Origin of the sequence: Pseudomonas sp., assembly GCF_035497915.1 — a bacterium.
Taxonomy (GTDB): Bacteria; Pseudomonadota; Gammaproteobacteria; order Pseudomonadales; family Pseudomonadaceae; genus Serpens.
This window is the reverse complement of record NZ_DATJCS010000051.1, coordinates 1-202,809: the sequence shown is the minus strand read 5'-3', so window position 1 is coordinate 202,809 and position 202,809 is coordinate 1. Positions and strand designations below refer to the sequence as shown.

The 202,809-nt window shown below is 66.5% G+C and carries 172 protein-coding genes, 5 tRNA genes and 4 pseudogenes; 80 read left to right on the top strand and 101 right to left on the bottom strand.

What is annotated here, in order from left to right:
- Both VL129_RS15985 and hemN read right to left on the bottom strand, forming a co-directional pair.
- Positions 1–322, bottom strand: a 322-nt coding sequence (locus tag VL129_RS15985) for a cyclic nucleotide-binding domain-containing protein (protein WP_325414432.1), incomplete at its 3' end; no start/stop codon positions are given.
- 169 nt (positions 323–491) lie between these two features.
- Complete coding sequence (hemN, locus tag VL129_RS15980; RefSeq protein ID WP_325414430.1) at positions 492–1,838, bottom strand: oxygen-independent coproporphyrinogen III oxidase; 1,347 nt, start codon at positions 1,836–1,838, stop codon at positions 492–494.
- A gap of 161 nt (positions 1,839–1,999) precedes the next feature.
- Between hemN and VL129_RS15975 the strand changes: the two genes are divergently transcribed.
- From VL129_RS15975 to VL129_RS15950, 6 genes are all read left to right on the top strand, one after another.
- Positions 2,000–3,130: an MlaE family ABC transporter permease gene (locus VL129_RS15975; protein ID WP_325414428.1), complete on the top strand. Its 1,131-nt coding sequence runs from the start codon at positions 2,000–2,002 to the stop codon at positions 3,128–3,130.
- A complete protein-coding gene (locus VL129_RS15970; RefSeq protein WP_325414426.1) occupies positions 3,127–3,915 on the top strand; it encodes an ABC transporter ATP-binding protein in 789 nt (262 codons plus the stop codon). Before VL129_RS15975 ends, VL129_RS15970 begins: the two co-directional genes overlap by 4 nt.
- Positions 3,915–4,832: an MlaD family protein gene (locus VL129_RS15965; RefSeq protein WP_325414424.1), complete on the top strand. Its 918-nt coding sequence runs from the start codon at positions 3,915–3,917 to the stop codon at positions 4,830–4,832. Before VL129_RS15970 ends, VL129_RS15965 begins: the two co-directional genes overlap by 1 nt.
- Positions 4,829–5,428 carry an ABC-type transport auxiliary lipoprotein family protein gene (locus VL129_RS15960; protein ID WP_325414422.1) on the top strand — a complete coding sequence of 200 codons (600 nt, stop codon included), beginning with the start codon at positions 4,829–4,831 and terminating at the stop codon, positions 5,426–5,428. The genes VL129_RS15965 and VL129_RS15960 overlap by 4 nt, the downstream gene beginning before the upstream one ends.
- An 88-nt stretch (positions 5,429–5,516) precedes the next feature.
- On the top strand, positions 5,517–5,912 hold the full coding sequence (locus VL129_RS15955; protein WP_325414420.1) for a PA2779 family protein: 396 nt from the start codon (positions 5,517–5,519) through the stop codon (positions 5,910–5,912).
- A gap of 29 nt (positions 5,913–5,941) precedes the next feature.
- Positions 5,942–6,892, top strand: a complete 951-nt coding sequence (locus VL129_RS15950) for a PA2778 family cysteine peptidase (RefSeq protein WP_325414450.1) — start codon at positions 5,942–5,944, stop codon at positions 6,890–6,892.
- A 13-nt stretch (positions 6,893–6,905) separates the two neighbouring features.
- On the opposite strand, the gene VL129_RS15945 is transcribed toward VL129_RS15950, so the two are convergent.
- On the bottom strand, positions 6,906–8,186 hold the full coding sequence (locus tag VL129_RS15945; protein WP_325414418.1) for an NAD(P)/FAD-dependent oxidoreductase: 1,281 nt from the start codon (positions 8,184–8,186) through the stop codon (positions 6,906–6,908).
- Between the two features lie 161 nt (positions 8,187–8,347).
- Here VL129_RS15945 and VL129_RS15940 point away from each other — a divergent pair, with 161 nt between their 5' ends.
- On the top strand, positions 8,348–9,334 hold the full coding sequence (locus VL129_RS15940; RefSeq protein WP_325414416.1) for a diaminopimelate dehydrogenase: 987 nt from the start codon (positions 8,348–8,350) through the stop codon (positions 9,332–9,334).
- A gap of 46 nt (positions 9,335–9,380) precedes the next feature.
- Here VL129_RS15940 and VL129_RS15935 read toward each other — a convergent pair whose 3' ends face one another.
- The 4 genes from VL129_RS15935 to VL129_RS15920 all read right to left on the bottom strand — a co-directional run bounded on the left by VL129_RS15935 (position 9,381) and on the right by VL129_RS15920 (position 14,315).
- Positions 9,381–9,602, bottom strand: a complete 222-nt coding sequence (locus tag VL129_RS15935) for a DUF3079 domain-containing protein (RefSeq protein ID WP_325414414.1) — start codon at positions 9,600–9,602, stop codon at positions 9,381–9,383.
- 81 nt (positions 9,603–9,683) lie between these two features.
- Positions 9,684–10,256, bottom strand: coding sequence for a phosphonate metabolism protein/1,5-bisphosphokinase (PRPP-forming) PhnN (phnN, locus tag VL129_RS15930; RefSeq protein WP_325414412.1), 573 nt, complete (start codon positions 10,254–10,256; stop codon positions 9,684–9,686).
- A gap of 154 nt (positions 10,257–10,410) precedes the next feature.
- On the bottom strand, positions 10,411–12,693 hold the full coding sequence (locus tag VL129_RS15925; protein ID WP_325414448.1) for an ATP-dependent DNA helicase: 2,283 nt from the start codon (positions 12,691–12,693) through the stop codon (positions 10,411–10,413).
- A complete protein-coding gene (locus VL129_RS15920) occupies positions 12,690–14,315 on the bottom strand; it encodes a VRR-NUC domain-containing protein (RefSeq protein ID WP_325414410.1) in 1,626 nt (541 codons plus the stop codon). Before VL129_RS15920 ends, VL129_RS15925 begins: the two co-directional genes overlap by 4 nt.
- A 208-nt stretch (positions 14,316–14,523) precedes the next feature.
- Between VL129_RS15920 and VL129_RS15915 the strand changes: the two genes are divergently transcribed.
- Positions 14,524–14,742 (top strand): HP1242/YdcH family protein, encoded by a 219-nt coding sequence (locus VL129_RS15915; protein WP_325414408.1) that lies wholly within the window; start codon positions 14,524–14,526, stop codon positions 14,740–14,742.
- Positions 14,743–14,847: 105 nt separating this feature from the next.
- A complete protein-coding gene (locus VL129_RS15910) occupies positions 14,848–15,054 on the top strand; it encodes a hypothetical protein (RefSeq protein WP_325414406.1) in 207 nt (68 codons plus the stop codon).
- A gap of 13 nt (positions 15,055–15,067) precedes the next feature.
- On the opposite strand, the gene VL129_RS15905 is transcribed toward VL129_RS15910, so the two are convergent.
- Complete coding sequence (locus VL129_RS15905) at positions 15,068–15,481, bottom strand: DoxX family protein (protein WP_325414404.1); 414 nt, start codon at positions 15,479–15,481, stop codon at positions 15,068–15,070.
- Between the two features lie 201 nt (positions 15,482–15,682).
- Here VL129_RS15905 and VL129_RS15900 point away from each other — a divergent pair, with 201 nt between their 5' ends.
- The 4 genes from VL129_RS15900 (at position 15,683) to VL129_RS15885 (ending at position 21,511) form a co-directional block, all read left to right on the top strand.
- On the top strand, positions 15,683–16,504 hold the full coding sequence (locus VL129_RS15900; RefSeq protein WP_325414402.1) for a TlpA family protein disulfide reductase: 822 nt from the start codon (positions 15,683–15,685) through the stop codon (positions 16,502–16,504).
- A 62-nt stretch (positions 16,505–16,566) separates the two neighbouring features.
- Positions 16,567–17,331, top strand: a complete 765-nt coding sequence (gene dsrO, locus VL129_RS15895) for a sulfate reduction electron transfer complex DsrMKJOP subunit DsrO (protein ID WP_325414400.1) — start codon at positions 16,567–16,569, stop codon at positions 17,329–17,331.
- Positions 17,332–17,341: 10 nt separating this feature from the next.
- Positions 17,342–18,379, top strand: coding sequence for an NrfD/PsrC family molybdoenzyme membrane anchor subunit (gene nrfD / locus VL129_RS15890; protein ID WP_325414398.1), 1,038 nt, complete (start codon positions 17,342–17,344; stop codon positions 18,377–18,379).
- 15 nt (positions 18,380–18,394) lie between these two features.
- Positions 18,395–21,511, top strand: coding sequence for a tetrathionate reductase subunit A (locus tag VL129_RS15885; RefSeq protein WP_325414396.1), 3,117 nt, complete (start codon positions 18,395–18,397; stop codon positions 21,509–21,511).
- Between the two features lie 33 nt (positions 21,512–21,544).
- Here VL129_RS15885 and VL129_RS15880 read toward each other — a convergent pair whose 3' ends face one another.
- Genes VL129_RS15880 through VL129_RS15855 form a run of 6 tightly spaced genes read right to left on the bottom strand, consistent with a single transcriptional unit; the run spans position 21,545 to position 31,818 of the window.
- Positions 21,545–22,351: a peptidylprolyl isomerase gene (locus VL129_RS15880; RefSeq protein WP_325414394.1), complete on the bottom strand. Its 807-nt coding sequence runs from the start codon at positions 22,349–22,351 to the stop codon at positions 21,545–21,547.
- Positions 22,352–22,365: 14 nt separating this feature from the next.
- Positions 22,366–23,049 (bottom strand): respiratory nitrate reductase subunit gamma, encoded by a 684-nt coding sequence (narI, locus tag VL129_RS15875; RefSeq protein WP_325414392.1) that lies wholly within the window; start codon positions 23,047–23,049, stop codon positions 22,366–22,368.
- A gap of 13 nt (positions 23,050–23,062) precedes the next feature.
- Complete coding sequence (gene narJ, locus VL129_RS15870) at positions 23,063–23,821, bottom strand: nitrate reductase molybdenum cofactor assembly chaperone (protein WP_325414390.1); 759 nt, start codon at positions 23,819–23,821, stop codon at positions 23,063–23,065.
- Complete coding sequence (gene narH, locus VL129_RS15865; protein ID WP_325414389.1) at positions 23,814–25,370, bottom strand: nitrate reductase subunit beta; 1,557 nt, start codon at positions 25,368–25,370, stop codon at positions 23,814–23,816. The genes narJ and narH overlap by 8 nt, the downstream gene beginning before the upstream one ends.
- Positions 25,367–29,137: a nitrate reductase subunit alpha gene (locus tag VL129_RS15860; RefSeq protein ID WP_325414387.1), complete on the bottom strand. Its 3,771-nt coding sequence runs from the start codon at positions 29,135–29,137 to the stop codon at positions 25,367–25,369. The genes narH and VL129_RS15860 overlap by 4 nt, the downstream gene beginning before the upstream one ends.
- A gap of 50 nt (positions 29,138–29,187) precedes the next feature.
- Positions 29,188–31,818, bottom strand: coding sequence for a nitrate/nitrite transporter (locus VL129_RS15855; RefSeq protein ID WP_325414446.1), 2,631 nt, complete (start codon positions 31,816–31,818; stop codon positions 29,188–29,190).
- A 237-nt stretch (positions 31,819–32,055) separates the two neighbouring features.
- Between VL129_RS15855 and VL129_RS15850 the strand changes: the two genes are divergently transcribed.
- From VL129_RS15850 to VL129_RS15815, 8 genes are all read left to right on the top strand, one after another.
- Positions 32,056–32,259, top strand: a complete 204-nt coding sequence (locus VL129_RS15850) for a DUF2795 domain-containing protein (protein ID WP_325414385.1) — start codon at positions 32,056–32,058, stop codon at positions 32,257–32,259.
- 13 nt (positions 32,260–32,272) lie between these two features.
- A complete protein-coding gene (locus VL129_RS15845; RefSeq protein ID WP_325414383.1) occupies positions 32,273–32,824 on the top strand; it encodes an ATP-dependent Clp protease proteolytic subunit in 552 nt (183 codons plus the stop codon).
- Positions 32,825–33,036: 212 nt separating this feature from the next.
- Positions 33,037–34,347, top strand: a complete 1,311-nt coding sequence (gene tig, locus VL129_RS15840) for a trigger factor (RefSeq protein ID WP_325414381.1) — start codon at positions 33,037–33,039, stop codon at positions 34,345–34,347.
- An 87-nt stretch (positions 34,348–34,434) separates the two neighbouring features.
- Entirely contained in the window at positions 34,435–35,070 is a 636-nt protein-coding gene (clpP, locus tag VL129_RS15835; RefSeq protein WP_325414379.1) for an ATP-dependent Clp endopeptidase proteolytic subunit ClpP, read from the top strand.
- A 99-nt stretch (positions 35,071–35,169) separates the two neighbouring features.
- A complete protein-coding gene (gene clpX, locus VL129_RS15830) occupies positions 35,170–36,450 on the top strand; it encodes an ATP-dependent Clp protease ATP-binding subunit ClpX (protein ID WP_027591382.1) in 1,281 nt (426 codons plus the stop codon).
- Between the two features lie 125 nt (positions 36,451–36,575).
- Complete coding sequence (gene lon, locus VL129_RS15825; protein ID WP_325414377.1) at positions 36,576–38,972, top strand: endopeptidase La; 2,397 nt, start codon at positions 36,576–36,578, stop codon at positions 38,970–38,972.
- 127 nt (positions 38,973–39,099) lie between these two features.
- A complete protein-coding gene (locus tag VL129_RS15820) occupies positions 39,100–39,372 on the top strand; it encodes an HU family DNA-binding protein (RefSeq protein WP_027591384.1) in 273 nt (90 codons plus the stop codon).
- Positions 39,373–39,570: 198 nt separating this feature from the next.
- Complete coding sequence (locus VL129_RS15815) at positions 39,571–41,421, top strand: SurA N-terminal domain-containing protein (RefSeq protein ID WP_325414444.1); 1,851 nt, start codon at positions 39,571–39,573, stop codon at positions 41,419–41,421.
- 66 nt (positions 41,422–41,487) lie between these two features.
- Here the strand turns inward: VL129_RS15815 and VL129_RS15810 are convergent, their stop codons facing one another.
- Positions 41,488–41,748: a hypothetical protein gene (locus VL129_RS15810; RefSeq protein ID WP_325414374.1), complete on the bottom strand. Its 261-nt coding sequence runs from the start codon at positions 41,746–41,748 to the stop codon at positions 41,488–41,490.
- Between the two features lie 219 nt (positions 41,749–41,967).
- Between VL129_RS15810 and VL129_RS15805 the strand changes: the two genes are divergently transcribed.
- Positions 41,968–43,293 carry a sigma-54 dependent transcriptional regulator gene (locus VL129_RS15805; protein WP_325414372.1) on the top strand — a complete coding sequence of 442 codons (1,326 nt, stop codon included), beginning with the start codon at positions 41,968–41,970 and terminating at the stop codon, positions 43,291–43,293.
- 41 nt (positions 43,294–43,334) lie between these two features.
- Here the strand turns inward: VL129_RS15805 and VL129_RS15800 are convergent, their stop codons facing one another.
- From VL129_RS15800 to VL129_RS17240, 8 genes and pseudogenes are all read right to left on the bottom strand, one after another.
- Positions 43,335–44,618, bottom strand: coding sequence for a transporter family protein (locus tag VL129_RS15800; protein ID WP_325414442.1), 1,284 nt, complete (start codon positions 44,616–44,618; stop codon positions 43,335–43,337).
- Between the two features lie 321 nt (positions 44,619–44,939).
- Positions 44,940–45,653, bottom strand: coding sequence for a hypothetical protein (locus tag VL129_RS15795; protein WP_325414370.1), 714 nt, complete (start codon positions 45,651–45,653; stop codon positions 44,940–44,942).
- A gap of 27 nt (positions 45,654–45,680) precedes the next feature.
- Positions 45,681–46,364, bottom strand: a complete 684-nt coding sequence (locus VL129_RS15790; RefSeq protein WP_325414368.1) for a C39 family peptidase — start codon at positions 46,362–46,364, stop codon at positions 45,681–45,683.
- 57 nt (positions 46,365–46,421) lie between these two features.
- The gene (locus tag VL129_RS15785; protein WP_325414366.1) at positions 46,422–47,423 is read right to left on the bottom strand and encodes an autotransporter outer membrane beta-barrel domain-containing protein; all 1,002 of its coding nucleotides are present in this window, start codon (positions 47,421–47,423) and stop codon (positions 46,422–46,424) included.
- Positions 47,424–47,470: 47 nt separating this feature from the next.
- Positions 47,471–48,052, bottom strand: coding sequence for an adhesin (locus VL129_RS15780; RefSeq protein ID WP_325414364.1), 582 nt, complete (start codon positions 48,050–48,052; stop codon positions 47,471–47,473).
- A 1-nt stretch (position 48,053) separates the two neighbouring features.
- On the bottom strand, positions 48,054–48,476 hold the full coding sequence (locus VL129_RS15775) for a hypothetical protein (protein ID WP_325414362.1): 423 nt from the start codon (positions 48,474–48,476) through the stop codon (positions 48,054–48,056).
- Positions 48,477–48,779: 303 nt separating this feature from the next.
- A complete protein-coding gene (locus VL129_RS17245; protein ID WP_414705218.1) occupies positions 48,780–49,514 on the bottom strand; it encodes a methyl-accepting chemotaxis protein in 735 nt (244 codons plus the stop codon).
- 120 nt (positions 49,515–49,634) lie between these two features.
- Positions 49,635–50,348, bottom strand: a pseudogene (locus VL129_RS17240) (cache domain-containing protein); the annotation flags it as partial.
- Between the two features lie 370 nt (positions 50,349–50,718).
- Here VL129_RS17240 and VL129_RS15765 point away from each other — a divergent pair.
- The 3 genes from VL129_RS15765 to VL129_RS15755 all read left to right on the top strand — a co-directional run bounded on the left by VL129_RS15765 (position 50,719) and on the right by VL129_RS15755 (position 53,584).
- Entirely contained in the window at positions 50,719–51,549 is an 831-nt protein-coding gene (locus tag VL129_RS15765) for an undecaprenyl-diphosphate phosphatase (protein WP_325414358.1), read from the top strand.
- Complete coding sequence (locus VL129_RS15760; protein WP_325414356.1) at positions 51,546–51,902, top strand: DUF1294 domain-containing protein; 357 nt, start codon at positions 51,546–51,548, stop codon at positions 51,900–51,902. Before VL129_RS15765 ends, VL129_RS15760 begins: the two co-directional genes overlap by 4 nt.
- 92 nt (positions 51,903–51,994) lie before the next feature.
- Positions 51,995–53,584: an ABC-F family ATPase gene (locus tag VL129_RS15755; RefSeq protein ID WP_325414354.1), complete on the top strand. Its 1,590-nt coding sequence runs from the start codon at positions 51,995–51,997 to the stop codon at positions 53,582–53,584.
- Between the two features lie 30 nt (positions 53,585–53,614).
- Here VL129_RS15755 and VL129_RS15750 read toward each other — a convergent pair whose 3' ends face one another.
- Positions 53,615–53,893, bottom strand: a complete 279-nt coding sequence (locus tag VL129_RS15750; protein WP_325414352.1) for a peptidylprolyl isomerase — start codon at positions 53,891–53,893, stop codon at positions 53,615–53,617.
- Positions 53,894–54,032: 139 nt separating this feature from the next.
- Here VL129_RS15750 and VL129_RS15745 point away from each other — a divergent pair, with 139 nt between their 5' ends.
- Together VL129_RS15745 and VL129_RS15740 are read left to right on the top strand one after the other, a co-directional pair.
- Positions 54,033–54,257: a VF530 family protein gene (locus tag VL129_RS15745; RefSeq protein ID WP_325414350.1), complete on the top strand. Its 225-nt coding sequence runs from the start codon at positions 54,033–54,035 to the stop codon at positions 54,255–54,257.
- Between the two features lie 50 nt (positions 54,258–54,307).
- Positions 54,308–54,727 (top strand): DUF192 domain-containing protein, encoded by a 420-nt coding sequence (locus VL129_RS15740; protein ID WP_325414348.1) that lies wholly within the window; start codon positions 54,308–54,310, stop codon positions 54,725–54,727.
- Positions 54,728–54,807: 80 nt separating this feature from the next.
- Here the strand turns inward: VL129_RS15740 and VL129_RS15735 are convergent, their stop codons facing one another.
- Positions 54,808–55,707 carry a LysR family transcriptional regulator gene (locus VL129_RS15735; RefSeq protein ID WP_325414346.1) on the bottom strand — a complete coding sequence of 300 codons (900 nt, stop codon included), beginning with the start codon at positions 55,705–55,707 and terminating at the stop codon, positions 54,808–54,810.
- Between the two features lie 139 nt (positions 55,708–55,846).
- On the opposite strand from VL129_RS15735, the gene VL129_RS15730 reads away from it, so the two are divergent.
- The 4 genes from VL129_RS15730 (at position 55,847) to mddA (ending at position 60,936) form a co-directional block, all read left to right on the top strand.
- Positions 55,847–57,073, top strand: coding sequence for an acyl-CoA dehydrogenase (locus tag VL129_RS15730; protein ID WP_325414344.1), 1,227 nt, complete (start codon positions 55,847–55,849; stop codon positions 57,071–57,073).
- Positions 57,074–57,121: 48 nt separating this feature from the next.
- Positions 57,122–57,850 carry a response regulator gene (locus VL129_RS15725; RefSeq protein ID WP_325414342.1) on the top strand — a complete coding sequence of 243 codons (729 nt, stop codon included), beginning with the start codon at positions 57,122–57,124 and terminating at the stop codon, positions 57,848–57,850.
- 98 nt (positions 57,851–57,948) lie between these two features.
- The gene (locus VL129_RS15720; RefSeq protein WP_325414340.1) at positions 57,949–59,952 is read left to right on the top strand and encodes a hybrid sensor histidine kinase/response regulator; all 2,004 of its coding nucleotides are present in this window, start codon (positions 57,949–57,951) and stop codon (positions 59,950–59,952) included.
- Between the two features lie 228 nt (positions 59,953–60,180).
- Positions 60,181–60,936 (top strand): methanethiol S-methyltransferase, encoded by a 756-nt coding sequence (gene mddA, locus VL129_RS15715; protein WP_325414339.1) that lies wholly within the window; start codon positions 60,181–60,183, stop codon positions 60,934–60,936.
- A 52-nt stretch (positions 60,937–60,988) separates the two neighbouring features.
- On the opposite strand, the gene VL129_RS15710 is transcribed toward mddA, so the two are convergent.
- The 3 genes from VL129_RS15710 to xthA all read right to left on the bottom strand — a co-directional run bounded on the left by VL129_RS15710 (position 60,989) and on the right by xthA (position 64,355).
- Complete coding sequence (locus tag VL129_RS15710; RefSeq protein ID WP_325414337.1) at positions 60,989–61,975, bottom strand: TerC family protein; 987 nt, start codon at positions 61,973–61,975, stop codon at positions 60,989–60,991.
- Between the two features lie 137 nt (positions 61,976–62,112).
- Positions 62,113–63,441 carry a substrate-binding domain-containing protein gene (locus VL129_RS15705; protein ID WP_325414335.1) on the bottom strand — a complete coding sequence of 443 codons (1,329 nt, stop codon included), beginning with the start codon at positions 63,439–63,441 and terminating at the stop codon, positions 62,113–62,115.
- 101 nt (positions 63,442–63,542) lie between these two features.
- Positions 63,543–64,355, bottom strand: a complete 813-nt coding sequence (gene xthA / locus VL129_RS15700; RefSeq protein WP_325414333.1) for an exodeoxyribonuclease III — start codon at positions 64,353–64,355, stop codon at positions 63,543–63,545.
- Between the two features lie 103 nt (positions 64,356–64,458).
- On the opposite strand from xthA, the gene VL129_RS15695 reads away from it, so the two are divergent.
- From VL129_RS15695 to VL129_RS15655, 9 genes are all read left to right on the top strand, one after another.
- Positions 64,459–65,112, top strand: a complete 654-nt coding sequence (locus tag VL129_RS15695) for a GNAT family N-acetyltransferase (RefSeq protein WP_325414331.1) — start codon at positions 64,459–64,461, stop codon at positions 65,110–65,112.
- Positions 65,113–65,169: 57 nt separating this feature from the next.
- Entirely contained in the window at positions 65,170–66,888 is a 1,719-nt protein-coding gene (locus VL129_RS15690) for an autotransporter assembly complex protein TamA (protein WP_325414329.1), read from the top strand.
- Positions 66,888–70,589, top strand: coding sequence for a translocation/assembly module TamB domain-containing protein (locus VL129_RS15685; protein WP_325414327.1), 3,702 nt, complete (start codon positions 66,888–66,890; stop codon positions 70,587–70,589). Before VL129_RS15690 ends, VL129_RS15685 begins: the two co-directional genes overlap by 1 nt.
- Positions 70,590–70,679: 90 nt before the next feature.
- On the top strand, positions 70,680–72,038 hold the full coding sequence (locus VL129_RS15680; protein WP_325414325.1) for an alanine/glycine:cation symporter family protein: 1,359 nt from the start codon (positions 70,680–70,682) through the stop codon (positions 72,036–72,038).
- Positions 72,039–72,105: 67 nt separating this feature from the next.
- Positions 72,106–72,606, top strand: a complete 501-nt coding sequence (gene tpx / locus VL129_RS15675) for a thiol peroxidase (protein ID WP_325414323.1) — start codon at positions 72,106–72,108, stop codon at positions 72,604–72,606.
- Between the two features lie 161 nt (positions 72,607–72,767).
- A complete protein-coding gene (locus tag VL129_RS15670; protein ID WP_325414321.1) occupies positions 72,768–73,979 on the top strand; it encodes an MdtA/MuxA family multidrug efflux RND transporter periplasmic adaptor subunit in 1,212 nt (403 codons plus the stop codon).
- Entirely contained in the window at positions 73,976–77,083 is a 3,108-nt protein-coding gene (locus VL129_RS15665; RefSeq protein ID WP_325414319.1) for an MdtB/MuxB family multidrug efflux RND transporter permease subunit, read from the top strand. The genes VL129_RS15670 and VL129_RS15665 overlap by 4 nt, the downstream gene beginning before the upstream one ends.
- Complete coding sequence (locus tag VL129_RS15660; RefSeq protein ID WP_325414317.1) at positions 77,080–80,166, top strand: efflux RND transporter permease subunit; 3,087 nt, start codon at positions 77,080–77,082, stop codon at positions 80,164–80,166. The genes VL129_RS15665 and VL129_RS15660 overlap by 4 nt, the downstream gene beginning before the upstream one ends.
- Entirely contained in the window at positions 80,166–81,587 is a 1,422-nt protein-coding gene (locus VL129_RS15655; protein WP_325414315.1) for an efflux transporter outer membrane subunit, read from the top strand. Before VL129_RS15660 ends, VL129_RS15655 begins: the two co-directional genes overlap by 1 nt.
- A gap of 236 nt (positions 81,588–81,823) precedes the next feature.
- Here the strand turns inward: VL129_RS15655 and VL129_RS15650 are convergent, their stop codons facing one another.
- The 7 genes from VL129_RS15650 to VL129_RS15620 form a co-directional block, all read right to left on the bottom strand.
- Positions 81,824–82,804, bottom strand: a complete 981-nt coding sequence (locus VL129_RS15650; protein WP_325414440.1) for a DctP family TRAP transporter solute-binding subunit — start codon at positions 82,802–82,804, stop codon at positions 81,824–81,826.
- 304 nt (positions 82,805–83,108) lie between these two features.
- Positions 83,109–83,504 carry a diacylglycerol kinase gene (locus VL129_RS15645; RefSeq protein ID WP_325414313.1) on the bottom strand — a complete coding sequence of 132 codons (396 nt, stop codon included), beginning with the start codon at positions 83,502–83,504 and terminating at the stop codon, positions 83,109–83,111.
- 91 nt (positions 83,505–83,595) lie between these two features.
- The gene (locus VL129_RS15640) at positions 83,596–84,318 is read right to left on the bottom strand and encodes a PIG-L deacetylase family protein (protein ID WP_325414311.1); all 723 of its coding nucleotides are present in this window, start codon (positions 84,316–84,318) and stop codon (positions 83,596–83,598) included.
- 188 nt (positions 84,319–84,506) lie between these two features.
- A complete protein-coding gene (gene tcyN, locus VL129_RS15635; protein ID WP_325414309.1) occupies positions 84,507–85,262 on the bottom strand; it encodes an L-cystine ABC transporter ATP-binding protein TcyN in 756 nt (251 codons plus the stop codon).
- Complete coding sequence (gene tcyL / locus VL129_RS15630) at positions 85,259–85,930, bottom strand: cystine ABC transporter permease (RefSeq protein WP_325414307.1); 672 nt, start codon at positions 85,928–85,930, stop codon at positions 85,259–85,261. Before tcyL ends, tcyN begins: the two co-directional genes overlap by 4 nt.
- Entirely contained in the window at positions 85,927–86,694 is a 768-nt protein-coding gene (gene tcyJ / locus VL129_RS15625; protein WP_325414305.1) for a cystine ABC transporter substrate-binding protein, read from the bottom strand. The genes tcyL and tcyJ overlap by 4 nt, the downstream gene beginning before the upstream one ends.
- 13 nt (positions 86,695–86,707) lie before the next feature.
- Complete coding sequence (locus VL129_RS15620) at positions 86,708–87,694, bottom strand: D-cysteine desulfhydrase (RefSeq protein ID WP_325414303.1); 987 nt, start codon at positions 87,692–87,694, stop codon at positions 86,708–86,710.
- 144 nt (positions 87,695–87,838) lie between these two features.
- Between VL129_RS15620 and VL129_RS15615 the strand changes: the two genes are divergently transcribed.
- Positions 87,839–88,951 (top strand): DUF3182 family protein, encoded by a 1,113-nt coding sequence (locus VL129_RS15615; protein ID WP_325414301.1) that lies wholly within the window; start codon positions 87,839–87,841, stop codon positions 88,949–88,951.
- The gene (locus tag VL129_RS15610) at positions 88,935–89,687 is read left to right on the top strand and encodes an alpha/beta hydrolase family protein (protein ID WP_325414299.1); all 753 of its coding nucleotides are present in this window, start codon (positions 88,935–88,937) and stop codon (positions 89,685–89,687) included. Before VL129_RS15615 ends, VL129_RS15610 begins: the two co-directional genes overlap by 17 nt.
- A 19-nt stretch (positions 89,688–89,706) precedes the next feature.
- Here VL129_RS15610 and VL129_RS15605 read toward each other — a convergent pair whose 3' ends face one another.
- From VL129_RS15605 to VL129_RS15595, 3 genes are all read right to left on the bottom strand, one after another.
- Positions 89,707–90,150, bottom strand: a complete 444-nt coding sequence (locus VL129_RS15605) for a DUF421 domain-containing protein (RefSeq protein WP_325414297.1) — start codon at positions 90,148–90,150, stop codon at positions 89,707–89,709.
- 11 nt (positions 90,151–90,161) lie between these two features.
- Positions 90,162–90,665 carry a hypothetical protein gene (locus tag VL129_RS15600; protein ID WP_325414295.1) on the bottom strand — a complete coding sequence of 168 codons (504 nt, stop codon included), beginning with the start codon at positions 90,663–90,665 and terminating at the stop codon, positions 90,162–90,164.
- 86 nt (positions 90,666–90,751) lie between these two features.
- On the bottom strand, positions 90,752–91,039 hold the full coding sequence (locus VL129_RS15595; RefSeq protein ID WP_325414293.1) for a DUF3509 domain-containing protein: 288 nt from the start codon (positions 91,037–91,039) through the stop codon (positions 90,752–90,754).
- Positions 91,040–91,281: 242 nt separating this feature from the next.
- Here VL129_RS15595 and VL129_RS15590 point away from each other — a divergent pair, with 242 nt between their 5' ends.
- Positions 91,282–91,737 (top strand): hemerythrin domain-containing protein, encoded by a 456-nt coding sequence (locus tag VL129_RS15590; protein ID WP_325414291.1) that lies wholly within the window; start codon positions 91,282–91,284, stop codon positions 91,735–91,737.
- A gap of 754 nt (positions 91,738–92,491) precedes the next feature.
- On the opposite strand, the pseudogene VL129_RS17235 reads toward VL129_RS15590, so the two are convergent.
- A pseudogene (locus VL129_RS17235) lies at positions 92,492–93,415 on the bottom strand (DNA-binding protein); the annotation flags it as partial.
- 170 nt (positions 93,416–93,585) lie between these two features.
- On the opposite strand from VL129_RS17235, the gene VL129_RS15580 reads away from it, so the two are divergent.
- Positions 93,586–94,626, top strand: a complete 1,041-nt coding sequence (locus tag VL129_RS15580; RefSeq protein WP_325414288.1) for a site-specific integrase — start codon at positions 93,586–93,588, stop codon at positions 94,624–94,626.
- Positions 94,627–94,653: 27 nt separating this feature from the next.
- Here the strand turns inward: VL129_RS15580 and VL129_RS15575 are convergent, their stop codons facing one another.
- On the bottom strand, positions 94,654–95,601 hold the full coding sequence (locus tag VL129_RS15575; protein WP_325414286.1) for a LysR substrate-binding domain-containing protein: 948 nt from the start codon (positions 95,599–95,601) through the stop codon (positions 94,654–94,656).
- 118 nt (positions 95,602–95,719) lie between these two features.
- On the opposite strand from VL129_RS15575, the gene VL129_RS15570 reads away from it, so the two are divergent.
- Positions 95,720–96,379 carry a hypothetical protein gene (locus VL129_RS15570; protein ID WP_325414284.1) on the top strand — a complete coding sequence of 220 codons (660 nt, stop codon included), beginning with the start codon at positions 95,720–95,722 and terminating at the stop codon, positions 96,377–96,379.
- On the opposite strand, the gene VL129_RS15565 is transcribed toward VL129_RS15570, so the two are convergent.
- Positions 96,376–96,759: a Rho termination factor N-terminal domain-containing protein gene (locus VL129_RS15565; protein WP_325414282.1), complete on the bottom strand. Its 384-nt coding sequence runs from the start codon at positions 96,757–96,759 to the stop codon at positions 96,376–96,378. The genes VL129_RS15570 and VL129_RS15565 overlap by 4 nt on opposite strands.
- Before the next feature lie 143 nt (positions 96,760–96,902).
- Here VL129_RS15565 and VL129_RS15560 point away from each other — a divergent pair, with 143 nt between their 5' ends.
- From VL129_RS15560 to VL129_RS15525, 8 genes are all read left to right on the top strand, one after another.
- Positions 96,903–99,368, top strand: a complete 2,466-nt coding sequence (locus VL129_RS15560; protein ID WP_325414280.1) for a glycogen/starch/alpha-glucan phosphorylase — start codon at positions 96,903–96,905, stop codon at positions 99,366–99,368.
- Positions 99,369–99,522: 154 nt separating this feature from the next.
- Positions 99,523–99,708, top strand: a complete 186-nt coding sequence (locus VL129_RS15555) for a con-10 family general stress protein (RefSeq protein WP_325414278.1) — start codon at positions 99,523–99,525, stop codon at positions 99,706–99,708.
- A 162-nt stretch (positions 99,709–99,870) separates the two neighbouring features.
- Positions 99,871–100,005 (top strand): PSPA7_2676 family Cys-rich small protein, encoded by a 135-nt coding sequence (locus tag VL129_RS15550; RefSeq protein WP_325414276.1) that lies wholly within the window; start codon positions 99,871–99,873, stop codon positions 100,003–100,005.
- Positions 100,006–100,494: an MgtC/SapB family protein gene (locus tag VL129_RS15545; RefSeq protein ID WP_325414275.1), complete on the top strand. Its 489-nt coding sequence runs from the start codon at positions 100,006–100,008 to the stop codon at positions 100,492–100,494.
- A 38-nt stretch (positions 100,495–100,532) separates the two neighbouring features.
- Positions 100,533–101,417 (top strand): non-homologous end joining protein Ku, encoded by an 885-nt coding sequence (gene ku / locus VL129_RS15540; RefSeq protein ID WP_325414274.1) that lies wholly within the window; start codon positions 100,533–100,535, stop codon positions 101,415–101,417.
- Between the two features lie 6 nt (positions 101,418–101,423).
- A complete protein-coding gene (gene ligD / locus VL129_RS15535) occupies positions 101,424–103,937 on the top strand; it encodes a DNA ligase D (protein ID WP_325414273.1) in 2,514 nt (837 codons plus the stop codon).
- A 229-nt stretch (positions 103,938–104,166) separates the two neighbouring features.
- Positions 104,167–105,027 (top strand): glucose 1-dehydrogenase, encoded by an 861-nt coding sequence (locus tag VL129_RS15530; RefSeq protein WP_325414272.1) that lies wholly within the window; start codon positions 104,167–104,169, stop codon positions 105,025–105,027.
- On the top strand, positions 105,020–105,427 hold the full coding sequence (locus tag VL129_RS15525) for a GFA family protein (RefSeq protein WP_027590318.1): 408 nt from the start codon (positions 105,020–105,022) through the stop codon (positions 105,425–105,427). Before VL129_RS15530 ends, VL129_RS15525 begins: the two co-directional genes overlap by 8 nt.
- 9 nt (positions 105,428–105,436) lie before the next feature.
- On the opposite strand, the gene VL129_RS15520 is transcribed toward VL129_RS15525, so the two are convergent.
- Positions 105,437–106,192 carry a class I SAM-dependent methyltransferase gene (locus VL129_RS15520; RefSeq protein WP_325414271.1) on the bottom strand — a complete coding sequence of 252 codons (756 nt, stop codon included), beginning with the start codon at positions 106,190–106,192 and terminating at the stop codon, positions 105,437–105,439.
- A 173-nt stretch (positions 106,193–106,365) separates the two neighbouring features.
- On the opposite strand from VL129_RS15520, the gene VL129_RS15515 reads away from it, so the two are divergent.
- Positions 106,366–107,367 (top strand): PIN domain-containing protein, encoded by a 1,002-nt coding sequence (locus tag VL129_RS15515; RefSeq protein ID WP_325414270.1) that lies wholly within the window; start codon positions 106,366–106,368, stop codon positions 107,365–107,367.
- A 33-nt stretch (positions 107,368–107,400) separates the two neighbouring features.
- Here VL129_RS15515 and VL129_RS15510 read toward each other — a convergent pair whose 3' ends face one another.
- Both VL129_RS15510 and VL129_RS15505 read right to left on the bottom strand, forming a co-directional pair.
- Positions 107,401–108,093 carry an RES family NAD+ phosphorylase gene (locus VL129_RS15510; protein ID WP_325414268.1) on the bottom strand — a complete coding sequence of 231 codons (693 nt, stop codon included), beginning with the start codon at positions 108,091–108,093 and terminating at the stop codon, positions 107,401–107,403.
- Positions 108,087–108,500 (bottom strand): antitoxin Xre-like helix-turn-helix domain-containing protein, encoded by a 414-nt coding sequence (locus VL129_RS15505; RefSeq protein ID WP_325414266.1) that lies wholly within the window; start codon positions 108,498–108,500, stop codon positions 108,087–108,089. The genes VL129_RS15510 and VL129_RS15505 overlap by 7 nt, the downstream gene beginning before the upstream one ends.
- A gap of 139 nt (positions 108,501–108,639) precedes the next feature.
- On the opposite strand from VL129_RS15505, the gene VL129_RS15500 reads away from it, so the two are divergent.
- A complete protein-coding gene (locus tag VL129_RS15500) occupies positions 108,640–109,128 on the top strand; it encodes a VOC family protein (protein ID WP_325414265.1) in 489 nt (162 codons plus the stop codon).
- A gap of 22 nt (positions 109,129–109,150) precedes the next feature.
- On the opposite strand, the gene VL129_RS15495 is transcribed toward VL129_RS15500, so the two are convergent.
- Complete coding sequence (locus VL129_RS15495; RefSeq protein WP_325414263.1) at positions 109,151–110,653, bottom strand: 2Fe-2S iron-sulfur cluster-binding protein; 1,503 nt, start codon at positions 110,651–110,653, stop codon at positions 109,151–109,153.
- Positions 110,654–110,793: 140 nt separating this feature from the next.
- On the opposite strand from VL129_RS15495, the gene VL129_RS15490 reads away from it, so the two are divergent.
- Both VL129_RS15490 and VL129_RS15485 read left to right on the top strand, forming a co-directional pair.
- Positions 110,794–111,198: a DUF1924 domain-containing protein gene (locus VL129_RS15490; protein WP_325414261.1), complete on the top strand. Its 405-nt coding sequence runs from the start codon at positions 110,794–110,796 to the stop codon at positions 111,196–111,198.
- A gap of 10 nt (positions 111,199–111,208) precedes the next feature.
- Positions 111,209–111,730 carry a hypothetical protein gene (locus VL129_RS15485; protein ID WP_325414259.1) on the top strand — a complete coding sequence of 174 codons (522 nt, stop codon included), beginning with the start codon at positions 111,209–111,211 and terminating at the stop codon, positions 111,728–111,730.
- An 8-nt stretch (positions 111,731–111,738) separates the two neighbouring features.
- Here VL129_RS15485 and zapE read toward each other — a convergent pair whose 3' ends face one another.
- Positions 111,739–112,857, bottom strand: coding sequence for a cell division protein ZapE (gene zapE, locus VL129_RS15480; protein ID WP_325414257.1), 1,119 nt, complete (start codon positions 112,855–112,857; stop codon positions 111,739–111,741).
- Positions 112,858–112,990: 133 nt separating this feature from the next.
- Here zapE and VL129_RS15475 point away from each other — a divergent pair, with 133 nt between their 5' ends.
- The 3 genes from VL129_RS15475 to glgB are packed head-to-tail and all read left to right on the top strand — an operon-like array spanning position 112,991 to position 120,523.
- The gene (locus VL129_RS15475; RefSeq protein WP_325414255.1) at positions 112,991–115,000 is read left to right on the top strand and encodes an alpha-1,4-glucan--maltose-1-phosphate maltosyltransferase; all 2,010 of its coding nucleotides are present in this window, start codon (positions 112,991–112,993) and stop codon (positions 114,998–115,000) included.
- Positions 115,001–115,013: 13 nt separating this feature from the next.
- Positions 115,014–118,322, top strand: a complete 3,309-nt coding sequence (gene treS, locus VL129_RS15470) for a maltose alpha-D-glucosyltransferase (RefSeq protein WP_325414253.1) — start codon at positions 115,014–115,016, stop codon at positions 118,320–118,322.
- A complete protein-coding gene (gene glgB / locus VL129_RS15465) occupies positions 118,319–120,523 on the top strand; it encodes a 1,4-alpha-glucan branching protein GlgB (RefSeq protein WP_325414251.1) in 2,205 nt (734 codons plus the stop codon). The genes treS and glgB overlap by 4 nt, the downstream gene beginning before the upstream one ends.
- A gap of 13 nt (positions 120,524–120,536) precedes the next feature.
- Here glgB and VL129_RS15460 read toward each other — a convergent pair whose 3' ends face one another.
- The 12 genes from VL129_RS15460 to glgA form a co-directional block, all read right to left on the bottom strand.
- The gene (locus tag VL129_RS15460; RefSeq protein WP_325414438.1) at positions 120,537–121,496 is read right to left on the bottom strand and encodes a lysylphosphatidylglycerol synthase domain-containing protein; all 960 of its coding nucleotides are present in this window, start codon (positions 121,494–121,496) and stop codon (positions 120,537–120,539) included.
- Positions 121,493–122,701, bottom strand: coding sequence for a cardiolipin synthase ClsB (gene clsB, locus VL129_RS15455; protein ID WP_325414249.1), 1,209 nt, complete (start codon positions 122,699–122,701; stop codon positions 121,493–121,495). Before clsB ends, VL129_RS15460 begins: the two co-directional genes overlap by 4 nt.
- On the bottom strand, positions 122,698–123,474 hold the full coding sequence (locus tag VL129_RS15450) for an endonuclease/exonuclease/phosphatase family protein (protein WP_325414247.1): 777 nt from the start codon (positions 123,472–123,474) through the stop codon (positions 122,698–122,700). Before VL129_RS15450 ends, clsB begins: the two co-directional genes overlap by 4 nt.
- Positions 123,471–124,385, bottom strand: coding sequence for a DUF72 domain-containing protein (locus VL129_RS15445; RefSeq protein WP_325414245.1), 915 nt, complete (start codon positions 124,383–124,385; stop codon positions 123,471–123,473). Before VL129_RS15445 ends, VL129_RS15450 begins: the two co-directional genes overlap by 4 nt.
- Before the next feature lie 3 nt (positions 124,386–124,388).
- On the bottom strand, positions 124,389–125,708 hold the full coding sequence (locus VL129_RS15440) for a zinc-dependent alcohol dehydrogenase (protein WP_325414243.1): 1,320 nt from the start codon (positions 125,706–125,708) through the stop codon (positions 124,389–124,391).
- A gap of 27 nt (positions 125,709–125,735) precedes the next feature.
- Positions 125,736–126,149, bottom strand: coding sequence for a CBS domain-containing protein (locus VL129_RS15435; RefSeq protein WP_325414241.1), 414 nt, complete (start codon positions 126,147–126,149; stop codon positions 125,736–125,738).
- Positions 126,150–126,282: 133 nt separating this feature from the next.
- Entirely contained in the window at positions 126,283–128,421 is a 2,139-nt protein-coding gene (gene glgX / locus VL129_RS15430; protein ID WP_325414239.1) for a glycogen debranching protein GlgX, read from the bottom strand.
- Between the two features lie 33 nt (positions 128,422–128,454).
- On the bottom strand, positions 128,455–128,715 hold the full coding sequence (locus VL129_RS15425; RefSeq protein WP_325414237.1) for a DUF2934 domain-containing protein: 261 nt from the start codon (positions 128,713–128,715) through the stop codon (positions 128,455–128,457).
- Positions 128,712–131,483: a malto-oligosyltrehalose synthase gene (locus tag VL129_RS15420; RefSeq protein ID WP_325414235.1), complete on the bottom strand. Its 2,772-nt coding sequence runs from the start codon at positions 131,481–131,483 to the stop codon at positions 128,712–128,714. Before VL129_RS15420 ends, VL129_RS15425 begins: the two co-directional genes overlap by 4 nt.
- On the bottom strand, positions 131,480–133,555 hold the full coding sequence (malQ, locus tag VL129_RS15415; RefSeq protein ID WP_325414233.1) for a 4-alpha-glucanotransferase: 2,076 nt from the start codon (positions 133,553–133,555) through the stop codon (positions 131,480–131,482). The genes VL129_RS15420 and malQ overlap by 4 nt, the downstream gene beginning before the upstream one ends.
- Positions 133,548–135,287 (bottom strand): malto-oligosyltrehalose trehalohydrolase, encoded by a 1,740-nt coding sequence (gene treZ / locus VL129_RS15410; RefSeq protein WP_325414231.1) that lies wholly within the window; start codon positions 135,285–135,287, stop codon positions 133,548–133,550. The genes malQ and treZ overlap by 8 nt, the downstream gene beginning before the upstream one ends.
- A gap of 3 nt (positions 135,288–135,290) precedes the next feature.
- Positions 135,291–136,817 carry a glycogen synthase GlgA gene (gene glgA, locus VL129_RS15405; protein WP_325414229.1) on the bottom strand — a complete coding sequence of 509 codons (1,527 nt, stop codon included), beginning with the start codon at positions 136,815–136,817 and terminating at the stop codon, positions 135,291–135,293.
- Positions 136,818–137,029: 212 nt separating this feature from the next.
- Here glgA and VL129_RS15400 point away from each other — a divergent pair, with 212 nt between their 5' ends.
- Positions 137,030–137,518, top strand: a complete 489-nt coding sequence (locus VL129_RS15400) for a CinA family protein (protein ID WP_325414227.1) — start codon at positions 137,030–137,032, stop codon at positions 137,516–137,518.
- Between the two features lie 7 nt (positions 137,519–137,525).
- Here the strand turns inward: VL129_RS15400 and VL129_RS15395 are convergent, their stop codons facing one another.
- Together VL129_RS15395 and VL129_RS15390 are read right to left on the bottom strand one after the other, a co-directional pair.
- Positions 137,526–138,818: a tyrosine-type recombinase/integrase gene (locus VL129_RS15395; protein WP_325414225.1), complete on the bottom strand. Its 1,293-nt coding sequence runs from the start codon at positions 138,816–138,818 to the stop codon at positions 137,526–137,528.
- Between the two features lie 699 nt (positions 138,819–139,517).
- The gene (locus tag VL129_RS15390) at positions 139,518–140,549 is read right to left on the bottom strand and encodes a hemolysin family protein (RefSeq protein WP_325414223.1); all 1,032 of its coding nucleotides are present in this window, start codon (positions 140,547–140,549) and stop codon (positions 139,518–139,520) included.
- A 279-nt stretch (positions 140,550–140,828) separates the two neighbouring features.
- Here VL129_RS15390 and VL129_RS15385 point away from each other — a divergent pair, with 279 nt between their 5' ends.
- From VL129_RS15385 to VL129_RS15325, 13 genes are all read left to right on the top strand, one after another.
- Positions 140,829–141,968 carry an outer membrane beta-barrel protein gene (locus VL129_RS15385; RefSeq protein WP_325414221.1) on the top strand — a complete coding sequence of 380 codons (1,140 nt, stop codon included), beginning with the start codon at positions 140,829–140,831 and terminating at the stop codon, positions 141,966–141,968.
- A 19-nt stretch (positions 141,969–141,987) separates the two neighbouring features.
- Positions 141,988–142,524, top strand: a complete 537-nt coding sequence (locus tag VL129_RS15380; RefSeq protein WP_325414219.1) for a polysaccharide biosynthesis/export family protein — start codon at positions 141,988–141,990, stop codon at positions 142,522–142,524.
- Positions 142,524–144,737, top strand: a complete 2,214-nt coding sequence (locus VL129_RS15375) for a GumC family protein (RefSeq protein ID WP_325414217.1) — start codon at positions 142,524–142,526, stop codon at positions 144,735–144,737. The genes VL129_RS15380 and VL129_RS15375 overlap by 1 nt, the downstream gene beginning before the upstream one ends.
- A 152-nt stretch (positions 144,738–144,889) precedes the next feature.
- The gene (locus VL129_RS15370) at positions 144,890–146,203 is read left to right on the top strand and encodes an undecaprenyl-phosphate glucose phosphotransferase (protein WP_325414436.1); all 1,314 of its coding nucleotides are present in this window, start codon (positions 144,890–144,892) and stop codon (positions 146,201–146,203) included.
- Positions 146,204–146,228: 25 nt separating this feature from the next.
- The gene (locus VL129_RS15365) at positions 146,229–146,981 is read left to right on the top strand and encodes a WecB/TagA/CpsF family glycosyltransferase (RefSeq protein WP_325414215.1); all 753 of its coding nucleotides are present in this window, start codon (positions 146,229–146,231) and stop codon (positions 146,979–146,981) included.
- Between the two features lie 10 nt (positions 146,982–146,991).
- Positions 146,992–147,987, top strand: a complete 996-nt coding sequence (locus VL129_RS15360; RefSeq protein ID WP_325414213.1) for a glycosyltransferase — start codon at positions 146,992–146,994, stop codon at positions 147,985–147,987.
- Positions 147,984–149,093 (top strand): glycosyltransferase, encoded by a 1,110-nt coding sequence (locus tag VL129_RS15355; RefSeq protein ID WP_325414211.1) that lies wholly within the window; start codon positions 147,984–147,986, stop codon positions 149,091–149,093. The genes VL129_RS15360 and VL129_RS15355 overlap by 4 nt, the downstream gene beginning before the upstream one ends.
- The gene (locus VL129_RS15350) at positions 149,090–150,370 is read left to right on the top strand and encodes an O-antigen ligase family protein (RefSeq protein WP_325414209.1); all 1,281 of its coding nucleotides are present in this window, start codon (positions 149,090–149,092) and stop codon (positions 150,368–150,370) included. Before VL129_RS15355 ends, VL129_RS15350 begins: the two co-directional genes overlap by 4 nt.
- Positions 150,367–151,296 carry a glycosyltransferase family 2 protein gene (locus VL129_RS15345; protein ID WP_325414207.1) on the top strand — a complete coding sequence of 310 codons (930 nt, stop codon included), beginning with the start codon at positions 150,367–150,369 and terminating at the stop codon, positions 151,294–151,296. The genes VL129_RS15350 and VL129_RS15345 overlap by 4 nt, the downstream gene beginning before the upstream one ends.
- Positions 151,293–152,711: an oligosaccharide flippase family protein gene (locus VL129_RS15340; protein ID WP_325414205.1), complete on the top strand. Its 1,419-nt coding sequence runs from the start codon at positions 151,293–151,295 to the stop codon at positions 152,709–152,711. The genes VL129_RS15345 and VL129_RS15340 overlap by 4 nt, the downstream gene beginning before the upstream one ends.
- 86 nt (positions 152,712–152,797) lie before the next feature.
- Entirely contained in the window at positions 152,798–153,427 is a 630-nt protein-coding gene (gene imuA / locus VL129_RS15335; RefSeq protein ID WP_325414203.1) for a translesion DNA synthesis-associated protein ImuA, read from the top strand.
- Positions 153,428–153,434: 7 nt separating this feature from the next.
- The gene (locus VL129_RS15330) at positions 153,435–154,841 is read left to right on the top strand and encodes a Y-family DNA polymerase (RefSeq protein ID WP_325414201.1); all 1,407 of its coding nucleotides are present in this window, start codon (positions 153,435–153,437) and stop codon (positions 154,839–154,841) included.
- Positions 154,838–157,894 (top strand): error-prone DNA polymerase, encoded by a 3,057-nt coding sequence (locus VL129_RS15325; RefSeq protein WP_325414199.1) that lies wholly within the window; start codon positions 154,838–154,840, stop codon positions 157,892–157,894. The genes VL129_RS15330 and VL129_RS15325 overlap by 4 nt, the downstream gene beginning before the upstream one ends.
- 224 nt (positions 157,895–158,118) lie before the next feature.
- On the opposite strand, the gene VL129_RS15320 is transcribed toward VL129_RS15325, so the two are convergent.
- The 11 genes from VL129_RS15320 to gorA form a co-directional block, all read right to left on the bottom strand.
- Positions 158,119–158,195 (bottom strand) — tRNA-Pro (locus tag VL129_RS15320).
- Positions 158,196–158,277: 82 nt separating this feature from the next.
- Positions 158,278–158,643: a MerR family transcriptional regulator gene (locus tag VL129_RS15315; RefSeq protein ID WP_325414197.1), complete on the bottom strand. Its 366-nt coding sequence runs from the start codon at positions 158,641–158,643 to the stop codon at positions 158,278–158,280.
- Positions 158,624–158,926 carry an integration host factor subunit alpha gene (ihfA, locus tag VL129_RS15310; RefSeq protein WP_027591532.1) on the bottom strand — a complete coding sequence of 101 codons (303 nt, stop codon included), beginning with the start codon at positions 158,924–158,926 and terminating at the stop codon, positions 158,624–158,626. Before ihfA ends, VL129_RS15315 begins: the two co-directional genes overlap by 20 nt.
- 3 nt (positions 158,927–158,929) lie before the next feature.
- Positions 158,930–161,308: a phenylalanine--tRNA ligase subunit beta gene (pheT, locus tag VL129_RS15305; protein ID WP_325414194.1), complete on the bottom strand. Its 2,379-nt coding sequence runs from the start codon at positions 161,306–161,308 to the stop codon at positions 158,930–158,932.
- A gap of 39 nt (positions 161,309–161,347) precedes the next feature.
- Positions 161,348–162,364, bottom strand: a complete 1,017-nt coding sequence (gene pheS, locus VL129_RS15300) for a phenylalanine--tRNA ligase subunit alpha (protein ID WP_325414193.1) — start codon at positions 162,362–162,364, stop codon at positions 161,348–161,350.
- A gap of 160 nt (positions 162,365–162,524) precedes the next feature.
- Complete coding sequence (gene rplT, locus VL129_RS15295) at positions 162,525–162,881, bottom strand: 50S ribosomal protein L20 (RefSeq protein WP_325414191.1); 357 nt, start codon at positions 162,879–162,881, stop codon at positions 162,525–162,527.
- Positions 162,882–162,911: 30 nt separating this feature from the next.
- Complete coding sequence (gene rpmI, locus VL129_RS15290; protein WP_027591536.1) at positions 162,912–163,106, bottom strand: 50S ribosomal protein L35; 195 nt, start codon at positions 163,104–163,106, stop codon at positions 162,912–162,914.
- Between the two features lie 61 nt (positions 163,107–163,167).
- A complete protein-coding gene (infC, locus tag VL129_RS15285; protein ID WP_325414188.1) occupies positions 163,168–163,716 on the bottom strand; it encodes a translation initiation factor IF-3 in 549 nt (182 codons plus the stop codon).
- Positions 163,716–165,638 carry a threonine--tRNA ligase gene (gene thrS / locus VL129_RS15280; RefSeq protein WP_325414186.1) on the bottom strand — a complete coding sequence of 641 codons (1,923 nt, stop codon included), beginning with the start codon at positions 165,636–165,638 and terminating at the stop codon, positions 163,716–163,718. The genes infC and thrS overlap by 1 nt, the downstream gene beginning before the upstream one ends.
- A 227-nt stretch (positions 165,639–165,865) precedes the next feature.
- Positions 165,866–165,942: transfer RNA gene (locus tag VL129_RS15275), tRNA-Val, on the bottom strand.
- Positions 165,943–166,028: 86 nt separating this feature from the next.
- Entirely contained in the window at positions 166,029–167,381 is a 1,353-nt protein-coding gene (gene gorA, locus VL129_RS15270; RefSeq protein WP_325414184.1) for a glutathione-disulfide reductase, read from the bottom strand.
- 76 nt (positions 167,382–167,457) lie between these two features.
- On the opposite strand from gorA, the gene VL129_RS15265 reads away from it, so the two are divergent.
- The gene (locus tag VL129_RS15265) at positions 167,458–167,898 is read left to right on the top strand and encodes a VOC family protein (RefSeq protein ID WP_325414182.1); all 441 of its coding nucleotides are present in this window, start codon (positions 167,458–167,460) and stop codon (positions 167,896–167,898) included.
- Positions 167,899–167,913: 15 nt separating this feature from the next.
- Here VL129_RS15265 and galU read toward each other — a convergent pair whose 3' ends face one another.
- The 3 genes from galU to VL129_RS15250 all read right to left on the bottom strand — a co-directional run bounded on the left by galU (position 167,914) and on the right by VL129_RS15250 (position 170,079).
- Positions 167,914–168,753 carry a UTP--glucose-1-phosphate uridylyltransferase GalU gene (gene galU, locus VL129_RS15260; RefSeq protein ID WP_325414179.1) on the bottom strand — a complete coding sequence of 280 codons (840 nt, stop codon included), beginning with the start codon at positions 168,751–168,753 and terminating at the stop codon, positions 167,914–167,916.
- Positions 168,754–168,843: 90 nt separating this feature from the next.
- A complete protein-coding gene (locus tag VL129_RS15255) occupies positions 168,844–169,077 on the bottom strand; it encodes a hypothetical protein (RefSeq protein WP_325414177.1) in 234 nt (77 codons plus the stop codon).
- Positions 169,078–169,140: 63 nt separating this feature from the next.
- Entirely contained in the window at positions 169,141–170,079 is a 939-nt protein-coding gene (locus tag VL129_RS15250) for a DNA replication terminus site-binding protein (protein ID WP_325414175.1), read from the bottom strand.
- 225 nt (positions 170,080–170,304) lie between these two features.
- Here VL129_RS15250 and VL129_RS15245 point away from each other — a divergent pair.
- Positions 170,305–170,390 (top strand) — tRNA-Leu (locus VL129_RS15245).
- Between the two features lie 179 nt (positions 170,391–170,569).
- On the opposite strand, the gene VL129_RS15240 is transcribed toward VL129_RS15245, so the two are convergent.
- The 16 genes from VL129_RS15240 to VL129_RS15165 form a co-directional block, all read right to left on the bottom strand.
- Positions 170,570–170,643: transfer RNA gene (locus tag VL129_RS15240), tRNA-Cys, on the bottom strand.
- Between the two features lie 41 nt (positions 170,644–170,684).
- Positions 170,685–170,760 (bottom strand) — tRNA-Gly (locus tag VL129_RS15235).
- 61 nt (positions 170,761–170,821) lie between these two features.
- A complete protein-coding gene (gene pgsA, locus VL129_RS15230) occupies positions 170,822–171,382 on the bottom strand; it encodes a CDP-diacylglycerol--glycerol-3-phosphate 3-phosphatidyltransferase (RefSeq protein ID WP_325414173.1) in 561 nt (186 codons plus the stop codon).
- A gap of 33 nt (positions 171,383–171,415) precedes the next feature.
- Entirely contained in the window at positions 171,416–173,239 is a 1,824-nt protein-coding gene (gene uvrC / locus VL129_RS15225; protein ID WP_325414434.1) for an excinuclease ABC subunit UvrC, read from the bottom strand.
- A 4-nt stretch (positions 173,240–173,243) separates the two neighbouring features.
- Positions 173,244–173,888: a response regulator transcription factor GacA gene (gene gacA, locus VL129_RS15220; protein WP_325414171.1), complete on the bottom strand. Its 645-nt coding sequence runs from the start codon at positions 173,886–173,888 to the stop codon at positions 173,244–173,246.
- Between the two features lie 152 nt (positions 173,889–174,040).
- Entirely contained in the window at positions 174,041–174,709 is a 669-nt protein-coding gene (locus VL129_RS15215; RefSeq protein ID WP_325414169.1) for a phosphoribosyltransferase, read from the bottom strand.
- A gap of 84 nt (positions 174,710–174,793) precedes the next feature.
- Positions 174,794–175,282 (bottom strand): hypothetical protein, encoded by a 489-nt coding sequence (locus tag VL129_RS15210; RefSeq protein ID WP_325414167.1) that lies wholly within the window; start codon positions 175,280–175,282, stop codon positions 174,794–174,796.
- Between the two features lie 73 nt (positions 175,283–175,355).
- Entirely contained in the window at positions 175,356–175,820 is a 465-nt protein-coding gene (locus tag VL129_RS15205) for a periplasmic heavy metal sensor (RefSeq protein WP_325414164.1), read from the bottom strand.
- Positions 175,817–176,194, bottom strand: coding sequence for an anti-sigma factor family protein (locus VL129_RS15200; RefSeq protein WP_325414162.1), 378 nt, complete (start codon positions 176,192–176,194; stop codon positions 175,817–175,819). The genes VL129_RS15205 and VL129_RS15200 overlap by 4 nt, the downstream gene beginning before the upstream one ends.
- Positions 176,187–176,747, bottom strand: coding sequence for an RNA polymerase sigma factor (locus VL129_RS15195; RefSeq protein WP_325414160.1), 561 nt, complete (start codon positions 176,745–176,747; stop codon positions 176,187–176,189). Before VL129_RS15195 ends, VL129_RS15200 begins: the two co-directional genes overlap by 8 nt.
- Positions 176,748–176,923: 176 nt before the next feature.
- Complete coding sequence (locus tag VL129_RS15190; RefSeq protein WP_325414159.1) at positions 176,924–177,589, bottom strand: dienelactone hydrolase family protein; 666 nt, start codon at positions 177,587–177,589, stop codon at positions 176,924–176,926.
- Positions 177,590–177,608: 19 nt separating this feature from the next.
- Entirely contained in the window at positions 177,609–178,514 is a 906-nt protein-coding gene (locus VL129_RS15185) for a universal stress protein (protein WP_325414157.1), read from the bottom strand.
- 86 nt (positions 178,515–178,600) lie between these two features.
- Positions 178,601–179,443 carry an FAD/NAD(P)-binding protein gene (locus VL129_RS15180; RefSeq protein WP_325414155.1) on the bottom strand — a complete coding sequence of 281 codons (843 nt, stop codon included), beginning with the start codon at positions 179,441–179,443 and terminating at the stop codon, positions 178,601–178,603.
- On the bottom strand, positions 179,440–180,450 hold the full coding sequence (locus VL129_RS15175) for a 4Fe-4S dicluster domain-containing protein (RefSeq protein WP_325414153.1): 1,011 nt from the start codon (positions 180,448–180,450) through the stop codon (positions 179,440–179,442). Before VL129_RS15175 ends, VL129_RS15180 begins: the two co-directional genes overlap by 4 nt.
- Positions 180,437–182,524 carry a formate dehydrogenase subunit alpha gene (fdhF, locus tag VL129_RS15170; protein ID WP_325414152.1) on the bottom strand — a complete coding sequence of 696 codons (2,088 nt, stop codon included), beginning with the start codon at positions 182,522–182,524 and terminating at the stop codon, positions 180,437–180,439. Before fdhF ends, VL129_RS15175 begins: the two co-directional genes overlap by 14 nt.
- 2 nt (positions 182,525–182,526) lie before the next feature.
- Positions 182,527–183,417 carry a universal stress protein gene (locus VL129_RS15165; RefSeq protein WP_325414150.1) on the bottom strand — a complete coding sequence of 297 codons (891 nt, stop codon included), beginning with the start codon at positions 183,415–183,417 and terminating at the stop codon, positions 182,527–182,529.
- 143 nt (positions 183,418–183,560) lie between these two features.
- Here VL129_RS15165 and VL129_RS15160 point away from each other — a divergent pair, with 143 nt between their 5' ends.
- Together VL129_RS15160 and VL129_RS15155 are read left to right on the top strand one after the other, a co-directional pair.
- On the top strand, positions 183,561–184,598 hold the full coding sequence (locus tag VL129_RS15160) for a phosphotransferase (protein ID WP_325414148.1): 1,038 nt from the start codon (positions 183,561–183,563) through the stop codon (positions 184,596–184,598).
- Between the two features lie 26 nt (positions 184,599–184,624).
- Complete coding sequence (locus VL129_RS15155; RefSeq protein ID WP_325414146.1) at positions 184,625–185,587, top strand: ribose-phosphate diphosphokinase; 963 nt, start codon at positions 184,625–184,627, stop codon at positions 185,585–185,587.
- A gap of 10 nt (positions 185,588–185,597) precedes the next feature.
- Here the strand turns inward: VL129_RS15155 and groL are convergent.
- From groL to glgP, 11 genes and pseudogenes are all read right to left on the bottom strand, one after another.
- Positions 185,598–187,224: pseudogene (gene groL, locus VL129_RS15150) on the bottom strand (chaperonin GroEL).
- 346 nt (positions 187,225–187,570) lie between these two features.
- A complete protein-coding gene (locus VL129_RS15145) occupies positions 187,571–189,847 on the bottom strand; it encodes a heavy metal translocating P-type ATPase (protein ID WP_325414144.1) in 2,277 nt (758 codons plus the stop codon).
- Between the two features lie 10 nt (positions 189,848–189,857).
- On the bottom strand, positions 189,858–190,379 hold the full coding sequence (locus VL129_RS15140; RefSeq protein WP_325414142.1) for a cytochrome b: 522 nt from the start codon (positions 190,377–190,379) through the stop codon (positions 189,858–189,860).
- A 61-nt stretch (positions 190,380–190,440) separates the two neighbouring features.
- The gene (locus VL129_RS15135; protein ID WP_325414141.1) at positions 190,441–191,856 is read right to left on the bottom strand and encodes an ATP-binding protein; all 1,416 of its coding nucleotides are present in this window, start codon (positions 191,854–191,856) and stop codon (positions 190,441–190,443) included.
- Positions 191,850–192,509, bottom strand: a complete 660-nt coding sequence (locus VL129_RS15130; RefSeq protein ID WP_325414140.1) for a response regulator transcription factor — start codon at positions 192,507–192,509, stop codon at positions 191,850–191,852. The genes VL129_RS15135 and VL129_RS15130 overlap by 7 nt, the downstream gene beginning before the upstream one ends.
- A 54-nt stretch (positions 192,510–192,563) precedes the next feature.
- Entirely contained in the window at positions 192,564–193,214 is a 651-nt protein-coding gene (locus tag VL129_RS15125; RefSeq protein WP_325414139.1) for a tetratricopeptide repeat protein, read from the bottom strand.
- On the bottom strand, positions 193,211–194,041 hold the full coding sequence (locus VL129_RS15120) for an SDR family oxidoreductase (RefSeq protein ID WP_325414137.1): 831 nt from the start codon (positions 194,039–194,041) through the stop codon (positions 193,211–193,213). Before VL129_RS15120 ends, VL129_RS15125 begins: the two co-directional genes overlap by 4 nt.
- Complete coding sequence (locus VL129_RS15115; RefSeq protein ID WP_325414135.1) at positions 194,028–194,696, bottom strand: iron-containing redox enzyme family protein; 669 nt, start codon at positions 194,694–194,696, stop codon at positions 194,028–194,030. The genes VL129_RS15120 and VL129_RS15115 overlap by 14 nt, the downstream gene beginning before the upstream one ends.
- Before the next feature lie 3 nt (positions 194,697–194,699).
- Positions 194,700–196,157 carry an AMP-binding protein gene (locus tag VL129_RS15110; protein WP_325414133.1) on the bottom strand — a complete coding sequence of 486 codons (1,458 nt, stop codon included), beginning with the start codon at positions 196,155–196,157 and terminating at the stop codon, positions 194,700–194,702.
- Positions 196,141–196,809, bottom strand: a complete 669-nt coding sequence (locus VL129_RS15105) for a thermostable hemolysin (RefSeq protein WP_325414132.1) — start codon at positions 196,807–196,809, stop codon at positions 196,141–196,143. Before VL129_RS15105 ends, VL129_RS15110 begins: the two co-directional genes overlap by 17 nt.
- Before the next feature lie 91 nt (positions 196,810–196,900).
- Positions 196,901–199,396: an alpha-glucan family phosphorylase gene (gene glgP, locus VL129_RS15100; protein ID WP_414705217.1), complete on the bottom strand. Its 2,496-nt coding sequence runs from the start codon at positions 199,394–199,396 to the stop codon at positions 196,901–196,903.
- A gap of 130 nt (positions 199,397–199,526) precedes the next feature.
- Between glgP and mgtA the strand changes: the two are divergent.
- Positions 199,527–202,061 (top strand): annotated as a pseudogene (gene mgtA, locus VL129_RS15095) (magnesium-translocating P-type ATPase); the annotation flags it as partial.
- Between the two features lie 52 nt (positions 202,062–202,113).
- Positions 202,114–202,671, top strand: a complete 558-nt coding sequence (locus VL129_RS15090) for a DedA family protein (RefSeq protein ID WP_325414127.1) — start codon at positions 202,114–202,116, stop codon at positions 202,669–202,671.
- Positions 202,672–202,809 lie beyond the last annotated feature (138 nt).

Genomic DNA, 202,809 nt, shown 5'->3' with positions numbered 1-202,809 from the left:
CCGACACCGGATACAGCTCGGTGTCCATGCCGGAAAGGCCGACCAGCTCGCTGGGCAGGTGGAAACCGGTGATCTGTTCCTGACCGAGGTCGGTGACGCTGAAGGTCTTCAGGCTGCCGGAGCGCACGGCGAATACCGAGCCGAACGCATCGCCCTGACGGAACAGAAATTCACCCTTCTTCAAGGGCCGGCCACGCTTGACGATCTCGTCCAGCGCATGCAGGTCTTCCAGATTGAGGGATAACGGCAGGCACAACGGAGCCAGACTGCAATCCTTGCAATGCGCCTGATGGGACGCACGAAGCTTGTTGGTCTCGGACATGGCTCTTCCTGAGAGAAGGGAGGATTCACAATGCCCGCAAGGTTACCCCAGGAAAACCGGCAGGACTAGCCGGCAAATGCACACCAATACCGCCAGTCGCGGCCCTTAAAGCGCTCTGTTTCGCGGGCCGGGTGCGGTTTGTGACTAATGGCCGCAGGCCAGTGCCGGGTTATAGATAGCGGTCGAACAGCATGCACACCGAACGGACCAGCAGGCGCCCGGCCGGCAGGATCTGGATGCCCTGCGGATCGAGCGTCAGCAGGCCGTCGCGGTGCATGGTCTGCAGTTGCGGCCAGATGTCGGTGAAATAGTCCTGCATGCTGATCCCGTGGGCGCGCTCCAGGCTGGCGAAGTCCAGCTCGAAATGGCAGATCAGCCGCTGGATCACATCACGGCGCAGCAGGTCGTCGGCGTTGCAGTGCAGGCCGTGCGCCGTGGCCAGCTGGTCATTGGCCAGGCTGTTCTGGTAGCCGGCCAGGTCGGTGTCGTTCTGACAGTACAGCGAGCCCACCTGGCTGATGGCGGAAACGCCCAGGCCGATGACATCGCAGTGCCCATGGGTGGTGTAGCCCTGGAAGTTGCGCTGCAGGAAGCCGTCTTCCTGGGCCATGGCCAACTCGTCGTCGGGCAGGGCGAAGTGGTCGAGACCCACGTAGCGATAGCCGGCGGCGGTCAGCTGCTCGATGGCGTTGTGCAGCATGTCCAGCTTCTGATCCGGGCTGGGCAGCTCCTCGGTCAAAATGCGCCGCTGGCCGGCATGGCGTTCCGGCCGATGCAGGTAGTTGTAGAGCGAAATGCGCTCCGGCTGCAGGTCGATAATGGCCTGCACCGTGCCGGAGAAGCGCTCGAAGGTTTGCCGGGGCAGGCCGTAGATCAGGTCGATATTGATCGAGCGGTACTGCAGCGTGCGCGCGGCATCCACCAGGGTGCGGGTCTGCTCCAGGCTTTGCAGGCGGTTGACGGCACGCTGCACGTCCGGGTCGAGTGCCTGCACGCCGAGGCTGACCCGGTTGAAGCCCAGTTCGCGCAGCAGGCCCATGGTCGACCAGTCGGCCTCGCGCGGGTCGATCTCGATGCTGTAATCCCCGGAGTCGTCATCGAGCAGATTGAAGTGCGCCCGCAGGGTCTGCATCAGTTGGCGCAGTTCGGCGTGATTGAGAAAGGTGGGCGTGCCGCCACCGAAATGCAACTGTTCCACCTGCTGGTTGGGGCCCAGGTGGCAGGCGAGCAGGGCGATTTCCCGCTCCAGATGCTTCAGGTAGGGTTGCGAGCAGCTGCGGTCCTTGGTCACCACCTTGGTGCGCGCGCAGTAGTAGCAGGCGTTGGCGCAGAAGGGTATGTGCACATACAGCGAAAGGGGGCGGCCTTCGCGCCGGCTGGTGCGCAGGGCATGCAGCAGGTCGAACGAGCCGACTCCGGAATGGAACTGCGCCACCGTGGGGTACGACGGGTAGCGCGGGCCAGCCTGGTCGTAGCGGCTAATCAGTTCGGGATCCCAGCGGATGGCGTCGAGCATCGGACGTCCCAGCGTGTTTTCAGTGGCGGTGAGTCTAGGTGGGGGGGGCGGGGGGCTCTTTGATCTGTATCAAAGCCCCGTGGTATCAGGCGTTGCGCGCTTGACCGGTGGTTCACGCTCACCCGACCGGCAGGCCGGCGGACACTTGCTAAGCTGGCCACATGGTCCCGCACGCCAATATCCGCTCCGATGAAGACTCCGCCTCGCTGCGTCTGGGCGGCGCCTGGACGCTTGCGCACTATGCCGGCCTGCGCGCCGGGCTGGCGCGCTGGAAGGAGGCCTCGGCAACGGCGCGCCAGGTCGACATGAGCGAGCTGCGCGAGCTGGACACGGCCGGCGCGGCGTTGCTCGCCGAGCTGTTCGGCGCCGAGCGGCTGCTGGAGCTGGCCGATCGCGCCGAGGGGCTGTCGGCGGAGCGCCGGGCGTTGCTGCGCAGCGTGGCGCGTGCCCTGCAGGGTATGGCGCCCGCCGAGGCGCATCCGCGACGATCCACGCTGCTGGAACTGCTCGAGCAGATCGGCCGTACCGTGGACGCGCTGTGGCGGCATGTGGTCGGCCTGCTCGGCTTCATCGGCCTGGTGCTGGCCACCCTGGTCCGCGTCCTGTTGCGTCCGCGGCGCTGGCGGATGACCTCACTGGTCGCCCACCTGGAACAGTCCGGCCTGGATGCGGTGCCCATCGTCGCCCTGCTGACCTTTCTGGTCGGCGCCGTGGTGGCCTTTCTCGGTGCCACGGTGCTGGCCGATTTCGGCGCCACGCAGTACACCGTGGACCTGGTGGCCTTTTCCTTTCTGCGCGAGTTCGGCGTGCTGCTCACCGCCATCCTGCTGGCCGGGCGCACGGCCAGCGCCTACACCGCGCAGATCGGCTCCATGAAGGCCAACGAGGAACTGGACGCCATCCGGACCCTGGGACTGGACCCGCTCGAATTGCTGGTGCTGCCCCGGGTCTTCGCCCTGCTGATCGCGCTGCCGCTGCTGACCTTCATCGCCATGCTCAGCGGCCTGCTGGGCGGCGGCGTGGTGTGCATGCTGTCGCTGGACATCCCGCCCAGCCTGTACCTGAGCATCATCCAGAACGGCGTAGACGTGCGGCATTTCCTGGTGGGCATGGCCAAGGCGCCGATCTTCGCCTTCCTGATCGCGGTGATCGGTTGTCTGGAGGGCTTCCGAGTCAGCGGCAGCGCCCAGTCGGTAGGCGAGCACACCACCTCCAGCGTGGTGCAGTCGATCTTCGTGGTGATCCTGATCGACGCCCTGGCCGCGCTGTTCCTGATGGAGATGGGCTGGTGAACCGGGAGCAGGCGGTCATCCAGGTGCGCGGGCTGGTCAACCGCTTTGGCAACCAGGTGGTGCACGAAGGCCTGGATCTGGATCTCTACCGGGGCGAGGTGCTCGGCGTGGTCGGCGGCTCGGGCACCGGCAAGTCGGTGTTGCTGCGCAGCATCGTCGGCCTGCGTCGGCCCAACGCCGGCAGCATCCGCGTGCTGGGCGAGCAGCTCGAACGGCAGTCGCCGGAAGCGCGCTCACGCCTGGAGCGGCGACTCGGCGTGCTGTATCAGCGCGGCGCCCTGTTCACCTCGCTGACCGTGCTGGAAAACACCGCGCTGCCGCTGATCGAGCATGCAGGTCTGCCCCGCCCGGAGGCCGAGCGCCTGGCGCGGCTCAAGCTGGCCCTGGCCGGCCTGCCGGGCAGCGCGGAGGACAAGTACCCGGCCGAGCTGTCCGGCGGCATGGTCAAGCGCGCCGCCCTGGCGCGGGCGCTGGCCCTGGACCCGGAGATTCTGTTTCTGGACGAGCCCACCGCCGGCCTCGACCCGGTGGGCGCGGCGGCGTTCGATACGCTGATCGCCACGCTGCGCGATGCGCTGGGGCTCAGCGTGTTCCTGGTCACCCACGATCTGGACACCCTCTATGCGATCTGCGACCGGGTGGCCGTGCTGGCCAACCGCACGGTGCGGGTGGCCGACCGCCTGGAGGTGGTGGCCGCCACCGAGGATCCCTGGATCCAGGATTACTTTCACGGGCCGCGCGGGCGCGCGGCCGCTCAAGCCGCCCTGGCGGCGGGGAGTCGCTGATGGAAACCCGAGCCCATCATGTGTTGATCGGTCTGTTCACGGTGCTGCTGGTGGTCGGCGGGCTGCTCTTCGCGCTGTGGCTGGCCAAGAGTCAGTCGGACCGTTCGTTCGGCGAATACGAGGTGGTGTTCGAGGAAACCGTGACCGGCCTGTCCAAGGGCAGCGCGGTGGAATACAACGGCATCCGCATCGGCGACGTGGTGGCGCTGTGGCTGGACCCGGACGATCCGCGCAAGGTGCGGGCGCGCATCCGGGTCGCGGCCGGTTCGCCCATCAAGCAGGACACTCGCGCGCGACTGGCAATCACCGGGGTGACCGGCACGGCGATCATCCAGTTGCTGGGCGGCACGCCCGAGAGCCCGCCGCTGCGCACGCATCCCGATCGGCCGGCGGTGATCATTGCCGACCCTTCGCCGATCGCCAAGCTGATGGCGGGCGGCGAGGACATGATCACCAGCATCACCCGGCTGCTGGATCAGGCCAACCGGATGTTCTCCGAGGCCAACATCACCCGCTTCGGCCAGATCGTCGCCAACATCGAGCAGGCCACCGGCAACCTGGCCGATCAGAGCGGCGGGCTCGAGCAGGCAATGACCCAGCTGAACGCCACGCTGGCGGAGGCGAGCGGGGTGCTGCGCAGCCTAGACGGCTACCTCAACCAGGAAGGGCGGCAGGTGCTGCAACAGGCCGTGGCGACCATGAATTCGCTGCAGCGCAGCAGTCGCGAGCTGGAAACCCTGCTGGTCGACAACCGCGATTCACTGGAAAGCGGCATGCAGGGCCTGGCCGGGCTCGGGCCCATGCTGCAGGACCTCGGCGAGGCGCTGGACTCGCTGCGTACCTTCAGCCGCCGGCTGGAGCAGAACCCGGCCAGTTACCTGCTGCAACGCGACACCCTGGAGGAATTTCGCCCATGAAGATGCTCGTGCCCGTGCTGTTCGGCCTGCTGGCCAGCTGCTCCATCCTCCCCGAAAGCGAGGAACTGCGGGTCTACCAGTTGCCGCACCTGACCCACACGGACGTCCCGGCCCCGGCAGCGCCCCTGAAGGACACGCTGCGCGTCAGCCGGCCACAAGCCTCGCCCCTGATCGACAGCACGCGCATCCTGGTTGCACCCGAGCCGGGGCGGCTCAGTGCCTACCCGGGGGTGCGGTGGAGCAATCACGCGCCGATCCTGCTGCGCGACCGGCTGCTGGAACAGCTGCGCGCCAGCGAGGCGTTTGGGGCCGTAGTGAGCGACCAGATGAGGGCGCTGGCGGGGTTCGAGCTGGCGGGCGAGCTGCAGGCGTTCCAGATCGAGTACCGCCAAGGCAAGCCGGTGGCCGTGGTGCGCATGCAGGCGACCTTGCTGGGTGGCGGCAAGCGCCTGGTGCTGGCGAGCCGGAAGTTCCAGGGTGAAGTGGCGGCGGATGACAGTTCCGTCGAGGCGGCGGTGGCGGCGCTGGGCCGGGCCAGCGATGAACTGGCTCGGCAGGTGACCGCCTGGGTCATTGCGAGGTTGCGCACATCCTGAGAGCTACCGGTACCTCACCCGGGGTACAGGCCGAACGGCGCCAGGGTCCCATGGTCTACCAGGGAGTATTCTCAAGGAGTCAGCGAACATGATTGCCCAACGATTCATGCGTCATCTGGCCTCCGTGCTGGCGGCCTTCCATTTGCTGGTGGTGGTTCAGGTGCCAGTTGCCCAGGCCATGGTCGGCACCTCGGAAGTCATCGCCGAGCAGCAGCTGCAGGTCGATCGCCAGCAGTTGCTGGAGATGCTCGAGGATCAGGGAGTGAAAGAGAAGCTGGCGACGCTGGGTGTGGCGCCCGACCAGGTGGAACAGCGCATCAACAGCCTGACCGCCGCCGAACTGGCGCAGTTCAACCAGCAACTGGAACAGGCGCCCGCCGGCGGTAGCGTGGTCGGCATCATCGTGCTGTTCCTGGTGATCTTCATCATCACTGACATGCTCTGCGCCACCGACATCTTCAGCTTCATCCGGTGCGTGCGCTGATTCGTTTCGGACTCGTTCTGCTACTGGCGCTGCTGGGAGCCTGCGCGCGTTCACCGGTGTTGCAGCCGGAAACCGCGCGGCTCCCGGCGCGTGTCGAGCTGACCCGGGTGCCGTTCTTCCCCCAGGACGATTACCAGTGCGGGCCAGCGGCCCTCGCCACCGTGCTGGTGCATGACGGCATCGCCAGCCATCCGGAGCAGCTCAAGGAACGGGTCTATCTGCCCGGACGGCAGGGCAGCCTGCAGGTGGAGCTGGTGGCCGCCGCGCGGCAGGAAGGGCGTCTGGTCTATCCGCTGGAGCCGCACCTGGACAGCATCCTGGCGGAAGTGGCGGCCGGCAACCCCGTGCTGGTGTTGCAGAACCTGGCGTTCAACTGGTGGCCGACCTGGCATTTCGCCGTGGTGGTCGGCTACGACCGGGCGCGCGAAGTGCTGGTGCTGCGCTCGGGCGTGACCCGGCGCCTGGAAACGGATTTCGCCACCTTCATGCGCACCTGGCAGCGGGGCGAGCGCTGGGCGTTGGTGGTCACCGACCCCGCTCGGCTGCCGGCCACGGCGACGCTGCTGCCCTGGCTGCGGGCCGCCAGCGATCTGGAGGAAACCGGCCAGCCGGAGGCGGGCGAGCGGGCCTATCGCGCGGCCGCGCGGCAGTGGGATACGCACGCGCTGCCCTGGTTCGCGCTGGGCAACAGCCTGCATGCGCAGGCGGATCCAGCGGGTGCGGCCAGCGCGCTGCGGCGCAGCGTGCAACGGGCTCCGGACTTCGCCGCCGGCTGGTTCAACCTGTCGGAAGTGCTGGCCGGGCAGGGGTGCGCGGCGCAGGCCCAAGCCGCGCGCAAGTGTGCTGTGGCGTTGGCGCCCGAGGATCGGCGTTTTCGTGCGCCGCTGGAGATTGCGAGAGAAGGTGGCCGCTGTGAGGCGTTGCCGGTTTCGTGTGGGGCCGGTGCGCCGTCGGCCGGGATAAACCCGGCCCTACAGTAGAGCGGCACTGCGCCTACACCCCCAGCCGATCCCGCAGGCTGTAGTACCAGGCGCCCAGGGCGCTGAACTGCGCCTGGAAAAGGCGCCCACCCGGGAACGGATAGTGGGGCAGGCTGGCGAAAGCGTCGAAGCGTTCGGCCTGCCCGCGCAGGGCTTCGGCCAGTACCTTGCCGGCCACGTGGGTGTAGGTGACGCCGTGGCCGCTGCAGCCCTGGGAGTAGTAGATGTTGTCGCCGATCCGCCCGACCTGCGGCAGGCGCGACAGGGTCAGCAGGAAATTGCCGGTCCAGGCGTACTCGATCTTCACCTTCGCCAGTTGCGGGAAGGTCTTGAGCAGCTTGGGCCGGATGATCGCTTCGATGTTCGCCGGGTCGCGGGCGCCGTAGACCACGCCACCGCCGTAGATCAGCCGGCGATCGGCGGAAAGCCGGTAGTAGTCCAGCAGGTAATTGCAGTCCTCGACGCAGTAGTCCTGCGGCAGCAGCGATTGCGCAACCGCTTCGGGGAGCGGCTCGGTGGCGATCACCTGGGTGCCGCAGGGCATCGACTTGGCCGCCAGTTCCGGCAGCAGGCCGCCCAGATAGGCGTTGCCGGCCACCACCAGGAACTTCGCCCGCACCTGGCCTTGCGGGGTATGCACCACTGGCTTGGCACCGCGCTCGATGCGCAGCGCCGGGCTGTGCTCATGGATGATGCCGCCCAGGGATTCGAAGGCCGCCGCCTCGCCCAGCGCCAGGTTCAGCGGATGCAGGTGGCCACCCTGACGGTCCAGCATGCCGCCGATGTAACGCGTGCTGGCCACCACCTCGCGGATGCCGCCCTCGTCCAGCAGTTCCAGGTGGCCGTAGCCGAAGCGCTCCCACAAGCGCTTCTGTTCTTCCAGGTTGCGCAACTGCCTGGCGGTGAAGGCGGCGAACACACCGCCCGGCTTGAGATCGCAGGCGATGCCGTAGCGCTCGACCCGTTCGCGGATGATGCGGCCGCCCTCGAAGGCCATCGCGCCGATCAGCCGGGCCTGGTCCGCAGCGACATGCTGCTCCACCACGTCGATGTCCCGGCTGTAGCTGTTGACGATCTGCCCGCCGTTGCGCCCCGAGGCGCCGAAGCCGACCTGCACGGCTTCCAGCACCACCACCCGGTAGCCCTGTTCGGCGAGGAACAGCGCCGTGGACAGCCCGGTGTAGCCGGCGCCGATCACGCAGACATCGGTATCCGTACATTCCTGCAGCGGCGGACGCACCGGGGCCGGGTTGGCCGACGCGGCATAGTAGGACTCGGGGTGGCTGTTCATCATTCCGATCGACTCTGTATCAAATATTTGACGATGCGCCGATCCTATCTCAGGCGCCGACGGTCGCCAATCCCGGGGCACAGGGGAAATCGAGCGAAATGGTGTATGGTGCGCCGTCGGGCAGTCATGCCCCAAAACGGGGCGTTTTTTCGAGCAAGGTATTTATGGGCAAGCAGATTCGCATCGGCATCGCCGGCTACGGCAACCTGGGACGCGGTGTGGAAGCCGCCATCGCGAAGAATCCGGACATGACGCTGGTGGGCATCTTCACCCGGCGTTCACCCGAGTCGCTGACGCCGCTGTTCGCGCAGACGCCGGTACATGCCATCGCCGCACTGCCGGCGTTCACGGACGCCATCGACGTGCTGATCCTCTGTGGCGGTTCCAAGGACGACCTGCCGCAGCAGGGCCCGCAAATGGCGGCGCTGTTCAACATCGTCGACAGTTTCGACACCCACGCGCGCATTCCCGAGTACTTCGCCTCGGTGGACGCCCCGGCGCGTGCCGCCGGCAAGACCGCGCTGATCTCCATCGGCTGGGACCCGGGCCTGTTCTCCATCAACCGGCTGTATGGCGAAGCCCTGCTGCCCGACGGCGCCACCTACACCTTCTGGGGCAAGGGCCTGAGCCAGGGCCATTCGGACGCCATTCGCCGCGTACCGGGCGTCAAGGCCGGCGTGCAGTACACGATTCCCGCACCCGAGGCGATCGAACAGGTGCGCAGCGGCGCGCGTCCCGAACTGACCACCCGCCAGAAGCACACCCGCGAGTGTTACGTGGTGCTGGTCGAGGGCGCCGATGGCGCGGCGGTCGAGCAGGCTATCGTCAGCATGCCCAACTACTTCGCCGACTATGACACCCGCGTGCATTTCATCAGCGAGGACACCCTGCGCCGCGAGCATGACCGCATGCCCCACGGTGGTTTCGTGATCCGCAGTGGCAGCACCCACGAGGCGCACAACCAGGTGATCGAGTATTCCCTGCAGCTGGACAGCAACCCGGAGTTCACCGCCAGCGTACTGGTGGCCTATGCCCGCGCGGGGTATCGCCTGAACCAGCAGGGTCAGATCGGCGCCAGGACAGCCTTCGATGTGGCGCCCGGCCTGCTGTCGATCAAGACGCCCGAGCAGTTGCGCGCCGAGCTGCTGTAACCACGATGAACCCCATCGGCGGTGATTCCAGCCGGTGGAGCGCGCGTCAGCCGCGGAAAATCAGGTCTTGCGGCTCGACGGCCACCGCCGAGTCGCCTTCCACCTTCCAGCCGCCAAAGGCGTGCCAGTCATCGCCCCAGACTTCGCTGGGATGCTGGGTGCGGTCGGCGCCGTTGCCGCAGGCCAGGGATTCGGTCGGGCAATAGCGATCACATCCCCAGCAGATGCGCTCGGGATGGGCGGGGTTGAGCGGGAATTTCTTGGCCATGACGTACGTTACCTCGCTGCGCGCTGCCATGCTCCGCCGCATGGACCCGGCCAACCTTGACCGGAATCAAGTCGCGGTGGCTTAGCGAGACAGGTCGTCGGGCGGCTCGGCGATCAGCGCCAGCAAGCGGCGCACGCTGTCGTCCAGCGCACCCGAGTTGTCCAGGATGTGCAGATCGGTCTCGTCGGCCAGCTCGCGTGCCATCTGCCGGCTGCGCTGCAGGCGCGCCTCGATCTGTTCCGGGGTTTCCCGGCCACGACGTTGCAGTCGCTGGCGCAGGACCGCTTCCTCCACTTGCAGCAGGATCGGCAGCAGCGCCGGATAGACGCGTCGCGCTTCGCGCAGATGCCCGCGTGAACCGTTGACCAGCACGGTGCGACCGGCCGCCAGCCAGTCGTCGATCTCGCGGGGAATCGCATAGTGCAGATCATTGGCCTGCCAGTGCAGGGCGAACTCGCCACGCTCCCGCCGCGCATGAAACTCCTGCGGCTCCAGGCCGATGGCCTGTTCCTCGCCGAGGCTACCGCTCGGTCGGGTAATCAGCCGTGTGGCAATGCAGGCGCCGATGCCCGCCAGCGGCTCGGCGGCGGCGCGCAGCAGACTGTCCTTGCCCGAACCGGAAGGACCGATCAGATAAACCAGGCGACCCGCCATCGTCAGGCCTCTCGCGCGCCGCAGGGCGCAGCTGCAGGGTGTTTCCGGCCAGGGCCGGCGGATTCGAACAGGCACATCGTGAAGGGGATATGTCAGGTAGCCAGCAGGGCTGCACATGATCCCGCAGCGGCGCGCAGCGCACCAGCCATTTCCTTCACCAAGGGCTTCCCTTCAGACGCATGCCTTGCACCTCCCACCAGGCCGGCAGCAGGCGGCGCACCTCGGGCTGGGCGAAACGGTCATCCAGCAGGTAAAGCGTGCCGCTGTCCGCAGGGGTGCGAATGACCCGGCCGGCGGCCTGCACCACCTTCTGCAGGCCGGGAAACAGGTAGGTGTAGTCGTAGCCGCGACCGAACATCGCCTGCATGCGCTGCTTCATCTGCTCGTTGACCGGGTTGATCTGCGGCAGGCCGAGGGTGGCGATGAAGGCGCCGATCAGCCGGTCGCCGGGCAAGTCCACGCCCTCGCCGAACACGCCGCCCAGCACCGCGAAACCGATGCCGCGTCCGCCCGGGCGGAACTGTCCGAGAAAGCGCTGCCGTTCGGCTTCGTCCATCTGCCGCGACTGCACCCATACCGGCACCTCGGGATACTCGGCCTGGAACTGCTCGAGTACCTGCTGCAGATAGGCGTAGCTGCTGAAGAACGCCAGGTAGTTGCCGGGACGCTCGGCAAACTGGCGGGCCAGCAGGTCGCTGATCGGCTGCAGCGAGTCGGCGCGGTGCTGGTAGCGGGTGGACAGGTCGCGGGTGACGCGCACCTGCAACTGCTCGGCACGAAACGGCGAGGCAACGTTCAGCCAAGGCGTCCCCTCGGGCAGGCCCAGCAGGTCGGCATAGAAGCTGGCCGGGCTGAGGGTGGCGGAAAACAGCGTGCAGCTGTGGGCGGCGCGAAAGCGCTCGGCCAGGAAATGCGCCGGTACGACATTGCGCAGGCACAGCACGGAGGTCGACTGGCGCGCCGTGTCCTCCTCGCGAGTGATATCGAACAGCGAATGGTCGCCGAAGGCCTCGCCCAGCTGGCAGAACACCAGGGCGTCCAGGTAGAAACGCAACAGCTCGGCATCGTTGCCGGTGGGCTGGTCGGTCAGGTGATCGGTAATAGCGCTGACCGCCTTCTGCAGGGCGAGCAGAAACAGGTCCGGTGCGGCGGGATACACCTGATAGGGCACTTCCTGGTCACGGTGCAGCTGATTCCAGTGGCGGTTGACACGCTCCAGCGCGGACTTCAGGCCGGCCGGGGCGATGCGCCGCAGGGCGCGGAAGGCACGCTGGTCCAGCTCGGCGCTGTACATGGAACGGCCACGCTCAATCAGGTTGTGGGCCTCGTCCACCAGCAGGGTCACGCGCCAGTCGTTGAGCACCGTCAGGCTGTAGAGCAGGGCGCTGAGATCGAAGAAGTAGTTGTAATCGCCGACTACCACGTCGGACCAGCGGGCCATTTCCTGGGCCAGGTAATAGGGGCAGATCTCGTGGCGCAGGGCGATTTCACGCAGGCTGCCCTGATCGAGCCAGCCCTGTTCGACGGCGGCCTGGCGCGCGGCGGGCAGGCGGTCGTAGAAGCCCCTGGCCAACGGGCAGGAGTCGCCGTGGCAGGCCTTGTCGCGGTGCTCGCAGGCCTTGTCGCGGGCGGTCAGCTCCAGCACGCGCAAGGGCTGGGCGGCCGGCTGTTCACGCAACGTGCCGAGTGCTTCCAGCGCCAGATGCCGACCGGTGGTCTTGGCGGTGAGGAAGAACAGCCTGTCCAGTTGCTGCCCGGGAAAGGCCTTCAGCTGCGGGAAGATCGTGCCCAGGGTCTTGCCGATCCCGGTGGTGGCCTGGGCCATCAGGCAGCGGCCGTCGCGGGCGGCACGGTACACCGCCTCGGCCAGTTCGCGCTGGCCAGTGCGGAAGGCCGGATGAGGGAAGCGCAGCTGCTCCAGCCCGCTGTCGCGGGCGCGGCGGTGGGCGACTTCCTGCTCGGCCCAGGTGATGAAACGCTCGCAGAGGGTTTCGGAGAAGCTGCGTAGCGCGTCGGCCTGGAAGGTCTCGCGGAAAACCGTCTCCTTCTTGCTCAGCACATTGAAATACACCACCGCCAGCTCGATGGTTTCCAGGTCGCGCTCCTGGCACAGCAGCCAGCCGTAGACCCTGGCCTGCGCCCAGTGCAGCTGGCGATGGTTGTCGGGGATGCGCTCCACCGCGCCGCGATGGGTCTTGATCTCTTCCAGCAGGTTCTGCGCCGGGTCGTAGCCGTCGGCGCGGCCGGTCACCGTCAGCAGCCGGTAGTCGCCGCTCAGGCGGTATTCGGCCAGGTAGTCCGCACCGCGCCGTGCCACCACCGCCTGGTGTCCGGCGATGCCTTCCTGGGCGGTGGGCGAGGGGGTGAAGCGCAGGTCCAGGTCGCCGACCTTGGCGGCGAACTCGCACAGCGCGCGCACGGCGACGCGGTAGCTCACGCTGTTGCCCATTGCACGTAGCAGACGTCCACCGGCATGCCGTGCTCGGCGCAGAAGGCCAGCCAACGGTGCTGGTTGTCCTGCAGGCGGTCGCCCGGGCCTTTCACCTCGATCATCCGGTAGCGTCCTTCGGCCGGCCAGAACTGGATCAGGTCCGGCATGCCGGCGCGGTTGGCGCGCAGGTCGCCGAGCAGGCGCAGGCACCAGGCCTTGATGTGCGCGGCGGGAATGCACTGAAGCGCCAGTTCCAGCAGGGCTTCGTCCAGCACGCCCCAGTGCACGAACGGCGACTGGAGGCCCTGTTTGGCGGCGTACATCTGGCGCAGGTGCGGGCGATAGGCATCGCTGTCCAGGCGCTGCAGGCAGCGCTCGAACACCTCGGCGCGCCGGCTGCGGAAGTCCGGGCTGTACAGGTCGGTCGGCCCGCTGTGGAACGGATGGAAGAAGGCACCCGGCACCGGTGCGAAGAGCGCTTCCCAGCACAGCAAGCCGAACAGGCCGCACACCAAGCTGTTCTCCACGTAATACACCGGCGCTTCGGCCAGGGTCAGGTGCCGGGCCACGGCCAGCTCGACGCCGTCTGCGCAGGCCGGCAGGGTCAAATCCAGGCGCCCGACCGGTGCTTCGGCAGGGCGCGCCCGCTTGCCCAGCCCGAGCTGGCGCTCCAGGCGCACCAGGGCGCGCTCGATCAGTTGCAGCTCGGCCTGGTTTTCCGGATTGCGCTGCGCCTCGAGCGCCAGGGCATGCGCCTCCGCCGGGCGGTTCAGGCGCTCCAGTACCCGCACGCGGCGCTGCCGGGCGCCCGGGTAGCCGCATTCGGCATACAGGCCCAGGGCCTGTTCCAGCTCGGCCTCGCGTTCCCGGTGCTGGGCGATGTGAAAGCGCAGCTTGTCGCGCCGGCGCGCCAGATAGGGGTTCGCGCAATCCAGCGCCTGCAGCGCCGCCAGCACGTCATCCAGCGGTTGGCCCGCTTCCCAGGCGTCGCGGCAGCGCTGTACGGCCAGGTAGGTATCCAGGTCCTCGCGGCGGCGAAAACCCCGCGATTCCGGATCGATCTGTACCTGTTCGTAGCGGAAGATGCCCAGGTCGGCGAGCACGAACTCCGACCAGTCCTGGCGCAGGTTGCCGAAGAACATCAGGCGCAGCCGTTCGCAGAGCTCGCCGATGGTCAGGCTGAACAGCGGATCGTCCAGCGCCGGGCACCAGTCGGCGAACGGCCGGGGCGCGGGATGCTGCGGGGCCAGCAGATCGAAGAGCTCGCCCTTCTTCAGGCGCGCATGGGGGAGGGCGTCGGGCAGGTGGCGAGTCAGCTCGTCCTTGCGCAGCTGTTCGAACAGCTCGGCCAGGCTCAGCCCGGCGCGCGGGTCCAGCCAGCCGGCATCCAGCAAGGGTGCGGCAGCGTCCCGCGCGCAGCCGATCTCCGGGTAATCCAGCTTGCTGGCGCGAAAATGCGGCCCCTTGCGCATGATCATGCGCACCAGCAGGGCCTGGGAGGCTTGCGCCAGGCCGCCGAAGCGCTCGATGAAGGCGCGCTCGGCGTCGTCCAGCAGGTCGGCATAGCGCTCGACCAGCCAGTCCAGGCCCTTCTGGAAGTTGCTCAGGTAATACAGTTCGGGAGGCATGTAGAGGGTGCGAAGCTGTTTTTTTATACAGTACGCGAGGCGCCGTCTGCGCGGCAAGGCGAGCCGGACAGGACGCAGCGGAACGGCCGTGGCGCGCGATGCCCGGCATGATCGATGTCAATGCAACGGCGGATAGTGGCTTGGCCGCCTATCCGACCGCAGGGTCACGGCCGTAGGATCTTCCTGCCACTACACAAGGAGCGTTCCCATGTTTCCCGAATATCGCGATCTGATCAGCCGCCTGAAGAACGATGATGCGCACTTCTCCCGTCTCTTTGACGAACACAACGAGCTGGACCAGCGCATCAAGAACATGGAGGCGCGCATCGAGCACGGTACGGCCGCCGAGATCGAGAGCCTGAAGAAGGAAAAGCTGCGCCTGAAGGACCAGATGCACGTGGTGCTGAAAAAGGCCGCCGAGGCCTGATCTCCGCTTGCCCTGCGGTCGCCATGACCACAGGGCAGTCCGCTGCATCGAAAGCCCTGGCAAGCACTCAAAGCCTGCACAGTTTCCCCGCAGGCGAGGTGCAGCATGAGGCATTCAGAGCGGATCCAGGCCCAACGGGACCCGGGCGACAACCAGATCGATTTCCCCGGCACGCCCGAGCAGGAAGTCCCGCGCCGCGAACCCGGCGTGGAGCAGGTGCCGGATGAGGACCGTGAGGAAGACGATGTCGGCGTCGACCCGGACCTGGGCGATCTCGACAACGGCAAGACGCCCGCGCGCGAACAGCGCTGAGCGCAGGCACTTGCTAGCGGCGATCCAGCGAATAGCGTCCCGGCCCCGTGACAGCCAGCACCAGCAGGCCGCCGATGATGCTGAGGTTCTTCAGGAACTGCGTCATGTTGGCTGCCCGCTCCGCGCCGGCCATCTCCCAGAAGGGATGGCCGAGCAGCGCGGTGCCTAGCACGAACAGGGCGAACAGCAACGCCAGCGGTCGGGTATAGAACCCGAGCATGAGCGCGATGGCGACGAATAACTCCATGACCACCGCGATCGCTGCGGCGAGCCAGGGCAGGGGCGCACCCAGCGATTCCATATAGCCCACGGTACCGCTGAAACCGATCAGCTTGCTCCAGCCTGACAGGAGAAAAAGCAGCATCAGCAGGAGGCGGGCCAGCAGCAGAATGGCGTCGCGTTGGCTGTCCAACAGACCGTATCGCATGGTTGCACCCTCTTGGACTCGATGGGACAGGTATGACGATAGCGTTGAATCGCACCTTCGCGGGACTAGGGTGCGTCATCCGGTCCCGTCACCAAATCCACATGGTAACAAGGGCTTTAATCGCCCCTTAACCTCCCCGAGGCACATTCACCGGCAGGGACAGGATGTCCGCCAATCCGTGATTCCCAATAGAGCGAACCGATGCTGAGTGTGAGTGCGGGTCCCCTGGCCCTGGGTATGTCTCATGTGCTGCTGATTGTCAGCTTTCTCCTGGCCCTGCTGGTGGGCTGGTGGAGCGGGCGACGCTCCGCCTGCAATCCTGAACCCCAACTGTTTCGCCTGCTGCTGGTAAGCCTGCTGGTCGCACGGCTGTCTTTTGTCGCCCTCTATTTCGACCTTTACCGGGATTCCCCCTGGAGCCTGCTGGATATCCGCGATGGCGGTTTCCTGGCCGTGCCCGGTCTGCTCGCCGGCCTCGCCCTGGGACTCTGGCAGGCCTGGCGCAATCCCCGCCTGCGGCGTCCGCTGTGGCTGGGGCTGCTGGTCGGCGTGCTCTGCTGGAGCGGCGGTCACCTGCTGCTGCAGGCCCTGGAACGTTCCAGCCGGCTGCCCGAGCAGGTGCTGATGGACCTCAACGGGCTACCGGTGCAGCTCGGCGATTTCCGCGGTCAGCCGCTGGTGATCAACCTGTGGGCCACCTGGTGCCCGCCCTGCCGGCGCGAGATGCCGGTGCTTGCCGAGGCCCAGCAACGGGAAACCGGCGTGATCTTCCTGTTCGTCAACCAGGGCGAGGGCGCGCGAACGGTGCGCGATTACCTGACCAGTCAAGGTCTGTGGCTGGACAACGTGCTGCTGGACGGCGGCAGCCGCCTGGGCGCCCAGGTCGGCTCGGGCATGTTGCCCACCACGCTCTTCTACGACGCAGAAGGCCGGCAGCGCGGCAGCCATCTGGGCGAGCTGTCGCGCGCCAGCCTGGCTCACGCGCTGGAGCGCATCGCTGTCGATCCACCGCCCCGCCCATGAACCCAAGGGCTTGCGATACCGCGATCCCGGAATGCTTTGAGTAGTGCTTGCGAGGAAACGCCATGAGTAAGTCTGATGAAACGCCTTCGACCGGCCGGCGCGGCCTGCTCAAGGACCTGCTGGGCCTGAGTGCCGCCGTGAGCCTGCTGCCCCTGGCCAGTACCGCCCAGGCCGGCATCGGCGACCAGCCACCCCGGCGCCCGGGCATCGAGGGCAAGCGCTACGGCATGCTGGTCGACCTGCGCAAGTGCATCGGCTGCCAGGCCTGCACGGTGAGCTGTTCGGTGGAGAACCTGCCGCCGATCGGCCAGTTCCGCACCACCGTGCTGCAGTACGAAGTCACCGAGACCCCGGACGCCCCCTCGGCGCTGATCAACCTGCCGCGCCTGTGCAACCACTGCGACGAGCCGCCGTGCGTGCCGGTCTGCCCGGTGCAGGCCACCTTCCAGCGTACCGACGGCATCGTGCTGGTCGACAACGAGCGCTGCGTGGGCTGCGGCTACTGCGTGCAGGCCTGTCCCTACGACGCGCGCTTCATCAACCACGAGACCCAGACCGCCGACAAGTGCACCTTCTGCGAGCACCGCCTGGAGGTCGGCCTGCTGCCGGCCTGCGTGGAAAGCTGCGTGGGCGGCGCGCGGGTGATCGGCGATCTGAACGATCCGCAGAGCGAGATTTCCCGCCGGCTGGACGCCCACAAGGACGAGATCCGCGTACTCAAGCCGGGGATGAACACCGACCCGCACGTGTACTACATCGGCCTGCCCGAGGCCTTCGTCAACGAAGTGGACGGCCAGGCGGGTATCCGTCTGATCGCCAAGCACTGAGGAGGCTGCCATGCAGATCGTTGAGCTGCTGACCCCCGACTACGAAGCCGCCTGGCTGCCCTGGGCGGTGCAGTATTTCTTCTTCATCGGCATCGCCGCCACCACGGCGCTCACCGCCGCCGTCCTGGCGTTTGGCAAGGCAGGCTCGCCGTCGGCGCGCCTGCTGCCGGCGGCCGTGGTGGTGCTGCTGGTCACGGCCATCGCCGCGCCGGTCTCGCTGCTGGCCGACCTCCATCAGCCGGGGCGTTTCTGGCACTTCTATGCGCACTTCACGCCCTGGTCGTGGATGTCCATCGGTGCCTACCTGCTGCCGCTGTTCGTGATGCTGGCCCTGGGTTTCTGCCTGCTCTGGTGGCTGCGCCGCGAGCGCCTGCTGCGCCTGACCGGCCTGGCCATGGCGCTGCTGGCGGTGGGCATCCTGGTCTACACCGGCGCCGAAGTGATGGTGGTGCGTGCCCGCCCGCTGTGGAACACGCTGCTGCTGCCGTGGAACTTCGCCGTGACCGGCTGGCTGGCCGCCCTCGGCGCCATGCTGCTGGTCGGTCGCTGGCTGCCCGGCGGTCTGCCGGCGATGCCGCTGGAACTGCTGCGCCGCCTGGGTATCAGCGCGCTGCTGCTGGTGGTGCTGGGCGTGCTGGTCTGGGTGGCCACCGGCAGCCTGGGGCTGGATCCGTCGTTCCCGGCGGCGCTGCGCCTGTTCGAGGACTTCCCGGTGTGGCGCTTGAGCCTGCTCGGCGCCGCGCTGAGCGGCCTGCTGTTGCTGGTCATGCTCGCCCGCCCGGCTGCGCGCCTGAGTGGCTGCGGTTATTCGCTGCTGGTGGCGCTGGCCATGCTGGTCTCGGCCTGGGTGTTCCGCTGGGTGGTGTTCATGAGCGTGCAGGGCGTGCCCAAGTACGGCGCCGGCCTGTACCTGTACAGCATGCCGCTGGGCGGTGACGGCCTGCTGGGCATCGTCGGCATGTTCGGCCTGTGCCTGGCCCTGCTGGTCGCCGTGGTGTTCGTGCTGGAACGCTTTCCCTCTTACAACCCGGCCCGCGCCGGTCACTGATCTGGAGTCGATGACATGACCGACAAGACCAAGCAACAGGAAGCGCTGCAGGACGCCGGCCGGCGCAAGGTGATCACCCAGGGCGCCGCCGTCGCCGGGGGGCTGGCGGTGTTCGCCGCCGGCTACAGCGAAACCGTCAGCCGGGCGGTGACCGGGCTGGTGCACGGCACCGCCGGCACGCCCACCGCCGACGCGGTGCGCGGCAATTCGCTGACCCCGGAATTTCGCATCGACCCGCTGAGCGGCGCGCTGTCCACCCAGCCGGGGCAGACCGTCAGCCCGTCGGTGTGCCTGGGTTGCTGGACCCAGTGTGGCATTCGTGTGCGGGTGGATAACGAGGCCAACTGCATCATCCGGGTGGCCGGCAACCCGTATCACCCGCTGGCCACCACCCAGCCGGCGGACATGCGCACCCCGGTGCGCGATGTGTACACCGCGCTGGGCGGCGATGCCGGCATCGAAGGTCGCGCCACCGCCTGCGGGCGTGGCTCGGCGATGTTCGAGCAACTGACCAGCCCCTACCGGGTGCTGCAACCGCTCAAGCGCGCGGGCAAGCGTGGCGAGGGCAAATGGCAGACGATTTCCTTCGAACAGCTGGTCGAGGAAATCTGCGAGGGTGGCGATCTGTTCGGCGAAGGCCATGTGGACGGCCTGCGCACCATCTATGACCGTGAAACCCTGATCGACCCGGCCAACCCGGAATACGGCCCGCTGACCAACCAGCTGCTGTTCACCGATGCCGGCAACGAAGGCCGCACGCCGTTCGTGCGCCGCTTCACCCAGCAGTCCTTCGGCAGCGTGAACTTCTCCAACCACGGCTCCTACTGCGGCCAGACCTACCGGGTGGGCACCTCGGCGGCGCTCGGCGACCTGGCCGGCATGCCCCACGGCAAGCCGGACTGGGACAATGCCCGTTTCGGCCTGTTCATCGGCACCGCGCCGGCCCAGGCCGGCAACCCGTTCCAGCGCCAGGGCCGGCAACTGGCCGAGGCGCGTACGCGCACCAACAAGCCGGTGTTCGAGTACGTGGTGGTGTCGCCGACCCTGCCGGCGACCTCCAACGTGCTCAGCGACGGCAGCGAATGGCTAGCGGTCAAGCCGGCCGGCGACCTGGCGCTGGTGATGGGCATGATCCGCTGGATCCTCGACAACCGTCGCCACGACGCCGGCATGCTGTCCCAGCCGGGGCCGGCGGCCATGCAGGCGGCCGGCGAGGCGTCCTGGAGCAACGCCACCCACCTGCTGGTGAACGACCCCGAGCATCCGCGTTTCGGCACCTTCCTGCGCGGCGCCGACCTGGGCTGGAGCGATGCCGAAGCCTATGTGGTGCAACGCGCCGACGGCGAGCTGGCCGCGCACACCCAGGCTGAACCGGCGGAGCTGTTCGTCGAGCGCACGGTGACCCTGGACGGTCAGCCGGTGCGGGTCAGCAGTTCGCTGAGCCGCCTGCACGCCGAAGCCCGGCGCATGAGCCTGGAGGAATACGCCCGCGAATCCGGCGTGCCGGTGGAGAAGATCACCGCCCTGGCCGAACGCTTCGCGAGCTACGGCAAGCAGGCGGTGGCCAACTCCCACGGCGGCACCATGAGTGGCGCCGGCTTCTACACCGCCTATGCCATTGGCATGCTCAACACGCTGATCGGCAACCTCAACGTCAAGGGCGGCCTGGTGGTCGACGCCGGCCTGTTTCCGCCGTTCGGCCCGGGGCCGCGCTACAACATCGGCGGCTTCGCCGGCAAGGTGGATCCCAAGGGCGTGGCGCTGTCGCGCCACCGCTTCCCCTATGAGAAGAGCAGCGAATACCGCCGCAAGAAGGAGGCGGGCCAGTCGCCGTATCCGGCCAAGGCGCCCTGGTACCCGGCGGTCGGCGGGCTGAGCTCGGAGATGATCGCCGCCGCCCTGGACGGCTACCCGTACCGCGCCAAGGTGTGGATCAACCACATGGGCAACCAGGTGTACGGCATCGCCGGCTGGCGGCACGTCATCGAGGAGCGCCTGCGCGACCCGAAGCTGATTCCGCTGAGCATCGCGGTGAACCCGTTCATCAACGAAACCAGCGCGCTGGCCGACTACATCGTGCCGGACACCCTGACCTACGAGAGCTGGGGCGTTTCCGCGCCCTGGAACGGCGTGGTGGCCAAGGCCTCCAGCGTGCGCTGGCCGGTGGTCGAGCCACGCGTGGCGAAGACCGCCGAGGGGCAGCCGATCAGCCTGGAAAGCTTCCTGATCGCCACCGCCAAGCGCCTCGGCATGCCGGGCTTCGGCGCCGGCGCGATTCGCGACGCCCAGGGCAACCACTATGACCTGAACAGCGCCGCCGACTTCTACCTGCGCGGCTTCGCCAACATCGCCTACGCCGGCGGCCAGCCGGTGCCGGAAGCCAGCGATGACGACCTGGCGCTGACCGGCGCGCAACGTTACGCCGAGCAGTTGCAGCACAGCCTCAAGCCCGAGGAATGGCGGCGCGTGGCGCTGCTGATGAGCCGTGGCGGACGCTTCGCGCGCATCGATGATGCCTGGAACGAGAAGGGCCAGTTGCGTCAGGGCTACGCGAAGCCGCAGCAGATCTGGTACGAGGACCTGGCCAAGATGCGCCACTCGCTGACCGGCGAGCGCTACAGCGGCTGCCCGACCTGGTACCCGGTGCGCATGGCCGACGGCCGTTCCATGCGGGAGCTGTATGGCGAAGACCAGTGGCCGCTGCTGATGATCTCCTTCAAATCGCACCTGATGAGCGCGTTTTCCATCGGCGCCGACCGGCTGCGTCAGGTGCACCCGCACAATCCGGTGTACCTGCACCGCGACGACGCGGCGCGCCTGGGCATCGGTCATGGCGACACGGTGCGCCTGGTCACGCCGGGTGGTGCACGGGAAGGAGTGGCATTGGTCCGTGACGGGCTGATGCGTGGCACCATCGCCGTGGAACACGGCTACGGCCACACCGAGCTGGGCGCGCGCGCCCATCAGGTGAATGGCCAGCCGATGCCGCACAACCCGGCGCTGGGGGCGGGGGTCAACCTCAACGACCTCGGCTTCGGCGATCCGACCCGTCCGGACACCAACGTGTGGATCGACTGGGTCTCGGGCGCGGCGGTACGCCAGGCCCTGCCGGTGCGCATCGAGCGCGTCTGATCCGGCCTACGCCGCCCGGCTCCCGGGCGGCGCTCAGCGCATCAGCGCACCATCGGCGTCGGCGTCCAGTTTCAGGCCTTCGACGCCGATCTCTTCCTCCAGGGCCAGCAGGTAGTGGCGCAGGGCACGGCGCGTGGCCTGCTCACGCAGGCTGTGGCGTACCCGCTCGGCGACCTGCTCGTAGGGCAGCGGCTTCTCTTCCTGGCGTTCATCGATGGCAATCAGGTGCCAACCGTAGCGCGAGGCCAGCGGCCGTTCGTGCAGCCCGATGGGCAGATGGAGCAGGGCGCGGTCCAGTTCCGCCACGGTCTGCCCCGGCGCGAGCCAACCCAGCTCGCCGCCATCCGTCTTCGACGGACAGGCCGAATGGCGCTGCGCCAGCTCGGTGAAGCGTTCCGGCGCCTCGCGCAACTGGCGCAGCAGCTTCTGACCGAGCCGATACTGCCCATCCCGCGCGCGGGCATCGTCCGGCGCCGCCGCCAGCAGGATGTGCCGCACCCGCAGCAGCAAGGGTTCGGCAAAGCGCTGGCGGTTGTGCTCGAAGAAGCGCCGGCAGGCCGCTTCGTCCGGTTCGGGAACCTGCAGCTCGCGTTCCAGCAGCGCGGCCAGCGTCTGGTCGTCATCGGCGTCGCGCAGCGACAGTCCCAGCACCTCGGCACGCTGCCGCAGCAATTCGCGCACCACCAGGGCGCGGGCGGCCTGCAGCTGTGCTTCAGCCAGGGTCGCCGCCGGGTGGAAGGGCGTTTCCCGGGCGATATCCGCCTCGCCGAATTCCACCGCGCCAACGCGAATCACCGGAACGGGCGCGTCCTGCAGGTTCTGGATATCGATCAGTTCCATCGCGGGCCTCCCGTTCAGCCGCGCTTGCGCACGATCTGGTAGTTGCGCCCCAGGTAGCCCAGCGGAATGCTCCAGATGTGCACCAGCCGGGTGAAGGGGAACAGGAAGATGATCGTCAGGCCGACGAAGATATGCACCTTGTAGATCCACGAGACTTCTTCCAGGTAATTCGCCGCGTTGCCGTTGAAGAACACGATGGCCTGCGCCCAGGACGCAAGGGTCAGCATCACGTCGCCCTCCAGGTGGCCGAGGGAAAAGATGATGGTGACCATGCCCAGGGCGGCCTGGAAGACGAGCAGCACGAGGATCAGGTTGTCCATGACCCCCGAGGTGGCCTTGACCCTCGGGTTGAAGAAGCGCCGGTACAGCAGCATGGCGCCGCCGACCACCACCATGGCCCCGGCGATGCCGCCAATGATGATGGCCAGCAGCTGCTTGTCGCCGGCGCTGATGAATCGTCCGTACATCCAGTGCGGCGTGAGCATGCCGAACAGGTGGCCGAAGAAGATCACCAGGATGCCGACATGGAACAGGTTGCTGGCCAGGCGCATGTTCTTTTTCGAGAGGATCTGGCTGGAGTGCGCCTTCCAGGTGTACTGCCCGTGGTCGAAGCGCAGCAGGCTGCCGACCAGGAATACGGTGCCGGCCAGGTAGGGGTAATAGCCATAGATCAGGTGCTGCAGGTATTCGAAGAACATGGGGGCTCTCCTTCTATTGGCTATCCGATGACGGACTGGCGGGCATGAGGGTGACGACCTGCGTTGTGGCCTGATACTTGCGCTCGGCCAGCCGGCGTCCCTCGGCGGACTGCAGGGCGCAGTCGTCGTCGGACTCGGCGGAAAAGCGCACCATTTCCTCCTCCCAGACCTTGTCCAGCGCCTGGGGCGTATGGTCCGGCTCCTCGGCGGCCACGGTGGGGCGGTGCTGGTCGATCAGGTCGGTGGCGTCGATCAGCGCCAGAAGTGCGTGAGGCACCAGGGCGTGCTCGGCGTCACGCTCCTCCAGGCGCGCGGTGAGCAGGGCAAGGATGTGGCTGATTTCGCCCAGCCAGCGGCCGATGTCCGCTTCGTCGCGGGTCGACAGGTATTCGAGAAACAGCGGCAGGTGGTCCGGCAGTTCCCGGGCGGAAAGCCGGAACCCCGCCGTCTCGTACTCGGCGAGCAGATCGACCATCGCCTGGCCGCGATCCCGCGACTCGCCGTGCACATGCTCGAACAGCAGCAGCGAGGTGGCGCGCCCGCGGTCGAACAGCTCGACGTATTCGGCCTGCAGGTCCAGCAGCTCGCTGTCGGCCAGGCGCTGGCACCAGTCGGCGAAGCGCTGGCGCAGGCCGGGTTGCAGGCGGGTTTCGCCGTGCAGGATGGCCGCCAGTTCATCGGCGGCCGCCTGCAGCTCGGCGGTCGGGTAGTCGAGCAGGCGCGCCAGCACGCGCAGGCTGCGCAGACCCTGAACGGTGTCGGTGCTAGTCACGGCGCATGTCCTCCAGCGGGTCGAACTCCTCGGCGGGCTTGACCAGGGTGGTGGTGGCCTTGCGGCCGCCGAACAGGCTGGTCTCGCTCTTGCCACCCTGGCAGCCATTGCCGAAGGTGAACCCGCAGCCATTGCGCTCGGGGTAGGCATCGCGCGCCATCTCGCGGTGGGCGGTGGGGATCACGAAGCGATCCTCGTAGTTGGCGATGGCCAGGTAGCGATACATGTCCTCGACCTGGGCCTGGCTGAGACCGACCTGTTCCAGCACCTTCGTATCGACGGTGCCGTCCACGTGCTTGCCGCGCATGAACACGCGCATCGCCATCAGCCGCTTGAGGGCCAGCACCACGGGCGCCTCGTCACCGGCGGTGAGCATGTTGGCCAGGTAGCGCACCGGGATGCGCAGCGACTCGATCTTCGGCAGCACGCCGTCGAACTCCACGTGTCCGGCCTCGGCGGCGGACTGGATGGGGGAGAGCGGCGGCACGTACCAGACCATTGGCAGGGTGCGGAACTCCGGGTGCAGCGGCAGCGCCAGGCCCCAGTCCATGGCCAGCTTGTACACCGGCGAGGCCTGGGCGGCCTTGATCACGCTGTCCGGCACGCCGTCCTTGCGGGCCTGCTCGATGATGGCCGGGGCGTTGGGGTTGAGGAAGATGTCACACTGGCGGCGGTACAGGTCGCGCTCGTCCTCGGCGGCCGCCACTTCGCCGATGCGGTCGGCGTCATACAGCAGCACGCCCAGGTAGCGGATGCGCCCCACGCAGGTTTCCGAGCACACCGTGGGCTGGCCGGCCTCGATGCGCGGGAAGCAGAAGATGCACTTCTCGGATTTGCCGCTCTTCCAGTTGTAATAGATCTTCTTGTACGGGCAGCCGGAGATGCACATGCGCCAGCCCCGGCACTTGTCCTGGTCGATCAGCACGATGCCGTCTTCCTCGCGCTTGTAGATCGCGCCGCTCGGGCAGGACGCCACGCAGCTGGGGTTCAGGCAGTGCTCGCACAGGCGCGGCAGGTAGAGCATGAAGGTATGTTCGAACTGGCCGTAGATGTCCGCCTGGATCTGATCGAAGTTGATGTCCTTGCGGCGCTTGGCGAATTCGGTGCCGAGGATTTCCTCCCAGTTGGGCCCCCATTCGATCTTCTTCATGCGTTGCCCGGAAATGCGCGAGCGCGGCCGCGCGGTGGGCTGGTGCTCGCCGGCCTTGGCGGTGTGCAGGTGCTGGTAGTTGAAGGTGAAGGGTTCGTAGTAGTCGTCGATTTCCGGCAGGTCGGGGTTGGCGAAGATGTTCGCCAGCACCCGCCATTTGCCGCCGATACGCGGGTTGATGCTGCCGTCGGCGTTGCGCACCCAGCCGCCGCGCCACTTCTTCTGGTTGGCCCATTCCTTGGGGTAGCCGATGCCGGGCTTGGTCTCGACGTTGTTGTACCAGGCGTATTCGATGCCTTCGCGGCTGGTCCAGACGTTCTTGCAGGTGATCGAGCAGGTGTGGCAGCCGATGCACTTGTCCAGGTTCATGACCATGCCGACTTGCGAACGAATCTTCATTTCACGGCCTCCTGGGTGTAGTCATTGCCTTCACCGTCCAGCCAGTTGACGTGCTTCATCTTGCGCACGATGACGAACTCGTCGCGGTTGGAGCCGACCGTGCCGTAGTAGTTGAAGCCATAGGACAGCTGGGCGTAGCCGCCGATCATGTGGGTGGGCTTGGGGCACACGCGGGTCACCGAGTTGTGAATGCCGCCACGGGTGCCGGAGATCTCGCTGCCGGGGGTGTTCAGGATGCGTTCCTGGGCGTGGTACATCAGCACCATGCCGGGTTTGACCCGCTGGCTGACCACCGCGCGGGCCGACACCGCACCGTTGGCGTTGTACAGCTCGATCCAGTCGTTGTCCTCGACGCCGATGCGTTTGGCGTCGGTTTCGGAAATCCACACGATGGGACCGCCGCGCGACAGCACCTGCATGATCAGGTTGTCGCTGTAGGTGGAGTGGATGCCCCATTTCTGGTGCGGGGTGATCCAGTTGAGAATGATCTCCGGGTTGCCGTTGCTGATCGCCTTGTGCTCGGCCACGCCGGCCGGCGCCTTGGTGTCGATCGGTGGGCGGTAGACCATCAGGCTTTCGCCGAAATCGCGCATCCAGGGATGGTCCTGGTAGAACTGCTGGCGGCCGCTCAGGGTGCGCCAGGGGATCAGTTCGTGGACGTTGGTGTAGCAGGCGTTGTAGGACACATGCTCGTCTTCCAGACCTGACCAGGTGGGGCTGGAGATGATCTTGCGCGGCTGGGCGACCAGGTCGCGGAAGCGGATCTTCTCGTCCTCCTTGGGCAGCGCCAGGTGCGTGTGGTCGAGGCCGGTGATCTTCGACAGCGCCGCCCAGGCCTTGACCGCCACGTTGCCGTTGGTTTCCGGCGCCAGGGTGAGGATCATCTCGGCGGCATCGGTGGCCGAGGCGAGGCGCGGGCGGCCCTTGGCCGCGCCGTCCGGCTTGCGGTAGTTGAGTTTGCCGAGCAGCTCGACTTCCTCCTCGGTCTTCCAGGTGATGCCCTTGCCGCCGTTGCCCAGGGTGTCCAGCAACGGGCCGATGGAGCTGAAGCGCTCGTAGGTTTCCGGATAGTTGCGCTTGACCTCGACCAGCGAGGGCATGGTCTTGCCGGGAATCGGCTCGCACTCGCCGCGCTTCCAGTCGAGCACCTCGGGCTGCGCCAGTTCACCGGGGCTGTCATGCAGCAGGGGCACGGTCACCAGATCGGTTTCCTCGCCCAGGTGGCCGACGCAGACCCTGGCGAACGCCCGGGCGATGCCGTCGTAGATGTCCCAGTCGCTGCGTGCCTCCCAGGCCGGGTCGGTGGCGGCGGTCAGCGGATGGATGAAGGGGTGCATGTCCGAGGTATTGAGATCGTTCTTCTCGTACCAGGTGGCGGTCGGCAGCACGATGTCCGAGTACAGGCAGGAGGTGGACATGCGGAAATCCAGCGTCACCAGCAGGTCGAGCTTGCCTTCGCCGGGTTCGTCGCGCCAGACGACTTCCTCGGGCTTTTCCTCGCCGCTCTTGCCCAGGTCGTTGCCGAGCAGGTCGTGGCGGGTGCCGAGCAGGTAGCGCAGCATGTATTCGTGGCCCTTGCCGGAGGAACCGAGCAGGTTGGAACGCCAGATGAACAGGTTGCGCGGGAAGTTGGCCGGATTGTCCGGGTCTTCCGCGGCGAAGCGCAGGGCGCCGCTTTTCAGCTGCTCGACCACGTAGTCCTTGGTGCTCTTGCCGGCGGCCTGGGCCTCGGCGGCCAGGCGCAGCGGGTTGCGGTCCAGCTGCGGCGCGCTGGGCAGCCAGCCCATGCGTTCGGCGCGCACGTTGTAGTCGATCAGGCTGCCGCTGTACTTCTCCGGCGGCGCCAGCGGCGAGAGGATTTCCTTGACCTTGAGCTTTTCGAAACGCCACTGGCTGGAGTGGTTGTAGAAGAACGAAGTGCCATTCATGTGCCGCGGCGGGCGGTGCCAGTCCAGCGCGAAGGCCAGCGGCGTCCAGCCGGTCTGCGGGCGCAGCTTTTCCTGGCCGACGTAATGCGCCCAGCCGCCGCCGGTCTGACCGATGCAACCGCACAGGATCAGCAGGTTGATCAGGCCGCGGTAGGTCATATCCATGTGGTACCAGTGGTTGACGCCGGCGCCGACGATGATCATCGAACGGCCCCGGGTCTTGTCCGCGTTCTGGGCGAATTCGCGGGCCAGGCGGGTCACCTGGGCGGCCGGCACGCCGGTTATGGCTTCCTGCCAGGCCGGCGTATAGGGCTTGGGCTGGTCGTAGCTTGTGGCGCCGTCGTCGGTGCCGCTGCCACCGGTCGTGGCCAGCAGGCCCCGGTCTATGCCGTGGTTGGCGGCCATCAGGTCGAACACCGTCACCGCCAGCACGCTGCGGCCATCGGCCAGTTGCAGACGCTTGGCTGGCACATGGTGATAGAGCACGTCGCGCACCTTCAGGTGCGGGAAGTGCTGATGCTCGATACCGCCGAAGTAGGGGAAGCCGACCCGCGCCACCTCGTCATGGCGACCGAGCAGTGACAGCGTCAGGGAGACTTCCTGGCCGTCGGCATCCACTGGCTCCAGATTCCAGTGGCCGTCCTCGCCCCAGCGAAAGCCGATGGAGCCGCGAGGCACCACCAGGCGGTCGCCGGTTTCATCCCAGGCCAGGGTCTTCCATTCGGGATTGTTGGCCTGGCCCAGGTGGTCGGCGAAGTCACTGGCGCGCAGCTGCTTGCCGGGCACCAGGCTGCCATCGGCGCGGGTTTCCAGCTCCACCAGCATCGGCATGTCGGTGTAGCGGCGCACGTAATCGGTGAAGTAGGCGCTGGGCTTCTCCAGGTGGAATTCCTTGAAGATCACATGGCCCATGGCAATGGCCAGCGCCGAGTCGGTGCCCTGTTTCGGGCTCAGCCATTCATCGCAGAGCTTGGAGACTTCTGCGTAATCCGGGGTGATCGCCACCGTCTTGGTGCCCTTGTAGCGCACCTCGGTGAAGAAGTGCGCGTCCGGGCTGCGCGTCTGCGGGACGTTGGAGCCCCAGGCGATGATGTAGCCGGAGTTGTACCAGTCGGCGGATTCCGGCACGTCGGTCTGCTCGCCCCAGGTCTGCGGGCTGGAGGGTGGCAGGTCGCAGTACCAGTCGTAGAAGGACAGGCACACCCCGCCGATCAGCGACAGGTAACGGGTGCCGGCGGCGTAGCTGACCATGGACATGGCCGGGATTGGCGAGAAACCGATCACCCGGTCCGGGCCGTACTGCTTGATGGTGTAGACGTTGGCGGCGGCGATCAGGGTCTGCATCTCGTCCCAGTCGGCGCGCACGAAACCGCCCAGGCCACGGTCGTGTTTGTACTGTTTGGTCCTGGCCGGGTCCTCGACGATGCTCGCCCAGGCGTCCACCGGGTCCGCGTGCTGCGCCAGTGCGGCGCGCCACAGCTGGATCAGCGGCTTGCGGATCAGCGGGTACTTGAGACGGTTGGCGCTGTAGATGTACCAGCTGTAGCTGGCCCCGCGCGGACAGCCACGCGGCTCGTGGTTGGGCAGGTCGGGGCGGGTGCGCGGGTAGTCGGTCTGCTGGGTTTCCCAGGTGACCAGGCCGTTCTTCACGTAGACCTTCCAGCTGCACGAGCCGGTGCAGTTCACCCCGTGGGTGGAGCGCACGATCTTGTCGTACTGCCAGCGCTGGCGGTACCCATCTTCCCACTCGCGGGTTTCGTCACGGGTTTCGCCGTGGCCGTCGGCGAATTCCGGCGGGCGTTTGACGAGGTATCTCAGGCGGTCAATGAAATGACTCATTTGTTTCCTCCTGAACGGGGCTCAGGCAGACCCCGTTGGGTGCTGAGACTTCAGCAGGGCACCTCCGCATTGCGGCGGGTGTAATAGAACCAGGTCAGCGCGATGCACAGAGAGTAGAAGAGGATGAAACCGTACAGCGCCGGCGCCGCGCTGCCGGTCATGGCCAGGGAGGTACCGTAGGCCTTGGGAATGAAGAAGGCGCCATAGGCGGCCACCGCCGAAATGAAGCCCACCGCGGCGGCGGATTCCTTCTCGCTTTGCCGTTGCTGCTCGGCGGGTGGCAGGTGCGGGTGCAGGCGCGGCGTCTGGTGACGGAAGATCGCTGGAATCATCTGCGTGGTGCTAGCGTTGCCCACCCCGGAAAAGAAGAACAGCAGCAGGAACATGACGAAGAAGCCGGCAAAGCTGCGCGCTTCGAGGAAGAACAGTACGCCCAGCACGCAGATGGCCATCGCCGCATAGACCCAGAAACTGACCCGCGCGCCGCCGAAGCGATCGGCCAGACCGCCGGAAAAGGCCCGGCTCAGGGCACCGATCAGCGGGCCAAGGAAGGCGATCTTGAGGACATCCACCTCGGGGAACAGGCTGCGGGACAGCAGCGGGAAGGCCGCCGAGAAGCCGATGAAGCTGCCGAAGGTGCCGGTGTACAGCACGCTCATCAGCCAGGTGTGCTTGCGCTTGAAGATCACCAGCTGGTCGGCGAACGAGGACCTGGCGCTGGCGATGTCATTCATGCCGAACCAGGCCGCCAGGGTGGCAATGATGATGAACGGCACCCAGATGAACCCGGCGTTCTGCAGCCACAGCTGCTGGCCGCTGGCGGTTAACGCCGGTTCGCCGCCCAGGGCGCCGAATACCCCCATGGTGATGACGACCGGCACCAGGAACTGCATGACGCTGACGCCCAGATTGCCGAGCCCGGCGTTCAGGCCCATGGCCTTGCCCTTGGAGGCCTTGGGATAGAAGAAGGAGATGTTGGCCATGCTGGAAGAGAAGTTGCCGCCGCCCAGGCCGCACAGCAGGGCAAGGATCAGCATCACCAGATAGGGGGTCTCCGGGTCCTGCACGGCGACACCGATCCACAGTGCCGGCAGCAGCAGAGATGCGGTGGACAGGGCGGTCCAGCGCCGACCGCCGAAGATTGGCACCATGAAGCTGTAGAAGATGCGCAAGGTCGCGCCGGACAGGCCGGGCAGGGCGGCCAGCCAGAACAGCTGGTTGGGGGTGTAGTCGAAGCCGACCTGGGGCAGGCGGGCGATGACCACCGACCAGACCATCCAGATGGCGAAGCCCAGCAGCAGGTTGGGGATGGAGATCCACAGGTTGCGCCGGGCGATGCGCTCGCCGGTATCGCTCCAGAAGGTCGCGTCTTCCGGTCGCCAGTCGGTCAGCACCAGGCTGCCGGGGGTGGACAGTTCCGGCAGGTCGCTGACCTCGCGCTGTGCGGGCCATTCCACCCGCTCGGCCATGCGGATCGCGTAATGCATCCAGGCCAGGGCGCCGGCGGCGATCAGGAACAGCAGCATGAAGGTGCTCTGCCAGATGCCAACCACGTCGTTGAGCATGCCGAAGGTCAGCGGCAGGAAGAAGCCGCCCAGGCCGCCGACCATGCCGACCACGCCGCCGACGATACCGACGTGCCGGGGATAGTAGGCCGGGATGTGCTTGAACACGGCGGCCTTGCCCAGCGACATGAAGAAGCCCAGCACCATGGTCAACAGGGCGAAGCCGACCACGTTCAGGGTCAGGGAGAAGCTGATCTCGCCTTCGACGCCGGTAACGGTGTAGCGGGTCGGGGGATAGCTGAGCAGGAAGGTGCAGAGCACCGAGGCGGTCAAAGTCCAGTACATGACCCGGCGCGCGCCATAGCGATCCGACAGCCAGCCGCCCAGAATGCGGAACACCGAGGCCGGAACCGTATACAGGGCCGCCACCGTGCCGGCAGCGGCAAGGCTCAGGCCGTAGACCTGCATCAGGTAATGGGGCAACCACAGCGCCAGGGCGATGAAGGCGCCGAACACGAAGAAGTAGTACAGGGAAAAACGCCAGACGCGCATCTCGGCGAGCGGCGCCAGTTGCTGGGCGAGGGGCATGGCTTCTGCCCGGCGCATGCCGCTTTGCGGGTCGGGCCGGGCGAGCAGAATGAAGCCCACGCCGGTGGCCGCCAGCACGCTGGCATACACCAGGGCGGTGCCCTGCCAGCCGAGGGCCAGCAGCAGGAAGGGCGCGACGAAGTTGGTCAGGCCGGCGCCCACGTTGCCTGCACCGAAGATGCCCAGCGCGGTGCCCTGGCGCTCGGGTTCGAACCAGGCGGACGTGTAGGCCACGCCAACGCTGAAGCCGCCGCCGGCCAGGCCAATGCCGAGAGCGCCGATCAGCAGCAGGGGATAGCTGTCGGCGAAGGTGAGCAGGTAGATGCACAGGGCGGAGATCAGCATCAGCAAGCCGAACACCCAGCGTCCGCCGTAGCGATCGGTCAGCCAGCCGAGCAGGGGGCGGGTCAGCGAGCCGGACAGCACCGGCGTGGCCATCAGCAGACCGAGCTGGGTGTCGCTAAGGGTGAATTCTTCCTTGATCTGCAAGCCAAGGATCGAAAAAACCGTCCAGACCGCGAAGCACAGCGTGAAGGCGAAGGTGGACAGCGTCAGCGCGCGATATTGAGCCCGTCGCGAGACCGGCATAGGCATCGGCATGGTGCTTGCTCCCGTCCCGTTGCATCGGGCGCGGCGCCCGAGTGGTCTTGCCTGCGCAGGCGCCACACAGCCGGGGCGGCACCAAAGTGCTTTTCAGCGTAGACAGCGAAGTCCCGGCGGGCAAACCGGGCTCACCGCCCGTCCGCCAGCGGCTAGGTCTGTCGAACTGCCTACGTGGGTGGCGGCTCCATACATCTGAAGGAAAGTTGAATAGAGGGGTGGTGTATGAGCCTTGAGAAAGGACCTGCGGCCGATGAGCAGGTCAGTCGCTACCTGCATGGCCTGGATTTTCCCGCCGATCGTGACCGGCTGATTCGCAAGGCTAAGGAGAATGGCGCCAGTGAAGCGGTGCTGCGCATGCTCGAAGCTCTGCCTGCACAGGACTTCGGCAGCATGGCGGACATCCTGAAACGCTATGGCGCCCGTTGAGTCGGTAAACCCCATGACTCCCTATGTCGTGCATTTCACCGGCCCGATCAACTCCTCGACCACTGGGCAACTGATCGACAAGTGCAACAAGGCCGTCCAGCAGGAGGCCAGCGAGCTGGTGATCAAGATCGCCACCATGGGTGGGGAGTGCAGCTACGGCTTTTCGCTGTTCAATTTCCTGATGTCGCTACCGGTGCCGGTGCATACCCATAACCTGGGGACCGTCGAATCGATGGGCAACATCATCTTTCTTGCCGGAGAGCGCCGCACCGCGAGCCGCTTCAGCAAGTTCCTGTTTCACCCGTTCCACTGGACTCTGCATGGCGCCGTCGATCATGCGCGCATGATCGAATACGCCATGAGCATGGATCACGACCGCTTCCTTTATGAGCAGATCGTCATGGACCGCACCCAGGGTGCGGCCGAGCCGCTTGACGTCACCACCTATCTCACCGCGTCACCGCGCATTCTCGGGCCGGACGAGGCACTGGCCTGTGGTCTGATCCATGCCGTCGACGAGCTGCGCATGCCGCAGGGCTCGATGAGCGCCAGCGTGCACGCTTGAGGCCAACGCCTCGGTATACAAGCCACTCTTTCGCCGGCTAGAATCGCCGCCCTGCGATTTTTGACAGGTCGGGAAATGCCGCCGCGCCGTTCCCGCCGCCTCTTTCTGCCGATCCGTTCCGTGGGGTGACTTCCACCCGGGGTGCATCTAGAATGCATGCCCTTGATCAAGCCGGAACGGCCGGCGCCACGTCTGTGCAACGAGGAATATCCATGCAAGTTTCTGTAGAAGCCACCTCCGCTCTTGAGCGCCGGATGACTGTCGGCGTGCCGGCCGCACGCATCGAATCCGCAGTCGACAAGAGCCTGCAGCAGACTGCCCGTCGCGCCAAGGTTGCGGGCTTCCGTCCGGGCAAGGTGCCGATGAGCGTCATTCGTCAGCGTTACGAAGGTGCTGCCCGTCAGGAGGCTCTGGGCGATCTGATCCAGGAAACCTTCTACGAAGCCGTGGTCGAGCAGAAACTGAACCCGGCAGGCGCCCCGTCCATCGAGCCGAAGGTGTTCGAGAAGGGCAAGGATCTGGAATACGTCGCCACCTTCGAAGTGTTCCCGGAAATCAAGCTGGCCGGCTTCGAAGGCATTGCCGTCGAGCGTCAGCAAGCCGAGGTCGGCGATGCCGACGTCGACACCATGCTGGACGTCCTGCGCAAGCAGAACACCCGTTTCGAGGCCGCCGACCGTGCCGCCGAGAATGGTGACCAGATCACCATCGATTTCGTGGGCAAGATCGACGGCGAAGCCTTCGCTGGCGGCTCCGCCAAGGGCGTGCCGCTGGTGCTGGGTTCGGGCCGCATGATCCCGGGCTTCGAAGACGCCCTGGTTGGCGTGAAGGCCGGTGAAGAGCGCGTCATCACCCCGACCTTCCCCGAGGACTACCAGAACCTCGATCTGGCCGGCAAGACTGCCGAGTTCACCGTCAATGTAACTGCCGTTGCCGCCCCGGCTCTGCCGGAGCTGAACGACGAATTCTTCGCCCTGTTCGGCGTGAAGGAAGGCGGCCTGGAAGGTTTCCGCGCCGAAGTCCGCAAGAACATGGAGCGTGAACTGCGTCAGGCCATCAAGACCAAGGTGAAGAACCAGGTCATGGAAGGTCTGCTGGAAACCAACCCGGTCGAAGTGCCGAAGGCCCTGATCGCCGACGAAGTGAACCGTCTGCGCGTCCAGGCTGTGCAGCAGTTCGGCGGCAACATCAAGCCGGAAAACCTGCCGGCCGAGCTGTTCGAAGAGCAGGCCAAGCGTCGCGTGGTGCTGGGCCTGATCATCGCCGAGGTGGTCAAGCAGAACGAACTGAAGCCGGACGAGAGCCGCGTCCGCGCGCTGATCGAGGAAATGGCTTCGGCCTACCAGGAGCCCGAGCAGGTAGTGGCCTGGTACCTGAAGAACGAGAAGCAGCTGAACGAAGTTCGCTCGGTTGTACTGGAAGAACAAGTTGTAGATACTGTCCTCGGCAAGGCCAAGGTGACCGACAAGTCGGTTTCCTATGAAGAAGCTGTCAAGCCCGCGGAAGCTCCGCAAGTCGCCTGATTCTTCCCCCGCTCGAGCACCGCATAAGCCAGCCTAGCGCTGGCTTATGTGTCTTTAGGACCGTTCAATAGGGAGCGATCGCTGGAAATGTCCCGCAATTCCTTTATGCAAATGCCTGAAATCCAGGCCGCCGGTGGCCTGGTGCCGATGGTGATCGAGCAGTCCGCTCGCGGCGAGCGCGCCTACGACATCTATTCCCGCCTGCTCAAGGAGCGGGTGATCTTCCTGGTCGGCCAGGTCGAGGACTACATGGCCAACCTGGTGGTTGCGCAGCTGCTGTTCCTCGAGGCGGAGAACCCCGACAAGGACATCCACCTGTACATCAACTCGCCGGGCGGCTCGGTGACCGCCGGCATGTCGATCTACGACACCATGCAGTTCATCAAGCCGGACGTGACCACCTACTGCATCGGCCAGGCCTGCAGCATGGGTGCGCTGCTGTTGGCTGGCGGCGCCGCCGGCAAGCGTTACTGCCTGCCGCATTCGCGCATGATGATTCACCAGCCGCTGGGCGGCTTCCAGGGTCAGGCGTCGGACATCGAGATCCATGCCCGCGAAATCCTGACCATCCGCGAGCGTCTGAACCGGATCCTGGCCCACCACTGCAACCAGCCGATCGATGTGATTGCCCGCGATACCGACCGGGACAACTTCATGAGCGGCGAAGAAGCGGTCAAATACGGACTGATCGACCAGGTGCTCGAGCGTCGACTGGCGCTGTAATTCTGTGTGCGGCGGTCGGATATCCGGTCGCCGCAGGGTTGAAAATGCCCCTGATTGCCCTCATCTTGTGTTTCAAGCCTACCGTATTGGATTGACCGAATGACTGATACCCGCAATGGCGAGGACAACGGCAAGCTGCTTTATTGCTCCTTCTGCGGCAAGAGCCAGCATGAAGTGCGCAAGCTGATCGCCGGACCCTCTGTCTTCATCTGCGACGAGTGCGTAGACCTGTGCAACGACATCATCCGCGAGGAGGTGCAGGAAGCACAGGCCGAGAGCAATGCGCACAAATTGCCGACGCCCAAGGAGATCAGTGCGATCCTCGATCAGTATGTGATCGGTCAGGAGCGTGCCAAGAAGATTCTGGCCGTCGCCGTCTACAACCACTACAAGCGCCTCAACCAGCGGGACAAGAAGGATGATGTCGAGCTCGGCAAGAGCAACATTTTGCTGATCGGCCCGACCGGCTCGGGCAAGACCCTGCTGGCCGAAACCCTGGCGCGCCTGCTGAATGTGCCGTTCACCATCGCCGACGCCACCACACTGACCGAAGCCGGTTATGTGGGCGAGGACGTGGAGAACATCATCCAGAAGCTGCTGCAGAAGTGCGACTACGATGTGGAGAAGGCCCAGATGGGCATCGTCTACATCGACGAGATCGACAAGATCTCGCGCAAGTCGGACAACCCCTCAATCACCCGCGACGTGTCGGGCGAGGGCGTGCAGCAGGCGCTGCTCAAGCTGATCGAAGGCACGGTTGCCTCCGTTCCGCCGCAGGGTGGTCGCAAGCATCCCCAGCAGGAGTTCCTGCAGGTGGACACCCGCAACATCCTGTTCATCTGCGGCGGCGCCTTCGCCGGCCTGGAGAAGGTCATCCAGGGCCGCTCCACCAAGGGTGGCATCGGCTTCACCGCCGAGGTGCGCAGCAAGGATGCCGGCAAGTCGGTCGGTGATTCGCTGCGTGAAGTGACGCCCGACGATCTGGTCAAGTTCGGACTGATTCCCGAGTTCGTCGGTCGCCTCCCGGTGATCGCCACGCTCGAAGAGCTGGACGAAGCGGCCTTGATCGAAATCCTCGCCGAGCCGAAGAACGCGCTGACCAAGCAGTACGCCAAGCTGTTTGAAATGGAAGGCGTGGATCTGGAGTTCCGCCCCGACGCGTTGCGCGCCGTGGCGCGTCGCGCGCTCGAGCGCAAGACCGGCGCGCGCGGCCTGCGCTCCATCCTCGAAGGCATCCTGCTGGACACCATGTACGAGATCCCCTCGCAGGGCGACGTCAGCAAGGTGGTCATCGACGAGAATGTCATCGAAGGCACCTCCAAGCCGCTGCTCATCTACGAGAACAGCGAGCCTACCGCCAAGGCAGCGCCGGACGCGTGAGAAAAAGGGGCCTGCGGGCCCCTTCTTCATTCCGGATCCTTGCTTGTGTTTTTCCAGGTTCGCCCTCATCTTGGCGGCAAGGGCAACCCACCGATCACGGCCGTCGGCCGTCGCAGAGTCGAGTTATGAACAAAACCATCGAATTGCCACTCCTGCCGTTGCGTGATGTCGTGGTCTATCCGCACATGGTGATTCCGCTTTTCGTCGGGCGGGAAAAGTCCATCGCGGCGCTGGAAGAAGCCATGAAGGGCGACAAGCAGATCCTTCTGGTGGCCCAGAAGAATCCCGGCGATGACGATCCGGATCAGGAAGCGCTCTACCAGGTCGGTACGGTCGCCACCATCCTGCAACTGCTCAAGCTGCCCGACGGCACCGTTAAAGTGCTGGTGGAAGGCGAGCAGCGCGGTCGCGTCGAGCGTTTCGTCACCCTCGACGATCACAGTTGCGTCGAGGTCGCGCTGCTCGACGAGCTGGCCACTTCCGAACGCGAGGCGGAAGTGTTCTGCCGTACCCTGCTGAACCAGTTCGAACAGTATGTGCAGCTGGGCAAGAAGGTTCCGGCGGAAGTCTTGGCGTCGCTGAACAGCATCGACGAGCCGAGCCGCCTGGTCGACACCATGGCGGCGCACATGGCGCTCAATCTGCAACAGAAGCAGGAAATCCTCGAGATCACCGAACTGCCGGCCCGCGTGGAATACGTGCTGGGTCTGCTGGATTCGGAAATCGATCTGCTGCAGGTCGAAAAGCGCATTCGCGGTCGCGTCAAGAAGCAGATGGAGCGCAGCCAGCGCGAGTACTACCTGAATGAGCAGATGAAGGCCATTCAGAAGGAGCTGGGCGACATCGACGAGGGCCACAATGAAGTCGATGAGCTGAAGAAGCGCATCGAGAATGCCGGCCTGCCCAAGGAGGCGCATGCCAAGGCACTGACCGAGCTGAACAAGCTCAAGCAGATGTCGCCGATGTCCGCCGAGGCCACGGTGGTGCGCTCCTATCTCGACTGGCTGCTGAATGTGCCGTGGAAGGCGGAAACCAAGGTTCGTCTGGACCTTTCCCGTGCTGAGGAAATCCTCGACGCCGACCATTACGGCCTGGAGGAGGTGAAGGAGCGCATCCTTGAGTACCTGGCCGTGCAGAAGCGCGTGAAGAAGCTCAAGGGGCCGGTACTCTGCCTGGTCGGCCCGCCCGGTGTGGGCAAGACCTCGCTGGCCGAGTCCATCGCCCGTTCCACGAATCGCAAGTTCGTGCGCATGGCGCTGGGTGGCGTGCGCGACGAAGCGGAGATCCGTGGCCACCGTCGCACCTACATCGGCTCCATGCCGGGCCGTCTGATCCAGAAGATGACCAAGGGCGGTGTACGCAACCCGCTGTTCCTGCTGGATGAAATCGACAAGCTGGGCAGTGATATGCGCGGCGATCCAGCCTCCGCGCTGCTTGAGGTGCTGGATCCCGAGCAGAACCATCATTTCAACGACCATTACCTGGAGGTCGATTACGACCTTTCGGATGTGATGTTCGTGTGCACCTCGAACTCCATGAACATTCCGGCGCCGTTGCTGGACCGCATGGAGGTGATTCGCCTGCCGGGCTACACCGAGGACGAGAAGGTCAACATCACCATCAAGTACCTGCTGCCCAAGCAGATTCGCGCCAACGGTCTCAAGCCGAGTGAGCTGACTGTCTGCGAGGAAACGATCCGCGATGTCATTCGCTACTACACCCGCGAGGCAGGTGTGCGCGGCCTGGAGCGTCAGATCGCCAAGGTCTGTCGCAAGGTGGTGAAAGAGAACATCAAGGAAAAGCGCTTCCAGGTCGAGGTGACGCCGGACTCGCTTGAACACTATCTGGGCGTACGCAAGTATCGCTACGGCTTGGCCGAGCAGGAAGACCAGGTGGGGCAGGTCACCGGCCTGGCCTGGACCCAGGTCGGTGGCGAACTGCTGACCATCGAAACCGCCGTGGTGCCGGGCAAGGGACAGCTGATCAAGACCGGTTCGCTGGGCGATGTCATGGCCGAGTCCATGACCGCCGCCCTGACCGTGGTGCGCAGTCGCGCCAAGAGTCTGGGCATCCCGCTGGATTTCCATGAGAAGCGCGATGTGCATATCCACATGCCGGAAGGGGCGACCCCCAAGGACGGCCCCAGCGCAGGCATCGGCCTGTGCACGGCCCTGGTGTCGGCGCTGACCCAGATTCCGGTGCGCGCCGATGTCGCCATGACCGGCGAAATCACCTTGCGCGGTCAGGTGCTGGCCATCGGCGGTCTGAAGGAGAAGCTCCTGGCGGCGCGTCGTGGCGGCATCAAGACGGTGATCATTCCCGAGGAAAATGTGCGGGATTTGAAGGAGATTCCTGAAAACATCAAACAGGATCTGCAAATCAAGCCCGTCAAATGGATTGACGAGGTCCTGCAAATTGCGCTGCAATACGCCCCGGAGCCCTTGCCCGATGCGGCTCCGGACATGGTAGCTAAGGATGAAACCCGCGAGACTGATTCCAAGGAGAGAGTCAGCACGCATTAACCGAAAGACCTTCCTCGACCCGTTTGCCGGCGCTGGTTAGTTGTCGCCGCGAGTACAGGTTGGTCTGCGGAATCAAGTTTTAGTTGGTAAAAAATAACTTCATTAAAGTTAGATAAGGGGACTTAGAGTGAACAAGTCGGAACTGATCGATGCCATCGCCGCATCTGCTGATATCCCGAAAGCCGTTGCTGGTCGTGCGCTGGACGCTGTGATCGAATCCGTCACTGGTGCTCTGAAGGCAGGTGATTCCGTGGTCCTGGTGGGCTTCGGTACCTTCGCTGTCAAGGAACGCGCTGCCCGTACCGGTCGTAACCCGCAGACCGGCAAGCCGATCAAGATCGAAGCCGCCAAGATCCCGAGCTTCAAGCCGGGCAAGGCACTGAAGGACGCCGTAAACTAAGCGTCTTTCCGCCAGGCCAGGCCCGACCGGCCTGGTAACGGAGCAGTCTGGCCAGCTTGGCTTGTCAGAACGGGAACCTGAACTACAGTCCCTCCACTCCGTGGTTAACGCGAAGGCGCATCCCTCCCGGTGCGCCTTCGTCCTTTTCGGGCTCCACACGCGCTGTCTGGCCGCACAACGGTCGTTACTGGGGGATGCATGCTGCAAAACATCAGGGACAATTCACAGGGGTGGATTGCCAAGACCATCATCGGTCTCATCATCGTACTGCTGGCGCTGACCGGCTTCGAAGCCATCTTCAACAGCGTCGGTAACCAGCAGACCGCCGCCGAGGTGAATGGTGAGGAAATCAGTCTTTCCGAACTGAGCCAGGCCGTGGAAATGCAGCGTCGACAACTGGCACAGCAGTTTGGCCGCGATTTCGATACCTCCCTGATCGATGACAACCTGCTGCGCAACGCCGCGCTCAGCGATCTGATCGATCGTCGCTTGCTGGTGCAGGCCGCCCGGGAATCCGATTTTGCCCTGTCGCAGGCAGCGCTCGATCAGATCATTCTGCAGACCCCCGAATTCCAGGAAAACGGCCGTTTCAGCCCGGCCCGCTTCGATCAGGTCATCCGCCAGATGGGCTATGGTCGGCTGCAATTCCGTCAGATGCTCGAAGAAGAAATGCTCATCGGCCAGCTGCAGGCCGCTGTGGCCGGCAGTGGCTTCGTGACCGAACAGCAGGTGCGCGACTTCGTGCGTCTGGACAAGCAAACCCGCGATTTCGCCCTGTATCGCATCAAGCCCGATGCCGGCAGCGCTACCGTTACGGACGAGCAGGTGGCTGCCTATTACGAGCGGAATGCCCAGCGCTTCATGACCCCTGAAGAGGTCGTGATCGAATACGTGGAGCTCAAGAAAGACAGCTTCTTCGATCAGGTGGACATCGGCGAGGAAGAGCTGAAGTCCCGCTACCAGACCGAAATCGCCAATCTGGCCGAGCAGCGCCGGGCAGCGCATATCTTGATCGAGTCCGGAGGCGACGAAGCGCTCTCGCGCATCGAGGCGCTCCGTCAGCGGCTGGACAAGGGTGAGGATTTCGCAGCGCTGGCCAGGGAGGCATCGGAAGATACCGGCTCGGCCGCCGATGGTGGCGACCTCGGTTTCGCCGGTCCGGGTGTGTATGCCCCCGAATTCGAAGCGGCACTGTTCGCGCTCAAGAAGGGCGAAGTCTCCGAGCCGGTGCGCACCGAATTTGGCTGGCACCTGATCAAGTTGCTCGATTCCCAGGACGCCGATGTTCCAAGCTTCGCTGCCCTCAAGGACAAGCTGGAGCGTGATCTTAAAGCGGAAAAGGTCGAGCAGCGCTTTGTCGAGGCGGCTCGTGAACTGGAAAACCTCGCCTTCGAAGCTGCGGATCTCCAGCAACCGGCGCAGGAGCTGGGACTGCAGGTGCGTACCAGCGAGCCCTTCGGGCGCGAAGGTGGCAGTTCTGGCGTCACCGCCAATCGTCAGGTGATTCAGCAGGCCTTCGGTGCGGACTTGCTGGAGAGCGGCGCGAACAGTCAGGCACTGGAACTGGATGCCGAAACCGTCATCGTGATGCGCGTCAAGGAGCATCGCCAGCCGCAGCGCAGGAGCCTGGAGCAGGTGGCGGGCGAGATTCGTGCGACCTTGCGCGGCGAGGCTGCCGCCGAAGCGGCCAGGCAGCAGGGCGAGGCGTTGCTGGCCAGCCTGCGTGAAGGTCAGACGCCTGCCGCGCAAGAGCGCAGCTGGCAGGTGTTCGAGGCCGCTACCCGCTCCTTGGAAGGTGTCGAGCCGCAGGTGCTGCAGGCGCTGTTCCGCATGCCGAGGCCTGAACAGGCGCCGCGATTTGCCGGTGTCGCCCTGGCTAACGGTGATTACGTGCTGCTGCGTCTGACCGGCGTCAGTGAGCCTGCGCAAGTAGTGGACGCCAATGAAGTGCGGATGTACCAGCGCTTCCTGGCCTCGCGCGCCGGCCAGGAGGATTTCGCCGCCTACCGGACGCGCTTGCAGCGCGAGTCGGATATCGAGCGCTTCTGATTCTTCGCTTGTAGAAAAAGGGCCCTGCCGCGCAAGCGCCAGGGCCCTTTTTCATACCGCATCCGGTTATTCGACCATATGCCACGGACCTAGTCTGATGCCCTCATCGGTCAGTTGCCGGCGCGCTTCATTCAATGCATTGCCCAGGTGTTCCGTATCGGCGTAATCGGTTCGCGACATCCGCGACCGGCCCACGACACTGGCCGTGGTTCTGTCTATGACAGTGAGGCTGAGCTCGCCCGAGTCGGTCGCCCAGGCAATGCACTGCAACGGCTGGAAGGCGCGGTGTGCGATCAGGAGTGCTTCATTGGTGCGGAGCGCTGTCATGCGATTACTCTCCAGAACTGATCCAGGGAAACAGTCAACGTTGCGACTTACCATCTGTAGATAGTGTCAATTATCCAAAGGTCACATGCCGGTCGCGATAATCGCTTTTTTTGACGCGTTTACGACAGGCCGCCTGGACGGACGGCCGAGTCAGGCGGCGATTCCTTGCTACCGTTATCTCGCTATGCCAAGGGGCAACGCCATCACCAGGGAACGGACATGCATGATGTAACGAAGAGCGCCCGCCGGCTGCTCATGGTTGACCCATGCGATGCCTGCAGGAACCTTCTTCCCGCGCTCCAGGCTGCAGGCTGGGAGGTGAGCAGCGCAAGCCTGGAGACCGCTTGCGCACGGGGCTTTCAGGTGGGAATGGTCCGGTTGGACGCCCGCAGCCCGGAACGCCTCGAGTCGCTTCGCACCCTGCTGCTGCAAGGCGCAGGGGAGTGGATTGCGGTACTGGGTGCGGAGCTGCTGCCCGTGCAGCGGGTACGCGATTTCATCTACGAATGGTTCTTCGATTTCCATACCCTTCCGCTCGACGAGGCGCGAATCAAGATCGCCCTGGGTCGGGCTTACGGCATGTCACGCTTGCGCCGCAAGCCCGATCCACAGCGAGGCCCCTGGGAGGATCTGCTGGGGGAGAGCCGGGCGATGACCGAAGCGCGCCGGCTGGTCGCACGCTTTGCTCCCACGGACTCGCCGGTGATGATTCGCGGCGAAAGCGGTACCGGCAAGGAAGTGGTTGCGCGCGCACTGCATAATCTCTCGCGCCGCTCGGATCAGCCTTTCGTTGCCATCAACTGTGGCGGCATTCCTGAGAACCTCATCCAGTCGGAGTTGTTCGGCCACGAGAAGGGCGCCTTCACCGGGGCCCATCAGCGCAAGGTGGGGCGAATCGAGGCTGCCAACGGCGGAACGCTGCTGCTGGATGAAATCGGCGATCTGCCGCTGGAGTTGCAGGCGAATCTGCTGCGCTTTCTTCAGGAAAAGCACATCGAGCGCGTCGGGGGCGGTCGGCCGATCCCCGTCGATGTCCGGGTTCTTTCCGCCACCCATATCGACTTGGAGCAAGCAATCCAGGATGGCAGGTTTCGCGAAGATCTCTACTACCGGCTGAATGTCTTGCAGATTCGCATGCCCCCCTTGCGAGAGCGGCTGGCTGACTTGCCGCAGCTGGCGGGCCATTTTGCCCGCCTGTATAGCAGCGAAACCGGCAGACGGCCCCGCAGCTTCAGTGAAGGTGCCACCCAGGCCATGCTGGCCCATACCTGGGCCGGGAACATTCGTGAACTGGCCAACCGGGTGCGGCGAGGGCTAGTTCTGTCGGAAGGAAGACAGATCGAGGCAGAGGACCTAGGCCTGCAACCTCCGACAGACAAGCCTGGCACACTGCAGACCCTGCAATCCTATCGGCTGCAGGCTGAGCGCCAGGCGTTGAGTGAGGCGCTGCGGCAATACGCAAGCAACCTCAGCGAAGCGGCCCGCGTGCTGGGTATCTCCAGACCGACCTTCTACCGTCTGCTGCACAAGCACGGCCTGCATTGAGCGGCTCGGGCGGCAGTTGTTGCCGCCGGTCCCGCACCAGCCTAGAAGTAGTAGGGAAATTTCAGGCTGAAGGTGAAATCCGGGGCGTCCGGGGTCAGTCCCATGGACAGGTTGGGCACGATGGCCAGATTGTCGCTGGCGGAATAGGTCATGCCGAGGTTGAAGTAGGCGGCATTGGCATCGCTGCCCACGATGGTGAGCCAGTCGCCGCCTTCCTGGCGGATGCGGCTGCTGCGGCTGATCAGCTGTGAGTAGGACATCGATAGGCTCATCTTTTCATTGAGAGCGAACGCCAGGCCCATCCCGAACTGCCACCAGTTGCCTAGGCGAACCTTGCCACCCATCCGGGTGCCTTGTTGTGCGCTGATGTCGCTGAACTCTTCCTCGAAGTTGTAGGTGTAGGACAGGTTCCCAAACAAGACGGCGGGATCGACGGTCTTCACCATCGAGATGCCCGGGGTCACCGACCAGACGCCATTGCCGGTTGGCAGATCCTTCGGAACGGTGATGTTGTCGTTGTCGGCCACCCGGGTCATCTTGATGCCATACGGGTGCCGACCCGTGGGCGCCTTGACCCTTAGGCTGAGAATGGTGTCGGGGCGATCCGCGTTCTGATCCAGGATCTTGTACGAGAAACCAGCACTGACGTCACCGATCTCTGGTCCTGCCTGGACCGTGCGATCAGAAACCTGTGCGCTCGAATTGCCCGCGCCCGCCGATTCATAGGTTACGTCGCGGTAGAGGAAGGGTACGTTCAGGTCGAGCTGCAGCCGGTTGTGCAGGTTGTAGCGGCCCGTCAGATCCAGTGTGAAGTTGTCGGCATTGATCTGGTCGATGTTGATGTTGCCCAGGAAGATCGAGTCCAGGGCCAGGAAGCCATTCAGGATCATCTGGCGGGTGTCGTAATGGCTGTAGCTCAGGCCGGTTTCCAGGCTGTAGGTGCCGCCGCCGAAGAAGCCCGACGCCTCGTCATAGAGGGTTTCGACACTGCGGATCGGCTCGGCATCGTCCTTCAGGCTTGCGCCGTAACCTTCGGCCTGAATGGACTGCACAGTGCGGGGGGCAGGTGACTGTGCCAGCTGTAGCCCCGGGTTCTGTGCAGCTCGGGGCAGCTTGGGCGGAATCGGGATGCCAGTCGCCGGCCGGGTGCCTGGTTCCGCCGCAGGTGTGGCCATCACCGGGGTCGGCATGCGCATTGCGCTCGTGGCAGGTGCGAGCGGGACGCTCGCCGCTGTTGCCGCTGTTGCCGCTGTTGCCGCGGCGGGCGCGGAAACTGTCTGTGCTGGAGTGCCGGCACTCAGGCCACGGGGTACAGGGGCGGGCATAGGAGTTTGCGCCGTCGGAACAAGCGGTGCAGGGACCGGTTTGGCCTTGGCCTCCTCGATGACTTTCTCGGCCTCGGCAGCCCGCGCATCTTCCCGGGCGGCACTGGAGGCCAGATCCTCAAGGGCCCGCCGGTAGCGATCATACTGGTCGCGAAGGTCCTGAATTTCCTGCTCCAGGGTTTCGATTTCGGCTTGGGTGGACGCGAACGCCAGCGGGACAGCGAACGACCCCAGCAGTGTGATTCCAAGCAGATGCGGACGAACCGTGCGAAGCATGCTGACAATCCCTGTCTAGCTGAACGATGAAGAGTCAAGCGTAGATCAATATCCCGCCGGCCTCAGAGTGCGCAGCGGGTCCAGGTTGCAATTCAGCACATCCATGCTCCGGTTCCCCTGCTGCATCACCACATCCAGCCTGGCAGTATTAATGACGGTGTTCTGCGAACTGACGATGCGGGTGTCCTGCAGCAGGCCACCGCCTAGTTGCTGGAGGCTGCTACCTTGTCCCCGGGTGGCAATACCCAGCTGCAGCTTGCCCTGGGCCGCGCTGACCGAGACGGTGCCCAGCCCGTTGCTTTGACTGTAACCGTCGCCAAGCGGCGTTCCACCCGCCAGATCCGGCGCCTGCCCGTTGCGCTCGATATTGATCTGGATGCCGTTCACGGCCGAGTTCAGGTCGCCGGCAGTACGCACGCTCTGGCTGATACCGTCGACATTGGCCAGGCCCTGGCCGCCGATGATCATTCCGGAGCCTGGCTGCGGCGCGGATCCGCCGCCGCCGGAGATGGGCGTGATGTTCAGCACCGGCTGCGCGCCCTGTTGGGCCTGCAGGGAAACGGAAGCTCCCAGTTGCTGGCCGGGCTGCTCCCAACTGCTGGTCATGGTGACGCCGAAATGCACGATATGATCGGGCAGCACATAGCGGCCACGCAGTTGAGCGAGTTCCGGGTCCGTCAGCTCGACAGGCTTGAAAGGAGTGCCGGCCACAGCCAGCGCTGGGGCCAGCAGCACACACGCCAGAATCCGTTTGTTCATGGAGACCTCCAGGAACACCCGTTCACGTTAAAAGAAGTCGCTCTGGATGAAGCCGAACTCCATGAGCTCAGCATCGCGCACGGGCTGGAAGGCATTGACGCGCTCCTTGGCAGTGAGAGGTTCGGGAGGGTCGAGCAAGGCATTAAGGCGGTTGTAACCAGGCCCGATGACGGCGAACACGATGCCGTTCCAGCCGCTGACGAATTCATCGAGGCGGTACCTTCGGTGACCCAGTACCGGGTCGCCGATATAGACATGCCGCTCATCGCTGCGTAGCAGCACGACGAAATGCTTGTAGCCGCGGACTTCCTGGAGCACCACGGCGGGGACCTTCAGTTGCTGCAATCCCGCGGGCGCAATGCGGTAGCCCCGGGCCCGCAGACCGATGGCCTCGACATAGCGCTTCATGTCCAGCATGGAGAAGCCCTGGGTGCGAACGATGTTCTGGTCCGCCCCGGCCAGCATGCCTTCGATGACCATCTGCTCGTTGACATCGAAGTCATAGGCTTCCCGCAGGACCGTGGCCAGCGAGGCGGCGCCGCAGCTGAAATCCGTCTGCTGCTGTACCAGGTGACTGAAGCGACGCTCGTGGATGCTCTGAACCTCGAGAAACGCCATGTTGCCTCCCGGCAGGACCGGAAAGGGCAGGCGAGCGGCAAGAGCATCGGCACCGAGCAGCACCAGCGATAGGGCAAGAATACGAGCGCGCATTCGTTAGCGTCCCTGCACGTCCAAAGGAAAGGGCTCCGATTGGAGCCCTTGTCAGGGTCAGAGCCCGGTGGGGGTTCCTCCATTGCCCGAGCAGGCGTTGCAGCCGGCAGCGATCGCCAGCGAATTGCTCTGCTGATTACCCGAGCCGGCGGCGACGTTCAGTCCGACATTGCCGGAGGCGCCATTGAGCGAGCCGCTGACAGTTGCCGAGTTGTTAACGGCCTGCTGCAAGGAAACCAGCGGCACGGTACCGGTCAGCGTGCCGGCCAGATCGATTTCACCGCTTTCCTCGAACAGGAAGGAGCCAGTGCCGTTGGGGCCGGGCTGAGCGCCCTGGTTGTCACTGTCAACATCGACGTGGGCGAGCTGCGTTGTGCCATCCGGGTGGAAGGGGCTGTTCCAGACTTCCAGATAAACGTCACCCACCTGATCCGAAATTCCCTCATAGGTGCCCGTTACGTTGCCGTTGAGGGTGAGTGCCACAACGGCCGACTCGGTCAGCACAGCCCGGTTGTTAGTGATGTTGCCGGTGGAGCTCTGTGTGGCCGTGCTACTGGCGGTGGCCACGAAACCGCCAGAAGTCGCGGTTGCGAAGTCGTTCTTCTGCTGGTTGAACACACCACTGGCAACGTTGATGCCGATGTTGCCCGAAGCGTTGTTACCGGAATTCAGAACGCTTGCGGTGTTGGTGACCGAGTAATTGTCCACCACATTGGTGCCGGTCTGGCTCAGGTTGACTGCGGCCGTGGCTGTGCCGAAGACAAAGAACTCATCGGCGGTGGACAGGGCGGCGGAATTGGCCTGTTGGTTGTGATCGCCCCCGGCGATGTTCACCCCGACGTTACCGGCCGCATCGTCCAGGGAGCTCTCCAGGCTGCCGGTGTTGACGGTGCCCTGGTTCAGCACATAGTTGCCGGCACTGGTCTGGGTGTCATTGACCGTAGCCAGGGCCGAAGAGCCGGGAGTGGTGGGAGGCGGAACCTCCTGAGCGGTGGCCGTGACAGCCAGGCCAGCGGCAACGGCGAATGCCAGGGGCTTCAGTGTCCACATAACTTTCATGGGTTTCTCCTTGCGGTACGTAGTCATTTCGCGGTTGCGAAGGGGGGTCAATCCACTACTGTCATGCTGAGGCTGTTCACCGACAGGTTGCCGACCCCAGCACTCTGGTTCAGCTGAACCACACCCCGACTTCCGGCAAAGGCCTTGTCGTCGGTGACGACGATGCGGCTGCCCTTGGGTTGTTCAGTCGCCCCGGAGGGTTGTGCAGGTGCCACCAACTGCTGAGCAAGCACACTGTCATCCAGATCCTGCCGCTGTCGGCCGAGGCTGAGGCGGAAGGAATTGATTTGCTGGTTGCCTGATCCGGCGGCCTGATTGACACCGGTCAGGCCGGAACTGCGGCCGAAGGATTCACCCAACAGGTTGACCTGCGCGTCCTGATTCAGGTCCAGCGCCTGCAGTTCCAGTTCCTGCCGTAGCTGGAGTCGGGCCGTGGCCAGTTCCGTTCCGATGGCAATCGCCCGGGCGTTGATCTGCTGGTGAAGCTCGCCGGCGCCCGCATTGACCGAGACCAGGCCCTGGCTGTCGATGCCCGTGTCTTCGATAACACTCTGGGAATGCATGGCCGGGTCGACGGCCAGCGCGCGAAAGGTGACAAGCAGGGCAAGCAACGGTGTCCATCGAATCATCTCAACGGCCTCCGGTCAGGTTCTGGAGAGGGGCCAGGCCACGCTGCACACTGCGGTTGACCTGGCCGGATATGCCGCCGCCTGAAGCACCGGCTCGGCCAGCTGCAACGCCGGGTAGTCGCGGGCCCTCGGATGCGGGTATGCCGGGAAGGCCTCCATCGAGCGGGATGCTGTTGCCCAGACGTTGCCCACTGATGACATGGGCAAAATCCCCGTCGCTGAGTTCGAGCCCACGCAACTGATGGCGGACCTGGGACGAGACGTTCGGATTGACCGCGATGGGGTTGGGATCGGGAACCAGGGTTTGTCGAAACGCCACACGCGGTTGCACTTCGCGCTGGATGACGATGCTGCCGTCACCTGCCGCGCACGCTTCCACCGCGATGAGTACCGCCCCCATTGCAAGTACGCATTGCTTCAGCACCAGATAATCCCCACGCCTTGGCGATACATGTCAGATCCCTTGAGCATCCATTTCCGCTCACTAACGCAGAAGTCGTGCCGATCCCAAAAAAAGCTTTAGAAACAGCACGTTATGAAATGGAGCGGGTTGCGGATCCGGCTGGGCGTAGCGTGGATGAAACAGAACGAGCCGCGGGGCCGTATCATTTTCGAGACAACAGCGGGCGCTTCAGGCGAGACGTGGGGTGCGCTCGCCCGAAGTGTCAATAACTCGAAACAGGGACAGGGCTTCTCCGGAATTCGGGAAGCCCTGGGGGGAGGGGAATCAGACGCGGAACTGACCGAGGAGGCGGTTCAGGTGTGCGGCCAACTGATTGAGGTGCTGGCCGGCATCGCTGGTCTTGTCGGCGGACTGCACAATCTCCTGCGCCAGCCCGGCGGCTTCGGTGACATTGCGGTTGATGTCGTCGATCACGTGCGACTGCTGCAGGGTGGCGCTGGCGATTGAGGCATTCACCCCGGCCAGGTTGCGCAGGGCGCCGGTGATCTGCTCCAGCGTCTCGCGGGCCAGGCCGGCCTGCTCGACGGTCAGCCGGGTGGCCTGGTTGCTTTCGGCGATGACCTTGACGGCGTTGCCGGAGTTGCTCTGCAGGCGCTCGATCATCTGCTGGATTTCGGCGGTCGATTGCTGGGTGCGCTGGGCCAGCAGGCGCACTTCATCGGCCACCACCGCGAAACCGCGTCCCTGTTCACCGGCACGCGCCGCTTCGATGGCCGCGTTGAGCGCGAGCAGGTTGGTCTGTTCGGCGATGCCGCGAATGACCTCCACGACCGTGCCGATCTGCGTGCTTTCGTCAGCCAGGCCCTGGATGACATCCACCGCCTGGCCGATCCGGGCGGACAACTGCTCGATCTGCTCCAGGCTGCGGTCGATGTTCTGCCGGCCCTGGCGGGCCTGGGCTTCGGCCTGGTTGACCTCGCTGGAGGCCTGCTCGGCGTTGCGCGCTACATCCTGAACCGCGTAGCTGACCTCGTTGACCGCGGTGGCGACCTGTTCCATCTGCGAGGACTGCTTCTGGCAGAACTGCTGACTGTCGCCCGCCACCAGGTTCAGACCATCGGCCGACTGCTGCAGGGAAGCGGCGTCCTTGAGCAGGCGCTCGACCAGTTGGCGCAGGTTGTCGGTGAAATGGTTGAAATGCTCCGCCATGTCGCGAATCTCGTCCCGGCCGCGGGTCTCGAGCCGCCGTGTGAGATCGGCGTCGCCGCTGGCGATGCCAGCCATCGCCTGCACCGCGTCCTGCAGAGGACGGGTAATGCTGCGGGCAATCAGGGTCAGCAGCACGCCACTGAGCAGGACGATGACCAGGCCGATGCCCGAAGCCTTGAAGGTCTGCTGCACGAATTGCTGGCGAATGTCGTCAATGTAGACGCCGGTACCCAGAATCCAGCCCCAGGGCTCGAACAGCTGAACATAAGAAATCTTCGGCACCGGCGTGTCATGCCCGGGCTTTGGCCAGCGGTAATCGACGGTGCCGGCGCCGTGCTCCTTGACCACGCGGACCATGACATTGAACAGTTCGGTGCCGTCCGGGTCCTTGTAGTTCTGCAGGGATTCGCCATTCAGTTTCGGGTTGGTCGGATGCATGACCATGCGCGGATGCAGGTCGTTGATCCAGAAATAGTCGTTCGCCCCATAACGTAGCTGACCCAGCAGCTTCTGCGCTTCCGCCTGGGCCTGCGCCCGATCCATTACCCCTTCGACCTCCAGCCGGTGGTACTGCCGGAGAATACCGATGGCGCTTTCCACCAGGTGCTGGGTCTTTTCCGCCTTTCCGCGATGGAGATCATCGTAGAGCTGCTGGAGCTGGAATACGCCCTGGAAGACCAGCATCAGCAGGAAAAGAGCGAGAATAAGCCAAAGTCTGTGACGAATAGGCAAGGAACGCAGCGACATGTGTATTAACCCTGATCATTATTTTACGGTTCAACTTTGGCGTGTTCGCGCCAACAGGTTGCCGGAAGTCTGTCTAAGTTGCATCAAGGTGCGACATTTCGTCCATTACCCTTTAGGCGAAGCGAAACTGCGCCTATCAAATAAAGTTCCGCTCAAGTAGTAAAAATAATGGCGGCCTGATAGCCGAATGTCGGGAAAACAACGTTTTTCCGTCGCCCGCCAGCTCTGCTAGCATTGCGCGCCTGCCGCCGGCCCTGATACCGGCTCATTCGCAACGGGCGCTGCGCGCCGCCCACTAAGGAGCGTTATGGATCTTTGGACCGCCTTTCAGGCTCTGCTGCTAGGCATTGTTGAGGGGATTACCGAGTTTCTGCCCATTTCAAGTACCGGCCATCAGATCATTGTGGCCGACCTGATCGGTTTCGGGGGGGAACGGGCCAGGGCCTTCAATATCATCATCCAGCTGGGCGCCATCCTGGCCGTGGTATGGGAGTACCGCCGCAAGATCCTCGATGTGGTAGTTGGCCTGCCGCGCCAGCGCTCCGCACAAAACTTCACATTTAACCTGTTGCTGGCCTTTCTGCCGGCGGCCGTGATCGGCGTGATTTTTTCCGATCTGATTCACGCGTTTCTCTTTAACCCCATCACCGTGGCGGCCGCTCTAGTGGTGGGTGGCGTAGTGATGCTCTGGGCGGAAAACCGTCCCCATGCCGTGCATGCCGAAACGGTTGACGACATGCGCTGGTCCCAGGCGCTCAAGGTCGGTTGCGCACAATGTCTGGCGCTGATTCCCGGCACGTCGCGCTCGGCATCGACCATCATCGGCGGCCTGCTGTTCGGCCTGTCGCGCAAGGCGGCCACGGAGTTTTCCTTCTTCCTGGCCATGCCTACCATGGTTGGCGCGGCGGTGTACTCCGGCTACAAGTACCGCGACCTGTTCCAGCCCGCCGATCTGCCGGTGTTTGCCCTCGGTTTCGTGGTGTCGTTCGTTTTCGCCATGCTGGCAGTACGGGCGCTGCTAAAGTTCATCGGCAATCACAGCTACGCGGCGTTCGCCTGGTACCGCATCGCGTTCGGCTTGCTGATTCTCGCCACTTGGCAGTTCGAATGGATCGACTGGAGCACCGCGCAAGGTTGAAACCCGCTCACTACGTCCTGTTTGCCGCGCTGATGGCGCTGCCGGTCGGCAGCGCTCTGCTGCTGGGCTTGCCCATCGCGCTGGTGGCGTACCTGCTCATCAGCCTGGCGACCTATTGGCTGTACCGCCACGACAAGCGCCAGGCCCGGCAAGGGCGGTGGCGCGTGCCAGAAAAGCTGCTGCACGCGGCGGCGTTGTATGGCGGCTGGCCCGGCGCACTGATCGCCCAGCTGCGCTTGCGCCACAAGACCCGCAAGCTGCGCTTTCTGATGCCGTTCTGGGGCATCGTGGCCCTGCACCAGATGTTCTGGGTGTACTGGCTGCTTCCTGCCGAGCTTCAGTTGTTCAACTGACCGGACGCTTCCCTGCGGGCTGCTTTAACCGGGGGAAGGGCGTACAATCCGCCCCTTTTTGCCCCCGGCCGTTCTAGCAGGTACTCTCCGTCGTGATCTCCACCGCCAACATCACCATGCAGTTCGGCGCCAAGCCGCTGTTCGAAAACGTTTCCGTCAAGTTCGGCAATGGCAACCGCTACGGCCTGATCGGCGCCAACGGCTGCGGCAAGTCCACCTTCATGAAGATCCTCGGCGGCGAGCTGGAACCCTCGGCCGGTCAGGTGATGCTCGAGCCCAACACGCGCCTGGGCAAGCTGCGTCAGGACCAGTTCGCCTATGAAAACAACACGGTGATCGACACCGTGATCATGGGCCACGAGCAACTGTGGAAGGTCAAGGCCGAGCGCGATCGTCTCTATTCGCTGCCGGAGATGAGCGAAGAAGAAGGCATGGCGGTGGCCGAGCTGGAAGTGGAATTCGCCGAAATGGACGGCTACACCGCCGAGTCCCGCGCCGGCGAGCTGCTGCTGGGTGTCGGCATTCCGCTGGATCAGCACTTCGGGCCGATGAGCGCGGTGGCCCCGGGCTGGAAGCTGCGCGTGCTGCTGGCCCAGGCGCTGTTCTCCGATCCGGATGTGCTGCTGCTCGACGAACCGACCAACCACCTGGATATCAACACCATCCGCTGGCTGGAAGGCGTGCTCACCGCGCGCAACAGCACCATGATCATCATCTCCCACGACCGTCACTTCCTGAACAGCGTGTGCACGCACATGGCCGACCTGGATTACGGCGAGATCCGCCTGTTCCCGGGCAACTACGACGAATACATGATCGCCGCGACCCAGGCCCGCGAGCGCCTGCTGTCCGACAACGCCAAGAAGAAGGCGCAGATCGCCGAATTGCAGACCTTCGTCAGCCGCTTTTCGGCCAACGCCTCCAAGGCCAAGCAGGCCACCAGCCGTGCCCGGCAGATCGACAAGATCCAGCTGGAAGAGGTCAAGCCGTCCAGCCGCGTCAGCCCGTTCATCCGTTTCGAACAGACCAAGAAACTGCACCGCCAGGCGGTGACCCTGGAGAAGGTCAGCCAGGGCTTCGACGGCACCGCGCTGTTCAAGAACCTGTCGCTGCAGATCGAGGCCGGCGAGCGCGTGGCCATAATCGGCCCCAACGGCATCGGCAAGACCACCCTGCTGCGTACCCTGGTCGGCGAGATGCCGCCGATGGCCGGCGAGGTGAAGTGGACGGAAAGCGCCGAGGTCGGTTACTTCGCCCAGGACCATGCCGAGGACTTCGAGGATGACGTCACCCTGTTCGACTGGATGTCCCAGTGGACCCAGGGCGGCGAGCAGCTGGTGCGCGGCACCCTGGGCCGCATGCTGTTCTCCAACGACGAGATCAAGAAGTCGGTGAAGGTCATCTCCGGTGGCGAGCAGGGTCGCATGCTGTTCGGCAAGCTGATTCTGAACAAGCCCAACGTGCTGGTGATGGACGAACCGACCAACCACCTGGACATGGAATCCATCGAGGCGCTCAACCTGGCGCTGGAGAACTACCCGGGCACGCTGGTCTTCGTCAGCCATGACCGTGAGTTCGTCTCCTCGCTGGCCACACGCATCATCGAGCTGTCGGAAAACGGCGTGACCGACTTCAGCGGCAGCTACGACGACTACCTGCGCAGCCAGGGCGTTCTCGTTTAACGCAGGGCAGGGCGCCGCAACGCGGCGCCTTTACTCGCGGTAGAACACCTGCACCAGGTGATAGCCGAACTGGGATTTCACCGGGCCGTGGATCTCGCCCACGGCCTTCTTGAAGATCACCTCGTCGATCGCGCGCACCATCTGTCCCGGCCGCACCTCACCGAGATCGCCGCCGCGCTTGCCGGACGGGCAGGTGGAGTGCTTCTTCGCCAGCTTGTCGAACGGCTCGCCGGCGGCCAGGCGCTTCTTCAGTTGCGCCGCTTCGGCTTCGGTCTTGACCAGGATGTGGCGTGCCATGGCTTTGGCCATTGTCGATGCTCCTCGTGGCGGGGGCGGCATTCTGCCGGCTTCGCGGCACCGGCTCAACGCGCGCCACCGAAAAACCGCTGGCAGGCAGGCGCCACGCGCCACTAAGCTGCCGACCTCACCCACACGTCACATGCCTTACATGAATCCCAGCACGAAGAACCCGTTGCACGGCGTCACTCTGGAACAGCTGCTCACCGAGCTGGTGGCCCATTACGGCTGGCCGGGTCTGGCGCAACGCATCGATATCCGCTGCTTCAGCAGCAACCCGAGCATCAAGTCGAGCCTGACGTTCCTGCGCAAGACGCCCTGGGCGCGGGAAAAGGTCGAGGCGCTGTTCGTGCAACTGCGTCAGGGCAAGGCTTGACGCCCGCGCTGGCTATAGTGAGTCATCGATTGCTCGGGGAGGCTTGAGCCATGCGCAGGCTGTTGCTCATCGGCGTACTGTGCGGCGCCGGCCCGGCGCTCGCCGAACCGCGCACGCTGACGCTGACCTTCAACGGCCACCCGCTGCAGACCGAATACGTGTTCAGGGACAAGGATCGCCAGCGCGGCCTGATGGAGCGTACCGAACTGGCCGAGTCCGCCGGCATGCTGTTTCGCTTCCCGCAGCTGAAGAGCCAGTGCCTGTGGATGAAGAACACGCCCCTGCCCCTGTCGGCGGCGTTTCTGGATGAAGAGGGGCGGGTCATCAACCTGGTTGACCTGCAGCCCCACGATCTCACCGTGAAGTGCTCCAGCGCGCCGGCGCGCTATGCCGTCGAGGCCAACCAGGGCTGGTTTGCCCAGCGCGGCGTCGCGCCCGGCGCGCCAGTTGCCGGTCTGCCCTCGGACTGAGCGCGGCAGTTCACGTAAAACATCAAGAAGTGTTTTTCCGCGCTAAATCAGCCACCTGAGACGATTTCCCAGAAATGGCCTCAGGAAATACGTTCGGCAATGTCGATCAGCTGCTCACGCATCCAGCGGTTGGCCGGGTCCTGATCGGTGCTCTCATGCCAGTAGAGATGGCTGGCCAGCGTCGGCACATCCGTCACCGGCAGTTCGACCACATGCAGCGCTTGCTGACGGGCGAAGCGCTCCGGCACGGTGAGCAGCAGGTTGGTGTCGTGCAGCACCCGGGTGGCCATCAGGTAATGCGGCGAGCGCAGGGCGATGCGTCGCTGCCGGCCCAGCTTGCCAAGCGCAAGGTCCACATAACCCAGACCGTTGCGGCGACTGGATATCTGGATATGCCCCGCGCCCAGGTAGTTTTCCAGGGTCAGCGGCCCGGCGGCCAGCGGATGTCCGGGGCGCATGGCGCAGACGAAACGGTCTTCGAGCAGCTTGACGTGGCGCACCTGCGGGTCGCTGTTGAGCGGCACGTCCACCGCGAAATCCAGCTTGCCGGCGGCCAGCTCGCTGGTGGTTTCCCGGCGCCGCGCCAGGGTGCTTTCGATGCGCACCTGCGGCGCCAGGCGGCCGAGACGCTGGAACAGCGGCGGCAGCAGCAGCGCCTCGCTGAGGTCGGTCATGCCGATGCGGAACGTCTTGGCGGCCTCGGCGGGGATGAAGGTGCGGCTTTCCTGCACCGACACCCGCAGCAGCTGGAGCGCCTGACGCACCGGCCCGATGATGTTCTGCGCCATGGGGGTGGGCACCATGCCCTGGGCAGTGCGCACGAACAGCGGGTCGTTGAAGGTCTCGCGCAGGCGCGCCAGGGCATTGGACACCGCCGGCTGGGTGATGCCGACGATCTGCCCGGCGCGGGTCAGGTTGGCTTCGCTGTAGATGGCATCGAAAACGATGAACAGGTTGAGATCGACCTTGCCAGGTGCCATGGCGGAATTCCCTTCTGAAAACGAGCGTGCCGAATATTATCCAGGTTATGAATGTTTATACACGCCAAAAATAGGCTGGGTAAATCCATCTGGCTGACCTAGGATTCGATCATCTTCGATCAGCACAAGGTGTATCAGCATGGATTTCGCCTACTCGCCCAAGGTGCAACAGCTGCGTGAGCGGCTTACCGCGTTCATGGAAGAACACGTTTATCCCGCCGAGTCGGTGTTCGAGCAACAGGTGGCCGAGGGTGATCGCTGGCAACCCACGGCGATCATGGAAACGCTGAAGGCCGAAGCCAAGGCGCAGGGGCTGTGGAACCTGTTCCTGCCGGAATCGGAATACGGGGCCGGTCTTTCCAACCTGGAATACGCTCCCCTGGCCGAGATCATGGGCCGTTCGCTGATCGGTCCGGAGCCGTTCAACTGCTCCGCCCCGGACACCGGCAACATGGAGGTGCTGGTCCGTTACGGCAGCGCCGAACAGAAGCAGCGCTGGCTCGAACCGCTGCTGGCCGGCGAGATCCGTTCCGGCTTTGCCATGACCGAGCCCGGCGTGGCCTCCTCGGACGCCACCAACATGCAGGCCAGCGCCCGGCGTGACGGCGACGAGTGGGTAATCAACGGCCGCAAGTGGTGGACCTCCGGCGCCAGCGACCCGCGCTGCACCGTGCTGATCTTCATGGGCCTGACCAACCCGGACAACCCGCGCCACCAGCAGCATTCGATGATCCTGGTGCCCAAGGACACGCCCGGGGTGACCGTGGTGCGCCCGCTGCACGTGTTCGGCTACGACGACGCGCCCCACGGCCACGCCGAGGTGCTGTTCGAGAACGTGCGCGTGCCCTACGAGAACGTCATCCTCGGCGAGGGTCGCGGCTTCGAGATCGCCCAGGGCCGCCTCGGGCCGGGGCGCATCCACCACTGCATGCGCTCGATCGGCATGGCCGAACGCGCCCTGGAACTGATGTGCAAGCGCTCGGTCAGCCGCACCGCCTTCGGCAAGCCACTGGCACGCCTGGGCGGCAACCTGGACCACATCGCCGACTCGCGCACCGAGATCAACATGGCCCGCCTGCTGACCCTGAATGCCGCGTACATGATGGACACCGTGGGCAACAAGGTGGCGGCCAGCGAGATCGCGCAGATCAAGGTGGTGGCGCCCAACGTGGCGCTGCGGGTGATCGACCGCGCCATCCAGATGCACGGTGGCGCCGGGGTATGCCAGGACTTCCCGCTGGCCTACTGGTACGCCATGCAGCGCACCCTGCGCCTGGCCGATGGCCCGGACGAGGTGCACCGCGCGAGCATCGGCAAGCATGAACTGGCCAAGTACGTGCCGCGCGAGGCGCTGCGCGGTCGCTGAGGCGGACGCACCCTGTCTAAGCTGAGAGTGTGCAGCGAGGGCAGGGGTATGGCGGAACAGGCGCGACTGCTGGTGGTGGATGACGACGCCGAGGTGCGCCGCCTGCTGGGCGACTACCTCGGCGGCCAGGGTTACCGGGTGGACGGCTGCGCCGACAGCGCCGCCCTGCGTCAGGCCCTGGCCGCGCAGGTGCCCGATCTGGTGCTGCTGGATGTCGGCCTGCCCGGCGAGGACGGCCTGAGCCTGGCGCGCTTTCTGCGCGAGCATCACGACCTGCCGGTGATCATGATTTCCGGCGCCGGTACGCCGCTGGACCGCATCGTCGGCCTGGAGGTCGGCGCCGACGACTATCTGGCCAAGCCCTTCGAGCTGCGCGAACTGCTCGCGCGGGTGCGCAGCGTGTTGCGTCGCTATCGCGCCGCTCCGGCTGCGCCGGAACCGGTCGAGCCGCAACCGGCCGTGCCGACCGGCATTCCGCTCGGGCGCTTCCGTCTGGAGCTGGACAGTCGCCGGCTGCTCGACGAGCAGGGCGCGGACATCGAGCTGACCGCCATGGAGTTCGACCTGCTGCAGGCCTTCGCCCAGCGCCCGAACCGGCCACTGAGCCGCGACCAGTTGCTCAACCTGACCCAGAACCGCGACTGGAACCCGTTCGACCGCTCCATCGACATCCGCATCGCCCGGCTGCGCCGCAAGCTCGAGGACGACCCGGAAAAGCCGCAGATCATCCGCACCCTGCGCGGGGTCGGCTACATGCTGGTGACCGGACGGCGTTGAAGGTTTCAATTGTTTCAGTCCGGTTTCCGGCCGGCCGGCGCGGCGGGGCGCTTCCTATACTGGCGCTGAACTGACACACCGCACGCGGGGTGGGCGTCATGGGCAAGCGCACCTGGCCTGAAGCGGGCAATCCGCTGCGGCAGATCGTCGACAACAGCAGCGCGGTGATCTTCATCAAGGACATCGAAGGCCGCTACCGGCTGGTCAATCCCGCCTTCGAGCGCCTGTTCGGCGTGTCCGCCGAGCGGGTGCTGAGCCGCGACGACCATGAGCTGTTTCCGAGCGAGATCGCCGATGCCCTGCTGTGCAACGACCGCCGCGTGGTCGAGCAGGGACGCTCCATCGAAGTGGAGGAACAGGTGCTCTGGCAGGGGCGCCAGTACACCTATCTGACCACCAAATTCCCGATCTGCGACAACCATGGCCAACTGGTGGGCGTAGGGGGCATCGCCGCCGATATCAGCGAGCGCAAGCGCACCGAGGACGCCTTGCGGCATGTCGCCCTGGGCGTGTCACGGAGCACCGGCAACGCGGTGTTTCCCGCCACCGTGCGCTATCTGGCGTCTTCCCTGCAGGTGGACTTCGCCTTCGTCAGCCACGCCAGCCGGCCGGACAGCACCCACCTGGCCACCCTGGCGGCCAGTTACCAGGGCGAGCCCATCGACAACTTCGATTACGTGCTGCAGGGCACCCCCTGTGCGGAGGTGTTCGGCCAGCGCTTCCTGTACATCCCGCGGGGCCTGGGTGAACGCTACCCGCTGGATGCGCTGTTAGGGCACATCCGCATCGACAGCTATGCCGGCTACCCGCTGTTCGCCAGCGATGGCAGGCCGCTGGGGCTGATCGCCGTCGGCCATGCCACCGGGCTGCCGGAACGCGAACGGGTGGAGTCGGTGCTGCGCATCTTCTCGGTGCGGGTCGCCGCCGAGGTGGAACGGGAGGCGCTCGAACAGCAGTTGCGCCAGGCCCAGCGCATGGAAGCCATCGGTCACCTGACCGGCGGCATCGCCCATGACTTCAACAACCTGCTGACCAGCATGCTCGGCTACACCCAGATGGCCGAGGAACTGGCGGGCGAGCGCGGCGACGCGCCGCTCGGCCGTTACCTCGGGCGCATCCGCCAGTCGGCCGAGAAGGCCCGCGACCTGATCCGCCAGATGCTGGTGTTCAGCCGTGGCAGCCGGGGCCAGCCGCGCGTGGTGTCGCTGGCCGCGCTGATCGAGGAGTTTCGCCCGCTGCTGCAGTCCGCCCTGCCGGCGGGCATCGAGTTCGACGTGCGGCTCGATCAGGGCCTGGCGCCGGTGCGGATCGACCCGCTGCAACTGGAACAGGTGCTGATGAACCTGTGCATCAATGCCCGCGACGCCATGGGCGGCAGCGGACGGCTGCGCGTCGCACTGCGCGCGCGCAGCCTGGTGGACGGCCTGTGCGCGTCCTGCCAGCAGCGTATCGCCGGCGACTTCCAGGCGCTGTGCGTGGAAGACAGCGGTCCCGGTATCGACGAGCCCGTTCAGCACACCATCTTCGAACCCTTCTACACCACCAAGCCGCCAGGGCAGGGCAGTGGCATGGGGCTGTCCATGGTGCACGGCCTGGTCCACGAGTACGGCGGCCACCTGCTGCTGTACAGCCAGCCGGGACAAGGCGCCCGCTTCGAGGTGCTGCTGCCCGGCCTGCAGGGTTCACCGGCCGTGTCGGCGCAGCCGGCCGGCGACCGTGAGACGCCGCGTGAGCAGCTGCGCGGGCGGGTCGGCGTGGTGGACGACGATCCGCTGGTGGGCGAGTACCTGAAGGATTGCCTGAGTCGCTGGGGACTGCAGGTCACCGTCTGGAACGACGCCGAGCAGGCGCGCGCGGCGTTGCTGGCGGAGCCCGGAGCGTGGGATGCGCTGATCCTCGACCAGAGCATGCCGCGCCTGTGTGGCCTGGCGCTGGCCAAGCAGGTCCTGGCGGTACGCGCGGAGCTGCCGATCGCCCTGCACACCGGCTTCAGCGATCCGGACGACGAGCGCCTCGCGCGGCGCCTCGGCCTCAGCCTGCTGCACAAGCCGGTGGCCGCGCCGGTGCTGCACGACTGGCTGAGTGATCGGCTGCCAGGCTGAAACCCTTCGGCAACACAGTCGCAGCACTCCGACATCGACGCGATACGCACGGGGCAAATACTGGCCTCGACTGCCACCCAAGGCAGCCGTCACCGGAGGTTCCCATGCACCGCTCATCCCTGACCCGCGCCATGCACTGGCTGCGCGCGTACCTCGATTCCGACCAGTTGTTCTTCATCTACCTGGCCGAAAGCCAGCGTCACGCCGGCTGATGCCCGGGAGGTTCCGATGAAACGCCTCACCCTCTTCGTCTACGGCATCCTCTGCTACGCCGTATTCTTCGCCACCTTCCTCTACGCCATCGCCTTTGTCGGTGATCTGCCCGGCGTGCCGCGCACCATCGACGGCGCGCCGCGGATGGCCACCACGCCGGCGTTGCTCATCGACCTGTTGCTGCTGACCCTGTTCGCCGTGCAGCACAGCCTGATGGCGCGGCCGGCCTTCAAGGCGCTGTGGACGCGGATCATCCCGGCGGCCGCCGAGCGCAGCACCTATGTGCTGTTTTCCAGCCTGGCGCTGATCCTGCTCTTCCGCTTCTGGCAGCCGCTCGGCGGGCAGGTCTGGTCGCTGCAGAGCACCGCCGGGCAGGTGCTGATGTACGCCGGCTTCGCCTTCGGCTGGGCGCTGGTGCTGTACAGCACCTTCCTGATCAATCACTTCGATCTGTTCGGCCTGCGCCAGGTCTGGCTGCAGCTGCGCGGCCAGGCCTACCGGCCGCTGGCGTTCAAGACCCCGGGCGCCTACCGGTTGGTGCGGCATCCGCTGTACGTCGGCTGGTTCTTCGCCATCTGGTGCACGCCGCAGATGAGCGTCACCCACATGCTGTTCGCCCTGGTGACCGCGGCCTACATCCTGGCGGCGATCAGCTTCGAGGAGCACGACCTGCTCGCCGCGCATCCCGAGTACGCCGATTACCGGCGCCGCGTGCCCATGCTGCTGCCCCGGTTGCGCCAGGCCGCCGAGCCGCTCGACGAGGCGATCTGATCCGCCTGAAATGACAAGGGCGCCGTCAGGCGCCCTTGTCATGTTCGACCGGTCAGTGCCGCGCCGGCGTGTCGCGGGTCTTGAGCAGCGAGAGCAGCACGCCGCCGGCCAGCAGGCCGAGGGTCACGCCGAGCGACAGCACGGCGGGCACCTTGCCGATGAAGCCATGGGCGAAGATCTTGCCGCCGATGAAGATCAGCACCAGCGCCAGGGCGTACTTGAGGTACACGAAACGGTGCATCAGCGCCGCCAGGGCGAAGTACAGCGAACGCAGGCCGAGGATGGCGAAGATGTTCGAGGTGTAGACGATGAACGGGTCCTGGGTGATGGCGAACACCGCCGGCACGCTGTCCACGGCGAACACCAGGTCAGCCAGCTCGATCAGCACCAGGCAGAGGAACAGCGGCGTGGCGTAGAGCAGGGCACGTTCGGCGCCCGCCGGCTTCAGGCGCACGAAGAAGCGGCCGTCGTGCAGGGAGTCGGTCATGCGCAGGTGGCGACGCACGAAGCGGATCATGCGGTTGTTTTCCAGATCCGGGTGCGCTTCCTCATCCTTCTGGAACAGCATCTTCACCCCGGACAGCAGCAGGAAGGCGCCGAACAGGTAGAGCACCCACTCGAACTCCTTCACCAGCGCGGTGCCCAGGCCGATCATGATGGCGCGCAGCACCACCACACCGATGATGCCCCAGAACAGCACGCGGTGCTGATAGCGACGCGGAATGCCGAAGGCGCCGAAGATCATCGCCATCACGAACACGTTGTCCATGGACAGCGACTGCTCGACCAGAAAGCCGGTGTAGAACTCCATGGCGCTCTGCGCGCCGAGCTCGAACCATACCCAGGCACCGAACAGCACGCCGACGCTGAAATAGCCGCTGTACAGCAGCAGGCTTTCGCGCATTTCGATTTCGCGCTCTTCGCGGTGCAGGACGCCGAGGTCAAGGACCAGCAGCAGGATGACGATGGCGAGGAAACCCAGCCAGAACCAGGCCGGGGTGCCCAGGAAGGGGGTCGATAAGAAGTCGAACGGATGCATCGGTCAGGCCCTCCAGCATTGGATTGTCGGAAACAGCTGACTCCGACATCACGGTGGGAAGCCCACCGCCAGAGGGGCCCGGCGTCACTGCGCGCAATAGGCTATGCGCGTAGTTCCGGCAATGCAACGGTCGGCTTTCAGCGAATCCAGACTTCCACCCGGCGGTTGCGGATGCGCCCGGATTCGGCCTGGTTGTCGGCCACCGGCAGGTCATCGCCGATGCCCAGCACCTGCGAATTCGTCACGCCCAGGCGCGACAGCGCGCGGCGCACCGTCTCGGCGCGCAGGCGCGACAACAGGCGGGCGCGGCTCGGGTCGTTCTTGGCGTCACCGAAACCCACCAGCACCAGCTGGGCATCCTCCCCGGCGCTCGCATTCAGGTAGTCGCGCACGCGCTCCAGATCACGCATCGCCTTGTTGTCCAGCTGGGCGCTGCCTTCCTGGAAGCGGAAATTGATCGACAGGCGCCGGCCGGTTTGCGCCAGCTCGCGATAGTCGCCGGGCAGGTTGGCGTGCGCCTCGACCGGGATGGCACGCACGGCCTGGCCAATGAACCCCACCCGCTCGACGATGCGCTGGCCTTCGGCGCTCTGGGCGTAATCGATCAGTGCCTGCGCCCAGGGGCTGGCGTCGTCAGGCGCACGGTAGAGGAACAGGCGGCGTGACAGTGGATAGTCCTCGGTGGCGACACTGTCCGGACTGGGTAGCAGCGCCTGGGCACCGCCGGCGGAAATGGCCAGCGCGCGCGCCTGGCCAACCGAGGCCAGGCCGACGAAGCCGATGCCCAGCGGATCGGCCATGACGGCCTCGGAAAGCCGGTCGTTGGACTCGAAGCGCCGGGCGCCGGCGTCCAGTTGCTGGCCCTGGGGCACCAGGACCAGCTCCTTGAAGGTGTCGTAGGTGCCGGACTGATCGTCGCGGGCATACAGACGCACCGGCGCATCCGGTCCGCCCAGTGCCCGCCAGTTGCGCAGTTCTCCGGAGAACAGCGCCGCCAACTGGTCGACGGCCAGACTCCGCAGCGGGTTGGTGGGGTGAACGATGACGGCCAGGCCGTCGATAGCGATCACCTGTTCGGAAGCCCGCGAGCGCAGGTCGCCGCGTGCGGCGAGGGCATGCACCTCGGCGTCCTTCACCGGTCGGGAGGAGGCGGCGAGTTCCGCGCTGCCCTCGCGCAGCGCCCGGAAACCGGTGCTGGAGCCATGCGCGGCGATGGCGATGCGCACCCAGGGCCCCTCCGCCTGGCGGGCCCGCACGGTCTGTTCGTTTTCCAGCGCCCCCGGCTGACGCGTGATGTCCTGAAAGCCCTGCTGACGCAACAGCCCCTCGACGAGCGCGGGCGCCAGGGCGGCCCCGACGGTATTGGAACCCTGGATGCGCAGCAGGGGAGTGGCTTGTGGGCTGGCGACGCTCGGCACGCCAGCGGACAGCAGGAAAACGGCAAGCAAGGCACGCAGCAGCGACATGCGGCGACTCCGGCAGACTGATGCCGCGCAAGGCTAGAGTCGCTTCATGACGGTTGCGTTACAACGCGGTTGCACACCCGAACGATGCGAGATGGAGCACTTCAGGCGATTTCCAGCCAGATAGGCGCGTGGTCGGAAGGCTTGTCCATGGCGCGCAGGTCGTAATCCACGCCCGCGTCCCGGAAGCGACCTTGCAGGGCCGTGGAAGCCAGGATCAGGTCGATGCGCAGGCCGCGACGCGGCTCGTCCTCGAAGCCGCGGCTGCGATAGTCGAACCAGCTGAAGCGGTCGCTCACCTCGGGGTGCAGGTGGCGGAAGCTGTCCACCAGGCCCCAGGCCTTCAGACGCTCCATCCACTCGCGCTCCTCGGGCAGGAAGCTGCACTTGCCGGTGCGCAGCCAGCGTTTGGCGTTTTCCGCGCCGATGCCGATATCGCAGTCCTGTGGCGAGATGTTGAAATCGCCCATGACCACCAGGGGCTGGTCAGGGCGGTACTGTTCTTCCAGCAGCCGCTGCAGGTCGGCATAGAAGCGCGTCTTGGCCGGAAACTTCAGCGGATGGTCACGATTCTCGCCCTGGGGGAAGTAGCCGTTGAGCACCTGAACGATCTGCCCGTCGGGCATCGCGAAACTGGCGCCGATCAGCCGCTTCTGCGACTCTTCGCCGTCCCAGGGGAAGCCCTTGAACACGGTCAGCGGCGCCTGGCGGGACAACATCGCCACGCCGTAGTGGCTCTTCTGCCCGTGGTAGTGCACGTGATAGCCCAGCGCCTCGACCATCTCCAGCGGGAACTGCTCGTCGGACACCTTGGTCTCCTGCAAGCCGATCACATCGGGCTGATGCTTCTCGATCAGCGCCGCCAGCTGGTGCGGTCGGGCGCGCAGGCCATTGATGTTGAATGAAACGAACTTCATGACGGCGGGTCCCGAGTCAAAACCGCGATGCTAGCCCAAGGGAGCTTGCGGCGACCACCCGATCCCGTCCGAGGCGCTTCAGCACCGACCAGGGAGAGACCGCATGCCCACCCGCCACGCCACCGAATCCGCCGAAGTCTGCCTGCTGGACAGCAGCTACGGACCGGAAGCCGCCTCGCTACTGTTTCGCGCCTATCGCAACGACCCGACCTTCCGCTGGCTGATGGATGCCGAGCGGCCGGGTTATGACCACCGGCTGCGCACCACCTTGCGTGAATTGTTGCGCAATCACATCGATGAGCAGCGCCCGGCGTTGGGGCTGGTGCAGAACGATCGACTGATCGGCATCGCGCTGGTCGCCCCGCCGGAGCGTCGCCTGGAAGTGACGGAAAGCTGGGGCTGGCGGCTGCGCATGCTGCTCGGCGCCGGCCGTCGCGCCACGCGCCGCTACCTGGAGTTCTATGCAGCGGTGATGGCTTGCGTGCCGCCCGGCCCGCATCACCTGCTGCCGCTGCTGGGTGTGCTGCCCGACTATCAGGGCCGGGGCTACGGCGAGCAGCTGCTGGCCGCGCTGCACAACTGGTGCGCCGAGGACAGTCAGTCCCATGGCATCGTGCTGGACACCGGCAATCAGCAGTACCTGGAGTTCTACCGGCGCAACGGCTACCGGGAAATCGGCGAGGTGGCCATCGGACCGGTGCGAGAACATGTATTCTTCCACCCCAATCCCCAACCTCTGGCTGGCGTCTCCGGATAGCGCGGCTGCTACCTTTTTCGCGGAGAAGGCGACCCTGTGTTCGTATGGTCCACGAGGATGCGGCGTGGAGCAGGATGGAGCCTGCTGCTGTACCTGCTGGCCAGCCCTGTACTGGCCGAGCAGTTGCGCGTACGCATCACCCCGGAAAACCCGGACCTCAAGGCGAATGTCGAGGGTTACATCGGCGAACTGGAGGACAAGGACCGCGACGAACTGCTGCGCCTGAGCCGCATCGCCGGCGCCCAGGCGCGCCAGGCCGCCGAGGCCCTGGGCTACTACCGTGCGCAGATTCGCACCGAGGTAAGCACCTCCGCGACGCCGCGCCTGACGGTACGCATCGATGCCGGCGAGCCGGTGCGCCTGCGCAATGTCACGGTGCGCATCGAAGGTCCCGCCGCCAGTCAGGCGGGTTTCCAAAAGCTCGATCTGGAGCGCCTGCGCCCGGGGCAGGTGCTCAACCACGGTGATTACGAGGCGGTGAAGGGCCGCATCGAAAGCCAGGCCTCGCGCTTCGGCTACTTTGCCGGACGCTTTGTGCAGCAACGCATCCAGGTGGACCCGGTCGCCAGCCATGCGGACATCGAGCTGATCTACCGGAGCGGCGAGCGCCACCGATTCGGTGAAATTGCCTTCACGGGCAAGCACCCCTTCGAGGACCAGCTGCTGCGCCGCATGCTGCCATTCGAGCCGGGAACGCCCTACGACAGCGAGCTGATCGCCGAGCTGCACCAGAACCTGCAGGGCAGCGGCTACTTCGAAAGCATCCGCGTGGACGCCGCGCCGAGCCTGGCGCAGGCCGGGGTGATTCCGGTGGAAGTGCGCCTGGATACCCGCAAGCCGCGCACCTTCGGTGTCGGCCTCGGCTACTCCACGGACGTCGGTCCGCGCGGGCGCTTCGAGTGGACCCGTCACTGGCGCAATCCCCAGGGGCACAGCTACGGCATCGATACCGAGTGGTCCGCGCCCCGTCAGAACGTCGGGCTCTGGTACGACATGCCGGGCGACAAGCCGCTCACCGACAAGCTGCGCCTGGCCGGCGGCTACCAATACGAGGAACTGGCCGACACCGACAGTCTGAGCAAGCTGATCAGCATCGGTCCGGAGTGGCACAGTCTGCGCCCCAACGGCTGGCAGCGCGTGTTGTCGCTCAAGTGGCAGCATGAGGAATACCGGCTGGGCGACGACGAAGGCATCAGCACGCTGCTGCTGCCGGGCGTCGGTTATTCCTACCTCAAGAGCGACAACCGCCTCGATCCCAACCGGGGCTATCGCGTGCAATTCGAAATCGCCGGCGCCCAGGAAGGGCTGGGCTCGGATGCCAGCGTGGTGCATGGCGAGGTCAGCCTGCGCGGACTGATCACCCTGGCCGAACGGCACCGCTTTCTCGGCCGGGTGCAGTTTGGCGGTACTGAAACCGATGACTATTCCTCGGTACCACCCTCGCTGCGCTTCTTCGCCGGTGGCGACCAGAGCGTGCGCGGCTACGACTACCAGAGCTTGTCGCCGACCAACTCCCAGGGCGACCGCGTCGGCGGTCGCTACATGCTGGCGGTCAGCGGCGAATACCAGTTCTCCCTGACGCCGACCTGGCGCCTGGCGACCTTTGCCGATCACGGCAACTCGTTCAACTCGCTGGAAATTCCCTCGCTGAAGAGCGGGGTCGGCTTCGGCGTACGCTGGGTGTCGCCGGTCGGCCCGCTGCGTCTGGATCTGGCGCATCCGCTGGATGGCAACGGCGGTCTGCGCCTGCACTTTTCCATGGGTCCCGAATTGTGATGCGTGTCGTCAAATGGAGCCTGCTGGCTCTGCTGGTCCTCTGCCTGGTGGCGGTGACGGCCGCTGCCGTGGCGCTGGGCACGGGCGCTGGCAGTCGCTGGCTACTGGGCCACGTGCCGGGCCTGCAGGTGCAGGGCTTCGAGGGCCGCCTGGCCGGCGACTGGCGGGCGGATCGCCTGGAATGGCAGCAGGACGAACGGCGCGTGACCCTGGTGGCCCCGCAGCTGGACTGGTCGGCCCGCTGCCTTTTTCAGCTGCGCCTGTGCATCAAGCGCCTCGAGGCCCAGGACGTGCAGCTGGTATTCCCGCCGTCTGCTGAGGCCCCCCTTCGAGAAGCGCAGGCCATTCAGTTACCGGCGCTGGACCTGCCGCTGCGCATCGAATTGCGCCAGGCCGCCATCGGCAGCCTATCGCTCAACGGCAGCGAACTGCTGCATGACCTGCAGCTGAATGCCTACTGGAACGACCAGGGCCTGCGCATCGAGACGCTGCGGGTGGAGCAGGGCGATTCGCTGCGCCTGGTCGCCTCGGGCCAGTTGAAACCGAGCGGGCAGTGGCCCTTGCAACTCAACGGCGACCTGATCCTGCCGGCACCGGACGAGCGTCCCTGGGCCCTGGCGCTGCGGGCCGAAGGCGAACTGCAGCGCACGCTGCACCTGGTCATCGACAGCGGCGGCTACCTGGCAGGCCGGGTGGAAGGCGAGGTGCAGCCCCTGCAGCCCAACCTGCCCGCCAGCCTGCTGCTGAGCGCCACGGGCTTCAAGGCCAGCGGCGCACTGCCCGATACGCTGACCCTCAACCACCTGCGTCTGCAGGCCGAAGGTGATCTGCAGGCCGGCTACCGCATCAGCGGCGGGGCGCAACTGGCGGCCGAGGAACGGCCGATCGCAGTTGCCCTGCAAGGACGGGTGACTGCAGCTGAGGCGCAGATCGAGCAGCTGCGCCTGGACGCCGGCAGCGCGCAATCCGTGCAGCTGAACGGCACGCTCGGCTGGCGCGAGGCGCTGAGCGCCGAGGCGCAGCTGCAATGGCGCGATTTTCCCTGGCTGCGCCTGTACCCGATGGAACCGCCGCCGGTGACCCTGCGCCGGCTGGACGCGCAGATCAGCTATCTGGACGGCGGTTATCTGGGCCATTTCAGCGGCAACCTGGACGGCCCGGGGGGGCCGTTCAGCCTGTCCAGCCCGGTCAGCGGCAACCTGGGCGAAGTGCACCTGCCGTCGCTGCGCCTGGAGGCCGGGCAGGGCAGCGCCGAAGGCCAGCTCAGCCTCGGCTTCGCCGACGCCATCCGCTGGAATACCCGCCTGGTACTGTCCGCGCTCAACCCGGCCTATTGGGTGGCCGACCTACCGGGCAATCTCGACGGCACACTGGTCAGCCAGGGCGCGCTCAAGGATGAAAACCTGGATGCCCAGGCCGATCTGCAACTGCGCGGCGAACTGCGCGGCCTGCCGGCAACCCTGGCGCTGGACGGCCGGGTGGAAGGGCAGCGCTGGGTGCTGCCGCAACTGAATCTGCAATTGGGTGACAACCGTATCCAGGGCCGCGGCCTGCTGAACAGCGAACTGGCCGCCGAGCTGGAGCTGGCCCTGCCGCGCCTGGACCAGCTGTGGCCGGATCTGCAGGGTGCCCTACAGGGGCGACTGGACCTGAGCGGCACCCGGGAACAGCCGCGCGGGGTGCTGGACCTTGCAGGGCGCCGACTCGCGTATGGCGACTCCCGCATCGCCACCCTGAATATCCAGGGCAACCTGGTGGAGCAGAACCAGGCGCGCCTCGCCCTGGTTGCCGAAGGATTGCAGACCGGCGACTCCGACTGGGGCCGCCTGACCCTCACCGGCCATGGCGATCTCGAAACCCAGGCCGTGGCGCTGCAACTGAGTGGCGACCTGCTGGAGGCCGAGCTGGGCGTGGCGGGGCGTCTGGAGCAGAGCGACGCCGGCTGGCATTGGCAAGGCCAGCTCGAGGAGGCGCGCCTGGCCGCCGAGGAACAGCGCTGGCAACTGCAGGCGCCCGCGGCGCTGGAGCGTTTTGCCGATGGGCGTCTGACGCTTGGGCCGCAATGCTGGCGGTCGGGTAGCGCGAGCCTGTGCGGTGAAGGCGAACAACGGCTGCTGCCGGAGCCGAGCCTGCGCTACCGACTGCGCGATTTCGACCTGGCCAGCCTGGCGCGCTGGTTGCCGGATGATTTCCAGTGGCAGGGCGAGCTGAACGGCGATGTCGAACTGGACCTGCCGGAGGGCGGCCCGCAAGGCCGGGTGCGTCTGGATGCCGGGCGCGGCACGTTGCGGGTCCGCGAAGGCGGCGAATGGGTCGATTTCCCCTACCAGGCGCTGCAGCTCGACAGCCAGCTGCGACCGGAGCAGGTGGATGTGCAGGCGCGCTTCGACGGTGGTGAACTGGGCGAACTGCGCCTGGAAGCGCGCATCGATCCGCGTGGCGAGGAAAAACCGCTGACGGGTACCTTCGCCCTGCGCGGGCTGAACCTGGCGGTCGCCCGGCCATTCGTGCCCCAGGTCGGGCAACTGGAAGGCCAGATCAACGGCAACGGGCAACTGGCCGGCACGCTTCAGGCACCGCAGGTCAACGGCCAGCTGCGCCTGAGCGAAGGGCGGGTGGCTGGCGGTGAGCTGCCGACCCCGCTGGAGAATCTGCAGATCCTCGGTACCCTCAGCGGCCAGCGCCTGGACCTGGACGGCGGTTGGCGCAGTGGTGAACGCGGCGAAGGCCGGATCGCTGGCTGGCTGTCGTGGCAGGGCGCACCGTCCGCCGACATCCGCGTGTCCGGCACGCGCCTGCCCGTGGTGGTGCCGCCCTATGCCGATCTGGAGGTGGCGCCGGACCTGCGCATCCAGCTGGCGGGGCAGGGGTTGTCGCTCAGCGGGCGCATCGCCGTGCCGCGCGGCGATATCACCATCCGTGAACTGCCACCTTCGACGGTGAAGGTGTCGCCCGACGTGGTCATCGTCGGCGAGGAAGCCGCCGACACGGGCCAGGCCGTGCCGATCCGCATGGACATCACCGTGGTGGTCGGCCAGGAGGAGCTGAACTTCTCCGGCTTCGGCCTGACCGCCGATGTGGCCGGTGATATCCACATCGGCAACCAGCTGGATACACGCGGCGAGCTGGCCCTGACCCGCGGCCGCTACCGGGCCTATGGGCAACGCCTGACTATTCGCCGGGCGCGCCTGCTGTTCGTCGGTCCCATCGACCAGCCGTTCCTCGACGTGGAGGCGATTCGCCGGGTCGACGAGGTGGTGGCGGGCCTGCGTATCACCGGCAGCGCCGCCGCGCCCCGCGTCGAGGTGTTCTCCGAGCCGGCCATGGCCCAGGAACAGGCGCTTTCCTATCTGGTGCTGGGGCGTCCGCTGGGCAGCGGCGATGACGGCGTGGGTGACGGTGCCCTGCTGGCCCAGGCGGCCATCGGGTTGGGCCTGGCGGGCAGCGCCGGCATCACCGGCAATATTGCCCGGCAGCTGGGCATCAAGGACTTCCTGCTGGAAACCGAGGGCAGCGGGGCGCAGACCAGCGTGGTGGCCAGCGGACGCCTGTCCGACCGTCTGACCCTGAGCTACGGGGTCGGCGTGTTCGATTCGGTGAACACCCTGGCGCTGCGCTATCGCCTCAGCCGTCGGGTGTTCCTGGAGGCGGCCAGTGGTCTGGCCAGCTCACTGGATATCTTCTATCGCCGGGATTTTTGAGCAATCGCCTCGCTGATCACCGGAAATGGCTTGCCGATCGACGAAAGTGGCCCGATTCTCCACCGGGTCCAACCCACAGGGAGAAATGCCATGGAAGCGATACAGAATCTGGTCAATAAACTGAACGGCCTCGTCTGGGGGCCACCGATGCTGGTGCTCATCCTGGGTACCGGTTTCGTCCTGATGCTGTACCTGCGCTTCATGCCGCTGCGGCAGATCGGCCCCGGTTTCCGACTGATGTGGCAGGGGCGGGCGAAGGGCGAGGAGGGCACTGGCGAGATCAGCCCGTTCCAGGCGCTGATGACCACCCTGGCGGCGACCGTGGGTACCGGCAACATCGCCGGGGTAGCCACTGCGATCTTTCTGGGCGGGCCCGGCGCACTGTTCTGGATGTGGATGACCGCGCTGGTGGGTATGGCCACCAAGTACTGCGAAGTGGTACTGGCTGTGCATTACCGCGAGAAGGACGCACGGGGCGAGCACGTTGGCGGCCCCATGTATGCGATCCGCAATGGCCTGGGCCGCAAGTGGGCCTGGCTGGGCGGGGCCTTCGCGCTGTTCGGCGGACTGGCCGGTTTCGGTATCGGCAACATGGTGCAGGTCAACAGCATGGCGCACGCGCTGGAAACCACGTTCAGCGTGCCCCTGTGGGTGACCGGCCTGGCTGCCATGCTGCTGACCGGCCTGGTGATCCTCGGCGGCATCCGTCGCATCGGCCTGGTGGCCGCGGCCCTGGTGCCGTTCATGTGCGTGGCCTATGTGCTGGCCGCGCTGGTCGTGCTGATCATCAACATCGACGCCATTCCCGGCGCCTTCGCGCTGATCTTCGAGCATGCCTTCAGTCCCATCGCCGCCACCGGCGGCTTCGCCGGCGCGGCCGTGATGGCCGCCATCCGTTACGGCGTGGCGCGCGGTATCTTCTCCAACGAGGCGGGCCTGGGCACTGCGGGCATCGCCCAGGCGGCCGGCACCACCGACAGTGCGGTGCGCTCCGGCCTGATCGGCATGCTGGGTACGTTCATCGACACCATCATCGTCTGCTCCATGACCGGCCTGGCGATCATCTGCTCCGGCGTGTGGTCCAGCGGGGTAAGCGGGGCGGCGCTCTCCGCGGCGGCCTTCGAGTCGGCGATGCCGGGCTTCGGCGGCGCGCTGCTGACCGTGGCGCTGGTCACCTTCGCCTATACCACCATCCTGGGCTGGAGCTTCTACGGTGAGAAATGCTGGGAGTTCATGATAGGCACGCGGGCCATCTGGCCGTTCCGGGTGGTCTGGGTACTGGCGGTGCCGATCGGTGCGATGACCCAGCTGGACTTCACCTGGCTGGTGGCCGACACCCTCAACGGTCTGATGGCGATTCCCAACCTGGTGGCGTTGTTGCTGCTGAGCCCGGTAGTGGTGCGCCTGACCCGCGCGTATTTCGCCAACCCGGCGCCGGTGCGGGTGTGATCCGCACGCTGCCATGCTTAAATTGCCAGCTTCGCAACCCCCCAATCCCACTAGAAGGATTAAGCAAATGGCTCAAGTGACCATGCGTGGCAACCCCATCGAGATCTCCGGCAACCTGCCGCAGCCCGGTCAACCGGCACCGGCGCTCAGCCTGGTCGGTACCGACCTGGCCGACGTGACCCTGGCCAGCTTCGCCGGCAAGCGCAAGGTGCTGAACATTTTCCCCAGCATCGACACGCCGACCTGTGCCACCTCGGTGCGCAAGTTCAACACCGAGGCCTCCGGCCTGGAAAACACCGTGGTGCTGTGCATCTCCGCCGACCTGCCGTTCGCCCAGAAGCGTTTCTGCGGGGCCGAAGGGCTGCAGAACGTGGTCAGCCTGTCCACGATGCGCGGCCGCGAGTTCCTGCAGGACTATGGCGTCGCCATTGCCAGCGGCCCGATGGTCGGCCTGACCGCCCGTGCCGTGGTGGTGCTGGACGAACAGGACAAGGTCCTGCACAGCGAGCTGGTTCCGGAAATCGGCCAGGAGCCCGACTACCAGGCCGCTCTGGCTGCGCTGCGCTGAGTCACCTGCGCCCCGGTCTCCCGGGGCGCTTTCTTCCGGCGATTCACCCCTCCTTACAATTCCCGCCGCACCCGCAGGTAAAACTGCGGTAAAGAGCCTTTGCAGGCGCTCGCACAGTCCTTATGGTGCGGCCATTCGATTTGTCCCAGGCGCAATCCGTCATGTCCGAGTCTCCTTCCACCCTGTCGCGCAACCTTCGCCGTGGCGGGCTGCTGGTATTGCTGGTTCTGCTCGCGCTATTGGCCTGGTGGCTGTGGCCCGCCGGCAAAGCACCGACCGGTGCGGGCGGACTGGGTGGCCCTGGCGCCGGTCCGGCACGCTTCGGGTTCGGCGGCCCGGTTCCGGTGCGCGTCGCGCCGGTGACCCGGGGTGATTTCCCCATCGAGCTGCGCGCCCTGGGCACCGTCACCGCCTACAACACCGCCCATGTACGGACGCGGGTGGGCGGCGAGCTGGTCAAGGTGCTGTTCGAGGAAGGCCAGCGCGTCAAGGCCGGCGATCTGCTGGCGGTGATCGATCCGCGCCCCTACGAAACCGCGCTGCGCCTGGCCGAGGGTCAGTTGCAGCAGACCCGCGCCCAGCTGAAGAACGCCGAGATCGACCTGGCCCGCTATCAGGGCCTGTACAAGGAAGACTCCATTGCCCGTCAGACCCTGGATACCCAGCAGGCGCTGGTCGCCCAGTACCAGGGGCAGCTCAAGGTTCAGCAGGCCACCGTCGAGGAGGCGCGCCTGAACCTGGACTTTACCCAGATCCGCGCACCGATCTCCGGGCGCCTCGGCCTGCGCCAGGTCGATCTGGGCAACCTGCTGACCAGCAACGACAGCACCGTGCTGGTGACCATCACCCAGACCGAGCCCATCGCGGTCAGTTTCACCCTGCCGGAGGGCGAGCTGCCCCCGGTGCTGGAGCAGTTGCGCGCCGGCCAAACACTGAACGTGGAGGCCTGGGACCGCGCCGAGCGCCAGGTATTGGCGCAAGGACAGCTGGAAAGCCTCGACAACCAGATCGACACGGCCACCGGCACCCTGCGCCTCAAGGCCCGCTTCGCCAACAGCGACCAGCGCCTGTTCCCCAACCAGTTCGTCAACGCGCGCCTGCGGGTCAGCACCCGCCAGCAGGCCATGCTGATTCCCGCTGCCGCCCTGCAGTACGGCTCGCGCGGCACCTTCGTCTATGTGGTGGGCGAGGGTGACACCGTCGAGCTGCGCCAGGTCAGCGCCGGGCCCAGCAGCGGTGAACTGACGGTCATCGAGTCCGGCGTACAGCCCGGCGAGCGCCTGGTGCTGGAAGGCACCGACCGCCTGCGCGACGGTTCGCCGGTACAGGTGATCGAAGACACGCCGGCGGCCACCGCCAAGCGCGACGCATGAACATCTCGCAGCCCTTCATCCTGCGCCCGGTGGCCACCACCCTGCTGATGGTGGCCATCTTTCTCAGCGGACTGATCGCCTACCGGATGCTGCCGGTTTCCGCGTTGCCGGAGGTGGACTATCCGACCATCCGGGTCATGACGCTGTACCCAGGCGCCAGTCCCGAGGTGATGACCCGCGCGGTGACCGCGCCGCTGGAGCGCCAGTTCGGGCAGATGCCCGGCCTGCAACAGATGTCCTCGACCAGCTCCGGTGGCGCCTCGGTGATCACCCTGCGTTTCAGCCTGGAAGTCGAACTGGACGTGGCCGAACAGGAAGTGCAGGCCGCCATCAACGCGGCCAGCAACCTGCTGCCCAACGACCTGCCGGCCCCGCCGGTGTACAACAAGGTCAACCCCGCGGATACCCCGGTGATGACCCTGGCCATCACCTCGCCAAGCATGCCCCTGTACCGGGTGCATGACCTGGTGGACACCCGCATGGCGCAGAAACTGGCGCAGATCAGCGGCGTCGGCCTGGTCAGTCTGGCCGGCGGGCAACGGCCGGCGGTGCGCATCCGGGTCAATCCCGAGGCGCTGGCCGCCTACGGGCTGAACCTTGCCGATGTGCGATCGCTGATCGGCGCCTCCAACGTCAACCAGCCCAAGGGCAACTTCGACGGCCCGACCCGGGTCTCGCAGCTGGATGCCAACGACCAGTTGCGTTCGGCCGAGGAGTACGCCGAGCTGATCATCAGCTACCAGAACGGCGCCGTGCTGCGCCTGAAGGACGTGGCAAGCATCGTCGACGGCGCCGAGAACGAACGCCTGGCCGCCTGGGCCAACCGCAGTGGTGCGGTGCTGGTGAATATCCAGCGTCAGCCGGGGGCCAACGTCATCGAGGTGGTGGATCGCATCCGCGCGCTGCTGCCGCAGATCACCGCCAGCCTGCCGGCCAACCTGGACGTGACGGTGCTCACCGACCGCACCCAGACCATTCGCGCCGCCGTCAGCCATGTGCAGTTCGAGCTGCTGCTGGCGGTGTGCCTGGTGGTGCTGGTCACCTTCCTGTTCCTGCGCCGGCTGTCGGCGACGGTCATTCCCTCGATCGCCGTGCCGCTGTCGCTGATCGGCACCTTCGGGGTCATGTACCTGGCGGGGTTCTCCATCAACAACCTGACGCTCATGGCGCTGACCGTGGCGGCGGGCTTCGTGGTGGATGACGCCATCGTCATGCTGGAGAACATCGCCCGCCACCTGGAGGCGGGTGAAACGCCGCTGCAGGCCGCCCTCAAGGGCGCGAAGCAGATCGGCTTCACGCTGATCTCGCTGACCTTCTCGCTGATCGCCGTGCTGATTCCCCTGCTGTTCATGGAGGATGTGGTCGGGCGACTGTTCCGCGAGTTCGCCATCACCCTGGCGGTGGCGATCCTGATTTCGCTGGTGGTGTCACTGACCCTGACGCCGATGATGTGCGCGCGTTTCCTGCGTCAGGAGCGCGAGGGCGGCCAGGGGCGCTTCTACCGCGCCGCCGGCGACGTCATCGAGCGCATGATCGCCGCCTACGACAAGGGCCTGCACTGGGTGCTGCGCCATCAGCCACTGACCCTGCTGGTGGCCATCGCCACCCTGGGACTGACCGTGCTGCTGTACCTGATGGTGCCCAAGGGCTTCTTCCCGGTGCAGGACACCGGCCTGATCCAGGGCATATCCGAGGCGCCGCAGAGCATTTCCTTCCAGGCCATGGGCGAACGCCAGCAGCGTCTGACCGAGGTGATCCTGCAGGATCCGGCCGTGGCCGGCCTGTCCTCGTACATCGGCGTGGATGGCGACAATCCGACCCTGAACAGCGGCCGCCTGCTGATCAACCTCATCCCGCACACCGAACGCGACGTGACCGCCAGCCAGGTGATCGAGCGGCTGCGCCCGCAGCTGGCGGCGATTCCCGGCATTGAGCTGTACCTACAGCCGGTGCAGGACCTGACCATCGAGGACCGGGTCAGCCGCACCCAGTTCCAGTTCAGCCTGGAATCGCCGGATGACGCCTTGCTGGAGGAGTGGACACCGCGGCTGGTCGAAGCCCTGCGCGCACGCCCGGAGCTCAGCGATGTGGCCAGCGACCTGCAGAACCGGGGGCTGCAGCTGTTCCTGGATATCGATCGCGATGTCGCCGCGCGGCTGGGCATCAGTGTCGCGGACATCACCGATGCCCTGTACGACGCCTTCGGCCAGCGACAGATCTCCACCATCTACACCCAGGCCAGCCAGTATCGCGTGGTGCTGGAAACCACCGGCGCCGACCGCCTGGGGCCCCAGGCGCTGCGCCAGGTGCACCTGGCCACCCGCGACGGCGGCCAGGTGCCGCTGTCGGCACTGGTGCGCCCGGAAGAGCGGGCCACGCCGCTGCTCATCAATCACATCGGCCAGTTCCCGGCGGTAACGCTGTCCTTCAACCTGGCCCCGGGCGTGTCCCTCGGCGAGGCGGTGGCGGTCATCGAGCGGGTGGAGCAGGAAATCGGCCTGCCGGCCGGCATCGTCCGCCAGTTCCAGGGCGCCGCGCAGGCCTTCCGCGCCTCGCTGTCCAGCACGCTGCTGCTGATCCTGGCGGCCATCGTGACCATGTACATCGTGCTCGGCGTGCTCTACGAGAGCTACATCCACCCGATCACCATCCTCTCCACGCTGCCGTCGGCGGCGGTCGGCGCGCTGCTCGGGCTGCTGCTGACCGGCAACGACCTGGGGTTGATCGCCATCATCGGCATCATCCTGCTGATCGGCATCGTCAAGAAGAACGCCATCATGATGATCGACTTCGCCCTGGAGGCGGAGCGCCATCAGGGCATGGCCCCGCAGGCCGCCATCCACCAGGCGGCGCTGCTGCGCTTCCGGCCGATCCTGATGACCACCCTGGCCGCGCTGTTCGGTGCCATTCCGCTGATGTTCGCCACCGGTTCCGGCGCCGAGCTGCGCCAGCCGCTGGGTCTGGTGCTGGTCGGCGGCCTGCTGCTCAGCCAGCTGCTGACCCTGTTCACCACGCCGGTGATCTACCTGTACTTCGACCGCCTGAGCCGGCGCTTCACCGGGCGAAGCGCGGCGGGAGTCGCCGCGGACGGCGCCCGACCATGAATCTTTCCGCGCCGTTCATCGTTCGGCCGGTGGCTACGCTGCTGATCAGCCTGGCCATCCTGCTGGTCGGCGCGCTGAGCTTCGGCCTGCTGCCGGTGTCGCCGCTGCCGAACATGGATTTCCCGGCCATTACCGTGCAGGCCAACCTGCCGGGCGCCAGTCCGCAGATCATGGCCTCCACCGTGGCCACGCCCCTGGAGCGGGCGCTGGGCGGCATCGCCGGCATCAACGAGATGACCAGCCGCAGCAGCCAGGGCAACACCCGCATCATCCTGGTGTTCGACCTGGACCGCGACATCAACGCCGCCGCCCGCGAAGTGCAGGCGGCGATCAACGAGGCGCGCCCGCTGCTGCCCAGCGGCATGCGCAGCATGCCCACCTACAACAAGATCAACCCCGCCCAGGCGCCGATCATGGTGCTGTCGCTGACCTCGCCGGTGCTCGGGCAGGGCGAGCTGTACGACATCGCCAGCTCCATCGTCGGCCAGAAACTGTCCCAGGTTCCCGGGGTGGGCGAAGTACAGGTGGGCGGCAGCTCGCTGCCGGCGGTGCGCATCGAGCTGCAGCCACGGCTGCTGGACCAGTACGGCGTGGCCCTGGATGAGGTGCGCCAGGCCATCGCCGACGCCAATCGCCAGCGCCCGAAGGGCGCCGTGTCGGATGAGCAGCGCCACTGGCAGATCCAGGCCAACGACCAGTTGCGCAAGGCCGCCGATTACATTCCCCTGATCATTCGCTACCAGGACGGCGCGGCGATTCGTCTGGGCGATGTGGCCAGCGTGCGCGACGCGGTGGAGGACCGCTACAACAGCGGCTTCTACAACGACGAGCAAGCGGTGCTGGTGGTGATCAACCGCCAGGCCGGTGCCAACATCCTGGAGACGATCGAGGCCATCAACGCCCAACTGCCAGCGCTGCGTGCGGTGATTCCCGCCAGCCTCGAACTGGATGTGGCCATGGAGCGTTCCTCGGTGATCCGTGCCACCCTGCGCGAGGCCGAACGCACCCTGCTGATCGCCGTGGGGCTGGTGATCCTGGTGGTATTCGCCTTCCTCGGCCACTGGCGGGCGGCGCTGATTCCCGCGCTGGCGGTGCCGGTCTCGCTGATCGGCACCTTCGCGGCCATGTACCTGTGGGGTTTTTCGCTGAACAACCTGTCGCTGATGGCGCTGATCGTAGCCACCGGTCTGGTGGTGGACGACGCCATCGTGGTGCTGGAGAACATCGCCCGGCACATCGAGAACGGCGACAAGCCGCTGGCGGCGGCACTGAAGGGTGCGAAGGAGGTGGGCTTCACCCTGCTGTCGATGAACCTGTCGCTGGTCGCAGTGTTCATCTCCATCCTGTTCATGGGCGGCATCGTCGAGCGGCTGTTCCGCGAGTTCTCGCTAACGCTGGCGGCGGCGATCCTGATTTCCCTGCTGGTCTCGGTGACCCTCACACCGATGCTTTGCGCGCGCTGGCTGAAGGCCGGCAGTGAACGCGAGGCAAGCACCGTGCGGCGGGCCGGCAAGCGCCTGCAGGGCAGGGTGCTGGCCGGCTACGCACGCAGCCTGGACTGGGCGTTGCGCCATACCCGCCTGATGCTGCTCCTGCTGCTGGGCACCATCGCGCTGAATGTCTACCTCTACGTGGCGGTGCCCAAGACCTTCCTGCCACAGCAGGACACCGGCCTGCTGATGGGCATGATCCGCGGCGATGACGGCCTGTCCTTCCAGGTGATGCAGCCGAAGATGGAACAGTTCCGCCAGGCCGTGCTGACCGATCCGGCGGTGGAAAGCGTGGCCGGCTTCATCGGCGGCAGTGGCGGCATCAACAACGCCTTCATGATGGTGCGCCTCAAGCCGCTGGCCGAACGACGCATCGGCGCCCAGCCGGTGGTCGATCGCCTGCGTCGCGAGCTGCCGAAGATTCCCGGGGCGCGGCTGTTCATGATGGTCAACCAGGACCTGCAGATCGGCGGCCGCCAGCGCAGCACGGAAAACGAATTCGTGCTGCTGGCCAGCGACCTGGAGGACCTGCGCATCTGGCTGCCCAGGGTGCGCGAAGCGCTGCGTGCCTTGCCGCAGCTGACTGATATCGACGCCAGCGAAGGCGAGGGCGCCCAGCAGATCACCCTTCAGGTGGATCGCGAAACCGCCAAGCGCCTAGGCGTGGACATGGCCACGGTGACCAGCGTGCTGAACAACGCCTTCAGCCAGCGGCAGATCTCCACCATCTACGACACCCTCAACCAGTACAGCGTGGTGATGGAGATCGATCCGCGCCATGCCCAGCATCCCGAGGCCCTGGATCGCGTGCAGGTGATCGCCGCCGATGGCAGCCGCGTGCCGCTGTCGGCCTTTTCGCGCTGGGAGCGCAGCCTGGAAGAGGATCGCGTCAGCCACCAGAGCCAGTTCGCCGCGGAGAGCATCGGCTATTCGGTGGCGCCCGGTTACAGCGCCGATCAGGCGGTGGCGGCGATCAACGAGGCGGTGGCGCGGGTCGGCCTGCCCACCGAGGTGCAGGGGCTGATCGGCGGCACCGGTGGCATGCTGCAGCAGACCCAGCAGGGCCAGCCGCTGATGATTCTCGGCGCGCTGGTAATCGTCTACATCGTGCTGGGCGTGCTCTACGAGAGCTACGTGCACCCGCTGACCATCCTCTCCACGCTGCCCTCGGCCGGCGTCGGCGCGTTGCTGGCCATCCAGCTCACCGGCGGGCAGTTCAGCCTGATCTCGCTGCTCGGCCTGTTCCTGCTGATCGGTATCGTGAAGAAGAACGCCATCCTGATGATCGACCTGGCCCTGCAGCTGGAGCGCGAGGGGCGCGACTCCCTGGCCTCCATTCGCGAGGCCTGCCTGCTGCGCTTCCGGCCGATCCTGATGACCACCCTGGCGGCGATTCTCGGCGCGCTGCCGCTGCTGCTCGACAGCAGCGAAGGCGGCGAGATGCGCCAGCCGCTGGGCCTGGCCATCGTCGGCGGCCTGCTGCTCAGCCAGCTGCTCACCCTGTACACCACGCCGGTGGTGTACCTGTATTTCGACCGCCTGCGCCAGCGCTTCGCCCGCCGGCGCGGACACACCGCAGTGGATGCCGCCTGATGAACGCTCCCTTTCGATTACTCACCCTGGCCCTGCTCGTCGGCAGCCTGAGCGCCTGCGCGCTGGGACCGGACTACCAGCGCCCCGAACTGGACATTCCCGAACAGTACCGCCAGGTGCAGGGCTGGAAGCCGGCCGCGCCCGCCGACGCCCTGGAGCGCGGCGCCTGGTGGTCGCGGTACGACGACTGGGAGCTGGATGCCCTGGTCGAGCGCCTGAATGTGTCCAACCAGAACCTGGCGGCGGCCGAGGCGCAGTACCGTCAGGCGCGCGCGTTGGTGCGGGGCGCGCGGGCTGCCTTCTATCCGACCGTCAGCGCCGGCGTCGAGGCCGGACGCAGCTCCTCCGGGTCGGGTTCCCAAGGCGTGACGTCAAGTAGTCGTCAGGATTCCTACGATGCCAATCTGGGCCTGAACTGGCAGTTGGACCTGTGGGGCCGTTTGCGCCGCACTCTCGAGTCGGAGCGTGCCAACGCCCAGGCCAGCCAGGCCGACCTGGCCGCCGCGCGGCTGAGCCTGCAGGCCGAGCTGGTACAGAACTACCTGCAATTGCGCGTATTGGATGAACAGCGCCGCCTGCTGGATGCCACCCTGGAGGGCTACCAGCGTTCGCTGACTCTGACCGAGAACCAGTACCGGGCGGGCATCGCGCCGAAATCCGACGTCAGCCAGGCGCTGACCCAGCTGAAAAGCACCCAGGCGCAGGCCGTGGATCTGGAGTGGCAGCGCGCCCAGTTGGAACATGCGATTGCCGTGTTGATCGGACTGCCGCCAGCGAAATTCTCGATCAGCGTCCGTCAGGGCGTACCTCAACTCCCGGATGTTCCACCGGCGCTGCCGTCACAGCTGCTGGAGCGCCGCCCCGACGTGGCCTCGGCCGAGCGCAGCGTGATAGCGGCCAACGCCGGAATCGGCGTGGCCAGGACCGCCTGGTTTCCCGACCTGAGCCTGTCGGCCCTGGGCGGCTATCGCGGCAGCAGCTTTGCCGACTGGATCAGCCTGCCGAATCGCTACTGGTCGCTGGGGCCGGCGCTGGCTCTGGAGCTGTTCGATGGCGGCGCACGGCGCGCCGAGCTGGAACGCGCCGAGGCGGCTTATGACCAGACGGTGGCGCAATACCGGCAGACGGTGCTGGACGCCTTTCGCGAGGTGGAAGACGCACTGGTCGAGCTGAGCGTGCTGGAGCGCGAACAACAGTTGCAGCAGGAAGCCGTGGCCGCCGCCCGGGAGTCCCTGCGCCTGATAGGAAACCAGTACCGAGCCGGTACGGTGGACTTCAACAGTGTCGTCATTGTGCAGGCGGCAGCGCTCAACAACGAACGCTCGGCATTGACGCTGCTGGGCAACCGCCTGCGCGCCAGCGTGCAACTGGTCGCCGCGCTGGGTGGCGGTTGGGAAACCAGGGAACTGGCAGAGCAATAAGAGCGCCCACTTCGGGGATCGGCTTTGCACCATCCCCTGTAGGGCCGGCTTTACGCCGGCCGACGGAGTCAAATTCCCAGCTAGGGCGGGGCTCCCACCACCGCCGGCCGGGATAAACCCGGCCCTACAGGTTCGGCGTTGCAGCATCGGCGCAAGCAGGATCGCCTAGGCCGGCTTTACGCCGGCCGACGGAGTCGAGTCACGCAAGGCCGGCCAGGATTCCCACCATTGTCCGGTTATTCCTCGCGCCGGTTGGAAGCGCGCGCCGCCTTGAGCACGTCGGGGCCGATGTCCGCTTCGAAATGCCGCCAGACCGGCTCCATCGCGGCCCGCCAGGCCTCGCGCTCGCGGGGACTCAAGCTGATGATCTGGCTGCGCCCGGAGGCCGCCACGCGCTGCCGGTCCTGCTCGTTGAGCTGCGCGGCCTCGCGGTTCACCGCGTAACTCACCTCGTCGATGATCGCCTCCAACTGCGTGCGGATGCGATGCGGAATGGCGTACCAGAAGCGCGCATTGGTCACCAGCATGTAATCCAGCACGCCGTGGTTGGTTTCGGTGATGTACGGCTGCACCTCGTGGAAGCGCTGGCTGTAGAGGTTCGACCAGGGATTCTCGGCGCCTTGCACCTGGCCGCTGGCCAGGGCCTCGAACACCTGGGAGAAGGCCAGGCGGGTGGTCTGCGCCTTCACCTGACGGAATTGGGTTTCCAGCACATCGGACTGCTGAATGCGGAAGTTCAGCCCGGCCGCGTCGGCCGGCAGGCGCAGCGCGCGGGTCGCCGAAAGCTGCTTCATGCCGTTGTGCCAGTACCCCAGCCCGAGGATGTAGTGCTGCTCCATCGAATACAGCAGCTGGCGTCCCTTGGCGCGCTTCTGGAAGCGGTCCACCGCTTCCAGGTCGTCGAACAGGAAAGGCAGGTCGAAGACCCGCAACTGGTGGGTATAGGTCTCGAACTTGGCCAGCGACGGCGCCAGCAACTGCACCTTGTTGTCACGCAGCGCGGCCAGCTCATCGGCGTCGCCGTACAGGCTGGAGTTGGGGAAAACCTCGACCTTCACCAGGTCGCCCAGACGTTCTTCCACCAGTTGTTTGAACAGCAGCGCGCCCTTGCCCTTGGGTGTGTCTTCGGCGACTACATGGGAGAAGCGGATGACGATCGGGGCGGCATTCGTTTCAACGGCACCGGCCAGGATGGCGATGCCGAGACAAACTGCCATGACTGTCTTGATCACGGAGTTTCCTTTTTCTTGTTTCTGGAAGAGGGCGTCGACCACCAGCTGGGGTCACGGTCGAGCCGGGCGTGTGTCGCAAGCCCTGTGCCAGACTCCGGAATCATTCTTGTCTTCAGTCGCGAACCGCTCTGTTCTGGGACAAAGCGCACGGAAGAGCGGTCGGCGAGGGGCAGGAGCGGGACAGTCGTTTGGCGGCGATCTGCCATCGGGCTAACAAAAAGTGGCGCATTTCCGCCAGATTGCGCGCCCGGGTCAACGTGGCCGTTCCGCTGAAGGAACGGCCACGGCTTCAGAGCAGAATGGTGCTCCACACCAGCGCGATCAGGCTGAGGGACAGGAACTGGGCGGCGCTGCCCATGTCCTTGGCGCGTTTGGCCAACGGATGGATGTCCAGGGAAATACGGTCCACTGCGGCCTCGATGGCCGAGTTGAGGATCTCCACGATCAGTCCGAGAAACACCACGCCCACCAGGATGGCGCGTTCGGCGCGGGAAACGTCCAGCCAGAAGGCGAGGGGAATCAGCACCAGGTTGATCAGCAGCAATTGACGAAACGCAGCCTCGCCGGTGAACGCGGCTTTCAGCCCGGCCATCGAATAGCCGGTGGCATTGAGAATGCGCGCCAGGCCGGTACGACCCTTGAGCTGTCCGGCATCCACGGCCGGCGCGGTTTTCAGCTTCTCCATGAAGACTCCAACAGGGGGCAAGCGAGCCCGGATAAACGTGCGCAAGTCTAGCGGAGTTGCCCCACACTTGGCAGGGGCAGACCCGTACCAATCAAAGGATGAACAGCTCGTAATGCAGTTGCAGGTGCCGGCGTTCGTCGGAACGGCAGGCCAGCCAGTCCAGCGCTCCGCTGGCCTGGGAGTTGATGGCGTGGCGCTTGCGCGCCAGGGTCGGATGGTCGAGCACCAGCTTGCGCGACTGCCGCCAGGGCAGACTGACATCCTCGCCGGAGGCCCACTGCCAGGCCTGGATCGGCATCTCCACCAGGCGCGTGCCGAGCAGTTCGCAGGCGTCGCGCGCGGCATTGGCCACCGCCTCGCGATCGGGGTCGCCATCGTATCGCCAGGGTGAGAAGACCACGTCGTTGGGGCGCAGGTAGCGGAGCAGGAAATCCAGCAGGCTGTCATGCCGTGCGGCCAGCCGGTTCGGCGGGAAGCGGCCGCGCACCCACTTCATCTGCAAGGCTGGAATGCCCAGGCGACGCAGCGAGTCGGAATTTTCCAGCGCCTGCGCGACGCTGCGGCCCTGCGGCGGAGGGTCGCCAGCGCAGATTTCGTCCGTCACGGAAATCAGCTGCAGGGCATGGCCGCGCAGGCTGAGAATCTGCAGCAGCCCGCCGCAGGCGAGAACCTCGTCGAAGGGGTGGGTGGCCAGGATCACGGCGCGCTGGCAGGGCCGCAACAGACGGTCGAACTCGATCAGCGGTACCCGCTCGAGCTGAGCGCAGCCGAGCAGATTCCAGGGAGGCGCCTTGGTGACGTTGCGCGAATGCATGTCCATTTCCATTCGATCTCCATCGATGCGCAATCCCTTCGCGGACCCGCATCCTTTGTTGACGGCCACGCACGGTAATACTTGACCCGTTCATCCTTGAACCTGGCCGAGTTGAATTTCAGGCACGCAGGATTCGATGAAGTTCGCCACCAGCGTGCGGGCGAAGCCGCGAGATGACGGGCGGCGTGTTAGGCGAGGCGATCACCGGAGAACGTGCGCAGAAACTGCCGGGTTCTGGCCTGGCGGGGGTTCTCGAAGACTTCCCGCGCTTCGCCCTGCTCAACGATGCGGCCCTGGTCTATGAACACCACCCGGTGAGCCACCTCGCGGGCAAAGCCCATTTCGTGAGTGACGATCACCAGGGTGCGATGCTCCAGGGCCAGCGTACGGATGGTTGCCAGCACCTCGCCGACCCGCTCGGGGTCCAGTGCCGAGGTGGGTTCGTCGAAGAGCATCACCTGCGGCCGCATGGCCAATGCGCGGGCGATGGCTACCCGCTGCTGTTGCCCACCGGACAGGCTCTGCGGATAGGCCTGCTCCTTGCCGGCCAGCCCCACCTTGGCCAGCAGTTCGCGGCCCCGCGCCAACGCCTGGTCGCGCGGTTCGCCGAGTACGATCAGCGGCCCTTCGATGACATTTTCCAGGGCCGTGCGGTGCGGAAACAGGTTGAAGTTCTGGAACACGAAACCGACCTGCTGACGCAGGCGGCGCACCTGTTCCTTATGGCCGCGCAGCGGGTGGCCGACCTCGATGCGAATGTCCCCGACCCGGATGCTGCCGGCGTCCGGCGTTTCCAGCAGGTTGAGGCAGCGCAGCAGGGTAGTCTTGCCGGAACCGCTGGGTCCGATGATCGCCACCACCTCGCCAGCGGCCACGTCCAGATCGATGCGATCCAGCACCGTCTGGCCCCGGAACGCCTTGCTCAACTGCCGCACTTCGATCATCCCGCCTCCCGGGCATGCCGGCTGGCGCGCAGTTCCAGGCGGTTCTGCAGCCAGGACAGGCCGCTGGCCAGCACCCAGTAGATCAGCGCGGCAGCCAGATACAGGGTGAAGATCTCGAAGGTCCGCGCGGTGATCAGCTGCGCCTGGCGGAACAGCTCGGGCACCTGGATGGTGGCCGCCAGCGAGGTGTCCTTGACCAGCGAAATGAAGCTGTTGCCCATCGGCGGCAGGGCGGTGCGCGCCGCCTGGGGCAGGATGACCCGGCGCAGGGTCTGGCTGCCGGTCATGCCGATGCTGGCGGCGGCCTCCCACTGGCCCCGGTCGATGGCCGCGATGGCCCCACGCAGGATTTCCGACAGGTAGGCCGCCATGTTCAGGGAAAAACCGATCAGCGCGGAGGGGATGGGATCGAGCTGGATGCCCAGCTGCGGCAGTCCGTAATAGATCATGAACAGCTGCACCAGCAGCGGCGTGCCACGGATGAAGGACACATAAGCCTGTGCGCTCCAGCGCAGCAGACGCAACCGCGACAGGCGCATCAGCGCCAGGGCAAAGCCCAGCAGCAGGCCGAAGAACATCCCGCCCAGGCTGAGCAGCACCGTGTACAGCGCGCCGCGCAGCAGGTAGGGCGCCGAGTCGAGCAGCAGCCCCAGCAGCCCGTCGTTCATTGCGTCACATCGGCCTCGAACCACGTCTTCGACAGGGCGGCCAGGGTGCCATCGGCGCGCAGCTTGCCGATGGCGGCGTTGATCGCGGCCAGCAGCTCCGGGTCGCCCTTGCGCAGCGCCACACCGGCTTCCTGCCGGGCGAATGGTTCGCCGGCGAGTACCAGGGCGCCGCCGGTCTGGCGTATCAGCTCGAAGGCAGCCAGACGGTCGATGAGAATGGCATCGATGCGCCCGACCCGCAGGTCCTGGTACTTGGTGGGGTCGTCATCGTAGGTGCGCACCACGGCGTCGGGCACGTTTTCCCGTAACCATTGCTCGTAGTTGGTGCCCAGGCCGACACCCACCCGCTTGCCAGCCAGCTCGGCGGGGTTCGCGATACCGGCCTGGTCCTTGCGCACCAGGGCCTGGATGCCGGACACCGTGTAGGGATCGCTGAAAGCGTACTTGCGCCGTCGTTCCTCGGTGATGGTCACCTGGTTGATCACCGCATCCAGTCGCCCCGACTCCAGGGCCGCCAGGATGCCATCCCACTTGGTGGGCTGCAGGGCGGCGCGCACGCCCAGTTCCCTGGCGAGCGCCTGCGCGAACTCGACCTCGAAGCCGCTGAGCTGGCCACGTTCGTCCTGGAAGCTGAACGGCGGATAGGTGCCTTCCAGGCCGATGCGAATCTCGCCGCGCTGGCGGATCTGCTCGAACAGCTCCCCGGCGGAGGCGGTGAAGGGGCAGGCAAGGATCAACAGCAACAGCAGCAGTCTGTGGCGCATGGCAAGGCTCCGATCAGGAAGGGTAGGCGAACAGGGCCGGCGTGCCGCCGGTGTGCAGGAACAGCAGCGGGCCCTCGGCGAAGCGGGTCAGGGCGATGCCGTCGAGCAGACCGTCCATGGCCTTGGCGGTGTACACCGGATCGAGCAGCAGCCCCTCGCAGCGCGCCAGTTTGTGCAGCGCGGCCAGGGTGCCTTCGTTGGGCTCGCCATAACGCGGCCCGTGATATTCGTCCCACAGCTGCACGTCCAGACGGCTGGGGACTTCGACGCCGAGCAGGGCCGCACAGCGCTCGATCAATCCTTCGACTTTCGGCCGCTGGCTGGCCTCCGGACGCGACACGGTGACGCCGATGACCGGCAGCTCCGGCAGGTCATGGGCCAGCGCCAGGCTCAGCCCGGCCTGGGTGCCGGCGCTGCCGGAGGCCACCACCACGGCGGCGAAGCGCTGCCCGAGGCCGCGTAGCTGTTGCGCCAGCTCCAGCCCGGCGCGCACATAACCAAGAGCGCCCAGCGCATTGGAACCGCCCACCGGCAGCACGTAGGGGCGCTTGCCCTGCGCCCGCAGCCGATCGGCCAGTGCCTCCAGCTGCGCATCCGGCTCGTCCAGTGCGTCGACCTCCTCGACCGTGGCGCCAAACAGATCGAGCAGCAGGCGGTTGCCGTTATGCAGGTACCAGTCGTCGCTGGTGCCGATGGGGTTTTCCAGCAGCACCTGGCAATCCAGGCCGAGGCGGGCGGCGAGGCCAGCGGTCTGGCGCACATGGTTGGACTGGATCGCACCGGCGGTCACCAGGGTGTCGGCGCCGGCACGCACGGCATCGGCGCCCAGGAATTCCAACTTGCGCGCCTTGTTGCCGCCCAGGGCCAGCGGCGTCAGGTCGTCGCGCTTGATCCAGATGTCGCGGCTCATGTGGGCGGAGAGACGTTCCAGGCGCTCCAGCGGCGTGGCGGTGGGGACGAGTTCCAGGCGGGGAAAGCGCTGCAGGGCCGCGGTCAGCATGGCGGAGGCTCCGAAGGGGCGATCGCAGTTGACTATAGGCAAGCCATGCCCGGCGTTGGCCCGCCGTGACGAACTGGCCGGAAACCTCATGGTCACTCACTCACGCACTGTCGTTTCCGTGCCGCTTATCGAGGGGGAATCGCCATGCCCATCACCCCACGACCGATTGTTGTGTCTCATATCGACTCTGCGCAGGCGCCCCGGCACCAGTCCGCAACCACGCGCGCGCTCGCCCGCTGGCTGGCCGACATTCGCGGACTGGAATACGGCGGTGACTACGACCCGCAGCGGCATGCCGGCCAGCGCTGTTACCTGGTGCCCGCGCAGACCCTGAAAGGCGCGGAGCAGGCCCGCGCGTTCAACGTGCGCGGGCCGGACGATCTGTTCGGCGGCTACGTGGAGCGGGCCTTCATGGCCAGCAAGGTCATCACCCACCCGCTGGTATCGCCCCGGGCGACACGCCCGGAGGGCTGGATCGATGCCTTCGCGGCGCGCCTTCACGACTGCGCGCTGCCGGGATTCAGCGTGTTCTCCCGCGAGGACGCAGAGGTGGCCGCGCGCCAATTGCTGCCGCACGGCCCGCTGCGCATCAAGGCCGCGCGGGCCAGTGGCGGCCGCGAGCAGTGGCGGGTCACGGACGAAAGCGAGTTCCGCGCCTGGCTGACGGTGCCCGAGAGCACCGCGATGCTGGAAGGCGGCGTAGTGCTCGAGGAGGACCTGGCCGACTGCCAGACGTTCAGCGTGGGCCAGCTGTGGGTGGATGGCCGATTGCTCAGCTACTTCGGCAGTCAGCACCTCACCCCCGACCATGCCGGCCGGCTCGCCTACGGCGGCTCCGATCTGGTGGTGGCACAGGGTGACTATGACGACCTGCTGCGCCTGGATCTGGCCGAGCCGATTCGCCTGGCCATCGCCCAGGCCCGCTGTTTCGACGCCGCGGCCAACGCCCTGCTACCCGGTTTCTTTGCTTCGCGGCGCAACTACGACATGGCGCTGGGCCTGGATGCCCAGGGGCGCACGCGCGCCGGGGTGCTCGAACAGTCGTGGCGCCTGGGCGGAGCCAGCAGCGCCGAGGTGGCCGCGCTGCAGGCCTTCATCGACAACCCGCAGTTGCGCGTGGTGCGCGCCTCGTCGTTCGAACGCTTCGAGGACAAGCCGCTGCCGACCAACGCCACGGTGATTTTTCGCGGCGAGGACGACGAGCTCGGCTTCCTGCTCAAGTACGCCATGGTGGAAGCCTATGACGGCCAGGAGTGAAACGATCCGCATCCGGATCGAACAGGAGGTGATGGAAGGCACCTTCCTCAGCCCGCGCGCCCGGGTGCCGGGCGTGCTGTTCGTGCACGGCTGGGGTGGCAGCCAGCAGCGCGACCTGGTGCGCGCCAAGGGAATCGCCGGGCTGGGCTGCGTGTGCCTGACCTTCGACCTGCGCGGCCATGCCGCCGCCGAGGCGCGCCTGGCGCAGGTGACCCGGGAAGACAACCTGCGCGACCTGCTGGCCGCCTACGAGCGCCTGTGCAGCCATCCGGCGATCGACACCGATGCCATCGCCGTGGTCGGCACCAGCTATGGCGGCTACCTGGCCACCATCCTCACCAGCCTGCGGCCGGTCAAATGGCTGGCCCTGCGGGTGCCCGCCATCTACCGGGACGAGCAGTGGAACATTCCCAAGCGCCAGCTGGACAAGGTCGATCTAGCCCGCTACCGCCAACAAGCGATTCCGGTCGCGGACAACCGCGCCCTGCGCGCCTGCGCCGAATTCCGCGGCGATGTGCTGCTGGTCGAGTCCGAGCATGACGAACATGTGCCCCATGCGACCCTGATGAGCTACCGCGCCGCTTTCCGCCAGGCGCATTCCCTGAGTCACCGGATCATTGATGCCGCCGACCATTCCCTGAGTGACCGGATGGCCCAGGAGTCCTACACCAATATCCTGGTCAACTGGATCACCGAGATGGTGGTGGGCGAACGCCTGCGCCTGGTGCGCGACTGACCTGCGGGCGTGGCGCCGTCTAGCGATAGGGAATGATGGAAATCTTGCCGTTGCGTTCCAGGATGGCGTACTTGATCTGGTCCATGCGCTCCAATCCCTGGCCCTCGCGAGCCGCCTGGAGGATGTCTTCGTCCTGCAGGCGGGCCTCTTCGATGCGCGCCCTGAGCGGCCGGCCGTTCTCGACCAGCAGCGTCGGCGTGCCGTCCAGCCAGCGCTCCACGTTCTTGCTGCGCAGCTTGAGCTTGGACAAGCCGATATCGACGCCGATCAGCGCGCTGATCACCAGCACGCTGTTAGTGATGGAAAAATCATCGCCCAGCAGCGCCTGCTGGGTGGCTTCGCCGATGATCAGCAACAGGACCAGGTCGAACGGCGTGATCTCCGCCATGGTGCGACGCCCCGCCAGGCGAAACAGCAACAGCAGCGCGAAATAGATGGACACGGCCCGCAGCACTGCGTCCATGGCGGCCCTCCTCAGGGATAGATGAACTGCCAGAACGTCAGTTGCTGGTTGCCGGCGCGCACCCGATGGTGCACCGGGCCGATCTGCTGCGGACGCAGGCCGAAATGCACCGACGCCTGCCCCCCAGGGTCGAGACGCACCGTCAGCTTCAGTCCGCCGTGCTCGCTGGCGGCTGCCAGGGGCTGTGGCTGGATGGTCTCGATGTTGTAGGTGTCGAAGAACGGGGCTTCCAGCAGCAGGTGCCGAATTTCGCCAGGCGCGCCCCGCAGCGTCACTTGCAAGGTGTCGCTGGCATCCTGGCGCTGGAACCGCTGGTAGCGAAGTTGCAGTGCTTCATCGGCGGTCAGGCGCTGCTGAGTGCTCAGCGGCCCCCGGGAAAACAGCCCCAGCAGCGCAAGTACCATCAGCCCCAGCAATAGCAGCCAGCCGACGCGCTCCAGTTTCCAGAGCTTGCGCTGGAACGCGATGTCGTCCTCGACCGGATAATCGCGGGGCCTGAAGTCATCCGAGCGCATGGGCTGACCCTTCCTGCACGGGGCGTGCAGGGTTGGGCAACAGCCCAGACGAATGATTCCGGCCAGACGGCCGGCCCGCGGAGGGGTCAGAAGTAGGGGAGTTGCAGGCGTTTATGGAAATAGCCGATGTGGCTTTTCTGCAGGGGGCCCTGGTGGGCAAGCAGATCGCGTCGCACGCGTTCCAGCACGTCGTTGATCAGCACAGGGTTGCGCTGTTCCTGCGCCGTCACGACCCGGCGCAGCACCTGGGTGTCGTCGGAACGACGGTGCAGGGAAAGAACCAGTGAAGCATCCGGGCGCAATTCTCGGGTGATCCGGTAATCCTTGGAGAGCACTTCGATCAGATAATCAACAGGGCTTTCTTGTTTTGACATGTTCTCGTCCCTCTGTGATGCAGCAGTGACATTCCTGAATGTAGCAGTGGGTCGGGACCTTCCCCACGCCATGCGACCGGCTGCAGCCCTTGGGACGCAAGGCTTCCGGGCACCGTCCGGGCTGTTCGCCGCCTGGCAGCGTGCGGGCCCGACCGAAAAGGCCATCCATCCCGCGTCTCGAACCGCACGCAGGGCTGGCGGTCTGCCCCTTATCCCGAGACCCATCGCCGTGGAGAGTCGCCATGAACGCCATAGAGCTGCTCAAGCAGGACCATGACACCGTGCGCAAACTGCTGGAGCAGCTGAGCTCCACCACCGAGCGGGCCGTCAAGACGCGCCAGGAGCTGCTGCACCGGATCGAACAGGAGCTGACCGTGCATACCCAACTGGAAGAGCAGATCTTCTATCCCGCCTACAAGCAGGCAGGCGGCAAGGATGCGGCCATCATGGACGCCGAGGCCCGTGAAGAGCACCGGACCGTGGAGGCGTTGGTGCTGCCGGACCTGTTGCAAACTGACCCGGCGAGCATTCCCTTCACTGGCCGCGTGAAGGTGCTCAAGGAGCTGCTTGAGCACCATATCGAGGAGGAAGAGGGCGAACTCTTCCCCGAAGCCGACAAGCTGCTCGGCAAGCCGCGCCTGGAAGAGCTGGGCGCGGAAATGGAAACCATGAAGAAGGGGCTGAAAAAAGCCTCCTGATGCGCCGCGCCTAGCGCAGGCGCACCTGGCGGCTGCGTTCCACCAGCAGGGCGCAGGCGTTCGACGAGCCGGCCCAGAAGCCGTCCAGGGTCTCGCGCCCGGGCTCGATCAACTGACCGCGCGGATCCAGCAGCACGCCCCCGGCAGCCTTGAGCAACGCCAGGGCGGCGCGCAGGGTGCGCTGCGGCACGCTCTGGCTGCCCAGCGCGCACACGCCGTCACCGGCGGCGACTCGCGCCAGACGGTAGGCCGGATGCGGCACCAGCTCGAGCTCGGCCGGCGCGCTCCATTGCCGCAGGCGTTCGTCCGCCCGATCAGCCAGGACCTGAACCCCTTGCTCCAGGCGCATCCGGGGCAGGGTCGGGGCCACTGGCGAGCCGTTGCGCAGCAGGCCGTCCAGGCCCGACGCCCAGGCGATGCAATCCGCCAGTTCGGGCGCCATGACCAACGCCAGCATCGGCTTGCCGTCGCGCAGCAGTGCGATGCTGAAGGCGCCGCCATGCAACGCGGCTCCGACACAGCCTTCCACCGTCCACACCGTGCGCTGGCTGCCTTCCGCCTGGCAGGGCAGCAGGGCTTCGAGACGCTCCTTGAGGAACTGCTCGGTCTCACGCTCGGTGCGCAGGCGTTCGACATCGCTGGCGAAGGCTACCGCCAGGCGCGAGCCGGCCTCTGCGGCCAGCGGCAGTACGGCCTCCAACAACGGACGACAGTCGTCGGGGCGCAACGCCAGTGCCTGATACAGGCCCGGCGCCGTGGGGCGTGCCGCGCTCGCCTGGGCCAGGCGCAACTGCTCGGCGTATTCCTGGCGCGCGGCTTCCAGCTTGTCGATCTCGCGCTGCGCCGCTTCCAGACGCACGTCCAGCACCTGCGCGGACGTTTCGGCCTGGGCAAGGCGTCCCTGCAAGGTCGGCAGTTCGGCGGACAGGCGCTCCTGTTCGCGCCGCAACTGCGCCGCCTCGGTGAGCAGTCGCTCGTTGTCGCGGTGCAGGCGGGTCAGTTCATCCTGCTTGACCAGCAGGCTCTGCTGCGACTGGCGCAGCTCCATTTGCAGCTGCTGCAGCTGGGTCTCATGGCGACGCTGATCCTGCTCGCGCTGTTCGCGACTGGCCTGGCGGTAGTGCTCCAGTGCATCGCGGGCGTGCTGGTGCTTGTCCTCCAGCGAACGGATCTGCCCATCACGGTCGTCCAGCCGCGTCTGCAGGTCCTGCGCGGCCTGCAGGGCGCGGGCCAGCTCCAGGTCACGCTGTTGCAGCTGCTCGCGCAACTGTTCATGGGCTTGCTCGCGCTCGGCGAGGAGGGTGCTCAGCTCGGCCTGTCGCGCTTGCAGCTGGCTTGCCCGCACGTCGCTGTCCTGCAGGCGCGTCTGCCATTCCAGGCGCTCGCGGGCCAGCTCGGCGCGCTCATCGGCCACGCTTTCGGCGGCCTCTTGTTCCAGCGCCTCGGCCAGACGCGCCACTACCTGACCCAGGCGCTCGCTGATCGGCAGACCCGGGTCGGCAGCGGGCAGGGCGACGCCACGGCCCTCCAGCTCCTTGAGACAGCGATGAATGGTGCTCTTGGAGCCGGTATTGCCCAGCTCGATGCGAATTGCATCGATGCTGGGATGCTCGCCGCGAGCGAGCAGGGCGTCCCTTGCCTTCTGCACCAGTGCCTTGTTGATGCCGCTGCGTGCCATGTGTGCTCCTATTATTTCGTAGCGATTTTACGTATTACATATATACATACCAGTATGCCGATAATTTAAGCAATGACTAACAGCGATTAAAGATAAGATAATGGAGGCTTATCACAGGTTAACGCCGTTTCAGGTCACAATCAGGGCTGCGCGGTACAGCGGGAGAGGACATGAGCGACGTCGAGCGCTATCTGCAGGCCGGCACCCGGGACAACACCCGGCGCAGCTACAAGGCCGCCATCGAGCACTACGAAGTGAGCTGGGGTGGCTTCCTGCCGGCCACCAGCGACAGCATCGCCCGCTACCTCGCCGAACACGCCGGCACGCTGGCGCTCAACACGCTCAAGCTGCGCCTGGCCGCGTTGTCGCAATGGCATGTCAGCCAGGGCTTTCCCGATCCCACCAAGGCGCCGCTGGTGCGCCAGGTGCTCAAAGGCATTCGCAGCCTGCATCCAGCCCGGGAAAAGCAGGCCGCGCCGCTGCGCCTGCAGCAATTACAGCAGGCGGCTGACGTCCTGGAGCGCCAGGCCGAACAGGCGCTGCAGGACGGGGATCGAAGCGTACTGCTGCGCGTGCGCCGGGACCGCGCGCTGCTGCTATTGGGTTTCTGGCGCGGCTTTCGCAGCGACGAGCTGTGCCGCCTGCGGGCGGAACACATCGAGGCGGTGCCCGGCGCCGGCATGACGCTGTACCTGCCGCGCAGCAAGGGCGATCGCGACAACCTGGGCGTTACCCACCAGGCCCCGGCGTTGCGCCGGCTCTGTCCGGTACAGGCGTATCTGGACTGGATCGGCACCGCCGGAATCAGTCACGGCCCGGTGTTTCGCCGCATCGACCGCTGGGGGCGCCTGGCGGAGGAGGGACTCAACCCCAATAGCCTGATCGCACTGCTGCGCCGCATCCTGGAACAGGCCGGCATCCCGGCGGAGGCCTACAGCAGCCACTCGCTGCGCCGTGGTTTCGCCACCTGGGCGGCGGGCAGCGGCTGGGATATGAAGGCGCTGATGCAATATGTCGGCTGGAAGGACATGAAATCGGCGCTGCGCTATGTGGATGCCACGGCGTCGTTTGGTGGGCTGGCGGTTGAGCAGCGGCCGCAGGAGCGGCTCACAACCGAGAGCCTGGGGTCGCCTGCAACCCCGCTGGCCGGCGTAAAGCCGGCCCTACAACGTCCCGGTCAGGACCGGCGGATGGACGAGGAGCCCGGATAACCCCCTGTGGGGCCGGACCTGCCCGGCCTAACGCTCACGCCCCGCCTCGGCATAGAAATCCTGATCCAGGATGCCTGGCAGGCTGAGCAGGATGAAATCGATCAGGCAGCGCACCGAGGGCAGCATGCCGCGCGGGCTGGGGTAGGTGAGGCCCAATACGCTGGTCTGCCCGCTCCACTCGGGCAGCACGCGCACCAGCAAGCCGTCGCGCAGGCTGGCCTTGAGCAGGGTGCCGTGCAGAAAGGCGATCCCGGTGCCGTGGATAGCCGCCTCCAGTTGCACCCGGATGTTCCGAGTCACCAGCACCGGGCTGTGGTTGACCACCACCGGCACCGCGCGCTCCCGATACAGCTCCCAGTAGCCGGCGCCCTCGGAGATCTGCTCAGGCCGGCACAGGGTCGGAAAAGCGCTCAGCTCATCCAGCGTGCGGGGGGCTCCGTGGCGTGCGAGGAACTCTGGGCTGGCGACCAGGATCGGACAGGAATGCCCCAGCTCCCGGACCACCACGCCGCTCGGTTCGCCGACTCGCTCGCGGGTAATGACCCGCAGAGCGATGTCGACCCGGTCGGCAAACAGATCCACATCGCTGTCGGTGGCCTCGATGACCACCGACACCTTCGGATGAGCGCGCAGGAACTCCGGCAGCACATGGGCCAGATAGCTTTCGGAGAGCAGCAGCGGCGCACTGACGCGCACGGTACCGGAGGGCTCGGCCTGCAGTTCGGCCAGGCATTCGTAGGTCGCCCGCATGCTTTCCAGGGTCGACAGGCAGTGCCGGTAGAAATGTTCGCCCGCCTCGGTGAGCACCACCGTGCGGGTAGTACGGTGCAGCAAAGCCACGCCCAGCTGTTTTTCCAGCGCCGTTACCCGGCGGCTCAGGCGCGACTTCTCGATACCCGTGGCTCGCGAGGCAGCGCTGAATCCCCCGTGCTTGACGGCGAGGGCGAAAAGTTCGAGATCGCTCAGATTGCTCATGACTGCTCGTTTCGTTGCAGAACTGCAACGCACTTTAGCGTTTTGCCTCGATTATCTATACCAGCGCCGCAAGTATAGTGGCGACCCGGTACCCCCCAGGGTAGTAATGAGGTGTGCGATGTTTGAAAGAAGGTTCGACGAGAAGACAGTGGTATCGGCCATCCTGGGCGCCTGGCTCGGCTTCGGTGCCCTGGCCAGCTATTCGCTGTTCGTGGAGGGCAACGTCAATGTCTATGCCGAGAACGGCATCCTGGAAACCCTGCAGGCCGTCCTGCTGGCGCTGTCCTGCCTGATCTTTCTCGCCACGGCGACCTGGGAGAAGGGCACGGGACGCCTGGTGGTCCTGTTCTGTGCGCTGCTGTGCTATGGCTTCGTGCTGCGCGAAGTCGACGTCGAAACCCTGGATATCCCCGATCTGCTGATCCTGCTCGGCTCGGGTACCGGCCGCAATGCCTCGCTGGCGGTCGGGCTGATCCTGTTGTGCCTCGGCGCGCTGTTCGCCGGCTTTCGCGCGCAGTTGCGCCTTGGCCTGGACTTCGCCCGCTCGCGCGCCGGCCTGCTGCTGCTGAGCGGGCTGGGCTTCCTGCTGCTGGGCGATGTGTTCGAGAAACAGGTGCTGGGCAGCGTCCCGCACCATGTGTTCTTCGAGGAAATGTCCGAGCTGCTGGGTGATGTGATGATCCTGCTGTCCGCCGTCGCCTCGGGCGCCTTCCTGCAGCGCGGCGCGGCGACCGCCCTGCGGAAACCCGCATTGGCGGCCGAGTCGGCGCGCAGCTAACCGGCCTTCTTCAACGCCTCGATCAGCTCCGCCTTGCGCATTGTCGAACGACCACGAATGCCCTTGGCCCGCGCCTCTTCCATGAGTTGAGCGCGGGTCTTCTCGTCCCGGCCCGGAGTCGAGCTGGAGCGGGGCACGCCGCGCTTGGTGGCCACAGCCCGTCGGGCCGACTCCTCGCGATCATCGGCCTTGGCGGCGGCGCTCTTCTTGCGTCCCGAGCCGCCGGCCCGCTCACCGCCACCGGACTGCTTGTTGACCGTCGCCCAGGCACGGGCCTCAGCCTCATCCTCGGACACACCCTTGGCCTTGTAGCTGTCCTCGATGTGCTCGGCCTTGCGCTTCTGCTTGTCGGTGTACTTGTCTTTACTGCCACGAGGCATGGTAGTGGCTCCAGGTCACGAGAGGCGTTGGATCGTCCTCCAGAGCCCCTGGTTTTTCCGATCGGACAGGCGGAGCGGGAACGTCGGCCCGGATCGGCTTTCAGAAGGACGAGAACACCCGGATTCGCAGCGAGGAGCGCACCATGTCCCAGTCCGCCGACCAGCCCAGCGAAAGCGTGGAGGGCTTTCGCGCCCGCATCCTGGACAAGCTCAAGTACGCCACCGGCAAGGACATCACCACGGCCTGTGACCGCGACTGGTTCGAAGCGACCGCCCTGGCGGCGCGCGACCACATCGTCGACCGCTGGGAGGATGCGGCCCTGCAGATCGACCGCAGCGAGGAGAAGCGCGTCTATTACCTGTCGCTGGAATTCCTCATCGGTCGCCTGCTGGTGGACAACCTGAGCAACCTGGGTCTGCTGGAAACCGCCCGGGCGGCGTTGGGCGAGCTGGGGGTGGATTTCGAGCGGATCCGCGAGCTGGAACCCGACGCCGCACTGGGCAACGGCGGCCTGGGCCGGCTGGCCGCCTGCTTCATGGAAAGCATGGCCACCCTGGGCATGGCGGCCCACGGCTACGGCATCCGCTACGAACACGGCCTGTTCCGCCAGGTGCTGATTGACGGCTGGCAGCACGAGCACACGGAAACCTGGCTGGAGTTCGGCAATCCCTGGGAGTTCGAACGTCCTGAAGTCAGCTATACGGTGGGCTTCGGCGGCAGCGTGATCAGCACCGGCGAGAACGGCGACACGCGCCAGGAGTGGATTCCCAACGACACGGTCCGGGCGATCGCCTACGACACGCCGATCATCGGCTGGCGGCGCCACAGCGTAAACGCGCTGCGCCTGTGGCGCTCCCGCGCCGAACGCTACCTGCAGCTGGAACGCTTCAACGCCGGCGATCACCTGGGCGCGGTGGCCGAGGCGGTCAAGGCCGACAGTATTTCCCGCGTGCTGTATCCGGCCGACGTCACCGAAGCCGGCCAGGAACTGCGCCTGCGCCAGGAGTACTTCTTCGTGTCTGCCTCGCTGCAGGACCTGCTGGGCCGCCACCTGCGCCACTACCCGCTGGAACGCCTGCCGGACATGGTGGCCATCCAGCTCAACGACACCCATCCGGCCATCGCCGTCGCCGAGCTGATGCGCCTGCTGGTGGACGAACACGGCGTGCCCTGGTCCGACGCCTGGCGCCTGACCGTGGCGACCCTGGCCTATACCAACCACACGCTGCTGCCCGAGGCGCTGGAGTCCTGGCCGGTGTCGCTGATGGAGCGCCTGCTGCCGCGCCACATGCAAATCATCTACCTGATCAATGCCGAGCACATCGACGCGCTGCGCGCCCGCGATATCCATGATTTCGCGCTGCTGCGCGCCGTGTCGCTGATCGAGGAGGACCAGGGCCGGCGGGTGCGCATGGGCAACCTGGCATTTCTCGGCTGCCACAGCATCAACGGCGTGTCGGCGCTGCATACCGAACTGATGCGCGACACCGTGTTCCGCGAGCTGCATCGGCTGTACCCGGAGCGCATCAACAACAAGACCAACGGCGTGACCTTCCGCCGCTGGCTGTACCAGGCCAACCCGGCGCTGACCGACCTGCTCGTCCACAAGCTCGGCGCGTCGCTGCTGGACGCGCCGGACGTCAGGCTGCGGGACCTGGAGCCCTGTGCCGACAAGGCCGCCTTTCGCAAGCAGTTCATGGCCATGCGCCAGGGCAACAAGGAGGCTCTGGCACGCCTGGTGAAAAGCTGGATGGGCATCAGCCTGGACACCCGGGCGATCTTCGACGTGCAGGTCAAGCGCATCCACGAATACAAGCGCCAGTTGCTCAACCTGCTGCACTGCGTGGCGCTGTACCAGGCGATCCGCAACGACCCGACGGTGGACTGGGCGCCCCGGGTGAAGATCTTCGCCGGCAAGGCGGCGGCCAGCTATTACCAGGCCAAGCTGATCATCAAACTGGCCAACGACATCGCCCGTACCATCAACAACGACCCCACGCTGCATGGCCGGCTCAAGGTGGTGTTCCTGCCCAACTACAACGTCAGCCTGGCCGAGACCATCATCCCCGCCGCGGACCTGTCCGAGCAGATTTCCACCGCCGGCATGGAAGCCTCGGGCACCAGCAACATGAAGTTCGCCCTCAACGGGTCCCTGACCATCGGCACCCTGGACGGCGCCAATGTGGAAATGAGCGAGCAGATCGGCCGCGAGAACATGTTCATCTTCGGCCTCACCGCCGAGGAGGTGAACCTGCGCCGCCACGCCGGCGAGCTGGACATGACCAGCCTGATTGCCGGCTCGGAGCGTCTGCGCGAGGCCCTGGAAGCCATCCGCGGCGGGGTGTTCAGCCCCGATGAACCGCACCGTTACGCCGCCCTGGTGCAGGGGTTGCAGCATCAGGACACCTTCCTGGTCTGCGCCGATTTCGACGCCTACTGGGAGGCCCAGCAGCAGGTCGAGGACCGCTGGCGCGAACCGGACCGCTGGTGGCGCTCGGCGATCCTGAACTGCGCGCGGGCCGGCTGGTTTTCCTCGGACCGCACCATTCGCGAGTACGCCGCCGATATCTGGCGGGTAAATGCCAGCCCGCCGGGCAAGCCTGAGTGAGCCGACCGGCCGTCTTGTTACCGCAGGCCCCACACAGAGTGTCATTAGGAATAAAACGCTATAAAAATGCGTCGAACTAACGCGAAACCTCGTTTTCAGAGCTATGGGTGCTGCAAGGCGCCCGCATTAAATCCTGAAAACGAGGACATCGAAAATGGCTCAGCATCAAGGTGGTAAAGGCAACTTCGCTGAGGATCCTCAACGGGCCTCCGAAGCTGGCAAAAAGGGCGGCCAAGCCAGTGGCGGCAACTTCAAGAACGACCCGCAACGTGCCTCCGAAGCAGGCAAGAAGGGTGGACAGCAAAGCCATGGCGGCGGTCGCAGCGGCAGCAATAGCTGATTAGCGCCATGGGCGGAAGCCGGATGCTTCCGCCCTGGATGGCATGAACCCCACGGAAACGCCTTCCTTCCATTCATCCTCCAGCCGCAAAACCTCTCACCGCCTCGGCAGTCCAATATCAGGATCCGACCTTGAACAGAGGCCTGGCCCTGGAGGTTCGTCATGTGCTTGCGTTGCCTGCTTGTCGGTTGCCTGTGGATGCAGCCGATCCGTGTTCGCCTGGGCTCCGAAACCCTCCTGTGCCAGCGCTGCAGCCGCTGCGCAAGCAAGCGATACCGACCTGACGACGAACCATAAATGGAGGCATGGGCGGCCCTTGTCGAGACCCTGGCCAATGAGCTGAGCGACACCCACGACCTGGACCATGCGGTACGCATCGTGCTGCGCCTGGGACTGGCTGCGCTGTTCGGCGCGCTGCTGGGTTTCGAGCGTGAGCACCATGGCAAGGCGGCCGGGGTCCGCACCCACATGCTGGTGGCGGTGGGCAGTGCTCTGTTCGTCCTCGCACCCAGCCTGGGCGGCTCCGAGGACGACGCCATGAGTCGCGTCATTCAGGGTGTCGTCGCTGGTGTGGGCTTTCTCTGTGCCGGGACCATAATCAAGAGCGACAACGACCGCGACGTGAAGGGGCTGACCACCGCCGCCGGCGTATGGTTGACCGCCGCCATCGGCATCGCCACCGGCCTGGGGAGTGTCCTCATCGCCCTGCTGGGCACGTTGCTGGGCCTGTTCATCCTGAACATCGTGCCGCGCCTGGTCGATCGCTGCGAACGCCACAGGGACTAGCGACAACAGCGCGGCCCGGAGCGGGGAGGGTATCCGCAATGCCACGCTCAATCTGGAAAGGCGCGATCAGCTTCGGCCTGGTGCACATACCCGTCGGCCTGGTATCCGCCACCTCGAAACAGGGCGTCGACTTCGACTGGCTGGACAAGCGCAGCATGGACCCGGTGGGCTACAAGCGCATAAACAAGGTCACTGGCAAGGAAATCACCAGCGAAAACATCGTCAAGGGCGTGCAGTACGAGAAGGGTCGCTACGTGGTGCTCAGCGACGAGGAAATCCGCGCCGCGCACCCGGAAGCCACGCAGACCATCGACATCTTTTCGTTCGTTGAGCGCAGCGCCATTCCCCTGCAGAACATCGACACCCCGTACTACCTGAGCCCGGAACGGCGCGGCGAGAAGGTCTACGCGCTGCTGCGCGAAGCGCTGCGTCAGAGCGACAAGGTGGCCCTGGCCCGAGTGGTGCTGCACACCCGCCAGTACCTGACGGCGCTGATGCCCCTGGAGGACGCCCTGGTGCTGGTCAAGCTGCGCTGGCCGGCCGAGGTGCGCGGCCTGGCGACCCTGGAACTCGGCCCCACGGTGACCAAGCCCAACTTGGCCAAGAGCGAACTGGAGATGGCCAGGCGCCTGATCGAGGACATGGCTGGTGACTGGCAGCCCGAGGAATACCGCGACCAGTTCCAGGAGCAGATCATGGACCTGGTGGAAGAGAAGGCGCAGAAGGGCAAGATCCACGAAGTGGAAGCGGTGTCCGGCGAAGCCGAAACCCGGCGCAGCGCCGATGTCATCGACCTCACCGAACTGCTCAAGCGCAGCCTCAGCGCGCGGGGCGGCAGCGGGAAGGGCAAGGCCGCCGCCGAAGACGAGCAGGAGAAACCCGCGGCGCCGAAGCGGCGCACCCCTCGCAAGCAGGCCCGGTAAGCGCCCATGAATCGCAAGCTCGACGAGTACCGCCGCAAACGCGACTTCACCATTACCCGGGAACCGGACGAAGTGCCCCTGCGCAAGCCACGCCAGCGCAGCGCCCTGAGCTTCGTCATCCAGAAGCACGCAGCCCGGCGCCTGCACTACGACTTCCGCCTGGAGCTGGATGGCACTCTGAAGAGCTGGGCGGTGCCCAAGGGGCCCAGCCTCGATCCCCGCGACAAGCGCCTGGCCGTACATGTGGAAGACCATCCACTGGATTACGGCAGCTTCGAGGGCAACATTCCGGCCGGCCAGTACGGGGCAGGTGATGTGATCGTCTGGGACCGGGGCATCTGGCAGCCCCATGGCGATCCGCATGCCAGCTACCAGAGCGGCAAGCTCAAGTTCAGCCTGCAGGGCGAAAAACTCGCCGGCGACTGGACCCTGGTGCGCACCCATCTGCGCGGCAGCGGCGACAAGGAACAGTGGCTGCTGATCAAGGAACGCGACCAGCAGGCGCGCTCCGCTGACGACTACAACATCGTCGAGGCGCTGCCGGATAGCGTGCTCAGCGAAGCAAGCATTCCGGCCAAACCCAGCAGGCCGGCTAAATCCGCCAAGCCAAGCCCGGCACCGGGCAAGAAGAGCCCGGCACGTCCCGCCGCGCCGCTGCCCGACACGCTCAAACCCGCCCTGGCGACCCTGGTGGATCGCCCGCCGGCCGGGAACTGGCATTACGAGATCAAGTTCGACGGCTACCGCATTCTGGCGCGCAAGCAAGGCAGGGACGTGCGTCTATATACCCGCAACGGCCATGACTGGACTGAGCGCCTGCCGCAGCAGGCCAAGGCGCTGGCCGCGCTCGATTGCGGCGACAGCTGGCTGGACGGTGAAGTCGTGGTGCTCGGCGACAACGGTCTGCCGGACTTTCAGGCGCTGCAGAACGCCTTCGAGCGCAACGCACCTAAGGAGATCCTCTTCTACCTGTTCGACGCCCCGTTTCTGAACGGCGAAGACCTGCGCGAACAGCCCGTGGAAGCACGCCGAGCCGCCCTCAAGGCCGCGATGGAGAGTAACCGCAGCGCCGCATTGCGCTTCTCCGAAGATTTCAGCGCCGCGCCCCAGGACATCATCGAAAGCGCCTGCGCGCTGAAACTGGAGGGCATCATCGGCAAACGCGAAGGCAGCTCCTATGTTTCGCGGCGCACACCGGAGTGGATCAAGCTCAAGTGCCGACTGCGTCAGGAGTTCGTGATCATCGGCTTCAGCAAGCCCAAGGGCAGCCGCTCTGGCTTCGGCTCGCTGTTGCTCGGCGTGCACGAGAAGGGCGTGCTGCACTACGCCGGGCGCGTCGGTACCGGCTTCAACGAAGCCCGCCTGCGGGAACTGCATGCCCGTCTCAAGGAACGCGAGCGCCCGACGCCCCCCCTCGACGAGCCGCCGACCGGCGCCGACGCCCGCGACGTGCACTGGGTCGAGCCGGAGCTGGTGGCGGAAGTGGAGTTCGCCGAGTGGACCCGCGAAGGCGTGGTGCGCCAGGCCAGCTTCATTGCTCTGCGCAGCGACAAGCCTGCTGGGGAGATCGGCCATGAAACCCCGCAGCCGGCGGAAAGCCTGACCCCGCGTCCCGACGGGAAAGTCGTAGTGGCCGGCGTGCCAATCAGCAACCCGCAGCGGGTCATCGACCCGGAAAGCGGCGGCAAGAAGCAGGACCTGGCGCGCTTTTACGCCGATATCGCCGACTGGATCCTGCCGTTTCTCAATGACCGCCCGGTGTCACTGGTCCGTGCGCCGGACGGTGTGGAAGGCGAGCAGTTCTTTCAGAAGCACGCCGAACGCCTGTCCATTCCCAACATCCGCCACCTGGACCAGAGCCTGGACCCCGGTCACCCGCGCCTGATGGAAATCGACTCGCTCCAGGCGCTGATCGGCGCGGTGCAGATGGGCACCATCGAACTGCACACCTGGGGCGCCACCCATGACCGCATCGAAACCCCCGACCTGTTCGTGCTCGACCTGGACCCCGACCCCGCGCTGCCCTGGCGCAGCATGCAGGAAGCCGCCCAGCTGTGCCTGTCGGTGCTGGACGAGCTGGGACTGGACGCCTACCTGAAGACCAGCGGCGGCAAGGGCCTGCACATCATCGTGCCGCTGCAGCGCAAGGCCGGCTGGGACGAAGTGAAGGCGTTCAGCAAGGCCTTCGCTCGCTTCATGGCCCACCAGTTGCCGGACCGCTTCAGCGCCACCTCCGGCCCGAAGAACCGCATCGGCAAGATCTTCATCGACTACCTGCGCAACAATCGCGGCTCCAGCACCGTGTGTGCCTACTCGGTGCGGGCACGTCCCGGCCTGGCGGTGTCGGTGCCCATCGCCCGCGACGAACTGCACGATCTGCACGGCGCCGCCCAGTGGAACATCTTCAACCTGCGCGAGCGCCTGGATGCGCTCGTGGGCGATCCCTGGCAAGGCTACGAAAACCGCCAGACCCTCACCGCGAAGATGTGGAAACAGCTCGGCGCCAAACCGCCAACCTGAATCCCAGCGCAACCGCAACCGGCCACCGACCCCATCGAACCTGTAGGGCCGGCTTTACGCCGGCCAGCGGAGCTGAAATCCGGACATCTTGTCCGCCAGTAGGCCCTACATAAAACCCCGGCGGCCGGAACAGCACCGACCACCCTGCGCCATGCATCCCTGAACCCGAACCCCGTGCGTCCGGCCGAGTCGAGTGTCCAGACACACCTCACCGAAGGGGACTCGTCCAATGCCTGACCAGAAGCAAGCCCTACCGCCCCAGCACCAGGACCAGCGCCCCGGCTCCGAAGAGGAGATGACCCCCCAGCCCGTCTACCTGTCCGACAGCTACCGCCCGGCCGGCAAGCTCAAGGACCGGGTCGCCATCATCAGCGGCGCCGACAGCGGCATCGGCCGGGCGGTGGCGGTGCACTTCGCCCTGGAGGGCGCAAAGATCGTGCTGCTCTACCTGAGCGAGTACCAGGACGCCGAAGTCACCAAGGAGGAAATAAGGAAGAACGGCGGTGAGGTGATCGACTTCGCCGGCGACGTGGCGGGCGAAGACTTCTGCCGCACCGTGGTCGAGGCGACCCTCAGGCAGTGGGGGCGCATCGACATCCTGGTCAACAACGCCGGCGAACAGCACCCGCAGAAAAGCCTCGAGGACATCAGCCCGGAGCAGTGGGAGCGCACCTTCCGCACCAACACCTTCGGCATGTACCAGCTGACCCGCGCCGTGCTGCCGCACCTGAAGAGCGGGGCGACCATCATCAACACCACCTCGATCACCGCCTACAAGGGCAACCCGATCCTGCTGGACTATTCCTCCACCAAGGGCGCGATCACCGCCTTCACCCGCTCGCTGGCCATCAACCTAGCGCCGAAGGGCATCCGCGTGAACGGCGTGGCGCCGGGCCCGATCTGGACCCCGCTGATTCCCTCGACCTTCTCGGCAGAACAGGTGGCCACCTTCGGCACCGATACCCCGTTGGGCCGCGTTGGCCAGCCCGCCGAAGTGGCGCCGGCCTTCGTCTACCTGGCCAGCGACGATTCCTCCTACGTCTGCGGGCAGGTGATTCATGTGAACGGGGGGAGTGTGGTGAATGGCTGAGGGTGACGCTGCACGATTCAGCGGCGGCTGTTTGTGCGGCAAGGTCCGCCTCGTGGCCACAGGCCAACCATACCGGGTGGGCCTGTGCCACTGCCTGGACTGCCGTAAACACCACGGCGCGTTGTTCAGCGCCTCGGCGATCTTCCCGCAGGCCGCAGTCCGCATCGCAGGCGAAACCCGACACTACGCCGGGCGGGCCTTCTGCCCCCACTGCGGTTCCTCCGTGTTCGCCCGCACCGGCGACGAGATCGAGGTGCATCTCGGTGCGCTGGATGCACCCGATCAACTGATGCCGACCTACGAGAGCTGGGTGATCCGACGGGAACGCTGGTTGCCGGTGTTTCCGCTGGGTCGGCGATATGAGCGGGATCGGGAGGAGAAGGGGCGGTGTGAGGGGTAGCGGCGATACCTACACCCGCCCAACCCGCCCATTGATGGGCCAGCAAATCTCCCACTTCGCCTCGGCAGCGCCCCAGAGCTGCGCAATATCGCTGGCAAAGCGCTGCAACACGTCTTCCTTTCCTGCCTCGCGGGCACGGCGCACCGCCGACCAGGTCGAGAGATAGCCGAGGAACTGTTCCAGGTTCCAGTCGAGGCGGATCTGCAGCGCGGGTAATTCGACCGGCGCGAACGGGAAATCCAGCGTGGCATAACCGCTGTCCACCAGCTTTCGTTCCTCCGGCCAGTAGGAGCCAATTTCCTGCGCGTAGAACCTGTCGAAGCGGGCACCCAGCTCGCCTTCCAGATGCAGGGCGCCGTAGCTGATCAACGCCACGACGGCCTCGGGCACCGCGATGCGGCGCACTTCGGCGTAGAACGCCGGCAGGTCGAACCAGTGCGCGGCCTGGGCGGCCGTCACCAGGCTCGCGCAGTGGTCGGGCAGGGGCAGGGATTCGGCGGGCGCGCAGCAATAGGTCAGGTTCTCCCGCAAGGCGGCGTGGGCAATCTGCTCGGCGCTCGGGTCGAGGCCGGTTACGGAGGTGAAATGCTCGGCCAGTTGTCGGGTGAGCTGGCCGTTGCCGCAGCCGATATCCACTGCGAGGTGGGTGTTGGGGGGGATGGAGGCGAGGAAGGCGGCCAGCTCAGGGGGATATTCGGGGCGGAAGCGGGCGTAGGCTTGGCCGCCTTGGGTGAACCAGTTTTTCGATGATTCGGAGGTAGTCATCTGGCGTACCCGGGGGAAATCGGCTCGATGATCTGGCGGTGAGTCCGAAGGTAACATTGACCTTCTAATCGTGTCATTAGAAGCTGTTGCTGGGTGACGTATTGATTATTGCACCCGGTAATTTATGCCGCTCACGGGACGGCACGATATATCAGCTCTGTAAAGGAGTTTCAATGCACCTGGTAATGCTTGATACATGTGTGTGGCTTGATATTTCATCCAAGAAATCAGAGCTGCCGATTCTCTTAGCGCTTGAGCATCTAGTGGGGAATGGATCCATTAAAATACTTTTGCCCGACTTGATACGGGCCGAGTATGAAAGAAATAAGGATCGCGTAGTTGAAGCCACCCGCAAACGTTTGAGCAGCGAATTCAGAGTCGTAAAAAACGCAATTGAGTCATTCGGCGGCCCTGGAAAAGAAAAGGCACTTGCAGCGCTGGACGATGTTAACCACCGACTACCAATTCTGTCAGAGGCTACGGAAAGTATCGTTCACCGCGTCACTGATTTGTTCGCCTCATCGCTAATCGTTGCGGTTAGCGATGAGGCGAAAATAAAAGCAGCTGAGCGTGCGCTATCAAAGAAGGCCCCGTTTCAAAACCAAAAGAACAGCATTGCCGATGCAGTTATCATTGAATCATTCCAAGAGTATCGGCTGGCCAACCTCGGCCGATATGAAACATTTCGATTCGTCACCCACAACGTAAATGATTTTTCAGCGAAAGATCACCGCCTGCCTCATTCTGACTTTGCGGATATCTTCGAAGGCAACACCAGGTTCTACAACTCCACAAGCCAAGCTATAGCAGAATTTTTAGACTTGGATGAGTTTCACTATGAACATGATATGAGCTGGATTGATCAGACCCGCGGACTTCAAGAGATCTTGAATTCAATGGATGAGCTGGTCGATAAGATCTGGTACAACAGGCATATGTATCGGGCGTATCAGATCGAACAGGGAATCATCAAGTTAATTCCTGAAGGAGCAAAACGAGACCCTAACGAAATCCATCAGCATATATGGAACGGGGCTTTGGCTGCTGCTGAGAAAGTAAGAACCAAATACAAGGAAGTTGGTCCTTGGGATGACTTCGAGTGGGGCATGCTCAACGGGAAGCTATCCGCACTTCGCTGGGTACTGGGGGATGAGTGGGACATGCTTGATACTTGAGTCAGGAGGCTTTACGCGCCGAGCAACGACCCCTCAAAGCCCCGCCAGCCGGTTCACCCCGACGATCCGCTGGTTCCAGATCATCTCGTAATGTGCCGTCTGCTGAATCGCGGTGACCGGCCTAGGCGTCAACAGCGCCCAGCAATGGTTGCCGGGGGAACGCACCGAGAGGTAGCGCAGGCCGGGGCAGCCGCTGCGTTTCAGCGCGTGCCCCAATTGGCGGGCCTGGCTGTAGTCGTCCGAAGCGTAGAGGGGGTCGGAGAGCGGCACGGTGGTGGCGTCCTTCATGCCGGCGTCGTTGAAGCGACAGGTCAGGCCACGAAAGACGAAGCGCTCGTAATTGAGTCCCGGCACCTGCGACCAGTAGCGCTCCTGGTGGTAGCGCACCTCGGCGATGGCGGTGGTCAGGGTGTCGGCCAGGTAGAGCACGCCGAAGCTACCGTCGCTGAAGCGCGAGCCCTCGGGGTTCACGTGGGTGAAGGGCGCCGTCGCGTAGGAGCAGCCGGGGATGCCGAAGGGAATTTCCTCCCGAGCGATCAGCTCCAGGCGGCCAAGCTCGTTCTGCAGCCGGGGATTGGTCAGCGCCTGCAGCTGAAAAAGCGCGTCGAAGTCTTCGGCGTCGGCCACGTCGTCGAACAGGTGGATGGGCGGGAACTTGGAGTTGACCAGCCGGTAGGCCTGCAGCGGCTCGCCGGCGGCGCTGGCGAGGCTGGCGAGGCTCACCATTGCGCGCCGCGCAGGGCGTCGATGCGCCGGTAGGTTTCGTACAGGGAGATCATGTCGCCCTGGGCCATGATCTCCAGGGGCGCGCGGCCGTTGAAGAACGCGTTGTGGTTGGCCATCGCCGGGAAGCCATAGACGTTGTCGGGATTGTCGAACAGCAGGCGCAACGCGGCATGGATGTTCAGCACCATGCTGATGCGCTGCAACTGGTCGGTGTCCAGGCCGACGGTCCAGGCCGGGTCGCGCTGCCGGGCGCGGGTGTAGGTGCTGCGCGAGATGCGCAGGATGCGGCAGGCCTGCTCCGAGGACGCCTGCCATTTGTCCAGGATGTTCAGCGCCGCCCGCAGGCCGGTGACGCCTTGATCCTTCGAGAGATCGCGGGCGGGACGTGCGGTTGCGAGGGTGGCCATGCTGAACTCCATCATTGATTCCATAGGCGCAACTTTAGACTAACTGCGTCCATAGATCAAAAGCGAACGACCGGAGGGGAGGCCGGTCAACCCATGCAACTAGAGTTGATTGTTCGATCCTTTGGCATGGAGAACGGAAATGAACAGCAAGAACAGAATCTGCCTGTGGTATGACGGCACCGCCCTGGAAGCGGCAACGTTCTATGCGCAGACCTTTCCGGACAGCGCGGTGGGCGCGATCACCCACGCTCCGGGCGACTATCCCGCCGGCAAGCAGGGCGATGTGCTGCCTGTCGAGTTTACCGTCGCGGGCATCCCCTGCCTGGGGCTGAACGGCGGGCCGGCGTTCACCCACAGCGAGGCGTTCTCGTTTCAGATCGCCACCGACGACCAGGCCGAAACGGACCGCCTGTGGGACGCGATAGTGAACAACGGCGGCCAGGAAAGCGCCTGCGGCTGGTGCAAGGACAAGTGGGGACTGTCGTGGCAGATCACGCCGCGCGCCCTGACGGCCGCGATCGCCGATCCGGATCCCGCGGCCGCCAGGCGCGCCTTCGAGGCCATGATGGGCATGCACAAGATCGACATCGCGGCAATCGAGGCGGCGCGAGGCCGGACGACACCTTGAAGCGCCGCCCGGCCTCGCCCCCTTAGTACTCCACCTGCAGCTCGGCGCTGCTCGGCTCGGCCTGGCAGGCCAGCGCCCAGCCCTGGCGCACCTGCTGCTCGCTGAGCACCTGGTTGCTGCGCATGGTCACGCTACCGGACACCACCCGGCACTTGCAGGCGGCGCAGATGCCCGAACGGCAGGCGCTCGGCGGTTGCAGGCCCGCCTGCTCCATGGCGTCCAGCAGCACCTCGCCGCTAGCGACCTTCAGCTCGTGGCGCTTGCCGTCGAGTTCCACGCGCAAGCGACTGCTATGACCGCCTTGCGCCTTCGGGCCCGCAACGGCGCCAAAGCGCTCCAGATGGATGCGTGCGTCGACGACGCCCAGTTCCTCCAGCGCGGCGCGTGCCGTGTCCATGAATGCCTGGGGACCGCAGATGAAGCAGTCCGCGCCGCGCCAGTCGGCCAGCTGCGTGGCGATGGCCCGCGCATCCGGCAGCCCCTGGCTGGCATCGAACCAGGCGTGCAGCACCAGCCGCTGCGGATAGGCCCGCTGCAGTTCCGCCAGCTCCTCGGCGAAGATCACCGCGTCGACGTCCCGGTTGGCATGGAACAGGCACACCCGGCCGCTGCCCCGAGCCAAGGCCGCGCGCAGGATCGCCATCAGCGGGGTGATGCCGCTGCCGGCGCCGAGCAGCAGCAGATCCTCGTCCAGGCTGCGCGGCACGAACTGCCCGGCCGGCGGCAGCGACTCGAGCGTGTCGCCCGGTTCCAGATGGTCGAGCAACCAGTTCGCGGCCCGTCCCCCGGCGACACGCTTGACCGTGATGCGCAGCTCAGTGTCGTGCGACAACGAATAGCAGCGCAGCAGCGGCGGTTCGGCGCACGGCACCCTAAGCGTGAGGAACTGCCCCGGCTGCGCGGCGAAGCGCGCACGCTGCTCGGCCGGCGGCTGCAGGACGAACGAGCAGGCATCGGCCGTCTCGCTGTGCTGCGCGACGACCTGCAGGCGGGTGAAGTCGCTGGCCGGCGCGGGGCTCGGCACCGGTTTGATGCCGCGCAGCATCGGCCCCACGGACTTGCGGCGAAACAGCAGGACATAGGCGATGTGCAGGCCGATCAGCCACAGCCCCAGGTTGGCGAAGAACTCGTGGACCTCTTCGGCATCACCGAGCCAGCCGACGAAATTCAGGTCACTGGCGGCGCCGAACAGATCCGGCTGCACGCCGGGGAGGGCGGCCAGCACGTCGCCGTTGTCGACCATGCCCAGGCCGATCAGACTGGCCAGCGCGAAGCTCGCCAGGGCGCCGAAGGTCAGCCAGGTGCCGACTGCGGACGGCTTGCGGCGTTCGGCCTTCGGCGGAAGCAGCTTCGGAAAGCCGCGCAGGCGCAGCGGTGCGATCAGCAGGCGCGCCACCAGCAGCACGAGCAGCCCGTAGCCCAGCCAGATATGCAGCAGTTCGGCATCGTCGCCGCTCAGGTAGACGGCAATGAAAAATCCGGCCAGTAGCCAGTGGAACAGGCGAAAGCGATTGAAGGCAGCCACGGCGGCGATCCTCTACGAATGGATTGCCCCCTTGTAGGCCCATCACCTGAAGCGAAGCTGAACGCCCCGGCCAGACGCTGTTCAGCTTCGCTTCAGCTGGCGAGCCTAGGCTGCGCGCATCCCTTCCCGGAGAGCGCACCATGAAAGCCCACTGGATTGCCCTTGCCTGTTGTCTGAGCCTGCCGGCGCTGGCGGAAACCGAACACCCGCTGCTGCCGGGCTACGCCGCCCAGGCGCGCCAGCAGGATCCGGCCTTTGCCGGCTTTTCCGCCGAACGCGGCAAGACGCTGTACTACGCGGAAGAGCAACGCAACGGCAAGACCATGAGCTGTACCACCTGCCACACCGCCGATCCTCGGCAGACCGGCAAGACACCGGCCCATCGCACGGTCAAGCCACTGGCGCCGGTGGCCAATCCGGCACGCTTCACCGACCCGAAGAAGGTCGAGAAGTGGTTCCGCCGCAACTGCGACGATGTGTTCGCCCGCGAATGCACCGCCCAGGAAAAGGGCGATTTCATCACCTGGATCAACAGTCTGAAGTAGGAGCGCGCCCATGAACATCGCCCGCATCGCGGCCACCGCTGGACTGACACTGACCTTGGGGCTGGTCGGCTACAGCTTCGCCGATGACGATGATGGCCACGACCGGCGTTACAAGCGTCCCAAGCGCCTGGCGGTGCCAAGCGATGCGCCGCTGGTGTGGAAAGAGGAATGCGCCGCCTGCCACATGCTCTACGTACCGGGCCTGCTGCCGGCCGATGCCTGGCGTCAGCAGATGGCCACCCTCGACGACCACTACGGCAGCAACGCCACGCTGGAGCCGGAGCTGGAACAGCAGATCCTCGAGTTCCTGGTGCGCGCCTCGGCGGTCAACCGCTTGCCCGTCGAACCCTCATCCATCCCCGGCGAGCCGCCGCGCATCAGCCAGACGCGCTGGTTCGAGCACAAGCACGACGAGGTCAGCGAAGCCAAGTTCCGCCGCGAAGCGGTCGGCGGCCGCGCCAACTGCGTGGCCTGCCACCGCGATGCCGAACGCGGCGACTTCGATGACGATCGGGTGAAGATTCCGCGCTAAGAAGGGGCTCAACGCCCAAACCGCTCCAGTTGCATCTCGCGCAAACGGCTCAGCGTGCGCCGGAACGGAAAGGCCAGGTAGCCGCGCTCGTACAACTGCGCCATGTCCACCTCCGCCTCGATATACAGCGGCACGCCGCGGTCGTAGCACTCGTCCACCAGGGCGATGAAGCGCCGCACCGCGTTGTCGTTGCGGGCGAGGGCGGGGAGCTGGCGGTCGCCGGCCTGCACCTGTTCGCTGGCGTCCTCGGTGCCCCGGGCGATGCGGCCCTCGCGCTGCTCGCCGCCCAGCACGGGTACGTCACCGAGCAGGATGGCGGTGAAGCGATCACAAAGGGCGATGTAGTCCTGTGACGCCCACGGCGCTTCGCACAGGGCGTCAAAGCTGGCCCACAGCGTGGTTGCGCTTCGGGCAATGACCTCCAGGCTTCGTCCGTTGAGCTCCAGCGGCGCGTGTTCGACCAGCTTTCCGCCGGCCAGCGAGGCGAACAGCCCGGGCAGGGCGGACGCCTGCTCCGGCTGGCGCACCCAGTAACGCTGCACTTCGCGTCCCGGATGCAGGCGATGGTCCTGCCCACCGTCCAGGCCGAACACCTGCAGGTGCCGCTCGATGGCGTGAATCGCCGGCAGGAAACGCTCGCGGTTGAAGCCGTCGGCGTACAGCTGCGCGGGCGGCTGGTTGGAGGTGACCACCAGTACCACGCCGTTGGCGAACAGCTTCTGCAGCAGGCCGCCGAGCAGGATGGCGTCGCCGATGTCATTGACGAACAGCTCGTCGAAGCACAGCACGCGCACCTCGGCGGCCAGCTCGTCTGCCAGCCCCTGCAGCGGGTCGGCGGTGCCGGTCAGCTGGAACAGCCGGCGGTGCACCCAGCGCATGAAGTGGTGGAAATGCTGGCGGCGCGAAGGCAGCTGCAGGGATTGCTGGAAGCGGTCCATCAGCCAGGTCTTGCCGCGTCCCACCGGCCCCCACAGGTACACGCCGCCGACCGCCTCATCGGCATGCAGGGCTTGCAGGCAGTCATCCAGCAGTTCGACGGCCTGCCACTGGGCCGGGTCGGCGACGAAGCCCTGAGTGTCGATGGCGTGGCGGTACAGGGTGGCAAGCGGCGAGGACATGAACGGCATCCCGAAAACGAAAGGGGCGAGTATACGGGCCACTGCGACCGGCCGGTCAGCCTGAACTTTCCCACGGGTCACGGCTCGGTAATAGAACTCGGCCGAGGCCGGTGCATACCCCTGGTGGCAAGGAATCGACACGATGCTGGACAAGCCTTTCGCTGCATCCTGGCGCCTGAGTGGCCGGGTCGGCCTGCAGGAAGCCCTGACCCTGCCGCGTATCGCCATCGAGAGCGTCGAACCGGTCGTGGAGGGCGGTCGTTTCGCGGCCAAGGCCATCGTCGGCCAGCCGGTGACCGTCAGCGCGGTGATCTTCACCGATGGCCATGAGCTGATGGCCGCCGAGCTGTTGTGGCGACACGCAGAGCGCTCCGACTGGCACAGCCAGCCGATGACGCTGCTGGGCAACGATCACTGGCAGGCGCGCCTGCTGCCGAGCGAGACCGGCCGGCTGGTGTTCGCCATCGAGACCTGGTGGGACGACTACGGCACCTTCTGCAGCGAGCTGCAGAAGAAACATGCCGCCGGCCTGCAGCTGGATCTGGAAATCGAGGAGGGCCGTCGACACCTGCACGGCGCCATCAACCGCGCCAATGGCCAGGAGGCCGAGCAGTTGCGCCAGCTGCTCGAGCTGCTGGCGCAGACCGAGGAGCAGGACGCCCGGGTGGCGCTGCTGCTCGACGAGCAGACCCGCCAGGTGATGGACGATACCGGCGAGCGCGCCTTCCGCCTGCGCAGCCTCGACTACCCCCTGGAGGTGGAACGCCCGCTGGCGCAGTTCGCCAGCTGGTACGAGCTGTTCCCGCGCTCGGTGACCACGGACGCCAGCCGCCACGGCACCTTTCGCGACGTGATCGGGCGCCTGCCGGAAATCGTCGCCATGGGCTTCGACGTGGTGTATTTCCCGCCCATTCACCCCATCGGCCACACCCACCGCAAGGGACGCAACAACAGCCTGACGGCGGCGGCGGACGACCCCGGCAGCCCCTATGCCATCGGCAGCGAGGAAGGCGGTCACGACGCCATCCATCCCGAGCTGGGCACGCCGGAGGACTTCCGCGAGCTGGTGGCGGTGGCCCGCTCCCTGGGCCTGGAGGTGGCGCTGGACTTCGCCATCCAGTGCTCGCCGGACCACCCCTGGCTGCGCGAGCACCCCGAGTGGTTCAGTTGGCGCCCGGACGGCAGCCTGCGCTACGCGGAAAACCCGCCCAAGAAATACGAGGACATCGTCAACGTCGACTTCTATGCCGAAGGCGCCCAACCAGGGCTCTGGCAGGCGCTGCGCGACGTGGTGGCCTTCTGGGTGGAGCAGGGCGTGACGCTGTTCCGGGTCGACAACCCGCACACCAAGCCGCTGCCGTTCTGGGAATGGCTGATCGCCGATATCCGCAGTCATCACCCGGAGGTGATCTTCCTCTCCGAGGCCTTCACCCGTCCGGCGATGATGGCGCGCCTCGGCAAGCTGGGCTTCAGCCAGAGCTACACCTATTTCACCTGGCGCAACACCAAGCGCGAACTGAGCCAGTATTTCAGCGAGCTGAACGAGGCGCCCTGGCGCGACTGCTATCGGCCGAACTTCTTCGTCAACACGCCGGACATCAACCCGTTCTTCCTGCAGAGCGCCGGGCGCGCCGGCTTTCTGATCCGCGCCGCGCTGGCCACCATGGGTTCGGGGCTGTGGGGCATGTACTCCGGCTTCGAGCTGTGCGAGGGCGAGGCCATTCCCGGCAAGGAGGAATACCTGCACTCGGAAAAGTACGAGATCAAGCCGCGCAACTATCGCCAGCCCGGCCACATCGTGGCGGAAATCGCCCGGCTCAACCTGATCCGTCGCAACAACCCCGCGCTGCAGACCCACCTGGGCTTCACGCCCTACAACGTCTGGAACGACAACATCCTGTATTTCGGCAAGCGCAGCGAAGACCTGTCCAATTTCATCCTGGTGGCCATCAGCCTGGATCCGTACCACGCTCAGGAGGCGCATTTCGAGCTGCCGCTGTGGGAGTTCGACCTGCCCGACGAGGCCAGCCTGGACGGCGAGGACCTGATGAACGGCAAGCGCTGGACCTGGCACGGCAAGGTCCAGTGGATGCGCATCGAACCCTGGGTGCTGCCGTTCGGTATCTGGCGCATCCGCCCCCACGGAACCTGAGGGAGCAAGGCACATGGCGAAACGACCCCGGCCGCGCCCGGCGGCCTTCATCGACGACCCGCTCTGGTACAAGGACGCCGTCATCTATCAGGTGCACGTGAAGTCCTACCACGACGCCAACGGCGATGGCATCGGCGATTTCCAGGGGCTTCTCGAACGCCTGGACTACATCGCCAGCCTGGGTGTGAACACCATCTGGCTGCTGCCGTTCTTTCCCTCGCCGCGCCGCGACGACGGTTATGACATCTCCGACTACCGGGCCGTACACCCCGACTACGGCGACATGGCCACGGTGCGACGCTTCATCGACGAAGCCCACCGCCGGGGGCTGCGGGTGATCGCCGAGCTGGTCATCAACCACACCTCCGACCAGCACCCCTGGTTCCAGCGCGCCCGGCTGGCGCGCAAGGGCTCGCGCATGCGCGACTTCTACGTGTGGTCGGACACCAACCAGAAGTACCAGGGCACGCGGATCATCTTCCTGGACACGGAAACCTCCAACTGGACCTGGGACCCGGTGGCCAAGCAGTACTTCTGGCACCGCTTCTATTCCCACCAGCCGGACCTGAATTTCGACAACCCCATGGTGCTGCGCGGCGTGCTGAGCATCATGCGCTTCTGGCTGGACCTGGGCATCGACGGCCTGCGCCTGGACGCCATCCCCTACCTGATCGAGCGCGACGGCACCAACAACGAGAACCTGCCGGAAACCCACGAGGTGTTGAAGAAGATCCGCGCCGAGATCGAGGCCAACTACCCGGACCGCATGCTGCTGGCCGAAGCCAACCAGTGGCCGGAGGACACCCGGCCGTACTTCGGCGACGGCGACGAATGCCACATGGCCTTCCATTTCCCGCTGATGCCGCGCATGTACATGGCCATTGCCCAGGAGGATCGCTACCCAATCACCGACATCCTGCGCCAGACCCCGGAGATTCCCGACAGCTGCCAGTGGGCGATCTTCCTGCGCAACCACGATGAACTGACCCTGGAGATGGTCACCGACCACGAGCGTGACTACCTGTGGAACGTCTATGCCGCCGACCGCCGTGCCCGGCTCAACCTGGGCATCCGCCGGCGACTGGCGCCGCTGGTGGAGCGCGACCGCCGGCGCATCGAGTTGCTGCACAGCCTGCTGTTCTCCATGCCCGGCACGCCGACGCTGTATTACGGCGACGAGATCGGCATGGGCGACAACATCTACCTGGGCGACCGCGACGGCGTGCGCACCCCCATGCAGTGGAGCAGCGACCGCAACGGCGGCTTCTCGCGCGCCGATCCGGCCAGCCTGGTGCTGCCGCCGATCATGGACCCGCTGTATGGCTACCAGAGCGTCAACGTGGAAGCCCAGCTGCGCGACCCGCACTCGCTGCTCAACTGGACGCGGCGCATGCTGGCGGTGCGCAAGCAGCAGAAGGCCTTCGGACGCGGCGAGCTGAAGATGCTGGCGCCGAGCAACCGGCGCGTCCTCGCCTACCTGCGCGAATACACCGGCGTCGATGGCAAGCACGAGATCATCCTCTGCGTGGCCAACCTGTCCCGCGCCGCCCAGGCCGCCGAGCTGGAGCTGTCCGCCTTCGATGGCAAGGTACCGGTGGAAATGCTCGGCGGCGCCGCCTTCCCGCCGATTGGCGAGCTGCCCTACCTGCTGACGCTGCCACCTTACGGCTTCTACTGGTTCCTGCTGGCCGAGGCCACGCAGATGCCCAGCTGGCACCAGCCAGCGCTGGAACGCATGCCGGAGCTGATGACCCTGGTGATCAAGCGCGACCTGCAGGAGCTGCTCGAACCGCCGCTACGCGAAACGCTGGAGAACGACATCCTGCCGACCTACCTGGCCAAGCGCCGCTGGTTCGGCGGCAACCTGCGGGGCCGCCTGCATCTGCTCTATCTGCTGCCGCTGGTCAGCGAGTCCTATGCGCTCTGCGAACTGGAGGTGCTGGGCAACGACGGCCCCGCCCACTACCAGCTGCCGCTGGCCTTCCTCAGCGACGCGCAAGCGGGCGCCAGCCTGGCTCAGCGTCTGGCCTTGGGCCGCCTGCGCCGCCGTCAGCGGGCCGGCCTGCTCACCGACGCCGTGAGCCTGCCCGGCTTTACCCGCGAGGTGCTGCAGGCCCTGCGCACGCAGCGTGAAATGGACTGGCGTTACAGCCGGCTGCGCTTCCACGGCACCGCGCAGCTGGCGGAGCTGGCGATCATCGAGGACGAGCCCATCGAACCGATGAGTGCCGAGCAGTCCAACAGCTCGGTGCTCATCGGCGATCGCATGGTGCTCAAGGTGATCCGCCGCATCCGTCCCGGCATCCATCCGGAGGCCGAGATGGGCGGCTACCTCACCGAGCAGGGCTTTTCCCATATCGCTCCGCTGCTGGGCGAGGTGCAGCGCATCGATGCCGAAGGCACCCCGCACACCCTGATGCTGCTGCAGGGCTATCTGGACAGCCAGGGCGACGCCTGGAGCTGGACGGAGAACAACCTGGAGCGCGCCATCCGCGACGAGCTGGCCGGCGGCCTGTCCAGCCAGGAGAACCAGTTCGGCGCGCTGGAGGAGCTGTCCGCCTTCGCCCATATGCTGGGCCGGCGCCTGGGCGAAATGCACCAGGTGCTGGCGCGCCCCTCGAGCAATCCCGCATTCGGCGCCAGCGCCTCCGACAGCGCCCTGTGCAACGCCTGGGCGGCGGACATCGCCGAACAGTTACGCGAGGCGCTGCGCCTGTTGGACAGCCAGCGCACGCAGCTGCCGGCCGAGGTACGCACCGAGGCCGCCTGGCTGAGCGGGCAGGGCGACGCGCTGGAGGCATTGGTGCGGCGTCTCGCCAGGAAGGTGGCCGGCGGACTGGTGATGCGCGTGCACGGTGACCTGCACCTGGGGCAGGTGCTGGTGGTGGGCGGCGACGCCTACCTGATCGACTTCGAGGGCGAACCGGAGCGCAGCCTGGAGGAGCGCCGCGCCAAGCACAGCCCCTACAAGGATGTCACCGGCGTGCTGCGCTCCTTCGATTACGCAGCCGCCCTGGCCATGCGCAACGCCCAGGGCAGCGACAGTTCCGAGGAAGCCGCCAGGGCCCGCCGCGCCATCGCCGGCAGCTACCTGCAACAGTCGCGCACGGCGTTCCTGGCCGCCTATCGCCGGGCGGCCGCCGACCTGGCGCACGCCTGGAAGGAAGAGGGCGGCGAAGAGGCAGCGCTGACCTTGTTCAGCATCGAAAAAGCTGCCTACGAACTTCGCTATGAGGCGCGTTACCGGCCAGACTGGCTGGAAGTCCCGCTGCACGGATTGGTCGATCTGTGCAGCCCGCTGCTGGAGAAACCGCACCCATGAACGACCTGGCCCCCGCCGCTCAGCGAGCCACCGAACGTGCCGCCATCGAGGCCCTGGAGCAGGGCGAGCACGGCAATCCGTTTGCCTTCCTGGGCCCGCATCGCGACGGCGAGGGCGCCCTCATCCGCGCCTGGCTACCCGGCGCGCAGCGTGTCGAGCTGCTGACCGCACCCGCTGGTGAGCTGCTGGGCGAGATGACCCAGCCTCACCCGGGGCTGTTCTGCCTGCGCATCGAGCCGCCCTGCGACTACCGCTACCGCATCCACTGGCCGGAGAGCGTGCAGGAAACCGAGGACCCCTACGGCTTCGGCCCGCTGCTCGGCGATCTGGACATCTACCTGTTCAGCGAAGGCAATCACCGCCAGCTCGGCGAGGTGTTCGGCGCCCAGCTGGCCCGCCATCAGGATGTCGACGGCGTGCGTTTCGCCGTCTGGGCGCCCAACGCGCGGCGGGTATCGGTGGTCGGCAACTTCAATGCCTGGGACGGCCGCCGCCACCCGATGCGCCTGCGACATCCGGCCGGAGTCTGGGAGCTGTTCATTCCCCGCCTCGGCGTGGGGGAGGTCTACAAGTACGAGATCCTCGGCCAGGAGGGCCTGCTGCCGCTCAAGGCCGACCCGCTGGCGCGCACCAGCGAATCGCCGCCGGCCACCGGCTCGGTGGTCGCCGCGCCGCTGGATTTCCCCTGGGGCGATGCCGACTGGCTGGAACAGCGCCCGCAGCGCCAGGCCCATGACCAGCCGCTGGCCATCTATGAAGTGCACGTCGGCTCCTGGCGCCGCCATGGCGAGCGGGACGGACGGCAACTGAGCTGGGCGGAACTCAGCGAACAGCTGATTCCCTATGTGCTGGACCTGGGCTTCACCCACATCGAGCTGCTGCCGATCATGGAGCATCCGTTCGGCGGCTCCTGGGGCTACCAGCCGCTGGGCCTGTTTGCCCCCACCGCCCGCCACGGCAGCCCGGCGGACTTCGCCGCCTTCGTGGACGCCTGCCACCGCGCCGGACTGGGGGTGATCCTCGACTGGGTACCGGCACATTTCCCCACCGACCCCCATGGGCTGGGGCGCTTCGACGGCACCGCGCTGTACGAGTACGCCCACCCGTTCGAGGGCTTCCACCGCGACTGGGACACCTACATCTACAACCTCGGGCGCACCGAGGTGCACGGCTTCATGCTCGCCTCGGCGCTGCACTGGCTGCGCACCTTCCATATCGACGGGCTGCGCGTGGACGCCGTGGCCTCGATGCTCTACCGGGACTATTCGCGCGAAGCCGGCGAGTGGATTCCCAACCGCCACGGTGGCCGCGAGAACCTGGAGGCCATCGACTTTCTCTGCCACCTCAACGACGTGGTGAACCTGGAGGTGCCCGGCGCGCTGGTGATCGCCGAGGAATCCACCGCCTGGCCGGGGGTCAGCCGACCGACCCGTGAAGGCGGGCTGGGCTTCGCCTACAAGTGGAACATGGGCTGGATGCACGACAGCTTGGGCTATATCGCCGAGGACCCGGTCCATCGCGGCCATCACCACGACGAGCTGACCTTCGGGCTGCTCTACGCCTTCTCCGAGCAGTTCATCCTGCCCATCTCCCACGACGAGGTGGTGCACGGCAAGCGCTCGCTGCTGGACAAGATGCCCGGCGACCGCTGGCAGCAGTTCGCCAACCTGCGACTGTTCTACAGCTTCATGTGGACCCATCCGGGCAAGAAGCTGCTGTTCATGGGCTGCGAGTTCGGCCAGTGGCGCGAATGGGACCACGACCAGGAACTGGACTGGTATCTGCTGCGCTACGGCGACCACGTCGGCGTGCAGAGCCTGGTGCGCACCCTCAACCAGCTGCACCGGGAAGAACCGGCGCTGCACCGCCTGGACGGCAACAGCGCTGGGTTTCGCTGGGTGATCGGCGACGATCACAGCAACAGCGTGTACGCCTGGCTGCGCCATGACCGCGACGGCGCAACCCTGCTGGTGGTGCACAACTTCACCCCGGTGCCGCGCAACGCCTACCGCATCGGCGTGCCGCTGCCCGGCCGCTGGACAGTGCTGCTCAACAGCGACGACGAGCTGTACGCCGGCTCTGGCGCCGGCAGCCAGGGCGAACTGCAGAGCGAGGAGCAGGCCAGCCATGGCGAAGCCCATTCGCTGATCCTCGACCTGCCGCCGCTGGGCAGCCTGGTTCTCAAGCCGGCTGAGAACTAGCGCCGTTTCGGCGTCAGCGCGATGCCTGGAATCGTGCGCCCGCCCGGCGCTCCAGCAGCAGATAGAGCGCGCAGGCCACCAGCAGGGGCAGCAGGAAGTACAGCGCCCGGTAGCCGATCAGCGCAGCCAGCAGGGCGCTGGCCGGCATCTGGTGCTGCAGCATGGCGAGGAAGATGGCCTCCAGTACCCCCAGGCCGGCGGGGATGTGGGTGACCACGCCGGCGATGGCGCTGATCAGCAGGATGCCCAGCACCGTGGCGAAACCCGCGCGCTCGGGCAGCAACAGGGTGATGAGCAGCGCCATCAGACACCAGTTCAGGGCGCCCATCCCGGCCTGCAACAGGGCGAAACGCAGCGAGGGCAGGGTGATGCGATGGGCGCGCCAGTGCCAGGTGCGATGGGTGGCGAAGCGACAGGCCAGCAGATAGGCGGCGCCGGCCAGCAACAGCAGTACGCCGACAATACGTAACCCCTCACTGCCGAGGCGCCAGTGTTCCGGTAGCTCCAATAGGCCCAAGGTGAACACCAGTCCGGCCATCAGTATGTAACCCAGCCAGTTGGTAATGATGCTGGTACTGAGGATCCGCGTGATGGTGGAAAGATCCAGGCCCAGCCGGGAATACAGCCGGTAACGCATGGCCACGCTGCCGACCCAGGAGCCGAGGTTCAGGTTGAAGGCGTAGCAGACGAACGCCACCCGCAGCACCTGCCGCGTGGGCAACTGGTGCCCGGTGTAGGCACGCCCGAGCAGATCGAAGGCGCTGAACAGCAGATGGCTGACCAGCACCAGCGCCGCGCCGAGGGCCAGCGTCGCCAGGCTGAAGCCGCGCAACGCCTGCCAGACCTCGCGCCAGTCCACATGGCGGATCAGATTGAACAGCAGCACGGCCAGCAGGCTGACCAGCGCCAGGGTAACCAACCGCCGCAACAGGCGCCGGCCGCGCGGCACGCCGCGTGCCGTCTCGCCGTTCATGACTTGCCGGACCCGCACGCAACCGTATCCGGCGATTCAGCGGCGACGGTGGCCAGCTTGGGACGGTGGGCCGGGAACCAGCCCAGCACCGCGGGAAAATGCCGGGCGGCGTGGAAGCCCAGGAACATCAGCGGCGCGCGCCACCAGTAGCCACGCCGCAGCACCTGGCGGGTGACCGGCTTGCAGCGGGTTTCAGCCAGCTCGCTGAGGTGTGCGAACAACCGCTGGTTGAAGGTTGGATCGCGGATGAACAGGTTGGCCTCCAGGTTCAGGGACAGGCTCAGCGGATCGAGATTGCTGGAGCCCACCGTGCTCCATTCCCGGTCGGCCAGCGCCACCTTGCCGTGCAGCGGCTTCTCGCAGTACTCGTAGATGCGTACTCCGTCGCGCAACAGGTAGTCATAGAGCAGGCGCCCCAGCACCCACACCCAGCGCATGTCCGGCTGCCCCTGCAGGATCAGGATGACCTGCACACCGCGCTGGGCGGCATTGCGCAGCTCGCGCAGCAGCCGGTAGCCCGGGAAGAAGTAGGCGTTGGCTACCAGCAGCCGCTCGCGGGCGTTGCGGATCGCTGCCATGTACTGGTCCTCGATGTCGTCCTGGTGGGCATCGTTGTCGCGGATCGCCAGCAGCATGGCACTGCGTCCCCGGCTGCCGGGGTGCGGACGCAGCCCGGCGCCCGGGGCATCCACACCGCACTGGGCCAGCAGCTCCACGGCGGCGCGATGAATGTCGGCGACCACCGGACCGCGCACCTCGACGGCGTAATCCTGCTTGGCCATGGGACCGAATTCCTGCAGGTGGTCCAGGCAGAAGTTGATGCCGCCCACATAGGCGACCTCGCCATCGACCACCACGATCTTGCGGTGCAGCCGACGGAACAGATTGGTGCGCATGCCGAACATCTTCGGGCGAGGGTCGAACAGGTGCACCCGTACGCCGACGCGGGTCAGGGCTTCGATGTAGGCCCGGCTCAAATCGGCGGTGCCGTAGCCGTCGGCGGTCACTTCGATGCGCACGCCACGCTCGGCCGCCTCGACCAGCGCCTGTTGCAGCGCCTGGCCGACCGGGTCCTCGAAGATGATGAAGGTTTCCAGCAGCACCTCGTGACGCGCCGCGCGGATCGCCTCGAACACCCGTGGAAAGTAGTCCTCGCCGTTGATCAGCAGCTCCACCTGGTTCTGCTCAAGCCAGGCCGCGTTCATAGATGCACCTCCACCGCCAGCGGGGCATGGTCGGACAGGTGCGACCAGGGGCGACGGGTGAGCACTCTCGCGTCATGCCCGCTGGCGTTGCGCAGGTAGACCCGGTCCAGCGGCAGCAGCGGCCAGCGCGCCGGAAAGCTCTTCGCCGGTGCGCCGTAACGGCGCGTGAACACCTCATGCAGGCCGGACTCGGCCAGCAGCGGATCGGCGGTACGGCGCCAGTCATTGAAATCCCCCGCGACGATCACCGCCGCATCGTCGGGCAGTTCGGCGAGCAGGCCGCACAGCAGGCGCAGCTGACGGCGGCGATGACTCTCGCGCAACCCCAGGTGCACGCAGATGGCATGCACCTCGCGCTCGCCGGGCACGTCCAGCTCGGCATGCAGCAGGCCGCGCACCTCGTGATCGCCGATGGATACGTCGTGGTTGTGGAACGCCAGGATCGGAAACTTGGAGAGCAGGGCGTTGCCATGGTCGCCGTCCGGGTAGACCGCGTTGCGCCCGTAGGCGAACTCCGGCCACATGCTGTCGGCGAGGAACTCGTACTGTGGCGTCGGCGGCCAATCCTTCCAGCGCAGCGCATGACGATGGTGGGTGCCATGCACCTCCTGCAGAAACACCAGCTCGGTGGACAGGATGCGCACCGCGTCGCGCAGCTCCGGCAGGATGAAGCGCCGGTTGAACACCGTGAAACCCTTGTGGGTGTTCACCGTCAGCAGCCGCAGTCGATGCACCGCCGGCCGCTGACTGTGGCGCAGCGACTCGGGATTCATGCCCAGCCCTCCAGGCGCCCCGGCCTGTACTCCAGGCGATCCGCCAGCCCCAGCCGCTCCAGCAGACCGCGCGCATCGTAGGGGGCGCGCACTTTTACATCATTGTCGAAATAGCAGTACACATCCCGCGGCTTGCGCTCCACCCGACGCTCGGCGTCGATCAGGCGGGCGTCCGCCGGCTGCTCGCCGCGGGTCCACAACCGGATGCGCTCCGCCCAGCGATCCAGCGCCTCGGGGCCGTAGCCGCTGGCGTAGAGTTCCTGATCGCCATGCAGGCGCAGGTAGACGAAATCGCTGGTCAGGTCCTCCTGGTAGGGCCATTTGCCGGCGGTGTCGGCCACCACCAGGGCGACCCGGTAGCGACTGAGCAGCTCGACGAACGCCGGCTCCACGAAGCTTCGGTTGCGGATTTCCACCGCATGGCGCAGCGGTCCCTCACGGGTAAACTCCAGCGAACCCTTGCGGCGCAGCGTGCTGTCGCATTGCCGGGCGCAGGTGCGCGCGGCCTCGGCATCCTGCGGCAGCAGGTCGAGGAAATGCGCGAACTGCTCGGCATCGAAGCGAAAGCTCGGCGGGAACTGCCAGAGCACCGGCCCCAGCTTGTCCTCCAGGCGCAACACCCCGGAGGCGAAGAAGTTGGCCACCGGGGTTTCCACTTCGCGCAGGCGCCGCACGTGGGTGATGAAGCGCGGCGCCTTGACGCTGAACACGAAGCCGTCGGGCGTGTCGGCGTACCAGCCGGCGTAGCGCTCGGGGGTCTGCAGGGCATAGAAGGAACCGTTGATCTCGATGCTGCCCACCGTGCGCGAGGCGTAATGCAGCTCGTGCTTCTGTGCCAGCCCCTCGGGATAGAAGTCGCCCCGCCAGGGCGCGTAGCGCCAGCCGGATATACCGATGCGGATCTCGCTCATCGATCAGGAGCGCTTGGGCGCCGTCATCGCCGGGGGATCGCTGGCCGGGAAGGAGTCCTCGATGGCGTCATCCAGCAGCTCCTCACCGTGTACCTGTTCCTCATCACCGGTGCGTCCATGCTGGCGCTGGGGATGCAGTTCCACCTTCACCCAGCCGCTTTCTCGCCGGTCGAACGCCTCGAAGGCGGCGATGGCGTCGCTCATGGGTTTGATCTGGGTGAGGATTTGCGCAGGATCGATCGCTCCCGACACCACCAGCTCGATGAGTTTCGGGATGTAGCGCCGGTGCGGGCAGTTGCCCATCTTGATGGTGAGGTTCTTCATCATCGCCATGCCGATGGGGAAGCTGCGCGCCTGCTCCGGATACACACCGATGATGGACAGGGTCCCGGCCTTGGCCAGGCCTTCCACGGCCCACTGCAGCGCCTGGCTGGGCGCGTTGCCGGGATGCCAGTTCTCACCGTCGGGATGCGTGTGCGGCGCCACACTGGCGACTTCATCCCGGAAATGGCCGGTATCTTCGTGCAGCGCCGCCTGATGGGGCTGCTCGGCATCCACCCCCACGGCATCGATGGCGCGATCGACACCGATGCCCGCCGTCAGTCGGCGCAGGGTGGCGACCGCGTCCTCCTTGTCGAAGTTGATCACTTCAGCACCCTGCTGGCGGGCCATGCGCAAACGGTCTTCCAGGTGATCGATGGCAAAGACCTGCCCGGCGCCCAGCAGCAGGGCACTGGCAATGGCGAACTGGCCGACCGGGCCGCAGCCGAACACCGCCACGGTGTCACCCGGCTTGATCTCTGCCAGTTCGGCGCCGAAGTAGCCGGTGGGGAAGATGTCGGACAGCAGGATCGCCTGGTCGTCGCTGATACTGCTGGGCAGTTTCACCAGCCCCACGTTGGCGAAGGGCACGCGCACCTTTTCGGCCTGCATGCCATGGAACGGACCGGTGCTCTTCGGCCCTCCGAAGAAGGCGGTGCCGGCCTGCGGACCGTTGGGGTTGGCCACATCGCACTGGGAGTAGTAGCCAGCGCGGCAATACACACAGTTGCCGCAGGCGATGGTCGAACCGATCACTACCCGGTCACCGACCTGCAGGTTGCGCACGTCATCGCCCAGGGCCTCGACGATCCCCACACCTTCGTGGCCGAGAATGGTGCCCGGCTGCATGCCCGCCATGGTGCCCCGGACCATGTGCAGGTCGGTGCCGCAGATCGCCGACGCCGTGATCCGCACAATGGCATCGGTGGCTGCCTGCAGCGTCGGTTCCGGTACCTCGTCCAGGCGAATGTCGCCCACGTCATGGAATACCACGGCCTTCATGGTCAGTCTCCCGGCCCGGCAGGGCGCTCAGTGCGCCTTGGCGACGCCGCGCAGCACGGTGTCGCTGGCGCGCTGACTGTGGATGCTGGCGATATTGCCGAGCGACACCACGCCGATCAGGCGCTTCTCGCGATTGAGCACCGGCAGCCGGCGCACCTGGATATCGGCCATGTTCTGGGCGACATGCTGGACATCCTCATCCTCGAAGCAGTAGCGGATGCCGCTGCTCATCACCTGGCGTACCGGGGTGTCGGGCGTCAGGCCCTGGGCGACGGCGCGAATGGCGATGTCGCGGTCGGTGAGCATGCCGACCAGACGGTCGCCTTCATGGACCAGCAGGGCACCGCAATCGATGCGCTGCATCAGGCTGGCCGCTTCCTGGATGCTCTGCTCGGGGAGAATGGTCTGAACATCACGGGTCATGACTTCGGAAATCTTCATGGCGATTGTCCTCCGGGTTGCTGGAGCCGCACCTGGCGGACCTTTCCGTCCGCCCCTTATGAGTCCGACTGGAGGGATTGAGGACGGTTCAGAACATCAGGGCCCGCCTGTCCAGTGATCGCCGCAGAACCGTTCATGCGGATCCACGCTGCAGTTCCAGCAGCAGCAGCGAGCGGCCGGTCACCAGGAATTCACTGTGGAAGGCATGCGATTCGCCGCCACGCAGCTCCGGCCGATTGGTGTCCAGCAGGCAGTTCCAGCCGGCGCCCTGGGCCACCTCGGGCAACAGGAAATTCACCGCGTCGCCATGGGCGTTGACGATCACCAGCAGGGTCACGTCGGCGCCCTTGCGGCGGATACCGGTGGGCTGTGCGCGGCCGTCCAGCAGCATGCCCATGCAGCGACCGTTCACGTCGTGCCAGTTATCCTGATCCATCTCGCTGCCGTCCGGCACCAGCCAGGCCACGTCCTTGACCCCCAGAGCCTCGTTGTAGTTGCCGACCAGGAAACGTCCGCGGCGCAGGATCGGATAGCTGCGCCGCAGGGCGATCAGCCGGCGGGTGAAGGTCAGCAGTTGCTGGCCTTCCTCGTCCAGTTCCCAGTCGATCCAGGACAGCTCGTTGTCCTGGCAGTAGACGTTGTTGTTGCCCTGCTGGGTGCGGCCGAACTCGTCGCCGGCCACCAGCATCGGCGTGCCCTGGGAGAGGAAGAGGGTGGCCAGCATGTTGCGCATCTGGCGCATGCGCAGGGCGCGAATCTCCGGGTCATCCGTGGGGCCTTCCCAGCCATGGTTCCAGGAGAAGTTGTTGTCCGTGCCGTCGCGGTTGCCCTCGTCATTGGCTTCGTTGTGCTTGTGGTCGTAACTGACCAGGTCACGCAACGTGAAGCCGTCGTGGGCGGTGACGAAGTTGACCGAGGCATAGGCGCGACGACCGCGCTGGTCGAACAGGTCGCCGGAGGCGGTCAACCGACAGGCCAGCTCGGCCAGCATGCCGTCGTCGCCACGCCAGAATGCCCGCACGCAATCGCGGAACTTGTCGTTCCACTCCACCCAGCCCGGCGGGAAACCGCCGACCTGATAGCCGCCGGGGCCGCAGTCCCAGGGCTCGGCGATCAGCTTGACCTTGCTCAGCGTCGGGTCCTGGCGGCAGGCCACCAGGAAACCGTGGCGCTCGTCGAAGCCGTGAGGATGGCGGCCGAGGATGGTCGCCAGGTCGAAGCGGAAGCCATCCACGCGCATTTCCGTGGCCCAGTAGCGCAGCGAGTCGGTGACCATCTGCAGCACGCAGGGGTGGCTGAGATCGAGCGTGTTGCCAGTGCCGGAGTCGTTGATATAGAAGCGCCGGTTGTCGGGGATCAGCCGGTAATAGGTGGCGTTGTCGATGCCGCGCATGCTCAGCGTCGGGCCCAGCTCGTTGCCCTCGGCGGTGTGGTTGTAGACCACGTCGAGGATCAGCTCCAGGCCGGCGTCGTGCAGGCGGGCGACCATTTCCTTGAATTCGTTGACCTTGCCGCTGGCCAGGTAGGCAGGGTGCGGCGCGAAGAAGGCGATGCTGTTGTAGCCCCAGTAGTTGTTCAGATCCTTGTCCAGCAGGTGCTGGTCGTTGACGAAGGCGTGCACCGGCAACAGCTCCAGGCTGGTGATGCCGAGCGAGCGGATATGGCGCAGCAGCTCCGGGTTCGTCAGGCCGGCGAAGGTGCCTCGGCGGTCCTCCGGCACTGCCGGGTGGCGCATGCTCAGGCCGCGCAGGTGAGCTTCGTAGATGATGGTGCTGTCCCAGGGCACCCGCACCACCTGCTGCTCGCCCCAGGTGAAGGCCGGGTCGAGAATCTTGCATTTGGGCACGAAGGGCGCACTGTCGCGCGTGTCGAAGCTGAGATCGCCATCCGGCGAGCCGATGGTGTACCCGAACAGCGACTCCGACCATTGCAGCCGCCCCACCAGTTGCTTGGCGTAGGGATCGATCAGCAGCTTGTTGGGGTTGAAGCGATGGCCGGCCTCCGGCTCGTAGGGGCCGTGCACCCGGTAGCCGTAGATCTGCCCCGGGTGGGCGTCGGGCAGGTAGCCGTGCCAGATCTCGTTGGTGTATTCGGGCAGCTCGATGCGCTCGATCTCGCGCCGTCCGGCGTCATCGAACAGGCACAGCTCCACCTTGGTGGCATGGGCGGAAAACAGGGCGAAATTGACGCCCAGTCCGTCCCAGGTGGCACCGAGGGGAAACGGATTGCCCTCGGTGACCCGGGAATGTTGGCGCGGCCTGCGGCTGCTCATGGTGAACCCTCCTTGGCGCGATCGAACGCGATATCAGCGCGGTTGTTCGTTCTTCTGGCGACCATTGCCACCGCCACCCCGGGTGGTCGCCGCCGGCGCGTCCGTCGCTGCGGCGGCAGCCGCCCGTGGGCGGCTGCGCGAGACCCGGGCCGCGGGCGCGGGCGTCTCGGCGCGCACGGCCTCGCTGGCCAGCCTGCTGGCCAGACTCCAGTGTCGATCCTGTTCCCCATCGGGGCATCCCTCGGCCTTCCAGATCTGGTAGGCCAGCTCACGTATGCGCTGCTCGTCGCTCATGATTGCTCTCCTGAATGCAGCACCTCGACCGGGAACGTCCCCAGCAGATCACCCAGGGCCAGCCGACCCTCTGCGGGCATCGTCCGACCGGCCAACAGGCCGGACAGGGGCGTTGCGGTCAGTGCCCTCGGCAGTTCGACGGCGGTGTCGTACCAGCGTTCCGCAGGCACCAGCGGAATGGACTGGCCGTTCAGCAGTTCGGCAGCCAGGCGCGGCGTCACCACCACCAGCCAGTGCTCGCCATGGCGGCGCGCGAAGGCCAGCGCCCGGTCGGCGTGGCGGCCGACCAGCGGCAGCGGCTGGTAATCGCCACGCCGGAACAGGTCGGGTTGCCGGCGGCGCAGGTCCAGCAGCCGGGCGATCAGTCGCTGTTTCACGCGTCCGTCGGGCCAGTGGCTCAGCAGCTCGGGCAGCGCGGCGTCCTGGGCGAGGGCGGCCTGGCGCGCCTCGAAATCCACCGGCTGGCGATTGTCCGGATCGACCAGGCTGAAATCCCATAACTCACAACCCTGGTAGAGATCGGGAACTCCGGGGCTGGTCAGCTTCAGCAGGCACTGGGCCAGCCCGTTCAACGCACCGGCCGGCGCCAGGCTGTGGGCCGCCGCCGCGATGCGCCCGCGCAGCTCGGCGCCCGCCGGCGCCTGCAACAGTTGCTCCAGGAAGTGCCGGCAGGCCTCTTCGTAGGGGCCATTGGGAGCGCTCCAGCTGCTGTGCAGCTTGGCTTCGCGCACGGCCTTTTCCTGCCAGCGCAGCAGGCGCCGCAGATAGGCCTGCAGATCCTGCGCGTCGTCCGGGGCCAGGGCCAGCGGCCAACTGGCCAGCAGGGTCTGGTAGAGCATCAGCTCGTCGCCAGGGGAGGGCGCCGGCAGGCCGTGGAGCGCGGCGCGCAGCGGTTCGGCCAGGCGCAGCCAGACCGAGGCCTCGTCGATGAACCAGGCGGCGCGCTCGCTGAGCACCGCCAGGCGGGCGCGGGTATCTTCCCCGCGCTTGTGGTCATGGGTAGCCGTGGCCAGCAGGTTGTCCGGAAAACGCGCGGCGCGTTCGCGGCAGGCGTCGTGGAAGGCCTGCGGCGGCGCACAGAAATGCTGCGGGTCGAAGCCCACGTCGTTGCGCGACAGCAGCCGTGCCGAGCGGTAGCAGGCGGTGTCCTCCACGGCCTTGGCCGCCGCCGGCGCGGTGAGCTGCTGGAAACGGGTGAGCATCTTGCGCCGCAGCTTGCGCACCGGACCGCGCGGCAACTCGCGCAGCGGCTGGCCGCCCAGCCAGCGCTCGAGGTGCCCGAGCAGCGGCCAATCGGCTTCCGGCAGGCTCTGGCGCGCGCCTTCCAGCGCCATGCTGAAGAATCGCCAGTCCTCCGCGGAGCGGCCACAGACCGTGGCGTAGGTGCGGTACACGGGAAAATGCATGATCAGCGCGGTCAGCGCGCGGCGCAGCGAACCGAGAGTCAGGTCGCGGGTGGCCAGGTCCTGGCGGGCGATGAGCAGCAGACCCTGGGCCACGGTTTCCAGGTCACCGGCCAGGGAGCCCTGCAGCATCAGTTGGCGGGCTTGTACCACCTCGGCGGCGAAGTCCAGGTCGCGGCCGCTGGCGTCGCGCCAGAAGCTGGTCAGGGGTGCCTCGCCGGCGGGGTCGTGCTGTAGCAGCGACAGCTGATTCATGAACTCGTAGCCGGTGGTGCCATCCACCCCCCAGTCGTCCGGCAGGGATTCGCCGGCGCCGAGGATCTTTTCCACATAGATGGGCAGGTGGCGGTCCGGGCACAGGCGGTCGACGCGCCGGCGCAGTCGCCGGCAGTAAGCGCGGGGGTTGGCCAGGCCGTCCACATGGTCGATGCGCAGGCCATCGATCAGGCCTTCCTCGATCAACGCGAAAAGCGTGCGATGGATGGCCTCGAAGACCTCGGCGCGTTCGACCCGCAGGCCGCCCAGTTCGTTGATGTCGAAGAAGCGCCGCCAGTTGATGTCGTCCGCCGCGGTGCGCCAGCTGGCCAGGCGGTAATGCTGGCACTCCAGCAGCGCGTGCAGCCGCTGGAAGCCTTCCTCGCCATCCACGCGGTACGCGTCCATGCCCCGCTGCAGGGCCGCGCGCACCTCGGGCGCCTGGCACAGCTGGCACAGCTCCTGTCGCAGCCCGAGGGCGCGGTGCCGGCCCCGCTCGCCACGCGGCAGGCTGGCGAAGCGCACGGCCAGCGCGCCCAGCCCGACATGGCCTGCATGTCGCAGGATGCGCGCGCAGGACGCCGGTGCCAGGGGAAAACGGTGTTCATGGTGGGTGACGTAGAACTGCCCGGTGTCTTCCTGGTAGCCGAGGACCAGCTCTCCGGCGCGCAGCACCTCGGCATAGTCGCTGCGCAGGAAGGGCACCAGCAGTTGGCCGCGCAGCAGCGGGTCGTGGGAGCGCCACTGGATATCGAAGAACTTGGCGTAGGGGCTGGCTTCGCCCCATTCCAGCACATCGAGCCACCAGGGGTTGCCGTCGCCGCCGACCGCCATGTGGTTGGAGACGATGTCCAGGATCAGACCCATGCCGTGCGCGTGCAGCGCATCCACCAGCCGGCGCAGCGCCTCTTCACCGCCCAGTTCCGGGTTGATGCGGGTCGGGTCCAGCACGTCGTAACCGTGCAGCGAGCCGGGTCGGGCGGTGAACAGTGGCGAGGCATAGATATGGCTGATGCCCAGCGCGGCGAAGTAGGGCACCCGCCGAGCGGCGTCGTCCAGGGTGAAGCCCCGGTGGAACTGCAGGCGCAGGGTGGCGAGCAACGTACTCATGGGCGCGGACCCGCCTGCCGGCTGCTATCCAGGAGACGCAGGCGCGCCATGGCCTGCGGTTCGCGCAGCAGGCGATCCACGCTGACCGGCCAGCGTCGACGCCAGTTGGGATGGTGATCGCCGGGACCGGGCAGATTGGGTTGCTCCGGATGGCCGAGCACATCCTCCAGCGGCAGCAGAACCAGCGGCGCCGGGGTGCGCCCGAGAAATGCCACGCAGGCATCCAGCAGCCGGGGCGGGTGTTCCTCGCCGTCCTTGAGCAGCCCCTCGGCCCGCAGGGTCTCGGCGAGCGCCTGGCGGTCCTCGTCGCGCTGGGCAAGATCCTCCCGGGCCCGCTTCTCATCGATGTGGCCACTGGCCAGGCGCTGCTCGATGTCACGCCCTTCCAGCCAGCCGATGATGCTCGGCAGATCATGGGTGGTGCTGGTGGCCAGGGCCTCGTCGGACCACTGCGCCAGCGGCCGGAAGCCCTCCTGATGCTGCTCGAAATACAGCACGCGCATGCCCAGGATGTTGCGCCGCGCCAGGTCCTCGCTGAAACCGGGCGGCACCGTGCCCAGGTCTTCGCCGATGATCAGCGCCTGGTGACGGGTGGCCTCCAGGCAAAGCAGGCGCAGCAGGTCGGTGCAGGGGTAGTCCAGGTAGGCGCCGGCCTCGGGCGACGCCCCCTGGGGAATCAACCAGAGCCGCTGCAGGCCCATGGCGTGGTCGATGCGCAGACCACCGACATGGGCCAGGTTGGCGCGCAGCATTTCCAGATAGGCGCGGAAGCCATGCTGGCGCAGGCCTTCCGGCGAAAAGGCGGTGATACCCCAGTTCTGCCCGGCGCGGTTGATCAGGTCCGGCGGCGCACCGACCGCCAGCGCCGGCAGGAATTCCTCCTGCCGCGACCAGGCCTGGCTGCCGGTGGGTTCGGCGCCCACCGCCAGGTCAGCGATCAGGCCGATGCGCATGCCGGCGCCGATGGCGGCATCCTGGGCGCGCTTCAGGCAGCGGGCGATCAGCCACTGGCAGAACGCATGAAAGCGCACCTCCTCGCCATGCTCCCGGGCGAAGCGCTCCACCTCGGCATGCCGGGGATCGTGCAGGGATTGTGGCCAGTCGCGCCAGTCACCGGACTGGCCACGGGCGAGCTGGAAGGCCTGCAACGCCTCGAAGCGGCAGTGGTCGCGCAGCGCTTCGCCGCCAGCGGTGCAGAAGCTGTCGAAGTCCGGGGTCAGCAGGTTCTCGCTGCCGCCGTCACCGAAGCTGCGGTAGAGCTGGTGCAGGATCTGCAGGCGAGCATTGCCGACGGCTGGCCAGTCGATGAGTTCCAGCGCCTCCAGGCGTGCGAACTCCGGCTCCAGGCCGCTGACTTTCAGCGCCTGGCTCTGCGCATGCTCGCCCATGATGCAGCCCGGTGAGGCATGCAGGGCGTTGAAGAACAACCGACTGGACGGTGAGTAGGGGCTGTAGTGCTCGGGCAGGGCGCTGAACATGGCATGCACCGGGCTCAGCGCCAGGGCGTCGGCGCCGGCCTGGGCGGCGCTGCGCACCAGATGTTCCAGCGCCTCGGTGTCGCCCAGGCCGCCATCGCCGTGCCGGCGCAGGGCATACAGCTGCACAGACAGGCCCCACAGGTGCCGATCGCGACCGCCCGCCAGCGTGGCGACATCGGGACAGACGGGCGGGCAAACCGCGACGGTCAGCTGTTCGTCGCCCACCTCCAGCCGGTGATAGCCGGGTCTGGACCAGCCGGGCAGCCGGGCATGGGCATCCAGGCGACCGCTGTGCGCCTGGGCATCCTCCTCGATCAGCCGAAAGGCACTGCCCGGCTTGAAACGCCCGCCCAGGTCGAGGGACTGGCCCTGCTCGACGGTCAGCAGCGGCCCGTAGCAGCGGTAGCGGTGACGATCCTTGAGCGTGGCGAGGCTTTCCAGGATCTGTTGCGAGGTCTGCGCCGGATAGCCCATCGCCTCCAGCAGGGCGCGCTGCGCCTCGGGGCTGACGAGCTTCTTCTGTTTGGCGGCATCCTGCCATTCGGTGTTGAGCCCGACGGCCCGGGCGAGCTCGGCCAGACGCTTGTCACTCATGGGGATTCTCCAGGGTGGCCAGCAGGCTGCCGGGGGGCAGGGTCAGCTGCCGGGAAATCTGCACGACGCCGACACGCAGGTCATACAGCGGCTGGGCGCCGGCGGGCAGGGGCGCGGCCGAGGCGGCGCGTTCGCCGAGGTTGAAGTCGATGCGCAAGCGGCTGCCGTCGCCCAGGCGCCAGGCGACCGTCAGCGCACTGTCCTGCAGGATCTGCACGCCCTCCGCGCGACTGCCGCGCAGGCGCGGAACCAGTGTGCGATGGCGGACCTGCAGCAGGTGCCGATAGAACGCCTGCCATTGCCCTGCGCCCCCCTGCGGCCGCGAGCGCTCGAAGGTCTCGGGGGCATTGGGATCGGGCACCTGGATACCGGCGAAGGCGCTGAAGGCGGCGAACTCCCGCTGGCGACCCTCGCGGACCGCGCGACCCAGCTCGTCGTGGTAGTCGGTGAAAAACAGGAAGGGCTGGCTGCAACCGCGTTCCTCGCCCATGAACAGCAGCGGGATCATCGGGCAGAGCAGCTGCAGCGCCACCGCAACTTCCAGCGCCTGTGGCGCGGCCAGGCTCACCAGTCGCTCACCCAGGGCGCGGTTGCCCACCTGGTCGTGGTTCTGCAGGAACAGCACGAACGCGGTCGGCGGCAGGTGCCCGCTGGGCTGGCCGCGCCGGTGCCCGCGGCGGTCGGCCTGGCCCTGGAACACGAAGCCCTCGCCCAGGCAGCGCGCCAACTTCTCCGTGCAGCCGTCGCAGAAGTCGGCGTAGTAGCCTTCGCGCTCGCGGGTCAGCAGGGCATGCAGCACGTTGTGCGCGTCGTCGTTCCACTGCGCGGTGTAGCCGTTTTCCAGCAGGTCGACGCTGTTGCCCTCGTTTTCCACCACCAGATGGATTTCACGCCCGGCCGGAACGGCGGCCCGGACACGCCGGGCCAGCTCGATGAGAAAGTCCTGATCGGGAATGGCATGCACGGCGTCCAGGCGCAAGCCATCGATCCGGTAATCCAGCAGCCACATCAGCGCGTTTTCGATGAAGAAATCCCGCACCTGCGGGCGGCGAAAGTCGATGGCGGCGCCCCAGGGGGTGTGCTGGTCCTCGCGGAAGAAGGCGCTGGCGTACTGGTGCAGATAATTGCCCTCGGGGCCGAAGTGGTTGTAGACCACGTCGACGAAGACCATCAGCCCCAGGCCGTGGGCCTGGTCCACCAGCCGCTGCAAGTCCGCCGGGGAGCCGTAGCTGGCTTCGGGGGCGAAGGGCAGCACCCCGTCGTAGCCCCAGTTACGCGCGCCGGGAAACTCGCCCAGCGGCATCAGTTCAATCGCGGTGATGCCCATCTCGGCGAGCGCCGGCAGGTGAGTCGCGACGCCGGCGAAACCGCCCAGCAGGCCAACATGCAGCTCGCAGAACACGGCCTCGTGCCAGGGTCGCCCCTGCCAGTCCGCGGTCTGCCACCGATAGGCGGCCGGATCGACCACCTGACTGGCCCCGGCGACGTCGCCCTGCTGGCTGCGTGACGCCGGGTCGGGCACCCGCAGGCGTTCGTCGATCCAGTAGTGGTAGAGGGTGCCGGCCGGACAGTCGAGCTCGGCACTGAACCAGCCCTGCGCCTCGCGGCGCAGGTCATGGCGAGCACCGTCGGCCAGCTCGACCTGGACCCGGGTGGCATCCGGTGCCCACAGGGAAAAACGCGCCGAGCCGTCGCGCAGCAGACGCACCCCGTGGTGCCGTGTGTCCTGCATGGTTCAGATCCGGACCTCGACCGGCTCTGGCAGCAGGCTGCGATAGAGATGGTCGTAGGGTCTGACCGACTCGGACCAGAACAACGGTGCCGCCATGGCCTGGGTGCGCATGGCGCCCAGCAGTTGCGGGTGGGCGTAGACCTGCAGCGCCCGCTGGATTGCGCCCAGATAGCTGTCCGCGCTCTGCTCGGTGAACAGGAAGCCGTTCACGCCGTCCTCGATGGTATCCACCAGTCCGCCGGTACGCCGGGCGATCGGCAGCGCGCCATAGCGCTGCGCATACAGCTGGCTGAGACCGCAGGGCTCGTAGCGCGAGGGCATGAGCAGGAAGTCGCTGCCGGCGAACATGCGCCGCGCATCGCCCTCGTTGAAGCCGATACGCACGCCGATGCGTCCCGGATGACGCCGTGCCAGGGCGACCAGCGCCTGCTCCAGCGCTTCCTCGCCACGCCCCAACACCACCAGCCGGCCGCCGGCGGCGACCAGCGCATCGGCGATCTGCAGGGTGAGGTCGATGCCTTTCTGGTGCACCAGGCGGGACACCACGGCAAACAGTGGGCCGCCCGCTTCCAGCCCGTAGAGGTTCTCCACGTAACGGGTGTTCTCGGCGCGGGCCTGCCAGTCGCCAGGCGTGAAGGGGCGCGCCAGAGCCGGATCGCCGTGGGGCTGCCAGCTGGCGTCGATGCCGTTGGTGATGCCGGTCAGCCGACCGAGACTTTCGCGCTCGCGCAGGACGCCTTCCAGGCCGCAGCCGAATTCCGCGGTGGTGATTTCCAGGGCGTAGTTGCGGCTGACGGTGGTGATGTGGCTGGCGTAGACCAGGCCGGCCTTGAGCGCGCACAGGCGGCCGTAGTACTCCATGCCGTCCGCGCGGGCGACCGTGTCGGGCAGACCCAGCTCCTTGTAGCAGGCCAGCTCGCACAGGCCCTGGTAGGCCAGGTTGTGCACGGTGAACACGCAGGGCGTGCGCAGCCCCTGCCAGTGCATGTAGGCCGGGGCCAGCGCGGTCTGCCAGTCGTTGGCATGCACCAGCTCGGGCGTCCAGTTCAGCTGGCCCGCGGCGATCTGCGCGGCGGCCAGCCCCAGGCGGGCGAAGCGGATGTGGTTGTCGTCCCAGTCGCGACCCCGGTCGTCGCCGTAGGGAGTGCCTTCGCGCTCGTAGAGCTCCGGACAGATCACCACGTACAGGGTCAGGCCATCCGGAAGGTCCATGCGCCCGATGCGGCAAGGGGGCAGGGCGGCATGGCCGGGCAGGGTGGCAATCACCCGCAGCTCATGGCCGCTGTTCAGCACCTGCGGGTAGCCGGGCATCAATACGCGAATGTCGTGAAGGGCATGCAAGGCGCGAGGCAGTGAGGCGGAAACGTCGCCCAGGCCACCCACCTTGATCAGGTCGGCGAATTCGGGGGTGACGAACAGAATGCGTTTTGTAGTGGTCTGAAGACTTTCTACGCTGAGTCGCGGACGATCCGTTGTTGCGCTGTGCAATTTCGACTCGGTTAGGTGAGCGGTTGCCGCTGCGTTCCCCATCGTTTTTCCTCCCGGTGTCAGGCCAAGGCGCACAAAAGCCACACGCGGCAGTGCGCTAAAGAACTGTAGTTCTCAGGATCCCCATCCATAGGGCTGACCGACCGGTCGCAGGTAAGTTTCGATTCACCTCCCAGCGGTTCCCGGCGTGCCGGAATGAACCGGCGCGGCCTGCCGGCATCCCATGGAACAGGAGCACACTGCCGGAGGCCGCCATGCAAACCCTTGAGGATGTGGTGGAATTTCTGACCCGCCATCAGCTCATGCTGACCACCGCCGAGTCCTGTACCGCCGGGCTGATGACCGGGCTGCTGGCCGACGTTGAGGGGTGTGGCAAGGTGCTGGAAAGCGGCTACGTGACGTACACCATCGGCGCCAAGCACGCCATGCTGGGCGTCAGCCTACAGACCATCCAGGCCCATGGGCTGACCAGCGAGGAGGTCGCCCAGGAAATGGCCGTCGGCGCGCTGCGCGCCAGTGCCGCGACCATCACGCTGGCCAACACCGGCCTGGCGGAAGCCGAGGGTCCCATGGACGGCGTGGTGTGTTTCGCCTGCGCCATGGGCATCGAAGGCAACATAAAAGTGGTCAGCGAAACCGTGAAGTTCGACGGCGAACGCAATGCGGTGCGCCGTGCCGCCGCGCGCCACGGGTTGCTGCACCTGCCGGAGTATCACCAGCGCCTGCGCAAGGCGGGCGCCTGAGGGGGGCCTATCGTTTGATCTTCAACCCTTTCACCGAGTGTGCGCGCTGGTCGTCCAGGGTGTTGTAGTAGACGTTCTGGGTGGTGCTGAGGCTGTTGTGGCGCAGGTCGGCCTGCAGGTCCTTCATGTCCCGGTGGGGCGCGTCGAAGGTGGCGGCGGTGTGGCGCAGCCAATGCAGCGATGCCGAACGCAACTGGTCGATCTCATCCTCGCTCCAGCCTTCCTCGGCCATGCGCGCCAGGGCGCGGTCGAATACCGCCTGCAGCAGCAGCCGGACATGGCGGTCCGAGAGGCCGGCACGGCCCTTGAGGGTGCCGATCAGGGGCGTGCTCTCGTGGGCCGAGGGCAGCGGCGGCAGCTGCAGGTGGCGCCGGTAGCGCACCAGGTAGGTGTGGATATAGTCGTCGCGCACGCTGATCCTCGCCGCCTTGTTGCCCTTGCCGACCACGTGAAACCACCAGTTGTCGCGGCTGTCGCGGCGAAAATCGCCCATGCTCGGCGACCAGCCGTCCCGGCCCACCAGATCGGACACCCGCAGGTACATGGAGAACAGCGTGGCGACGATGAACAGGGTGCGCTCGTGTTCCGGGTCCTGCGCGGCCATCTGCTCGGCGGTTTCGATCACGTAGCTCCACTGCAGCGGGGTCAGCGAGCGGGAGGCGACATCGAGGGTATTGCGCTGCTTGTAGACGGACTTCTGTTTCACCGCGCGGAACGGATTCACCTCGGTGAGGCCTTCGTCGATGGCGTGCTGGAAGAAGCTGCCGCACACGGCGAACACCTGCGCCACCGAGCCTTGCGCCATGCGATAGGGACGCGGGGGCAGGGGAGTCAGCGACTCCTCGGCGATCTTGCGCTCGCGCTTGGCGATGCTCAGGCTGAAGGGCCGCCACTGCGCGTTGAGAGTCCAGGTATCGCTGTCCAGCGGCTTCCGGCCGCCGACCCGCAGGAAACGCGACTTGACCACCGGACCGATCCAGTCGGCGGGCGGGTTGAGGCAGAACTCCATGAACGCCTCGGCATCCCGGCGACGCAGCTCCAGCAGGGGTTTGTGCGCCACCAGCAGCGACCAGAGCAGCAGCCGCTCGACGTGAGTCCGATAGGAATTGAACGTCGCCTCGTTGCCTGCGTAGGACTTCAGAAACCCCCTGACCGCGCAGTAGCCTTCGACGGCCTGACGTTCCGCAGGAAAGCCCAGCAGGAAATCCCGCACCAACGGCAGCTCGCCGCTCAGCTGCAGGAAGTTGAGCTCATGAAAGCGGGCGAATGTTTCGAACAGCGGTTGCGGGGATTGCGGCACGGTGAAGCTTCCTGGAGACCATGGGCTATGCGGAGCGCCGGCGCAGTATAGGCAATATCCGGGTCTGGCTGTTATCGGATATTAAATATGGGGTAACGGGCTTCCCCCGCGAGGGCTAAGCCAGGCTCTACGCATGAATTGCCTGCGGTCGGCTGCGCCACAACCTAACGCAACGCAACCGATTCTACGCATAACCTATTGATTTAGTTGAGGTATTTGAGGCGTGCACCTCATGTACGGCTCCACGTCCCGCGTGCCGGCGCCGGGAAACCTTGCTGACAGGCAGGCGAGCAATCCCGAGTTTCAATTGCGGAGCGCTGGTTCAGCCCTGGAGCGCTTCGGATCGCCGGGACTTCGTTGGCTGTTTTCCGGAAGCCGAAACGGGTTAGGCACAGTGGTGGCGACGTTCGCCCGAGGCGGAACCCCGGCGCGCTTGGCGCGGCTCGCATCTGCCGTGCGACCAGGAGCGGGTCGTCGAACCGAGGCCGCGCGATACGGCGGTGGGCAGGCGCAAATGCACACCCCGGATCGTCCTGGCCATTCATCACGACGGGCATTCATCGCTTGGGTGCCAAAGCAGCGGCAACACCGAGGCCGCCAAGAGAGTCCCCCCAGGCTCCTCAGCATCTCTATCTGGATCACCCATAATGCACGTTATGTTAAATATGAGCACACACATCCTTGTGTGCATGGCGTTCGTCAGTCCTGACGCCCCTGGATCGACTTGACCCGGTGCTCCCAGCGGCGCTTGGCAAAACGACGCATGTTGGGAATGTCATCGGTCTCGTCGAGGATCGGCTTGCCGATGATGGTTTCGAGGATGTCCTCCAGGGTAACCAGCCCCTGCCAGCCGCCGAACTCGTCGTACACCAGGCACATGTGCTGCTGCTCGCGCATCAGCTCGGTCATCAGGTTCTCGACGTTCATGGTCTCCTGCACGACCTTGAGCGGCTTCATGATCTCGCTCACCGGTCGCTCGTCGTCGGCGGCCTTCAGGGCGTCGTAGCGGAACACCACGCCCAGCGGGCTTTCGTTCTCGTCGATCACCGGATAACGGGAAAACTGGCTTTCCTCGACCCGCTTCTTGAGCGCGCGGATCGATTCTTCCGGGGTGACGGACTCGCAGACCGTGCGCGGAGTCATGATGTCGCGCAGGCGAATCTCATGCAGGTCGAGAATGTTGCGGATCACCCGCTGCTCGTCCTCGTCGAGCTTGCCGACCTCCCTGCCCAGCAGGGCCAGCGCCTTGATCTCCTGGCGAACGTCCAGCTCCGGCTCCTTGCCGCCGAACAGACGCATGATGGCGTCCGACATCCAGATAAAGGGCTTGAGCACCAGGATCATGCCACCCAGCAGCGCGGGCAGCATGGGCGCCAGGCGCGGCCAATAGCGGGCGCCGATGGTCTTGGGCAGGATTTCCGACAGCACCAGGATCAGCAAGGTCATGACGGCCGAGGCAACGCCCAGGTAGCCGTCGCCGAAGACCACCACGACCTGCGCCCCCACTCCGGTGGCGCCCACGGTGTGGGCCACGGTGTTCAGGGTCAGGATGGCGGCCAGCGGCTGGTCGATCTTGTCCTTGAGCGCCTTCAGCCGTGCATACAGCTTCGGGCGCGTGAGTCGTTGCTGGGCAATGTAGCTGGGGGTCAGGGAGAGCAGCGCCGCCTCCAGGATGGAGCACAGGAACGACACCAGGATGGAGAGAACGGCGAAGGCGATGAGCAGGGTCATGAAGGGCAGTGTTGATCACGGGGACGCCACTGTAGCGAAACCGCCGCTCGCCCGGACGAAGGGGTTGCAACAATTCGTGTCCCCCACCGCTCCGTCTGTCGACCCTCTCGAAACGAAGCCGCAGCCTGACGGTCAGGGATTGCGTTGCCTGTCGTCATGCAGTTCAGCGGCACATCGCTCGTTCTCAGGGATCCGACGGACAACCCTGGGCGGTAGCACACCGCCCAGGAATGAGCCCGGATGCCATACCCAGCAAGGATACGCTCCATGAACCGGCCTATGACCGCATGCCTACTGACGCCCGCGCTGCTCGCCGCGCCGGCCTGGGCGCTCGACCCGCAGCCTGTGAACATCCAGGGTCTGCAGTTCTATCCGTCGCTGCTGCTTGGCGAGCGCTACGACGACAACTATCGGGAGCTGCATCAGGATGCGCCCAGCTCCTGGATCACCACGCTGGAGCCGCGCTTGCGGCTGGTCGCCGAGGATCGCAACAGCGCCTATCGCCTCAGCTACGCGGGGAGCCAGAACACCTACCACGACGACGATGACGCCAGTCATCTGGACCACCGCCTGCGGCTGGAAGGCATCCTGGAATTCACCGCCCGCCATCGTCTGACCCTCGAGGCGGCCTATGACCGCCTGGAGGAAACCGCCTCCACCGCAATACCCGGCGCGAACGACGAGTACAGCCTGCGGACCTTTGGCACCACCTATCGCTTCGGCGCCGAAACGGCGCGCAACAACCTGGAACTGGCCGCCAAACACGAGCGCCTGCGCTTTCACGACGACAGCCTCGCCAATGCCGGCGAGGAACGTGACGCCAATCGTTTGGGCCTCACCTGGTTCCATCGCATCGGTGGAACCCGCGCGCTGCTGGAAACCCGCTACGAAGAATTCGACTACGTGCGACCCGACAGCCCGCTGAACAGCCACAACCTGGCGCTGCTTGCCGGTGCCGTGTGGGAAGCCACCGCCAAAACCAGCGGCCGCGTGCGCGCCGGCTACCAGCGCAAGGAATATGACGACGACAGTCGCGACGGCCTGGAAAGTCCCATGTGGGAAGTCGGCCTGGACTGGAAGCCCCGCACCTATTCCACGTTCAGCCTGACCACCCGCCAGGCTTACGACGAGGGCGACGACGGTGCGGACGCCATCAAGCACACCCGCTCCCGCCTCGATTGGCGACACGAATGGACCGGTCGATTCAGCACAACCGTCACGCTGGGCGCGGCGCGCCTGCGCTACCAGGGACTGGACCGCGAGGACGACCTGACCAGCGCCGGCCTGACGCTCAGCTACCAGCCACGCCGCTGGCTGGAGCTGGCCCTGGGCTACAGCCACTGGGACAACGATTCCACCGAAGACCGCGAACGCTTCCAGCGCAACCTGTACACCCTCACGGCCACCGGCAGCCTGTAACCGTATGGAGCCTGCACCCATGTCGAGAGTCCTGCTAGCGATCCTGCTCACCCTGTTGTTCACCCCGCTGGGCATCGCCCAGGTCGAGCAAGGCAGCAATTACCGACTGGCCTCGGGCGACATCATCCGCATCAGCGTGTTCGGCGAGCCTGACCTCAGCTTCGAGGAAATTCGCCTCAACGATGCCGGTACCTTCTCCTACCCCTTCCTGGGCGACGTGTATGCCGGCGGCCGTACCGCCGGGCAGATCGAACAGCATCTCGGCGAGCGCCTGCGCGACGGCTATCTGATCAACCCCCGCGTCAGTGTCAGCGTGGTCGCCTACCGGGAGTTCTACATCAGCGGCGAGGTACAGAAGCCCGGGGGCTACCCCTACCAGCCGGGCCTGACCCTGAACCGGGCCATCGCCCTGGCCGGCGGCCTCACCGAACGCGCCTCGCTCAAGCGGGTCACCATCGTGCGCGGCGACGGCGATCGGCGGGAGCGCGAACGCCCTGCCCTGGACACGCCGATCCTGCCCGGCGACACCATCACCATCGCTCAGGGGTTCTTCTGATGAACACGCTTCCGTCGCATGACACCCCGCGCCTGCCCTCGCCTGCCTTCGGCCCCGGTGAAGACGAGGACACCCTGGACCTGATGAAGCTGTGGAACATCCTCTGGCGTGCCAAGTGGATGATCGCCGGGCTGGTCCTGGCGGCCTGCGTCGCCACCCTGCTGGTGCTGCAACTGGTCACCCCGCAGTACAAGGCCACCGCCACCCTGGTGATCGCCGAGCGCAACCCGCAGGTGCTGGCCTTTCAGCAACTCTTCGAACCCGGCGTGAACACCAGCGAGTACCTGCAGACCCAGCTCGGCCTGCTGCATTCAAGGGCACTGGCCGAACGGGTGGTGAAACAGCTGGAGCTGACCCACCACCCGCTGTTCGCACCGGAAGCGCCGAGCGAGCCCTGGATCGACTGGCGCGCCTGGCTGCCCGCCTGGCTGATGCCGACAGAGCCGGAACAACCGGACGAAGCGGCACGGGTCCGCGAGGTGGTTCGTGCGCTCACCCCAACGATCAGCGCCCACTATGTCGGCAAGAGCCAGCTGATCGCAGTGAACGTCGAACTGCCGGACCCACACTTGGCAGCGAACGCCGCCAACGCCCTGGCCGAGGGGTTCATCGCCAGTCAGCTGGACAGCAACATGACGCGCTCGCTATCCGCCGCCGACTGGATGAACAAGCGTCTGCTGGAGCTGCAGGAAAACCTGCGTACCGCCGAGAATCGCCTGCAGACCTATCGCGAAGCCGAAGGGCTGGTCGACCTGGACGGCGTGTCGACCATCAGTGCCAACGAGCTGACCCTGACCGGCAGCAAGATGATCGATGCCCGCCGCGAACGCGCCGAAGCGCAGAGCCAGTATCGCCAGGTGCAGGCGCTCAACGGTGACCTGGAGCGCTTGGCCAGCGTGCCGGCCGTGCTCGGCCACCCGCTGATCCAGCAGTTCAAGGCCGACCGCGCGCGCGCCCAGGCCAAGGTGGACGAACTGTCGCGACGCTACGGCCCCAAGCACCCGGCGATGATTGCCGCCCACACCGAGCTGAATGCCGCCACCGCCAGCCTGCACACCCAGGTGCAGCAGGTGGTGGCGGGCATCGAGCGCAACTATCAGTTGGCCGAGGCCAACGAGCAGTCCCTGCGCCAGTCTTTCGACCTCAACAAGACCCAGATCCAGGACATTTCCCGCAAGGAGTTTCGCCTGCGCGAGCTGCAGCGCGAGGTGGACAGCAACCGGGTGCTGTATGAAACCTTCCTGGCGCGTCTCAAGGAGACTGCGGCCACCTCCGACATCAACTCGGCCAACGCCCAGGTGGTGGACCGCGCCATGGTGCCGATCCAGCCCAGCAAGCCACAGAAAGGCCTGGTCCTGGGCATCGCCGCGCTGGCCGCCAGCGTGCTGGGCATGGGCCTGGCCTTCCTGCGCGAAGCGCTGGACGACACCTTCCGCACCAGCGAGGACGTGGAAGCGCGAATCAACGTGCCGCTGCTGGGCGTCGTGCCGCTGGTGACCCGCAAGAGCCGCAACCGCATCGCCCACCTGTTCCGCCTCAACGAGGAGACGCGCTTCTGCGAGTCCATCCGTACCCTGCGCACCGGCCTGGTGCTGTCGGACATCGACCGGCCCCGGCAGATCGTGCTGGTCACCTCCACCCTGGCCAGCGAGGGCAAGAGCACGGTGGCGGTGAACCTGGCCTTCTCCATGTCGCACATCGAGCGGGTGCTGTTGATCGAGGCCGACCTGCGCAACCCGACCCTGGCCCGCAACTTCACCCTGCCGCCGAAGGCCCCCGGGCTGGCGGACCTGATCGCCGGTCACAGCCGCCTGGAAGACTGCGTGCGCACCGTGGGCAAGCTGACCATGCTGCCGGCCGGCACCGTTCCGTCCAACCCGCAGGAGTTGCTCTCCTCCCCGCGCCTGGCCAAGATCCTCCACGCCCTCAAGTCCCGCTACCAGCGCATCATCATCGACTCGCCGCCCAGCCAGGTGGTCAGCGATGCGCTGTTGCTGGCCAAGCTGAGCAACGCGCTGATCTACGTGATTCATGCGGAAAGCACGCCGATTCCGCTGGTGCAGAAAGGCCTTGGTCGCCTGTTGCGCAACAAGGCGCCGGTGATCGGCGTGGTGCTCAACCAGTACGACCTGACCAAGGCCGGACGCTACGGCAAGCCCTACGAGAGCTACGGCTACCTGTCCGCGTCCCTCTCCCAGGCGTCGCGCGGCTGATGGCCATGCAGGATTCGACCACGGCAACCAAGCGCCGAAGACCGCCGCTCGGCGTGGATGCCGCGCATCCCCTGCCCCTGGACAGCGGCCGGCCCGCTGCGCCGCTCGTCAACCGGCGCGGGCTGACCTTCTGGAGTCAATGGCTGGCCGCCATGCTGGTGCTGCATCTGCTGCTCTGGCAGCTCGCCGCACTGCATGCCGGGGCGTTTTCCGAGGACTACCGGCTGCTGGGCGCCCTGACCGTCCTCGGCTCGCCGTACTGCTACGGCCTGCTGCAGGTCTATCACAAGCGCCACACGCTGGCGCAGGGCCTGGGCCGCCTGATGGTCGCCTGGCTGTTGCTGGCCGGGGGACTGTTGGCGCTGCTTGAACTGGTTGGCCAGCTGGCGGATTTCTCCGCCGCCTTCCTGCGCGACTGGCTGCTCTTCGGCCTGGTCGTGCAGGCGTTGAGTCAGACGCTGCTGTATGGACTGTTTCGCCGCCTGGCCCGCCGCTTGCGCCGCGAACGACGCGCCGTGGTCGTCGGTTCCGGCCGGACCGCCCAGGCACTGGCCGATCAGTTGCGCAGCCGGCAGATCACCCTGCGCGGTCTGGTGACCTGCGATGCAACCGATGCGCCAGTGCCGGACCTGCGGCTGCTGGGCACCTTGGGAGAACTGGACGAGATCATCGAGCGAGAAGGCATTCGTCGCGTCTACCTGGCCTTGCCCCGGGAGCTACAGGGACGTATCGAAGGACTGTACCGGGAATTGCTGAACCTGCCGGTGGACGTGATCTGGGTGCCGGACCTGACCCACCTGCCGCTGCTCAATCCGTCCTATTCGGCCATCGGCCCGCTGCCGGCGCTGTATCTCAACGAAACCCTGGCCAGCTCCCATCCGGCCGCCAGCCTGGCCAAGACGCTGATGGAGCGCTGCCTGGCGGCCCTGGCGCTGGTACCCCTCGCCCCGCTGCTGCTGACCATCGCCGTGGCGGTGAAACTGTCCTCGCCGGGCCCGGTGCTGTTCCGCCAGCAACGCCACGGCTGGAACGGCCGGATCATCGAAATCTGGAAGTTCCGCACCATGTACCAGCATCCGGACGATCAGGTGCGCCAGGCCAGCCGGCATGATCCACGGGTGACGCCGGTCGGGCGATTGCTGCGGCGCACCTCGCTGGACGAGTTGCCGCAGCTGTACAACGTGCTGCGCGGCGACATGGCCCTGGTGGGGCCGCGCCCCCACGCCGTGCTGCACAACCTCTACTACTGCGAGCGCATCCAGGCCTACGCGGCCCGGCACCGCATCAAGCCGGGCATCACCGGCCTCGCCCAGGTCAACGGCCACCGCGGCGAAACCGAGACGCTGGAGAAGATGCAGCAGCGGGTCGCCGCCGACCTGGCCTACATCAATCGCTGGTCGTTCTGGCTGGACCTGAAGATTCTCTGCAAGACGCCCTTCACCCTGCTGTCCAGGGACATCTACTGAGCATGGGAATGCATGGAGATTGCATATGCCGATGATCCGTATGGCGGTCATGGAAAGCTTCTCGGAGCAGTTGCTGAACGGCGACCAGGCGTTTTCCTTCATCAACTTCGCTTCGATTGGCCGGCTGTTTCAGGATGCCGGCCAGGATCAGGAAAGCCTGCACTACTTCTGTGATGGCATGCTGATGTCCAATTTCATGTCGCGGCTCACCGGCCAGCACATCAGTCGAGTCAGCTTCGACTTCACCTCCATCGCCCCGGTGGTGTTCCTGCACGCCGAGCAGCACCGCAAACGGGTGTTCCTGCTCGGCGCCACGCCCCGCGAGCTGGGCGGTTTCATCCGCAAGATGAAGACCCGCTATCCGCAACTGATCATCGCCGGGCGGGAACACGGCTACTTCCGCCGCGACGAGACGGACAAGGTGGTGCAGGCGGTGCTCGACAGCCGTTGCGACATTCTCATCGTCGGGCTGGGCGCCGGCCGCCAGGAGGACTTCATCCGCCAGGTCAAACGCGGGGGATTCGCCGGCGTGGCCTTTTCCTGCGGCGCATTCATCCGCCAGGAAGCCATGGCCCAGGGCGCCTACTACCCGTCGCTGATCAACCGCCTCAACCTGCGCGCCCTGTACCGCATGTACCGTGAGCCGCACACCATCCTGCGCTACCTGCTGGTCTACCCGGCCAATTTCCTGCGCCTGAACTACCTGCTGGTGCGCCGACGGCTGGAAATACACATCACACCCGCTCGCAAGAAAAATGCGCATCCTGTTCATTCATAAGGACTTTCCCATGGACGGCGGCATCGAACAGGTGCATCGCCGGCTGGCCGCGCAGTTCACGCGCGACGGCCACGAGGTCGGCTTCTTCGTGATGAACGGCGACCCCGTGCCCGGCTGGCCCGCCGTCGGCGGCGCGGGCGGCGCCCTGCGCCTGCGCCGGGTGCTCCGCCAGGGCGTCACCCACCTGATCGCCGCCAAGGAACAGGCCAACCTGTGCGCCTGGCTGGCCACCCGGGGCACCGACTGCCGGGTGATCTACAGCCGCCACGCCACGCTGGAATGCACCGGTCAGCGGCTCGGCCCGCGCCTGCTGGGCTGGCTCTACTCCCTGTACCTGCTCGGCGGCGGGCGGGCGGTGGCGGTGTCCGAGCCGCTCGCCGGGGCGCTATCGCGGCGCCTGCTCTGGCGCCAGGAGCGCCTGCACAACTGCCCGAACGCGGTGATCGGCGACGAGCTGCAGGAACTGGCCAACCAGCCGCCGCCCTGCCCCGTGCCGGAAAGCTACCTGCTGGCGGTGGGCCGCCTGGCACCGGAAAAGGGCTTCGATGTGCTGCTCGAAGCCTACGCCCTGGCCAGCCGGCAAGCGCCGCTGCCGGCGCTGGTCATCGTCGGCGCCGGGCCCGAGAGCGACGCTCTGCAGGCCCTGGCGGCCCGCCTGGACATCGCCTCCCGGGTGCGGTTCACCGGCTTTCTGCGCAATCCCTACCCGCTGTTTCGCGGCGCCCGGCTGTTCGTGCTCAGCTCGCGCCACGAAGGCATGCCCACCGTGCTGATCGAGGCCCTCGCCTTGCAGGTGCCGGTGGTGGCCAGCGACTGCGAAACCGGCCCGCGCGAGCTGCTGGAGAACGGGCGCCTCGGCGTGCTGGTGCGCCCGGACGATCCTCACGCCCTGGCCGAGGGGCTGCGGCGCGGGCTGGAATGGACGCCGCCCCGGGCGGACACGAGCGTGCGCCGCTTCCACGGCCGCCAGGCCGCCCAGGCCTACTACCGGGTGTGGAACCTGTGAGCCGGCGCATCCTGTTCATCCTGCACAACCTGCACGGCGGCGGCGCCGAGAAGATGCTCGCGCGGCTGGCCAGCAGCCTGTGCGAGGAGTACCGGGTGACGGTGCTGACCCTCACCGAAGGCGGCGTCCACGAGGCGCTGCTGGCCCCCGGTGTGCGCCGGGTGTGCCTGGAAAGTCCGCGCACCGCCCGCGCGCTGCCCGCCCTGGCGCGGTTCCTGCGCCGCGAGCGCTTCGACGCCATGCTCGCCGCGCTGACCCATGTGAACGTGCTGGCCATCGGCGCCGCCGCGGTGTCCGGCAGCCTGGTGCGCCTGCATGTCAGCGAGCGCAATGCCTTCTCTCTGGACCGCGCCGTCAATCCCGCCCGCAGCGTGCGCGCCGCCTATGCCCTGGCGCCCTGGTTGTATCGGCTGATTCCCAATCCGGTGATCTGCGTGTCGCAGGGCGTCGCGCAGGATCTGCTGCGCCACCCGGCGCTGCGCCCGGAGGATCTGGTCACCGCCGACAACCCGGTGCTGGATGACGACTATCTGTCCCGCGCGCCGTCCGCTCCGCGCCACGCCTGGCTGCGCCACAAAGAGGGGCGCGTGCTGGTGGCCGTGGGCCGCCTGGCGCCGCAGAAGGGCTTCGACATCCTCATCGAGGCACTGGTGCGATTGCCGGAGGACGTGCGCCTGGTGATCCTCGGCGAAGGCCCGCAGCGCGCCGCGCTCCAGCAACAGGCCAGCCGGCTGGGGGTCGCCGGACGCCTCGACCTGCCTGGCTACTGCGCTGACCCGCAGGCGGAGATCGCCGCCGCCGACTGCTTCGTGCTGGCCTCCCGTTTCGAGGGCAGTCCCAATGCCCTGGTGGAAGCCCTGGCCACCGGCGTGCCGGTGGTGGCCACGAACTGTCCCTACGGCCCGGAGGAGATTCTCGACCGGGGACTCGTCGCGCCCCTGGTCCCCGTGGAGGATGCCAAGACCCTGGCTCGCACGGTGGCGCAGGTTCTGGCCAGCAACCCCGAGGCGGAGCGCAGCCTCCGGCAACAGGCCGCGGCCCGTTTCACCCGCAGTGCGGCGGCGCGCAGCTACCTGCGGGTGCTGCTACCGGAGGGCAGAACATGAAAACCCTCGAGGTGCGCTATTCCAGCTTGCGGCTCGCCTTCCTGATGTTCGGGCTGCTGTTCTACCTGAAAGCGTTCGATTTCCTGATCGCCCTGATGATCGGGCGCCGTGGCCTGAGCATGGACCGGGAGCTGGAAGGCAATCCGGTCAATCAGGTCTGCGGGCTGATCACCCTGCTGGTGCCAGCCTGGCTGTTCATTCGCCAGCGAATCTTCCAGCGCCGCAGCGTCTACCGGGACAACCTGGTGCTGCTGCTGTTCCTGGGCTGCGTGCTGCTCTCGGTGTTCTGGTCCTACGAACCCGGACTGAGTTTCCGGCGTTTCGTGGCGCTGCTGGGGGTGGTGTTCTTCGCCGGCTTCGCCGTCTACAACTACCCCCTGGAACGCCTGGCGCTGCTCATCGGTTGCACCATCGGCTTCTTGTCGCTGCTCGGTCTGGTGTTCGCGCTGGTTTCCCCCGAGCTGGTGTTCTACGCCGACGGCGCCCGTGCCGGGGCCTTTCGCGGCGTGTTCGGCGAGAAGAACGCCGCCGCGCGCATCAACGCCGTGGCCATCCTGTTGCTGCTGCCGGCCATCCGCCGGCGCAACCGCTGGGCGCTGCTCGCCGGCTTCTTCGCCCTAGTGGCCATCGCCCTGGGGCGCTCCGCCACAGGCCTGGTGCTGGTCTGTGCCGGCGTGGCCAGCTACTGGTATTTCCTGACCCTGATCCGCCTGCGCCTGCACCGCTCGCGCTCCGTGCTGGTGACCAGCACCCTGGTCTACCTGCTGATCTGCCTGGCGCTGTACGCCAACTACCACCTGTTCCTCGATCTGCTCGGTCGCGACAGCTCCCTCACCGACCGCACGCAGATCTGGGCCCTGCTGACCCCGTCCATCGAGGACGAGTTGCTGCGCGGCTATGGCTTCGGCGCTTTCTGGGCCAGCTCGGCGGCGGATTTCTTCCTGCGCCGCTGGGGCTACATCGGCAACGCCCACAGCGGGTATCTGGAAACCCTGCTCAACGGCGGGCTGATCCAGTTGATCGCCCTGGCGCTGCTGTTCGCCGCCGCCCTGTACAAGCACTTCAATGCCCTGCAGCAGCGCATCGCGGTGGCACAGCACGCCAGCGCGCTGGTCATCATCGGGGTGTTCATCCTCTCCAACTACGTGGCGTATGTGGTGCCCAACCACCGCTCCGGCGAGTTCCTGGTGTTCTGTGTGCTGGCCCTGTCCCTGCGCCCCGCCCGGGCGGTCGCGGCCCCGCACCCATCCATCCCTCACTGGAGGCCCTCGCCATGAACGATTGCTCGGTGTGCGTGATCATCCCGCTCTACAACGCCGTCGACACCATCGGTCAGGCTCTGGATTCATTGGCGGCCCAGACCCGTCGGCCCGACCGGGTCATCGTGGTGGACGATGGCTCCACCGACGGCGGCCCGGAGCGGGTCGAACACTATCCCGCGCCCTTCCCGCTCACGCTGATCCGCCAAGCGAACCAGGGGCCGGCCGCGGCGCGCAATCGCGGCATCTTCCAGGCCAGCGAACGCCTGCTGGCCTTCCTGGATGCCGATGACTACTGGCTGCCCGGCAAGCTGGAAAAACAGCTGGAACGCTTCACGCGTCTCCGCGCATTGGGGCGACGGGTCGGTCTGGTCGACTGCTTCGGCATGAGCCTGTTCGACGATGGCCGGCAGATCCCCTTCGCCTGGTGCAAGGCCGGCTGGCATTTTCGCGACTTCCAGCAGCACAACGTCATCAACGGCACCTCCTCGGTGCTGATGGAGCGTGAGCTGGCCACCCGCTTCGGCGGCTTCGACGCGCGCATCCGCTTCGCCGAGGACCGCTGGCTGTGGACGCAGGTGGCCGAGCGGGCGGAAATTCACACGGTGCCGGAGGTGCTGTATCACCGCCTGGTCGGCGCGGACAACATCACCGCCCAGCCGGAGCGCCACTACCCGCACAAACTGCGCTTCGTCGAACTGTACCTGGAGCGTTACGGCGCGCAGATGAGCCCGCGCGAGCGGACGGATTTCATTCTCGCCAACCAGACGGAATTCCTCGAAGCCTTTTCCCGCAAGGGGCAGCAGCGGCTGGTCATCCAGGTGTTCGAGCAGATGCTGCGCGTGTCCTGGCGTGCCCTGTTGTTCTCCCGGGGCAAGCCCGCGCTGCGCTACGCCTATGCCCGCGCCACCCACTGGCGCGGTGCCGGGGAGCACCCGATTTGATCCGGGAACGCCTGACCCGGCTGGCCTGGATCTTCTCGGAGAAATTTGGGCTGATCCTGCTGTCCATGCTGTCCTTCTTCGTGTTCGCCCACCTGTTGACCCCGGAAGAACTCGGCGTCGGCGTGCTGATCATCGTCATCGTCGAGCTGGTGGGCCTGCTGTTCAGCTCGCTGATCGAAGATCCGCTGGTGCGACAGCCGCAGGTAACGCCCCGCCAGCGCGCCACGGCCTTCTGGGCCTGCGTGGTGGCCGGGCTGGGTTCGCTCGGGGTGATCAGCCTGGGCGGCCTGGTTGTCAGCGACGACGCCGTGGTGCGCGCCATGGTGCTGGTGGCGGCATCCAAGGTGCTGGCGACCCTGATGGCGCGCATCTACGTGGCGGAGATGCGGCGCAGCGGCAACTTCCGCCTGCTGGCCTCGCGCACCCTGCTCGGCAAGGTGCTCGGGGGGCTGGGTGGCATTCTGGTTGCGTTGCAGGGTGGCGGAGCCTGGGCGCTGATCGTGCAGGCACTGATCATGGAGCTGGTGTCCCTGCTGATGCTGATGCGCAACGACCCGCGCCGCCTGCCGCTGGTGTTCGATCGGCCCTGGCTGGCCGGCGTGCTCGTGGCCGGCCTGCCCATTGCCATCAACACCCTGTGCGGGCAACTGCTGCAGCGCGGGGCCAGCGTGGTGCTGGGGCTCACCGTGGGCGTGCAGGCGGTGGGCCAGTTCAATTTCGCCCTGCGCATCATCGAACTGCCGCGCACGGCGGTCCACAACGGCCTGGCCAGCTATGCGCTGCCCGCGTTCGCCCGGCGCGTCGAACAGCCGGCACGCCTGTGGTCGCTGTTCGGCGCCGTAAGCAGCCTGACCGGTTTCCTGCTGACCCCCTGCTATATCGGCCTGGCGCTCACCGCCGAGGACCTGGTGCTGCTGGTGTTCGGCACCAAGTGGCTGGCCGCCGTGCCGACGCTGCAGGTGCTGGCCGTCATGGCCGCGCTGGCCAACACCGCCCTGCATGCGCAAAGCCTGCTGGTCGCGGTGAGCCGTATCCAGACCGTGGTGCGCGCCGAAGTGGTCACCACGTTGCTGGCACTGGCCCTGCTCGGCCTGCTCGGCGAGCCGCTGGGCGCGCTGGCTGGCGGGCTGGCCATGCTGGCGCGCACCCTGCTGATCGTGCCGATCCATGTCGCCGCCCTGCGCCGCAGCATCGGTTTCGGCGCCCTCGACTGGCTGCTGACCAACTACCGCAGCCTGCTCGCCACCCTGCTGATGAGCATCGCCGTGCTGTATTTCTCGACCCACAGCACCCTGGGCGGCTACGCCCACTGGCTCGCGGACATCTGCGTCGGCGCCCTGGCCTACGCCCTCGCCTACTCGCTGCTGCACCCGCGCTGGTGGCCGGACTTCAAGGGCATGCTGGCGATGCGCTGACGGGTTCGACATTTATCGCCCTCGACTTGACCGGCGCCGGGCACTGATCGAATACTGTACTCATATACAGTATTCGAGTTTCACGCATGTCCTCTGTCGTCGCCCTCGATCGCCTGCTCGACACGCGCCGCGTCTGGCGCGGCCAGGCCATCATCGCCTCCTCCTCCGCCAGCCAGCCGACCGGGCATGCCGCGCTGGACGCCGCCCTGCCCGGCGGCGGCTGGCCGGACGCCGCGCTGAGCGAGATCCTCAGCGCCGCCATCGGCGTCGGCGAGCTGCGCCTGCTGTGGCCCACCCTGGCGCGCCTCACCGCCGCCGGCGAGCGGGTGGTGCTGGTCGAGCCACCCCATATCCCCTATCCGCACGCCTGGCTGGCGGCCGGCGTCGACCTGCGTCACCTGAGCATCGTGCGGGCAACCGGCCGCGATGCCCTGTGGGCCGTCGAGCAGTGCCTGCGCTCGGGTTGTTGCGCTGCGGTGCTGTGCTGGCCGAAACAGGCGGACGACCGCGCCCTGCGTCGCCTGCAGGTCGCCGCCGAAACCGGCCAGACCCTGGCCTTCGCCTACCGTCCGCTGCAGGAAGCGGCCAATCCCTCGCCCGCCGCCCTGCGCCTGGCGGTGGACGCCCGCGAGGTGCGCGTGCTCAAGTGTCGCGGCGGCCTGGCCCCGGCCCGGCCGATCGCCACAGCCGCCTTCGCCATTGGCGGCGGGTGCTGAGGCCGCCATGCGCTGGGCCTGCATCCTGTTCCCGCAACTGGCCATGGATGGCGTGTTGCGCCAACGGAGCGACGCGGACGCACCGCTGGCCCTGTTGACCGGTCCGGCGCAGCGACGCCGGATCCAGGCGGTCAACCCGGCGGCGCGCGCCCTGGGCCTGAAGCCTGGCCAGTCGCTAACCGCCGCCCAGGCGCTCTGCCAGAACTTCGCCACGGCCGAATACGATCCGGCGGCGATTGAGCGCTGGCAGCAGCTGCTGGCCGCCTGGGGCTACCGCTTCAGCGCCCAGGTGAGCCTGCACTATCCGCGCTGCCTGCTGCTGGAGGTGCAATCCTCCCTCGGCCTGTTCGGCCCCTGGCCGCGCTTCGAGGCGCGCCTGCGTGAGGAACTGACCGCCCTGGGCTTCCAGCACCGCATCACCGTGGCGCCCAATCCCGCCGCCGCGCGCGTATTGGCCAATGCGCACGATGGATTGGCGGTGGACGACGCTACGCTGCCTCAGGCGCTGGCTCCGTTGCCGGTGGAGCGCCTCGGCTTTTCCCGCGAGGCGTCCAGCGCCTTTGCCCGCATGGGCGTGCGCAGCCTGGCGCAGGTTCTTGCCCTGCCCCGCGATGGTTTGGCCAAACGCTTCCCTGCCGAGGTGCTGATTCAGCTCGACACGCTGCTCGGCCAGCGCCCGCTGGCCCTGGCCTTCTACCGGCCGCCGGATCGGTTCGAGGCGCGTATCGAGCTGAACTTCGAGGTCGAGTCGCATCAGGCGCTGCTCTTCCCGCTGCGCCGCCTGACCGCCGACCTGGCCGCCTACCTGGCGGGGCGCGACAGCGGCGTGCAGCGTTTCGTCCTGCATCTGGAGCACCGCAACCGCCCCGCCAGTCAGGTGCCGGTCGGCCTGCTGAGCGCCGAGCGCGAGGCCGCCATGCTCTTCGAACTGACCCGGGGCCGCCTGGAGCAGCAGCAACTGCCGGAAGCGGTGCTGGCCGTGCGTCTGGTCGCGCGGGATCTGCCGCCGTTCGTGCCGGAACACCAGGTGTTGTTCGAGGAACGCCCGCAGCAATCGCTGCCCTGGGAACAGCTGCGCGAGCGCCTGCGCGCCCGCCTGGGTGACGACGCCGTGCAGGGCCTCGGCGCCCGCGCCGACCATCGTCCCGAGCAGGCCTGGAGCAGCCAGTCCGCCGACGTGCCGCTGCCGCCCTGCGGCCCCCGCCCCGGCTGGCTGCTGAGCGAGCCGCAACCCCTGCGCGAAGGCAGCGTGCAGGTGATTTCCGGCCCGGAGCGTATCGAGTCCGGCTGGTGGGACGGCGGCGATGTGCGCCGCGACTACTATCGGGTCGAAACCCGCGCCGGCCAGCGCGGCTGGGCCTTCCAGACGGTCGGCGGCGACGGGCCGCTGCTGCTGCATGGCTGGTTCGCATGAGCGCCTACGCCGAACTGCACTGCCTGTCGCACTTCAGCTTCCAGCGCGGCGCCTCCAGCGCCTCGGAGCTGTTCGCGCGCGCCGCGCGGCTCGGCTACCGCGCCCTGGCGATCACCGACGAATGCAGCCTGGCCGGCATCGTGCGCGCCTGGCAGGCGGCGAAGGAGCACGCGCTGCCGCTGATCGTCGGCAGCGAGATGCGTATCGAGGACGGTCCGAAACTGGTCCTGCTGGCCGAGAACCTGGCCGGCTACCAGGCACTCTGCCGGCTGATCACCCAGGCCAGGCGCCGCGCCGACAAGGGCCGCTATCGCCTGTTGCGCGAGGACTTCGACATACCGCTCGACGGGCTGCTGGCCATCTGGCTGGCGGAGGATGGCGCCGGCCACGCCTGGCTGAGCGCGCGGTTTTCGCAACGGCTGTGGCTGGGCATCGAACTGCAGCGGGGTCCGGACGATGCCGCACGGTTAACGCACCGGCTGGCGATCGCCCGCTCCCACGGCCTGCCGGCGGTGGCCTGCGGCGACGTGCACATGCACGCCCGCGGACGCCGCGCCCTGCAGGACTGCATGACCGCCATCCGCCATCACCTGCCGGTGAGCGAGGCCGGCGCCCATCTGTTCCCCAATGGTGAACGCCACCTGCGCCGCCGCGAGGAGCTGGCCGAGCTCTACCCGCCCGAGCTGCTCGCCGAAACCCTGCGCATCGCCGAGCGCTGCAGCTTCGACCTCGGCCAGTTGCGCTACCAGTACCCGCAGGAACTGGTTCCCCCGGGGCACGACGCGACCGGCTGGCTGCGCGAGCTGGTCGACCAGGGGGCCCGCACGCGCTGGCCGCACGGCGTGCCGGACAAGGCCCGGGCGCTGATCGAGCATGAACTGGTGCTGATCGCCGAGCTGAAGTACGAGAGCTACTTCCTCACCGTACACGACATCGTCCGCTGGGCCCGCGAGCGGGGCATTCTCTGTCAGGGGCGCGGTTCGGCGGCCAACTCGACGGTATGTTTCGCGCTGGGCATCACCGAACTGGATCCGTCGCACAGCCGGCTGCTGTTCGAGCGCTTCCTGTCCCGCGAGCGCAACGAGCCGCCGGACATCGACGTCGACTTCGAGCACGAGCGCCGCGAGGAAGTCATCCAGTACATCTTTCGCCGCTATGGCCGCGAGCGCGCCGCGCTCACCGCGGTGGTCAGCACCTACCATGGCGCCGGCGCGGTGCGCGACGTGGCCAAGGCCCTCGGCCTGCCACCGGATCAGGTCAACGCCCTGGCCGACTGCTGCGGGCGCTGGAGCGACAAGCCACCCTCCGCCGAACGCCTGCTCGAGGCCGGTTTCGATCCGGAAAATCCCCTGCTGCGCCGGGTGCTGGCGCTGACCGGCGAGCTGATCGGCTTCCCCCGGCACCTGTCGCAGCATCCCGGCGGTTTCGTCATCTCCCAGGAGCCGCTGGCCAGCCTGGTGCCGGTGGAGAACGCCAGCATGGCCGAGCGGACGGTGATCCAGTGGGACAAGGACGACCTGGACCTGGTCGGCCTGCTCAAGGTCGACGTGCTGGCCCTGGGCATGCTCAGCGCGCTGCGCCGCTGCTTCGACCTGATCGAACACTATCGCGGCACGCGCTGGACCCTGGCCAGCCTGCCCCAGGAAGACCCGGCGACTTACGCCATGATCAGCCGCGCCGACACCATCGGCGTGTTCCAGATCGAGTCGCGGGCGCAGATGGCCATGCTGCCGCGCCTGCGCCCGCAGACCTTCTACGACCTGGTGATCCAGGTGGCCATCGTGCGCCCCGGGCCGATCCAGGGCGACATGGTCCATCCCTACCTGCGCCGGCGCAACGGCGAGGAGCCGGTACTCTATCCCTCCGACGAACTGGTGCCGGTCTTCGAGCGCACCCTCGGCGTGCCGCTGTTCCAGGAACAGGTCATGGAGCTGGCGATGGTCGCCGCTGACTACACCCCGGGCGAGGCCGACGAACTGCGCCGCAGCATGGCCGCCTGGAAACGCCACGGCGGCCTCGAAAAACACCGCGAGCGCCTGAGCTCGCGGATGCTCGCCAAGCAGTACACGCCCGAATTCATCGCGCGCATCTTCGAGCAGATCAAGGGCTTCGGCAGTTACGGCTTTCCCGAGTCCCACGCGGCCAGCTTCGCGCTGCTCTCCTACGCCAGCAGCTGGCTGAAATGCCACGAACCGGCCGCCTTCGCCTGCGCGCTGATCAACAGCTGGCCGATGGGCTTCTACAGCCCCGACCAGGTGCTGCAGGACGCCCGTCGGCATGGCATCGAGGTGCGCCCGGTCGATGTGCGCCACAGCGACTGGGATTGCGCCCTGGAGGATGCCGGCGGTCCGCAGCCGGCGATCCGCCTGGGGCTGCGGATGATTCGCGGCTTTCGCCAGGCCGATGCGCAGCGAATCGAGACGGCGCGCCCGTTTGCCTGTGTCGAAGACCTGATCCTGCGCGCCGGCCTGGACGCCCGCGCCCGCGAGCATCTGGCCGATGCCGGCGCCTTGCACGGCCTCGCCGGCCATCGTCACCGGGCGCGCTGGGCCGTGGCCGGCGTGGAGCCGCAGCTGCCGCTGTTCGCCGGCCTGACGGCCCGCGTGGAACCCCCGGTGAGCCTGCCGCCGCCCACGGTCAGCGAGGAACTGTTCACCGATTACGCGACCCTGGGCACCACCCTCGGCCCGCACCCGCTGGCGCTGCTGCGCCGCCAGCTCGAGAGCATGCGCTGTCGCAGCTCGCGCGAACTGCGCGACGCCGAACCCGGCCGCCCGCTCAGCGTCGCCGGTCTGGTCATCGGCCGCCAACGCCCGCAGACCGCCAGCGGCGTGATCTTCGTGACCCTGGAGGACGAATTCGGACTGGTGAACGTGATCGTCTGGCACGACCTGGCCGAACGCCAACGCCGGGTGCTGGTGCAGTCGCAGATGCTGCGCATCGACGGCCATCTGGAAGCGGCGGATGGCATCCGCCATGTCATCGCCGGGCGGCTGACGGACCTCACCCCGCTACTGACGGGGCTGGACGTGCGGAGTCGGGATTTTCAGTGAACGCTGTCGCCCTTCGGCAAGGCTGATCAGGAGGGCAGGTAGATACGTACTTGCATGGGGTGCAAGGGGTCGAGTGTTCAAAAGGAAGCACCTCCCGGACGGGAGGGAGGGAGGGCATCCACCAATCGATCCGCTCGGTTACGCACCCCCAGCCTAGGTCAACGACCTTTCCTGACGAACATAAAAAAACCCAACCATCTGACGATGGTTGGGTTTTTGGATTTTGGTCGGGACGGAGTGATTCGAACACTCGACCCCTTGCACCCCATGCAAGTGCGCTACCAGGCTGCGCTACGCCCCGACATTACTACCAGCCTCGCTGGAAGTGGTGCGCACTATATAGTAAGCATCTGATAAACGGAAGCTTTTTTTGCCGGCCGTGATTATCTTCGTAGAACCCGCAGCACATCTTCCAGCTCGCTGAGAGTCTGGCGGATCAGCTGGCGTGTTTGCGTGGTGTCGTCGATGGCTTCCTGACCCGAAAGCTTCTGTCGGGCGCCACTGATGGTGAAGCCCTGGTCATAAAGGAGGGAGCGAATCTGGCGGATGACCAGCACATCCTGGCGCTGGTAGTAACGGCGATTGCCCCGCCGCTTCATCGGGCTGAGCTGGGAAAATTCCTGTTCCCAGTAGCGCAGGACATGGGGCTTGACGGCGCAAAGGTCGCTGGCTTCGCCAATGGTGAAGTAGCGTTTGCCCGGAATGGGCGGCAGGTCGTCCGTGCCGCCTTTAGGATTTGCTTCCGGCATAGGTTTCAACCCTGGCCTTGAGCTTCTGGCCCGGGCGGAAGGTCACCACACGGCGCGCCGTGATGGGGATCTCCTCGCCCGTTTTCGGGTTTCTCCCGGGGCGCTGACGTTTGTCGCGCAAATCGAAGTTGCCGAACCCGGACAGTTTGACCTGTTCGTTCTGCTCAAGGGCCTGACGAATTTCCTCAAAGAACAGCTCGACCAATTCCTTGGCCTCTCGCTTGTTCAGGCCCAGCTCTTCATACAGACGTTCAGCCATTTCAGCTTTCGTCAGAGCCCCCATACGCTACATCCTTAACGTGGCGTTGAACCTTTCTCCCAGCGAGGTGAGGATAGTCTGGGTTGCGGCACTCACCTCATCGTCATTAAGAGTGCGCGAAGGATGCTGCCAGGTCAAGCCGACCGCCAGGCTTTTACGAAGCGGATCAATGCCTTTGCCCTGATAGACGTCAAACAGCTTGAGATCCGTCAGGTAATCCCCTGCGCTCTCTCGAATACAGCTCAGAAGCTCCTCGGCCGGCGTGTCGCGATCCACCAGCAGCGCCAGGTCGCGACGCACTTCCGGGAAGCGCGACAGCTCACTGAATACAGGCAGCTTGCCTTCAGCCAGACCGGCCAGTTGCAGTTCGAAGAGGAACAGCGGCTGCTCGATGCCCAGCTCGGTGGCCAGCTGCGGATGAATGGCACCCATGTGACCGACGGTGCGTCCTTCCCTTTCGATGCGCGCGCACTGTCCAGGATGCAGTGCCGGATGCTCACCGGCGACGAAACGGAAGGCCCCCGCATCGCCTGCGGCAGCCAGCAGCGCTTCAACATCCCCCTTGAGGTCGTAGAAGTCCACGCTCTCGCGCCCATGACTCCAGGATTCGGTGAGACGGTTGCCAGTGATCACACCCGCCAGCATGGACTCCTGCCGGAGTTCGGCGAGCTGACCCACGAATCGCAGACCGCTTTCGAACAGGCGCACGCGATTCTGCTGACGGTTGAGGTTATGCAGCACCGCCTTGACCAGGCCCGGCCACAGCGAGGCGCGCATGGCGGCCATATCGGCGGAGATCGGGTTGGCCAGCAGCAGCGGGCTCGCCTCGGGATTGAACTGGGCGAACAGCTTGGGATCGATGAAGCTGTAGGTGATGGCTTCCTGATAACCCCGGGCGACCAGCAAGCGGCGCAGCGCCGGCAGTTCGGCCTGGGCTTCTGCCCGTGCCTGGGGAGCCAGGCGCGCCTGCGGATAGCGGACCGGCAGGCGATCATAACCGTAGAGGCGACCCAGCTCCTCGATGAGATCAACTTCCAAGGCGATGTCGAAACGATGGCTGGGAATGCGAACTTCCCATACACCCTCACCCTTGGCGCTCACACCCAAGCCCAGCGCGTTAAGCAGGCGCTCCACAAGCGCAGCTTCCAATTCGAGACCCAGCATCTGGGTAATGCGATCGTTGCGCAGGGTTACAGCTTCACGGCTGGGCAGATCGGCCGCGCTGACAGCCTCGACGACCGGGCCGGCTTCGCCGCCGACGATTTCCAACAGCAGCGAAGTGGCGCGCTCCATGGCCTGACGGGCCAGTTCGAAATCCACGCCGCGTTCGAAGCGATGGGACGCGTCGGTGTGCAAGCCATAGCCACGCGCCTTGCCGGCCAGGGCAATCGGATCGAAGAACGCCGACTCCAGGAACAGGTCGCGGGTCTGCGCACTCACACCGCTGTGTTCGCCGCCCATCACACCGGCAATGGCCAGCGGACGTTCGTGGTCGGCGATCACCAGGGTGTCCGCCGTCAGCGTGGCTTCCTGGCCGTCCAGCAGAACCAGCTTCTCGCCCTGCTCCGCCATACGCACCCGGATGCCGCCGCGAATCTCGGCCAGATCGAAGGCGTGCATGGGCTGGCCGAGTTCCAGCATCACGTAGTTGGTGACGTCGACGGCCGGATCGATGCTGCGAATATCGGAGCGACGCAGGCGCTCGACCATCCACAGCGGCGTCGAACGACTCAGGTCGACGTTGCGGATGACACGCCCCAGGTAGCGCGGACAGGCCTGCGGGGCCAGCAGCTCCACCGGACGGGTTTCATCGTGGGCAGGCGCCACCGACTGGATCGCCACCGGCTTCACGTCGCTGCCGTAGATGGCACCCACTTCGCGGGCCAAGCCAGCCAGGGACAGACAGTCACCACGGTTGGGGGTCAGGCCGATCTCGATGACCACGTCATCCAGACCCAGATACTCGCGGATATCCATGCCAAGCGGAGCATCGGCAGCCAGCTCCATCAGGCCGCTGTTATCTTCGCTGACCTTCAGCTCGGAGGCCGAGCAGAGCATGCCGAAGGATTCCACACCCCGCAGCTTGGCTTTCTTGATCTTGAAATCGTCGCCCAGCTCGGCGCCAATCATCGCAAAGGGAATCCGGATGCCGGCACGGGCATTGGGCGCACCGCAGACCACCTGGAAGGTTTCGCTGCCGTTGCTGACCTGGCAGACACGCAGCTTGTCGGCATCGGGATGCTGCTCGGCGCTGAGAATCTCGCCCACCACCACACCGTGGAAGGCACCAGCCACCGGAGTGACGCTGTCGACTTCCAGACCCACCATGGACAGCTTGGCCACCAGCGCGTCGCGATCGACTGCGGGGTTGGTCCAGCTGCGCAGCCACTGTTCACTGAATTTCATCTTCTGTTCTCTCCTGTTCGGTTCGTGTCGGACGCGGGCCTAGCGGAATTGCGCCAGGAACCTCAGGTCGTTGTCGAAGAACAGGCGCAAGTCATTGACGCCATAACGCAGCATGGCCAGACGCTCCACACCCATGCCGAACGCAAAGCCCTGGAACTCCTCGGGATCGATTCCAGACATGCGCAGCACGTTCGGGTGCACCATGCCGCAACCCATCACCTCCAGCCAGCCGGTCTGCTTGCAGACGCGGCAGCCCTTGCCCGAGCACATCACGCACTGCATATCGACTTCGGCGGAGGGCTCGGTGAACGGGAAGAACGAGGGGCGGAAACGCACGCCCAGCGGCTTCTCGAAGAACACCCGCAGGAACTCCTCAATAGTGCCCTTCAGGTCGGCGAAGCTGATGCCCTTGTCGATCAGCAGACCCTCGACCTGGTGGAACATCGGCGAGTGGGTGATATCCGAATCGCACCGGTACACACGTCCCGGGCAGACGATGCGGATCGGCGGCTTCTGGCTTTCCATGGTGCGCACCTGCACCGGCGAGGTATGGGTGCGCAGCAGCATGTTGGCGTTGAAGTAGAAGGTATCGTGCATGGCCCGGGCCGGGTGGTGGCCGGGAATGTTGAGCGCTTCGAAGTTGTGGTAGTCATCCTCGACTTCCGGCCCCTCGGCCACGCTGTAGCCGATATGGGTGAAGAACTGCTCGATGCGCTCCTTGGTACGGGTGACCGGGTGCAGGCCACCGGACACCTGCCCCCGACCGGGCAGCGTCACATCGATACGCTCGGCGGCCAGCTTGGCCTGCAGGGCGGATGCTTCCAGATCGGCCTTGCGTGCAGCCAGTGCACCCTGTACCTGGTCGCGGGCGGCGTTGATCAGTGCGCCGGCCTTGGGACGCTCTTCCGCTGAGAGCTTGCCCAGAGTCTGCATCATCTGGGTGATCTCGCCCTTCTTGCCGAGGTATTGCACCCGGATCTGTTCGAGGGCGTTGACGTCTACGCTGCCTTGCACGGCCTCCAGCGCTTGGGCGACCAGTGCATCGAGATTTTCCATTTACATCCTCCCGAGGATCTTGCAGAACCACCCGGGTCGCGCCATCGCGGCACAGGCGTTTTTGCAAGAGCCCCTTCCAATACAAAATAGGGGAAGAGCCTAAGGCTCTTCCCCTATCGTTGACGCTTCGCTCCGGACAAGTCCGGCATTGCCGGGGAAGTTAGGCCAGAGTGGCTTTGGCTTTCTCGACGATCGCGGCGAAGGCGGTCTTTTCGTTCACTGCCAGATCGGCCAGAACCTTGCGGTCGATCTCGATGGCCGCTTTTTTCAGGCCAGCGATCAGACGGCTGTAGGACAGACCGTTCAGACGAGCACCGGCGTTGATACGAGCGATCCACAGAGCGCGGAACTGACGCTTCCGCTGACGACGGTCACGGTAGGCGTACTGGCCTGCCTTGATCACCGCCTGCTTGGCAACGCGGAACACGCGCGAGCGTGCGCCGTAGTAGCCCTTGGCGAGCTTCAGAATCTTCTTGTGACGAGCACGGGCGATGACGCCACGCTTAACACGAGCCATGAGTAAAGTCCTCTAGATATCTTGACCGGATTAACGAACGCGCAGCATGCGCTCGACCTTCGCCTTGTCAGACGGGTGCATCAGCGAAGTGCCCCGCAGCTGACGCTTACGCTTGGTCGTCATCTTGGTCAGGATGTGGCTCTTGAAAGCGTGCTTGTGCTTGAAGCCGTTTGCGGTCGGCTTGAAGCGCTTCTTGGCACCACTCTTGGTTTTCATCTTTGGCATGTTCGGTACTCCGTAGCTGAGTGCTTACAAATAACTGCAAGGCCTGCCAGTGCCCTGGTAGTTATTTTTTCTTCTTGGGAGCGATGACCATCATCAGCTGGCGTCCTTCCAGCTTGGGATGCTGTTCAACGGTGCCGTATTCGGCGAGGTCGGTTTCGACCCGCTTCAACAGCTCCATGCCCAGCTCCTGGTGAGCCATCTCACGACCGCGGAATCGCAGGGATACCTTGGCCTTGTCCCCTTCACTGAGGAAGCGGATCAGGTTGCGAAGCTTGACCTGATAGTCCCCATCCTCGGTTCCTGGACGGAACTTGATTTCCTTGATCTGAATCTGTTTCTGATTCTTCTTGGCTGCAGCCTGCTGCTTCTTCTTTTCGAACAGGTGCTTGCCGTAATCCATGATGCGACAAACCGGAGGCAGGGCCTCGGCGGAGATCTCCACCAGGTCCAGCTTTGCCTCTTCGGCGACTCTCAGGGCTTCGTCGATGGAGACGATGCCGATCTGTTCGCCGTCCGCACCGATCAGACGGACCTCACGAGCACTGATGTTTTCATTGATCGGAGGCTTGGGTGCCCGTTTGTCTTGTCTCATTTCACGCTTAATAGTCATTACTCCGATGCTTGGCGACCACGCCGGGAAACCGCCTGTGTCAGCAACTCGCGGAACTGCTCGATGGGCATGCTGCCCAGATCAGTGCCTTCGCGGGTGCGCACTGCGACGGATCGTGTCTCAACTTCCCGGTCTCCAATAACGAGGAGGTAGGGAACCTTGAGCAAAGTGTGCTCGCGGATTTTAAAGCCGATCTTCTCGTTTCTCAAGTCAACCTTTGCCCGGAAGCCTTGGGAATTCAGGGTTTTCTCGACTTCCTCGGCGAATGGCGCCTGCTTGTCGGTGATGTTCATGATCACCGCCTGGGTCGGAGCCAGCCAGGCCGGGAAGGAGCCTTCGTAATGTTCGATCAGGATGCCGATGAAACGCTCGAACGAACCCAGGATCGCCCGGTGCAGCATGACCGGGCGCTTGCGCTGGTTGTCCTCGGCGATGTAACTGGCATCCAGGCGCTCCGGAAGATTCGGATCGTACTGCAGGGTACCGCACTGCCAGTTGCGACCCAGGCAGTCGCGCAGGGTGAACTCGATCTTCGGGCCGTAGAAGGCACCCTCGCCCGGCTGGTACTCCCAGTCAAGGCCGGATTCGTTCAACGCCTGCGCCAAGGCCTCCTCGGCGCGATCCCACAGCTCGTCGGAGCCAACGCGCTTGGCCGGTCGGGTCGATAGCTTCATGGCGATATCGGTGAAGCCGAAGTCCGCGTAGACCTTGAGCGTCAGCCGGATGAAGTCGGCCGCCTCCTGGCGCACCTGATCCTCGGTGCAGAAGATATGCGCGTCATCCTGGGTGAAGCCGCGCACCCGCATGATGCCGTGCAGCGCGCCGGACGGCTCATTGCGGTGGCAGGCACCGAACTCGGCCATGCGCAACGGCAGATCGCGGTAGGACTTCAGGCCCTGGTTGAAGATCTGCACATGGCACGGGCAGTTCATCGGCTTGACCGCATAGTCGCGGTTTTCCGAGGAGGTGGTGAACATGTTCTCGGCGTAGTTCGACCAGTGCCCGGACTTCTCCCAGAGAATGCGGTCAACCACCTGGGGCGTGCGCACCTCGACATAGCCGTTGTCGCGCTGGACCTGGCGCATGTACTGCTCCAGCCCCTGATACACGCTCCAGCCGTTCGGGTGCCAGAACACCATGCCGGGCGCTTCTTCCTGGGTGTGGAACAACCCCAGACGCTTGCCCAGACGGCGGTGATCGCGCTTCTCGGCTTCCTCGATGCGCTGGATATACGCAGCCAGTTGCTTCTTGTCGGCCCAGGCGGTGCCGTAGATGCGCTGCAGTTGCTCGTTCTTCGAGTCACCACGCCAGTAGGCGCCGGAGATGCGGGTCAGCTTGAAGGCCTTGAGGAAACGGGTATTCGGCACGTGCGGACCGCGGCACATGTCGACGTATTCCTCGTGGTAGTACAGGCCCATCGCCTTCTCGTCCGGCATGTCGTCGATCAGGCGCAGCTTGTACTCTTCGCCACGCGCCTTGAAGACCTCGATGACCTGGTCGCGCGGCGTCATCTTCTTGATGACATCGTAATCCTTGGCGATCAGCTCGGCCATGCGCACCTCGATCGCCGCCATGTCTTCCGGCGTGAAGGGGCGATCGATGGCGATGTCGTAATAGAAGCCTTCGTCGATCACCGGCCCGATGACCATCTTGGCGTTCGGATAGAGCTGCTTGACCGCATGCCCCACCAGGTGGGCGCAGGAGTGACGGATGATCTCCAGCCCTTCCTCGTCCTTCGACGTGATGATCTGCAGGGTGGCATCGCTTTCGATCAGGTCGCAGGCATCGACCAGGCGACCGTTGACCTTGCCGGCGATCGTCGCCTTGGCCAGGCCCGCGCCAATGGACTGCGCCACCTCGGCCACGCTGACCGGATGATCGAATGAACGCTGACTACCGTCGGGAAGAGTAATGATGGGCATGGCGCCTCCTCTCCTAGTGGTGACCCCTACCAAAGGCCACATGGGTTGGGATGAGCCAGTAAAGCGATCCGCCGGAACAACCCGCCGCACTGTGGCAGGAGGCCTGAGGCCCGACCCGTCGAACCGGAGCACTGGAAAATCGAAGTCGCGGATGCTTCCAGAAAGCCAGACATCTGGCAAGCAAGCCATAAAAAAAGGGTCGCTTGCGGCGACCCTTTCTTGGAATTTGGTAGGCACAATTGGACTCGAACCAACGACCCCCACCATGTCAAGGTGGTGCTCTAACCAACTGAGCTATGTGCCTTCCGATGGCCGTGCATTCTACGCACAGCCTTCGGCCTGTCAATCAGTTTTTTCGCTAACATCCTGAATCCGCAAATTTTTTGGGAATCACTCACGCGCGGTGCGCATGGTGACGAACTCCTCCGCGGCGGTCGGGTGGATTCCCAGGGTGTCGTCGAAATCGCGTTTGGTGGCGCCGGCCTTCATCGCCACCGCCAGGCCCTGGATGATTTCACCGGCCTCCGGTCCGATCATATGACAGCCCAGCACCCGCTCACTGTCGGCGTCCACCACCAGCTTCATGAGCGTGCGCTCCTGGGAATCCGTGAGGCTCAGCTTCATGGGCCGGAAACAGCTTTCGAAGACCTTCACACGGTGCTTTTCACGGGCCTGCTGCTCGGAAAGTCCCACGGTGCCAATGTTCGGCAGGCAGAACACCGCAGTCGGTATCAGCTCGTAACTCAACGGGCGATATTCCTCCGGCCTGAACAGGCGGCGCGCCACCGCCATGCCCTCGGCCAGCGCCACGGGCGTCAGTTGCACGCGACCGATCACGTCACCAATGGCCAGAACGAAAGGATCCGTGGTGCGGTACAGGTTGTCGACGCGGATGAAGCCCCGCTCATCCAGCTCGACACGCGTGTTCTCCAGCCCCAGATCGTCCAGCATCGGCCGGCGCCCGGTGGCATAGAAGACGCAATCGGTTTCCAACACCCGACCATCGGCCAGGGTCGCCTTGAGGGTGCCATCGGCCTGCTTGTCGATGCGACGGATATCGCTGTTGAACTGCAGATCCATGCCCTTCTTTTCCATCTCATCGCGCAGATGTATCCGCAGACTCTCATCGAAGCCACGCAGAAACAGGTCGCGCCGATAGAGTAGCGAGGTCTTCGCACCCAGGCCGTGGAAGATGGAGGCGAACTCCACCGCAATGTAGCCGCCGCCCACCACCAGCACGCGCTGCGGCAGCTGTTCGAGATGGAACGCCTCGTTGGAAGTAATCGCATGTTCGGCACCCGGAATATCCGGCACCTGCGGCCAGCCGCCGGTGGCGATCAGGATATGTCTGGCGCTATAGCGCTGCCCATCCACCTCGACATGCTGGCCACCCACCAGACGCGCATGCCCCTCCAGGAGCTTGACGCCGCTGTCGACCAGCAGCTTGCGATAGATCCCGTTGAGGCGCTCGATCTCCCGGTTCTTGTTGGCGATCAGCGTCGACCAGTCGAACGCAGGCTCACCACTCGTCCAGCCATAGCCCTTGGCCTGGCGCAGTTCTTCCTCGAAATGCGCGCCGTAGACCAGCAGCTTCTTCGGTACGCACCCCACGTTCACGCAGGTGCCACCCAGGTAACGACTTTCGGCAACCGCCACTCGTGCGCCGAAGCCGGCGGCGAAACGAGCCGCACGGACACCACCGGAGCCGGCGCCAATGACGAAGAGGTCGAAATCATAGGCCATAGTGTTGTCTCCTGATTCAGGCCGCCAGCATACCCCAGCATCCCTGGGCTGGGGCATTTCGCTCAGGAGAACCCTTATGGGACCGACACTGACGCACATCGCCCTGCATGTTCCCGATCTTGACGCCTGCATGGCGTTCTATGCCGACTTCTGCGGGCTTCGGCTGATTCATCAGCGACCCGCCAAGGGTTCGCGCATCGTTTGGATGGCCGAACCCGGCCGCGAACAGGCGTTCGTCATCGTCATGATGCCGGGCGGCACCCCTCGCAACCTGGCTGCGGACGATTACAGCCACTTCGGCTTCGCCTTGCCGAGCCGCGACGCAGTGGATGAGATCGCCAAGCGCGCACAGCAGGCCGGCTGCCTGATCTGGTCGCCCCGGGACGACCCCTTCCCGGTCGGCTATTACTGCGGCGTGCGTGACCCGGCCGGGAACTACGTGGAGTTCAGCTTTGGCCAGCCACTGGGACCCGGCGCCCAGCCACTGGAAAGCGATGGGGAATGGTCTTCCCCCTGACGCAGATACCCGAAATCAGAATGCCTTGCCCGCCTTGTAGAAGTGCTCGAAGCAGAAGTTGGTGGCTGCGATATAGCCTTCGGCGCTGCCGCAGTCGAAGCGCTGTCCCTTGAAGCGATAAGCCAGCACACAGCCCTGCTGGGCCTGCTTCATCAGCGCATCGGTAATCTGGATTTCGCCACCCTTGCCCGGCTCGGTCTGCTCGATCAGCTCGAAGATGTCCGGCGTGAGGATGTAACGGCCGATGATCGCCAGATTCGACGGTGCATCTTCCGGCCGGGGCTTCTCCACCATGCTGCTGACCCGATAGATGTCATCGCGAATGGCCTCGCCAGCGATGATCCCGTATTTGGAGGTCTCTTCCGGCGGGACTTCCTCGATGGCCACGATGGAGCAACGGAACTGGTTGTAGAGGCGCACCATCTGGGCCAGCACGCCATCGCCCTCGGTATTCAGGCAAAGGTCATCTGCCAGCACCACGGCGAACGGCTCATCACCAATCAGCGGGCGGCCGCTCAAAATGGCATGCCCCAGCCCTCGCATCTCGATCTGGCGGGTATACGAGAAACTGCAGCTGTCGATGAGCCGGCGGATTCCAGTCAGGTAGCGTTCCTTGTCGGTGTTGCGAATCTGATGCTCCAGCTCGTAGCTGATGTCGAAGTGATCCTCCAACGCCCGCTTGCCGCGCCCGGTCACAATGGCGATCTGGGTAAGACCCGCCTCCAGCGCTTCTTCCACCCCGTACTGGATCAGCGGCTTATTGACCACCGGCAGCATTTCCTTGGGCATCGCCTTGGTCGCGGGAAGAAATCGGGTGCCGTAGCCAGCCGCCGGAAACAGACATTTCTTGATCATGGCCATCCTTGTTCGCGAAAGAGTCGTAAGAAGCGGTGCGTCCGCCTGATGAGCCGGACAGTGTAGAAAAGGCCCGCCTTTTTGCCTCCCTCACTCCCAAAGCAACTCCCCCTGCCCGCTCACTTCCTTCAGCTTGGCCAGCGCGGCGTGCGCAACCTCCTCGGCCTCGAAGGCCAGGTCATAACGATGACCCTCCGCCAGGGTATGCACCACTGGCTTGGCGTCAGGGTCACGCGTCTTGACCGCGATCACCGCCTGATAGCCGCCCTCCACCGGGAGTGCCGAGGCCACGGCCTCATAACGTTCGAAATGCCTGAAGATCATCCGACCACCCTCCACCACTGCCGTCTGGCAATGGACAGCGGAATCGGGCAAACGCTCGCCTGATCAGCCCTTGTAGGTCGAGGCCACCGCTTCCAGACGGCGAGAAGCGCGCGCCGGCGTCGCGGGCGACGTCGTGGGCAGATAAAGATTCAGGCGCGGAATCACCGCAACTCTCGGCTTGCGATCCGGACGCTCGGCCTGGCGCACCGCGCGATCGAAATCCCCCAGCTCACGAACTTTCGGCTCACCACCCGCGCGAATGAATACCGGCAGGTTGGCATGCACCATGGCGTCGTAACGCGTGGCCTCACCGAACCAGAGCATGAGTCGCGGATGAGGCGCGAGCTTTTTGTAACGGTGCAGCACCTGCTCATCGGCCAGGTTCGCAATGCCCTGCAACTCCAGCCCCGCCGGGGTACGCCGTGCCTCGCAGCGCGCCTCCGCAGCCTGCTGCTCGGCGCGCACCGCCAGCAGTTCGCGGACGTCCTTCACCAGGATTTTTTCCGCGCCTGCGGTATGCCCCGCCCAGGTGAACACCAGCAGACGCGGCGCCGCGTCGAAGGCCTGGATGTGCCGGGACACCTGCATCATGGAAAACCCAGCGCCCAGGGCCGCGCGCAGCAGACGCGGGCGCGCCGATTTCGCCAGATTCATTTCCAGGCGGGTGTGTTCCACCGTCGCGACAAGCGCATCCTTGAGGCGGTTGATTTCCTGCACCTGACCCAGCAGACAGTCCCTGACCTCGAAAAAGCCCGGCAAGCGCATCACCGTACCCGGAGCCTGCCCCGCCTCCCGTTCCAGCATGGCCAGAGCCGCCTGCGCCGCCTGAATGGCTTCGCTGCCGGTCAGGCGCTCGACCGGAATCACATCCGGCGCCCTCTGCTCCCGAAGCAGCGGCAACCGCCAGGCTACACCCGAGACCACCTGCTCCGGCCACTGGGCATTGAAACTCACCAGCGCCTCGCGCAGCTCGGCATGGGCATTACGGATGTCATCGTACATGGCGCACTCCAGCGAACCCTGCCCTGTCGACTTGGACAGGGAGAGAGGGGAAAGACCAGGTATACATAAGGGGTGGTATTAAAAATTGCCAGCCTTATCTCTGCCAGGTCTCTTCGAAGAACGCACAACACATTGAAACTCCGGGAGTTTCAAGAACGCGTGTACCTGCGTCACCTTGCCTAAGCCAAGGCGCCTGTATATAGTCCGGCGTCTTTCTACCCCGCTGCCCGAATGGCGAAATGGTAGACGCAGGAGACTTAAAATCTCTCGCTCGCAAGAGTGTGCCGGTTCGAGTCCGGCTTCGGGCACCAGAATATCCCTCGCCCCAACGGCACCTCCGCCCCCCCCAGAGGAGATGCTGAGCCTCCCCTCAATCCTGATCCCTCGCCATAAATGCCAGCGCGCGCAAGTGCCGGGGGAAACGATTGGGAATTATTGATACGCAAATGAAAAAGCCCCGTAGACCTGAATCTACGGGGCTTTTCAATAGTGGAGGCCGAGGTCGGAATCGAACCGGCGTACACGGATTTGCAATCCGCTGCATGACCACTCTGCCACCCGGCCTCAAATGAAAGCGCCGCATATGCGGCGCCGACATCAAAAATTGGAGCGGGAAACGAGACTCGAACTCGCGACCCCAACCTTGGCAAGGTTGTGCTCTACCAACTGAGCTATTCCCGCTTGGTGACGGCCGCCATTCTATCGTTTCCAATGAGGCCGTCAAGCCTTTGATTCAAAAAACTTATTTCTTTTCCGGGGTGACCCGCAGATGCGGCCAGGCAGCCAGCAGGTACTGACACATCGACCACAGCGTCAGCCCAGCGGCAACGAACAGCAGGCCGTAGCCAAGCAACACCCAGACCGTGAACACCGCTGGGTTGGCCAGCAGGATGACCAGCGCGACCATCTGCGCGGCGGTCTTCCATTTGCCCCACTGGGACACCGCCACCTGAGCCCGGGCGCCCAGCTCGGCCATCCATTCGCGCAAGGCAGAAACCACGATTTCCCGACCAATGATGATCGCCGCCGGCAGGGTCAGCCAGAGATTGGCATGCTCTTCCACCAGCAGCACCAGGGCCACGGCCACCATCAGCTTGTCGGCCACCGGATCGAGGAAGGCACCGAATGGGGTGCTCTGCTCCAGACGCCGCGCCAGGTAGCCATCGAACCAGTCGGTCACCGCCGCCAGGGCAAATACCGCGCTAGCCGCCCAGTAGCTCCAGGAGAACGGCAGATAGAACAGCAGGATGAAGACCGGAATGAGCAGTACGCGTAGGACGGTGAGCAGATTGGGGATATTCATGGGCAGGCTTGGGCGGCGGGGTGGCCAGGCATTCTACTCACTGTGCAGGGCGGCATAAATCGACTCGGCCAGTTTTTTGCTTATGCCGGGTGCCTTGGCGATCTCTTCGATGCTGGCGCGGCTCAGCTCCTGCAGACCACCGAAGTGCTTGAGCAGTTCACGGCGGCGCGTCGGCCCGACACCGGCGATGCCTTCCAGCGTCGAGGTGCGCCGTGCCTTGCCACGTCGGGCGCGATGCCCGGTGATGGCGAAACGGTGCGCTTCGTCGCGGATCTGCTGGATCAGGTGCAGCGCCGGCGAATCGGCCGGCAGGGTGAACTCGTGCTCCGCGTCATTGAGATAGAGCGTTTCCAGCCCCGGCTTGCGGGTCACGCCCTTGGCCACCCCCAGCAGCAGCATGTCGCCCACGGCCATTTCCTGCAGTACGTCGCGCGCCATGTTGAGCTGGCCCTTGCCGCCATCCACCAGCAGGATGTCGGGAACCTTGCCCTCCCCCTCCTTGAGCTTGCCGAAGCGCCGGGTCAGCGCCTGGTGCATCGCCGCATAGTCATCACCGGGCGCCACACCCTCGATGTTGTAGCGCCGATAGTCGGACTTCAGCGCCCCCTCCGGACCAAACACCACGCAGGAAGCCACCGTCGCCTCGCCGCTGGAGTGACTGATATCGAAGCACTCCAGCCTGGTCGGCTGTTCCTCCAGGGCGAGCGCCTGCGCCAGGGCCTCGAAGCGCGCCGCGGTATGCTGCCGATTGGCCAGGCGGGCGGCCAGCGCCTGCTCGGCATTGGTGATTGCCAGTTGCTGCCAGCGCGCCCGGGTGCCACGCACCCGCACGCTGATGCTCAGCTCGCGGCCACGCAGCTCGGCGATGGCGGTCAGCAGCGTCGGGAAGTCCTCATGCTGGGCATTGACGATCAGCTCGGCCGGCAGATCCCGCTCACTGCTGCCCAGGTAATACTGCGCCAGGAAGGCAGCCAGCACACTGGCGCTGTCCTCCTCGATCGCCACCTGCGGGAAGAAATTCTTGCTGCCCAGCACCCGCCCGCCACGCACACTGATCAGGTGCACGCAGGCGCCGCCCGGATTGACGATGGCGGCGATGACATCCACATCGCCGCTGCCGCCTTCCATGCTCTGCTGATCCTGGACGCGCCGCAGGATGCCGACCTGGTCGCGCAGCTCGGCGGCGCGCTCGAACTCCAGGCTCATCGCGGCCTGTTCCATTTCACCAGTCAATTCAGCGGCCAGCGCATTGCTGCGCCCTTCCAGGAACATCACCGAGTGGCGTACGTCCTCGGCATATTCGGTTGGGCTGACCAAGCCGACACAGGGTCCCTTGCAGCGCTTGATCTGGTACTGCAGACAGGGTCGGGTGCGATTGCGGAAATAGCTGTCCTCGCACTGACGCACCAGGAAAGCCTTCTGCAGCAAGGCCAGGCTTTCGCGAATGGCCCCGGCGCTGGGATAGGGTCCGAAGTAGCGACCCTTCGCCTTCTTGGCGCCGCGATGAATGCCCAGCCGCGGGTAGTCGCCGTCGGAGAGAAACACGTAGGGGTAGGATTTGTCGTCGCGCAGCAGGATGTTGTACGGCGGCCGCCACTCCTTGATCAGCGTCTGCTCAAGCAGCAGTGCCTCGGTCTCGTTGGCGGTGATGGTGGTTTCCACCTGGGCGATACGAGACACCAGCGCGGCGGTCTTCACCGCCAGGCCAGTCGTGCGGAAATAGCTGGAGAGGCGCTTCTTGAGGTTGCGGGCCTTGCCGACGTAGAGCAGCTTGCCCTCGACATCGAACATCCGGTACACGCCCGGATGGGAACTGCAGGCCGCCAGGAAGGCAGCCGGGTCGAACACGGAAGGCATCATGTCAGCTGGTGGCATCCACCATGCCGTGGCGCACGGCCAGAAGCACCAGCTCCACGTCGCTGGTCACGGCCAGCTTCTCGAAAATGCGGTAGCGGTAGGTGTTCACCGTCTTGGGCGACAGGCACAACTTGTCGGAGATGCTCTGCACCTTCTGGCAGCCGGCGATCATCAGGGCGATCTGGATTTCCCGCTCGGAAAGCTGATCGAACGGCGAACCCTGGTTCTGCGGCTGGAAGGACTTCAACGCCAGCTGCTGGGCAATCTGCGGACTGATGTAGCGCTGGCCGGCGAAAGCGTGGCGGATCGCCTGGACCATTTCCTCCAGTGCGGCGCCCTTGGTCAGGTAGCCCGAAGCGCCTGCCTGCAGCAGGCGGGTCGGGAACACATCGTCCTCGCAGACGGTTACCACCACCACCTTGATGTCGGGATGACTGCGCAACAGCTTGCGGGTGGCTTCCAGCCCGCCGATGCCCGGCATGCGTACGTCCATCAGCACCACGTCGGGCTTCAGCTCGCGGGCCTTGCGCAGCGCCTCCTCACCGGAATCCGCCTCCCCCACGACCTGAAGATCCCGGATATCGGCCAGCATGCGGATAATGCCCGCCCGCACCAGATCGTGATCATCGACAACCAGCAGCCTTATCAAGACGCACCTCGTTCACTCGGCCGCTCAGCCGACGGCTTCTTCGTGTGGGCCGAACCCTAGCAAAAAAGCGCGTACTTCGCCTAGTTAGCGCGCTTGCGCTGTGCGGCTACCGACATGCAGGAGTGTTTTTCATGCCGCAGGGATGATTCAGATCAACGCTTGTGACGTGTCCAGGCGCGACGCAGCAGATCGATCACTTCCTCATCCGAGGTCTGCGAAAAATCGCGGTACCAGCGACCGATGGCCCACAGCGGCTCGGGAACCAGCGGACAGATCACCTCGTCCGCCTCGTGGCGCAGCACGGCCAGCGTCTCCTGCGCGCCCACAGGCACCGCCACCGTGACGTGCGCGGCACCCAGCTTGCGCACCGCCTGGACGGCGGCACGCATGGTCGCCCCGGTGGCGATGCCATCGTCGACCAGGATCACCCGCTTGCCCCGCACCTCCAGCGCGGCCCGCTCACCCCGGTAGACGCGCTCGCGTCGGGCCAGCTCCTCGGCCTCGCGCCGCTCCACCGCCTCTATCTCCACCTCGCCGATGCCCAGGGAGCGCAGGATATCCTCGTTGAGCACGCGCACCCCGCCGCTGGCGATCGCGCCCATGGCCAGCTCGCTATGCCCGGGCACGCCCAGCTTGCGCACCAGCATCAGGTCCAGTGGACATCCCAGTGCCTCGGCGACCTCGAACGCCACCGGCACCCCGCCACGGGGCAGCGCCAGCACGAGCGTTTCAGGTCCTCCCTGCCCGGCCAACAGCTCGGCCAGCGCACGGCCCGCGGCGACACGATCGGGGATGGGAACTTCCAGCGAGGGCTTGGGCATGACTGGCCACCTGGTGAGGATCAGCGGTTCATGCTCCAGCATAGAAGGCGGGAACCGGCCACAGCCGGTCCCCTGATCGGAGGATCAGAAGCGCTTGAAGCCGGGATGATCGAAATGGCTGCCATAGTCGTTCAGCGCCATGATGACCCGTACCGCCCCGGCGCGCCGCCCCTCACCGCCGTGACCGGCCATCTCCTCGGCGCCGGCCAGGAGGGAGGCGATGACCAGGTGCAACTGCGCGTCGGCCTGCTCCGGCAGCGAGCAGTTCTTCACCATGTAGGCCACCCGATCGTTCACCAGCGCCGCCAGCCGCTCGTACTCCGCCGTCGGCAGACGGTCCTGGTGGATCGCGTCATGCGTGGCATGCAGCGCCGAGCCCAGCTCGCCCATGGCCTTGCGCAGCGGCGCATCCGTGACCCAGCGCTTGCCGTTGTCCAGGCGCAGCGTCTGAACGCTGTCGCCGTGTTGTTGATGATGATCGTGGCCGCCGGCCGCCAGGCTGGCAGTGGCCGTACCCAGGGAAAGACTGCCCAGCAGCAGCGGCAGCAACAGCGAACGGTAATGCATGGTCATGTCCTTATCTCGTTAATGGAACACCTGAAGCGGTGTCGAACCTGTAACGCCGGGCGGCGGAAAATGTTCCGTCTCAATCCCGGTGCAACTGATCGAAACCGACCGGGCCGATCGGCTGGCTGAGCAGGATGGTCGCCAGTCGTTCGCGCTGCGCCGGTTGGAGAATTTCCCGCTCGCGCAGCAACTGCTCGATCACCAGCCGCTGCTGCTCCCCCTGCAGCTCGGCGATCCGCATCCGCGCCGCTTCGATCCCGGCGGCATCCGTCTCGGCGGCGAAGATTCCGCGAATCAGGCGGTCGCGCTGCTCGCCAATCGCCTCGGAAGAGGCCCGCAGCAGGGCCAGGAATGGCGCCTCGGCGTCATGCCAGCGCTGCAGCTGCTGGCTGCTCAGCTGCAGATCGCGGGTCAGGCTGGTCTGGGCGCCGGAAGGCACCGGCAAGCCGTCGCTGGCCAGTTGCGACCAGAGCGCGGCGATCAGCACGCCCAGGTTGACCAGCAGGGAAACCGCCAGCAGGCGGCGTGGAAAATGGGCACTCATCGTGTAACTCCTTGGGGTTGGCAGAATTCGGGGCGGGCGCACAGCCCGCCAGGGGGCGCGCTACCCAGCACCGCCAGCAGCGCCGGCGCGAACGCATCCGGCCGCTGCGGCGTGGTGAAGGTGGAGCCCAGCAGCAGGCCGAGCAGCAGCGACGCCGCGGCGCCCAGGGCCAGCGGCAGGCGGCGCGCGCGGGGCGCTCGTCGCGCGCGCCTCGGCAAGGCGCGCAAGGCATCGCCCAGCGCGCGCAGCTCGGCGAAACGCGCCTGGCATCGGGCGCAGCCGTGCAGATGCGCCTCCGCCTGTGGACGCTGGAAGGTGTCCAGCTCGCCATCCAGCAGCGCGGACAGCGCGTCCGGATCGAGATGTTCAGTCATGCAGGGATTCCCCCGGTTCCTGTCGATAGTGTTCCAGCAACCCTTCGCGGGCCCTGGCCAGACGCGACTTCACCGTGCCCGGCGGGATACCCAGGGCACTCGACAACTCGGCATATGACAAGCCCTCCACTTCCCGCAGCAGGAGGATCTCGCGCTGTTCGGCCGGGAGACGCTGCAGCAGCTGCTCCAGCTGGCGCAGCCGGCGTTCGACCTGCAACTGGCGCACCGGCGACGGCGCCGGGTCCGCCGGCTGATCACCCTGTTCCAGTGCTTCCGAGGGTTGGCGCACCTGACGGCGCCATTCATCACGGGTGGTATTACGTGCAATCTGCAACAGCCAGGTGCGAAAGCGCGCCTCCGGGCGCCAGCGGGCGATCGCCTGCCAGGCCTTGAGGAAGGTTTCCTGGACGATATCTGCTGCGTCGACGCTGCTCCCCGGCAGGCGGCGCACGAAGCGCAGCACCCCGGCCTGGTGACGCCGCATCAGCAGGCCGAACGCCTGGCGATTGCCCGCCTGCGCCTGCTCGATCAGTTCCTCATCCGTGCGTTGCATGTCGCGCCCATCTCACCCGTCTGGAAGGATGCTCCGGGCCTGTAACGAACACGGCGGTAAAAGGTTCCCGGAAGCGCCGGCAGGGTCACTCAACGCCGCGCACGCAACACTGGATCGCGATCAAGAAAACGCGCCATTCAGCTTCGGTTAAGCCAGCGGGGCTGCGACCAATCCGTTCAGCCCTGCGCCTGGGCCAGAAAGCGCTCGAACCAGTCGCCGGCCAGGCGCGCCACCTCCTCCAGCGCGCCGGGCTCCTCGAACAGATGGGTTGCGCCGGCCACCACTGTGACCTGCTGGACGCCATGCAGGTGATGGGCGACCTCGCGATTGAGCGCCAGCACCTCGTGATCCCGTTCGCCGACGATCTGCAGGGTCGGCGCCGCCACGCCATCCAGCGATTCGCGGGCCAGATCGGTGCGTCCGCCGCGCGAGACCACCGCGCGCACCACCTGCGCGCGCTGCGCGGCGGCGATCAGCGCGGCGGCGGCACCGGTGCTGGCACCGAACAGGCCGAGCGGCAGAGCGGCCAGCTCCGGGTCCCGCTCCAGCCAGTCGATCACCCCGACGATGCGCCGCGCCAGCAGGGGAATATCGAAACGCAGGCGGCGGGTCAGCGCGTCGATGCGCTGCTCGTCCTCGGTGAGCAGATCGAACAGCAGCGTGGCCAGCCCGCGCGCGGCAAAGGCCCGCGCCACCTGCTGGTTGCGCGGACTGCGCCGCCCGCTGCCGCTGCCGTGCACGAACACCACCAGCCCGCGCGCCTCGGGCGGACGCAGCAGGTCGGCCGCCAGGCCGGCATCGTCGAGGGTCAGGAACAGCGACATCGGTTCCAGGTTCTGCATGGGCCCTCTCCTCGCTACATCAGGTGGTTTCCGGACGAATCGCCAGCACGCTGCCGGGCATCTGGTAGAGCAGGTGCTCGGTGGTGTTGCCGACATAACGCTGCAGCCCCCGGCGCTGGATACGCCCCATCACCAGCACGTCGATGCCCACCTCGCGGGTGAACTCGACGAGCGTCAGGGTCGGCGGACCGAGCAGGAAATGGCGGCGATCCTGCGGCACGCCGCATTCATCGGCGAAGTGCAGGAAATCGCTGCGCTCGCTGGCCTGCAGATCGCCGGCCAGGTCCGCCCAGGAGGCGCTGAAGCCGCTGAAGTCGCCGAGAAACACCGCCATCGGATCGAAGGCGTGCACCAGGTGCAGTTCGGCATCGCACTGCAGCGCCAGGGTGTTGGCCGCCTCGACGATGCGCCGGTTCAGTGGGCTGTCCGGGGTCTTGTCGCTGGCGGTGTCCACCGCCGCTGCGATCCGCTTTGGATGCGCATGACCGCCCTCGCCCACCAGGTGCAGCGGCGCGGCACAGTCGCGCAGCAATTGCCAATCCAGCGGCGTGGTGAAGGTGCGCCGCAGCTCGCTGACCTGCTCGACGTCCTTGAGCACCACGTCCGGCTGCATTTCCTCCACATAGCGGAGGATCTCGGCGTGCGGATCGGCCGCCCAGATCACCTGCGAGGTGACATTCAGCCCCTGATGGCGCAGTGGGCCGCACTGGGCGTCGAGCTGCTGCCGGGCCTCCAGCAGGAAGCCGTCCCGCGTCTTGTCACGCACTTCATGTTCCAGCAGCGGCCAGGACCAGGGCGGCTCGATGCAGGCCAGCACATGCAGGGCCGCGTCGCTTTCCCTGGCCAGCACGGCCGCCCGTTGCAGAGCGGCAGAATGCCGCTGACGCAGATCGACGACGGTCAACAACCGCTGATAGTGGCCCATGGCATTTCCTCCCTTTTGTCGCCCGACGGCACTGTGAGCATAGGTGCGAATGCCGGTGCATCCCGCGCCACCGGTCAAGCGGCGTCTCAGCAATAGCCGGGCGCCGCCGGCAGTGCATCGGCGCCGCTCGCCCGCAGCAGGCGCAGGTAATGGTCGTAGCGGTAGGTGGGGCCGTCGCGACAGACGTAACTGGCGCCCAGATAGCAATGCCCGCACTGGCCGTCGGCGCAGTGCATGCGCCGCTCCAGGGAAAGCCAGATGCGCTCGGCGGCCAGGCCGCGCCGCAGGCACTCGCGAGCGCTGGCCAGCATCAGCGGCTCCGGGCCGCAGCACAGCAGCGCGTCCACGCTCCCTGCGGCGAACAGTCGATCGAGATGGTCCAGGGGCGTACCGGGTCGCTGGCCAGGCGGTGGTTGATCGAAGCTCTCGAACAGGGGCAGCACGGTGCGCCAGCGTGCCCGTTCCCGGCCCAGTACCTGGGCTGCGGCGTGACGCGCGCCGTACAGCAGCGTCAGGCGCCAGGGCGCATCCGGCGCACAGGCATCCTCGACCAGTCCAGCCAGGGGCGCCAGGCCGCAACCACCCGCCACCGCCAGCACCCGGCCACCCGCCGGCAAGTCTTGCGGCCAGCCGTGACCGAACGGGCCGCGATAGCCCAGCAGCGCACCCGGCGCGCAGGCGAACAGCGCGCCGGTCACCCGTCCCATCCGGCGCACCAGCGCGCTGAAGCGGCCGTCCGGACCGGGCGGCCGCACATAGGTGAACGGCGCGTCGCCGACGCCGGGCACGCAGAGCATGAAGAACTGCCCGGGGCGCACGGCGGCATCGCCGGTGTGCGGAGCGTCCAGGCGAAAGGTGAAGTGGCGGGTGTCCTCGCTGTCCGCATAGCCATGCTCAAGCCACAGCCGGCGCGGCGTCGCGTCGATCATGGCTTCGCCACCCGGCCCATGACGCCGTGGACACCAATGCCGCCGGGACAGACCCGGTCGCAGCGCCCGCAGCCCACGCAGCCATAGGCGTCGAACTGCTCGCGGAACGCCTCGCCGAACTTGTGGTACCAGAAGCGCCGCACCCGCTGACCGGCGCTGGCGGTGGGGTTGTGGCCGCTGGCCTCGCGCTGGAACGCCTCGTACAGGCAGGAATCCCAGACCCGCTCGCGCGCGACGCCGCCCTCCTCGTCCGCCACTTCCAGCGGGGCGAAGCAGGAACAGGTCGGGCAGACCGTGGTGCAGCCGGAGCAACCGAGGCAGCGCAGGCCGACCGCCTCCCAGGCGTCTTCGGAGATGCGACCGGCGTGCAGCGCCTGGATGCCCCGCGCCACCTCCGTCTGCGGGCCCTGCTCGGCCGCCACCCGCCGGGCATTTTCCTGGCGCTCCGCCTCGCCATCGTCCGGCGCCGCCGGCGCATCGAAGCCGCGCAACGCGTCGGCACCGGCTGCGGAGGCGACCAGCAGCCGCCAGCCCTGCGACAGGGACAGCAGGATCAGATCGGCGTCGCCGTCATGCACCCGGGGTCCGCTGCCGACCAGGCTGCAGAAGCCGCCCACGCAACTGTGCCGGCATTCCAGCGCGACCAGCAGGCTGGCGCGGCGGCGGGCCTGGTAATGGGGATCGGCGGCGAAGAAACGATCCTGATAGGCAACCGCGCGCAGATCGCAGGCGTGCAGGCCGAACAGCACCTGCGGACGCACCGCCGGCATCAGGCCGAGGAATTGCCCGCCATCGAAGCGAAACAGCCGCTCGCGCTCGGCGAAAAAGAAGCCCTTGGCGGAAAACGGCGGCAGCACCGCAGGCGGATCGAACGGGGCGGTATCGTCCGCCGCCAGCGCCTGCCAGTGCCAACCGCCCTGCCCGTCGGCGCGCACCTCATGCACGGTGCGCTGGCGAGCCAGCCAGGCGCGCAGCCGCTCGGGACGGTCGAGTTCAACGGCGTCCATGGCGTGTTCCCCGTACCGTCGCCTGGGGGATCGCTCCCGCCGCCAGCGGCTCGACCGCCACGGCGCAAGCCTTGAGCTCAGGCATGTGGCTGATCGGGTCCTGGGCCGGATTGGTCAGCTGGTTGCAGGGCGCCTCGCGAAAGTGATACGGCATGGCCAGGGTGCCCGGCGGCACGTCGTCGGTCAGGTGTACCCGGGTCTCCAGCCGGCCGCGCCGCGAGCGCACCCGCACCGCCTGGCGCTCGTTCAAGCCCAGCGCCACGCCATCGGCCGGGTGCATGAACAGCAGCGCCAGCGGCGTCTCCCGCTCCAGCAGCGGCGACTGCCGGGTCATCGCGCCGCCACCGTAGTGGAAATGCAGGCGATGCGTGGTGAAGGCGAACGGATACTCGGCATCCGGCACCTCGTCGAGCGCCACCTGGCTGACCGGCAGCAGGCGCCCGCGCCCGCGCGGGAAGCCCTGTTCATGCAGGCGCGGCGAACCCTGTGGATGCGCGGCGTCGCAGGGCCATTGCAGGCCGTGCGCGGCATCCAGCGCCGGATAATCCATGGCGGAGAACAGCGGGGTGAGCGCCGTCATCTCGGCGAATACCGCCTCCGCATCCGGCCAGTCCATGCCGGAGTAGCCCATGCGCGCCGCCAGCGAGGAAAGGATCCGCCAGTCGGCGCGGGCCCCGCCGGGCGGCGCCACGGCCCGGCGGATACGCTGCACACGGCGCTCGCAGTTGGTGAAGGTGCCGTCCTTCTCGGTGAAGGCGGCGGCCGGCAGCACCACGTCGGCGAGCCGAGCGGTCTCGCTCAGGCGCAGTTCCACCACCACCAGGAAATCCAGGGCCTGCAGCGCGCGCAACAGCTGGTTCTGGTCCGGGTCGGTCACTACCAGCTCCTCGCCCATCACCATCAGCGCGCGCAGCTGCCCCTGGCGGGCCGCCTCGCTCATGGCCAGCGAGGTCAGCCCCGGCAACGCCGGTGCCGGGCGGCCCCAGGCAGCGGCGAAGCGCGCCTGTACCACGGGGTCGGCAACCGACTGGTAGCCGGGATAGACATCCGGCAGGCAACCCATGTCGCAGGCGCCCTGCACGTTGTTCTGGCCGCGCAGCGGGTTGATGCCGGTCCCCGGTCGGCCGATCTGGCCGCAGGCCAGGACCAGGTTGGAGACCGCGATGACGTTGTTGGTGCCGCTCTGGAACTGGGTGATGCCCATGCCGTAGGCGGTGAAGGCGGCGCGGGCATGGCTGAACGCGTAGGCCACCCGCTCCAGCTCGGCGAGCGACAGCCCGGTCTGCGCGCAGCACTGCACCAGATCGAAACCGGCCAGGTGATGGCGCAGCGCGGCCTCGCCTTCGCAGCGCGCGGCGAGAAACGCGCGATCCTCCCAGCCATTGGCGAGGATGAGGTGCAACAGGCCGTTGAGCAGCGCGATGTTGCTGCCCAGGCGCAGCTGCAGATGGATGTCCGCCAGCCGCGCCAGGCGCGTGCGGCGCGGGTCGACGACGATCAGCATGGCGCCGCGCGCCTGGGCGCGCAGCATGCGCGCGCCGATCATGGCGTGGTTCTCGGTGACGTCGGCGCCGATCACCAGGATCAGGTCGGCCTGGTCGATGTCGGTGATGCCGCCACTCATCGCCCCGGAGCCCAGGGTGCGGCCCAGGCCGGCCACCGACGGGCTGTGGCAGATCCGCGCGCAATGGTCGATGTTGTGGGTGCCCAGCACCGCGCGGGCGAATTTCTGCGCCGCGTAATTGTCCTCGTTGCTGGCATGGGCGCAGCTGATCACCCCGACGCCGGCCGGCCCCAGTTCCTCCAGCGCCAGCTGGAAGGCCTCGGCGGTGCGGGCCAGCGCTTCGTCCCAGCTGGCCGGGCGCAGCCGTCCGTGCTCCCGCACCAGCGGCTCGCGCAGCCGCCCGGCCGGCTCGACGGCGAAACTGCTCGCCCAGCCCTTGGCACACAGCTGACCTTCGCTGACCGGATGCCCGGGTTGCGGCTCGACACCGATCACCCGCCCCTCCTCGACACGCAGGCCCAGACCGCAGCCGACGCCACAGAAGGTGCAGATGCTCGGCACCACAGGCATTTTCAGCCCTCCGGAGCGATGGCCAGGATGCTGCAGGGCACCTGGTAGAGCGCATGCTCGGTGGTGCTGCCGACCAGCTTGTCCAGCCCCGTGCGCTGCACGCGCCCCATCACCAGCACGTCCACCTGCTGTTCGCGGGCGAACTCGGCGAGGGTCATGGTCGGCGGGCCGAGCAGGAAATGCCGGCGCTCCTCGGGAACCCCCTGGGCCGCGGCAAACGCCTGGAAGTCCTGCCGGGCGATGTCTCGCAGCTCGTTCCAGGACTCGCTGGGCGCGCCGGCGTCGGCCATGTAGTAGCGCAGCGGGTCGTAGGTGTGCAGCAGGTGCAGCTCGGCGCCGCTCTGCATCGCCAGGGCGTTGGCCGCCTCGATGATGCGCTCGTTCAGCCCGCTGTCCCTGGCCTGCTCCCGCGATGTGTCGACTGCCGCGACCACCCTGCGCGGCAAGGCATGCCCGCCGGCGGCGACCAGGTGCAGCGGCACGCTGCACTCGCGCAGCAGGTGCCAGTCCAGCGGGGTGATGAAGGTGCGTTTCAGCTCGCCTTCATGCTGCACGTCCTTGATCAGCAGGTCCGGCTGCAGCTCGGCCACGTGCTGGAGAATTTCCACGCGCCGATCGGACACGCAGAGCACCTCGCTGGTGAGCGTCAGCCCCTGTCGGCGCAGCGGTTCGATCTGTTCCTCCAGGCGCGTGCGGCATTCCGCGGCGTAGCCGTCGCGGGTCCTGGCCTGCACCTCGGCGGGCAGCAGCGCCACCAGCGCGGGCGTCGCCACCAGCGCGGCGACATGCAGCGTGGCGCCACCCGTGCGAGCCAGCGCCGCCGCGCGCTGCAGCGCCGGGGAATGACGCATCCGGGGATCGACGATCACCAGCAGGCGCTGGAACTGGCTCATGGGTAGCCTCCGGGAAATCTGCCGCCACGCGGCCGCCCTTTCACTGTAGCCGCGCACACCCCGGACCGTTGATCGTCGCGGCGGCCGCCCGGCGGAGATTTCACCCATGCTGCACAGGGTCGCGCTGACGACGGACGACACGCATGAATGGACAACGCGAGGTCATCGACTTCCTGTGCAACCCGCAGAGCCACGGCCCGGGGTCGGGGGTCATCGAGCGCATCGACACCCATGGCTCGCTGATCGTCCTGTACGGCGATCGAGCCTACAAGCTCAAGCGCGCGGTGACCTACGCCTCGCTGGACTTCCGCAGCCTGGAAAGCCGCGCCCGTGCCTGCCGCGCGGAACTGGCCCTGAACCGCCGCACCGCGCCGACCCTGTATCTGGGGCTGAGCGCCATCACCCGCCAGGCCGACGGCAACCTGACCTTCGATGGCGAGGGCACGGTACTGGATTGGGTGGTGGTGATGCGCCGCTTTCCCCAGGACGCCCTGTTCGACCGCATGGCCGGCGCCGGCACGCTGAACGTGGATCTGGCCGAGCGCCTCGGCGCCGAAATTGCCCGCTTCCACAATGGCGCCGAACGCCTGCCCGAGCACGGCGGCGTCGAAGGCATGCGCCTGGCCATCGAGGAGAACCACCGCGAACTGCTCGGCCACCCGGATCTGCTGCCCGCCGCGCCGGTGCAGGCCCTGTACCGCGCCAGCCTGCAGGCGCTCGACCGCCAGGCCGACTGCCTGGAACAGCGGCGGCGCGGCGGCCGGGTCCGCCGCTGCCACGGTGACCTGCGCCTGGCCAACATCTGCCTGTTCGAAGGCCGGCCGACGCTGTTCGACGGCATCGAGTTCAGCGAGCGGCTGAACTGCATCGACGTGCTCTACGACCTGGCCTTCGTGCTCATGGACCTGCACTTCCGGCAACTGCCGAGGCACGCCGAGCAGCTGCTGGCCAGCTACCGGGCGCAGCGCGACGAGGCCGAAGACTGCCAGCCGCTGCCACTGTTCTTTGCCCTGCGTGCCGCGCTGCGCGCCTTCACCCTGGCTGGCAGCGCCAAGCGGCAGACCGAACCGCGCATTGCCCGCCTCAAGGCCCGCCAGTCCCGCAGCCTGCTGCGCCTGGCGCGCGTCAGCCTGGAACTCCCGCCGCTGCGCTTGACGCAGGCACGCCAGCGGCAATGCTGAACCCAGGCCCGATCATGGAGAGGCACATGTCTGCGGAACGCCCGCTTTTCTTCGCCCTGCACGGCAGCCAGGACTACGCCCGCCGGGTCGCCCGGCGCCTCGGTTGCGACCTCGGCGAACACGAGGAACGCACCTTCGAGGACGGCGAACACAAGACCCGCGCCCTGGAGCGGGTCAACGGCCGCGACGTCGTGGTGCTGCACAACCTCTACGGCGACGAGCGCCAGAGCGTCAACGACAAGCTGTGCCGCCTGCTGTTCTTCTGCGGCGCGCTGAAGGACGCCGGCGCCCGCCACCTGCAGCTGGTCACGCCCTACCTGTGCTACGCCCGCAAGGAACGCCGCACCCAGTACCAGGATCCGGTCATCACCCGCTACCTGGCGAGCCTCATCGAGGCCTGCGGCGTCGACCGCCTGATGGCCCTGGAAATCCACAACCTGGCGGCCTTCGACAACGCCTTCCGGATTCCCACCCAGCATCTGGCCAGCGCCGAGCTGTTCGCCGAACACTTCGCCCCGCTGGCCGCCTCGGCCGACGTGGTGGCGGTATCGCCGGACGCCGGCGGCGCCAAGCGCGCCGAACTGTTCCGCCAGGCCCTGCAGCGACGCATCGGCCGGCCGGTGGGCAGCGCCTACATGGAGAAATACCGGGCCAATGACGTGGTCACCGGCGCCCTGCTGGTCGGCGAGGTGCGCGGCAAGGTGGCGATCGTCATCGATGACCTGATCAGCACCGGTGGCACCCTGCTGCGCGCCGCCAGCGCCTGCCATGAGGCTGGCGCCTCGCGCCTGTTTGCCGCCGCCGCCCACGGCTTGTTCACCGGCGGCACCGAGCTGCTGGAAAGCCCGCTGTTCGAAGGCATCGTCCTGTGCGATACGGTGCCGCCGTTCCGCCTGCCCGCCGAATTGGCCGCGCGCCGGCTGACCGTTCTGGATTCCACGGCGATGGTCGCGGCGCAGTTGGCGGAGAATTACGGCATCCAGACGTAACGGTACGGAATCAGTACATATCGGGATGGGGTTGGCTCGGCGGCGGCGCTTCCTTCTCCGGCAGCTCGGTCATTACCGCCTCGGTCAGCAGCAGCACACTGGCCACCGACACGGCATTCTCCAGCGCCACGCGCACCACCTTGGTGGGGTCGACGATGCCGGCCTCGTACAGATCCACGTACCGATTGGCGGCGGCGTCGAAGCCCACATTGCCGCCCTCGGCCAGCATGCGCGCCACCACCACCCCGGCGTCCACCGCCGAGTTCTCGGCGATGGTGCGCGCCGGCGCTTCCAGTGCGCGACGCAGGATCTGCAAACCGGTGCGCTCGTCCCCCTCGCTACCGACCTCCGCCTCGATCAGCGTCGGCACGCAGCGCAGCAGCGCCAGCCCGCCACCCGGCACGATGCCTTCGGCGATGGCCGCCTTGGTGGCGGCGATGGCATCGTCCAGCGCGTCCTTGCGGGCGCGCATCTCGGACTCGCTGGGGGCGCCGACCCGGATTACCGCCACCCCGCCGGCCAGCTTGGCCAGCCGTTCCTGCAGCTTCTCGCGATCGTAGTCGCTGGTCGCCTTGTCGATCTGCTGGCGCAGCTGCTGCACGCGCTTGTCGATGGCCTCGCGGGCGCCCGCGCCGCCGATCAGCGTGGTGCTCTCCTTGTCCACCACCACCCGCCGGGCGCGGCCGAGCATCTCCAGGGTCACCTGTTCCAGGCTCAACCCCAGCTCGCTGGAAATCACCTGGCCGTCGGTGAGAATGGCGATGTCCTGCAGCAGCTCCCGGCGCCGGTCGCCGAAGCCCGGCGCCTTGACCGCCACCGCATGCAGCACGCCGCGCAGTTGGTTGACGATCAGCGTGGCCAGCGCCTCGCCCTCGATGTCCTCGGCGATCAGCGCCAGCGGCCGACCGCTCTTGGCCAGTTGCTCGAGCAGCGGAATCAGGTCCTTGAGCAGGCCGATCTTCTGTTCGCAGAGCAGCAGGTAGGCCTCCTCCAGCACCACCTGCATCTTCTCGCTGTCGGTGACGAAGTACGGCGATACGTAACCCCGGTCGAAGCGCATGCCTTCCACCACCTCCACCACGGTTTCGGTGGTCTTGGATTCCTCAACGCTGATCACCCCCCTCGCTGCCGACCTTTTCCAGCGCATCGGCCACCTGGTCGCCGACCTTCGGGTCGTTGTGGGCCGAGAGGGTCGCCACCTGGGCCTTCTCCAGGCGGGTACGTACCGGGCGGGACTGGCTACGTAGCGATTCGACAGCCAGCTGCAGGCCACGATCCAGCCCGCGCTTGAGGTCGATGGCGCTGGCCCCGGCCACCACGTTGCGCACGCCATCGGCGAACAGCGCGTGGGCGAGCACGGTGGCAGTACTGGTGCCGTCGCCTACCAGCTCCCCGGTGCGTTCGGCGGCCTGGCGCAGCATCTGCGCGCCGAGGTTTTCCTCCGGGTCTTCCAGGTCCACCTGCTTGGCGATGGTCACACCGTCGTTGCACACCAGCGGCGTGCCCCAGCTGCGCTGGATCAGCACCGACTTGGACTTGGGACCGAGCGTCACGCGGATCGCGTCGGCCAGTTGCGTCGCGCCGCGCAGCACCTTGTCGCGGGCCGCGCCGCGAAACAGGATCTTGGTGTGGGCCATGGCCTCGCCTCCTCGACGCAGACGGTTCTGCGCGTTCGACTGGCGAGGGCGCGGGAAAGCTCCAGCGCGGCGATGTATGCACCGCGGCCGCCAAACTGTAGGGCCGGGTTTATCCCGGCCGACGAAGGTGGGAACGCCACCAAGGCGCACAGGCACCCACCTCCGCTGGCCGGCGTAAAGCCGGCCCTACAAAGGCAGCAACCACACCAGCCTTGCGGCGCCGGCACGAGCCTGTGGGGCCGGGTTTATCCCGGCCTACGGAGGTGGGAGCGCCACCAAGGCGCGCGGGTACCCGACCTCCGCTGGCCGGCGTAAAGCCGGCCCCACAATGTAGGCCGGCAGTCGCTCAGCGGCTATCGAGGTTGTGGTACAGCTCGTCTTCGTCGGCGAAGTGCAGGCTGAGGACGATATCCAGCTGCAGCAGCCGCCGCTGGATCTCGGCCAGCGCCTCGGCGTCCGGGGGGTCGGCCAGGTCGGCGCTCATGCGGCCCAGCAGGTGGCCGAGGCGGAAGATCTCCCGGTGCGTGTGGCTCAGCGCGGCGAGCGGGTCTTCCCCGGCCAGCTTGTCCGCCAGGCGCGGGAACAGCGCATCCTCGTCCTCGCGCTCGTGGGGTAGCAGACGTTGCTCCAGATCGCTCACCAGCTCGCGCACCTCCTGCCCGGCCTGGGCCGCCGGCAAGCCGGCCAGCCGCTCCGCCAGGCGGTGTACCCGTGCCAGCAAGGGCGCCAACGCGGCATGTTCCTGGCGCAGGCGCTCGACCTGCTCGCTGTCCAGCGCCGCGGCGGCGATGCGCCGGCCGCCGCGCAAGGCGCGCAGGGCGTTGAGAATGACCAGCACGTCGATGCCCTCCTGAACCAGGGCGCCAGCCAGCGGCGGCAGCATGCCCAGCGCCGCGAACAGCATGGCCAGCAGCGACAGGCCCATGCCCACCGCCACGCTCTGCACGGCGATGCGCCGCGAGCGGCGCGCGATCAGCAGGGTTTCCGGGATGCGGTCCAGACGATCCACCAGCAGCACCACGCTGGCCGCCTCCGAGGAGGCCGTGCCGCCACCCGCCGCCAGGGCGATGCCGACATCGGCGGCGGCCAGCGCCGGCGCGTCGTTGATGCCGTCGCCGACCATCGCCGTGTGGCCCTGACGGCGCCCTTGGGCCACCGACTCGACCTTCTGCAGCGGCGTCAGCCCGGCGCGCACCTCGTCGACCCCGGCGGCACGGCCGATCACCTCGGCGGCCTCCCGCTGGTCGCCGGTCAGCATGACCATCCGTTCGACCCCGGCGCGGCGCAGCGCCCGCAGGGTATAGGGGGTTTCCAGACGCAGCCGGTCGGCGAACAGCGCCACCCCTTCGATATGGCCGTCCACGGCAATGAAGCTGCCGGCGGCCAGCTCGTAAGCCATGCGCCGGCGCAGCGCCTCGATACCGGGGGTCGCCACGGCGCCCAACGCCACGTAATCGAAGCTGCCAAAGGCGATGTGATGGCCGTCCACCTGGCCGCTGAGTCCCGCGCCCGGCACTTCGCGCACCTCGTGTGGCGTGACCAGGTTCAGCCCCTGCTCGGTGGCCGCGCGCACCAGCGCCCGCGACACCAGATGCGGGGAGGCCTGGGCCAGGGCGGCGCCCCAGGCCAGCAAGCGGGCCGGAGAATGGCGGCCGGCGCTTTCCACGCCGTCGAGGGTCACGTTGCCGGCGGTCAGGGTACCGGTCTTGTCGAAGAAGAAGCGCCGGGCCAGCGCCAGCGCCTCCAGGGTCGCGCCATCCTTGATCAGCACGCCGCGCCGGGCGCTGCGCGAGATGCCGCCGATGATCGCCACCGGCGCGGCGAGAATCAGCGGACAGGGCGTGGCCACCACCAGCACCGCCAGGGCGCGCAGCACGTCGCCGCTGAGCCACCAGGCGAGCCCGGCCAGCCCGAGGGTCAGCGGAATCAGCGCCAGCGCGTAGCGGTCGGCCAGGCGCACGAAGGGCGCCCGCGAACCGCGCGCGGCCTCCACCATCGCCACGATGCCGGCATAGGTGCTCTGCTCCGCCGGCCGGCTCGCGCGCAGGTCGAACGGCGCTCCGGCGTTGACCACCCCGCTGCGCACCGCCTCGCCGGCCTGGCGGCGCACCGGCAGGGCCTCGCCGGTCAGCGCCGACTCATCCAGGACCGCCTCGCCGGACAGCACCTCGCCGTCCACCGGCACCACTTCGCCCAGGCGCACCAGCAGGGTGTCGCCGGGTACCACCTGTTCGATGGTGACCTGTTCCAGGCTATCGCCCCGGTAGCGCCAGGCCTGGCGGGGCGCGCGATCGACCAGGCGGTGCAGCTCGCGCTCGGCGCGCTGCTCGGTCCAGGATTCCAGCAGGCGGCCACCGGCCAGCATGAGGGCGATGATCGCGGCGACCAGCGCCTCGCCGACCGCCAGGGCGGCGAGGATGGCCAGCAGCGCGATCAGGTCGACACCCACCTCGCGGCGCAGCAGCCGCAGCACGATTTCCACCAGCAGCACCGCCGCCGCGAGCAGCGCGCTGGCGCCCCACACCCAGAACGCCTGGCGTTCCGGAGCCAGCAGCCCGACCGGCACCGCCAGCAGGGTAATGATCAGCAGCAGCGGGTTCAGCCAGGCGGGCGTTCGACTCATGCAGGGTCCATCAGGTCCGGGGCAACATGCGGCGCAGTGTATCGTCACGCAGCACATAGTGATGCAGCAGCGCCGCGACGGCATGCAGGCCGATCAGCCAGTAACCGGCCTGGCCCAGCAGCTCGTGCAGCTCCTTGTACTGCCCGGCCCGCTCGGCGTTGACCGGCACCAGTGCCGGCAGCTCCAGGCCGAAGAAGGGAATCGGCTTGCCGGCGGCGCTCAGGGTCAGCCAGCCGAGCACTGGCAGGCCGATCATCAGGGCGTACAAGGCCAGGTGCATCACGCGGGCAAAGCGCTCCGGCCAGCCCGGCAGGTTGGCCACCGGCTTGATCCAGCGCGCCAGCAGACGCAGCCAGACCAGCGCGAACACGCTCAGGCCCAGCATGAAGTGCCAGTGCTTGAGCAGTTCGCGGGGCTCGCTGCCCTTGGGGAAGTTGCCCTTCAGCTCGATGGTGGCGTACACCGCCGCGATCAGCAGCAGCATCAGCCAGTGCAGGCCGATGCTCATGGGACTGTAGCGATTGGCGTTCATGGGGAAGGTCCTCGAGGTAGGAATACGGCGGCGAGAGTAACGGGCCTTCCTTAACCCAAGCTTAGTGATGGCGCTGCGGCGTTCCCGCGGGGAAGCGCACGGCGACGCGCAAGCCACCCAGGGGGGAATCCAGCAGCTCCAGTTCGGCGCCGTGCAACTCGGCGATACGCGCAACGATGGCCAGGCCGAGTCCGGCACCCTCCCCCCCGCCCAGGCGGAAGAAGCGCTCCAGCAGTTGCGGGCGCTGCTCGGCCGGCACCCCCGGGCCACTGTCGTCGACCTCGAGCAGCACGGCATCGGGCAGCGTGCGCAGGCTCACCTGGATGCGCCCGCCCGCCGGGGTGTATTCCAGCGCGTTGCCTACCAGGTTCTGCAACAGGGTGGCCAGGCCGGCGGCATCGCCGGTCAGCCGCCACTCCCCGGCCCCGTCAGCCTCCAAGGTCAGTTCCTGATCGCGACTGAGGGCCAGCGGCGTGAGTTCGGCCAGGGTTTCGCGCGCCAGCAGCGCAAGATCCACGGGACGTCGCTGCAATGCCTGCGCCTCGGGCTCCAGTCGGGCCAGGGTCAGCAGTTGCCCGACTACCCGGGTGGTGCGGTCGACGCCGCCGATCAGCAGGCGCAGGGCGCGCTCGCGCTCCGCCTCATCGGCGGCGGCGAGCGCGTTCTGGGCATGGATGCGCAGCACCGCCAGCGGCGTGCGCAGCTCGTGGGCGGCATCGGCGATGAAGCGCTTCTCGCGCGCCATCAACTGGTTGAGCTGATGCAGCAGGCGGTTCAGCGACGCGGCGACCGGCTCCAGCTCCAGCGGCAGGGGCGCCAGCAGCAGCGGCGACAGATCGTCGGCGGCGCGTCCGCGCAACAACTGCGCCATGCGCGCCAGCGGTCGCAACCCCCAGCCCACCGCCAGCCAGACCAGCACCGCCACCAGCGGCAGACCGAGCAGATCGGGCAGCAGGCTGCGCCGGGCGATCTTGCCGACCAGCTCGCCACGCACGTCGTCGCGCTCGCCGACCAGGATGCGCAGGCCATCGCCGACATCGTCGAGCAGGAACAGGCGCCACTGGAAGTCGCCCAGCCGCAGGTCATGGAAGCCCGCCTGCGCCTCGCCCACCCCGCCGAGCAGTTCCAGCAACGACTGCGCGGGGGCGCTGGAGGAACGCAGGATCAGCCGCCCCCGGCCGTCGTAGGCCTGGAAGCCCAGCTTGCTTTCATAGGCGTGTCCGGCCAGTTCGGCGTCGTGCCGGTAGCGCACCGCCTCGTCCAGCGCCGCCTGTAGCTCACCCAGGCCCGTCGCGTCCATGCCGCTGCGCAGCATGCCCTGCAACAGCCGGGCGCTCTGCGCCAGTTGGGCGTCGAACAGCTCCTCGATCTCGTGGCGGGCGTCGCTGTAGCTCTGCCGGGCGATCAGGGTCAGGCCGATGGCCAGGGTGCAGAGCACCAGCAGCAGGGTGCGGTTGCGAATCGAGGGTCTCAGCATTTGTCCACCAGATAGCCGACCCCGCGCACGGTGCGGATCAGCTCGGGAAAGAACTTGCGGCGCAGGTGATGGATATGCACCTCCAGGGCATTGCTCTCCACGTCCTGGTCCCAGCCGTAGAGCACCTGTCCCAGTCGGTCGCGGGTCAGCACCCGCCCCGGCTGGGACAGCAGTTCGTGCAGCAGCAAGTATTCCTTGCGCGGCAGGCTGATCTCCTGCCCCTGGTAGCTGACCTGCTGGGTCACCGGGTCCAGACAGATGCCCCGGTACTCGAGCAGCGGCTGCGGGCGGCTGAAGCTGCGCCGCAGCAACGCACGCAACCGGGCCTTGAGCTCCTCGACATCGAACGGCTTGACCAGATAGTCGTCCGCACCGGCGTCCAGCCCGGCGATGCGATCGCTGGTCGCGTCGCGGGCGGTAAGCACCAGTACCGGCACCGGATTGGCGGCGGCGCGCAGGCGCCGCAGCACCTGCAGGCCATCGAGGCGTGGCAGGCCCAGGTCGAGAATCGCCAGATCGAAGGTCTCATGAGTGAGCGCGTGCAGCGCCGCGGCGCCGTCGCGCAGCCAGTCCACCGTGTAGGCCTCGGGCTTGAGTGCCGTGCGAATGCCCTCGCCGAGCGCCGGATCGTCTTCCACCAACAGAATGCGCATAACGCGGTTTCCACCATGCCGGGCAATCCCGGCATTCAACGCCGGGCGCAGCCGTTATTCCAGTTCTTCTTCGACCTGTTCCAGCAGGCGCTGTGCCTCCTGGCGCCGGCCGGCATCAGCCAGCTCGCGGCCCGGGCGGTCGGGCGCGGCCAGCGCCTTCTCAAGCGCCGCGCGGGCTTCCGGGTAGCGGCCTTCGCGGAACAGGAAGTCGGCATGGAAGTAATTGACGTCCAGGCCGTGCGGATTGAGGCGCAGCGCCTGATCGAACAGTTCGGCGGCCTTGGCCTTGTCGCCGAAGCCGATCGGCCAGCCCGGCACCTGGTAATACAGGGTGGCCAGGCTGGTGGATGCCGAACCGTCGAGCGCCTGCGGATCGAGCGCCAGCGATTCTTCGAACACCGTGCGCGCCTGCTTGACCAGCCCGAGCGCGCCCAGGCCGCCCTTGGCGCCGGCCCAGGTGCTGAGGATGATGCCCTGCCAGCTCTTCAGCTCCGCCGAATCAGGGTTGCGCCGCGTGGCGGCCTCGGCCTGGCTGGCGAGCTGTTCGAAGGCGGCCTCGCGGCGCGCCTCGGGCAGCTCGTAGTTGATCTGCGCCCAGCGCTCCTGCAGGTGCGCGAGCTCCTGTTCGCTGGCGGCGTCGAGGGCGAAGACGGACTGGCTGGCCAGGGCCAGCAGGACGGCGCCGATACCGAGTCGGATAGTCATGGGTGTTGATCTCCGGAAGAGGTAGAAGACAAGGCAGACTCCGCCCCACGGGCGAAGCGACGGATGACCGGCAGCTGGCGCTGCAGCGCGCGGTCGACCAGCCGGGGCAGCAACTGGTTGAGGAACACGAAGAAGCGCTCCGGCCAGCCGAGATAGAGCTCCTCGCGCTCGGCCTCGATGGCCCGGGCGATCTGCCCGGCCACCTGGCGGGGATCGTCCATGGCCACGCCCAGCGCATCGTTCATGGCCACCACCGGCCCGGCGTTCATCGCCGTGCGCGTGGCACGCGGCGCGATGTACAGCACCCTGACGGCGGTATCCGCCATTTCGCGGCGCAGCGCCTCGCTGAAACCGCGCACGGCGAACTTGCTGGCGCAGTAGGCGGCGAAGCCCGGATAACCGAGCGAACCGAAGGTGGAGCCCAGGTTGATCACCAGCGCGCGCGGCGCGCGGCGCAGTTCGGGCAGCAGCAGGCGCAGCAGCTGCAGGGTGGCGGTGACGTTCACGCTGATCAGGCGCTCGATGGACGCCTCGTCCTGCTCCTCGAACAGGCTGAAGCTGTTGATCCCGGCGGCGCTGATCACCCCGTTGAAATCCTCGAAGTGGCGGACGGCGATCAGCACCCGTTGACGGTCCGCACGGTCCGCCAGGTCCGCGCAGACCGTCTCCACCTGGCCGGGAAAGCGCTCGGCCAGTTGCTCCAGCGCCAGGCGATCGCGACCGACCAGCAGCAGCCGGGCGCCGCCGTCACACAGCCGCTCGACCAGCGCCTGGCCGATGCCACCGCTGGCGCCGGTCACCAGCAACCGGCAGTCAGCGAGTCGCATGACGCACCTCCGCCGGCAGGCTGTGGAACAGGTCGCCGTACAGGCGGTACACCACCCGCGCGGTGTGCACCACGGCGGCGCGGTCGTCGGCGTCATCGAGGCGGTTCATCAGTTTGCGGAAGAATTCCACATGGCTGATATCCAGGCTGCCGTGGGAGGTCAGGTAGCTGAAGGCCTTGGGCGGCAATTGCAGGCTGGTGCGCAGCACCTCGGCGGCCTGGGTGGCCAGGGCGATGCTGGTGCCCTCCAGCACGTTGACCATGCCGAAGAAGCTCACCGGGTTGTGGCGGGCAATACGGTCGTAGACGTAGGCGACCATCAGCTCGGTGGCCAGGCTCGGCTGGCCGTTGCGCACCGCCTCCGCATCGCCGCCACAGGCGCGGATGTCGTTGAGGATCCACTCCTGGTGGCCGATCTCTTCCTCGATGTATTCGGCCACCGCGCTGCGCAGCCATTCCAGCCGTTCCGGCAGTCGCGCGCCGCAGGCCATCAGCAGCGGCACGGTGTGCTTCACGTGGTGGTAGGCCTCGCTCAGGAAGGCGATGTAGCTGTCCAGGCTGGCGGTGCCATCCAGGGCACTCTGGATGATCGGCGCGCCGAGCAGGTAGCTACGCTCGGTCTCGGTCTGGTGTTGCAGCTCTTCGAAGAACTCCATGGGTCACTCTCCGCAGGGGGAAGTCATCAGGCCCGCGAGGGCCGCTTGGTAATGGTCGAGCAGCGCAACGCGGCGCAGCCGCCCGTTGCGGGTGGCCAGGCCGTTGTCGGCGCTGAACGGTTGTGCGGCGCGCAGCCAGCGGTGCACCCGGGCGTAGTCGGGCAGCGTGCGATTGACCGCGGCGACCGCCTCGGCCAGTTGCGCGTCCGGGCAGTCGGCGCGGCGCGGCACCAGCACGGCGACGTTGCACGGCAGCGCCTCGCCGTGCAGCCAGGCCTGGGCGATGGGCAGTTGCTGGACCAGCTCGGCCTCGACCCATTCCGGGTTGACGTTGCGGCCGTAGGCAGTCACGAACTGGTGTTTCTTGCGCCCGCGCAGGGTCAGAAAGCCGTCCTGCAGTTCGCCCAGGTCGCCGGTGGCCAGCCACTCGCCGGACAGCGGCGGCTCGCCCAGGTAACCGAGCATGCGCGCACCGCGCACCCAGACTTCGCCGTCCTCGGCCAGGCGCAGTTCGACATGCGCCAGGGGTCGACCGACGCTGCCGATGCGGCGCGCCTCGGGCGTGTTCAGGCACACCACCGAGGCGCACTCGGACAACCCGTAGCCCTCGAACACCGGCAGACCCAACTGATCGGCCCGCTCCAGCAGCTGCGGCGCCACGCGCCCGCCGCCCACGGCGACGAAGCGCAGCGCCTCCGGCAGCGCCACGCCCTGCTCCGCCGCCGTCACCAGCGCCAGCAGCAGCTGCGGCAGCAGGATCAGGCTGTTGGGGCGCACCGCATGCAGCAGCGCGAGGAAACGCGCCACGTCGAAGCCACTGGCGCCCTGCAGTCCGATCTGCGCCAGCGGGCGCAGCTCCACGACGGCGCCGGCCAGCAACGGGGCGTAGATGCCGGCGAGGTTCTCCAGCAGTGTGGCCAGCGGCAGCACGCACAGATGGCGCGTCACCTGGCGGCTGCGACTGGCCAGTTCCAGGCTGTCGGCCACGCGCAGCAGGGTCGCGGCATCCAGGCAGACGCCCTTGGGCTGGCCGGTGGTGCCCGAGGTGTAGGTGATCTTGCAGGTGCCGGGCGGCAATTCCGCCTGGCGGGCCGGCACGCGGCGCAGCAGCCCGCCTTCCTCGCGGAAGCCGCAAGCCTGGCTGGCCGGACTGTGCGCGCCGAGCAGCGCGTCGACGCCGGCGTCCTGTAGCACATGGATCTGCTGGTCATCGGAGAAGAAGCCCGGCAGCGGCACGCAGACCAGGCCTGCGCGCAGCAGCGCCAGATCCCACAGCGCCCACTCCAGGCCGTTGTCCAGCGCCAGCGCCACGCGCCGCACGTCCCAGGCCCGCAGGCGTTCGACCCGCGCATCGATTTCGTCCAGCAGCTCGGCATAGTCCAGCCGGCGTTCGCCATCACTCAGCGCCGTGCCGCTATGGGCGGTCAGGCGCGTCCAGAACCGTTCAGCAACCGACGGCATGGGCCAGCCCTCCGTGGTAGCGCGGCTGATGGCCGAGACGCGCATACATCCCCAGCTGCAGCAGTTGTCGGTGGCCGGGCAGGATCTCGCCGACCATCACCTGCGGCCGGCTGGCGTAGTAGCTGCCCCAGTCCTCGCGCTCGGCGCCCAGGCGCGCCGGATCGGCCTCGCCCAGCGGCAGCGGTGCCAGGCCCAGGCGCTGGAAGCTGTTGAGCAGTTCGCGGGTGCCGGTGAAGGCCACCCACTGGAAGCCTTCGCTGATCAGCAGGTCGGTGAGCGCGACGATCAACAGGCGCGCCGAGGCGGCGCCGGTGGCGGCCAGGTTGCCCACCTCGACGATGGCGTCGCGCGGCACCTGCCGCGCATGGCGGCGGGCGATCTCACCCTCCAGCGGCGCATCCAGGTAGCGTTCGAGAAACAGCGGCTGGCGAGCCGGACGCAAGCCCACCGCGCCTTGCACCACGCCGTGCTCGTCCAGCAGGCCGAGCAGGCAGGGCAGGAAATGATGAATGCGCGCCTGGTGTTCCTCGGCGAAGCGCTGGCGAATGAAGGCTTCCAGCGTCTGTCGCAACGGGCCGCCATCGGCCTCGGCCCGGCGCAGGTACAGCGGCGTGTCGCGACCAATGCGCGCCAACGTGTCGATTTCAACCATGCGGGCAAGTCCTCTGCAGAAAAGATCCGAGAGGTATCTTCGGCACGCAGGCTTAAGAAAGTCTTAGGTTCGCAACGAAGCGCCGGCGGGCTCAGCGCTCCCAGAGAATGTGCACGCTCTCCAGCGGCACCTGCGCCCCGGCATGGGCCGGGATCACGCGCAGCGTGTAGTCGCTGGCCGGCCGGCGGGCCGGCAGTTCGATGGCATAGGCGTAGCCGGAGGTCGCGCCCACCAGCTGGCGCACCCGTTGCATCACCAGGCGTTCGGCGGAGCAGCCGTCCAGGCCGTTGGCATACAGCTCGACACGCACGGCATCGGGGTTCAAGGCGTCCAGGTACAGCTGGGCCTCGAAATGGTGACTGCCGTCCTGGGTGAACAGCCGCACCTCGCCGATGCGCAGCGCCGTCCATTTCTCGTCCAGCTCGCGCCGCCAGCGCACCAGCTCCGCCGCCCGCGCGCCCTGCTCGGCGGCACGCTCGCGGTAGGCCATTGCCGCCGGCAGGTAATGCCGCTCGGTGTACTCGCGCACGGTGCGCGCCGCCGAATACCGCGGGGTGAGCCGCGCCATGCTCTGGCGCATGCGCTCCACCCAGGCGGTGGGGATGCCCAGCTCGTCGCGCTGGTAGAACTGCGGCACCACCTCGTTCTCCAGCAGCGCGTAGAGCGCCTCGGCGTCGCGCGCGTTGTCCTCGGGGTCGTCCGGATGCTCGCGGCCATCGCCCAGCGCCCAGCCCACCTCCGGCGAGTAGGCCTCCGCCCACCAGCCGTCCAGCACCGACAGGTTCAGACCGCCATTGACCAGCACCTTCATGCCGCTGGTGCCGCAGGCCTCCCAGGGGCGCCGGGGCGTGTTCAGCCAGACATCCACGCCCTGCACCAGCTGCTCGGTCAGCTGCATGTCGTAGTCGGCCAGAAACACCGCATGGCTGCGCACCTCGGGGCGGCGCACGAAATCCACCCACTGGCGGATCATCGCCTGGCCGACCCGGTCGTCCGGGTGCGCCTTGCCGGCCAGGATCAGCTGCACCGGGCGCTGCGGATGGGTGAGCAGGCGGATCAGCCGCTGCGGGTCGTGCAGCAGCAGGTTCGGCCGCTTGTAGCGCACGAATCGGCGGGCAAAGCCCAGGGTCAGGGTGTTGCAATCCAGCACATGACGGGCGATCTCCACCCACTCCGGCCCGGCCCCGGCGGCCGCCAGTTGCCAGGCCAGCCGCTCCCGCGCGTAGTCGATCAGCGTGGCGCTGGCAGAGGTGCGCATTTGCCAGAGCCGGGCGTCGCAGGCGCAGCTGATGTCCTCGCCCAGGGTGCCAACCGTGCCGGACCAGCGATCCTTGCCGCAGGCGGTGGTCCACAGCTCGTCGGCCTGCGCCGAGTCCCAGGTGGGCATGTGCACGCCGTTGGTGACATGGCCGACCGGCACCTCGTCCAGCGGCCAGCGTGGAAACAGCGGCGCGAACAGCGTGCGGCTCACCTCGCCGTGCAGGCGACTGACGCCGTTCACCGCGCCGCTGCCGCGAATCGCCAGCCAGGCCATGTTGAAGAACCCGCCATCGTCACGCCCCAGCGCCAGCAGCGCGCTGCGGGAAATGCCCAGGCGCTGTTCCGCATAGTCGCCCAGGTACTGCTCGACCAGTGCCGGGGCGAAGCGGTCGAAGCCCACCGTTACCGCCGTGTGGGTGGTGAACAGGTTGCCGGCGCGGGTGGCCGCCAGCGCCACCTCGAAGTCCTGGCCGCTCTCCTCCTTGAAATGGCGCGCCCGCTCCAGCACGGCGAAGGCCGCGTGGCCCTCGTTGAGGTGGCACACCTCCGGCCGCAGGCCCAGCTCGGTCAGCAACTGCCAGCCGCCGAGGCCGAGCACCAGCTCCTGGGTCAGGCGCAACTCGGCGCCGCTGCCGTACAGTTGGCTGGTGATGCCGCGGTGTACCGGGTAGTTGGCCATGTCGTTGCTGTCGAGCAGGAACAGCTTCACCCGGCCGACCTGCACCTGCCAGGCCCGCAGCCAGATGGCGTAGCCGGGCAGTTCGAGGCGAAAGCGCAGCCACTCGCCGTCCGCCTGGCGCAGCGGGACAATCGGCAGCTGGCCGGGGTCGTTGTAGGGGTACAGCGCCTGCTGCGCGCCGTTGCGATCGATCATCTGGCGGAAGTAGCCGGTCTGGTACAGCAGGCCCACGCCGTACACCGGCACACCGAGGTCACCGGCGGCCTTGAGCTGGTCGCCGGCCACGTTGCCCAGCCCGCCGGAATAGATGGGCAGTGCGTCGCCGAGCATGAACTCCATGCTGAAGTAGGCCACCGCGCCGAGCGGCGCCTGCGGGTACGCCTGCTGGAACCAGGCCGGCGCCTCGGCCGCGCGGCGCCGGGCCTCCACCAGTGTGTCCAGGCGCAGGCGAACGGCGGCGTCACCCAGCACCTGGCGGAGCCGGTCCGCCGACACCGTCTGCAGCACCACCCAGGGGTTGTGGGTCAGCGCCCACAGTTGCGCATCGAGCAGGCGCCAGATCCAGTCGGTGGCGTGGTTCCAGGAGGAGCGCATGTCCAGCGCCAGCTCCAACAGCTCCTCGTAGCCCTCGATCTCATGGAAGGCCAGGCGCTGCTTGGGGTGAATGAAATGAATCGGCTCGCTCACGGTCCCTTCCTTCGCAGGTGTTGCAGTTCCTGCTCAGGATAGTCGGCGCCCTTGCGCGCCTACCGCAGGCAGGTGAGCCATGAACGAGCCCTGGTGGAGCTGGACGGCGGAGCAGGCCTGGCACGCGCTGGACAGCGGCCCGCCGGGGCTGTCCGCCGAGCAGGCCGCGCAGCGGCAGCCCCGCCCGCAGCGACTGGCCCGGCGGGCGGGTTTCGGTCGCGCCTTCCTCACCCAGCTGCACAGCCCGCTGATGCTGATCCTGGTGGTGGCCTGTGTGGTGTCCCTGATCGTCGCGCAATGGATCGACGCGGCCATCGTGCTGGCCATCATCCTGCTCAGCGCCCTACTCACCGCCTTGCAGGAGCACCGGGCGTCGCGGGCGGTCGAACAGCTGCGCCAGCAGGTGGCGGTCACCGCCCGGGTGCGTCGCGACGGCCAGCTGCGGGAGATTCCCGCCAGCCAGGTGGTGCCGGGCGACGTGGTGGAGCTGTCCGCCGGCAGCCTGGTGCCCGCCGACGGCCTGCTGCTGGAGGCGCGCGACTGCTTCGTCGCCCAGGGCCTGCTGACCGGCGAATCGGCGCCGGTGCAGAAGCTGCCCGGGGTGGCGAAGATCGACGCCAGCCTGGCCGAGCGCAGCAACTGCCTGTTCATGGGCAGCTCGCTGCGCAGCGGCACCGCCCGGCTGCTGGCCGTGCGCAGCGGCGCGGCCAGCGAGTACGGGCGCATCGCCCAGAGCCTGACCCTGCGCCCGCCGGAAACCGAGTTCGAACGCGGCCTGCGCCACTTCGGCGCGCTGCTGCTGCGCCTGATGCTGCTGATCGTACTCACGGTACTGGCCGCCAACATCCTGCTGGGGCGGCCCACCGTGGACACCCTGCTGTTCGCCATCGCCCTGGCGGTCGGCCTGTCGCCGGAGCTGTTGCCGGCGGTGCTGGGCATCACCCTCGCCCAGGGCGCCCAGCGCATGGCCCACCATGGGGTGATCGTGCGCCATCTCAACGCCATCGAGAACCTCGGCGCCATGGACGTGCTCTGCAGCGACAAGACCGGCACCCTCACTCAAGGCGTGGCGCGCCTGGACGCCGCGCTGGACGCCGAGGGCCAGCCGTCGCCGCGCTGCCTGCTGCTGGCGGCGCTCAACGCCAGGCTGCAGACCGGCATGGCCAACCCGCTGGACGAGGCGATCAGCGCCGCCGCCCAGGAACAGCAGGTGGCGCTGGACGGCTACCGCAAGCTCGACGAAAACCCCTACGACTTCGTGCGCAAGCGCCTCGGCGTGCTGGTGGCCGAGCCGGCGGGCGCGCCGCTACTGATCGTCAAGGGCGCGCTGGACAAGGTGCTCGACGCCTGCGACCACGTGCACGGCGAGCCGCTGGACGCCGCGCACCGCGCACAACTGGATGCCCGCTTCGCCGAATGGAGCGCCCAGGGCTACCGGGTGCTGGGCGTGGCCAGCCGCAGGCTGCCGGGCGCAACCGGCTGCACGGTGGCCGACGAGCGCGCGCTGGATTTCGAGGGCTTCCTGCTGATCTTCGACCCGCCGGAACCCGGCGTAGCCGACACCCTCCAGCGCCTCGCCGGGCTGGGCGTGCAGGTGAAGATCATCAGCGGCGACAACCGCCGGGTGACCCGCCATGTGGCCGAGGCGGTGGGCCTGGACGCCGAACAGCTGATCACCGGCGGCGAGCTGCTGCGCATGAAGGACGACGAACTGCTGCACCGCGTGCCGCAGGTAGCGCTGTTCGCCGAGGTCGACCCCAGCCAGAAGGAGCGCATCATCCTCGCCCTGCAGAAGACCGGCCACGTGGTGGGCTTTCTCGGCGACGGCATCAACGACGCCCCGGCGCTGCACGCGGCAGACGTCGGCATCTCGGTGGACCAGGCCGCCGACGTGGCCCGCGAGGCCGCCGACTTCGTGCTGCTGCGCCACGACCTGGACCTGCTGCGCCTGGGCATCGATGAGGGCCGGCGCACCTTCGCCAACACCCTCAAGTACATCTTCATCACCACCAGCGCCAACTTCGGCAACATGATCAGCATGGCGCTGGCCTCGGCGCTGCTGCCGTTCCTGCCGCTGCTGGCCAAGCAGATCCTGCTCAACAACTTCCTCTCCGACCTGCCGGCCATGACCCTGGCCGGCGACCACGTGGACCCCGAGTGGGAACGCACCCCGCACCACTGGAACCTGCGCGAGGTGCGCAACGTGATGGTGGTGTTCGGCCTGACCAGCTCGCTGTTCGACGCGCTGACCTTCGGGCTGCTGTTCTACGTGGCCGGCGACCAGCCGGCGCTGTTTCGCAGCGGCTGGTTCGTGGAATCGCTGCTCACCGAACTGGCGATCATCTTCGTGGTGCGCACCTACAAGCCCTTCTACCGCAGCCGCCCCGGCCGGCTGCTGCTGATCAGCACCCTGGCGGTGATGCTGCTCACCCTGCTGCTGCCCTACACCCCGGTGGGCGGCTGGTTCGACCTGGTGCCCCTGCCCTGGCCGCTGCTGGCGGCGATCCTGACCCTCACCCTGCTCTACGCCGCCACCTCGGAATGGGTGAAGCGCCACCTGCTGGCTAAAGCGCGCCGGCCGACGCGGGCGGCGCGGCGGCATCGGGGGCAGCCGTGGCCGCCATGAACAACCCCGGATGTGACGGCCTGCCAGTGCGTGGCAGCCGGAGGACAACCGGATGACGCTGACGCAACTGGTCGCCGACTACGGCTATCTGGCGGTATTCGCCGGCGCGCTCTTCGAGGGCGAAACGGTTTTGCTGCTGGCTGGATTCGCCGCGCACCAGGGGTATCTGTCATTTCCCTGGATCGTCCTCATCGCCTTCTGCGGCGGCACGCTGGGCGATCAGCTCTGGTTCTTCATGGGTCGGCGCTACGGAACGGCCTTGTTGAAGCGCTTTCCGCAACTGACGCCAGCCGCCCAGCAGGTCAACCGCCTGATGCTGCGCTTTCAGGTGGGGGTGATCATCGGCGTGCGCTTCATGTACGGATTACGCATCGCCGGACCCATCGCCATTGGCATGAGCGACGTTCCGGCGTGGCGCTTCATTCTGTTCAACCTGATCGGCGCCGCGCTTTGGGCGCTGCTGGTCGGCGGCGCGGGCTACCTGTTCGGCCAGACGCTGCACTGGCTGTTTGCCGATATCCAGCGCTACGAGGAAGGCGTACTGCTGGTGATAATTGGGATGGGAGTGATGGTCGGGCTGTGGCGGTGGTGGGGGCGCAGGAAGCATTAGGGAAACTCTGAAAAAGACTCCCTGATTTGGCAAAATCCGTCGACTTCACCCGCCCGAGCTTTCCGATGAAGCAGATGACCTTCGCCGACGCCGAGTACGCCGGCAAGCGCAAGCAGACCCGCAAGGAGCTGTTCCTGA

What these genes read in the sequence shown, in the direction of transcription:
- hemN (WP_325414430.1), bottom strand. Translation starts at nt 1,838, where the DNA reads ATGCTCGACGCCATCCGCTGGGATCCCGAACTGATTAGCCGCTACGAC.
- VL129_RS15975 (WP_325414428.1), top strand. Translation starts at nt 2,000, where the DNA reads ATGGTCCCGCACGCCAATATCCGCTCCGATGAAGACTCCGCCTCGCTG.
- VL129_RS15965 (WP_325414424.1), top strand. Translation starts at nt 3,915, where the DNA reads ATGGAAACCCGAGCCCATCATGTGTTGATCGGTCTGTTCACGGTGCTG.
- VL129_RS15960 (WP_325414422.1), top strand. Translation starts at nt 4,829, where the DNA reads ATGAAGATGCTCGTGCCCGTGCTGTTCGGCCTGCTGGCCAGCTGCTCC.
- VL129_RS15955 (WP_325414420.1), top strand. Translation starts at nt 5,517, where the DNA reads ATGATTGCCCAACGATTCATGCGTCATCTGGCCTCCGTGCTGGCGGCC.
- VL129_RS15945 (WP_325414418.1), bottom strand. Translation starts at nt 8,186, where the DNA reads ATGATGAACAGCCACCCCGAGTCCTACTATGCCGCGTCGGCCAACCCG.
- VL129_RS15940 (WP_325414416.1), top strand. Translation starts at nt 8,348, where the DNA reads ATGGGCAAGCAGATTCGCATCGGCATCGCCGGCTACGGCAACCTGGGA.
- VL129_RS15935 (WP_325414414.1), bottom strand. Translation starts at nt 9,602, where the DNA reads ATGGCCAAGAAATTCCCGCTCAACCCCGCCCATCCCGAGCGCATCTGC.
- phnN (WP_325414412.1), bottom strand. Translation starts at nt 10,256, where the DNA reads ATGGCGGGTCGCCTGGTTTATCTGATCGGTCCTTCCGGTTCGGGCAAG.
- VL129_RS15920 (WP_325414410.1), bottom strand. Translation starts at nt 14,315, where the DNA reads ATGCCTCCCGAACTGTATTACCTGAGCAACTTCCAGAAGGGCCTGGAC.
- VL129_RS15915 (WP_325414408.1), top strand. Translation starts at nt 14,524, where the DNA reads ATGTTTCCCGAATATCGCGATCTGATCAGCCGCCTGAAGAACGATGAT.
- VL129_RS15910 (WP_325414406.1), top strand. Translation starts at nt 14,848, where the DNA reads ATGAGGCATTCAGAGCGGATCCAGGCCCAACGGGACCCGGGCGACAAC.
- VL129_RS15905 (WP_325414404.1), bottom strand. Translation starts at nt 15,481, where the DNA reads ATGCGATACGGTCTGTTGGACAGCCAACGCGACGCCATTCTGCTGCTG.
- VL129_RS15900 (WP_325414402.1), top strand. Translation starts at nt 15,683, where the DNA reads ATGCTGAGTGTGAGTGCGGGTCCCCTGGCCCTGGGTATGTCTCATGTG.
- dsrO (WP_325414400.1), top strand. Translation starts at nt 16,567, where the DNA reads ATGAGTAAGTCTGATGAAACGCCTTCGACCGGCCGGCGCGGCCTGCTC.
- nrfD (WP_325414398.1), top strand. Translation starts at nt 17,342, where the DNA reads ATGCAGATCGTTGAGCTGCTGACCCCCGACTACGAAGCCGCCTGGCTG.
- VL129_RS15885 (WP_325414396.1), top strand. Translation starts at nt 18,395, where the DNA reads ATGACCGACAAGACCAAGCAACAGGAAGCGCTGCAGGACGCCGGCCGG.
- VL129_RS15880 (WP_325414394.1), bottom strand. Translation starts at nt 22,351, where the DNA reads ATGGAACTGATCGATATCCAGAACCTGCAGGACGCGCCCGTTCCGGTG.
- narI (WP_325414392.1), bottom strand. Translation starts at nt 23,049, where the DNA reads ATGTTCTTCGAATACCTGCAGCACCTGATCTATGGCTATTACCCCTAC.
- narH (WP_325414389.1), bottom strand. Translation starts at nt 25,370, where the DNA reads ATGAAGATTCGTTCGCAAGTCGGCATGGTCATGAACCTGGACAAGTGC.
- VL129_RS15860 (WP_325414387.1), bottom strand. Translation starts at nt 29,137, where the DNA reads ATGAGTCATTTCATTGACCGCCTGAGATACCTCGTCAAACGCCCGCCG.
- VL129_RS15855 (WP_325414446.1), bottom strand. Translation starts at nt 31,818, where the DNA reads ATGCCGGTCTCGCGACGGGCTCAATATCGCGCGCTGACGCTGTCCACC.
- VL129_RS15850 (WP_325414385.1), top strand. Translation starts at nt 32,056, where the DNA reads ATGAGCCTTGAGAAAGGACCTGCGGCCGATGAGCAGGTCAGTCGCTAC.
- VL129_RS15845 (WP_325414383.1), top strand. Translation starts at nt 32,273, where the DNA reads ATGACTCCCTATGTCGTGCATTTCACCGGCCCGATCAACTCCTCGACC.
- tig (WP_325414381.1), top strand. Translation starts at nt 33,037, where the DNA reads ATGCAAGTTTCTGTAGAAGCCACCTCCGCTCTTGAGCGCCGGATGACT.
- clpP (WP_325414379.1), top strand. Translation starts at nt 34,435, where the DNA reads ATGTCCCGCAATTCCTTTATGCAAATGCCTGAAATCCAGGCCGCCGGT.
- clpX (WP_027591382.1), top strand. Translation starts at nt 35,170, where the DNA reads ATGACTGATACCCGCAATGGCGAGGACAACGGCAAGCTGCTTTATTGC.
- lon (WP_325414377.1), top strand. Translation starts at nt 36,576, where the DNA reads ATGAACAAAACCATCGAATTGCCACTCCTGCCGTTGCGTGATGTCGTG.
- VL129_RS15815 (WP_325414444.1), top strand. Translation starts at nt 39,571, where the DNA reads ATGCTGCAAAACATCAGGGACAATTCACAGGGGTGGATTGCCAAGACC.
- VL129_RS15810 (WP_325414374.1), bottom strand. Translation starts at nt 41,748, where the DNA reads ATGACAGCGCTCCGCACCAATGAAGCACTCCTGATCGCACACCGCGCC.
- VL129_RS15805 (WP_325414372.1), top strand. Translation starts at nt 41,968, where the DNA reads ATGCATGATGTAACGAAGAGCGCCCGCCGGCTGCTCATGGTTGACCCA.
- VL129_RS15800 (WP_325414442.1), bottom strand. Translation starts at nt 44,618, where the DNA reads ATGCCCGCCCCTGTACCCCGTGGCCTGAGTGCCGGCACTCCAGCACAG.
- VL129_RS15795 (WP_325414370.1), bottom strand. Translation starts at nt 45,653, where the DNA reads ATGAACAAACGGATTCTGGCGTGTGTGCTGCTGGCCCCAGCGCTGGCT.
- VL129_RS15790 (WP_325414368.1), bottom strand. Translation starts at nt 46,364, where the DNA reads ATGCGCGCTCGTATTCTTGCCCTATCGCTGGTGCTGCTCGGTGCCGAT.
- VL129_RS15785 (WP_325414366.1), bottom strand. Translation starts at nt 47,423, where the DNA reads ATGAAAGTTATGTGGACACTGAAGCCCCTGGCATTCGCCGTTGCCGCT.
- VL129_RS15780 (WP_325414364.1), bottom strand. Translation starts at nt 48,052, where the DNA reads ATGATTCGATGGACACCGTTGCTTGCCCTGCTTGTCACCTTTCGCGCG.
- VL129_RS17245 (WP_414705218.1), bottom strand. Translation starts at nt 49,514, where the DNA reads ATGGAACAGGTCGCCACCGCGGTCAACGAGGTCAGCTACGCGGTTCAG.
- VL129_RS15765 (WP_325414358.1), top strand. Translation starts at nt 50,719, where the DNA reads ATGGATCTTTGGACCGCCTTTCAGGCTCTGCTGCTAGGCATTGTTGAG.
- VL129_RS15750 (WP_325414352.1), bottom strand. Translation starts at nt 53,893, where the DNA reads ATGGCCAAAGCCATGGCACGCCACATCCTGGTCAAGACCGAAGCCGAA.
- VL129_RS15745 (WP_325414350.1), top strand. Translation starts at nt 54,033, where the DNA reads ATGAATCCCAGCACGAAGAACCCGTTGCACGGCGTCACTCTGGAACAG.
- VL129_RS15740 (WP_325414348.1), top strand. Translation starts at nt 54,308, where the DNA reads ATGCGCAGGCTGTTGCTCATCGGCGTACTGTGCGGCGCCGGCCCGGCG.
- VL129_RS15735 (WP_325414346.1), bottom strand. Translation starts at nt 55,707, where the DNA reads ATGGCACCTGGCAAGGTCGATCTCAACCTGTTCATCGTTTTCGATGCC.
- VL129_RS15730 (WP_325414344.1), top strand. Translation starts at nt 55,847, where the DNA reads ATGGATTTCGCCTACTCGCCCAAGGTGCAACAGCTGCGTGAGCGGCTT.
- VL129_RS15725 (WP_325414342.1), top strand. Translation starts at nt 57,122, where the DNA reads ATGGCGGAACAGGCGCGACTGCTGGTGGTGGATGACGACGCCGAGGTG.
- VL129_RS15720 (WP_325414340.1), top strand. Translation starts at nt 57,949, where the DNA reads ATGGGCAAGCGCACCTGGCCTGAAGCGGGCAATCCGCTGCGGCAGATC.
- mddA (WP_325414339.1), top strand. Translation starts at nt 60,181, where the DNA reads ATGAAACGCCTCACCCTCTTCGTCTACGGCATCCTCTGCTACGCCGTA.
- VL129_RS15710 (WP_325414337.1), bottom strand. Translation starts at nt 61,975, where the DNA reads ATGCATCCGTTCGACTTCTTATCGACCCCCTTCCTGGGCACCCCGGCC.
- VL129_RS15705 (WP_325414335.1), bottom strand. Translation starts at nt 63,441, where the DNA reads ATGTCGCTGCTGCGTGCCTTGCTTGCCGTTTTCCTGCTGTCCGCTGGC.
- xthA (WP_325414333.1), bottom strand. Translation starts at nt 64,355, where the DNA reads ATGAAGTTCGTTTCATTCAACATCAATGGCCTGCGCGCCCGACCGCAC.
- VL129_RS15695 (WP_325414331.1), top strand. Translation starts at nt 64,459, where the DNA reads ATGCCCACCCGCCACGCCACCGAATCCGCCGAAGTCTGCCTGCTGGAC.
- VL129_RS15690 (WP_325414329.1), top strand. Translation starts at nt 65,170, where the DNA reads ATGCGGCGTGGAGCAGGATGGAGCCTGCTGCTGTACCTGCTGGCCAGC.
- VL129_RS15685 (WP_325414327.1), top strand. Translation starts at nt 66,888, where the DNA reads ATGCGTGTCGTCAAATGGAGCCTGCTGGCTCTGCTGGTCCTCTGCCTG.
- VL129_RS15680 (WP_325414325.1), top strand. Translation starts at nt 70,680, where the DNA reads ATGGAAGCGATACAGAATCTGGTCAATAAACTGAACGGCCTCGTCTGG.
- tpx (WP_325414323.1), top strand. Translation starts at nt 72,106, where the DNA reads ATGGCTCAAGTGACCATGCGTGGCAACCCCATCGAGATCTCCGGCAAC.
- VL129_RS15670 (WP_325414321.1), top strand. Translation starts at nt 72,768, where the DNA reads ATGTCCGAGTCTCCTTCCACCCTGTCGCGCAACCTTCGCCGTGGCGGG.
- VL129_RS15665 (WP_325414319.1), top strand. Translation starts at nt 73,976, where the DNA reads ATGAACATCTCGCAGCCCTTCATCCTGCGCCCGGTGGCCACCACCCTG.
- VL129_RS15660 (WP_325414317.1), top strand. Translation starts at nt 77,080, where the DNA reads ATGAATCTTTCCGCGCCGTTCATCGTTCGGCCGGTGGCTACGCTGCTG.
- VL129_RS15655 (WP_325414315.1), top strand. Translation starts at nt 80,166, where the DNA reads ATGAACGCTCCCTTTCGATTACTCACCCTGGCCCTGCTCGTCGGCAGC.
- VL129_RS15650 (WP_325414440.1), bottom strand. Translation starts at nt 82,804, where the DNA reads ATGGCAGTTTGTCTCGGCATCGCCATCCTGGCCGGTGCCGTTGAAACG.
- VL129_RS15645 (WP_325414313.1), bottom strand. Translation starts at nt 83,504, where the DNA reads ATGGAGAAGCTGAAAACCGCGCCGGCCGTGGATGCCGGACAGCTCAAG.
- VL129_RS15640 (WP_325414311.1), bottom strand. Translation starts at nt 84,318, where the DNA reads ATGCATTCGCGCAACGTCACCAAGGCGCCTCCCTGGAATCTGCTCGGC.
- tcyN (WP_325414309.1), bottom strand. Translation starts at nt 85,262, where the DNA reads ATGATCGAAGTGCGGCAGTTGAGCAAGGCGTTCCGGGGCCAGACGGTG.
- tcyL (WP_325414307.1), bottom strand. Translation starts at nt 85,930, where the DNA reads ATGAACGACGGGCTGCTGGGGCTGCTGCTCGACTCGGCGCCCTACCTG.
- tcyJ (WP_325414305.1), bottom strand. Translation starts at nt 86,694, where the DNA reads ATGCGCCACAGACTGCTGCTGTTGCTGTTGATCCTTGCCTGCCCCTTC.
- VL129_RS15620 (WP_325414303.1), bottom strand. Translation starts at nt 87,694, where the DNA reads ATGCTGACCGCGGCCCTGCAGCGCTTTCCCCGCCTGGAACTCGTCCCC.
- VL129_RS15615 (WP_325414301.1), top strand. Translation starts at nt 87,839, where the DNA reads ATGCCCATCACCCCACGACCGATTGTTGTGTCTCATATCGACTCTGCG.
- VL129_RS15610 (WP_325414299.1), top strand. Translation starts at nt 88,935, where the DNA reads ATGACGGCCAGGAGTGAAACGATCCGCATCCGGATCGAACAGGAGGTG.
- VL129_RS15605 (WP_325414297.1), bottom strand. Translation starts at nt 90,150, where the DNA reads ATGGACGCAGTGCTGCGGGCCGTGTCCATCTATTTCGCGCTGCTGTTG.
- VL129_RS15600 (WP_325414295.1), bottom strand. Translation starts at nt 90,665, where the DNA reads ATGCGCTCGGATGACTTCAGGCCCCGCGATTATCCGGTCGAGGACGAC.
- VL129_RS15595 (WP_325414293.1), bottom strand. Translation starts at nt 91,039, where the DNA reads ATGTCAAAACAAGAAAGCCCTGTTGATTATCTGATCGAAGTGCTCTCC.
- VL129_RS15590 (WP_325414291.1), top strand. Translation starts at nt 91,282, where the DNA reads ATGAACGCCATAGAGCTGCTCAAGCAGGACCATGACACCGTGCGCAAA.
- VL129_RS15580 (WP_325414288.1), top strand. Translation starts at nt 93,586, where the DNA reads ATGAGCGACGTCGAGCGCTATCTGCAGGCCGGCACCCGGGACAACACC.
- VL129_RS15575 (WP_325414286.1), bottom strand. Translation starts at nt 95,601, where the DNA reads ATGAGCAATCTGAGCGATCTCGAACTTTTCGCCCTCGCCGTCAAGCAC.
- VL129_RS15570 (WP_325414284.1), top strand. Translation starts at nt 95,720, where the DNA reads ATGTTTGAAAGAAGGTTCGACGAGAAGACAGTGGTATCGGCCATCCTG.
- VL129_RS15565 (WP_325414282.1), bottom strand. Translation starts at nt 96,759, where the DNA reads ATGCCTCGTGGCAGTAAAGACAAGTACACCGACAAGCAGAAGCGCAAG.
- VL129_RS15560 (WP_325414280.1), top strand. Translation starts at nt 96,903, where the DNA reads ATGTCCCAGTCCGCCGACCAGCCCAGCGAAAGCGTGGAGGGCTTTCGC.
- VL129_RS15555 (WP_325414278.1), top strand. Translation starts at nt 99,523, where the DNA reads ATGGCTCAGCATCAAGGTGGTAAAGGCAACTTCGCTGAGGATCCTCAA.
- VL129_RS15550 (WP_325414276.1), top strand. Translation starts at nt 99,871, where the DNA reads ATGTGCTTGCGTTGCCTGCTTGTCGGTTGCCTGTGGATGCAGCCGATC.
- VL129_RS15545 (WP_325414275.1), top strand. Translation starts at nt 100,006, where the DNA reads ATGGAGGCATGGGCGGCCCTTGTCGAGACCCTGGCCAATGAGCTGAGC.
- ku (WP_325414274.1), top strand. Translation starts at nt 100,533, where the DNA reads ATGCCACGCTCAATCTGGAAAGGCGCGATCAGCTTCGGCCTGGTGCAC.
- ligD (WP_325414273.1), top strand. Translation starts at nt 101,424, where the DNA reads ATGAATCGCAAGCTCGACGAGTACCGCCGCAAACGCGACTTCACCATT.
- VL129_RS15530 (WP_325414272.1), top strand. Translation starts at nt 104,167, where the DNA reads ATGCCTGACCAGAAGCAAGCCCTACCGCCCCAGCACCAGGACCAGCGC.
- VL129_RS15525 (WP_027590318.1), top strand. Translation starts at nt 105,020, where the DNA reads ATGGCTGAGGGTGACGCTGCACGATTCAGCGGCGGCTGTTTGTGCGGC.
- VL129_RS15520 (WP_325414271.1), bottom strand. Translation starts at nt 106,192, where the DNA reads ATGACTACCTCCGAATCATCGAAAAACTGGTTCACCCAAGGCGGCCAA.
- VL129_RS15515 (WP_325414270.1), top strand. Translation starts at nt 106,366, where the DNA reads ATGCACCTGGTAATGCTTGATACATGTGTGTGGCTTGATATTTCATCC.
- VL129_RS15510 (WP_325414268.1), bottom strand. Translation starts at nt 108,093, where the DNA reads ATGGTGAGCCTCGCCAGCCTCGCCAGCGCCGCCGGCGAGCCGCTGCAG.
- VL129_RS15505 (WP_325414266.1), bottom strand. Translation starts at nt 108,500, where the DNA reads ATGGCCACCCTCGCAACCGCACGTCCCGCCCGCGATCTCTCGAAGGAT.
- VL129_RS15500 (WP_325414265.1), top strand. Translation starts at nt 108,640, where the DNA reads ATGAACAGCAAGAACAGAATCTGCCTGTGGTATGACGGCACCGCCCTG.
- VL129_RS15490 (WP_325414261.1), top strand. Translation starts at nt 110,794, where the DNA reads ATGAAAGCCCACTGGATTGCCCTTGCCTGTTGTCTGAGCCTGCCGGCG.
- VL129_RS15485 (WP_325414259.1), top strand. Translation starts at nt 111,209, where the DNA reads ATGAACATCGCCCGCATCGCGGCCACCGCTGGACTGACACTGACCTTG.
- zapE (WP_325414257.1), bottom strand. Translation starts at nt 112,857, where the DNA reads ATGCCGTTCATGTCCTCGCCGCTTGCCACCCTGTACCGCCACGCCATC.
- VL129_RS15475 (WP_325414255.1), top strand. Translation starts at nt 112,991, where the DNA reads ATGCTGGACAAGCCTTTCGCTGCATCCTGGCGCCTGAGTGGCCGGGTC.
- treS (WP_325414253.1), top strand. Translation starts at nt 115,014, where the DNA reads ATGGCGAAACGACCCCGGCCGCGCCCGGCGGCCTTCATCGACGACCCG.
- glgB (WP_325414251.1), top strand. Translation starts at nt 118,319, where the DNA reads ATGAACGACCTGGCCCCCGCCGCTCAGCGAGCCACCGAACGTGCCGCC.
- VL129_RS15460 (WP_325414438.1), bottom strand. Translation starts at nt 121,496, where the DNA reads ATGAACGGCGAGACGGCACGCGGCGTGCCGCGCGGCCGGCGCCTGTTG.
- clsB (WP_325414249.1), bottom strand. Translation starts at nt 122,701, where the DNA reads ATGAACGCGGCCTGGCTTGAGCAGAACCAGGTGGAGCTGCTGATCAAC.
- VL129_RS15450 (WP_325414247.1), bottom strand. Translation starts at nt 123,474, where the DNA reads ATGAATCCCGAGTCGCTGCGCCACAGTCAGCGGCCGGCGGTGCATCGA.
- VL129_RS15445 (WP_325414245.1), bottom strand. Translation starts at nt 124,385, where the DNA reads ATGAGCGAGATCCGCATCGGTATATCCGGCTGGCGCTACGCGCCCTGG.
- VL129_RS15440 (WP_325414243.1), bottom strand. Translation starts at nt 125,708, where the DNA reads ATGAAGGCCGTGGTATTCCATGACGTGGGCGACATTCGCCTGGACGAG.
- VL129_RS15435 (WP_325414241.1), bottom strand. Translation starts at nt 126,149, where the DNA reads ATGAAGATTTCCGAAGTCATGACCCGTGATGTTCAGACCATTCTCCCC.
- glgX (WP_325414239.1), bottom strand. Translation starts at nt 128,421, where the DNA reads ATGAGCAGCCGCAGGCCGCGCCAACATTCCCGGGTCACCGAGGGCAAT.
- VL129_RS15425 (WP_325414237.1), bottom strand. Translation starts at nt 128,715, where the DNA reads ATGAGCGACGAGCAGCGCATACGTGAGCTGGCCTACCAGATCTGGAAG.
- VL129_RS15420 (WP_325414235.1), bottom strand. Translation starts at nt 131,483, where the DNA reads ATGAGTACGTTGCTCGCCACCCTGCGCCTGCAGTTCCACCGGGGCTTC.
- malQ (WP_325414233.1), bottom strand. Translation starts at nt 133,555, where the DNA reads ATGAGTGACAAGCGTCTGGCCGAGCTCGCCCGGGCCGTCGGGCTCAAC.
- treZ (WP_325414231.1), bottom strand. Translation starts at nt 135,287, where the DNA reads ATGCAGGACACACGGCACCACGGGGTGCGTCTGCTGCGCGACGGCTCG.
- glgA (WP_325414229.1), bottom strand. Translation starts at nt 136,817, where the DNA reads ATGGGGAACGCAGCGGCAACCGCTCACCTAACCGAGTCGAAATTGCAC.
- VL129_RS15400 (WP_325414227.1), top strand. Translation starts at nt 137,030, where the DNA reads ATGCAAACCCTTGAGGATGTGGTGGAATTTCTGACCCGCCATCAGCTC.
- VL129_RS15390 (WP_325414223.1), bottom strand. Translation starts at nt 140,549, where the DNA reads ATGACCCTGCTCATCGCCTTCGCCGTTCTCTCCATCCTGGTGTCGTTC.
- VL129_RS15385 (WP_325414221.1), top strand. Translation starts at nt 140,829, where the DNA reads ATGACCGCATGCCTACTGACGCCCGCGCTGCTCGCCGCGCCGGCCTGG.
- VL129_RS15380 (WP_325414219.1), top strand. Translation starts at nt 141,988, where the DNA reads ATGTCGAGAGTCCTGCTAGCGATCCTGCTCACCCTGTTGTTCACCCCG.
- VL129_RS15375 (WP_325414217.1), top strand. Translation starts at nt 142,524, where the DNA reads ATGAACACGCTTCCGTCGCATGACACCCCGCGCCTGCCCTCGCCTGCC.
- VL129_RS15370 (WP_325414436.1), top strand. Translation starts at nt 144,890, where the DNA reads ATGCTGGTGCTGCATCTGCTGCTCTGGCAGCTCGCCGCACTGCATGCC.
- VL129_RS15365 (WP_325414215.1), top strand. Translation starts at nt 146,229, where the DNA reads ATGCCGATGATCCGTATGGCGGTCATGGAAAGCTTCTCGGAGCAGTTG.
- VL129_RS15360 (WP_325414213.1), top strand. Translation starts at nt 146,992, where the DNA reads ATGGACGGCGGCATCGAACAGGTGCATCGCCGGCTGGCCGCGCAGTTC.
- VL129_RS15350 (WP_325414209.1), top strand. Translation starts at nt 149,090, where the DNA reads ATGAAAACCCTCGAGGTGCGCTATTCCAGCTTGCGGCTCGCCTTCCTG.
- VL129_RS15345 (WP_325414207.1), top strand. Translation starts at nt 150,367, where the DNA reads ATGAACGATTGCTCGGTGTGCGTGATCATCCCGCTCTACAACGCCGTC.
- imuA (WP_325414203.1), top strand. Translation starts at nt 152,798, where the DNA reads ATGTCCTCTGTCGTCGCCCTCGATCGCCTGCTCGACACGCGCCGCGTC.
- VL129_RS15330 (WP_325414201.1), top strand. Translation starts at nt 153,435, where the DNA reads ATGCGCTGGGCCTGCATCCTGTTCCCGCAACTGGCCATGGATGGCGTG.
- VL129_RS15325 (WP_325414199.1), top strand. Translation starts at nt 154,838, where the DNA reads ATGAGCGCCTACGCCGAACTGCACTGCCTGTCGCACTTCAGCTTCCAG.
- VL129_RS15315 (WP_325414197.1), bottom strand. Translation starts at nt 158,643, where the DNA reads ATGCCGGAAGCAAATCCTAAAGGCGGCACGGACGACCTGCCGCCCATT.
- ihfA (WP_027591532.1), bottom strand. Translation starts at nt 158,926, where the DNA reads ATGGGGGCTCTGACGAAAGCTGAAATGGCTGAACGTCTGTATGAAGAG.
- pheT (WP_325414194.1), bottom strand. Translation starts at nt 161,308, where the DNA reads ATGAAATTCAGTGAACAGTGGCTGCGCAGCTGGACCAACCCCGCAGTC.
- pheS (WP_325414193.1), bottom strand. Translation starts at nt 162,364, where the DNA reads ATGGAAAATCTCGATGCACTGGTCGCCCAAGCGCTGGAGGCCGTGCAA.
- rplT (WP_325414191.1), bottom strand. Translation starts at nt 162,881, where the DNA reads ATGGCTCGTGTTAAGCGTGGCGTCATCGCCCGTGCTCGTCACAAGAAG.
- rpmI (WP_027591536.1), bottom strand. Translation starts at nt 163,106, where the DNA reads ATGCCAAAGATGAAAACCAAGAGTGGTGCCAAGAAGCGCTTCAAGCCG.
- infC (WP_325414188.1), bottom strand. Translation starts at nt 163,716, where the DNA reads ATGACTATTAAGCGTGAAATGAGACAAGACAAACGGGCACCCAAGCCT.
- thrS (WP_325414186.1), bottom strand. Translation starts at nt 165,638, where the DNA reads ATGCCCATCATTACTCTTCCCGACGGTAGTCAGCGTTCATTCGATCAT.
- gorA (WP_325414184.1), bottom strand. Translation starts at nt 167,381, where the DNA reads ATGGCCTATGATTTCGACCTCTTCGTCATTGGCGCCGGCTCCGGTGGT.
- VL129_RS15265 (WP_325414182.1), top strand. Translation starts at nt 167,458, where the DNA reads ATGGGACCGACACTGACGCACATCGCCCTGCATGTTCCCGATCTTGAC.
- galU (WP_325414179.1), bottom strand. Translation starts at nt 168,753, where the DNA reads ATGATCAAGAAATGTCTGTTTCCGGCGGCTGGCTACGGCACCCGATTT.
- VL129_RS15255 (WP_325414177.1), bottom strand. Translation starts at nt 169,077, where the DNA reads ATGATCTTCAGGCATTTCGAACGTTATGAGGCCGTGGCCTCGGCACTC.
- VL129_RS15250 (WP_325414175.1), bottom strand. Translation starts at nt 170,079, where the DNA reads ATGTACGATGACATCCGTAATGCCCATGCCGAGCTGCGCGAGGCGCTG.
- pgsA (WP_325414173.1), bottom strand. Translation starts at nt 171,382, where the DNA reads ATGAATATCCCCAATCTGCTCACCGTCCTACGCGTACTGCTCATTCCG.
- uvrC (WP_325414434.1), bottom strand. Translation starts at nt 173,239, where the DNA reads ATGCCTTCCGTGTTCGACCCGGCTGCCTTCCTGGCGGCCTGCAGTTCC.
- VL129_RS15215 (WP_325414169.1), bottom strand. Translation starts at nt 174,709, where the DNA reads ATGCCCAAGCCCTCGCTGGAAGTTCCCATCCCCGATCGTGTCGCCGCG.
- VL129_RS15210 (WP_325414167.1), bottom strand. Translation starts at nt 175,282, where the DNA reads ATGACCATGCATTACCGTTCGCTGTTGCTGCCGCTGCTGCTGGGCAGT.
- VL129_RS15205 (WP_325414164.1), bottom strand. Translation starts at nt 175,820, where the DNA reads ATGAGTGCCCATTTTCCACGCCGCCTGCTGGCGGTTTCCCTGCTGGTC.
- VL129_RS15200 (WP_325414162.1), bottom strand. Translation starts at nt 176,194, where the DNA reads ATGACTGAACATCTCGATCCGGACGCGCTGTCCGCGCTGCTGGATGGC.
- VL129_RS15195 (WP_325414160.1), bottom strand. Translation starts at nt 176,747, where the DNA reads ATGCAACGCACGGATGAGGAACTGATCGAGCAGGCGCAGGCGGGCAAT.
- VL129_RS15190 (WP_325414159.1), bottom strand. Translation starts at nt 177,589, where the DNA reads ATGCAGAACCTGGAACCGATGTCGCTGTTCCTGACCCTCGACGATGCC.
- VL129_RS15185 (WP_325414157.1), bottom strand. Translation starts at nt 178,514, where the DNA reads ATGGGCCACTATCAGCGGTTGTTGACCGTCGTCGATCTGCGTCAGCGG.
- VL129_RS15180 (WP_325414155.1), bottom strand. Translation starts at nt 179,443, where the DNA reads ATGATCGACGCGACGCCGCGCCGGCTGTGGCTTGAGCATGGCTATGCG.
- VL129_RS15175 (WP_325414153.1), bottom strand. Translation starts at nt 180,450, where the DNA reads ATGGACGCCGTTGAACTCGACCGTCCCGAGCGGCTGCGCGCCTGGCTG.
- fdhF (WP_325414152.1), bottom strand. Translation starts at nt 182,524, where the DNA reads ATGCCTGTGGTGCCGAGCATCTGCACCTTCTGTGGCGTCGGCTGCGGT.
- VL129_RS15165 (WP_325414150.1), bottom strand. Translation starts at nt 183,417, where the DNA reads ATGAGCCAGTTCCAGCGCCTGCTGGTGATCGTCGATCCCCGGATGCGT.
- VL129_RS15160 (WP_325414148.1), top strand. Translation starts at nt 183,561, where the DNA reads ATGAATGGACAACGCGAGGTCATCGACTTCCTGTGCAACCCGCAGAGC.
- VL129_RS15155 (WP_325414146.1), top strand. Translation starts at nt 184,625, where the DNA reads ATGTCTGCGGAACGCCCGCTTTTCTTCGCCCTGCACGGCAGCCAGGAC.
- VL129_RS15145 (WP_325414144.1), bottom strand. Translation starts at nt 189,847, where the DNA reads ATGAGTCGAACGCCCGCCTGGCTGAACCCGCTGCTGCTGATCATTACC.
- VL129_RS15140 (WP_325414142.1), bottom strand. Translation starts at nt 190,379, where the DNA reads ATGAACGCCAATCGCTACAGTCCCATGAGCATCGGCCTGCACTGGCTG.
- VL129_RS15135 (WP_325414141.1), bottom strand. Translation starts at nt 191,856, where the DNA reads ATGCTGAGACCCTCGATTCGCAACCGCACCCTGCTGCTGGTGCTCTGC.
- VL129_RS15130 (WP_325414140.1), bottom strand. Translation starts at nt 192,509, where the DNA reads ATGCGCATTCTGTTGGTGGAAGACGATCCGGCGCTCGGCGAGGGCATT.
- VL129_RS15125 (WP_325414139.1), bottom strand. Translation starts at nt 193,214, where the DNA reads ATGACTATCCGACTCGGTATCGGCGCCGTCCTGCTGGCCCTGGCCAGC.
- VL129_RS15120 (WP_325414137.1), bottom strand. Translation starts at nt 194,041, where the DNA reads ATGCGACTCGCTGACTGCCGGTTGCTGGTGACCGGCGCCAGCGGTGGC.
- VL129_RS15115 (WP_325414135.1), bottom strand. Translation starts at nt 194,696, where the DNA reads ATGGAGTTCTTCGAAGAGCTGCAACACCAGACCGAGACCGAGCGTAGC.
- VL129_RS15110 (WP_325414133.1), bottom strand. Translation starts at nt 196,157, where the DNA reads ATGCCGTCGGTTGCTGAACGGTTCTGGACGCGCCTGACCGCCCATAGC.
- VL129_RS15105 (WP_325414132.1), bottom strand. Translation starts at nt 196,809, where the DNA reads ATGGTTGAAATCGACACGTTGGCGCGCATTGGTCGCGACACGCCGCTG.
- VL129_RS15090 (WP_325414127.1), top strand. Translation starts at nt 202,114, where the DNA reads ATGACGCTGACGCAACTGGTCGCCGACTACGGCTATCTGGCGGTATTC.